Below are 229649 nucleotides of genomic sequence, written 5' to 3'. Positions count from 1 at the left end.
CGGGCAGCGCGCCGAGGTCCGTCGCGGTGGCCTTCTTGAGCGAAAACTCGGACGGAACGAACACCGACAGCATCACGAACTCCACGAAACAGGGCTGGCAGGACCCGCCGACTTAGCGCGATTCTGGGGGGCGCTTCATGACCGGGGTATTAACCGGGCATCCATACTTGTGGCGGCCAGGCGGCAGCGACGTGACGCCGACTCGTCGACCGTTGCCTGTTTGCACAAAAACCAACCCGGCACCAGAACAGTTGCGGCAAAATAGCCACAGACAGCGTCCCGCGATGCGGGAAAGGCATCTAGACTCTGGGAATAATGGCACGTTTCGGCAATAATGCCGCTAATGGAATCGTGGCGTTTGGGGCGTAATAGTGGCGCTTTCGAGCGCGGATTTTCGATTGGAATGTAATCATGTCGTCGCTCAAAGTTACCCTCGGGATCCTGGCCGCGGGCCTGATGTTGTCGGGCTGCATGCAGGCCACAACCTATGAGGCAACCAACACCGCGAACTTCAAGCCGCGTGACAAGGAACTCCTGGCCAAGACCACCTACGTCAAGACGCCGGTCGCTGAACCGTTCCGCCGCGCCATCGTCGAGTATCACCGCAAGGAAGCCCCCGGCTCGATCGTGGTCGATTCCGACAACCATTACCTCTATTACGTGCTGAATGACGGCAAGGCGATCCGCTACGGCATCACCGTCGGCGAGGAAGCCATGGCCTGGTCCGGCATCGCCAAGGTCGGCAGCATGACCGAATGGCCGGCTTGGCACCCGACCCCCGGCGAAATCTCGCGCCTTGGCGTCCCGACCTTCGTGGCCCCGGGCCCGGACAATCCGATGGGCTCGCGCGCGATGTATCTCTATTCGGGCGGCAAGGACACGCTGTTCCGCATCCACGGCACTAACCAGCCGGAATATATCGGCGCGTCGATCTCCTCGGGCTGCATCCGCATGACCAACGAGGACGTCATCGACCTCTACAACCGCGTCAAGCTCGGCACCATCGTCGTGGTGCTGGAGCCGAAGCACGGCGACTCGCCCTACAAGCCGCAGATGGCGCTGCAGGGCGGCGGCGGCACGACCTACTGATCCAATCGCAATCGCGATCAAAAGCGCCGGCTTTGCCGGCGCTTTTTTGTTGGCTGCGGTTTGGTCTCGGCGCTGCGGTCGGGGGCGGTCGCATCATCTGATTTTGTGGCGTCCGGCTTGCCGGTGCCAGACTTGCCGTGGTCAGCTTTGGATGTGTCCGCTTTCGGCGCGTCGGATTTGGCGGCGACCTCGCGCGGCGGCGCCTCTTCGGGGCGCTCGGCCGGCAACAGCGGCGCGACCTGCGGCAGCGGGTCGTCCACGTTCCACTGGCAGATCCGGTAATTGTTGCGACGCTCGATCAGGTCGAGATGGATGTGGTCCTCGTGGTACCAGTCCGAGCCCGGACCGAGCACCGTGGAGAAGCGGGCACAGACCGAATGCAGCACGGTCTCGCGCAAGGTCCGCGGCACGCTGCGGTCGGTCAGCGAGATCGACTTGCCGTTGGCAAGACCGAGCGCGCGGACGTCGAGCGCATTGGCGCGGCCGTGCTCGGAGAGCTGCGCTCCGGCGACCCGATTGCGGCCGCGGCACTCGAACGAGTCGAAATTGTCGAGATTGCTGATCCCGCCCCCGAGGTTCTGCGCGAGCGGCGCGATATCGGTGCGGACCCAGTCGGCGACCGCAGCAGCCATCTTGCAGCGGAGGATCGCGGCGGGCTTGACCGCGACCTTGCGCTTGTCCGCCAGCACGATCGCCTCGAGCCGCACCAGATCCTCGCCGCCGCAGCCCCCGGCGCCGTGGATATCCGGAATGCTCGGGGCGATCGCGATCTCCTCGGTCAGCGCCTGTCGGCAGGCCGAGAGCTGCGGCGCGGCGGGCTCGGCCGGCTTGGCGACATCAGCGGGCTTGGCCGTCTCGCTGGGCCTGGCCGCCTCAGCAGGTGCGGCCGGAGACTGCGTCCCGGCCGCGGGCGGCTCGGGCTCGGTTGCCGCGGGCGCGTGGGCTGCCGCCGGCGCCTCAGCCGGGCGAGGCTTCGGCAGCGGCACCGCTGCGCGGCGGGCTGCCTTGTGCGGCCTTTGCGGCCGGGTGCCGAACAGATCGTCCCACGGAAAGCTGGGCACGCGGCGGGCGGCCTCGGCGGGGCCTGCTTGCATGCCAAGGCAAAGCAGCACGGCGGCGGTAACCATTGCCGCGCCCCCGCGACGAAACGCGCCAACAGGCCATTTTCGGCTTGCTTTCTCCGCGCTAAAGTTCATGTCAGTTCCATGATTTTACTGCCGGCCGTCCAAGATGCCGGCGGATCATGTGTGAGGATCGAGGAGGGATTCGCGTATGCTTGGTTTGATGCAAGATTGGCCCTTGCTGTGTCACAAGATTATTGAGCACGCCGCCAAATATCACGGCACACAGGAAGTCGTGACGCGGTCGGTCGAAGGCCCGATTCATCGCACCACCTACGCCCAGATCCACGCCCGCGCACTGAAGGTCTCGCAGAGCCTGGAACGCGACGGCATCAAGCTCGGCGATCGCGTCGCCACCATCGCCTGGAACACCTGGCGCCACCTTGAGGTCTGGTACGGCATCATGGGGATCGGCGCGATCTGCCATACGGTCAATCCGCGCCTGTTTCCGGAACAGATCGCCTGGATCGTCAACCACGCCCAGGACCGCATCGTCATCACCGACCTCACCTTCGTTCCGGTGCTGGAGAAGATCGCAGGCCAGCTGCCGAGCGTCGAGCGCTACGTGGTGCTGACCGACAAGGCGCACATGCCGCAGACCACGCTGAAGAACGCGGTCGCCTATGAGGACTGGATCGCAGCATCCGACGGCAAGTTCGAGTGGAAGACCTTCGACGAGAACACCGCGGCGGCGATGTGCTACACCTCCGGCACGACGGGCGATCCCAAGGGTGTACTTTATTCGCACCGCTCCAACGTGTTGCACGCGCTGATGGCCAATTCGAAGGACGCGCTCGGCACCTCCGCGTCGGACACAATGCTTCCGGTGGTCCCCTTGTTCCATGCCAACAGCTGGGGCATCGCCTTCTCCGCGCCGTCGATGGGCACCAAGCTCGTGATGCCGGGCCCGAAGCTCGACGGCGCCTCGGTGTACGAGTTGCTGTCGACCGAGAAGGTCACGCACACCGCCGGCGTGCCGACGGTGTGGCTGATGCTGCTGCAATACATGGCCGCCAACAACGTCAAGCTGCCGGATCTGCAGATGGTGATTTGCGGCGGGTCGGCGATGCCACGCTCGATGATCCAGGCGTTCCTCGACATGGGCAGCCAGGTGCGCCACGCCTGGGGCATGACCGAGATGAGCCCGCTCGGCACGCTGGCGACGCTGAAGCCGCCGTTCACCGAGCGCACCGGCGAGGAGCGGCTCGACATCCTGCAGACCCAGGGCTATCCGCCGTTCGGCGTCGAGATGAAGATCACCGACGATGCCGGCAAGGAGCTGCCGTGGGACGGCAAGACGTTCGGCCGTCTCAAGGTCTCGGGCCCGGCGATCGCCAAGGCCTATTTCCGGATCGACAGCAACATCCTCGACGATGCCGGTTATTTCGACACCGGCGACGTCTCGACGATGGACGAGCACGGCTACATGCGGATCACCGACCGCTCCAAGGACGTGATCAAGTCCGGCGGCGAATGGATATCTTCGATCGATCTCGAGAACCTCGCGGTCGGCCATCCGGCGGTCGCGGAAGCCGCCGTGATCGGCGTCCATCACCCCAAATGGGATGAGCGGCCGCTGCTGATCGTGCAACTCAAGCAGGGCCAGAGTGCCACGCGCGAGGACATCCTGAAGTTCATGGACGGCAAGATCGCCAAATGGTGGATGCCCGACGACGTCGCCTTCGTCGACGGCATTCCCCACACCGCGACCGGCAAGATCCTGAAGACGGCGCTGCGCGACCAGTTCAAGGACTACACGTTCCCGACCGCCGCGGCGTGAAAACAAACGCTCGTCATGCCCGGGCTTGACCCGGGCATCCACGACTTCATCGTGCGGCAAGACATGGATGGCCGGGTCATAGGCGAGCGCAAGCGACGCCGTCCTTCGGACGGCTATGCCCGGCCATGACGATTCGGGGTAAAGCCCAAATCCCTTGAATTCGCCGCAGGTCCGTGGTCTCACACGACTGATCGCGGCGGCCGAGGTCGCCTCAGGACATCTCAACCGGCAGATTTTTCGACGATGGCGCGCAGGTTTTCCGCTCCCTACCAGCAGGACCCCGTGTCCGGTCTCGCCACCTGGTCGCGCAACCTCGCCATCTTCTCCGTCGTCGCGGTGGTCGTTTCGATCCTGATCGTCCGCTTCGGGTTCCTGGAGGTCAAGCCGGCGCTGGCGACCTTCTTCGGCGCGCTGGGCCTGGCCGGCCTGTCGATCCTGCTCGGGCTGGCCGCCTTTGCCGCGATCTGGCAGAACGGCACCCGCGGCATGGGCCGGATCCTGCTCGCGCTGCTGATCGACGCGGCGATCCTCGCCTACCCGGCCTACCTCATCTATCAGTACCGCAAGCTGCCGCGGATCTACGACGTCACCACCGACGCGATCGACCCGCCGAAATTCGAGGCGCTGGCGCGGCTGCGCACCGGGGAAGGCACCAATCCTGCCGCCTATGCCGGCCTCTATTCGGCCGAGCGGCAGCGCGCGGCCTATCCCGATATCGAAACCGTCGAGCTCGAAACCCCGGTCGACCGCGCCTACGAGCTGACGCTGCGGCTGGTGAACCGTCGCAAATGGCTCGTCATCGACGCGCGCGCGCCGCAGCTGCCCCGCCGCATCGGCCGCATCGAGGCGGTGGCGCGGACGCCGATCATGGGTTTCCGCGAGGACGTCTCGATCAGGGTCACCCCTGACGACGAGGACTCCCGCGTCGATATCCGCTCGGCGTCGCGCTATTTCGACACCGATCTCGGCAGCAACGCCGCCCGCGTCAAGAAGCTGATCGAAGACCTCAACAGCGCGGCCGAGAACGACAATGCCAAGCCGGCGAAGAAGGCGGCGCCTGTCGCGCCAAAGGCGCCGCCGGCGAAGACGGTGAAGAAGTGACGCGGTAGCGTCATTCCGGGGCATCGCGCAGCGATGAACCCGGAATCTCGAGATTCCGGGTCTGGTGCTCGGCACCATCCCGGAATGACGAACTAGGCCATCCGATACGTCCCGCCGATCACCGGATCGCCGTCCGTCGCCACGACGCCGCGTGCGACAAGGTCCTCCAGATGCGCCAGCACCGAATAGCCGGCGGCATTGGCGAGCCGCGGATCGAGCCCGATATAGATCGCCCGCACCATGGTCGGAATGTCGGCCTCGCCCTTGCCGAGACGATGCAGGATCGACGCCTCGCGCGCCCGGCGATGCCGCGCCAGGAAGCGGACGTAGCGCGGGCCCTCCGGAATCTCCGGGCCGTGGCCGGAGAAATACAGCTGCTCGGGCCGCTGTTCCAGCCGCTCCAGCGAGGCCATGTAATCGATCATCGAGCCGTCCGGCGGCGCCACGATCGAGGTCGACCAGCCCATCACATGGTCGCCGACGAAATTCATGCTGCGCTCGGCCCAGGCGAACGCCAGATGGTTGGCGGTGTGGCCGGGGGTCGCGACCGCCTCCAGCGCAAAGCCCGCGCCCTCGATGACGTCGCCGTGCTTGACCTGCACATCGGGCCGGAAATCGCGGTCGGCGCCGGATTCCGGATTGTGCTTTTCGCTCTCGAAGCGCGGGCGCGAGGCGCGGTGCGGTCCCTCGGCATAAACCGGCGCGCCGGTCGCGGCCTTGATCCGTGGCGTGTTCGGCGAATGGTCCCGATGGGTATGGGTGACCAGGATATGCGTCACGGTCTCGCCCTTGACCGCATCGAGCAGCGCCTTGGCATGCGCCTCGTCGTCGGGACCGGGATCGATGATCGCGACCTTCCCCTCGCCGACGATGTAGCTGACCGTGCCCGTGAAGGTGAACGGGCTCGGATTGTTGCAGAGGACACGGCGAACGCCGGGGCGGACCTGTTCGACCACGCCGGGCTTCAGCGGAAAGTCGCGGTTGAACGGGATGTCGTCGTTGTCGGCCATGGGGATTTTCTCTGCATCGTCATTCCGGGATGGCCCGCAGGGCCAGACCCGGAATCTCGAAAGAAGGGAAAGGAACGCGGCGCGAGATTCCGGGTTCGCGCCGTCCAAGTCGGCTGTTGCCGACTTAGACATTTAAAATCTGCCGAACTCGGGTAAACCTGAGTTCGGTTGGCGCGCCCCGGAATGACGAGCAAGCGCCCTTACGAGAACGCCTGGATGCCGGTGATCGCGCGGCCGAGGATCAGCGCATGGACGTCGTGCGTGCCCTCATAGGTGTTCACCGTCTCGAGGTTCGCGGCGTGGCGCATCACGTGATACTCGATCTGGATGCCGTTGCCGCCGTGCATGTCGCGCGCCATGCGGGCGATGTCGAGCGACTTGCCGCAATTGTTGCGCTTGACGATCGAGATCATCTCAGGCGCCATCTTGCCCTCGTCCATCAGGCGGCCGACGCGCAACGAGGCCTGCAGGCCGAGCGCGATCTCGGTCTCCATGTCGGCGAGCTTCTTCTGCACCAGCTGGGTGGCGGCGAGCGGCCGGCCAAACTGCTTGCGGTCGAGCGTGTATTGCCGCGCGCGGTGCATGCAGTCCTCGGCAGCGCCCAATGCGCCCCAGGAGATGCCGTAGCGGGCGCGATTGAGGCAGCCGAACGGGCCCTTGAGGCCGGAGACGTTAGGCAGCAGCGCGCTTTCCGGCACCACCACATTGTCGAGCACGATCTCGCCGGTGATCGAGGCGCGCAGCGACAGCTTGCCGCCGACCTTCGGCGCCGACAGGCCCTTCATGCCCTTCTCGAGGATGAAGCCGCGGATCTGGTTGTCGTGCGCCGCCGACTTGGCCCACACCACGAACACGTCGGCGATCGGCGCGTTCGAGATCCACATCTTGGCGCCGTTGAGCTTGTAGCCGTCAGCGACCTTCTCCGCGCGGGTCTTCATGCCGCCGGGATCGGAACCGGCGTCCGGCTCGGTCAGGCCGAAGCAGCCGACCCATTCCCCGGTCGCAAGCTTTGGCAGATATTTCTTGCGCTGGTTTTCGTCGCCATAGGCGTAGATCGGATACATCACCAGCGACGACTGCACCGAGTTCATCGAGCGATAGCCGCTATCGACGCGCTCGATCTCGCGCGCCACGAGGCCATAGGCCACGTAGCTCGCATTGGCGCAGCCATACTCCTCGGGCAGCGTCACGCCGATCAGGCCGAGCTCGCCCATTTCGTTGAAGATCTCGCGGTCGGTTTTCTCTTCCAGATAGGCCTTGGTGACCCGCGGCAGCAGCTTGTCCTGCGCATAGGCTCGCGCAGTGTCGCGGATCAGGCGTTCGTCTTCGGTGAGCTGGTCGTCGAGCAGGAACGGATCATCCCACTGGAAGCTGGCGGCAGCCGGCTTGTCCTTGGCCTGGGGGCGCACGCTCATGAAACATCCTTTCGCATCGTCTATCGGAAATTGGCGGATAAATTAAAGCGCTATGCTGCGAAGCGCAATTGGTGATCCTCTCACCGTCATTCCGGGGCGATGCGCAGCATCGAACCCGGAATCTCGAGATTCCGGGTTCGCGCTATCGCGCGCCCCGGAATGACTGACGTTAGGTCTCCAGCTTCTCGTTCGACACGATCTCGATGCCGAAACCTGACAATCCCTTGTAGTCATGCACCGACGAAGTCAGGTGCCGGATCGAGGTGACGCCGAGATCACGCAGGATCTGTGCGCCGACGCCGACCTCGCGCCACTGCCTGTGGCGATCGGCCTCCGCCGTCTTCTGCTCGCCAACCGGCTCGACCGGAACACCGGCGGCACCATCGCGCAGATATACCAGCACGCCGCGGCCGGCATCCTTGAAATGCCGCAGCACGGCTTCCATGCGCGCCGGCCCGGTGAACAGGTCTTTCACGATGTTGGGCTTGTGCAGCCGCGTCAGCACGTCCCGGCCGTCGCCGATGCCGTTATAGACGAAGGCGGCATGCATGATCTCATCGAACGGCGAGCGATAGGCGTAGCCCTGCAGCGGGCCGATCGGGCTTTCGGTGGTGAAGGTCGCGACCCGTTCGATCAGCTTCTCGCGCGCCTGGCGATAGGCGATCATGTCCGCGATCGTGACATGCTTGAGCTTGTGGGCGGCGGCGAATTTGGCGACCTGCTCGCCCTTCATCACGGTTCCATCGTCGTTCATCAGCTCGCTGATGACGCCTACCGGCGGCAGGCCGGAGAGCCGGCACAGATCGACCGCCGCCTCGGTGTGGCCGGAGCGCAGCAGCACGCCGCCGTCGCGCGCGATCAGCGGGAAGATGTGGCCGGGACGCGCGAAATCATTGGCGCCGGCATTGGGATTGGCGAGCGCGCGGCAGCAGGAGGCGCGTTCCTCGGCCGAGATGCCGGTGCCACCATCGGGCTTGTAGTCGATCGAGACCGTGAAGGCGGTGGTGTGGTTGGACTCGTTGTGCGCCACCATCGGGTCGAGCCGCAGCCGGCGGGCATCCTCGGTGGTGATCGGCGCGCAGACGATGCCGGAGGTGTGGCGGATGATGAAAGCCATCTTCTCCGCCGTACAGAACGACGCCGCGACGATCAAATCGCCCTCGCCTTCCCGGTCGTCATCGTCGGTGACGACAACGAGTTCACCCTTCGCAAAGGCTTGCAGCACTTCCTGGATCGTATCGGCCATTGTCCTGACATCTCGCTATATGCAGGCAGTGGATTAGCCGGGTTCCGATGTCAGCGCCAGTATCATTATGCAACCCGCCATGCATCCGGCAGGGATACCAGGAGGGGAGATTTCACCTCTCCCAAAGGGAGAGGTCGGATCGCATCGCTCGATGCGATCCGGGTGAGGGGTTCAGCCCTCTCGTGGGACTCGAGCCCCCTCACCCGCTGCGCAAATCGACCTCTCCCCGATGGGGAGAGGTGATGGACAGCCTTGAGACCGGCGTTACGGCAGCACCTCGCGCCGGTCGCTGAGCTGGACGTCCAGCTCGGCGCGCTTGTCGTCGAGCAGGCCGGCGTCGGCCGCCTCGATCACGGAATAGAGCTCGCCGGCGTCGCTGAGCCGGGTCACCGTCACGTAGTCGGCGCCGGCGCTGTAGAGGTCGTCGACGCCGGTCAGGAGGTCCGCGGTGGCAACGATCCGCGCGGTCGGATTGAGGGCGCGGACGTGGCGCACCAGCTTCTCATTGTCGGCGCCGACCAAGAGGAAATCCGGCACGCTCAGGATGATGATCTCGGCCTTGCCGATGCCGGCATGAACCAGGGTGTCGACATTGCTGATGTCGCCATAGATCACATGCATGCCGCGGTCGGACAGCGTGCGGAACACCAGCGGGTTGAAATCGATGACGCTGATCTGCTCGAGTAGCGACTGGTTCTGCCGCTCGATCTGGCTGATCAGCGCGCTCGCCGCGCGGAAAAAGCCGAGGATAACGATGCGCCGGATCTCGCCATGTCCGCCCTCGTGCCCGGCCTCGCCGCGGCCCTGGCCTTCCTGATCGAGGTCGCGCAGCCCGATCCGCTTCAACGGACCGATCAGGCCGCGCACGATCTGGTCGCTGCGCCCCATCGCGAAGGTCGAGAGCACCGCCAGCACGACGAAGGCGAACGAGGCCGCACTCGCGGTTTCGGTTCCGATGTGGTTGGCGGCGACGCCGGTCTGGATCACGACCAGCGAGAACTCGGAGATCTGCGCCAGGTTGATCGCCGGCAGCAGGCTGGCACGCAGGCCCTGCTTCATCAGATAGAGCGGCGTGAACGTCGTGATCAGGCGGCTCGCCACCGTGAAGGCCGCGATGACGAGCGCAAGCCAGATCACCGAGAGGCCCGGAATCGGGATCGTCATGCCGAGCGCGACAAAGAACAGCGTGATGAAGAAATCCCGCAGCGTCGTGACCTTGGCGGTGACGTCGAGCGCATAGGGAAAGGTCGAGATCGAGACGCCGGCGACCAGCGAGCCCATCTCGCGCGACAGATGCAGCCGCTCGGCGATCTCGCCGATCAGGAAGCACCAGGCGAGCGCGCCGAGCAGCACGAGCTCGGGCCGCCGCGCGATCTGGTGGAACAGGCGCGGCAGCACGTAGCGGCTCAGCACCAGCGCGGTCGCGACCAGCACCGCGACGCGGGCAATCGACAACAGCACGACGCTGATCTGCAGATTGTCGAGGCTCGGCTGCACCGCCAGGAACAGGATCGCGAAGATGTCCTGCAGCACCAACACGCCGAGCGTGATACGGCCCGGCAGCGTATCCAGTTCGCGCTTCTCGTAGAGCACCTTGACGATGATCACGGTCGACGACAGCGCGCAGGCGACGCAGAGATAGATCGCGTCGAACTTGCCGCCACCGACCGCAAGCCCGATAGCGGCAAAGAACGCCACGCCGATCAGGCAGCCGCCGATCAGCTCGCCGGCTCCCGCGAACAGGATGACCTTGCCGGCACGGATGATCTTCTTGAGGTCGATTTCCAGCCCGATCATGAACAGCATGAAGATCAGGCCGAGCTCGGAGATGACGCTGATCGATTCCTGGGACTTGACCCAGCCCATGCCGAATGGACCAATGAAAAAGCCGGCGATAAGGTAGGCCAGTATCAGCGGTTGCCGGGAGAAGTGGGCGAGCAGCCCAATCCCCCAGGCAAACAGGATACAGAGCGTGATATCGGGAATCAGTTCATGCATGCGTCAAAGACTTCCTGTTGCCGCAACCTAGAGGGCCGGGCGTGAGGATCAACCGAGCAATGTGTCACATCCGCGCAGGCGGCATTTTTCTCGCAGTTTTGCTCTGCCTGCTCACCGTGCGCATGTCAGAGGCGCTAGCACAATCCTCGGCAAGTATTGAACAAAATTTCGCGAACTCGTTGACGACGGTGCCATCGGAGGGCCTCACCGCCTCCGGTGCATTCTACGTGCCGGTGTATTCCAGCGTGTCGATGAGCCAGGGCAAGCTCAGGGCCGATTTTTCGGTGACGCTCAGCGTGCACAACGCCTCCGAGACGAAGCCGCTGGTGCTGAAGCGGATCGCCTATTTCGACACATCAGGCAAGATGGTGGAGAGCTACCTTAAATCGCCGGTCGCGCTAAAACCGTTTGCGACCGTCGAGGTCGCGATCGCCACGACCGATACCCGCGGCGGCACCGGCGCGAATTTCGTGGTCGATTGGGCGGCCGCCGGCGAGATCGCGGAACCGGCGGTCGAGGCCTTGATGGTCGGCAGTGTCGGCGCAGGGCACTACGCCTTCATCAGCCAGGGCCGGCCGATCCGGCCGGTCGGCAAGAACTAACCTCATGGAAGGCCGCTTGCCGCGGCCTTCTCAACGATAACAACACGGAGCGAAACGTCCATGTCCACCTCAGCCCAGTTCGACTTTACACCGCTACTCGCGGCCGGCCTGCCTGCCCCGGCCGCACGCTGGACCGGGCTCGCCAAATACAGCTTCGTCGGCGGCAACAACGATCCCGACCAGGTCCCGGTCGACGGGCTGCTGGAGGCGGTCAACGCCGTGCTGAAGCGCGAGGGCAGGAATCTGGCGACCTACAATCTCGCGCACGGGCCGCAGGGCTATCTGCCGCTGCGCCAGTTCCTGACCGAGAAGCTGAAGCGCGACGCCGGAATTGCCTGCACGCCGGACGAGATCATGATCGTCTCCGGCTCGCTGCAGGCGCTCGATCTGATCAATCACACCTTGCTCGCCAAGGGCGATACCGTGCTGATCGAGCAGGAAACCTATCAGGGCTCACTGAACCGGCTGACACGGCTCGGCGTCAATGCGGTCGGCATTCCCCTCGATGGCGAGGGCATCAGGATCGATGCGCTGGCTGCGGCACTCGCCGATCACAAGCGGCGCGGCATCACGCCGAAATACATCTACACCATCCCGACAGTGCAGAACCCGACCGGCTCGATCCTTCCCGAGAGCCGCCGCGCCGGGATGCTGAAGCTGTCAAGGGAATACGGCGTGCCGATCTTCGAGGACGATTGCTATGCCGATTTGATCTGGAACGGCGAACGGCCGCCCGCGATCTATGCGATGAGCAAGCATGGCGGCGTGATCCATATCGGCTCGTTCTCCAAATCGATCGCGCCTGCGCTGCGGGTCGGCTTCATCGTCGCGCCCTGGGGGATCATGTCGCGAATGCTGCCGCTGAAGACCGACGCCGGCTCCGGCGCACTGGAGCAGATGGTGCTCGCGGAATATTGCGCACCGCATTTTTCGACCCATGTGCCGCGCCTGACCAAGGGCCTGCGCGCCAAGCTCGATACGCTGATGGAGGCGTTGAACGAGCAGTTCGGCACCGCGGCCGAATTCGAGGCGCCCAAGGGCGGCATATTCCTCTGGGTCAAGCTGCCCGACAATGTCGACACGCTGAAGCTCTATCAGGCGGCGCTTGCCGCCGGCGTCTCGATCAATCCGGGACCGGAATGGTCGACCAGCAAGGCCCATTCCGGCAGCCGGCTCCGCCTCTGCTTCGCCAGCCCCTCGCACGAGCAGATCCGCGAGGGCGTTGCCGCGCTGGCCGAGGTGTGCCGCAAGGAGTTCGGCGTGCCGGCGCGCAGCAGCAACGTGGAGAAGCGCGGCTAGATCATGATGACTTTGCGCTGAAGCGAGTTGCGGACTCCGCTTCACCTCGCCCCGCGTGCGGGGAGAGGTCGGAACGCATCGTCAGATGCGTTCCGGGTGAGGGGGAGCCTCCGCAACCTCAGCTATCACCGGATATGCGGAGGCAGCCCCTCACCCCAACCCTCTCCCCGTAAGAACGGGGCGAGGGAGCGCAGCGCGCTTGCGGTCGCCATTCGATCTGATCTCATCATGCTCTACCGATCTGCGCGCCTACCTCACCGAGAACGGCGCCTGATAGGGCCGGCCGAACGGCACGCCGTTGACCACGGTCTGCACCGGCTTCAGCAGCAGATTGCCGTCGCGCTTGTTGTTGCGGGTATCGACGAAGGAGACCGGGCCTTCGACGAGATCCATGATCGCGACGTCGCCGGGCGCGCCACGCTGCAGCGTGCCGACCTTCGGGGTCCGGTTGATGATCCGCGCCGGCGCCGAGGTCGCCATCGCCACCACCTGATCCAGCGACGAGCCCATCGCCAGGAACTTGCTCATCACGTTCGGCAGGAACGGAATGCCGGGCGAGTTGCCCGAGAAGACGTGGATGTCGGAGGAGATCGTATCGGGCGCGCAGCCGGCGGGGATCGCGACTTCGGCCACCGTGAAATCGAAGCTGCCGCCGCCATGGCCAACGTCGAACAGCACGCCGCGCTGCTTGGCCGCGAGCGCCGCCGGCAACAGCTTGCCCTCCTGGACGATATTGGTGAAAGCGCCGGACATGTTCGGCGCGCCGGAATAGGCGTGGGTCAGGATATCGCCCGGCCGCAGCAGATCGAGGATGTCGGACATCAGCTCCCTGGTCTCGACGCCGCCGATATGTACCATCATCCGCGCCGGCCAGCCGCACATCTCGCAGGCCTGGATGCCGCGCTTCAGCGGCTCGAGGCCGTGCTTGAAGATGACGTTTTCCGACATCCGCACCTTGACCCCGATCAGGAAGTCGGGGTTCTCGGCCAGCGCCATCGCGCAGGCTTCGACCTGGGCGTTGTCGATGTTGTAGAGCTCGGCCACCGGGAATGCCGACAGGCCGTTGTTGGCGATGTGGACGAAGGCGTAGATCCGCGCCCGCGATTGCGCGACGATGAAGCGCCGCAGCGCCGCGAGGTTGTTGACGCCGGCGTCGCCCGCCGAGACGACCGTCGTGGTGCCCTGGAATTGCACCAGCTCGTCGGCGGGAATGCCGATCGCCGATCCGTACGGGTAGACGTGGCAGTGCAGATCGACCAGACCCGGCATCACGAGCTTGCCCGACGCGTCAATGGTCCTGGCGGCGCGAGCAGCCGGGATCTCGTCTTCGATCGCCTCGATGATGCCCCAGCGGATGCCGATGTCGCGCTTGCCGCGCAGCGACTGGCTGGGATCGATGACATCGCCGTTCTTGATCACGAGGTCGAACTTGTCGTCCGGCCCCATCGCCGCAGCGGCCGGCCTCGCGATGGCTGCGGCAGCGGCCGATCCCGTCACTTTCAAAAAATCCCGGCGTGAAAATTCGCTCATGGCAACGTCCCCCCGAACATTGATTTTTATGGCGCGATGATGCGTCGGACGCAGCGGTTAGGCAAGGCCGGGAAAGCCGCCCGTGCGCTCGCTCATCGGTTGTGCGCACCAACACGCGACGGCAGCAGCGTTCGAGGCAGTTGCTGAACAAGCGTTCAGAGAAACTCCTCTGATTCCTGCGGAACGTTTCAATCTCCGTACGGTTTTCTCTTCGCTTATTTGAGGAGGATGAGATGAAAAAGATTGGCTTTGTTCTCGCGGCGGTTGGTGCGCTTGCGGTGGCCGTTCCGTCGATCGCGAGCGCCGAGACGGTCGTGATCAGACATGGCGGTCATCATCACTGGGACCGCGGCTGGGGCGCACGCGCCGAAATGCGCCATGACCGTGGCTGGCATCGCGGTTGGCATCATGGCTGGCATCACGGCCATGACCGGACGGTGATCATCAAGCGTCATCACTACTAAGGACCGACACAACGGAAAATGGCTCCTCACGGAGCCATTTTCTTTTCTGCTTCCTCAGGGCCAGCGGCCTCAATCCCACGCCGGCGCAAACCCCGGATTGACGCAGCGCATGTCCTTGGGCAGCGCCGCAATCGCCTTGCGGTCCGCGTCGTCGAGCTTGACCTTCAGTGCGTCGAGATTGGCCTTTTGGCTTTCGGCGCGCGAGGCTTTCGGAATGGCCGCCACGCCATCCTGATCGAGCAGCCATTTCAGCGCCACCTGTGCTGCGGTCGCATCATGCTTGCTGCCGATTTTCGCCAGCGTCTCGTCGGTGGCGAAGCGGCCCTGGGCGAGCGGACAATAGGCCACCAGCGGGATCGATTTCGCGGCGAGATATTTGCGCACCGGCGTCTGGTCCAGCATCGCGTGATATTCGATCTGGTTGCAGGCGATCGGCGCCTTGATGTCCTCGACCACGGTCTTGAGCAGCGCGGTGGTGAAATTGGCGACGCCGATCGCGCGGGTCCGGCCTTCCTCCCTCAGCTTCATCAGCGTCTCGAAGATGGCAGGCAGCTTCATGCTCCGCGACGGCCAGTGCACCAGATAGAGATCGACGTGATCGAGCCGCAGCTTCTTCAGGCTGGCGTCGAACGCTGTCCGGATCGCATCCGGCGCCAGGTTCTCGTGCCAGACCTTGGTGGTCACGTGCAGGTCCGTGCGCGCGACATTCGAGGCAGCGATCGCCGCCCCGATCGCCTCTTCATTGCCGTACATCTCGGCTGTGTCGATATGCCGATAGCCGAGCCCAAGCGCGCTCTCGACCGCCGCGCGGCAGGTATCGCCCTGCATGCGGAAGGTGCCGAGCCCGAGCTGCGGAAGGCTGATGCCCTGTGTCTGCAGATTTTCCATGGATAGCTCCTGACGCGTGGGAAGCCGATGCCATCGACGACCTCACGCCAGCAAATCGTTTCGTGGGAATGAAATTGGCAGGACTGCCGACACGCAGTCTGCCCGCAAACCGGCCCCTCGGGCAAGACGCCGGCAATCAAGATGTCGCGACGGATCAGAGACGGCGCTAGATGTGCTGCGCCATGATCTGGCCGGGCCGCGCGTCCGGCCGCGGCTCGATATCGACCGACCAGAGATCGTGGTTGTCGACGTCCTTCAGCGTCACCGTCATCACGCCGGTCTTGCCGTCGATGTCGACGCGGCCGAAGAATTGCAGCCCGAAGCACGGCGCGAGATTGTCGCCCTGTTCGGCCGAGCAGCCCTTCTGGTACATCGCCTTCGGGCCAAACGTGTTGTCGAGTTCGCCCGGCGACCAGGTGCCGGCATGCAGCGGGCCGGAGACGAACTCCCAGAACGGCTCGAACTCCTGGAACACCGCGCGATTCGGATCATAGTGATGCGCGGCGGTGTAGTGCATGTCGGCGGTGAGCCAGACCGTGTTGCGGACCCCGGCGCGCTTCATGAAGGACAACAGATCGGCGATCTCGTGCTCGCGCCGCGCAGGCGGGCCGTCGCCGAGCGCGACCGCATCGAGGCTGACGAGGCCGATCGGCAGATCCGCCGCGATCACCTTCCAGACAGCATCCGACGCCACCAGCTCCCGCTTCAGCCAGGCGAGCTGGCTCTGGCCGAGGATGCAGGCCTGGTCCGGATCGCCCTGCTTATTCCAGCTGGAATCGCGATAGGAACGCATGTCGATGATGAAGACGTCGAGCAGCGGCCCGTAGGGAATCTTGCGGTAGACGCGGCCATCGCGCTCCGGCATCAGCCCCATCGGCATGAATTCGTGGAAGGCGCGGCGTGCCCGTGCCACCAGGCGCGAGCTGCCGTCCGCCTCATAGCCGGTCGCATCGGTGGTGCCGAGCGGCGACCAGTCGTCGGCCACCTCGTGGTCGTCCCACTGCGCGAACATCGGCACCTCGGCGTGGAAGGCGCGGAAATTGTCGTCGAGCCAGTTGTATTTGTAGTTGCCGCGAAACTGATCGAGGCTCTGCGCGACGGCGGATTTCTCCTCGGTGACGATGTTGCGCCAGATCTCACCGTTGGGGAGTTTCTGCTCCGACGGCACCGTGCAATCGGCGTAGATGTGATCGCCGGAATGGATGAAGAAGTCCGGACGCTCGTCCAGCATGGTGCGGTAGCTGCGCAAGCCGCCGCGCGCGGGGTCGATGCCCCAGCCCTGCCCGACGACGTCGCCGGACCAGACGAACGAGACGGGACGCCGGTCGGCCGGCGCGGTTCGGAAATGGCCGACCCGGCTTTCGCCTGATGTGCCGTCGCGGTCCTCGAAGCGCACGCGATAGAACAGGTCCTGGCCCGGCGGCAGGCCGTCGAGCAGCAGCTTGGCGGTGAAGTCGCGCTCGGGCAGCGCATCGGCGGACACGGTGCGCAGGATGCTGGCGAAGCTTTCGACCGCGGCGCATTCGATGTGCATCCGCGCGGCGCGATCGGCGCGCGCCCAGATGACAGCGGAATCGCTTGCCACGTCGCCGGACTGGATGCCCGCAATCGCGGGCCGATCCGCGGTGCGGCTCAGATACGGTCTTGCCAGCGCGCCGAATCCCGCCAGCGCCGCGGTCGACGCCGAGCGCACCAGAAGCTGGCGCCGGGTGAGGCCACGCCGCCTCGCGGAGTTCGCAGTCGGCATCGAATAACCTTCGTCGAATCGCAACGAAGGTTTTGCCTGCGCTCCTTGACTCCGGCCTTACGGTTTCTTGACTCTCCGCCGACGGTTTTGCGACGGCGGGATGACTCGGGGGAGATGGAAATCGGAAAAGTTTGGAGTGCTAAGCACTCAGCCAAATCCGTCATCCTGAGGAGCGCGGAACGCGCGTCTCGAAGGATGAACGGCCCCCGTTCGTGGCCGATTCATCCTTCGAGACGGCCGCTTCGCGGCCTCCTCAGAGTCTGACTCATAAGTCACCCAACCTTACCAGCAGCGGCAAGTCTGCGGGTCAGGAGCCTGATGTGTGCAATCAGCAGCCAGGCAGCTTCGGTTGCCACCGTCGCCTCGAAGTCCTTGGCGAGGCGGCGGCATCTGCCGAACCAAGCGAATGTGCGTTCAACCACCCACCGCCTCGGCAGAAGCTGGAAGCCTTTGACGCCTTGAGGCCGCTCGACGATCTCGACAGTCCATGGACCGCAGTCTGAGAGCGCGTCGAGGAGTTGATTTCCGCGGTAGATCCGGTCGGCAAAGACGTGGCGCAGCCGGGGGAAGTTCATCCGCACGTTCTTCAGCAGCGGTACGGCGCCATGGCAGTCCTGAACGTTGGCCGGATGAACATGAACCCCGAGGAGGAGGCCATTGGTATCCGTCACGATATGCCGCTTGCGGCCGTAGATGCGCTTGCCTGCATCGTAGCCGCGCGGTCCGCCAGCTTGGGTGGTCGGCGCACTTTGACTGTCGATCACGGCTGCCGTCGGCTTCGGTGTCCGTCCAAGCTTTTTTCGCGCCCGTCGGACAAGCACGCTGACAATCCTCTGCCACCGGCCTGTATCCCGCCATCTATAAAAATAGCCCTGCACCGTCGAATAGGGCGGGAACTCCTGCGGCAACGCCCGCCACTGGCAGCCGGTCGAAACGATATAGAGGATCGCTTCGATCACACGACGCAGCTCCGTCTTACGCGGCCGGCCGCGCCGGTTCGCTCGCGGCAACAGGCGTCTGATCAGCGCCCACTCCGCATCGGTCATATCGCTTGCATAACGCAGATCGTCCCGCCGATATTGCTCCCGAGTGATCTTGGTCCAGGGCATCGTGCTCTCCCTCGAATCTCTGCAAATCCGATGGAATCACACCCCACTGAGATCACTCACCCATTTTTCAGTCAGGCTCTCAGGATGACGGATTTGATATTGGTGCGAACGCGCGCGCAAGTCGGCGTGAGACCGCCGAGCCGCCTCACCGATGCCAGTTGCAGATGCCGCCGGTGCGGCACGGCCAGGTCTGGATCCGTGTGTCGCGGGCCTCCGCATCGAGCGGGTTCGAGTGCCGGCGCGCGAGCTTGGCGCGGGCGGGCACGCGCGCTTCCGCGCGCTTCTTCTCGTGCGGCGCGGTCACCCTGGTGGTCCGCACGGCCTTCTTCGGCGCGACTTTCGGCTCCTCGACCTGCGGCTCGACATTCGCATGCTGATCGGGGCCATGGTCGGTCTTCGCCTCGACCGGAACGGGCTCGAACTGCGCCGGCGGGCCAAGCGGCTTCGGCGACAACACTGCGCGTGAAAGATCGAGGCTGAAGAACTCGCTGGGGCGATACTCGTCAGCCAACGCCACGCCGCCCCAAGCCAGGCACGCGGTACAAACGGTTGCAACAAAAGCGTTTTTCAGGACCATCAAACGGCCTCCTGAAATCACTCGAACAGAACACCCATCATGTAGGAGCCCCGGCCGCGCGAATCCAGCCGCTGGTCGCGAGCAGGGTTACCGGTCAACCAAGGCGTCCGTGGAAAGTTCCCTAGTCGCCACCTGGAGCCCTTTCCGTTCCGATGCTATCGGAACGTGACTCCAGATTCTTGTTCTGACGCGTTTTCTTAACGCGAACCGGTGGCCACTTCGCTCGAAAACGCTCTGCCCTATTCGGCCGCCTGCGCCAGCGGCTGGCCGATCGCGCGCTCCAGCCGCGCGCATTCGGTGCGGTAGCGGGCGACGTTGCCCTCCTTGATGTGGCCATAACCACGCACGAGCTCCGCAGCCTTCGCCAGCGCCACGAGGCGCGGCAAGTCGAGCGGCTTCCTGCCGTCGAGGTGACGCAGGATCATCGCCGAATACTCGACCGGCAATGCGCGCTCCATCTTGCGCTCGGCGGTATAGCCGAAGATGTCGAAGGCGGTACCGCGCAGGCCCTTCAGCCTTGCGAGCATGCCGAACGCCGTGAAGATCCACGGACCGAATTCACGCTTCTGCAGCCGCCCGGTGACGGGATCGCGCTGGGCCAGCAGCGGCGGCGCCAGCAAGACCTTCAAGCCGGAATTGCCTTGGAATTGTTCCCTCAAGGCCTTGCTGAACTCGCCATCGGAATAGAGCCGCGCGACCTCGTATTCGTCCTTGTAGGCCATCAGCTTGAACAAGCCCTTTGCGAAGGCTTCGGTCAGGTCCTGCGAGCCAGGCGCGGCGGCCGCTTCGGCGGTGCGGACGCATGCGACGTCGTCGAGATAGCGCTTGGCGTAGGCCGCATCCTGATAGTCGGTGAGGAATTTGGCGCGGAACGCGATCGCCTCGTCCAGCGTCTTCTTTGCCGGCGCGGCGCCGGCGCTCTTGAAGCGTGCGGCGCTGACCACGCGTTGCAGATCATGCGCGGCGAGCCGGCCCCACGAGAACGCGGTCTTGTTCATCTCGATCGCGGCGCCGTTGAGCTCGATCGCCTTCAGGATCGCTTCCAGCGACAGCGGGATCGCGCCGCGCTGGAACGCGAAGCCGAGCATGAAGGCGTTGGTGGCGATGCTGTCGCCCATCAGCGCCGTGGCAAGCCCGGTGGCGTCGAGGATGTCGAGATCGCCAGGCGTCACCGCGCCGTTCAGCGCATCGCGCATCGAGCTGGCTTCAAAGTCGATATCGGGATCGATCACGAAGCTCGCGGTCGGCAGGAGATCGGCGTTGACGACGGCGCGGGTGACGCCGCGCTCGGCGCGGCTCAGGGCCGGCACGCTGGTGGCGACGACGAGGTCGCAGCCGAGGATCAGGTTGGCATTGCCCGGCGCGATGCGCACCGTGGTCAGCATGTCCGCCGCCGGCGCGAGCCGGACATGGCTCATGACAGCGCCGTTCTTCTGCGACAGGCCGGTGAAGTCGAGCGTCGAGCAGGCGAGCCCCTCGACATGCGCGGCCATGCCGAGCAACGCACCGATGGTGATGACGCCGGTGCCGCCGATGCCGGTGATCAGGATGTTGTAGGGATTGCTCAACGTGGCCACAGGCGGCGTCGGCAGATCGGCGAACAACGCCTTGGGATCGGCGGCGGTGCGATCGGCCTTGCGCAGCTTGGGATCCTGCACCATCACGAAGCTCGGGCAAAAGCCCTCGATGCAGGAGAAATCCTTGTTGCAGTTCGACTGGTCGATGCGGCGCTTGCGGCCAAGCTCGGTCTCCAGCGGCTGCACCGAGACGCAGTTCGACGCCACCGAGCAGTCGCCGCAACCCTCGCAGACGCGCTCGTTGATGAAGACGCGCTTGGCCGGATCGGGGAACAGCCCGCGCTTGCGGCGGCGGCGCTTCTCGGCGGCACAGGTCTGGTCGTAGATCAGGACGGTGAGGCCCTCGATCTCGCGCAGGGTGCGCTGCACGGCATCGAGTTCGCGGCGATGATGGATGGTAGCGCCGGGCGGGAAATAATTGGCGGGATATTTGTCCGGATCGTCGGAGACGATCGCAAGCTTCCTGGTGCCCTCGGCGGCGACCTGATGCGCGATCTGCGACACCGTGAAGCCGCCCTCGGCCGGCTGGCCGCCGGTCATCGCAACCGCATCGTTGTAGAGGATCTTGTAGGTGATGTTGACGCCGGCCGCGGCCGCTGCGCGCAGCGCCAGCAAGCCGGAATGGGTGTAGGTGCCGTCGCCGAGGTTCTGGAACACATGCTCTTCGCTGGTGAACGGCGCCTGCCCGATCCAGCTCACGCCCTCCGCGCCCATATGCGAGATGGTCTGGGTGTTGCGGTTCGGCACCGACAGCGCCATGCCGTGGCAGCCGATGCCAGCCATGGCGCGGCTGCCCTCGGGGATCTTGGTCGACGAGTTGTGTGGGCAGCCCGAGCAGAAATACGGCGTGCGCTGCAGCTTCGCGGTGCCCGTGCCCTCGGCGGGGCGATCGAACGCCTCGAGTTTTGCCAAACGCTGCTCCAGCAGCGGGCTGCGGTGACCGAGCCGGCGCAGCCGCGCCACCACGGCGGCGGCGACCATGGTCGGCGTCAGCTCGCCCTCGCTCGGCAGCAAGGGAGCGCCGCTCTCGTCGCGCTTGCCGACCACCGAGGGACGCTTGGAGGCGTCCATGTTGTAGAGGATGCGGACCAGCTGGTCCTCGATGAAGCCGCGCTTCTCCTCGACGACCAGCACATCCTGCAGGCCCTCGGCGAAGGCGCGCGCTCCGCGCGCTTCGAGCGGCCAGGTCAGCGCCACCTTGTAGATGCGCAGCCCGAGCGCCTGCGCATCGGCATCGGTGATGCCGAGATCGGCGAGCGCCTGGCGCAGATCGAGATAGGCCTTGCCGGTCGCCATGATGCCGAGCCGCGCCGGCTCGGAATCCAGCACGATGCGGTCGAAGCGGTTGACGCGGGCGAAGGCCGCGACCGCCTCCATCTTGGGCCCGTGCAGCCTGCGCTCGGCGTCGAGCGGCAGATCCGGCCAGCGGATCGAGAGCCCGCCCAGTGGCATCTCGAAATCGTCGGGCATGATGATCTTGATGCGATCGGGATCGCTGACGATCGAGGCCGAGCTCTCCACGGTCTCGGAGATCGCCTTGAAGCCGACCCAGCAGCCGGAATAGCGCGACAGCGCGAAGCCGAGGATGCCGAGGTCGAGATAGTCCTGCAGCGTCGCCGGATTGACCACCGGCATCAGCGCCGAGGCGAACACCTGCTCGCTCTGATGCGCCAGGGTGGAGGATTGGCAGCCATGGTCGTCGCCCGCCAGCGCGATCACGCCGCCGTTCGGCGAGGTGCCGGCAGAATTGGCGTGCTTGAGCGCATCGAGCGAACGATCGACGCCGGGGCCCTTGCCGTACCAGATGCCGAACACGCCATCGACCTTGGCGCCGGGGAACATGCCGACCTGCTGGCTGCCCCACACCGCGGTCGCCGCCAGATCCTCGTTGAGGCCGGGGACGAAGGCGATGTCATGTTCCCTGAGAAAGGATTTCGCCCGCCAGAGCGCGTGGTCGTACATGCCGAGCGGCGAGCCGCGGTAACCGGAGATGAAACCGGCGGTGTTCAGCCCGTGCGCGCGGTCGCGTTCGCGCTGCAACATGGGCAATCGGACCAGCGCCTGGGTACCGGAGAGGAAGATTCGTTTCGTATCCAACCGGTACTTGTCGTCCAGTCCAACTTCCATCAACGCCATCAGTTTCCCCGTCAGTCAGCCACGCCGGTCCGAACCGGTCTGATTATCTTCCGAAATGATCATGCATCAGCATGCACTGATTTTGTTATGCATGAACAGCCCCGTTCCATGGCCGCAGCACATATCTCATGTTGCGCATGCGAGGCCTTGTTGCCGCTGCAAGGCTTGCCGAACCCCGGCATCTTTGAAACGGTGGCGCGCAAAGGGAGACCAAGGATGATTACAGTCGAATCCGCGTTCACGACGGAAATCGTGGAGAACGGCGATCTGCTGGTGGGTCCCTGGCGCAGCCCGAAGCAGATGCTGCAGGCCCAGACCTACGATTCCCATGCCTCGATTCACGACGATGCAACCGCGCAGAAGCTCGGCTTCCGCGGCGGCACGATCGAGGGACCGACCCATTTCAGCCAGTTCGCGCCGCTGTGCGAGCGGATCTGGGGCCGCGCCTGGTTCATGACCGGATGCCTCTCGACGCATTACCGCAACCCGGTGTTCGAAGGCGAAGAAGTGCAGGCCCAGATCGAGAAGCCGAAGCCGGGCCAGACCGTTTGCACGATCGGGATGGTCAAGCGCGACGGCACCGAGATCCTGCGCGGCACCGCCTCGATCGATGGCAACGGCAGCGAGACGGCGCTCAGCCACCGGCTCGGCGAATTGAAGCCGCTGACCGATCCCGTGATCCTCGCCGACATCAAGGTCGGCATGAAGACGCCGCGACAGGCGATCAAGATGGATTTCGACCAGAACATGGGCGATCTCTATCCGTTTTCGCTGGCCGAAAAGCTCAAGGTGATCACCGAGCCTTCGGACTATTATTCGCTGGAGCACAATCCCTGGGGCCGCGCCATCATCCCGATGGAGATGCTGAGCGTGCTGTTCCAGTACCGCGCGCGCGAGGACCGGCTGCCGGTCCGCGGCCCCGCCGTCGGGCTGTTCGCCGACCAGGAGATTCGTCTTCTGCGCGGGCCGCTCTTCCCCGGCGAGACCTATTGGGTCGAGCGCGAGGTCGTGGCGCTTTCCGGCAGCAAGCGCACCGAGAGCATGTGGGTGCGCTCGACTGTGTTCGATGCCGACAACGCCGTGGTCGCAACGATGCTGCTCAACGGCGCCAGCATGAAGGACTCCTACGCCAACTACGCCAGCGAGCACAAAGCCCTCTACGGCTGAAACAACAGCCGCCTCTTCCGCAAGCCGCCGAAAAAAGGACAACAACAATGGCCCGCCTGCCCTATCTCGAAGCCGATCAGGTCGCCCCCGAATATCGCGACATGCTCAAGCGCAACACCAATCTGCACAAGCTGCTGGTGAACTCGCCGGACATGGCGCGCGCTTTCAACGGCGTCGGCGGCTATATCCGCTTCAAGAGCAAGCTTGATCCGCGGCTGCGCGAGCTCGCGATCCTGCAGGTCGGCTGGCTCGAGCAGTCGGAATACGAATTCACCCACCATGTGAAGATCGGCAAGGAGTTCGGCGTCACCGACGAGGATATCCAGAGCCTGATCGCGGAGACCAAAGGCCAGCCGTCGAAGCTCGAGCCGATGGCGAAAGCGATCCTCAAGGGCGCCCGCGAGATGGTGCGCGGGCTCGCGATGTCGGAGGCGACCTTCGCCGAGATTAAGCGCGAGCTGTCCGACGAGCACATGACCGACCTCGTGCTGACGATTGCGTTCTACTGCGCGGTGGTGCGGGTGCTCGCCACCATGCAGATCGACAACGAGCCTCACTACAAGGAGGTACTGCAGCAGTACCCGCTACAGAGAGTGAAGTAAGATGCGCCTGCAAGATCGCGTCGCCATCGTCGTGGGTGCCGGCCAAAGCCCCGGCGAGGGCATCGGCAACGGCCGCGCCACCGCGCTGACCTTCGCGCGCGAAGGCGCCAGGGTGCTGTGCGTCGATCACAATCTGGCATCGGCGCAGGAAACCGTCGACCTGATCGCGGCCAAGGGCGGCACTTCAGTCGCCTTCAAGGCCGATGTCACCAAAAATGCCGACATCAAGGCGATGGTGGCGGATGCACATGGCCGCTGGGGCAGCGTCGACATCCTGCACAACAATGTCGGCGTCAGCCTCTCCGGCGGCGACGCCGAACTGCTGGACATAACAGAGGAGGCGTTCGATCGCTGCGTGGCGATCAATCTGAAGAGCTGCATCCTGGCCGCCAAGCATGTGATCCCGATCATGCGCACGCAGCAGCGCGGCTCGATCATCAACATCTCGTCGATGGCCGCGATCACGACCTATCCTTACGTCGCCTACAAGGCGACCAAGTCGGCGATGATCGCCTTCACCGAACAGCTCGCCTACCAGAATGCGCAATATGGCATTCGCGCAAACGTGATCCTGCCGGGATTGATGAACACGCCGATGGCGGTGGACACCCGCGCCCGCGAATTCAAGAAGAGCCGCGCCGAGGTCGAGGCCGAGCGTGACAGCAAGGTGCCCCTGCGTCACAAGATGGGCACCGGCTGGGACGTCGCCAATGCCGCGCTGTTTCTCGCCTCCGATGAAGCGAACTTCGTGACCGGTGTCACGTTGCCGGTCGATGGTGGCGCAAGCGTGCGGCGCGGTTAATCGAGACGGTTAACCCGTGTGACAATTTGGGATTAATCACTGTGACGAAATCACGCGTCATTGCGCCGCAATGATTCGAGAAAATTGAAGTATTCCAATGACACAGCGATGTGACGACGCGTCCACATAAATCGAAATCCTGACTCGTTGTGGTCGCACGAAATTCATCTGCGCTCTGTATCTCGCACGCCAAGAACTTCTGGAGTGCCTGGACCGATGAGCGAAGAATTCGAACTCAGACCCGATCAATGGGATGCGCTGAAAGCGCTGCGGGCTCCCGCAGCAAACCCTACCCGGCTGAACCGGTTTGCCGTCGAGAGCCTGATCACGCTCGGCTATGTTGCGGTGCGAGGAGACTCGTTTGAGCTGACGCCCGCGGGCCGCAAGGTGCTGGTCCGCGGTTCGTCACTGTTGCTGCTCGATATCGCAGCCTGATTCCGTTCGAAGCTGACATCAAGCTTACACACGCGGCATCATGCCGCGTGTGCTTTTCCAGGGATGGTCGTCTCGCCGTGCTGCGTCAGCGGCTTCATCCCGGTGAGGCTGCGCAGCAGCACGTAGAACACCGGCGTTAGGAACAGGCCGAACACCGTGACGCCGATCATGCCGGAGAACACCGCAACGCCCATCGCGCGCCGCATCTCCGAGCCCGCGCCGGTCGACAGCACCAGCGGCAGCACGCCCATGATGAAGGCCATCGACGTCATCAGAATCGGTCGCAGCCTTAAGCGACTCGCCTCGATCGCGGCACGGATCGGTGACCGCCCGGCGAATTCGAGCTCGCGCGCGAACTCGACGATCAGGATGGCGTTCTTGGCCGACAATCCGACCAGCACGATCAGGCCGATCTGGGTGAAGACGTTGTTGTCGCCCTTCGACAGCCAGACCCCGAACATCGCGGCCAAGAGCCCCATCGGCACGATCATGATGATCGAGAGCGGCAGCGCCAGGCTCTCATAGAGCGCGGCGAGCACCAGGAACACCAGGAGGATCGCCAGCGGAAACACCCAGATTCCGGAGTTGCCGGCGATGAACTCCTGATAGGTCAGGTCGGTCCATTCGAAAGCGAATCCGGGCGGCAGCACTTCGGCCGCGATCCGCGTCGCCGCCTCCTGGGCCTGGCCGGAGGAATAGCCCGGCGCGGCAGCCGCGTTGATGTCCGACGACAGGAAGCCGTTGTAGCGGATCGCGCGTTCCGGACCCGCGCTCTGGCGGACCTTCAGCAACGCCGACAGCGGCACCATGTCGCCCGACGACGAGCGCACCTTCAACTGCCTGATGTCGTCGGCACGCGCGCGGAACGGCGCGTCGGCCTGCACATAGACCGAGTAGGTGCGGCCGAATTTGTTGAAGTCGTTCACATAGTAGGAGCCGAGATAGATCTGCAGCGTGTTGAAGACCTCCGTGACGGGCACGCCGAGCTGGAGTGCCTTGGTGCGGTCGATATCGGCGAACAACTGCGGCACGTTGACCTGGAAGCTCGAGAACACGCCGGCAATTTCCGGCGCCTTCTGCATCGCCGCCATGAACGCCTTGGTCGCGTCGTTCAGTGCTTCATAGCCGAGGCCGGCGCGGTCCTCGATCTGCAGCTTGAAGCCGCCGATGGTGCCGAGGCCGTTGACCGGCGGCGGCGGGAACATGGCGATGAAGGCGTCCTGGATGCCGGCATATTTCTTGTTGAGCGCCGCCGCGATCGCCGGACCGCTGAGCGAGGGATCCTTGCGCTCGTCGAACGGCTTCAAGGTCGAGAACACGATGCCGGCGTTGGAGGAGTTGGTGAAGCCGGAGATCGACAGGCCGGGGAACGCCACCGAGCTTTCGACGCCGGGCTGGGTCAGCGCGATGTCGCTCATCTTGCGGATCACTTCCTCGGTGCGGTCGAGCGTCGCGCCATCGGGCAGCCGCGCAAAGCCGACCAGATACTGCTTGTCCTGGCCCGGCACGAAGCCGCTCGGCACCTGCTTGAACAGCACGCCGGTCAGGCCGATCAGCAGCACATAGAGGCCGATAACCACGGCCTTGCCGTAGATCACCTTGGTGACGGTGCGGCCGTAGTTCTCGGAGGACTTGGTGAAGACCTTGTTGAAGCCGCGGAAGAACCAGCCAAGCGACCTTTCCATGATCCGGGTCAGCCAGTCCTTCGGCTCGTGATGCCCCTTCAGCAGCAGCGCCGACAGCGCCGGCGACAACGTCAGCGAGTTGATCGCTGAGATCACGGTCGAGATCGCGATGGTCAGCGCGAACTGCTTGTAGAACTGTCCGGTGAGGCCGGAGATGAAGGCCAGCGGCACGAACACCGCGATCAGGACCAGCGCGATCGCTATGATCGGGCCGGACACTTCGCGCATCGCCTGGTTGGTGGCATCGCGCGGCGACAAGCCGGACTCGATGTTGCGCTCGACGTTCTCGACCACGACGATGGCGTCGTCGACCACGATGCCGATCGCCAGCACCAGGCCGAACAGACTGAGCGCGTTGATCGAGAAGCCGAACACATGCATCACCGCGAAGGTGCCGACGATCGACACCGGGACCGCGATCAATGGGATGATCGAGGCGCGCCAGGTCTGCAGGAACAGGATCACGACCAGCACGACGAGGGCGACCGCCTCGAGCAGCGTGTGGATGACAGCCTCGATCGACGAACGCACGAATTGGGTCGGATCGTAGACGATCTGGTAGGACACGCCTTCCGGCATGTTCTTCTTGATCTCGGCCATCGTGGCACGGACATGGTCGGAGATCTCCAGCGCATTCGACCCCGGCGCCTGGAAGATCGGGATCGCGACCGCCTGCTTGTTGTCGAGCAGCGAGCGCAGGCCGTATTCGGAGGCGCCGAGCTCGACCCGCGCGACGTCGCGCAGCCGCACCACCTCGCCTGCCGAACCCGTCTTCACCACGATGTCGCCGAACTGCTCCTCGGTCGAGAGCCGTCCCTCGGCGTTGACGGAGAGCTGGAGGTCGATGCCCTTGACGCTGGGCGAGGAGCCGACCACGCCGGCGGCGGCCTCGACGTTCTGGGCCTGGATCGCGCGCACGACGTCGCTCGCGGTCAGCGAATGCTCGGCGGCCTTCTGCGGGTCGACCCAGACCCGCATCGAATAGTCGCCGGCGCCATAGAGCTGGACGTCGCCGACGCCGTCGATCCGCGCCAGCCGGTCCTTGACGTTGAGCACCGCGTAGTTGCGCAGATACGTCATGTCATAGCGGTTGTTCGGGGACAGCAGATGCACGACCATGGTGAGGTCGGGCGAGCTCTTTTTGGTGATGATGCCGAGCTGGCGCACCACGGCCGGCAGGCGCGGCTCGGCCTGCTGCACGCGGTTCTGCACCAGTTGGGTCGCCTTGTCGGGGTCGGTGCCGAGCCGGAACGTCACCGTCAGCGTCATCGCGCCGTCGGTGGTCGCCTGGCTCGACATATAGAGCATGCCTTCGACGCCGTTGATCTGCTCCTCGATCGGGGTCGCGACCGTCTCGGCGATCACCTTCGGATTGGCGCCGGGATAGGTCGCGCGCACCACGACCGACGGCGGCACCACGTCGGGATATTCCGAGATCGGCATCGCCAGCAGCGAGATCAGGCCGGCCAGGAAGATCAGGATCGAAAGCACGCCGGCGAAGATCGGCCGGTCGATAAAGAATTTTGAGAGATTCATGGCTCCGCCCCCGCGTGCAGCGCCTAGCGCTGCACGACGTGCTGGTTGGTTTCAGTGGATGCCTGCTGCATGCCGCGCGCGCCCATTTCGGCGACTTCCATCTTCAGGAGTGCGCCGGGACGCACGCGCTGCAGGCCGTTGACGACGATGCGGTCGCCGGATTTCAGGCCGGCGGTGACGATCCGCAGGCCATCGACCGCGCCGCCGAGCGTGACGGAGCGATAGACCGCGCGGCTGTCGTCGCCGACCAGCATGACGAACTTCTTGTCCTGGTCGGTGCCGACGGCGCGCTCGTCGATCAGCACCAGCGTCTGCTGCTTGGGCTGGCCCATGCGCACGCGGGCGAATTGCCCCGGGATCAATCGGCCGTCATCGTTCTTGAACACGGCGCGGACTCGGATGGTGCCGCTCTGCCCGTTGACCTGGTTGTCGATGAGCTGGATGTGCCCCTTGGCGCTGAGGCCGCCCGACGTCACCATGTCGACCGGAATCTGGTCGAGATTGCCGCGCTTGCCGGAGGCATCCGCGATCGAGTTCAGCGCGCGCAGCACGACTTCCTCGTCGGCGTCGAAGCTCGCATAGATCGGATTGACCGAGACCAGCGAGGTCAGGACCGGCGAGGATGTGCCGGCGGCGACGAGATTGCCGACGGTGACCTCGATCCTGCCGACCCGGCCGTCGACCGGCGCCCGCACCTCGGTGTAGTCGAGATTGAGTTTGGCCGTCTGCAGCGCGGCCTCGGCGGCCTTGACGTTGGCGACTGCCTCGCGATTGGCATTGTCGCGCTGGTCGAAATCGCGCCTGGTCACGATGTTGTTGCCAACCAGCTGCGCGCCGCGCTCGACTTCGCTCGTGGTGAACACGACGCGGGCCTTGGCGGCCTCGAGCTGCGCCTGGGCGCGATCGACCTCGGCGGCGTAGGGCGCGGGGTCGATCTTGAACAGGATGTCGCCGGACTTCACCAGCGCGCCCTCGGTGAAGTTGGTCGAAAGGATCGCGCCCGCCACCCGCGGCCGGAGCTGAACCCGGTCGACGGCTTCGAGCCGGCCCGAGAAGTCATCGAACAGCGTGGTCGGCCGCGGCTGGATCACGGCAACGGTGACCGGGACCGCCGGCTCGGGAGCCGCGGCAGTCGCGGTCGCCTGTGCGGCATGAAAATAGTGGCCGGTCGCGATCGAACCGGCCACCGCGAGGGCGCCAAGGATCACGATACCGCCGACGACACGTCGGAAGCGGCCGGAACGGGGATTTTGGATTGACGAAGGCATTCACGCGCTCCAGATATCTGTAGTGTTCGCTACAGATGTGGAGCTGGACGCCGGTTCGCAAGATACTTATGTATCGAGCACTATGAATTTCTTATCTCATTCATGGGGAAATGGGAAGTCGCGGAAAAACATCACGTGCAACAAGAGGATAAGCCAGGGACAATCCGTCATAGAAACGGCACCCGGCTTACGGAGCAACGAAAAATGGGAATGGGACGCCCCCGCGCTTTCGACGCGGACGCCGCTTTGGACCAGGCCATGGATGTGTTCTGGCGCCATGGTTACGAGGGCGCGACGATCGCGCAGCTCACCGAGGCGATGAATATCAATCCGCCCAGCCTCTATGCCGCCTTTGGCAGCAAGGAGGGTCTGCTGAAGGCCGCGCTCGACCGCTACACCGAGAAGCGCGACGCCTGGATGGAAAAGGTTTTGGGCGCCTCCACCGCCCGAGAGGTGGCCGAACGATTTCTGATGGAGCACGCGGACGCCCAGACCGATCCCGCCAACCCGCCCGGCTGCCTGCTGGTCCAGGGCGGCCTTGCCTGCGGCACCGGCTCGGAGAATGTTCCATTTGAACTGGCAGCGCGCCGCACCCGAACGGAGGACCAATTGCACGAGCGTTTTGTCCGCGCGAAGGCCGAACGCGACCTGGGCGAAAGCGCCGATCCGGCCACCCTTGCCCGCTATCTCTCCGCGGTGACATCAGGCATGTGCGTGATGGCTTCCTCGGGCGCCGACCGCAACGCGCTGCGTGAGATTGCAGCGGTGTCGCTGAAGGCGTTTGATGAGCAGGCGAAGGGGTAGAGCGGTTGAAGGGGTAGAGCGGTTCACGTCAAGCGCCTGCGGCCCCAACGACGTTGGGAGTGACCGGCGATGAAGCATTGGATCGGCTGGCTGCCGGGTCTCACCACGCTGCGTCGATATCAAGCGGCGTGGCTCCCACACGACATCGTCGCCGGGCTGGTGCTCGCGACCATGCTGGTCCCGGTCGGCATCGCCTATGCGGAGGCGTCCGGCCTGCCCGGCATCTACGGGCTCTATGCGACGATCATCCCGCTGCTCGTCTACGCGCTGTTCGGGCCGAGCCGCATCCTTGTCCTTGGGCCGGACTCGGCGCTTGCGGCCATCATCCTCGGCGTCGTCGTTCCGCTGTCTGGCGGCGATCCGATGCGTGCGGCAACCCTGGCCGCCATGATGGCGGTCGTCTCCGGGACGATATGCATCGTCGCGGGTATCGCGCGGCTGGGATTCCTGACCGAGCTTCTCTCCAAGCCGATCCGCTACGGCTACATGAACGGCATTGCCCTGACCGTGCTGATCAGCCAGCTGCCAAAGCTGTTCGGCTTTTCCATTGAAGGCGATGGACCTCTGCGCAGCCTCTGGGCGGTCATCGGAGCAATCGTCGACGGAAAGACGAATTGGGCGACCCTCGGGATCGGCCTTGCGACGCTGGCGGTGATCCTGCTGCTCGCCCGGAACAAGCGGTTGCCCAGCATTCTCATTGCCGTCGTCGCCGCGACGGTCGTCACCGGGGTTCTCGATCTCGGGGCCCGCTTCGGCGTGACGGTCCTGGGTTCGCTTCCCCAGGGCTTACCAGGATTTGCCATTCCCCGGATCGGCTATGGCGACATCGTGCAGGTGCTGATCGGCGGCTGCGCCGTCGCGCTGGTGTCGTTCGCCGATACCAGCGTCCTGTCGCGCGCCTATGCGGGACGATTGGGCGATCGCGTTGATCCCAACCAGGAGATGGTGGGGCTCGGCGCGGCCAATCTGGCGGCCGGCTTCTTTCAGGGCTTTCCGATCAGCAGCAGCGGATCGCGAACGCCCGTTGCGGAAGCTGCCGGAGCGCGCACGCAATTGACCAGCGTCATCGGCGCGCTGGCCATCGCCTTCCTGCTGCTGATAGCGCCGAATTTGCTGCAGCACTTGCCCAACGCCGCGTTGGCCGCCGTCGTCATCGCCGCTGCGCTCGGCCTGTTTGAGATCGGCGACCTCAGGCGAATCTACCGCATTCAGCAGTGGGAGTTCTGGCTATCGATGGTCTGCTTCGTCGGCGTGGCCGTGCTAGGGGTGATTCCCGGAATAGGCCTCGCCATCGTGCTCGCCATCGTCGAATTCCTGTGGGACGGCTGGCGGCCGCATTCCGCCGTGCTGGGCCGCGCCTCCGGCGTGAAGGGCTATCACGACATCACGCGATACCCGGATGCGCGCCAGATCCCCGGGCTGGTGCTGTTCCGGTGGGATGCGCCGCTGTTTTTTGCCAATGCCGAGTTCTTCAAGGAACGCGCGCTGGACGCCGTGGCAAAATCCCCGACGGCGGTGCGCTGGCTGGTGGTCACGGCCGAGCCGGTCACCAGCGTGGACGTCACCGCGGGCGATGTTCTCGCCGAGCTCGACGAGGCGTTGCACGCACAGGAGATCGAGCTGTGCTTTGCCGAGCTCAAGGATCCCGTCAAGGACAAGCTGAAGAAATTCGGCCTGCTGGCGCAACTTGGCGAAAACAACTTCTTCCCGACCATCGGCGTCGCCGTTGCGCGCTACCTCGAGATCAATGCTGACGTGACCTGGGAAGACTGGGAAGACCGGGCCGAGGCCTAAAGCGCGATGGGTTCAATCGTCAGCGCGCTATAGCACTTTTGTTTGAGCATGCAAACGCTTCGCGTTTGTCGCAGGGAAAACCGCTTCGCACTTTTCCGGATCATGCTTCCCAGCCGTCCGGGCGCATCACCACATCGTCTGCCGCGCGCGCTCCGGCCATTCCCGATCGTATTTTTCGCCGCCGACCGTGTGCTCGCTCATCTCGGCGAGGATCTGGCCCGGCGTCGGCAAGACCTTCGGATCGACCCGCTTGTCCGGATTCCAGAGATCGGAGCGCACGATCGCGCGCGCACACTGGAAATAGATCTCCTCCACATGCATTACGATCACCGTGCGCGGTGCCTTGCCTTCCATCATGAAGGAGGCGAGCAGCTCCGGTTCGGCCGTGACATAAGCGCGGCCGTTGACGCGCAGCGTGCTGCCTGAGCCCGGAATCAGGAACAGCAAACCGACGCGGGGATCGCGAACGATGTTGCGCAGCGAATCGCAGCGATTGTTGCCGCGGCGATCCGGCATCATCAGCGTCTTCGCATCATGGATGCGCACGAAGCCCGGCAGGTCGCCGCGCGGCGAGCAATCGAGCCCTTCGGGGCCTGCGGTCGCAAGCGACACGAACGGCGACTTCTCGATGAGCACACGATAGAGCGGCGTCACGTGATCGGCGACCTTCACGGTCGACGCGTCGTTCGGGAAGCCGTAGATCGCCTCAAGTTGCTCGACCGTTTCGATCACCGACATTCGTGCCGTTCTCCTTTGGTTGCTACTCGTCCCAGCGTTCGCCCTTGATGATGCGGACAAGCTGTCGCGCATGATAGTCGGCGGTGCCGGAATTGACGATGGTGAAATCGGGCGTCGACGTGCTCTCGTCGACGGTGCGGGCCAGCCGCCGCTCGATAAGACCGTCGCTGCTGCGCGCCCGCATTGCGAGCCGCGCGGCCAGCACATCGGGCGGCGCCGTGACTAGCACCACGACAGCGTTGGCATAGTTGCGGCGCGCCGCGGCGATCACGGTGCGCGAGACGTTCGCGATCACGGTGCGTCCGGCGCCGATATCGTCGTTGATCGACCGCGACAGCGCGTAGCGATGGCCGTGCGCTTCCCAGTGCATGGCGTAGTCGCCGGCGGCTACCGCGCGCTGGAAGCTTTCCGCGCTGACCTCCTCATTGTCCTCCGACGCCGAGGCCTGGCGGGTGATCAGCCGGCGCGGAAACACGACATCGCGATCACCGCCACAGGCCGCCTTGGCGAACCCCAGCAGCGTATCCTTGCCGGCGCCGCTCGGGCCGACCACCAGGATCAGCCGGCCGGGACCGATTCCGGCGCGCCGGTCGGCGACGACGGATGCATCGGTCATGCGACCCTCCCCCCTTCGCGCCAGACGCTGCGCACGACAGGCAGATCGCGCGCGACGTGCACACGGATCAGGTCGGCGCGCCGGCCGACCGCGATCTCGCCGCGGTCGTTGAGCCCGACCGCCTCGGCCGGCGTCTTGGTCACGGTGCGCACGGCGGAAGCAAGATCGATCGCCGGCACATGCCGCGGCAGCTGCAGCGCCGCCATCAAAAGGCTGGACGGGATGTAGTCCGACGACAGGATATCGAGCATGCCCTCATTAGCGAGATCGACGGCCGCAATGTTGCCGGAGTGCGAGCCGCCGCGCACCACGTTCGGCGCGCCCATCAGGATGTCGATGCCGGCGGCGTGCAGCCCGCGCGCGGCTTCCATCGTGGTCGGGAACTCCGCGACCGCGACCTTGTCGTTGACGGCGTCGACCACGTTCTCATCCGTGGTATCGTCGTGGCTCGCCAGCGGGATCCGGTATTCATGCGCCAGCGCGACGATCGCGCGGGTGTTCGCCACCGCATATTCCTTCTGATAGGCGAAGCGCCGTGCGAACAGCACGTCGAGCTGGGCGTCGGTCATGCCGCCGCCCTTGCCGCGATAGTAGTCGCGCAGCTTGACCTCGTCGCGGAACTGGCGCTGGCCCGGCGTGTGGTCCATCAGCGACATCAGCCGCACGTCCGGCCGGTCGATCAGTTCCTTGGCCTCGGCAACCACGTCCGGCATCGGGACCTCGCAGCGCAGATGCAGGAAGTGATCGGCGCGCAGCAGATTCTCCTCGCGCGCCGCCGCAATCGCCGCCGCCAGCACGCCGGCGCGGCCGTCGACATCCTCGGCGCCATCCTCGCGCCAGACCCGCAGCGAATCCAGCACCGTGGTGATGCCTGAGGTCGCGAGCTGACCGTCATAGGAGATCACGGCCGCGACCGGATTCCAGAACACCTTCGGCCGCGGCACATAGTGCATCTCGAGATGATCGGTGTGCAGCTCGATCAGCCCGGGCATCAGGAGGTCGCCGCCGGCATCCTCGGCGGCCTCGGGCGCTCTGCCCTCGCCGAACTCGGCGATCTTGCCATCAGCGATCGCGACCCAGCCCTGCTCGATCACGCGATCGGCGAGGACCAGCCGGGCGTTGCCGATGATGGTGTCTTGCTTGGCGGTCATTTCAAACGATCCTTCAGGCAGCAGCCGCGAACGAGGTCACATCGACGATGCGGTCGGCGATCAGATGGCGGATTTCGTCGTCATGGACAATCGCGACCATCGCGACGCCCTTGGTCTTTTTTTCCGCGATCAGCTCGACCACCACTGCGCGATTCGCCGCATCGAGCGAAGCGGTTGGCTCGTCCAGCAGGAGGATCGGCAGGTCCGAGATGAAGCCGCGCGCGATGTTGACGCGCTGCTGCTCGCCGCCGGAGAAGGTCGAGGGCGGCAAGGTCCACAGCCGCTCCGGAATGTTGAGCCGGCGCAGCAGCTGGCCGGCGCGCGCGCGGGCCTCCTCGCGCGCCACGCCGTTGACGATCAAAGGCTCGGCGACGACGTCGATCGTCGCCACCCGCGGCACGGCGCGCAGGAACTGGCTGACATAGCCGATGGTCGAGCGGCGGATGCTCAGCACCTGGCGCGGCTCGGCGGTGGCAAGGTCGACAACCTTGCCGTGATGGCGGATGCCGATCCGGCCGCTGTCGCAGCGATAGTTGCCGAAGATCATCTTCAGGATGGAGGATTTGCCGGCGCCCGACGGGCCCGACAGCACCACGCACTCACCCGGATCGGCGTGGAACGAGACGCCGCGCACCACGGGCAGTTCGACGCCGCCCTGCAGATGCATGGTGAAGGTCTTCTCGGCGTTGGCAAGTTCGATCATCGCGGTCATTGGCACGCTCATGGCGGAAGAATCGAGGAAACGAGCAGCTGCGTATAGGGCTCACGCGGATCGTCGAGCACCTGGTCGGTGAGGCCGGTCTCGATGACGCGGCCGCCCTTCATCACCATCACGCGATGCGAAAGCAACCGCGCCACCGCCAGATCGTGGGTCACGACGATCGCGGCAAGCCCGAGCTCGCTGACGAGGTTGCGCATCAGGTCGAGCAGGCGGGCCTGCACCGAGACGTCGAGGCCGCCGGTCGGCTCGTCCATGAACACCAGCCGCGGCTCGGTGACGAGGTTGCGGGCGATCTGCAGCCGCTGCCGCATGCCGCCGGAATAGGTCTTTGGCGCATCGTCGATGCGGCCGGTATCGATCTCGACCCGCTCCAGCCAGGTCGACGCGGTGTCACGGATGCGGCCGTAATGATTCCAGCCAACCGCCATCAGCCGCTCGCCGACATTGGCGCCGGCCGAGACGCCCATGCGCAGCCCCTGCGCCGGGTCCTGGTGCACGAAGCCCCAGTCGGTGCGAAACAGGAAGCGCCGCTCGGCCTCGCCGAGTTCAGCGAGATCGCGCAGCACGCCGTCGCGCATCCGGTAGCACACCCGGCCCGCGCTCGGCGCGAGCTGCGCCGAGAGCAGCTGCAGCAGCGTCGACTTGCCCGAGCCGGACTCGCCGACGATCGCCAGCACCTCGCCGGGATAGAGCGCGAACGAGACGTCGCGGCAGGCCGCAAGCCGGCCGTAATTCTTGGCAAGCCCCTCGGCCACCAGCAACGGCTCGTCGTTGTCGAGGCTCGAGAGCTCAGACATGCGCCTTCTCCTTGTGCGGCGCTGCGCTCTCGGTGCCGTGATGGCCGGCGGCCTGGCGCTGCTCGCAGAAGTCCGTGTCGGAGCAGACGAACATCCGCCCGCCCTTGTCGTCGGTGACGATCTCGTCGAGATAGGAATTGTCGGCGCCGCACAGCGCGCAGGGCGCGTTGAAGCGGTAGCGCGTGAACGGGTGATCCTCGAAGTCCAGCGACACCACGGTGGTGTAGGGCGGGATCGCGTAGATGCGCTTCTCGCGGCCGGCGCCGAACAGCTGCAGCGCCGCGCAATTGTCCATCTTCGGATTGTCGAATTTCGGCGTCGGCGACGGGTCCATCACGTAGCGCGCGTTCACCTTCACCGGATAGGCGTAGGCGGTGGCGATATGGCCGAAGCGCGCGATGTCCTCGTAGAGCTTGACGTGCATCAGCCCGTATTCGGCGAGCGCGTGCATGCGCCGCGTCTCGGTCTCGCGCGGCTCGAGGAAGCGCAGCGGTTCGGGGATCGGCACCTGATAGACCAGCACCTGCCCGGCATGCAGCGACGCCTCTGGAATGCGGTGCCGGGTCTGGATCACGGTCGCGTCGGTGGTCGAGGTCGTGGTCGCGACACCCGCGGTCTTGCCGAAGAACTTGCGGATCGAGATCGCGTTGGTGGTGTCGTCCGAGCCCTGGTCGATCACCTTCAGCACGTCGTCGGGACCGAGGATCGCGGCCGTCACCTGCACGCCGCCGGTGCCCCAGCCATAGGGCATCGGCATCTCGCGGCTCGCAAACGGCACCTGGTAGCCGGGGATCGCGATCGCCTTGAGGATCGCGCGGCGGATCATCCGCTTGGTCTGCTCGTCGAGATAGGCGAAATTGTACGTCGGCGCGTTCATTCCGCGGCCTCCTGCATTTCCACGGCCTCGTTGGCTTCCGCGAACTCCTGCCGCAGCTTGCGCAAGAGACCGAGCTCGGACTGGAAGTCGACGTAGTGTGGCAGCTTGAGATGCTCGACGAAGCCGGTCGACTGGACATTGTCGGAGTGCGACATCACGAACTCCTCGTCCTGCGCCGGCGCCGCCGCCTCCTCGCCGAGCTCACGCGCACGCAGCGCGCGATCGACCAGCGCCATCGACATGGTCTTGCGTTCGCTCTGCCCGAAGGCGAGGCCATAGCCGCGGGTGAAGCACGGCGCCTCAGTCGTCGAGCCCTTGAACTGGTTGACCATCTGACACTCGGTCAATTCGATCGAGCCGAGCGGCACGGCAAAGCCCGCGTCCTCGGCGAAGAACTCGACCTCGACCTCGCCGAAGCGGATCTCGCCGGCGAACGGGTGATTGCGACCGTAGCCGCGCTGCGTCGAGTAGCCGAGCGCGAGCAGGAAGCCCTCATCGCCGCGCGCCAGGTTCTGCAGCCGCAAATCGCGATCGGCCGGAAAGCTCAACGGCTCGCGCGTGAGGTCGCCGACCGGCGTGTCGCAATCTGCCTGCGGCGAGGATTCGATTAGACCGTCACGGCCGAGAATGTCGGTCACCCGCGGCGTGGCGGCCTGCGAGGCCTCCGCGGTCGCCGGCTGCTCCGGCACAAAGCCTTCCGCGAGCTGCGGATCGAGCAGGCGATGGGTGTAGTCGAAGGTCGGCCCCAGGATCTGGCCGCCCGGAACGTCCTTGAAGGTCGAGGAGATCCGCCGCCGCACCTGCATCTCGCCGGTGTTGACCGGCTCGGTGGCGCCAAAGCGCGGCAGCGTGGCACGGAAGGCGCGGACCAGGAAGATCGCCTCGATCATGTCGCCGCGCGCCTGCTTGATCGCGAGCGCCGCGAGCTCGCGGTCGTAGAGCGAACCTTCGGTCATCACGCGATCGACGCCGAGCGCGAGTTGCTCGGAAATCTGTGCCAGCGTCACCTCGGGCACCTCGCGGTCGCCGCGCCGCTCATGCGCGAGCAGACGATGGGCGTTCTCGATGGCGCGCTCGCCTCCCTTGACGGCTACATACATCGCTCACACTCCGCTTGCGATCAGCCGCGTGGTGCGCGGGATCGCCACAATGGCATCGTCATGGACCAGCACGACATCGATGCCGCGCGGGAACAGGGCTTCGTTGATCGCAAGCCGCTGGAACAGGTCGCGCGGCTTGATCATCGCCTGCAGCACGGCGCTGCCGTCGATGCCGGGCCCTTTCAGCTCGAAGGCCGGCCCCTGCGACAGGCTGTCGACCTGCAGGATCAGCGTGGTCGACCGGTCAGGATATTCGCTGCTGCCGAATGCGAAGCGATCGAGCGCCGGCAGGCTCGCGGCATCGCCGATCAAAGCGAAGCTCGCGATCGAGGAATCGGCCACCACCGGCGCGCTGGCGTGAAACTTCAGCCAGCGGGCGACGTCCGGCGTCGCCGACATCGCAGCGTCAAGCCAGATCGGCGTGTCGTGATCGAACAGCGTCAGCGCGATCGCGGCCGAGCCGCGCATCATGCCGGCGGGCGTTCCCACGCTCGCGGCGACGCGCTGCACGCTGCCCGGGCGCGCCATCGCATCCATCACGGAACGGAAAGTCGATTGCGCCGACAGCACCTTGTCGGCAAAGCCCGCGGGCATTTCGGCAATCGTCGTCATTGCATCATCCCTCACCGCGCACCATCGTGTAGAAATCGACCCGCGTCGCCGCGGTTTCCGCCGCCTTGCGGCCGCGTTCGGCGTTCATGGCGACGCGCAGCGGCGCGATCACCTTGACCTCCACCTCGCCGGACAGTTCCGCCGACTGCACCATGGCATCGCACAGCGCGATCATCTGCGCCTTCCGCGCGTCGCGGCCGAGCGTGTAGCCGAAGCCGACCTCGCCGGTCGCAAGCCGCACCGCCGCGCGCGACACCGTCGCCTCGCCGAGATTGAACGGCGCACCGTCGCCGCCGATCCGCCCACGCAGCATCACAAGGCCGTTTTCCGGCTCACGCAGGTTCTCATGCGCGGGCACCGCGATCGCCGCCAGCCTGCCGGCGATATCAGCAGCGGCGGCGTGCGCCAGCACCGTCATCGCGGCCTTGCGCTGGGCCTGTTTGCTGTTTGGTCCGGTCGAACTCATGGGCAAACCTTTGGGCAACCTTGCTTGCATCAAGTTGTCTATGATACTAGACAACTTGATAGCGGAGCGCCATGACTGTTTCGTGACAAACCAAAGATTTCTGGTATCACCGCGCCATGAGCATGCAGGAAAGTTCCGGCGTCGCCTTGTGGCGGCAGGTCGCCGACGGCATCGAGCGCGGCATCGCTGACGGCCGCTTCGCCGCCGGCGAAAAGCTGCCCGGCGAGATGGAGATCGCCGAGACGTACCGGGTCAACCGGCACACCGTGCGGCGGGCGCTCGCCGCATTGGCGGAGCGCGGCCTGGTGCGCGCGGAACGCGGTAGCGGCACCTATGTCGAAGCCCAGCGCCTCGCCTATCCCTTGCGCTCACGCACGCGATTTTCCGAGATCGTCGGCGCCGGCGGTCACGAGCCGCGCGGCCAGCTGATCGATGCGAGCAGCGACACCGCCAATCGCGAGATTGCGCGCGAGCTCGGCCTGAAGATCGGTGCGCCGCTGATCCGGATCGAAGCGGTGCGGCTCGCCGACCGGACGCCGATCTGCGTCTCCACCACCTGGCTGTCGGCCGAGCGGTTTCCCGATGCCGGCAGCGTGTTCGCCAACGTCCGCTCGATGACGAAGCTGCTCGGGCATTACGGCGTCAAGGACTACCACCGCGCCTCGACCCGGATCACCGCGGCGATCGTCGATGCGACCGACGCCGCGCGGCTCGACCTGCCGCTGGGACGGCCGGTGCTGGTGGTCGACGCCACCGACGTCGACATGCTGGACCAGCCGCTGGTGACCAAGCGCTCGCGCTTCGCCGCCGAGCGCGTGGAGTTTCTGGTCGAGAACGGTTGATCTTTCTCTGCTCCCTCGCCCCGCTCTTGCGGGGAGAGGGTCGGGGTGAGGGGCTGTCTCCGCGAATCCTGGAAGCTGTGAGTACGCCGAGAGTCCCCTCACCCGGAATTTGCGCTACGCGAAAACTCCGGCCTCTCCCCGCGCGCGGGGAGAGGCGAAAGAGAAGCTACACCACCGCCCTTTGCCCGATGATCGCAAAGCGCAGCTTGCTCGAGATGAAGTCGATCGCGGCAACCGCGATCAGGATCATCAGGATCAGGAACGATACTTTCTGCCATTCCAGCACGCGGATCTGTTCGGCAAGCTGCAAGCCGATGCCGCCCGCGCCGACGATGCCGATGATGGTCGCCGAACGCGTGTTCGACTCGATGAAGTAGAGCACCTGCCCGGCGATCACGGGCAGCACCTGCGGCAGCAGGCCGAAGCGAATCTCGTGCAGCGCATTGCCGCCGGACGCGCGGATACCCTCGACCTGCTTGCGATCCGCGGCCTCGATCGCCTCCGAGAACAACTTTCCGAACGCACCGAAGTCCGACACCATGATCGCCAGCACGCCGGCGAACGGACCGAGGCCGACGACGTTGATCCAGACCAGCGCCCAGATCAGCGTATCGACGCCGCGGATCGAGTCCAGGAAGCGGCACACCGGAAAGCGGATCAGGTTCGAGGGGATGATGTTGCGCGCCGCCAGCAGGCTGACCGGGAGTGCCAAAACCGCGGCAAGCGTGGTGCCGAGCACCGCGATCGACAGCGTCTCGCCGAGCGCCTGCATGTAGAGCGGGAACGACGAGCCCGGATTCGGCGGGAGCATCAGCATGGTGATCCAGCCGAGCTGGCCGAGGCCCGCGATCAGCCTGGACGGCGAGAAATCGAGATCAACCAGTCCGAACACGAAGATCGCGAGCGCCGCCACGATCATGGCCGGCATCGCCAGCCGTGCCGATGTGGGACGTTCGAAGACGTCGGGGTACTTCGCGCGCAGTTCCGCGGTGTCCGGCCTCGGCATCTGGCTCATCGACGGGTCTCCTTGCCGAACAGCCGGCCGCGCAGCCAGCCGGTCGAGATGTCGATGATGAAGACGGTGACGATGATGGTGATGAGGATGGCGCTGACGTCGGAATAGTAGAACTTGCGGATCGCGACCACCAGCTCCTGGCCGATGCCGCCGGCGCCGACGAAGCCCATCACCGACGCCTCGCGGACGTTGATCTCGAAGCGCAGCAGCGCATAGCTGGCATAGCCGGCCGAGACCTGCGGCAGCACGGCAAAGCGCATGCAGGACAGCCAGCTCGCGCCGGTGGAGCGGATGCCCTCGACCGGCTTCATGTCGGCATTCTCGACGATCTCGGCGAACAGCTTGCCGAGCGCCCCGGTGGTGTGGATCGCGATCGCCAGCACGCCGGCCATCGGCCCGAGGCCGAACGCGATCACGAAGATCAGCGCGAACACGATGCCGGGGACGGTGCGCGCGAATTCCAGCAGGCGGCGGATCGTGAAACGTACCCATGGGCCCGGCGACGTATTCTGGGCCGCGAAGAAATTGAGCGCGAAGGCGAGCACCGCACCCGTCAGCGTGCCGACATAGCTGATCAGGATCGTCTCGCCGAGCATCTTCAGCCACTTATGCCAACCCCAGAACCATTCGGCGGGATCGGTCCAGACCCGCGCGCCGGAATCCAGCGTCAGGATGCGATCGAAATAGCTGACGAAATTGCCGAAATAGGTGAACAGCGTGCGCAGGTTCACTTCCGCGCCGAACGCCGCGATCACCAGCACCGCACAGAATGCCGCCGTTGCCAGCGCGGCCTTCAACCGCTTGCGTGCGACGGACTTGCGGTAGGCGTCCTCCAGCGTCGCCAGTTGCTGCGCTGGAAGAATGGATACGGCGGTCGCCATCGACGCGTGCCAGTCCGGTTCGGAGTTGAGTGGAGAGAAAGGGCCGGGCTATACGCCCGGCCCTCGTGACGTCAGGCGTGCGATCAGCTCGCCTTCTTGCGCAAACCGTCGACGAACTTGATCAGCTCGATGGTGCCGTCCCAATCCTTGGTGGTGGCGGGATGGAAGCCCTTCTTCTGACCGTCGGACAGACGGTCGAAGGCGGCCTTGTCCTTGGTCGGAGCGTCGAAGAAGGCCTTTGCGATCGCAGCCTTCAGGTCCTCCGGAAGATCGGTGTTGTACGCATAGGGGCCGTTGATGATCAGCGCCGACTTGTGGATGATGCGGAAATCATCCTTCTTCATCGCCGAGCCGTCGGCATTCTTCAGCATGCCCTTGGTCAGCATCTGGGCGAGCGTGGAATCGTCCTCGTTGGTCCACTGGTTGGCGGCCACATCAACGGTTCCCTGCGACAGCGCCAGGACGGCGTTCTCGTGGCTGCCGGTGAACACGACCTTGCCGAAATAGCCTTCGGCGTTCGCGATGCCCATCTTGTTGAGTTCGAAGCGCGGCACGTTGTTGCCGGACGTCGAGTTCGGATCGACCAGGCCGAGATTCTTGCCCTTCAGGTCCTCGACGGTCTTGTACGGGCTCGACGCCTTGACGAAGAACACCGAGTAATAGCCGGTCGAACCGTCGGCGTTCATATCGTTGGCGAACGCGTCGGTCTTGACGCCGGTCAAGCGCGCGCGAGAGAACGAGGCCGAGCCGTAGCTGGCGATCTGGATGTTGCCGGCGCGCTGGCCTTCGATGACGGCGGCGTAGTCGTTGGCGATGCGCAGTGTGACCTTCACGCCGAGTTCCTTCGACAGATACGCCACGAACGGCGTCCAGCGCTCGGTGACGCCGGAGGCGTTCTCGGCCGGCACCACCGCGAAGGTGAGCTCCGGATACTTTGCCTTCCAGTCCTGCGCGGAGGCCGAACCGGCAAATGCCAGCGCGGCGGCGCCAGCCAGAATGATGCGACGAGTGAACATGACTACCCCTCTTTTGTTGTAGTTGCACCTGTTGGCCGGGCAAAATGCCCGGCCTCCCAGATTGAAAAATGCGCGACGCTCAGGCCGCGGCTGCGGTGCCGAGTGCCGGCGCAGTTGCACCGTCGGGCGCGGGCAGCGGTGCTGCGCCGATGACGTCATTGGCCTCGAGGTCATAGAGCTCGCGGGCGATATGGTCGGTGAGCGCCGCGGGGGCGCCATCGAACACCACGCGACCTGCGGCCATGCCGACCAGGCGGTCGCAATAGGTCCGCGCCAGGTCGAGCGAGTGCAGATTGCAAAGCACCGTGATGCCGAAATGCTTGTTGATGCGCAGCAGCGCGTCCATCACGATCTTGGTGTTGCGCGGATCGAGCGAGGCGATCGGCTCGTCGGCGAGAATGATGTCGGGCTCCTGCACCAGCGCGCGGGCGATCGCGACGCGTTGCTGCTGGCCGCCGGAGAGCTGGTCGGCGCGCTGTGCCGCCAGCTGGGCGATGTCGAATTGCTCGAGCGCCGACAGCGCGAGCGCCCTGTCCTGCTCCGGCCAGACCTGCGCCAGCGAGCGCCATGACGGGATCTGGGCCAGCCGGCCCATCAGCACATTGGTCAGCACATCAAGGCGGCCGACCAGATTGAACTGCTGGAAGATCATCGCCGAGCGCGCGCGCCACCGCCGCAGTTCCTTGCCGCGCAACGCGGTGACGTCGGTGCCTTCGAACAGGATACGGCCGGAGGTCGGATCGGCGAGACGGTTGATCATCCGCAGCAGCGTCGACTTGCCAGCGCCGGAGCGGCCGATCACGCCGACAAAGCTGCCCGGCGCGATCGAAAAGGACGCGTTGTCGACTGCGGCTTTCATGCCGAAACGGCACGTCAAACCTTCCACCACCAGCATGTAATGCTCCAACCGCGCCTCGTTGGGCCATCGCTATCCCCGGCGTTTTACAGTTATGTGACGACAGCGCTGCGGTGCGGCGATCGTCCACACCCCTCCCTTGTCGCTCCCTTGCCGTCATCGCAACGTCATGATGTTGTCATCAAGCATCCCGATGACGAGCGCGCATCCCCCGGAAGCCCAAGATTCTTGAAGATTTGCGGAGGCCCTGATGGCCGGAAAAACACTCTCGGTTGTGCCGACCGTCGACCCGACCGCGTCGGTCCGTGAGAGCAGGCTCGGCAAATATACCGAGGTCGGCGCGCGCACGATCCTGCTTGAAGTCAGCATGGATGACTATTCCTACGTCGTGAACGACAGCCAGATCACCTACACCTCGATCGGCAAGTTTTGCTCGATCGCGGCGATGACCCGCATCAACCCCGGCAACCACCCGATGCATCGCGCGACTCAAGCGCACTTCACCTACCGCGCCAGCGCGTATTTCCCTGGAGAGAGCGACGACACCGACTTCTTCAACTGGCGACGTGCGCATCACGTGCATATCGGCCATGACGTCTGGATCGGTCATGGTGCGATCCTGTTACCAGGACGGAACATCGGAACCGGCGCCGTCGTCGCCGCCGGCGCGATCGTGACCAAGGACGTTCCCGCCTACACCATCGTGGCCGGTAATCCGGCGCGGCCGGTGAAGCGGCGCTTCTCCGAGACGATCGCCGACCGCCTCGCCGCGCTCGCATGGTGGGACTGGGATCACGAGACGCTCCGCCGCGTCCTGCCCGACTTTCGCAAGCTCGCGGTCGAGGAATTCCTCGACAAGCATGAGGCCGAGGCCGTATCCCAATCGCAAGCCAAACAACGGAGCGCCGCATCGTGACGGACATTTTCATCGAGGGCGGGCGCACGCTGGTTGACGGCGCCTTGGTCGAGACCTCGCTGCGGACCGCTGGTCGCGACATCGGCGCGCTCGACGCCGAGCAGGGTCGCGCCGCGCTTCACATCGATGCCAGCGGCCTCCTGGTGCTGCCCGGCATCATCGACCTGCATGGCGATGCGTTCGAGCGGCAGATAATGCCGCGCCCCGGCGTCGACTTCCCGACCGACGTGGCGCTTGTTGACAGCGACCGGCAGGCGATCGCCAACGGCATCACCACCGTGTTTCACGGCACGACCTGGTCGTGGGAGCCCGGCCTGCGCAGCGCGGAGAATGCGCGCAAGCTGCTCGATGCGATCGAGGCGCTGCGGCCGCAGCTCGCCGCCGACACCCGCTTCCATCTGCGCCACGAGACCCACAATCTCGAGGCCGAGGCCGAGATCATTCAATGGCTCAGTGAAGGCCGCATCGACCTGTTCGCCTTCAACGACCACAGCAACGTCAAGCCGAAGAAGCGCAACCAGCTGGCCGAGCGCACCGGGCTCTCCGTCGAGGCCGTCAACGACATGCTCGACCGGGTCGTGGCGCGCCGCCCCGAGGTGCCCGCCTCGATCGCGCGACTGGCTGCCGCCGCGCGCGGGGCCGATATCCGCATGCTCTCGCATGACGACAACAGCCCGGCGATGCGCCAGGAGTTTCGCGCGCTGGGCGCTGTGATCGCCGAATTCCCTGTCAACGAGGAGACCGCGCGCGACGCCGCGGCGGCGGGCGATTTCATCGTGTTCGGCGCGCCCAATGTGGTGCGCGGCGGCAGCCATACCGGCTGGACCAAGGCATCCGACATGATCGCACAGGGCCTCTGCTCGGTGCTGGCGTCGGACTATTACTATCCGGCGCAGCTGCTCGCGGCGTTCCGCCTCGCCGCCGACGGGATCCTGCCGCTCGCCAGGGCCTGGGACCTGATCTCGTCGGCGCCGGCCCGCGCGGCAGGGCTCGCCGACCGCGGCGTGCTCGCCGCGGGTCGCCGTGCCGACATCATCGTCGTCGACGACAAGGTGCCGCTGCGGCCGCGCATTATCGCCGTAATAGCGGCCGGACGGCTGGTGCATCTGGCGGACGCGAGCTGCCTCGTTCATTCACTCGCGCCGCGCAAGACGGTTGCGGCGGCGTAGCCCAGTCCCATGGCCAGCACTCCGCGCTACGCGATCTATTATGCGCCGTCACCCGACAGCGTCCTGCACCACTTCGGTTCGACACTGCTCGGTTACGATGCGGTGTCGGGCGACGACCTGCCGTTTCCCGAGGGCGTCACGCCGGACTGGCGCGAGATCACCGAAGATCCGCGCAAGTATGGATTCCACGCCACGCTGAAAGCGCCCACCGCGCTCGCCGACGGTCGAAGCGAGGCCGAGCTTCTCGATGCCTGTGCCGCCTTCGCCGGCCGCGCGCGGCGCATTCCGGTGATCGAACCGGTGGTCGATGCGATCAGCGGCTTCATCGCGGTGATCCCGGCCAACCGCTCGGACGACCTGCAGCAGCTTGCCGCCGATTGCGTCACCGAATTCGACGCGTTCCGCGCGCCGCTGACGCCGGAAGATCGCGCGCGCCGCAGGCCAGAGAAACTCACCGCGCGGCAGTGCGACTATCTCGACCGCTGGGGCTATCCCTACGTCATGGAGGAGTTCCGCTTCCACATGACGCTGACAGGGCGGCTGAGCGACGAGCGGCGCGGCCCGATCGTGGCGCAGCTGCGCTCACGGTTCGCGGCGGTCGACCTCGCGCGGCTCGCAATCGACCGCATCGCGCTGTTCAAGCAGACCGACAGCGCATCGCGCTTCCGCATCATCGGCAGCTGGCCATTGCGAGCTGATCGGGATTAGGCCTCACACACCGGTGTCGCCCCGGCGAAAGCCGGGACCCATAACCACCGTCGGTAGTTGTTCAAGCGAGCTGCGGTCCCAGCATCGTCCCACAACCAACATTCGTGGTTATGGGTCCCGGCTTTCGCCGGGACGACGTGGGATGGATATCGCTATTCGTCGATCCGGGTGCGGGCGATGATCTCGGCGGCGCCCTTCTCCAGCAGCTCCATGCCCACGGCGCGGCCGAGTTCGCGCGGCCGGTCCGCCGGTCCGCGCCGCGTCACCTCAATGAAGCCGGCGCCGGCCTCGTCGAGCACGGAGGCGCGCAGCGTCATCTCGGCTCCCGCGAGCGTGGCGTGGCCCGCGATCGGTGAATTGCAATGACCGTTGAGCACCCACAGCACCTCGCGCTCGGCCTCGGCGGCGAGCCGCGACGGCACGTTGTCGATCCCGGCAAGCCGCGCACGCGTCGCCCAGTCGGTCTCGACGCATTCCACCGCGACAATGCCCTGGCCGACCGCCGGCAGCATCTCGCCGACCGAGAAATCATGCGCGATGCGCGCGGTCATGCCGATGCGCTCCAGGCCCGAGCGCGCCATCACCAGCGCATCCGCCGGCCCCACGTCGCCGCCACCGGGCAGCCGCTGCTTGTCGCCGCGATCGAGCTTGGCCACGCGCGTGTCGGCGGCGCCGCGATAATGGATCACGGTCGCTTCCGGAAACAGCCGGCGCAGATAGGCGGCGCGGCGGACGGCGTTGGTGCCGATCATGAAGCCCTTGCCGCGCGCGGCGCGTAGGGTGTCGAGCGACAGGCCGGGACGCAGCACGAGGCTGTCATTGGCGGCATCGCGCGCCAGCATCGCGGCGATGACGAGACCCGGCGTCTCCTCGTTGCCCGGCACGTCCTTCAGCGAATGCATCGCCGCCTGCAACGTGCCGGCGCGCATGGCTTCGCGGATCTCGGCGACGAAGGCGCCGCCCTTGCCGCCATGGCGCAACAGCTTGCTGGTCTGGTCCTGGTCGCCGCGGGTCTCGAACTTGACGATGTCGACGGCAAGGTCCGGCGCCGAAGCGCGCAGCAGGCGCGCGACCTCATCCGTCTGCGCGAGCGCCATCGCGCTCTTGCGCGTCCCAATCCGCAAAACCTGTCCCGACACGAAAGCTCCGCTGCGCGTGATCATCAACGGCTGGGGATTAGAACAAAAAGCCAGTCAAAACAACGGTTTTTGCCTCTCTTTGGCGATGCTCAGACGAGCACCTCGACAAGCTCCACCCCGGCCGCGCGCATCGCCGCGGTGGCGACGGCAAGCGAACCGCCGAGATCGATGGCGCGGCAGCCCGCCAGCACCACCGTGGTCTCGAAACCGAGCCGGCGCGCATCGAGCGCCGAATACTGCACGCAATAGTCCGTGGCGAGCCCCGCCATCACGATGCGCTTGAGGCCGCGCTCGCGCAGATAGCCGGCGAGCCCGGTCGGCGTCTTGCGGTCGTTCTCGAAGAACGCCGAATAGGAATCGATCGCGGACCGGAAGCCCTTGCGGATCACGAGCTCGGCCCGCTCGGTGGCGAGGTCGGGATGGAACGCGGCGCCCACGCTGCCCTGGACGCAATGATCCGGCCACAGCGTCTGCGGCCCATACGGCATGGCGATCTCGGAGAACGGCGCCGCGCCCGGATGCGAGGTCGCAAACGAGCTGTGGCCCGCCGGATGCCAGTCCTGGGTCAGCACGACATGGTCGAACCGCCCGGCGAGCCGGTTGACCACCGGCACGACGGCATCGCCGTCCGCGACCGCCAGCGCGCCGCCGGGGCAGAAATCGTTCTGCACGTCGATGACCAGCAACAGATCGTCGGGCGCAATCTTCATCAGGTGCCGATCCGCAACGATGCGCGCAGCTTGCGCAGACAGGCGATCACCGACAGCGCGGTGATGCGGCCGGTCTTCGGATTCTCTGAGGGAATGTTCTCGATCATCATCGAGAACCGCGCGGAATCGGAATCGACCTCGATCCGGTGGGTGTTACGGGTCACGGTCGGATCCGCCCAGATCTCGACCCTCGTGCGGTCGGGGCCGATGCCGGCCAGCGACAGCGCCACCGCGACGTTAAGGTTGGCCGGAAAACCCTTTGCGGCGTCGCGCGCACTGCCCTCGAAGATGCGCAGCGGCTCGGTGATGCCTTCGATCCGGATGTTGTTCTCGACCAGATGCGGCGCGCCGACGAGGCCCGCGACCGGCTTGCGCGTCACCAGCTTCGCCGAATGAATGGTCCCGATCGCCGCGGCGGTCACCGCATCGAGCCCGATCAGCGCGCCGGTCGGCACGATGATCTGGCCGCCATGGGCCTTCGCGAGATCGACGAGGTCCTCGTTCTGCAGCAGCGCGCCGACGCTGAGCACGACCGCGGTCTTGCCGCGCTCGACCACCGGCGCCACGATTGCGCGGACCAGCTTGCTCGGCGCGCATTCGACCACGATGTCGGCAATCTCGGCCAGCTGCTCGATCGGCACCAGCTTCGGCGCAGACTTGAGCTCCGCCACCCAGCCGCGATGCTTGTCCGGGCTGTTCGCCGACACCGCAACCAGCGTCAGACCCTCGATGCCCTGATCCAGCGCCTTGACGACGTCGGTGCCGATCGCGCCGAGGCCGGCGACCGCAACCCGTGTCCTTGTCTTGCTGTCAGCCATCATTTCCCGCCGGCGAGCATCTTGACCAGGCGATAGAGATACTCTTCGCCCTCGTAGAACGACTTGACGAGCACGCGCTCGTCCTTGCCATGGATACGGTTGTCGTCGACATCGGCGGCCAGCCCGGAGTGACCATAGGTCGGAATCCCCGCGTTACGCAGATAGCTGCCGTCGGTCGCGCCGGTGCTCATGACCGGAAAGATCGACGCATCCGGCCAGAACTCCTTCGACAGCTTCTCGATCGAACCCATGATCTCCTCGTTGAGGGGCGACGGCGGGCTCAGCACGGCCTTGCCGGTCGGAGCCACCGCGATCTCCTTGTCGGCGAGCACGCGCTCGATCGTCGCCTGCACGCCCTCGACCGGCTCGCCGGGCAGGATCCGGCAGTTCACCTTGGCGGTCGCCAGCTGCGGCAGCGCGTTGATGGCGTGGCCGCCCTCCAGCATGGTCGCAACGCAGGTGGTGCGGAGCTGCGCATTATAGCCCGGATTCTCCGACAATCGCGCCAGCGCCGCCGGGTCGGGCTGCGGCGCCAGGATCGCCCTGATGTCGTCGGCATGCGACGTGTCGACCTCGGCGGTCTTGGTGAAATAGATCCGGGTGGTCTCGTTGAGGTTCATCGGGAAGCTGTAATTGGAGAGCCGCACGAGGCCTTCGGCGAGGTGATAGATCGCATTGTCCTTGCGCGGCAGCGACGAGTGGCCGCCGCGATCCTTCACCGTGAGCTGGTAGCCGATCGAGACCTTCTCGCTGGTCTGCACGCTGTTGCGGATCGCCTTGCCGTTCTTGAGACCGACGCCGCCGCCTTCATTGAGCGCGAACTCGGCATCGATCAGATCGCGGTGGTTCTTGATCAGCCACTGCATGCCGAGACCGTTGGCATCGAGGATCTCCTCGTCGGTCTCGAGCGCGACGATGATGTCGCGATCGGGCTTGTAGCCCTCCTTCTTGTAGCGGATCAGATTGGTGATGAAGGCGGACGCCATGTATTTGTCGTCGCTGGAGCCGCGGCCGTAGAAATAGCCGTCCTGCTCGGTGAGCTTGAACGGATCGACCGACCAATCCTCGCGGTTGGCGGGGACGACGTCGATATGGGCGACCAGAAGGATCGGCTTGCGCGCGCCGGAGCCGTGCAGCCGCGCCACCAGATTGCCCTTGTGCGGCGCCGGCGAGAACACGTGGACGTCGGCCTCGGGGAAACCCGCCGCGCGGAGCCGCGCGCCCATCGCCTCCGCCGCCTTCTGGGTATCGCCGGTCGCGGTGGTCGTGTTGATCTCGACCAGCTCCCGGTAGATGCCGCGGGCGAATTGCTGCTGCTCGGTCAGCCCCTGCGCCGCGGCGCCGGCTGCCAGCAGCACCGGACCGAGCGCCGCCGCGAGCCGCAGCAATCGAACCGTGTCTCTAGCCTTGTGCGACATCGTACTCTCCCAGAATTCCGCCGCCTGATCGGAGACGAATTCAGACAGGCGACACGCGCTTTGGCAAGACGGCGAGCCCTTCAATTTCCGCGCGCATGCTCCGCAGTTTCGCGCACGCTATTTGCAGTCCTTATTTCGAGTCCTTGGCCGCGATCACCTCGATCTCGACCAGGAATCCGGGATTGGCGAGCGCGGCGACGCCGACCACCGAGCGCGCCGGCAGGTTCGGCTGGCTGCCGCCGAAGAACTGGGTGTAGCCCTCCATGAAGGCCTTGAAGTCCATCGGCGCGGATGCGTTGTGTACCAGGAATACCTGCATCTTGACGACGTCGCCCATGCCAAGGCCCTGGCCTTCCAGAATGGTCTTGATGCGGTTGAGCACGCCGACGGTCTGCGTCCTGGTATCGCCATAGGCCTGCGGGCTCGACGGATCGGCGTCCTTGTTGATCGCCGGCGGCACCTGGCCGCTGACATAGACGGTCGTGGTGTTGCCGGTGACGGTCACGGCCTGCGCGATCGGGAATGTCGAGTTGGGAATCGGATGCCTGACCACATCCGCGCAGGCGACCGTCGCCACCGCGGATAGCGCCGCGCCCAGTGCGATAGTTGCTAATCTCATGATTTCTCCATTACTCGATAGAAGCTCGTGCGGCACACATCGTTCATTTCGTCATTCCGGGGCGCGCGCAGCGCGAACCCGGAATCTCGAAGTTGCGGAACTCCGAGTACATCACCTCTGGATTCCGGGTTCGCGGGCCTTGCCCACGCCCCGGAATGACGGAAACGGCGCCTCTAGCGGCGGGCGTCCTGGACATCCTTGGTCGTCACCGCATCCTCATAGTTATTGCTGAAGTGCGTCCGCAGATAATTCACAACGGCGGCGATCTGACCATCGGTCATCATGTCGCCGAACGCCGGCATGCCGCGGCGGCCATTGATGACCAGGAAGACCGGATAGCTGGCGGCCTCGAGATTCTTGTTCCCGGCCAGCGACGGGTAGCTGCCCGCCCCGCTGGCGCCCGTCGCATCCGGCATGTGGCAGCCCTGGCACACATTGGCGAACAGTTCCTCGCCGGTCATCTCGACGAAGCGGTAGCCCGAAGAGAAGGTGCGCTTGCCCGCGCCGCTGTCCTGCCCAAGGGCTGCCGTCGCCGACAGCAGCGCCAGGGCGGCGACGACGGATGTGGCCGTCCGCATCATCATGTCTTCACCACGCGTTCGTGCAGCCGGGAGATGACGTCGAGCGCGGACAGGATGGCGCCCTCCTGCCAGGCGGGCAGCTGCGAGGCGTGCTCGCCCGCCAGCACGATACGGCCGTCGATCTGGCAGAGATTGCGGTAATGCTGCGCGCGGGTGGCTTCGGTCCATTCGCCGGCGCAGCCGAGCGTGAACGGCACGCGATGCCAGACCACCGCGACGCCGTTCTCGAATTCGTTCCTGTACTGCGGATGGATTGCGGCGCCGAACTCGACCGCGCTGGCGACCCGCTCGACCGGCGTCATCGCGGTGAACTCGAACGAATTGGCACCGCCATACATGTAGGCGCCGAGCAGGATGCCGCGGCCGCCGCGGTTGAAGTCATAGTTCGGATAGGCGATCTGCCGGATCGGCAGGTCGGTATAGCTGATGCCGCCATAGATCGCGTCATCCTCCTCCCAGAACCGCCGCTTGAACTGCAGGCCGATCTTCACCGAGGCGGCATAGGGCACGGAGTCGATCGCACTCTTCATCGGCGCGCTGACATCGACCGGCAACTGGCTCAGGATCGGCAACGGGATGGTGCAGATGCACCAGTCGGCGGTCGCCTGCTGCACCGTCGATGGACTGGCGGTGTCGACATAGCTCACGGTGACGCCGGAGCCGTTCTGCTGGATCTGCGTCACCTTGGCGCCATAGCGGATGAGATCGCCGACCTCGCGCGCGAACGCCTTGCCGATCATGTCCATGCCGCCGACCGGCTGGAACATGGTGGTCTGGAAATCGTAGCGCGCAAACGTCTGCAGATAGCGCCACATCCGCGACCGCAGCAGCTCCTGCAGCGGGATCGGGTCGCTGGGCAGCGGATCGCCCATCAAGCCGCCGCCGGGATCGCGCGCATAACCGCGGAACTCGGCCGACACGAGGTTGGCATTGTACTTGTAGTCGCGATCCAGCGCGCCCCAGTCGCGCAGCGACTGCAGCAGGATCTCCTGATCTTCCTTGCCGACGGTCTCGTCGAGCCGGCCCTGCTGGGTGATCTTTGCGAGCAGCTCCGAGACCCCGCCCTGGAAATCCGCCTTGATGCTGCGAAAGCGCTGCGGCTTGCCGCCGAATGCACGCGTCGCGTGCAGATAGGCGTTGTGGTTGAGCTGGATGAAGGGTTCCAGTGTCACATTGAGCCGGCGGCAGTAATCGAGCAGCGCACGGTGATGATAGGGAATCCGCCACGGCCCGGGATTGAGATAGAGCCCCTGCTCGAACTGGCTGGTCTGCCTGAAGCCGCCGAGCTCGACAAAGCTGTCGCCGCCGCGGATCGACCAGTTGCGGCCGCCGGCGCGGCTGTTGAATTCGAGGATCTGGACCTTGTAGCCGGCCTTGCGCAGCTCCAGCGCCGCCGTCATCCCGGCAAGCCCCGCGCCGAGAATCAGCACCGAGGCGCCCTTCACATCGCCCGCGAGCTTGAGCGGCCCCTTGTAGGCGGATTCGGACGCGAAGCCGAGGCTCGTCATCGCGTGATACATCGCCGAACTGCCGGCAATGGTGCCAATCAGCGCCAGCAGATCACGCCGCCTGATCACAGATTCGTTCTGCACCCGCGCTCACCCAGCCGCTGACGTCGATGGCGAAGGGAAACGGTTGACGCGATCCGTGTCAAGAAAGGGCGCGCGCTTCCACATGCACCCACACGCGCTTTTGATGCATCACGCGACCGCCACGTCACACCACGCGCTCGCGATGCACGCGCCGGCAATCCATTTCGAAGTCGAGGCCAACCACCGGCGGCCGGTCGAAATGCCAGGTCAAGCCGTTGCGAAGCGCGCCGCGGCGGCCGAGTTCGCTTTCGAGCACCGGATAGGCGTCGTGCACGGTGTACAGCTGCACCGCGGTGGTGTCCTGCCAACGGCCGCCGAACGCGCTCATCCGGCGTTCCATCTCGTCGGCCACGAATTTCGCCTTCGCCAGCAGGCCGGCCGGGCTGGTGTCGCCGAGGGCTACGGTATGATCGCGGTAATTGGCCTTGCCCTCGACCGACTCGCCGCTGCCGGCGACGACAAAGCTGGCTGGTTCGTCCTTGGCGGCCGGCACCGTGTAGCAGAAGGCGTGGAAGCTCGGCTCGCCGGGCGGATCGAGCTTCGGACAGACATTGCTGCGCGCCACCGGATTGACGCCGTCCCGCATCACGCCCCAGGCCACGAGCGTCTTGATGTAGATCTCGTTGAAGGCCCTGAACCCGTCCTCGGTGAACGGCGCCGGGGAACGCAGTTCGCAGGCGCCAAATGACGTCAGCGGACGACCCGCCGCTTTGATGATGTCGGCAATCCTTGCAAAACCCGCGCCCAACGGCACCGGTTCAGAGAACCTGACGCGCTCGATGGCAAAGCCGGGCAGCGCAGCGATGCCGCAGGAATACTGGCCGACGCCGGGCATGAAGCGGTAGCCGCCGTCGAAAGCCTCGATGGTGTTGGTCATGGTGCCTCGTGAACACGGTGATGGGGCCGTCGCGATGACGCCTCGCTTGATTTCACCACAGCTGTCGTCCCTGCGAAAGCAGGGACCCATACTCCGCAGCCGAGGTTGTTAAGGGGACTCGTCATTTCGGCGTCGTGAAACAATGACGATCGGTGGTTATGGGTCCCTGCTCCCGTGCGCAATTGCGCACTAGGCAGGGACGACACTGAACTTGTTGCACGACCACCGGTGGAAGGGCTCCCTTCCCTCTCACCGTCGTCCCGCGAGGAGCCGGGCGGTCGTCGGCCGACAGCGATCATTAGTCGGCCGGGATGAAGCGGAGTGTGCCTGCCCGGCGCGTCGGCTTGCCGGTGTCGTTCGTATGATTGACCCCGTCCATCACAGGCACCTCGGGGAAGTCGAACGGGCTTACACCATCCAGGCAGGCCACGTTGACGGCATACAGGTTCTGGTTCGATCGCCGTTGATGATGGGTGTAGATCCCGCAGCGCGAACAGAAGAAGTGCTGCACCGATCCGGTATGGAAGCGGTAGCTTGTCAACGCCTCCTCGCCGTGCAGGAACTTGATCCCGCCCATCTCCGCCATGGCAACGACGGCGCCCCGCATCCGGCAGTAAGAGCAGGTGCAGCGGCGGATCGAATTGAAGCCGTCGCTGAGCGTCACCTCGAAACGCACCGCGCCGCAATGGCACTGGCCAGCCCGAACACCCGTGTCGCCCGTCATGTTGCTGCGTCTCCTCTCCTGATCGCCTCTGCGCCCGGTCTTGCCGGGCGGACGAGAAGGTCTCAGCGAGGTCAACGCACAGCAAGCCCGCAGTTCGCTCGGAACCGCGCAGCGACCTGCGCGACTATCATGATCTGGCAACTGAGACTGATCTCAATACGAACGTATCATTCAGGATCGGCGCCGGACAATCGATCAAAACTCGCGCATGATGGCAGAAAAACTCACGCGAAGGCTCGATGCAAGTTCTTGATGCTAGTGCGATTTGGCGACGTAAGGGCAGCCGCCTTCATCGAGCGGACGGAAGGCCTGGTCGCCCGGCACCGTCGCGAGATACTCGTAGAGGTCCCATTTGCTCTTGGACTCTTCCGGCTTCTTGATGCGCATCAGGTACATGTCGTGCACCATCCGGCCGTCCTCGCGCACGACGCCGTTCTGGGCAAAGAAATCATTGACCGGGGTCTTGCGCATCTGCGCGATCACGATCTCCGAATCGACCGAGTTGGTGGCGGCGACCGCCTTGAAGTAGTGCCTGAGCGCCGAGTTGACGCCGGCCTGATAGGCGGTCGGCATCGCGCCGTGCCGCTTGAAGAACTCCTGGGCGAAGACGCGCGTCTCCGGCGTGCGATCCCAATAGAAGGAATCGGTGAACAGCAGATCGTGCGCATGCGCGAGGCCAAGGGCCGGCACGTCGGTGAGCGTCACCTGCAGCGCGACGACCTGCATGCTGGCGCGGATGTTGAATTCGTCGGCCTGAGAGACCGCGTTGCGGAAGTCGGAACCGGCATTGGCAAGCGCCAGGATCTTGGCGCCGGAGGACTGGGCCTGCAGCAGGAAGGACGAGAAATCGGCGGTGTCGAAGGGATGGCGGACCGCGCCCAGCACCTTGCCGCCGGCCGATGTCACGGCCTTGCTGGCATCGCGCTCCAGCGCCTGGCCGAACGCATAATCCGCCGTCAGGAAGAACCAGGGCGTGCCGCCGCGCGCAACCACGGCCTTCGCCGTCGCGTTCGAGGAGGCATAGGTGTCATAAGTCCACTGCACGCTCGTCGGCGAGCATTGCTTGCCGGTGAGATCGGACGAGCCCGAGCCCGAGATCAGAAACAGCTTCTTGCGTTCGCGCGTCACGGTCTGGATCGCGAGCGCCACCGCGGAATTGACGCCTTCGGCGATCACGTCGACACCCTTGTTGTCGATCCAGTTGCGCACGATGCCGGTCGCCACATCAGGCTTGTTCTGGTGATCCGCCGAAATGATCTCGATCTTGCGTCCGGCGACCGTGCCACCGATTTCCTCCGCGGCCATCTGCGCCGCGATCACCGATCCCGGGCCATTGCCGTCGGAATATTGCCCGCTCATGTCGGTGATGATGCCGACCCGCAGCACGCCATCCTCCGCTCGGGCAGCGCCGGCCGCAAATGAGAGACACACGGCAATTGCGACTAGGACATGCGAGCGTTTCGTGATGGACATTTCGTTCCCAGGGGTTTCGACGTTTCGGACGATCTCCTGAAGCAATCAGGGATCGCCGACAACCCCGTCGCCGGCATGGCGCTCTGCGATTCCGCTCAGAAATTCCGGGAGAAGGAACACAGCTCGACTGCCAGCACGCTCGCGTTTCCGATCGTACGAACGCCGCGACGAAATTTCGCCGCGGCGTGCGCTGAATCATGCGAATGGATAATGCGTGGTGGCGTCGGGATCGCCTCAGCGCTGCTGCCACAATTGCCGTGCCAGAACGCCGGCCTTGCGCTCGATCGCCTCGGCGGCGTCGAGACACATGTCCTCGCGATAGCGCGAGCCGACGATCTGGACGCCGACCGGCAATTCCTCATCGAGGCCCACCGGCACCACCGCTGCCGGCAGCCCCAGCACGTTCATCGACGAAATGAAGCGCAGGTCGTTCCAGAACAAATCCTTGACGCGCTGATCGCCGCCGAGATCGGCATTGACCTCCGGCGTCTTGCGCACGGTGGTCGGCATCACGACCAGCGGATACTGCTCGAGGAACGTCATCCAGTTCCGGATATGGCGCGAGCGCTCGGCAATCGCCTTCATGTAGCCGGCCTGGTCGAGCGGGTTGGCCAGCGCCATGAAGCCGCGGAACGTCTTCTGGAAGTCGGCGCTGGTGGTCGCCAGCATCTGGTCCTGCTGCAACACGCGGGTCTCGGTCATGATCAGGTCGCACCAGAGCTGCCAGACCTTGTTGAGGTCGGGCACCTCGACCTCACTGACCGCATAGCCGGCATCGGCGAGATGATCCGCCGCCTTGCGCTGGAGCGCAATCACGCCGCGATCGGTCGCCATGTCCTCGGGGATCTTGGCGAGCGCGACCCTGATCGGCCCAGCCGGCTTCGGCCCCGTCAGCGGCGCCGGCACATACCAGGGATCGCGCGGGTCGCGCTGCGCCATCACCTCGAGGCCGAGGCGCACGTCGGCGACGTGGCGCGCCAGCGGCCCTTGCGACGACATGAACTGCGCCATCAGCGGCCGCTCCGCGGTCGCGCTCGGATTGAACGCCGGAATGCGGCCCTGGGTCGGCTTGATGGTGGCGATGCCGTTGCAATGCGCCGGCCAGCGCAGCGAGCCGCCGATGTCGTTGCCATGTGCGATGGTGCCGATGCCGGCGGCAATCGACGCGCCGGCGCCACCCGACGATCCGCCGCAGGTCACGTCGGCATTCCAGGGATTGCGCGTCAGGCCGTGCAGCGGGTTGTCGGTGAAGCCGCGCAGCGAGAACTCCGGCGTGTTGGTGAGGCCGATGATGACGGCGCCGGCCTTCTTGAGATTGGCCGTCACCGGCGAGTCGCCCGGCGCGATGTTGTCCTTGAATGCCACCACGCCGTTCGAATTGGCCTGGCCCTCGACGTCGATGTTGATCTTGATCGTGACCGGCACGCCGTGCAGCGGCCCGACGGCGCCGCCTCCGCGCTTGCTCGCGGCCAGCGCCTCGTCCGCGGCCTTCGCCGCCTGCATCGCCGACGCGCCGAGATCGACCACGACGGCGTTGAGCGCCGGATTGGCTTCCCGCATGCGGTCGAGATGGGCGCGAACCACCTCTTCCGACGTCACTTCGTTGTCTCGGATCGCCTTGGCCGTGTCGACGGCGGACCATTGCCAGATCGGTGCATTCGTCACGTGATATTCTCCCTTGATGTTCAGTGCTTTGTTGTTGGTTCAATCTCGCGGGTCGATCGGCGTCAGCTTTGATGCGCGCGCCTCGATCAGCTCGGCCACTGCGAGACAGATGTCCTCCCGGAAGCGGCCGGCGATCACCTGCACGCCGACCGGCACGCTACCGGCGGTCCCGGTCGGTACCACGACCGACGGAAAGCCGAGCGCGGGCACCGCCAGCAACGGCCGCTGCGCGTCGAGCACCGCGCGGACCACCGTCGCATCTTCCTGATCCTGATCGAAACGAAACGGCAGTTGCGCCGAGACCGGCAGGATGATGACCGGATAGCGCTCCTGAAACAGCTGCCAGGCCCGCACGATCGCCAGCCGCTGCTCGAAGCAGGCGAGCACCTGATCGCCGTCGAGCTCGGGCGCGTAGGCGATATGACACTCGAGATTGTAGCGGCTGCGATCGTCGCCGAACTTGCGGATCATCGGCGCCAGCACGCGCCGCTCCTCATTGATGACGAGGCGATGCCAGAGATCGGCGGCCTCCGCGAGCCGCGGCGGCACGGTCTCCTCCACGGCAAAGCCGGCCTCCGCGAGCCAGCGCCCGGCAGCGCGCACCGCCGCGCTCACCTCCGGCGCCTCGTCGCCGAACGGCACGGGCGCGATCGCGACACCAATCGGACGCTTGAGCGGCGCACCTTGCAGGGGCACCGGCAGCCATGTGCCGTCGCGCGCGTCCGCCTGGGCCATCGCGGCAAGGCCGAGCCCGAGATCGGCGACCGAGCGGGCGAGCGGCCCCTGCACCGACATCATCTGCGCGGTGATCGGACGGTCGCCGGTTGCCGACGGATTGAACGCGGGGATCCGCCCCGGCGTCGGACGCAGGCCGGCGACGCCGCAGGCGTAAGCCGGATAGCGGATCGAGCCGCCGAAATCATTGCCGTGCGCGATCGCGCCCATTCCGGAGGCAACCGCCGACGCTGCGCCGCCGCTGGAGCCGCCCGGCGTCAGCCGGCGGCTCCACGGATTGTAGGTCGCGCCGTGCAGATCGTTGTTGGTGAACCAGCGGTGCGAAAAGGCCGGCGTGTTGGTGCGCCCGACAATGACCGCGCCCGCCTTGCGAAGATTCGCGACCACCGGGCTGTCCTCGGTGGCGATCACGTCGCGGAAGGCCACGACGCCATTGGTGGTGGCGCAGCCGCGCTGGTCGACATTGACCTTGATCGTGACCGGCACGCCGTGCAGCACGCCGAGCTCCGCGCCTGACTTCACCGCTTCGTCCGCCGCGTCCGCGGCGGCCAGCGCTTCATCGGCGAGCACAGCGACAATGGCGTTCAATGCCGGATTGACCTCGGCGATGCGATCGAGGCTGGATCGCACGGCTTCCCGGCTGGAAATCGCGCGCGTCGCGATCGCACGCGCCAGATCGACGGCCGACCAGCTCCACAACTCATTCTCGCGCCGCGTGTCCATTGTCGTTTTCTCCAGGGCGTGATGCAGCAGTCCGCCGATGCGGTTCAATCGAGCCGCAACGGCTGATGAAACACGGGCAGATCGATGCGCCGGTCTTCCGCGGGAACGACCACCGCTTCGGCGCTCAGCACATGATCGAGCATCACGCGCCGGGCGCGCGCGGCATTGCCGGAGCGGAACGCGGCCATCAGACGCTTGTGAAACTCGATATTCTCGCAGGTGAAGCTGGATGCGAATTCCTGCACGCCGAGCTTGCCGATCAGATGCCTGATGGCCTCGTTGACGAACCGGCACACCAGGCCGAGCAGCGGGTTGGGACAGGCCTCGATCAGGATGTCGTGGAAATCGATCTCGGCGTGACGATGATGTTCCCAATCGGCATCGCCACGGGGATGATGCTCCTGGACCGCGATCGCCTTTTCCAGTGCTGCGAAATGCTCCGCCGTGAGGTGGCCGACCACGCTGAAGGCGAGCTCCGGCTCGATCAGCCGGCGGATCTGGTAGATTTGCGCGGTAGAGACCGACTGGAAGTAGAAGTAGTTGCTGAGCAGGCCGACGATCCGGTTGATCGACACCGGCGCCACCCGCGCGCCGCCGCCGGGACCGGTGGTGTTCTGCACTAGCCCCTGCACCTCCAGGGACTTGAGCGCCTCGCGGATGGTCGAGCGGCTGCAGCCGAACATCTCGATCAGCTCGCCCTCCTGCGGCAGCCGGTCGCTCGGCTGCAAGCCGGCCTGGAAGATGTGGCTGCGGATCAGGTCGGCGACGGCGTCCGAGCGCTTGCGCTTGATCGAGGCGCGGCGCGAAGGGTCGAGGGACGGGAGAGCCGATTTATCCATTTTATGATCATAAATAGGTCCGGCACGGTATGGCAAGACGTTTCCGCCGGCCGCCCGGGCTACATCGGCCAATACTCCCGTTCCAGGAAACGCAGAAATCGACGCTGCGGACTCAGGATCGATCAACATCTGATGCCTAGAATGCCACGGCAAATTCCAATGAGGCCGGCATGACAGGCGACGAAGTTCGAGATCAGGCTCAATCCGGTGGCGGCGTGGGACTGTCCGACGAAAACCTTGCGCTCCACCGAAGCGCCATCCAGAGCCGCATTACGTTTCAAGGCCTTGCGACCCGGCCATTCGAGGGGCTGTCGTGGGACTACTTCCTCGCGGATGTCGAGCTGGAAGCGCGCGCTGCGCGCATCGGGATGCGCGACACGACCGTCGGGTCGTACTGCGACACCATACAGTTGCTGCCTGCGGCCGCGATCGTCCGCCTGGATGCAGCGCTTTCCGTCTACTTCCTGCCTCCCGAGCCCGAGAGCGAGGCTCACGTCGATTACCTCTTGCGACCGCTGGACGCCGCGACGGCAAAGCGGATGCGGCAGCGTCGGCATGCCGTTCACGCCATGCAGGCCGTGGCGCAACAGCAGGAAGAGGCCAGAAAAAAAGCGGCTGCGCCGGACGAAGAACTCAAGTCGCAATATTGGCCGTGTCCGCATGCGGCGCTGAGTACCGAGCCCGACGACTTCCTGCTCTGGATCAAGGATCAGACGCCCGACACCTGGCACGTCATCGTCGACAGCTGGGATCACAACAGCGACGATCGGGATAGCGTGATCGAATGGATCTTCGAGCAGCCGAACTGCGACCTCGGCACGGCCGCGCAATACTTTTTCATCGCGGCATTGGGGCTCGCCAACGAGGAGCCGGCGCAACTCAGTTCCGGCTATCGGCGCAAATGGCATCTCATGAAGCGCGTGGCCGACAACTGGCAACGCGGGCATTATCTGCGCAATGAATTGCAGCCCTCAGTTCAGCCGTCCGACGTCCAATACTACGACGAGTTGGTGGCGCGCCGGGAGGCCAGTGGTCGTCCGCTGCCGTGGACAGTGCCGGGACCGAAACTGCGCCGGTTTGGCGGACGGCAGGCGAATTCAGCGTATTTCTACGAGGACTGCCAGTTGAGGCTGGGCTTTACGGCTTGGAAACAGCAGCGCGAGCAACTCGGGTGCGGCAGGGACTTTCCGCGCTGTTGCCAAGAATGATCACGCCTCCTCAATTCGACAGGCGCTGCGCCTCGAGGCCGCGGCTGTAGCGCGACATCGCAAAGCAGAACACGAAGTAGATCACGCCGACGAACAGCGTACCCCCCCGGTCGTTTGGCATCGCCCCGAGGCAAAGCGCCTACGCGGTCAAAGGGCGACCGGACGCTGTACGATGGTGATGACGAGGAGCCCGCGGAACCGAGGCGGCGTCTCGCTTAAAGCGGACTATGGTTCACGGTGTGGCGCATCTGGCGACAAAAGCCCTCCACGAACTGCGCGAGCGCCTCGAAATTGACCAGCAGCCTTTCGGCCTGCTCCCGGTCAACCGAACCAGGGGCAAACGATTCCGCCAGACGCCGCTGGCGATCTGCGCGATCCCGGCAGGCCGCGGCCCTGCTTTCGGCAAACTCCAGTTGCTCGCGTCGGCGGCCGAGCTTGTCTTCTTCCTCAAGCAGCCGCTTGTTGAGCATCGATCTCGTGTTGGTTGGAACGTCCGGGCGCTTCAGCAGATCCAGATAGTGGTCGATGTTTGCGCGCGCGGTATACTCGTTCACGTATGTGCCTCCCGCCAGTCGCAGTCTCGGTCGGCGAGGCTTGGCTTCAACACTCAGGAATTGCTCGATCTCCGCCAGGAGTTGGCGAAGCTCATCGGTCGAAAAGCCCTGCAGGGCATCGTGGACCTGGCTTCGGGTGCTTTCCGGATAGGCGGCGTTGTCTTCGGCCATTGGCGTACGGCAAAAATCAAAAAGTAAAGCCTGTCAGGCCCGCACCAAATCAACAAATCAACGGCAGCATTTGCGTTCAGTCCAGATTGAACGATGCCCGCGCGAACAATGATTTCTGTCATCGCGCGCGCTCGCGAATCCAATCGCGCTCAAGATAAGTTACGGGCGGAACATCGCCTAGTGCACTCTGTGCCAGCCGCGCCTTTGCGCCAACCATCGGCCAAGTCTTGGTTGCCGCATCGTTAAAGCCAGAACAGGCCGCTCCAGAAATCAAAGCACACGGCTGCGGATGCGAACAGGCCGGCACCGAAGGATGCAGCATGTGAGGGAGGCAAGCGACGGAGAATCCGGATCGCTCAGCCGTGCGGGCGCTGCGCCTCGAGGCCGCGGCTGTAGCGCGACATCGCAAAGCAGAACACGAAGTAGATCACGCCGACGAACACATAGACCTCGACGCTGAAGGCCTGCCAGGCCGGATCGACGATCGCGGTCTTGGCGGTGGTCAAGAGATCGAAGATGCCGATGATCAGGACCAGGCTGGTGTCCTTGAAGAAGGCGATGAAGGTGTTGACCAGCGGCGGGATGACGTGGCGGATCGCCTGCGGCAGCACGATCAGCGCGTTCTTCTCCCAGTAGGACAGCCCGAGCGCGTCGGCGGCCTCATATTGTCCGCGCGGCACCGCCTGCAGACCGCCGCGCACCACTTCCGCAAGGTAGGCGCCGGCATAGAGGATGAAGGCGATCTGGGCGCGCAGCAATTTGTCGATGTTGACGCCGTCAGGCATGAACAGCGGAAACATGACGCTCGCCATGAACAACAGGCTGATCAGCGGCACGCCGCGGATCAGCTCGACATAGAGCACGCAGAGCGAGCGGATCGCCGGCAGTTTGGAGCGGCGCCCGAGCGCGACCAGGATTCCGAGCGGGAAGCCGAACGCCAATCCGAAAGTCGCCAGGATCAGCGTCACCGGCAGCCCGCCCCAGCGGTCCTGCGTGACAAAGGACATGCCGAGAAAGCCGCCCCACATCAGGCACCCGATCGCGATCAAGGCCGCAGCCCACAGCAGGAACAGCTCCTTGCGCCAGAAGCTGCGGCGGCTCGAGATCACGAACAGCGCAATGAAGATCACGACCGCGAGCGCCGGCCGCCACTGCTCGCTGAACGGATAGGTGCCGAACAGGATGAAGCGGTACTTCTCGGGAATCACCGCCCAGCAGGCGCCGACGCCGCGCAGCGCGCGGCAGGCGCTGGTGTCGTTGCCCGAGACGATCCAGACCGCGTTGGCGATGCCCCATTGCCAGAGGCCGATGCACGCCTTGCCGAGCACGAACAGCAGCAGCAGCGTCATGATGCTCGACGTTACGGACGCGAACAGGTTGGCGCGCAGCCAGGCCACGATCTGGCCGCCGAGCGTGCGCCGCGCGCGGCGCCGGCCGATCGGCAGCGGATCCTGCGGGAGATGTGCGACCGAGCTCATGTCAGCGCTCCACCAGCGCGATCCGCGCGTTGTACCAGTTCATGAACAGGCTGATGCCGAGGCTGATGGTGAGGAACACCATCATGATCAGCGCGATCGACTCGATGGCCTGCCCGGTCTGGTTCAGCGTGGTGTTGGCGATCGAGACGATGTCCTGGTAGCCGACCGCGACCGCGAGCGACGAATTCTTGGTCAGGTTCAGATACTGGCTGGTCATCGGCGGGATGATGACGCGCAGCGCCTGCGGCAGCACGATGTGCTGCAGGACGAAGCTGCGCTTCAGCCCGAGCGCCTTGGCCGCGTCCGACTGGCCGCGCGGCACCGCCTGGATGCCGCTGCGTACGATCTCGGCGATGAACGCCGAAGTATACGTGACCAGCGCGATCAGCAGCGCGAAATATTCCGGCGCCAGGGTCAGCCCGCCGACGAAGTTGAAGCCGCGCAGCTCGGGCAGCATGACGCTCCAGCTTGCGCCCAGAAGCCACGACACCAGCGCAGGCAGCGCGATGATAAGGCCGAGCGCGTAGGGCCAGACCGGCCGCGCCTTGCCATCGAGCATCTGCTGCGCGATCAGGCGGCGCCTGACGATGAGGAAGACGATCACGCCGGCGACCAGCGCAACGAGCGTCCAGCCATTGGCCTCATGCAGCGGCACCGACGGCAGCACCAGGCCGCGGTTGGACAGATAGACCCCGTCGACCGGCTTCCACGCCTGGCGCGCCGCCGGCAGGCCCTGCATCAGCACGTACCAGAACAGGAGTTGCAACAGCAGCGGCAGGTCGCGCAGCACCTCGACATAGACGGCGGCGAGCCGCGCCAGCAGCCAGTTCGACGACAGCCGCGCGATACCGACCAGCGTGCCGATCACGGTCGCCAGCACGATGCCGATGACCGCAACGCGCAGCGTGTTGACGACCCCGACGATGAACGCGCGCAGGTAAGTGTTCTTTGGCGTGTAGTCGATCCAGCTGTCGGCGATCGGCATGCCGGCTTCACGGCCGAGGAAGGCAAAGCCGGTCGAAATGCGCCGCACCGAGAGGTTATGGACCGCGTTGGACCACAGCCAGGCGACGACGGCGACTGCGATGGCGACCACCAGGATCTGCCAGAACAGGCCCGCGACGCGGGGATCGCTGAGCGAAAGCCGCCAGGGCCGGACGGGAGGGCGTTTCGGCGTCGATGTCGTCACAGCACAAGGACCCCAGTGAGAAGCGATCTTCTGCCATGCGCAAGAGCGTTTTCGAGCGAAGTGGATACCCGGTTCGCGTGAAGAAGACGCGTCAACCTCAAATCCTGCGCGCGTCATATGTTGCACCAATTTAATATTTGTGCAACATATGTTTCATGGCCCAGGCTCAGCCGAAACCATCGCCCCTGAACGAATTGTGCAGCGCACTGCCGTCGCTGCCGATGCGGTTGCAGGAGGTCGGCAGGTTCGTCGCCGCCAATGATTACGACGCCACCACCCGCTCGATGCGCGAGCTCGCCTCCGTCGCCGGCGCCGATCCTGCCTCATTCACCCGTCTTGCCAAGGCGCTCGGCTATTCCGGCTGGGACGAATTGCGCGCCGCGCTCACCGAGGCGCGCCGGCCGGCGCAGGGCTCGCCGTTCTCCGGCCGCGCCAGGAGCCGCCGCGCCGGGCCGAATGCCGATGTCAAACTGGTGCACGACAAATTGGAAGCCGAGGCCGCGGGCCTTGCGCGGATTTCAGCGAGCGCGATCGCGGAAGCCGCGCGTGCGCTGCACTCGGCTGATCGGATCTGGATATCAGGGTTTCGCAGCTGCCGCAGCGTCGCGGAACTGCTGACCTATCAGCTTCGCCTGTTCCGCCCCGATGCCGTGCAATTGGTCGGCGGCTCCGGCCCGTTCGATCTCGACCACGGCGCCTTCCGCTCGGGCGACGCCGTGGTCGTGATCGGCTTTGCGCCCTACACCCTGGTCAGCGTCGAGACGGCGCGTGCGGCGCATCAGGCGCGTGCTGCGCTGATCGCGATCGCCGACACCATCGCAGCTCCGATGGCCGAGGGCGCCGATCATCTGCTGCTGTTCGAGGCCGCCTCCTCGCCCGGCTTCTTCCCGAGTCTGACCGGCGCGATCGCAGTCGCGCAGTCGCTTGCGGCCGTCGCTTTCACGCTGGGCGGCGCCGGGGCAAAGCGCAAGCTGGAGGAGACCGAGGGCCGGCTTGCCGAGATGTCGCAATATTTCGTCGAGAAAGGATGACTGTCATGGCAGCCAACAAGAGCCGCGTGATGCATCGCAGCCTGCGCGAGACCCCGCCGAAAGCGGTCGGCGGCGACGGCGTCTGGCTGATCGCGGAGGATGGCCACCGCATTCTCGATTCCTCCGGCGGCGCCGCGGTGTCGTGCCTCGGCCATCAGCATCCGCGCATCCTGGCCGCGATCGGCAGGCAGGCTTCAAAGATCGCCTATGCCCATACCGGCTTCTTCTCATCCGAGCCTGCGGAAGAGCTCGCCGAGCGGCTGGTCGGCCACGAGCCCGGCGGCCTCGGCTATGTCTATTTCGTCAGCGGCGGGTCGGAGGCGATCGAGGCCTCGATCAAGCTGGCGCGGCAATATTTCATCGAGCGCGGCGAGCCGAAGCGCGCGCGCTTCATCGCGCGTCGCCAGAGCTATCACGGCAATACGCTCGGCGCACTGTCGGCCGGCGGCAATGCCTGGCGCCGCGAGCCCTACGCGCCGCTGCTGTCGCCCTCGTTCAGCCATGTCACGCCGGCCTTCGCCTATCACGAGAAGCGCGACGACGAATCGGAGGCGGCGTTCGTGGCGCGCCTTGCCGCCGAGCTCGAAGCCGAATTCCAGCGGCTCGGCCCCGATACGGTCGCGGCGTTCATCGCCGAGCCCGTGGTCGGCGCCACCGCCGGCTGCGTGCCGGCGCCGGAGGGTTACTTCAAGGCGGTGCGCGAGATCTGCAACCGCCACGGCGCGCTCCTGATCCTCGACGAGGTGATGTGCGGCATGGGCCGCACCGGCACGCTGCATGCCTGGGAGCAGGAAGGCATCTCGCCCGACATCCAGGCGGTCGCCAAGGGGCTCGGCGGCGGCTATCAGCCGATCGGCGCGATGCTTGCCAGCGGCACGATCGTCGACACGGTGCGCAACGGCTCCGGCGCATTCCAGCACGGCCACACCTATCTGGCGCATCCGCTCGCCTGCGCCGCCGCGCTCGAGGTGCAGAAGGTGATCGCTGAGGAGAAGCTGCTCGACCAGGTCAAGGAGCGCGGCCGCCAGCTCGAGCAGCGGCTCACCGAACGGTTCGGCAATCATCGCCATGTCGGCGACATCAGGGGCCGCGGCCTGTTCTGGGGTGTCGAGCTGGTCGCCGACCGTGCCACGCGGCAGCCGTTCGATCCCAAGCTGAAGCTGCATCAGCGGATCAAATCCGCGGCCTTCGCCGGCGGGCTCGGCTGCTATCCGTCGGGCGGCACCGCCGACGGCCAGCGCGGCGATCACGTGCTGCTCGCCCCGCCCTATATCGCGACTTCCGGCGACATCGACATGATCGTCGAGCGGCTAGGCGCTGCGGTAGACAGCGCGTTGAAAGACGTTGGTCATTAGGAGGAGGACAGAATGAGGAACGTATTGATCGCGGCGAGCCTGTTCGTCGCAGGACTCTCAACCGCGAGCGCCGCGACGCTCGACACCGTCAAGCAGCGCGGCACGCTGGTGTGCGGCGTCTCGACCGGCTTTGCCGGATTCTCGGCGCCGGATTCGCAAGGCAACTTCAAGGGCCTCGACGTCGACTATTGCCGTGCGCTTGCCGCCGGCGTGCTCGGCGATCCCGCCAAGGTGCGCTACGTCGCGCTGACCGCGCAGAACCGCTTCACCGCGCTGCAGTCAGGCGAGATCGACGTGCTCTACCGCAACTCGACGCAGACCTTTCTGCGCGGCACCACGCTTGGGCTGCGGCAGGGACCGGTCAATTTCTACGACGGCCAGGGCTTTGTCGTGAAGAAGGACCTCGGCGTGAAGGAGCTGAAGGACCTCAAGGGCGCCACCGTGTGCGTCGCCCAGGGCACCACGCATGAAGTGACGCTCGGCGACTACGGCCGCGCCAACGGCATCGACTGGAAGCCGCTGGTGTTCGACCGCGTCGACACCATGTACCAGACCTTCTTCGGCGGCCGCTGCGATGCCATGACCCAGGATGCTTCCGCGCTCGCAGGCGCGGTCGCGACCGCAGCCCCGAAGGCCGATGACTATGTCGTGCTGCCGCAGACCATCAGCAAGGAGCCGCTCGGCCCGTTCACCCGCAACGGCGATGAAGTGTGGAGCGACATCATCACCTGGCTGCATTACGGCCTGATCGAGGCCGAAGAGCTCGGCGTCACCCAGGCCAATGCCGACGAGATGGCGAAGTCGCAGGTCCCGGCGATCCAGCGCCTGCTCGGCGCGTCGGGCGATCTCGGCTCGCGCCTCGGCCTCGACAACAAATGGCTGCTCGCCGCGATCAAGGCCGGCGGCAATTACGGCGAAATCTTCGAGCGCAATGTCGGCAAGGCCAGCCCGCTGAAGCTCGAGCGCGGCCTCAACGCCACCTGGAGCAAGGGCGGGTTGATGTACGCGATTCCGTTCAAGTGACCGAAGTTACCTCGCCCCGCCTGCGGGGAGAGGTCGGATTGCGAAGCAATCCGGGTGAGGGGGCGCCTCCGCATACCCTCCTCTCACCTGTTACGACGATAGAGCCCCTCACCCCAACCCTCTCCCCGCGAAAGAGCGGGGAGAGGGAGAGCAAGAAACATCGATGCGCATCACCCTGATTCACGCCCTGAAACACTCGATCGTGCCGATCGAAGCATCGTTCGCACGGCATTGGCCAGAGGCGCGGCTGATGAACCTGCTCGACGATAGCCTGTCGGCGGACCTCGCGCGCGACGGCAGGCTTGACGAGCGCATGACCGAGCGATTTCTGACCATGGGCCGCTATGCGGCAAGCACCGGCGCCAATGGCATCCTGTTCACCTGCTCGGCGTTCGGGCCGTGCATCGAGGCGGTGGCGCGCGCGCACGCGCCGATGCCGGTGCTGAAGCCGAACGAGGCGATGATCGAGCAGGCGGTGGCAAAGGGCAAGCGGATCGGCCTGCTCTCGACCTTCCCGCCGACGTTGGTGTCGATGCCGCCGGAATTTCCGCCACAGGTCACGCTGGTGCCGAAACTTGCCGAGGGCGCGCTGGCGGCGCTCGACCGCGGCGACCGCGCCGAGCATGACCGCATCGTCGTCGAGGCATCCAAGGAGCTGCGCGACTGCGATCTGATCGCGCTCGCGCAGTACAGCATGGCGCCGGCGGCCGAGCGCGTCGCCGAAGCCACTGGCCGCGAGGTGCTGACGACGCCTGATAGCGCGGTGCTGAAGCTAAAGGCGATGCTGGGGGTTTGATCTCCGTCATTGCGAGCCACCCGGTCGGCGCGAAGCGCCGCCGGATGACAGGCTCCGCGAAGCAATCCATCGCTCCGCTATGCGGATAATGGATTGCTTCGTCGCTTCAGCGCAAAATTGCTTCGCAATTTTGTCGCGAGCTCCTCGCAATGACGGAGCCGCCAATCTTCGTCAGGCCGCTCACCCGCCCGCGTCGTGCACGTTCAGATCGACGCCTTGCGGATCCCTAATCGTCGACACCGTGATCAGCGAGATCAGCGACAGCACCGCGATGTAGACGCCGACGCGCCAGGACTGGCCGTAGGTGCCGATGATCCATTGCGCGATCATCGGCGCGAAGGCGCCGCCGAAGATGGCGCCGAGCGCATAGCCGATCGAGACGCCGGAATAGCGCACCTTGGCCGGAAACAGCTCGGCGTAGAGCGCCGCCTGCGGGCCGTAGGACAGGCCGAGCGCGATGGTGAGCCCGACCGCGCTGACGAAGAACAGCAGCAGGTTCTTGCTGTCGATCAGGAACCACATCGGCACCGCCCACAGCACCATCAGGGTGTAGCCGATCTGGAAGCAGCGCACGCGGCCGATTTTGTCGCCGAGGATACCGCCGAGTAGCGTGAAGATGAACCAGCTGACCGCCGCGAGCGTGCCGATCAGCAGCAGCTGCTCGGACGGCATCTTCAGTGTATTGGCGCCGTAGCTGATGATGAACGCGATCAGGATGTAGCCGGCCGCATTGTTGGCCATGAAGATCAACGCGGTGCGCAGGATCTCCTTGCTGTGATTGCGCATCAGGTCGCGCAGCGGTGCAGAGGATTCCCTGTGCCGACGCTGCATCGCCTGGAACACCGGAGACTCTTCCACGGTGCGGCGGATCACGATGCCGACGACGATCAGCATGATCGACAGCAGGAACGGAATCCGCCAACCCCACTCGATCATCGCCTGCTTGCCGAGCGTCGCGGTGAGCACCCACAGCACGCCGGTCGCCAGGATCATGCCGAGCGGCGTGCCGATCTGCGGGAACGAGCCGAAGAAGCTGCGCTTGTCGACGGGCGCCGATTCCACCGCCATGAGCGCCGCGCCGCCCCACTCGCCGCCGGCCGAGAAGCCTTGCAGGATGCGCAGGAGAATAAGGAGTGCCGGCGCCCAGGCACCGATCTGTGCGTAGGTCGGCAGCAGGCCGACCAGCGCGGTCGCCGCCCCCATCAACAGCAGCGTGACGACGAGCATGTTCTTGCGCCCGAAGCGGTCGCCGAGATGGCCGCAGACGATGGCCCCTAACGGGCGGAACAGGAATGAGAGGCCGAGCGTCGCGAACGAGACGATCTGCGCCAGCAGCGGATTGTTCGCGTTCATCGGCGCGAAGAACAGCGCGCCGAACACCAGGCCCGCCGCCTGGGCGTAAACGAAGAAGTCGTACCACTCGATGGTGGTGCCGACGAGCGTTGCGGTGAGGACCTTGCGCTCCTCATCCGACAGTTCAGCGCCGCGCGAGCGCGCGGACAGTTCGATGGACATGTCGCCTCCCCAAAACCCGTTCTTGAACCTGTTCTTGGCCGCGCGGGCGTGGTCGGCGGCGATGCGCCTGTCCCGCACGGATGCTGGGCCCGGGATTAGCAGAGGTTTCCGCACCACACGAGCAAAATAGTTGCAGCCGCAACGATATTCGGCGAATTGTGCTTTTGGCCCCGGTTCCCGACCCCGTTACCTCGACCGCGATCGGCGGGCAGCTATCCCGAAACGTCAATTGTGCATCGCAACAAGGTCGCTACGATGCGAGGATTCCCAAGAGGTTGCTAAGTGTCTGACATCAATGCCGATGCCTGGGTTTCCTCAGGCCACCGCCCGATGGGCTTCCCGGAATTCGTCGTCGTCATCGCCTCGATCATGGCGCTGAACCCGCTGGCGATGGACATGATGCTGCCGGCGCTGCCGAACATCCGCTCCGCGTTCCAGATCGCCGACGCCAACCGCCCGCAGATGGTGCTGTCGATCTTCCTGGTCGGCTTCGGCGTCGGCCAGTTCGTGATGGGCCCGCTGTCGGACCGCTTCGGCCGCCGCCCGGTGCTGCTCGGCGGCATGACCGTCTACACCATCGCCGGCCTGCTCGCGATCATGGCGCCCTCGTTTGAGACGCTGCTGTTGGCGCGCGCGCTGCAAGGGCTCGGCACCGCGGCGACCCGCGTGATCGCGACCTCGATCGTGCGGGACTGCTACGCTGGACGCCGGATGGCGAGCGTGATGTCGCTGGCGATGATGGTGTTCATCGCAGTCCCCGTAATCGCGCCGTCATTCGGCCAGGCGGTGATGCTGCTGACGCATTGGCGCGGCATCTTCGTGCTGCTGATGATCTACGGCGTGATCGCGCTGGCCTGGAGTGCGATGCGGATGCCGGAAACGCTGCCGCTGGAATTGCGCAAGTCGCTGGCGATCCCGGAGGTCTTGTCCGCGTTTCGCCAGACCGTCACCAATCGCCAGACGCTCGGCTACGCGCTCGCCGCCGGCGGCGTGCAGGGCTCGCTGTTTGCCTTCGTGTTCTCCTCGCAGCAGATCTTCACCGAGATCTTCAAGCTCGGGCATTACTTCCCGGTCGCCTTCGCGGCCTGCGCGGTCGGCGTCGCGATCGCCGGCTTCCTCAATTCGCGCATCGTCGGCCGCATCGGCATGCGCGTGATCTCGCACGCCGCGCTGACCGGCTTTGCCGTCGTCGCAGGCGCCCTGCTGCTGGCGGTGAAGACCGACACGCTGTCGCTGCCGCTGTTCATGGTGCTGTCGGGCCTGATGATGTTCGCGTTCGGGCTGATGATGGCGAATTTCACCGCGCTCGCGATGGAGCCGCAGGGCAAGATCGCCGGCACCGCCTCCTCGCTGTACGGCACGATCACGACGCTGCTCGGGATCGGCGTCGGCACCACGATCGGCCAGGATTACAACGGCACGCTGGCGCCGTTCGCGACCGGCTTCTTCCTCTGCACGCTGGCCGCGCTCGCCGTCGTCTTGGTAACGGAGAAGGGCCGGATGTTCCGGCCGCATCATCATCCGATTTGATTGATCCGTAGCCCGGATGCAGCGCAGCGCAATCCGGGATTCATCGTGCGGGCGACAGGATCCCGGATTACGCGGAGCTTGTCATCGGGCGCGCGTTCGCGCGACCCGTTGGCTCCATCCGGACTACGATCCTGACTTGACCCGCTGCTGTAGCCCGCATGAGCGCAGCGATATGCGGGGCAACTGTTCCCGCATATCGCTTCGCTCATCCGGGCTACAATTCTGACTGGTTACACCACTGTAGCCCGCATGAGCGGAGCGATATGCGGGGCTGCTGTTCCCGGATATCGCTTCGCTCATCCGGGCTACAATTCTGAGATCGCGTCAGGCTTCGCGAGTCCGTCCGACGCTGCTTTGCGCCCGGGCGGGCGCCACCGCACGCCGCGTCGCCGCGAATCCCTCCATCCCCAGCTGCCACTGCAGGCCCACGATCGCGCCCTTGGTCGGCTGCAGCAGCGCCAGCGCGCTGAACAGCGTGAATGGAAGCCAGATCGCCAGTTGGAGCCAGGCCGGCGGCGCGTAGTTCATCTCGAGCCACAGCAGCGCCGGCACCACGACGTGGCCGACCACGACGATCACGAGATAGGCCGGGAAATCGTCGGCGCGCTGCGGGGTGAAGTCCTCGCTGCAGACCTCACAGTGATCGGCGACCTTGAGGAAACGGCCGAACAGATGGCCGCGCCCGCAGTTCGGGCATTTCATGGTGAAGCCGCGCCACATCGCCTTTGGCAGGGAAACCGTCTCGGTCATCGTCGTTTTCCTTTGGCCGTTGTCCTTGACCCGATCTGATGATCCATACAATATGCATTCGAGCACCTACAATCAAAGACAAAGCGTCGGATTGCATGGATTGGATCCCTACAGTTTCGGAATGGCACGGCCCGATGTTCCTGCGCATCGTCGATGCGCTGGCCGCCGACATCGCGAGCGGCCGGCTGGTGCGCGGCCAGCGGCTGCCGACCCATCGCGCGCTGGCGTCAGCGCTCGATATCGATCTGACCACGGTGACTCGTGCCTATGGCGAGGCGCGGCGGCGCGGACTGCTCGACGCCCGTGTGGGCCAGGGTACGTTCGTCTCGGAGACCACCGCGCGCGCCACCTCCGACCTGCCCGCGCCCGTCAACATCGACCTGTCGATGAACCTGCCGCCGCAGCCGGTCGAGGCCAATCTCGACCTGCGCATTGCGCAGGGACTTGCGACCATTCGCTCCGAGGCCGGGTTCTCCGCCTATCTCGGCTACACGCGTCCGGGCGGCACCACTGAGGAGCGCGAGGCCGGCGCCGCGTGGCTCGCGCCGCGGGTGCCGCAGGCGGCGGCCGACCGCATCGTGATCTATCCGGGTTCGCAGGCGATCATCTTCAACACGCTGCTGGCGCTGACATCGCCGGGCGATGTCGTGGTGACGGAGGCGTTGACCTTTCCCGGCATCAAGGCCGCGGCGGCGCGGCTTGATATCCGCCTGGTCGGGGTTGCGATGGACGCCGAGGGCGCGCGGCCCGACGCGCTCGACGAGGCCTGCCGCAAGCACAAGCCGAAGGCGGTCTACCTGGTGCCGACGCAGCAAAACCCGACCACGGCGACGATGAGCGCGATCAGACGCAAGGCGGTCGCCGATGTCATCAGCAAGCGCGGCTGCGTCCTGATCGAAGACGACGTCTACGGGCCGCTCGAACCGCAGATGGCGCCGATCGCAACCCTGATTCCGGAGCGCACCTACTACGCCGCGAGCATCGCAAAATGCATCGCGCCGGCCCTGCGCGTCGCCTATCTCCTGGCGCCCGATGCCGCCGCCGAGCAGCGCATGCGCGCCGGCATGCAGGCCACCATGCAGATGCCGCCATCGCTGATGGTCGCGCTGGTCACGCAATGGCTGCGTTCCGGCGTCGCCGCCGACATCATCCGCGCCATCCGAAACGAGGCCGCGGCGCGCCAACAGCTCGCGGCCCGCTTCCTCAAAGGCGTCAGCTATGCGGCGCGGCCGGCGAGCCACCATCTCTGGATGCCGCTGCCGAAGCATTTCGACGGCACCGACCTGCTGTCGCATCTGATGCGCAACGGTCTCGCCGTGGTCGGCGAAGACGCCTTTGCGGCAGGCGATGCCGCGCCGCGCGGCCTGCGCGTGTCGCTGGGTGCGGCGCGCAACCGCGCCGAACTGAGCCAGGCGCTGCAGGTGCTGTCGAATGCGGTGCGCATGCCCGTCGGCGCTACCCAAATCGTATAATTCCGGCGATCGCCGGGAATAAACTCGCTCCAAAATGATTATGGTGCGCGGGAGCGCGCGCCGCTAAAACTCTGCGCTCAGGGCATCAGGCAGGGGCAGGCTTTTCAATGTCGTGCGGGTATGATCAGGCAGTCCACCGTGCTGTGCTGTCGCTTCGCGGAGCCGTGACCGCGATCGGTTGTCTTGCAGTTGTCATATCAGGCGCGGCGCGCGCCTCCGATGCCCCTGCCCCGGTGCCGGAAAAACTCGAACGCATCACCGCATTCTTTGACAACGAGGTTGCGACAGGAAAGATTCCGGGCGCGGTCATCCTGATCCAGCAGCACGGCAAGCCGGTCTACCTGAAGACCTTCGGCTATCGCGACGTCACGACCAAATCGCCGATGCGGCCGGACACGATGTTCGCGCTGCATTCGATGACCAAGCCGATCACCAACACCGCCGCGATGATGCTGGTCGACGAGGGCAAGCTGTCGCCGCAGGACCCGCTGTCGAAATACATTCCGGCTTTCGCCGACGTGAAGGTCGCCATCGAACCGGACGGCGGAAACGATCCGGCCAAGGTTGAGCTGGTGCCGCCGATCCGGCCGGTGACCATTGAAGATATCATGCGGCACACTTCGGGCATCACCTACGAATATATCGGCGCCGACTGGATCCAGAAGATCTACCGCGCAGGACATCTGTTCGACGGCAAATTCGACAACGAGGAATTCGTGGCGCGGCTGGCCAAGCTGCCGCTGTCGCGACAGCCCGGCACGCTGTGGCGCTACGGTCATTCCACCGACGTGCTCGGCCGGGTGATCGAGATAGTCTCGGGCAAGACGCTCTATCAGTTCGAGAAGGAGCGCCTGTTCGATCCCCTGGGGATGAAGGACACCTCATACGTGCTCGATGCCGAGACCGAAGGGACGCGGCTGGCGGAGCCGCTGCCCTCGGACACCATCCTGATCGAGGGCGAGAACGACCGGCGCGCGCATCCGGAGTGGGAATCCGGCGGCGGCGGTCTGGTGTCGACCATCCTCGACTATGCGCGCTTCGCGCAGATGCTGCTCAACGGCGGCGAGCTGGACGGCAAGCGCTATCTCAGCCCCGCAGCCTTCAAGACCATGACGACGGACCATATCGGGCCGGGCTCCGGTGTCGGCCGCGACTATTGGTACTTTCCCGGCGACGGCTTCGGCTATGGCTACGGCATCGCCGTGCGCACCGATCCCGGCATTGCCAAGCCACCACCGCCCGGCTCGATCGGCGAGTTGAAATGGGACAGCGGCAGCGGCACCTATTTCGGCGTCGATCCGAAGCTCGACATGATCTACATCATGCTCGAGCAGACCCAGAACGAGCGCCAGCGCATTACGCCCGCGTTCCGCAAGCTGGTCTACGACGCGTTCAGCCCGGATTGAGTTCCCACCGTCATTGCGAGCGCAGCGAAGCAATCCATCTCTCCGCATGGGGATAGATGGATTGTTTCGTCGCTTGCGCTCCTCGCAATGACGCGGAAACCTTCCCGCCTTACGACTTCCGCCGAACCGGTTCCTGCCTGCGCCGCGCTGCGGCCGCGATCAGGCTCGCGGTGCATTCGTCGCAGACGAACGAACACCCGTCCGTAAACAGGCCGATCCGTGCATTGAGGCCGATCGCATCGTCGTCGACGATCCCATCGATAATGCCACCGCAGCACACGCATTGATGGCGCAACGCCAATTCCCGTTCCATGACGCGCTCTCCAGCCGTCGCAGCTTCCTCTCCGCTGCTTCCCTCACGCTATATACTATCGTATATATCGTGACGACAAGGCAGGCGGGTGAACAATCCGGTCGGGAACCCTGCAGACAACAACCATCGACCGGAGACGATCGCCAAGAAAATCCTGCCTGGTCCAACCAGGTTCATTGAGGAAACGCGATCATGATAAAGAACAATGGCGACGCGGGACGTCCGCGCGCAACGGGAGAACTGCTCAAGATCCGCCGCGCATCGCTAGCGGCCATCATCCTTGCGCTCGGTGCGGCCGGCGCAGTGCGCGCCGAAACAGCTGCGGTCGGCGTTCCCGACAAGAGTTTTCCGGAGAGCGTGACCTCGACTTCCGACGGGACGCTCTACGTCGGCAGCTTCAACCATGGCGGCGTGACCAAGATCTCGGGCGGCAAGGCCGAGCAGCTGGTCAAGCCGGGCGCCGCCGACAGCCGCTCGACGCTGGGCGTGCTCGCCGACGAGAAGAGCGGCACGCTCTATGTCTGCTCCAACGACATCAGCGCTATGGGCGTGGCGGGGCCGAGCGACACCAAGGGCGCCTGGCTGAAAACCTTCGATCTCAAGAGCGGCGCGCCGAAGGGCAGCTTTGCCTTGAGCGATCCGAAATCGTTCTGCAACGACATCGTGGTCGGTGCCGACGGCACCGCCTATGTGAGCGATTCCTTTGCGCCGTTCGTCTACAGCCTGAAGGCGGGCGGCACCGCGCTGGCGACGTTCGCGACCGATCCGCAGCTCGCGCCCGCCAAGGACGGCGTCGGGCTCGACGGCATCGCGATCGGCGCCGACGGCAATCTTTATGTCACCACCTTCATTCCCGCAAAACTGTTCAAGATCGAGATGAAGGACGGCAAGGCCGGCGCCGTGACCGAGCTGAAGCCGTCGCGGCCGCTCGACCACGCCGACGCGTTGCGGGCGCATGGCGGCGGCTTCCTGCTGATCGAGGGCAACGGCAAGCTCGACAAGGTCACGGTGAAGGGCAGCGAGGCTACCATCGACACCATCAAGGATGGCCTCGCCGAGCCGGTCTCGGTGACGCAGGTCGGCGATGTCGGCTGGGTCGCCGAGGGCAAGCTGTCCTACGTGATCGGCGACAACAAGGGCAAGGACCCCGGCCCGTTCAAGCTGACGCCGGTGGCGTTGCCGAAATAGCGGCGGGCTGGGTTACGCTTCGCAGCAAACTCGGTGTATCTCCCCGGCTTGCGGGGTCGAGACGAGCGAAGCTCGCTGTTAGGTCGGGTCGCATCGATAGATGCGATCCGACTCCTCACGGCGTTCGTGCTTAAGGCCGCGCCGTACTGGATGCCTGTGCGGGGCGTGGCACCGGAGAGATGAGAGCCCGCGGCTCCTCCAACACGTCGTCCCTGCCTAGTGCGCAATTGCGCACGGGAGCAGGGACCCATACTCCGCGGCGGACCTTGTTGAAGGAATTCGTCGTTCCAGCATCGCCCAGCAATTGGCATTTGTGGTTATGGGTCCCTGCTCTCGCAGGAACGACCATGCCGGCACGATTTCTGAATAATGGAAAAGTACCACTGATTTGCCCGACGAGTCAAGTTGCCGTGTCCGCCGGCGGCCACCGGCTCCTTTGCATGGGGTTGTTTTCGATATTTTGGCAGTGCGCCCCTGCGTCTCGGCACCGATGCGGTCGCCCCGCCGTCACCACGTCATCTGCTAGATCACATAGAACCCGTGCGTGCCGTCGCGGCGCAGCTGCTCGACGAGGCCGTACTCCCAATCGAGATAGGCCTGCATCGCCTGCTCCGCGACGCCGGTGCCTTCATAGGGGCGCCGGTAGCGGTGCGCGGGATCGGGCCGCGGCACGATGCGCGGCGTGCCGACTTCGAGCCGGCCGTCATAGCCGCCCTCGAGCACATAGACCTCCCAGCCCATCTGCGCGAGCCAGGACGCCGTCATGTCGGCGCGGATGTTCTTGTTGTCGCTCAGCACGATGCGCGCGCCGCGCACGGGAGCGGCCATGTCGATTTCCTGCACCAGCTGGCCGCCGGCATAGTGGCGGAAGCCGCCAAGGTGACCGGCCGCGTATTCCTCGGCATCGCGCACGTCGAAGCGATACAGCGTACGGTGCGCGTCCTCGTCCAGCGCGGCGAGTTCATCGATCCCGATGTGACGGACGCCGGCGCGATAGGCGACGTCGCGCGCATTGTCGCCAGCGCCCTCGAACGGACCGATGCCGCCGCGCTTGCCGGCGCCGTGCTCGAGATCGTGCTTCGCCAGCGTCCAGCCGATCGTGCCGTTGCGCAGCGCCCGCACCTTGTTGGGCAGTCCGGCATTGATCAGCGACTGCGTGCCGATGATCGAGCGGGTGCGGCCGGCGCAGTTGACGATGATGGTGGTGTCGGGATCCGGCGCCGCGCCGCCGGCGCGCAGCACCAGCTCGGCGCCGGGCACGCTGACCGAGCCCGGGATGTTCATGGTGGCATATTCGTCGAAGCGGCGGACATCGAGGATCGCGATGTTGGCCTTGTCCGAGATCAGCGCGGCGACCTCGTCGGCGCTCAGCGACGGCGTGTGCCTGCGCGACTCGACCAGCTCGCCGAACGCCTTGGCGTAGGAATTGACGTCCTCGAACACCTCGTAGCCAGCTGCCTTCCAGCCCTGCAAGCCGCCGGCGAGCGCGGCGACATTGCCATAGCCCAGCGCCATCAACTGCTCCGCTGCGGCAGCGACCACCCCCTCGCCATTGTCATAGAGGACGATCGGCACGTCCTTGCGCGGCAATCGCAGCTCGGCTTCGAGCGCGATCCGGCCGGCCGCCATGTTGGCGGCAAACAGCGGATGGCCGGTGGCGAATTCCGCCTCATGCCTGACGTCGAGCAGCGCGATCTCCCGGCGCAGCAGCAGCGTTGCGCGGATGTCCTGGGGCGTGACGGAAGCAAGTGTCATGGAATGCTGGCCTGACAGAAGAAAACGGCAGGCTTGCTCTAGGCGGAAATCACGTCTCGTCAATAGCTTTAACCGGCCCGCAACCCCGATCTTCACGAGCGGGGGTCCGGGGAACGAAAGCCCGCCATCCCGCTTTGCTCAACCGGGATGCGCTTGCTACGTTCCCAATCGGCCCCGTTGGCGCCCGATCAGGCCTTCCGGACAAGAGAAGGTAGCGGGGCCAGCCTGAAGTTCTGGGAGGATGACCATGAGATCCGTCGGAAATGAACCCTTGTCGCGTCACGCCCTCGCCTTCGTGCTGGCCGGCGGACGCGGCAGCAGACTTCAGGAGCTCACCGACAAACGCGCCAAGCCCGCGGTCTATTTCGGCGGCAAGTCGCGCATCATCGATTTCGCGCTATCCAATGCGGTGAATTCAGGCATCCGCCGCATCGCGGTGGCGACCCAGTACAAGGCGCACAGCCTGATCCGGCATCTGCAAGGCGGCTGGAACTTCTTCCGGCCGGAGCGAAACGAGAGTTTCGACATCCTGCCCGCAAGCCAGCGCGTCTCCGAAACGATGTGGTATGTCGGCACGGCCGACGCGGTCTACCAGAACATCGACATCCTCGAAGCGCACGGCACCAAGTACATCCTGGTGCTCGCCGGCGACCACGTCTACAAGATGGATTATGAGATCATGCTGAAGCAGCATGTCGAAAGCGGCGCCGATGTCACGGTCGGCTGCCTTGAAATGCCGCGGGCTGAATCCAGCGCCTTCGGCATCATGCATATCGACGAGACCGGCCTGATCCAATCCTTCCTCGAGAAACCCGCCGATCCGCCGCCGATGCCCGGCAAGCCCGACAAGTCGCTGGCCAGCATGGGCATCTATGTCTTCAATTCGGAATTCCTGTTCGACGAGTTGCGCCGCGATGCCGTTGACCCGAACTCGGCCCACGATTTCGGCAAGGACATCATCCCCTATATCGTGAAGCACGGCCGGGCGATCGCGCATCAGTTCAACGATTCCTGCGTCCGCTCCGGCGACGATCCCCGCTCCTACTGGCGCGATGCCGGCACCGTCGATGCCTATTGGGGCGCCAATATCGATCTCACCGACGTGGTGCCCGAGCTCGACCTCTACGATCGATCATGGCCGATCTGGACCTATGCCGAGATCACCCCGCCCGCCAAGTTCGTGCATGACGAGGACGGACGACGCGGCCAGGCGGTGACCTCGCTGGTCTCGGGTGCCTGCATCATCTCGGGCGCGTCGCTGCGCCGCTCCCTGCTGTTCACCGGCGTGCACGTCAATTCCTACGCCAATATCGAGAATGCGGTGATCATGCCCTATGTCAATGTCGGCCGCGGAGCACGGCTCCGAAACGTCGTGATCGATCGCGGGGTGAGGATTCCGGAAGGGCTCGTGGTCGGCGAGGATCCCGAATTCGACGGCAAGCGCTTCCGCACCACCGAGAACGGCATCACGCTGATCACGCAGTCGATGATCGACAGGCTGGGGACATGACGCCCATCCGCGTCCTCGCAGTCGCCTCTGAAGTCTACCCGATCGTCAAGACCGGCGGCCTTGCCGACGTGGTCGGCGCGCTGCCAGCGGCGCTGAAGCAACACGGCGTCACGACGCGGACGCTGGTGCCCGGCTATCCCGACGTGCTCAAGGCGCTGGCCGCGGCGGAGACGCTGCTGCACCGGCCGGAATTCTACGGCGGGCCGATCCGCGTGCTGGGCGGCACGCATGATGGCCTCGATCTGTTCGCGCTCGACGCGCCGCATCTCTATGCGCGGCCCGGCAATCCCTATGTCGGCCCGGACGGACGCGACTGGCCGGACAACGGCATCCGCTTTGCCGCGCTGTCGCGGATGGCGGCGGAGATCGGCCAGGGCGCGATCACCTCCTTCGTCCCCGACATCGTGCATGCGCATGACTGGCAGGCGGGCCTCGCACCCGCCCTCCTGCATTATGCCGGGCAACCACGGCCCGGCACGGTGATGACCGTGCACAACCTCGCCTATCAGGGCCAGTTCTCGCCGGACATGCTTGCCGCGTTCGGCCTGCCGGGCGAATCCTACGCGCTCCACGGCGTCGAATATTACGGCACCATCAGCCTGTTGAAGGCCGGCCTGCAATTCGCCGACCGCATCACCACGGTGTCGCCGACCTATGCGCGGGAGATTCAAAGCGACGAGGGCGGCATGGGGCTCGGCGGCCTCTTGCGCGAACGCGCCGACGTGCTGAGCGGCATCCTCAACGGCATCGACATATCGGTGTGGAATCCGGCCACCGATCCCGATATCGCGGCGCGCTTCAGCTCCGAGCAGCCGGCGGATCGCGCGGTGAACAAGGCGGCGCTGCAGCGGCGCTTCGGGCTCGATCCGGCGCCGGATGCGATGCTGCTCGGCGTCATCAGCCGGCTATCATGGCAGAAGGGCCTCGACCTGCTGCTCGAGAACATTCCGACGCTGCTCGGCGAAGGCATTCAGCTTGCGCTGCTCGGCAGCGGCGATCGCGACCTGCAGGACCGCTACACCGCGCTGGCGCGCGACAATCCCGGACGGATCGCGGTCGTGATCGGCTACGACGAGGCGCTGGCGCATCTGATCCAGGCCGGCGCGGACGCGCTCGCAGTGCCGTCGCGCTTCGAGCCGTGCGGCCTCACCCAGCTGTGCGCGCTGCGCTACGGCGCGGTCCCTGTTGTCGCCAATGTCGGTGGCCTTGCCGACACTGTGCTCGACTTCGACGAAGTCGCGATCACCGGCGATGCGCCGACCGGCGTCAAGTTCGCACCCGTAACCTCGGATGCGCTTGCCCATGGCTTGCGCAAGGCAAACCTGCTGTTCAACGACAAGGTGACGTGGCGCCGGCTGCAGCAGGCCGGCATGGCCACCGATGTCTCCTGGCACAATCGCGCCGGCCGCTACGCCGCGCTCTATCGCGAGCTCGCGACGATGCGGCGCTAAGCCGCCGCGATCAGTTCAGCAGATCGCAGGACGCGATGCGGTTGATGTCGGCGAGGCGCCGGTCGGGATTTCCCTTGAGATCAAGGCTTGCGACGAGATCGAGCAGCCGGCCATAGGCGCGGTCGGCGACCGCGACGGGCAGCGGCTCCTCGTCGAAAGTTTCGACGTAATTGCCGACGAGACCGCTCAGCAGCCGGCAAACGCCGCGTTGCTCCGGGTCGTCCTTGCTCAGAATCTCGAGTTTTTGCTGGAAGGTCCTGAAGGTTCGCAGCCCATGGGGCTGTTGCGAAAGCCAATTGTGCAAATCAGGATACAGATCGGTCATATCAGCCTCTTCAAAATGGAGAAGAAGCTACCGGCTTATACAGCCGATCATGGTTCCGCGCCATCGCGATTTTTGCATGCATCCTCTGCCCTGCCGCGCAGGCCGTGTCATTGGACTGGCACGTCCTGCGATTAAAGTCGCGCGAGGGCCGGCAAGATCCTGTAGCGCGCGATCTCGTGCGGATAGTCGCCGCGATTGGCGAGCAGCACGATGCCGAGCCTGCGCGCCGGCACCAGGCCGACATAGGCCGAGGCGTTATTGAGACCGCCCGGCTTGTCGATCACGGTGATGCCGTCCAGCCGCACATGCTCCCATGCCATCGCCTGGCCGAACTTTTCGTCGACGCGAAAACTCTCCCGCTCGGTCATCTGCAACGCTGCGCGCAATTCGGGATCGATCACCGCGCCGTCGAGGCAGGCGCCTAGCAATATGCCGAGATCGCGCGCCGATGAGAACATCTGGCCGGTGCCTGGAAAATCGTAATAGCGCTGCTGATTGCCCGGCGGACCGATCGCCGTGCCGTCGTGGGAGTAGCCCTGAACCACACGCTGCATCAGCTCGGGCGCCATCCTCGCGCGGTTGTCCTCGCTGCGGTCCGGAACGAAGGTCGACGTCATTCCGAGCGGCTTGAGGATGCGGCTCCCGATCAACGTCGCGATCGGCATCTCATAGCGCCGCTCCAGCACCAGCTGCAGCAGGACATAGCCGGCATGGCTGTAGATGCGCTGCTTGCCCGGCTGCTCTCCTGCCGGCGGCGTCCATGCATTGAGCATCGCGATGAACTGATCACGGCTGAAGGTCCCGACCGGCCATGGCGGATGATCGGTCGGCAGCAGCAGCCCCGACGTATGATTGACGAGTTCGCCGATGGTGACGCGGCTGACGTAGTTGCCGTTGAGCTCGGGCAGATACTTGCTGACCGGATCGTCCAGCCGCAATTCGCCACGCTCCGTGCCGAGCGCGACCAGCGTCGCCTCGAACAGCTTGCGCAACGAGGCGAGGTTGAACAGCGTGTCCGGGGTGACCGGTCGCTTCGCTGAGTCATCAGCGAAACCGTAGTTGAAGAACGCGACCCGCCCGCCGGCATAGACCGCCGCGGCGAGGCCGCCCGGGTCGGCCGCAGTCGCGGTCGGCGCGAGTTCCGTCGTGACGATGTCCCTGATCTGCGCATCCATGTCGGAATCCGCGCGCGCCACCCCAAGCACGCTACCAGCGACCACGAACAGGACGGCCGCGATCCGAACGGTGAGCCATTGTCTCATGATGAACGAAATCGGGACGATGTTGCGATGCGACCTGCAGACTAGTCTGTTCACCATCGAGAGATGGCGACATCACGATCCTAGCGGTGGAACCCAAGCGTCCGAATTCACGATTGCGCGTCTTGCGCCGTTACCCGCCCGGCTGGGGACGGGGCGGCCCGATCGCTGTTCCGGTGGTCACTTCCGGATGCCGCGATCGCGACCGCCCTCCCACTCCAGCCACGGTGCGGGAACTGCAATCGAACTAAAAAATGCGGGACGTTTGAAAATGACGGGAGTGGGCTTCGACGAAAAGGCAAGATCGGCGCTTGCCGATCGGGCCAAGGATATTTCTGACTTCGTCACATTCCGCTCCCAACCGGGGACGTTTCTTCCTAGCAACAATTCGTCAATCGAAGGTTGCATAAGCCGATCGGATTCGATTTTCAAGACACGGTCGTCCGCGACGTTTTGTCCTGTTCCAGATGCCGGATGCGCGCGATGACTGTTTAACCATTGGTTAACCATCGATGCGCGGCGCGACACCTATTTGGCGCGCGAGCGGACGATCGACCGCGGCAACGACGCCAACAGCAGCACGAGGCAGACGCACAGAAGCACGATGTCCTTGAACAGGAACTCGCCGGCCAGGTTCCAGGCCATCGGATCGGTCGACAGGCTCCATTTGACCACCCCCGGCGTCGTGAAAAAGAACGACCACGTCACCGCGAAGGTGATGACGCCCATCAGCGCGCCGATCGCCGAGAGAAGCGGGCTGAACGCGCCGGCGACGAGCAGCGCCGCAATGCCGAACTCGGCCACCCCGAGCACATAGGCCTCGCCCCGGAGACCGAACACCGACAGCCACGAGATGAACGGGCTGTTGCTGATGAACTGCGCGATGCCTTGCGCCGACTGCAGCGTGAATTTCTGCATGCCGAACGACACGAAGATCACGACCATGACCCAGCGCAGGATCGCGAGCGCTCGATAAGACCCCTCGCCCTGTTCGGCGATGTTGAACGACAGATTCATGCGGTTGTTTCTTCCCTCGCTGCGATGTCATCATCAGCCGCTGATGCGGCGTTCGTGGCAGAACTACGCAGCGCGCCGCGCGTTCGTTACGCGGGACAGCGTCTCGGCCTTCACGATGATGTGCAGATGAGATGAGGAATAATCGCTGCGAGAGATGTCTTCGGCGCGAGGTCGCGAAGCGCGCCGCGATGGCCTCACGCGCGCTGGCGCAGCGCACGCGCGGCGTCCTTTGCCGGCACCGGCATGGTGAAGCCGTACAGGAACAGGTCCACCACCATGTCGGCGAACTCCCCTGGATCGATCCCGCCCTTCGGATCGTACCATGTGTGGCTGAAGTTCAGGATGCCGAACAGCATCATGCTGTAGATCTTCTTGGTCCGCTTGACGATCTTGCCTTCCTTGTCGAGCTTGACCAGCAGATCCGAGACCGTGTCGACCAGCTGGCGCTCCAGCGCCTTGATCGCATCCTGCTCGGTCTCGCCTAGGAACGAGAGGTCGTTGAGGATCACGCGCTGCTCATCGCTCGAACGCGCATTCAGCGCGACGATGGCCTGGATCGCGGCGCGGAACTGCTCCAGCGTCGTCGCCTTTGCGGCCATCGCGGCCTCGACGTCGGTGATCATCTCGCGGATGTGGGCGTCGAGGATCGCGAACAGGATCGCTTCCTTGGAATCGAAATAATGGTACAGCGCGCCGCGCGACAGCTTGCAGGCATCCGCAAGGTCGGCGATCGAGGCACGCATGTAGCCCTGCCGCGCGAACAGGCCGCAGGCAGTGGTGAGAATGTTCCGCTGAATCTCGTCGTAATTCTCTGAGCGCGTCCGCGCCATTGCCGTCTCTCTCGTGCACCATCGGCGCCGCCGGAATCGGGCGACTGCCTCTCTCTATACTACCGCAGCCCCAGGCTCTCCTCCCCTTCGGGCACCATCCACCAGAACTCTTCGATCGCCCGTGCGACGAGCGACCTGCTCAAAAAATAATTTGAACGACCGGTCGGATTATATTAGACTACCTTCCATCAAGCAAGCGGATTGCGCACGCCGGGAGCAACCCGGCGGCATCGCGGGAGGTTGCGCGTGGATTCTCAGAGGATCGATGCTGTCGTGATCGGAGCCGGCGCCGGCGGGCTGTGCGCCGCGGCGCGCCTCGCCCATGGCGGGCTGCATACGCTCGTCGTCGACGACAAGGACCGGCTCGGCGGACGCGCCTCGACCAAGGAGATCGACGGCTTCAAGGTCAACATCGGCGCGATCGCGATCGAGTTCGGTGGCGTGTTCGAGGAAACCTTCCACACCGTCGGCGCCCCGCTCGACATCCGCGCGCCGGAGCCCGCGAGCTCGTTCTTCATCGACGGCAAGGTGATCGATGTCGGCCGCGGCGGCTGGTCGCTGCTGCTCGGGCAACTGACCAAGCAGGCCTCGCGCATCCTGGAGAAATTCGCCGACGCCCGCTCCGGCAACCTGCCCGACGGGCGGCAATCGACCGAGGACTGGCTGAAGGGCTACACCAGCAACGCCACCGTGCACGCGCTGTTCCGCAATCTCTGCGCGGCGATCTTCGCCTGCAACGCCGCGGAGCTGCCGGCCCGCGCCTTCCTCACCTATTTCACCAGCAAGGGCGCCTTCAAGAAATTCGGCTTCTGCCCGCAGGGCACGATCGGGGTCTGGAACAGCCTCGGCAACGCTGTCAGGCGCAATGGCGACATCTGGCTCGAAACACCGGCGACCACGATCCACACCGCGAACGGCAAGGTCGAAGGCGTCACCGTGCTCAGGAACGGCGAGCGGGTGCGGATCGACACCGATCTCGTGATCAGCAATGCGGGACCGAAGGCCACGGTCGCGCTTGCCGGCAGCGAGGCGTTCCCGGCGGATTATATCGCCAGGGTGAAGAACGACCTCCGCCCGGCCGCCAACATCGTCATCAATGTCGCGAGCCGCGAGCCGCTGATCAATCATCCCGGCATCGTCACCTTCGGCAAGACGCGCCGGCTCTGCAACATGGCCAACCTCTCGGCCACCTGTCCGGAATTGGCGCCGCCCGGCTGGCACCTCTATGTCGCCTATGCCGTGCCGGTGCCCGCGCTCGGCGATTTCGACTCCGATGCAGAAGTCCAGCTCGCGCTCGAGGATCTGCGCGAGCAGTTCGCGAATTTCGACCAGGCCAAAATCCTGTCGATCCGGGTGATGCGCGACGACTGGCCGGCACAACGGAGTTGCGCCGGCTACGATTTGCCGCGCGAGACCGGTATCGAGGGCCTGTGGTGCGTCGGCGACGCGGTGAAGCAATATGGCAATGGCGGCACGCAGGCCTGCGCCGAGACCGCCAAGCTCGTCACCGATGCGATCCTCGCCGCGCGCCCTCGCCGGTCAGCAGGCGGGGTCTGAACGCGATGCCGACCACCATCCCGCATCCGACGCCGCAACCAGCGCCGCAGGCCGCGCCGGCGCAGGATGGCTTGCTCGAATTCCGCAACATCCGGATCGTCTACGACAATGCGATCGAGGCGATCCGCGACATCTCGATCGCGGTGCCCGAGGGCAGCATCGTCGCCCTGCTCGGCTCCAACGGCGCCGGCAAATCGACGCTGCTGAAGGCGATGTCCGGCATCCTCTATACCGAGGAAGGCGTGATCGAGAACGGCAGCATCCGCTTCCGTAGTGACGAGGTGCATCGCCTTGCGCCGGACGCACTGGTCCGCCGCGGCATCGTGCAGGTGCCGGAGGGCCGCCGCGTGTTCGCGGCGCTCACCATCGACGAGAACCTGCAAATGGGCGGCTACACCAGGACCAGCGCCGAGGCGCGCGAGCGCCGCGACAAGGTGTTCGCGCTGTTTCCGCGGCTATATGAGCGGCGCGACCAGATCGCCGGCTACATGTCCGGCGGCGAGCAGCAGATGCTAGCGATCGGCCGCGCGTTGATGACCGATCCCGTGCTGCTGGCGCTCGACGAGCCGTCGCTCGGGCTCGCGCCGCTGATCATCGACCGCATCTATGAGGTGATCGTCCGGCTGCGCGACGAACTGAAGATGACGGTGCTGCTGGTCGAGCAGAACGCGCAGCGCGCACTCGACATCGCCGACTACGGCTACATCCTGGAGACCGGCCGCGTCGTGCTCGACGGCACGGCAGCGAGGCTCACCGCCAACGAGGACGTCCAGGAATTCTATCTCGGCGTCTCCTCCACCGGTCGCAAGAGCCTGCGCGACGTGAAGCACTACAAGCGCCGCAAGCGGTGGCTGTCGTGACCGCGCTGCTCACGGTCGAGAATCTGTCAAAGCGCTTCGGCGGCCTGCAGGCGGTCGCCGATGCCAGCCTGCGCGTCGCGCCCGGCGAGATCTGCAGCGTGATCGGTCCGAACGGCGCCGGCAAGACCACGCTGTTCAACATGATCTCGGGCGTGCTGCGGCCGAGCGGCGGCCGCATCACGTTCGACGGCATCGACCTCTCGACGATCTCGCCGTGGAAATTCGCCGCCGTCGGTATCGGCCGCACCTTCCAGAATCTCGCGCTGTTCAAGCACGGCACCGTGGTCGAGAACATCCTGACCGGCCGCCACACCCACCTCCGCTCGACCGTGCTCGATGCGATGTGGTTTTACGGACGTACCCGCAAGGAGGAAATCGCGGCACGGCAGCGCGTCGAGCACATCATCGAATTTCTCGAGATCGAGCATATCAGGGACGCCGTGGTCGGCACGCTGTCCTACGGCCAGCAAAAGCGCGTCGAGCTCGCCCGCGCGCTCGCCTGCGAGCCGAAGCTGTTGCTGCTGGACGAGATGGTCTCCGGCATGAACCAGGAGGAGACCGAGGACATTGCGCGCTTCGTGCTCGACATCCGCGACGAGCTCGGCATCACCGTCGTGATGATCGAGCACGAGATGCGCATCGTGATGGACATCTCCGACCGCGTCCATGTGCTGAATTTCGGCCGCAAGATCGCCGAAGGCGCGCCTGGCGAAATCAAGCGCGATCCGGCGGTCGCGGAGGCCTATCTCGGCGGCCAGCGCACTGGAGCGATGGCAAAGGTGGGCGCGTGATGTCGACGCTGGACAGCCTGCGCACCGCTCATCCGCCGCTGCAAGCGAGCACGCCGCGCAACCCACCGGCAGCCGGCGCCGACGCGTTGCAGGCTACGCTTGCGGATGCCGCCATCACTATCCCGCAATTGCTACGGCAGCGCGCAGCGATGCACGGCGAGGCGCTGGCGCTGCGCGAGAAGGACTACGGCATCTGGAATCCCTATTCCTGGCGGCACTATTACGACACCGCGCGCGCGGTGGCGCTCGGTCTGCTCTCGCTCGGCATCAAGCCGGGCGACCGCATCGCCATCGCCGGCGAGAACACGCCTGAATGGTTCTATGCCGATCTCGGCGCGCAGATGATCGGCGCGGTCGCGGTCGGCATCTATCCGACCAATCCCTGGGTCGAGCTGCAATATATCGTCAAGCATTCGGGCGCCCGCATCGTCGTCACCGGCGACCAGGAGCAGACCGACAAGGTGCTCGACGCGATGGCCAATAATGGCGGCCTGCCGGACCTCGAGGCTATCGTCTGCGTCGACATGAAGGGCCTGCGGCATTACCAGCAATCGGAGCTGATGTCGTTCGCCGCATTGTGCGAGCGCGGCAAGGCCTACGCCCAGCAGAATCCGGAGGCCGACGCGACGCTCGAACGCCTGATGAATCAAGGTGCACCCGACGACGTCTGCATCCTCGTCTACACCTCGGGCACGACAGGTCCGCCCAAGGGCGCGATGCTGACCCATCGCAATCTCGTCTACGCCGCCTATGCCTACGCCAGGACCGTGGGCATTGCCGACAAGCCGTTCGAGGCGGTGAGCTACCTGCCGCTGTGCCACGTCGCCGAGCGCTGCTACGGCACCGTGACCCATCTGGTGCTCGGCGGCACCGTCTCCTTTGCCGAATCGATCGACACCGTCGCGATCAACATCCGCGAGATCGCACCGACCTTCTTCGTCGGCGTGCCGCGCATCTATGAGAAGCTGCAGCAGGGCTTTCTGTTCCGCCTCGGCGAGAGTGGCCGCCTGCGCCAGAGCTTCACCAGGGCCTGCCTCGCCTGGGGCCGCACGCTGTCCGACCGTCGGCAGGCCGGCAGGGCCAATGTGCTCGACCGCGTCGCCTATGGGCTGCTCTATCTCCTGATGTTGCGCAATTTGCAGCGCCATCTCGGCTTCGCCTACAGCCGGCACCGGCTCTGCGCCGGCGCCTCGATCTCGCCGGAGACGCTGCGCTTCTTCGACATCATCGGCCGCCCGGTGTCGCAGGGCTACGGCCTCACCGAAAGCGGCGGCGTCGCCTTCATCCAGATCGAAAGCCATCACCGGATCGGCGGCTGCGGCGTGCCGCTGCCCCAGACCGAATGGAAGTGCGACACCGACGGCGAGATCCTGCTGCGCAACCCCGGCGTCTTCAAGGGCTACTTTCTCGACGAGAAGGCCTCGACCGCCTCGCTGGAGCAAGGCGGCTGGCTGCGCACCGGCGACATCATCGATATCCTCGACAATGGCGAGATCGCCGTGGTCGACCGCAAGAAGGCGATCATCATTACCGCTGGCGGCAAGAACATCGCGCCGTCGGAGATCGAGAACGCGCTGAAGGATTCCGAATTCATCAAGGAAGCGATCGTGGTCGGCGAGGCCAAGAAGTATCTCGGCGCCATCATCCAGGTCGACTACGACAATGTCGGCCGCTGGGCGCGCGACCGGGCGCTCGCCTACACCAACTACAAATCGCTGTCGCAGCTTCCCGAAGTGAATGAGCTGGTCGAGCGCGTCGTCAACGAGACCAACAAGCGGTTCGCCCGGGTCGAGAACATCAGGCGGTTCGCCATCCTGGAAAAGGAGCTCGACCATGACGACGGCGAATTGACCGCCACCCAGAAGGTACGCCGCGCCATGATCGAGAAGAAGTTCGCCCGCGAGCTCGCCATCATCTACCGGGCGGAGGGCTGAATGCAGTATCTGATCCAGCTGCTGATCTCGGGGCTTGCAATCGGCGCGATCTACGGGCTGATCGCGATGGGCTTTGCGGTGATCTACAAGTCCACCGGGCTGGTCAATTTCGCACAGGGCGAGATGACCATGATCACGGCCTATATCGCCTGGACGATCTCGACGACGGTCAGCGGCAATGTGTTCGTCGTCGCGGTGGGCGCGATTCTCGCCGCTGTCCTGCTCGGGCTGATCATCGAGCGCCTCGTGATGCGGCCGATGCTGGGCGAGCCGGTATTCGCGACCGTGATGGTCACGATCGGGCTCGCCGTGATCCTGCGCTCCGCCATCAACTTCATCTGGGACGCCTACCCGCACGGCCTCGATATCGGCATCGGCCGCGGCATCGTGCATCTCGGCGGCATCGGCGTGCGTACCGGGCAGATTGCCGTGATCGCGACACTGCTTCTGCTGCTCGGCGCGATCTGGGCGTTCTTCCGTTACAGCAAGGTCGGCGTTGCGATGCGCGCGGTCGCAGCCGACGACCGCACGGTGCTGTTGATGGGCATCAGCGCAACAAGAGTTCATGCGCTGGCCTGGGCCGCGTCTTCGGTGATCGCCGGCATCGGCGGCGTGTTCTTCGCGCTGTCCTACGACCTGTCGCCGGCGATGTTCCAGCTCGGGCTGAAGGCGTTTCCGGCCACCATCCTGGGCGGCCTCGACGCCGTGCTCGGCTCCGGCCTCGGCGGCCTCCTGATCGGCATCACCGAGAACCTTGCCGGCGGCTATATCGGCTCCGGCATGAAGGAGGTCGCGGGCTTTGCCATGATCATCATCGTGCTGATGATCCGGCCGTTCGGCATCTTCGGCGAACGTGACATCGAGAGGGTGTGATGCGCACCGGCGATTACAAGCAGAGCTATGGCGAGCTGGTTGCGCTGATCGATTCCCCGCCGGTCTGGCTATGGTCGGCCGTGTTGCTGCTGGCGCTGATCGCAGCGCCTTACGTTCTGAATTCCTACGCGCTGTCGTTCCTGATGATCATCCTGATCACGGTCACCGGCGCGCTTGGCCTCAATATTCTAACCGGCTACACCGGTCTGATCTCGCTCGGCCATGTCGGCTTCCTCGTCACCGGCGCCTATGCCTATGCGGTACTGGTCTCGAAGTACCATATGCCGCCGCTGGTCGGTTTCCTCGGCGCCGGCGCGGTGCCGGCACTGGCGAGCCTGATCGTCGGCGCGCCGTCGCTTCGGCTCAAGGGACTTTACCTCGCCATCACCACGCTCGCCTTCTCCTTCATCATCAACACCGTGATCCTGGAGATGCGCTGGCTCACCAACGGCGCACGCGGCATTCAGGTGCAGCGGCCCGAGATCCTCGGCATCAGCTTCGACGGCGATGCGGCCTTCACCTATCTCTGCCTCGGCATCGCGGGGCTGACGCTGTTCGCCACCCTCAACATCCGCCGCAGCCGGGTCGGCCGCGCCTTCGTCGCGATCAGGGACAACGACACGGCGGCGCGCGTCATGGGCATCAACCTGCATGCCTACAAGCTGTTCGCCTTCGTCACCTCGGCATTCATCACCGGCATCGCCGGCGCGCTGTACGGCATCTATCTCTCCTTCGTCAGCGTCGAGGGCTTTCCGTTCCTGCTCTCGATCGAGGCGTTGGCGATCCTGATCGTCGGCGGGCTCGGCTCCGCGCTCGGGGCGGTGCTCGGTACCATCCTGATCGTGCTGCTGCCGGAGGCGACGCGGCTCGTCTTCAGCCTGTTCAGCGCGCAGATGGATGCGACCTTCACGACCGGCGCGCAGGAGCTGAAGAGCATGCTCTACGGCCTCGTCATCATCCTGTTCCTGCGCTTCCAGCCGCGGGGGCTGGTCGGCGCCTGGCACGACATCAGGCGGGCCTGGGTGCACTGGCCGCTGCGCTACTAATCAAAAAAAGACGCCACACCATGAGGAGGAGACAATGATCAAACACCTGGCGGCGGCCGCGCTGCTGCTTTCCACGGCCTGTCTTGCAATCGGCCCCGCCGCTGCCGCCGATCCCGGGATCACCGACAGCGAGATCCTCATCGGCGACGTCGAGCCGCTGACCGGCCCGCCGGCGCTGCTGGGCGTCGCCGCCTCGATCGGCCACAAGATCGCGATCGCCGAAGCCAACGCCGCCGGCGGCATCAACGGCCGCAAGATCAAATATGTGCTGGAGGACGACGGCTACGTCACAGCGCGAACCATCCAGGGCGTCAAGAAGGTGATCGACGTCGACAAGGTCTTCGCGATGCTCGGCATCTCCGGCTCGGGCCAGTCGATCGCTGTGATGCCGGTGCTGGAGAAGTCCGGTATCCCGACCGTGATCGACGTCGCGCCGGTCAAATTCCTGTGGGAGCCGGCGCGCAAGAACGTGTTCGTGGTCGGCCAATCCTACGAGGAGGGAATCATCCATCTCGTCAACTTCCTCGCCGACAGGAACCCCGGCAAGAAATGGGGCCTGATCACCCAGGACGACGATTACGGCATCACCGTGCGCGACGGCTTCGATTCCGTGGTCAAGGGCAAGAATCTGAACGTCGTCTACAGCGGCAACTACAAGAAGGGCCAGCAGGACTTCTCGTCCGACATGCTTCAGCTGAAGGATGCCGGCGCCGAGGTATTTTTGGCCGGCGGCATCATCGCCGAGAACATCGCGATGACAAAAGAGCTCGAGAAATTGAACATCAAGCCGGTGACCGGCATCTTCTGGCCCGGCCGCATCGAGCCGGTGCTGAAGCTGATGGGCCCGGCCGGCGACGGCATCTACGCGGTCGACTATGTCGAGCCGTTCGCCGGCGCGGCGGGCAAGGCGTTCCTCGAGAAGGCCAAGCCGCTGGTGTCGGAGGCCGAGTTCAAGGGCATCAACCGCTACACCATGACCGGCTATGCCGCCGCGAAGGTCTTGATCGCGGCAATCGAGCGCTGTGGCAAGCAGCCGACCTGGGCCTGCACCATCTCGGAACTGGAGAAGACCAAGAATGTCGAGACCGGCGTGATGGCGCCGATCAGCTTCGGTCCCGGCGTCCGCTTCTCGAACCAGAAGCTGCAGATCATGCAGGCCGATGCCGCGACGCTCAGCTTCAAGCCGGTGAACTAGAGAGATGAAGGTCCTGATCGTCTTTGCCCATCAGGAGGCGCAGTCGTTCAACGCTGCACTGCTGGCGCGGTCGGTGGCGGAACTGACCGCGCTCGGGCACACGGTCAGAATCTCCGATCTCTACGCCATGCGGTTCAACCCGGTGGCGACCGCCGAAGACTTTGGCGCGCGGCGGTTTCCCGACCGGCTGCAATATGACCGCGAGCAGAAATACAACCTGCAGCACGGGGCGCTCAGCGGCGATATCGCCGCCGAGATCGAGAAGCTGCTGTGGTGCGACCTCTTGATCCTGCAGTTTCCGCTGTGGTGGTTCTCCGTCCCCGCCATCATGAAAGGCTGGATCGACCGCGTGTTCGTCAATGGCGCAATTTACGGCAGCGGCCGCCGCTACGACACCGGCGGCCTTGCCGGCCGCCGCGCCATGGTCGTGACCTCGACCGCCGCCTATCCCGGCATGTGCGCGCCCGACGGGCTGGTCGGCGCGCTCGATGTGGTGCTGTGGCCGATCCAGAACGGCATGCTGGCCTATGCCGGCTGCAAGGTGCTGCCGCCGTTCGTGTCGTATTCAGTGAACTTCGTCGACGAGGCCACGCGGCGCCGCTATCTCAACGACTATGCCGAACGGCTGCGGCAGCTCGAGACCACCGAGCCGCTGTTCTTCCACCCGCTCGCGGATTTTGGCGAGGACTGGCGGCTGAAGCCGGGCATTGCGGCGCAGACGGTCGGCCAGGGCGCTCATGCCCAGAAATGACATGACCCGGACGTAGGTCTGCTCCCTCGCCCCGTTCTTACGGGGAGAGGGTTGGGGTGAGGGGCCGCATCCGCAGACGCGCTGCCAGAAACGCTCGTGGAGACTCCCCCTCACCCGGATCGCATCTCACGATGCGATCCGACCTCTCCCCGCAAGCGCAGGGGTGTCCGGGGAAATTCAGGCATAGCGGAGCTCCATCTGGTCAGGTGAGATGGTTGATTTCCGACGGCTGGGGTTGATGGGCGGAGGTTTGTCGATGGCAGCGAGGGATCGACGCGTGAGCAGGAGCTGGCCGACGAGTTCGGCGAACCTGAGCGGGAGCATTTTGATGCAGTTGGTGTGAGCGGCGATGCGCAGCAGCAGGTAGGCAATCATCGCAGCGAGCACCTGAAGGCGGATCGCGTTGTCGTTGGCGCCGAGGAACTTGCGAATATCGAGATGCTGCTTGATCCAGCGGAACAGCAGCTCGATTTGCCATCGGCTCTTGTAGAGGGCGGCGATCTCGACGGCGCTACGGACAAGGTCGTTGGTCAGGAGTGTGATCTTGCCGCCTTTCTCGCGTCTGATCTTGATGCGGCGGAGCGGGATTGGAAGGCGCGAATCGCCCTTGCTGGTGAGCTTCACCTCGTCATCGGCAAGGATTTCGAAGCCATCCCCGTTACGCTTGCGGATGGCGCGATGCCTGAGCGAGCGAAGACGGATGCTCGTCTTCGCCCGGGTAACGAAGAAAGCCTTGCTATCATTGATCTTCTGCCACCAGTCGAAACGGCAATAGCCCTTGTCAAACACATAGGTGGTGGCGGGCTGGATTGGGGTCTGTCGGCCGATCTCGATGTCATTGACGTTCGCGGCCGTCATCTCGACGCAGGTCGGGACATCGCTCCTTGGGTCGTAGACGACATGCAGCTTCATGCCGCGGATGCGGCCGTTCCACGTCGCCCAACTGCAGACCTTGCCGAGCGGGATCGGACTGGCGTCGATCAGACGCACCATCTCCATGCCTTCACTCCGCAGCTGGCGACGCGCCATCGCCGACAGCGCCGCAAAGGTTTGCGCGAAAATGCCGATCGGACGGCGGGCATTGGCATCGGACAACGTCGAGCGCGACAGCTTGCCGGTTCCCAAGTGATAGTGATGCTGCGAATTGGCGTTGAAGCCAGTCACCACCCCGCGCAGACTGCTGTTGCCGCTAAGCTGGGCATAGATCAGCGCCACCAGATGATCCCAGCTCCTGAACGACTTGTCGTAGGCATCCCCGTCCAGACGATCCACAACCGTCTGAAACTGCCGTCGATTGATCGGTTCAAGCAGCCTTCCAAAAATGCTACCGCGATATCGCATGCTCGGCCCTCTGTGTCTCGACAACCAGAAAAGACCGATTTGCCTCGGTCCTGCCGAGCATGCACCGCGACACAGTGAATCATTCCCCGGACACCCCTGCCGCAAGCGGGGCGAGGTAAGAAGGAGCGCCGGCGTCACATCCTTTTCGCCACTTCCTCCAGCATCACCTCGGTGGCGCCGCCGCCGATCGTCAGCACCCGCGCGTCGCGCACCATGCGCTCGATCGGGGTGCCGCGCATGAAGCCTGAGCCGCCGTGCAGTTGCAGGCAGCCATGCACGACCTCGTGCAGCACCTCGGGCGACAGCGCCTTCACCATCGAGACCTCACGCAGGCAATCCTGCCCGGCCGCCGCGAGCTCGGCGGCCTGATAGGCCAGCGCCCGCGCCGCCGCCGCCTTCGCGGCAAGCTGGGCGAGCTTCAGCCGCACGCCCTGCTGATTCCAGAGCGGGCCGCCGAATGCCTGCCGCGTCTTCACGTAATTCGTCGTCAGCTCGATCGCCTTGGCGGATTCGCCCGCGCAGATGCCGCCGATGCAGATGCGCTCGTTCTGGAAGGTCTCCATGATGCCATAGAAGCCCTTGTTCTCCTCGCCGAGCAGGTTTTCCGCCGGCACGCGCACGTCCTGGAACGCGATCTCGGCGGTGTCCGAGCAGAGCCAGCCATGCTTGTCGAGCTTGGTCGCCGTGATGCCCGGCGTGTTGCGCTCGACGATGAACAGCGAGATGCCGCGGCTGCCCTTGGCATGCGGGTCGGTCCGCGCGGCGACGATCAGGATGTCGCCATAGACCGCGTTGGTGATGAACATCTTTGCGCCGTTGATCACCCAGCTGTCGCCGTCGCGCCGCGCCCGCGTCTTGAGGCCTGCGACGTCGGAGCCCGCGTCCGGCTCGGTCACCGCGATCGAGCACACCGTCTCGCCGCGGATAATCGCCGGCAAATACTTCTGCTTCTGCTCCGGCGTGCCGCGCAAGGAGATGTGTACCGCCGACATGTCGGTATGCACGAGGATCGACGAGGTGAAACCGCCGAAGCTGGAGCGCCCCAGTTCCTCGGCGAACACCATCGAGGCCAGCGGCCCCATGTCGGTGCCGCCATACTCGGCCGCATGGCGCATGCCGAGAAAGCCGAGCGCGCCCATGCGGCGATAGATCTCGCGCGGGATCTTGCCGTCGCGCTCCCACGCCTCGGCATGCGGCACCACCTCTTTCTCGACGAAGCGCCGCACCTGCTCGCGCAGCATGCGGAACTCCTCGGGCAGATTGGGCTGCTCCGAAAAGTGGAATTCGGTCTCAGTGAGCTGGCGCGGATCCGACATCATGACGTTCATTGTGGCGCCCTCTCATGGCCAATGTGAAGATGGTTGCGCAAAAAAGCTGCCAGCGATGCGATCGCCTCGCGCGCCTGCGGAATCTCCGGGAACATCTGGAAGACGTGGATCATGCCGTCCCACACCTGCAGCGCGACGTCGACACCGGCAGCCTGCGCCCGTGCGGCCAGTTCCGTCGCATCGTCGCGCACGGTCTCGCGGTCGCCGACCTGCACCAGCAGCGGCGGCAGACGGGTGAGATCGGCATAAAGCGGCGAGGCCAGCGGATCGCGGACATTGCCGTCGTTGCCAAGGTAGTTCTTCGCCAGCGCCAGGATCATCGCGCGCTGGTGGATCGGATCGGCCTCGGCCCTGCTCTGATAGCTCGCGCCGCTCGCGGTGAGATCGGTCCAGGGCGACATCAGCGCGGCGGCGGCGGGCAGCGGCAAGCCACGGTCGCGCGCCGCCAGCATCGCGCACAGCACGAGATTGCCGCCGGCAGAATCCCCGGCGAAGGCGATATCCGCCGGATGCAGCCCCTGATCGCGCAGATATCGATAGGCAATCAGCGCATCCTCGAGTGCCGCGGGGAAACGATGCTCCGGGGCAAGCCGGTAATTGATCGAGAGCACGCGGCAGCCGGATGCATCGGCGATCCGTGCGGCCAGGTCGCGATGCGACGCGACCGAGCCGATACGGAAACCGCCGCCGTGAAAATAGAGGATCACCTTGTCGCGCGATGCGCCCGTCGGCACGAGCCATTCGCCGTCGACCCCGCCGGCGGCGACCGGTTGGCGCGTCACCGGCACCGAGCAGCCGGCAAAGGCGGCGTCCCAGTCGTCGCGCATCTGCGCCACCGATGTATCGCGGGTCCAGCCGCGATAGATCGCGCGCAAACGCTCGATCGCGCGATCGACCGGCGTGATTGCGATATCGTCGTCCGCGTTGCCCATTTCAGCCGCCGATGCCCATGCCGCCGGAAACGCCGAGCGTCTCTCCGGTGATATAGGCGGCCTGGTCGGAAGCCAGGAACAGCGCGACAGCCGCGACCTCCTCCGGCTCGCCGAGGCGGCCGAGCAGCGTTGCGCCGGTCATTGCCTGCAGGATCCTGTCGCCGCCCTTTGCCACCGCCTGCTCCAGCATCGGCGTGCGGATCGGTCCCGGCGCGATCGCGTTCGCAGTGATGCCATAGCGTGCATTCTCCCGCGCGATGCTCCGGGTGAACGAGATCACGCCGCCCTTGGCCGCGGAGTAGACCGCGCCGCCCTTTGAGCCGAGCCGCGCCGCTTCCGAGGTAACGTTGATGATGCGGCCAAAGCCCGCCGCCTGCATCGCCGGCAACGCGGCGTGGGTGCAGGCCAAGACCGAGGTGAGATTGACCGCGATCAGCCGCGCCCAATCCTCCGCCGTGGTATCGGTGAAGAAGGCATGCTGATCGATGCCGGCATTGTTGACGACAATGTCGAACGGGCCGTCCTGCGCCATCACAGCCTGCACTGCCGTCGCATCGCTGACGTCTAATCCTGCAACGCCGGCGCCGGTCTCGCGCGCCAGCTCCGAGGCCGCGGCGACATCGAGATCGGCGATCACGACCCTGGCGCCCGCGCCGGCAAAGCTGCGCGCGATCGCAGCACCGATGCCCCGCGCGCCGCCGGAGACGAAGGCGCGGCGGCCATCGAGACGTCCGAATGGCAAGCTCGCCACCTCAGCGCCCCGTGAATACAGGCTGGCGCCGCTCGATGACCGCGGCGAGCCCTTCGCGTGCATCGGCCATCCCCGAGAGTTCCGCGACTGTGCGCGCCTCTTCCGAGAGGCACTGCTCGATGCTGGTGCCGGTGCCGGCCCAGACCAGCCGCTTGGTCGCCGCCAGAGCCTTCGGCGCGCCGGCCGCAAGCTCGCGGGCCAGCGCGAGCGATGCATCGGCGAGCTCGGCATCGGGCACGACCCTGGTGACGATGCCCATCTGCAACGCTTCCGCCGCCGGGATCACCGGGTTGGTCAGGAGGATCGACATCGCGCGCCGCAGGCCGACCAGCCGCGACAGCGTAACGGAGACGCCGGCATCCGGCGCCATCGCCACCCGCGTCGCGCCAGCGAGGAATTTTGCCGACTCCGCCGCGATCACGATATCGGACGCGCAGACCAGGCCGAAACCGCCGCCGCCCGCCGCAAAGCCCTGCACCGATGATATGACCGGCGCCTCCAGACGCAGCAGCCCAGTCACCGCATTCTGCAGATAGGCGGTGGCCTGACGGATATAGTCCGGCAGCTTCTCGCCCTTGGAGGCGAAGGCGCGGACGTCGCCACCGGCGCAGAAATTGGTACCCTCGCCGCTCAGCAGCACGACGCGCAGATCGGAATGACCATGACAGACCATGATGGCGTCGCACAGCGCGCGGAGCAGCTCGACGCACATGCCGTTGGAGGCATCGGGGCGGTTGAGCCGCAGCCGCGCGATGCCGTCGGTAATATCGAGCAGAACGGGGCCCTTGTCGATCATGGCGCGTTTTCCTCTAGACCAGGAACGAAAGCGTGTAGATCGCCTTGTCGTTGTTGACGAGGATGACCTTCTTGGCGGCCATCCGCAATTCGCCATCGACATGGCGCAACCGGTATTCATTGCGCGCCGCCCACAGCGTGTCGTCGCGCAGGCTCGATTCGAAAATGAGGCTGTTGCTGGCGACCGCGATGTCGCCATCGTCAGGCTGCTCGTCCATCAATTCGATGTTGGAGATCAGCCGGCGCAAATTCGACTGCGGCGTCTGGGTGAAGTGCTTGCCGGTCATCAGCTGCCGGACGCGCAGCGCGATCCGCGAGCGGTTGTCGTAGATGATCGACATCTGCCGTTCCGGGTCGATGTCGGCGCCGTTGGCCGGTACCCAATAGACGCCGTCGTCGGTCCAGAGCTTTTCCCAGGCCTCGTATTGATGCTCGTCCTGCAGCCGCGCCTCGCGATAGAGGAAGGCGGTGATGGCGCTCATCAACGTGGCGCTGCTCTCACGCGACAGCATCAGCTAGGCTCCATCAGCTTGCGATAATGGGTCCAGATGCCGCGCGACGGCACCTCGTCGGTGACGTGGCCGACCGTGAAGCCAAGTTCGTCCTGCCGCTCGCGCTTCTCGCCGCGGCCGAGGAAGATCCACTCGGGATTGCGCGCCAGCACGCCGCGATGGCAGCGCTCGTACATTTCGGAATCGTCCGCCAGCAGGAAACCGGCCGGGCCGACCGAGCCCATGGTCTGCTGGCGCAGCCTTCGGTTCAGATCGGGCGCGCCCTTGAACTGCAGCGCGGTGACGTGCTGCACGCTGTCGTCGACGCCAAGCGGCTGGATCACGAACATCTGGATCTCGGCGATGAACAGGTTCGGGAAGATCATCACATGCGGCGTGCCATCGATCATGATCTCCCGCGCAGCGGTGTCGCCATGGGCGGCCTTCATGCGCGCCGTGTAGTCCGGCAGCCGGTCCTCGCTGGTACCGAACCAGCTCATCGGCGCATCGCGCTTGCGGAACTCGGGCCGCAGGTCGATCTCGGTATGGCCGTTGCCGTAGTCGCGCGTCAGCGCCGTCGAGGCGCCGCCATAGAGCTTGCCGATCATGCTGTCGGCGACGCCGAAGATCGAGGTGTGCACGAAGGCCGGGTGATAGCCGTCGCACTCGTTCTCCAGGATGAACTTCCAGTTCGCCTTGACGCGATGCTTGAGGAAGCCCGCCGTGATCTCGACCTCGCTCTCCGGCGAGGTGCGCACCAGCCGGTCGATGGTCTCGGCGGCGCCGCCGAGATGCTCCTTCAACGTCGGGCCATCGGCCGCGAACGAGCCGAACACGAAGCCGCGGTAAGACTCGACGCGCGTCACCCGCCCGAGCGCAAGCTGCGACTTGTCCTGCCCCTCATAGCCGTCGGGGAAGGCATAACCGACCAGGCGGCCGTCATTGGCAAAAGTCCAGGAGTGGAACGGACAGGTGAACGAGCGGGCATTGCCGCGGTCATAGGAGCAGACCTGGTTGCCGCGATGCGAGCAGCGGTTGAGCAGCAAATTGACCTTGCCCTGCTCGTCGCGCGTCATGATCACGGATTGCGGGCCGATCGACTTGACGACGTAGTCGTTGGCGTTCGGGACCTCGCTCTCATGCCCGACATAGACCCAGGTGCGGTACCAGATGTTCTTGAGCTCGGCCTCGAAGATGTCAGGGTCGGTGTAGAGCGATCCGTGCACCCGGTCGGGCCGGATCAGCCGCTCCCATGGCGAGGCGCCGGTCATCATGTTCATCGCTCCGTCTCCCTCGCCGGCCGCTTGCCGCGGATGTCTATCGGCCATTCAATAATAATCCGAACGACCGTTCGGTGAATTAATAGCATGGGCACCGCGGGCCGGCAAGCTTCTTTCCCGGCGCCATTAATGATTCCCGGAACACTGCGCAAAGATGCAATTCCGGGTAGTCGGCGATGCAACTGACTCAGTCCTGCGCCGCGCCACCGTCGCGTTCGCCGCCTGCGATCTGCTGCAGCATCGACTTCGGCGTCGTCGCAAGCTCGATCTTGAGCTGGTCGCAAATCGCCCGCCGCAGCAGGCGTTCGATCTCGGTCGCGGCATTGGGATTAGCCGCCCGTACGTCCTCCCCGCTCGCCCAGAGCAGAAGTTGCCCCAGCCGCCGGTCGCCATCGTCGCGCAATGCCTCGATCGCGGCAACGTCGGACGTGCCGCCCTGGATGCGCGGCGTCGAAGGAACCTCCGGATGCGCCATGCTGCCGGCCAGTCGTTCGACCGTCGCGAAAGTATCGTCCTGCAGACGCACTTGCTCGAGCAGCGGCTCGGCCTTCCAGTCGGCTGCGAGCTTCAGCCCGTTCAGCGCGTAGATCGCGGAGAACACCTGACCGCGGACGAAATCATCGCTGCTGTTCGGCACGACGTGGCTTTGCAGCGCATCGATTATGCCGTCGATCAACCGCTCGAAGGATGCACTCATGCCGCGGCCTCCAATGCGCGCTCGAAGGCCCGCACGATCGAGGGCATCTGGCTTGCCATCACGGCGAGCCGCATGTCGTTGAAGCGATCGACCTCGAAGGCGCGCACCGCGCACATCTGGATCGCTGCCGCCTGATACAGCGCATAGGCCTCGTAGAAGGCGAGGCTCTTGTCCGAGACCGGAATGCCGGAGGCGCGCTGATAGAGATCGATCACCTCCGCGCGCTCGAGCACGCCATAGAGCTTGCGGCTCCTGGCGTTGAAGGTCGGCAGCATCGCCCAGGCCAGATCTTCATGCGGATCGCCCAGGTGCGTGAGCTCCCAATCGAGGATGGCGGTGATCCGCCCGTTGTGCTCGATGAAGTTCCCGATCCGGTAGTCGCCGTGCACGATGGTCCGGCGCGGCGGCCGCGGACAGTTGTCCTGCAGCCAGCGTCCACCCCAGTCGAGCAGCGGATAGTAACGCGCCGTCGGCCGCGCCAGCGAGGCGCGCCAGCCGGCGATGGCGCGGACTTCGGCACGTTCTCCGCTGTGATGCCGCGATGCGAATGGCGTCGCATCCGCGTCGACCCGGTGCAGCGACGCGAGGATCTCGACGAACTGCCGGGCGACCGCGCGCTTGTGGTCCGGATCGAGTTCGCTCGCCGCCCAGGGCGCCGGCACGTCGCCCTCGATGTGCTCGCAGATGAAGAACGGAAAGCCGATCTCGGCGCCATCCTGTTCTGATGACACCAACGCCGGCACCGGTACGCCGCTGCCGGCCAGCGACTGCAGCGCATAAACCTGGGGCAGCACCGAGTAAGGCGCAAACAGCCCGCTCGGTGGACCGACGCGCAGGATCAGTTTGCGGTCGCCTTCAGCCGCAGTGCGGGCCACGAACGCATAGGTGATCCAGGAGAAACCCGATGATTTGCGGCCGAAGCCGACAATCTCCGTCCGGCTCCCGGATATCCGCGACAGATGCCGCGCGAGTGCTGGCCGCACCGCGTCGTCATTGACCACGACCGGGCGAACAGGAGCCGGCACATCACCCGGCACATCTTGATCGGATCGTTTCGCAGCCTCCGGCATCAATTGACCGACCTCGTATAGCCCTGCCACTTCTCCTCGCGCAGCGCCGACTTCATGATCTTGCCGGAGCCGGTCAGCGGCAATGGCTCGAGGCGGATATCGACAGAACGCGGGCACTTGTAACCGGCGATCAAGGTGCGGCAGTGCGCGATCACCATTTCGGAATCGAGACTCCTGCCGTCCTTCGGCACCACAATGGCGTGCACCGCTTCGCCCCATTGCGGATCGGGCACCGCGATTACGGCGCATTCCTTGACGTGCTCGTGCTGGAAGATGGCGTTCTCCACCTCGCCGGAATAGACGTTCTCGCCGCCCGAGACGATCATGTCCTTCAGTCGGTCGACGATATAGACAAACCCGTCCTCGTCCATCCAGGCGCCGTCGCCGGTGTGCAGCCATCCGTTGCGCAGCACCCGCGCGCTTTCCTCAGGCTTGCGCCAATAGCCGAGCATCACGCCGGCGCCGCGGATCGCGATCTCGCCCACCGTCCCGCGCGGCACCTCATTGCCCGCGGGATCGATGATGCGGATTTCAACGCCTGGCGCTGCCCGCCCCGCCGATTTGCGCTTGCCCGCCAGCGGCCCTTCCAGCGCGTGATACTCCCACGGCAGGATGGTCGCCAGCGCTGCGCTTTCGGTCATGCCGTAGCCCTGGTGAAAGCGCCAGCTCGGCAGCACGCGCATCAGCTTGACCAGCAGCGCGTCGGGCATCGGCGAGGCGCCATATTCGCAATCCTTGACGCTGCTCAGATCATATGTGCCGAAGGATGGATGGTTGAGCATCATGTTGAGCATGGTCGGCACAAACAGGCAGTAATCCACCTTGTGCTCGGCGATGGTCTTCATCGCGAGCTCGGGCTCGAATTTCGCGATGGTCACGTGCGTGCCACCGACCAGGGTCAGCGCGATCATCGGCGAGGTGCCGGCCAGATGGAACATGCCGGCCGAGTGCAGATACCGGGTATCTTCACGGAACCGGAGCGCATAGATCCAGACCAGCGATTCATAGATGATGTTGGCATGTGACAGCATCACGCCCTTGGGAAACCCGGTGGTACCGCCGGTGTAGAAGATGCCCGCGAGATCGTTGTAGGCGCCGGAGGCGTCCTCGATCGGCGCATGCGCTATGAGCTCGTCATAGCTTTGCATACCGTCGGGCACTTGCCCCTCATCGAGATAGACCATTGCGCTGAGTGATTTTGCGCCGCGCAGCGCGGACGCAATCTCGGCGAAGGCCTTGTCGACCAGCAACAGTTTTGGCGTGGAATCGTCAATCGCATAGGCGTTCTCGGCGACCGCCCAGCGCGTGTTGAGCGGCACCGCGACCGCGCCAGCCCAGGCGATGGCATAGAGCGCCTCGATATAGAGGTCGCTGTTGTGCGCGAGGATGGCGACGCGATCGCCGGCATCGACGCCGAGCCGTCGCAGCCCGCCCGCGGCACAGGCGACGCGATGGCCGATCTCCTTCCAGCTCCGCGACCGTCCGGCGTGGATGGTGCCGGGTGCGTCCTTGCGCAATTGCACCGCCGCGATCAGCGCCTGCGTCAGCTTCATGTTTCCTCCACACCGTCATGCGGCCGCGCACGCCTGCGGATGTTTCCGTCACGCATGAGGCCGATACGCCGTCCGGAGATTCCAGTTGATAATCCGGACAGACGGTCTATTATTGCATAGCCGATGCGAGGGGTAAAGCCTTTCAAGGCTTCCATCGCCGGATCAACCAGCCCCGCAAAAGAGGGCGTCATGGGAGGGGAAGATGCGGAAGCCAGTCGTCACGCTTGCGGTGTGGGCGTTCGCGCTCACCGGCGCGCTCGGAACGGCGAATGCCCAGAAGGCCTATGGCCCGGGGGTCAGTGACAGCGAGATCCTGCTCGGCGCCAACGCGCCCTACAGCGGACCGGCATCGATCTATGCGAGCTTCCCGAAAACCATGCTCGCCTATTTCACGATGCTGAACGAGAAAGGCGGCATCAATGGCCGCCACATCAACTTCCTGACCCGCGACGACGCCTATAGCCCGCCCAAGACCGTCGAAGTGACGCGCGCGCTGGTCGAGAACGACAAGGTGCTCGCGATCATGGCGCCGTTCGGCACGCCGACCAACGCCGCGATCCAGAAATATCTCAACAGCAATGGCGTTCCGCATCTGCTGGTGCAGAGTGGCGGCACCCGCTGGAACGATCCCAAGCAGTTCCCCTGGACGACGCCCTACTCGCCGACCTACGTCAACGAGTCCCGGATCATCGCGCGCTACGTGCTGCGCGAGAAGCCGGATGCCAGGATCGGCGTGCTGCTGCAGGCCGACGACATCGGCAAGGACTTTGTGCTTGGCCTGAAGGAAGGGCTCGGCGCCAAGGCCGACACCATGATCGTCAAGGAAGCGATGTATCAGTCGACCGAGCCCACGATCGATTCCCAGATCGTGAACCTGAAAGCATCGGGCGCCGACACCATCCTGATCGCCGCACAGAACAAATTCGCCTCGATGGCGATCCGCAAGATCCACGAGCTTGGCTGGAAACCGCTGATCTTCCTCGGCTCGACCGCGAATTCGATCGCCGGCGTGCTGGTGCCGGCGGGGATCGAGGCCTCGACCGGCATCCTGACCACGACATCCTACAAGACGCCGAACGATCCGGCCTGGGCCAATGACAAGGGCATGACCGACTATCTCGCCTTCGCCGCCAAATATATGCCGGGGATGGATCCGAACGACGTGATCGCGGTGACCGGCTACACCACGGCACAGCTCGGCGCGATCATCCTGCAGCGCTGCGGCGACAACCTCGCGCGGGAGAACGTGCTGAAGCAGGCCACCAACCTCAGCGGCATCGAGCTGCCGATGCTGCTCCCGGGCATCACGATCCAGACCACGCCGCAGGACTACGCGGCGATCACCGAGCGCCGTTTCGCCCGCTTCGACGGCAAGACCTGGGTGCTGTTCGGCGACATCGTGGGCGCCGGCCCGGCCAAGGACTGATCCCGCGCTACCCATCCGACCGAACCGGCTCAAACACAAGGACAAAAACAATGCTGACAGCCCAGGACGATCTCATCGGCCACCAGACGCCGCAGCCGTTTGCCAAGGCAGGCGGCGGCGATGCAAGGTTCACCGAACGCTACTGGTACACCGCGCATCCGATCGACGGCAGCGAACTGCTGATCGACATCGGGCTCGGCTATTACCCGAACCGCAACGTGATCGACGGCTTTGCCGGCATCACCATCGGCCGGCGTCAGCACAATTTCCGTGCCTCGCGCCGGCTCGGGACCCGTCCGCTGGAGACGGAAGTCGGCGGGCTCAGGATCGAGATCGTCGAGGGTAACAGCCTGCATAGGATCTCGCTCGCCGACAATCCGTCCGGCATCAGCTTCGCGCTCGAATTCAAGGCGAGCTTTCCGGCGGCGCAGGAGAAGCAGAATTTTCGCGAGCGCAACGGTGTCGTCGAGGAAGACCTCGCGCGCGTCTCGCAATTCGGCCGCTGGCGCGGCTGGATCGTCGCCGATGGCAAGCGTTACGAGATCGAGCCCGAGCTGTGGTGGGGGCAGCGCGACCGCTCCTGGGGCCTGCGATCCGAGATGCGCACCGACGAGACCAGGCCGCCGGTCGCGACCCATCGCAATTTCTTCTGGACCTGGTCGATGTTCCAGTTCCCGGAGTCGGCGCTATCGATCTTCATCAAGGAGCGCACGCCGGGCAAGCCGCATTACCTCTCGGGCACCGAGTTCCGCCGCGAAGCCGATGGATCGGTGTCGCATCGCGAGGTGACCTCGCTGGAGCACAAGATCGAGTGGGCTGACGATCCGCTCGGTCAGACCATCGCGTCGGCCGACTTCACCTTCACATTCGATCGCGGCGAGCCGCGCCGCGTCAGGATGCATGGACTGCCGACGCGATTCTATCTGAAGGCCGGCATGTATGGCGGCCTGCAAGGCTGGACCCATGGCGACGACCGCGGCGAGAGCCATGCCGGGCACGACATCTGGAACCTCGACGATGCGGCGACGCGCGCCATCGCACGGACGCTGTCGGATCATGTCGTCCGGCTCGAGAGCGGCAACGAGACCGGATTTGGCATCAGCGAATACGGTGTCGCCGCCGGCTATCCGCTCTATCCCGGACCACAGAAATTCCCGGCGATGTGACCGGGATGGACGGGCAACGCAAGCGCGTCGCGGAAGGCAGCGAATCCACGTGCGATCAATGGGACAATCAGGCAGCCGAGGCGCTGGTCTCGCTCGAGACGATCGCCCCGCTCCACTATCGCAGCCGCTTCGGCGACGGCAATCTCAACGGCCGCTCCTATGGCGGCCAGATTCTTGGCCAGGCCATGATGGCCGCAACGCTCAGCGCGCCCGAAGATCGCCCGGCGGCGATGCTGCAGCTCTTGTTCCTGCGCGGCGCCGATCCTGTCAGGCGCATCACGTTTGACGCGGAGGTTCTGCAGGACGGCAAGCGATTCTCCTCCCGCCATATCGTCGGCACGCAAGGCGACGGGCGTACCGTGCTCAGCGCGCAGGCCACATTCTGCACGCCGCAGCCGGGCCCGCGGCACGCGGTGCCGTTCGCACGATCGGAGGATCCCGAAAGCCTGCCCGATCTGAGCATGATCCCCGACGCGCTGATGGCGCAGTTGCGGCCGCTCGGCCCATATTCCCAGCACATCAAGCCCAGCATGGATTTCCGCATTCCGGAGATCGAACGCCAGCTCTCGGCCACGACGGCAGGGCCATGTCTGCGCTTCTGGATCAGATGCAGGCAACCGCTCGCCGCCGGTTCCCGTGCCCAGGCCGCGGTGTTCGCCTATCTCTCGGACTGGTGGCTCAACTTCTCCAGCGTCGGCGGCCATCTCGGCGGTCTGCAGTCGCGCGCGCCACTCTATCTGTCGAGCCTCAACCATTGCATCTGGTTTCATCGCGTATTTTCGCCTGACGCCTGGATGCATGTCGAAACCGAGAGCCCATGCGCGGATGGCGGCCGCGGGCTGTCGATCGCGCGCGTCCACGACCGTGACGGCGCGATGCTCGCCACCGCGATCCAAGAGACGCTGATGGTCCATCCAGAGGGCGATGCGTAGACGCCACGACGGTTGAGCTGATGCCGCGATCGCGGCTTAGTTGCAGTGCCGAGCTACGGCAAGTTCCACCCGGTGTTGAATCCTGGCAACACCGGCCAACAAAATGAACAAACGTTCAGCTTAGCTCGATCGCGACCACGACTGTGCCGCATCCCTGTCAAATCCTGCTTGCGGGTGGCGCAACAAAAACACTTTGGGGAAAACCTACATGCAGCAGGCACCGCTGGCCGCACGGAGTGCGGAATCGTCTGGATATGTTCTCTACTTCCAGCTCGCCAGCAACGGCACGAGGCGCGCGTGCAGTCTGACGATCCAGGCGGAAAGCGCCAACGAGGCGGCGCGGATCTTTCGCGAGAACTGGGGCACGATCGAATCCATGGCCCGCGACGGCGTGAGCACGGGAGTGGTCGGCAAGACGCCGGTCAGCCTGGCGTTGTCGTGAGGCGCATCGCGCGGACTACGGCAAACCGTACACCTGAGATGTGACAGGACGACGGCTGCAGCCTTACGCGACGATCGCACGGCCATTTGACGCGCAGACGCGACAAGCAGGTCACGAGGTTCAGGGCTCGCGCACACGCGCGAGCCCTGTCGTGTCTTAGAATGATTCAAATCCATTCCGGTTAGAGAGATTCAAGTCTGCTCCGGTTCTTTTCGCGCACGCCGACTGCTAGAGGCGCGCCGTGAACGAGTTCGCGTGAATCGGAAGTCCAAGAGTGCCTGTGAATGCTGATGGCCGGGTTGTCGGCGACCGTCGAAATGCCGCCGACAAGGGCCGAACCCATCTGCTGATCGGCGCAGCATTCCTGCTCGCCGATGTCGCCTCCGCGGCGACGCAGGCAAACGCCCAATCGAGCGTCCCGTTGCCGCCTGTTTCGGTCGACCAGCCGACGCCGAAGCGCAAGTCGGCCGCCGCGGCAAAGCCGGCGCAGCGAACGCTGGCGGCCGCCGCGGCACGGCAGCGTAGCCGGAATGCCCAACCGGCGCCGCCGACACCGTCGGAGCGCGCGGCAGCTGCCGCCGCGGCGCTCAACGAAGCCAAGCTGCACTACCGCGCGATGCCAAGCCCAACCACGCTGCGCAGCGGCGCCTCGCCGCTGGACACCTCGCAGACGGTCAACGTTGTGCCCGAGCAGGTGCTGAAGGATCAGCTGCCGCGCAACCTCGATGACGCGCTCGCCAATGTCAGCGGCGTCACCCAGGCCAATACGCTGGCCGGCACCCAGGATGCGGTGATGCGCCGCGGCTTCGGCGACAACCGCGACGGCTCGATCATGCGCAACGGCATGCCGCTGGTGCAGGGTCGCAGCCTCAACGCAGCGGTCGAAAGTGTCGAGGTGCTGAAGGGCCCGGCGTCGCTGCTCTACGGCATCATGGATCCCGGCGGCATCGTCAACACGATCAGCAAGCGCCCCGAGCTCTACCAGCATGGTTCGGTGACCCTGCTCGGCTCGACCTATGCCAACTCCAGGACCGGAGCCGACGGCACCATCGACATCACCGGCCCGATCGGCGATGGCGGACTCGCCTATCGCTTTATCGGCTATGGCGTGAGCGAGGATTACTGGCGCAATTTCGGGCGCCATCGCGAAATGCTGGTCGCACCGTCGCTGGCTTGGTACGGCGAAAACACCACCGTCCAGCTCAACTACGAGCACCGCGAATTCATCACGCCGTTCGACCGCGGCACCGCATTCGATTCTGTGACCAAGGCGCCGCTTGCGATCCCGGCGACGCGCCGGCTCGACGAGCCCTTCAACAACATGTGGGGCACCTCCGACCTGATGCAGGCGTCGGTCGAGCACCGGTTGAACCAGGACTGGAAGCTGTTCGCGGCCTACAGCTACAACACCGAGACCTTCAGCGCCAACCAGCTCCGCATCACCGGCGTCAACGCCAAGACCGGCGTCGAGACCCGCAGCAATGACGGCACGTGGGGCTCGCTCAGCAATGCCAGCTACGGCACCTCCTATCTGCAGGGCAACGTCTGGCTCGGCAACATTCGCAACGAGGTGCTGTTCGGCGGTGACGGCCAGTACCGCACGATCTACCGCGACGACCTGATCCGGCAGGCGACGCCGAGCTTCAACTTCTACAATCCGATCTATGGGCTGATCACGCCGGGGACGACGGTGTCCGCCGCCGATAGCGCGCAGACCGACAAGCTCGGCCAGTGGTCGCTGTTCTTCCAGGACACGCTGCATCTGACCGAGCGCTTCGCGCTGGTCGGCGGCGTACGCTACATGGATTACGACCAGCTCGCCGGCAAGGGCCGCCCGTTCATCACCAATACCAATGTCTCGGCCGACAAGGTGCTGCCGCTCGGCGGCGCCATCTTCAAGCTCACCGACCAGGTCTCGCTTTATGCGAGCTACACGCAATCGCTGAAACCCACCTCGACCATCGCGCCGCTTACCGGCGGCGGCGTGATCGGCTCCAACATCGCGCCCGAAGAGGGCACCCAATGGGAGACCGGCGTCAAGTTCGACTTCAACAAACAGATCTCCGGCACGCTTGCGCTCTACGACATCGACAAGAAGAACGTGTTGGTTTCGCAGCTCAACGCCACGACTGGTATCGTCGAGTACCGTACGGCGGGCAAGGTTCGCTCGCGTGGCGTCGAATTCGACGTCACCGGCAGGCTATCAGACAATTGGAGCATGATCGGCAGCTATGGCTATACCGACGCACGCGTAACCGAGGACCCGACGCTCGCCGGCAAGGCCCTGCAGAACGTCGCGCTGAACACCGCATCGCTCTACCTCGTCTATGATTTCGGCACCACCCTGCCCGGCCGGCTTCGCCTCGGCGGCGGCGCGCGCTATGTCGGCGACCGGCCGGGCGATGCGGCGAACAGCTTCGTGCTGCCAGCCTACACGGTCGCGGACGTGTTTGCGACCTACGAGACCAAGGTCCAGTCGTTCCCGGTCATCTACCAGTTCAACGTCAAGAACCTGTTTGACACGGTCTACTACCCTTCAGCCAACAGCATCCTGACGGTCGCGATGGGCGACGCGCGGCGCTTCTCGCTCTCGGCGACGGTGAAATTCTGATGAGTGACGTTTGGCGCCCAATCAAGGCTGCACTGCTGCAGGTCCATTCCCTGGTTGGCCTCGTGCTGGCGCTGCTGTGGGCCGTGGTCGGCCTCACCGGCGCGACGATGGCCTTTGAGGATGAGATCGAGGCCAGCCTGAACAGTCAGATGATGCGCGTCGAGGCCAGTGCGGCCCGGCGGCTCACGCCGGACGAGTTGATCGCGCGGCTAGCGGCGGCGGGCGATTTCGGCAAGGTCTCGGCCGTGACGATGTCGAGCGATCCATCGGCCGCGGCCCGCATCCGTTTCGCTCGCAGCGAAGGCGGCACGCGGCCGTCCTCGGTCTATGTCGACCCCTATGACGGGCACGTGCTCGGCTCGCCGCGCGGCGAGGACTTTTTCGCAACCGTCCGCAAGCTGCATCGCTGGTTGCTGCTGCCGGGCGACGGCAATGGCATCGGCCGCAAGATCACCGGGTCAGCCGCGATCTGCCTGATCGTGATGCTGATCACCGGCCTCGTGCTGCGCTGGCCGCGTCGTGCGCGCAGCGTAAAGATGTGGCTGAAGCCGAATCTGGGACTGCGCGGCCGCGGCCTGCATCGCTCGCTACACGCCGTGATCGGGACCTGGGTGCTGCCGGTCTATCTGGTGATGACGCTGACCGGCCTGTGGTATTCGTTCGAGTGGTACAAGGCCGGCGCCAACTGGCTGTTCGCGCGGCCTCAGGCCGCGGCGAACGCGACGCAGCCCAAACCGCCGCGCGGCGGCGCGGCTGCCGAGAGCAAGGGTGAAGCCAAGACCGAAGCGAAGGCCGAGGCAAAGCCGCTTGCCTTCGATCACGTCTGGTCGACGTTCCTGCAGCAGGAGAACAACAGTTACGGAAGGGTCCTCCTGACCATGCCGGCCGGCGCGGGCACGGCCGTGCGCGTGCGGTCATGGCCGCGGGACTCGTCGCGCGAGGCCGTGCGTGACGAATTCCGTATCGATGCCCTCACCGGCCGCGTCATCGCATCGGATCGCTACGCCGACAAGACGTTTGGCGAACGCGTCCTCGCCAGCGTGCTCGACATCCACCGCGGCGCCATCCTGGGATGGCCCGGCAAGCTCGCTTTCATGCTGGCCGCCGCCATGATGCCGCTCTTTGCCGTGACCGGCCTGCTGCTCTATCTGTCCCGTCGCAGGCACCGGCGGCTGGAGCGGCCGCCGGTCGGCCACCTCGTTCCGGGCGAATGAAGCCGTTTCATCAATTTGTCGAAATCGCACGCCGCGAGCCGGGCACGTAACTCGGCGTCCGTTTCGGCCGCGAGCTCAAGCAATCCACGATAGGGATCGCCCGATATCCCGAGCACGGCAGCGAACGCAGGCTCGGTCTTGAGACCGCCCGCCCTCAATTCGCTGACGGCTCGCCGCAGCCGTCCATCATCAAGTGCAAGCAGCCGCCGTTCGACCTCGAAATGGATCCAGCCTCGTTGCTGCTCCACCGGACGTTGATCACCGAACAGTTCGAACGGCCAGCCGTCGCACACAAAGCGGGCAATCACCGGCCGCGTCCCCGAGGTCCATCGGAAGAGGACGAAATCATCGCACGCTTGATAGTGAGCCCAAACGATGTCCGCGAATGCGTTCGGGTCGGACGCATGGCAGACGATATCGATGTCGCTGCCGGGCACGGCAAGGCCGAGCGGCAGCGTTCCGACGATACGGGGATCGAACGGCTTCAGCAGTTCCATCACGGCGGAGCTGGTGACGGCGGATGCGTAGTGCCCGACACTCATCGCGCGGCATGCCCTCGAGATCGCAGCGACGCATTACCACACGGGCGTGCAACGCGCGAACCTCTGCAAATGGCCGGGTGTTGAGGGGAAGCGGGCCCAAAAACGTCGCGGGGCGATCTCGACCGCGTTGCCGTGGTCGAAAATCGCCCCGCCAAGGCGGACAGGCAAGGCTGCTCGCGCGCCAGCCTGTCCAGCCGATGTCGGAATGATCCGTTCGATCGATCAGCCGAACTGGTTCATCGTGTTGTGGGCGCCGCCCGCCTTGAGGGCAGCCTCACCGGCGAAGTACTCCTTGTGATCGTCGCCGATGTCGGAGCCCGCCATGTTCTGATGCTTGACGCAGGCGATGCCCTGACGGATCTCCGCGCGCTGCACGTTCTTGACGTATCCAAGCATGCCCTGCTCGCCGAAATACTCCCTCGCGAGATTGTCGGTCGACAGCGCAGCCGTGTGGTAGGTCGGCAGCGTGATCAGATGGTGGAAGATGCCGGCGCGCTTGGCCGAATCCGCCTGGAAGGTACGGATGCGCTCGTCGGCTTCCTTTGCCAGCGGCGTGTCGTCGTACTCCGCCTTCATCAGCTCGGCGCGGTTATACTTGCTGACGTCCTGGCCGGCTTCCTTCATCGCGTCGTAGACCTGCCAACGGAAGTTGAGGGTCCAGTTGAACGACGGCGAGTTGTTGTAGGCCAGCTTCGCGTTCGGAATGACCTTGCGGATGCGATCGACCATGCTGGCGATCTGCTCGATATGCGGCTTCTCGGTCTCGATCCACAAGAGGTCGGCGCCGTTCTGCAGCGAGGTGATGCAGTCGAGCACGCAGCGATCCGCTCCGGTGCCGGGACGGAACTGGTAGAGGTTGCTGGGCAGACGCTTCGGACGCATCATCTTGCCGTTCTGGTTGATGATGACGTCGCCGTTGCGCGCGTTGGCAGCCGTCACTTCCTCGCAATCAAGGAAGCTGTTGTACTGGTCGCCGATGTCGCCGGGCTTGTGGCTCACGGCGATCTGCTGGGTCAGGCCGGCGCCGAGCGAGTCGGTGCGGGTCACGATGATGCCGTCTTCGACGCCGAGCTCGAGGAACGCATGGCGGCAGGCGCGGATCTTCGCGATGAACACCTCGTGCGGCACGGTCACCTTGCCGTCCTGGTGGCCGCACTGCTTCTCGTCGGAGACCTGGTTCTCGATCTGCAGGGCGCAGGCGCCCGCCTCGATCATCTTCTTGGCGAGCAGATAGGTCGCCTCGGCATTGCCGAAGCCGGCGTCGATGTCGGCGATGACCGGCACGACGTGGGTCTGGAAGTTGTCGATCTTCTCGATCAGCGCCTTTTCCTTGGCCTTGTCGCCTTCCTTGCGGGCCGCATCGAGCGCGCGGAAGATATCGTTCAACTCACGCGAATCCGCCTGACGCAGGAAGGTGTAGAGCTCCTCGATCAGGGCCGGCACCGAGGTCTTCTCGTGCATCGACTGATCCGGCAGCGGGCCGAACTCGGAGCGCAGCGCCGCGATCATCCAGCCGGAAAGATACAGATAGCGGCGGTCGGTATTGCCGAAGTGCTTCTTGACCGAGATCAGCTTCTGCTGGGCGATGAAGCCGTGCCAGCAGCCGAGCGACTGGGTGTACTTGGTGCTGTCGGCGTCATAGGCCGCCATGTCGGCGCGCATCAGCGCAGCCGTGTAACGGGCGACATCCAGACCGGTCTTGAAGCGGTTCTGCAGGCGCATCCGCGCCACGGCTTCGGCGGCGACGCCGTTCCAGGTGTCCTTGCCCTTGAGCAGCGCTTCGGCCGCCTCGATCTCGCTCTGATACGAAGCCGGTCCCTGGATGGCCCGGTCGCTGATCCCGCGCGGTTGGAAGTTCATGTCCGTGATCCCTTCGGTGACGAAATAACTGCACCGTTTGTGACGCGCGGCGTCATAGGGAGCTAGACCTGGCGCGGAAAACTTGTCATAACTTACAAGAAACCGATGTATTGTTGTAAGAATCTTACAAACCTTGGATAAGGCGATGGTAACCTCAAGCGCCCGTTCCGTTTTCATGGGCCCACGACTGCGCCGGCTGCGGCGCGACCTCGGGCTGACCCAGGCCGACATGGCCGCCGATCTCGAAATCTCGGCCCCCTATGTGGCGCTGCTGGAACGCAATCAGCGCCCGGTGACGGCCGACATGCTGCTGCGGCTTGCCCGCACCTACAAGATCGATCTGGCTGATCTCGCTGGCGATGGCGGTGCCGATCACACCGCCCGCATGCAGTCCGTCTTGAAGGAGCCGATGTTTGCCGACATCGACATCCCCGCGCTTGAGGTCAGCGACCTCGCGGTCAGCTATCCCGGAATGACCGAGGCCTTCCTGCGCCTCTACACCGCCTATCGCGAAGAGCAGCTGGCGCTTGCGGAGCGCAGGGCTCCGGACATGGCGATCGCTTCACCGGGCCAGGAGAACTTTGACGCCAACGATCCCGTTGCGGAGGTCCGACGTTTTCTCGCCGCGCGCCGCAACAATTTTGCCAGCCTCGACGATGCCGCCGAGCGGCTCGTCCACGAACCTGCCGGGCCCGCCGGATTTATCGAGCGGCTTCGGGAGCGACATAAACTCCAGGTCCGCTATCTGCCGCCGAACGTCATGCTGGGTTCGATCAGGCGACTGGACCTTCATCGCAGACAATTGCTGCTCGAGGACTCGCTCGATACCGCGGGGCTCAATTTTCAGCTGGCCAAGCAACTTGCCTATCTGGAACTGGAAAGCGAGATCGGCGCCGCCTTGGAAGCCGGCAAGTTCACGACCAAAAGCGCCGAGCTGCTGGCGCGCCGTGCGCTTGCGGCCTACGCCGCCGCCGCACTCATCATGCCGTATTCGGTGTTCGCGAAAGCGGTCGAGGCCCGCCGCTACGATCTGGAGGCGCTGGCGCGTCAATTCGGCACCAGCTTCGAGCAGGTCGCGCACCGCGTCACGACCCTGCAACGGCCGGGTCTCGAAAAGGTCCCGTTCTTCCTGATCCGGGTCGATCCGGCCGGCAACATTTCCAAGCTGCTTGACGGCGCCGGCTTCCCGTTTGCAAAGCACGGCGGTGCATGTCCGCTATGGTCAGTGCACGACATCTTCAAGACGCCGCGCCAGATCGTCACCCAATGGCTGGAACTGCCCGACGGACAGCGGTTCTTTTCGATCGCCCGCACCGTGACCGCCGGCGGCGGCGCGTTCGGCGCCATCCGCGTCGAGCGGGCGATCGCGATCGGCTGCGCCGCCGAACATGCGGGCCAGTTGATCTACACGCGCGACGGACAGGGACCGAATGCCGACGAGCCGACGCCGATCGGCGTCGCATGCCGGGTCTGCCATCGGCCGAGATGCGCGGCGCGGTCGGCGCCGCCGATCGGACGCGAGATTCTTCCGGACGATTTCAGGACCTCGAGCGTGCCGTTCGGCTTCTCGGCGGATTGACGAAGTCGATCACCCCTGCGGCCGGTTCGCGTCATACAGCACCCGCACGCGGATCGTGCCGTCAATGGCTTTCAAATCGGCCAGGAGTCCCTCGCCCTCGCCGCCGACCACGTCGGTCTCGAGCACGACATAGCCGACTTCCGGATCGGTCTGCAGATATTGCGCCAGGATGTTGATCCCGTGCCGGGAGACCGCGTCGTTGACCTGGCGCATGACGCCGGGAACGTTGCGATGAACATGGATGAAACGGGTGCCGGTCGGTCGCGCCGGCAATTGCACCTGCGGAAAATTGACCGCGCCGAAGGTCGATCCGACATCGGAATAGTCGATCAGCTTGCGTGCAACTTCGCCGCCGATGCGATCCTGCGCTTCTTCCGTCGAACCGCCGACATGCGGCGTGAGGATGACGTTGGGGAGACCCTGCAGCGGGGAGACAAAGCGCGCCTCGTTCGACACCGGCTCGACCGGAAACACGTCGACCGCGGCACCCGCCAGCCGGCCCTCACGCAGGGCGCTCGCCAGCGCATCGAGATCGACCACGGTGCCGCGCGAGTTGTTGATCAGATAGGCCTCAGGCTTCATCAGCTGGAGCTGGGCGGCGCCAATCATGTTGGCGGTGGCCGGCGTCTCCGGGACATGCAGCGATACGACGTCGCTTGCTGCGAGCAACGCGTCGAGCGATTCGGCGGGCTCGGTATTGCCATGGCGGAGCTTGTCGGTCTGATCAAAATAGATCACGCGCATGCCCATGGCTTCGGCGAGGTTCGACAGCTGCGAGCCGATGTTGCCGTAGCCGACGATGCCGAGCGTCTTGCCGCGCACCTCGCGGCTGCCTTCGGCGGACTTGTCCCAGCCGCCGGCATGCGCGGAGACCGAACGCGGAAATATCCGGCGGAACAGCATCACGATCTCGGCGATGGTCAGCTCCGCCACGCTGCGGGTGTTGGAGTATGGCGCGTTGAAGACGGGGATCCCGAGCTTTCGCGCGGCGTCGAGATCCACTTGATTGGTGCCGACCGAAAAGCAGCCGACAACGAGCAATCGGTCGGCGGCCTCCAGGATGTCCGCGGTCAACTGGGTCCGCGAGCGAATTCCCAACATATGGATGCCCGACAGCGCCTGCCTGAGTTCTTTGGGTCCTAGCGCCTTGGGCAGACGTTGCAGCTCGGTATAGCCGTTCGCCTCGAACATCCGGACCGCGGATTCGTTCACGCCCTCCAGCAGCAGCACGCGTATTTTGGTCTTGGGAAGCGACAACATCATCGAGATCCGGATTCGTAAGGTTCGGGCAGATCCTGCCACGAGCGCAGTTTCGACGGATCGCGTGATAGCATAGAAAACGGTCGCGTCAGAAGCCGCCGTGGGCTGCCCGCTCTGCGATTCCCGATGAAGCCTCTCGATCCGCGCATCCAGGCGCGGAGCGGGAACCCGTTCAGTCAAAGATCCTGGCCAATTCGCCGGCAGAAGCCGCGTTTGCGGCTCCTGGGGCGCTCGAACGCCTGCTCCGGCTCACGGGCCGGAGCTCCATTCGTGCTCAGCGCGGCGCCGAGGGCTATTGTCTGCAGCGGCGGGTTCGCTTCCTCCCCGTTCCGGCGCCGCAAGCCTGCGGCAGTCTCACTGGCAGGGATACCGCCGGCCGTCCTTTGCCTGGAACGTATTCGACGCCGGATCGTAGGAGCGATAGCGCTGGGCGCAGGACGCCGCGTGCTGCTGGGCGGCGGCAGCTTCCTGCTGCGCGGCGGCGTTGGCTGCGCCGGCCGCGATGACGCCGCCGATGAGGCCACCGACCAGTCCGCCGACGGCAGCGCCGCCGCCATTGTCATAGCACTGCCCGTAACGGCACCAGACCTTCTCGGTCAACGACGGCACTGCCGCCGCAACGCCGGTACCGTGCTGCAACGGAGCCGAAATGGCGGAGGCCGAAAACACCACGGCACCGGTGGTCGCCATCAAAACAACTTTCACAAAGCGAGCCCTACTCATCATATCTCCTGCTTCATTGCTGTGGGCGCAGGCCGGCACCTGCGTCCCGATTCCCTCGACTTGGATGAACTCGTCTGGTTCCGGACCGGACGACACCCGGACACGCGCGGCCGGTTACAATTCGCGCGTCAGCCTGCTTCACAGATGGGCGAAGTTCATTGGCCGGCCGCGTTCACGACGCGGCAGAGGTTATCGCCGACACCTGGCGCCAACTGTCCCGGCGGCAAGCTGAAGGTCGCATCGACGCGACTACCCTTGCCGTCCTTGCGGACGACGACTTGCAGCGTTTGTGGGCGGCCGGATCCGGTGGTCTCCTGCTGGGTGGTCAGCGTGCCGAGTTTCTTGTCGACGTTCACGCCGACAAAGCCCTCCGCCAGAACGGCGCGGGACACCTTGTCGAGGGCGGCACCGGGATTGACCGACGGAAAGATCATCCAGGTCTTGTGCGTCATGCCCGTTACCATCGGAACGCCGGTGCTCTGGACGTGATCTGCGCAACCATCGGCCAGCGCAGGCATGGACGAAAGAACTGTAAGCGCGAGTACGCAAGTAATCCTTGTAAGCATGCTTTCATAACCCGTTTGAGTTGGTCGTGACGATTTAGGCCAAATGGGCTACGAGTCCATGGACGACGTCGCATTCCGGATGGAGGCGTTCGGATTGTGGCTAGAACAGTCGATCGCGCATGCTGTGCATCCGCTGCTGCTCTCGAACGTTGGCGAGGCGGATTGAATCGGAACTGTCGCGCGATGCCGGCGGGCGGATGAGATCAAATGTCAGCTTTCGCGGCTCGATTGCGCGACCTGGATATTCTGTTCGCTATTCGGATATTGAAGAAATTGTGAGAAAGGGCACGCGACCCGAAATCACCAAAGCTGTGCTAGTGTGGTGATGCGGTCTATGCGTGTGGCGGACGCCCTGAACAGCGGAAAACCGGTCTGATGGATCGGGCAATCCGCGAAACAGCAATCATCCGATGGTTGGGATTTGATGGTCGAAGACGTACTCGCTGCACCTCCCACGCGATCGGGATCTTCGTTCGAAGAACTCCTTGAAATGCTCCACCCTCACGGGATCAATGCGCATTCCTCGCCGCGGCCTGACGAATCGTTTCGCTGGCATGCGGACATAGCCATCGGCACGGAACTTGACGTCGTGCGGGCCGATCTGTCGGCCGGTTGGGATTGGCGCTATTCTTACGAGAATTCCGCCGGAGAACTCGCAATAAGCCTGCTGAATGCCGGCCAGGCCGAAATGCTCATCGCAGGAAAGAGCATCCAGCGGACCCCCTCCGAGATCGCCATCGTCCCCCTTCCGACGATGCAAGCGCAGCGGGTCGAAGCGGTCGATGGACGATACTCAAGCGTCACGCTCACCTTGCATACGGGCGTAGTTGCCAAGGTGCTGTCTGCGACGTTCGGGAGCACGGCGCTGGAAGATCTCAACCTGACGCCGATCGTCGACTTGTCGACCGGCGTTGGACAGACCCTTCTTCAGCTTGTCCGCACGAGCACCACCGGCTTGTATGACGGGATCCTGGTACGCTCTCCGAAAGCCAGTGCGCTGCTATCCGAAGCAGCGATACAGCTCATCCTTGAGAACGTTCCTCATCGGCTGACCGACCGGTTGAGCCGCCACCCGCTGGATGCGCCGCCGCGCTACATTCGCCGTGCGGTCGAGTATATGCGGGCCAATCCGCATCTGCCGCTGACGATATCGGATATTGCCGCAACGGTTGGGGTCAGCAGCCGGTTGCTGCAATTGGGCTTTCGTAAAATCCACGGCACGACGCCGGTCGCCTATCTGCGACAAATTCGGCTGGAGGCCATCCACGACGAACTGTCGCGACCGGAGAACATGCTCCCGATCAGCGAAGTCGCGCTGAAGTGGGGTTTTACGCATATGGGCCGTTTCGCTGCGGTGTACCGCTCGGCCTTCGGCCTGTATCCGTCCGATACGGTCCGGCGCGCGCGAGGTTTCTCAAGCTAGGCAGGCGGTTGTCGAGCCAGGCTGCGGCGGATCAGCAAATAGCCGTCCCAGACGCCTTGTCGAACAAGTGCGTTCGCTCAAGATCGAGCGCGACGTCGATGACATGATCCGGTTCCGCGGCGACGCCGACCGGCATTTGCGCCGTGAACGCGAATGGGCCGACGGTCCCGATCACCAGAGTGTGCGGCCCGAGCGGCTCCACGTCTTTCACAAGGATTCGGACGGAAGAGCCTGTCGATGCGTCTTGCCGCAACACATGGTCGGGCCGGACGCCGAGCACCACGGGCTTGCCGACGCTGCCGGCATAGGCCGCCTCGCGTGACTTCGGCACTCTCAACGCAGTGCCCGACGGCTCGGTGAAAATGAGCGCGCCGTCGCGGGCGACGAGCTCGCCATGGATGAAATTCATGCTGGGCGCGCCCATGAAGCCGGCGACGAAGAGATTGCTGGGCTTCTCGTAGATCGTGATCGGATCGGCCGCCTGCTCGATGCGGCCGCGGTTCATCACCACGACGCGGTCGGCCATGGTCATGGCTTCGACCTGGTCGTGGGTGACATAGACGATCGTCTTGGCGAGACGGCGGTGCAGCGCCTTGATCTCGGTCCGCATCTCGATGCGGAGCTTGGCGTCGAGATTGGACAATGGCTCGTCGAACAGAAACACATCCGGGCTGCGCACGATGGCGCGGCCGATCGCCACGCGCTGGCGCTGCCCGCCCGAGAGCTGTTTGGGCCGGCGCTGCAGATATTGTTCGAGGTCAAGCACGCGCGCCACGTCGCTGACGGCCTTCTCGATGCTGGCGCGCGATTCGCCCCGCACCTTCATGCCGTAGCCGATGTTCTCTCCGACCGTCATATGCGGATAGAGCGCGTAGTTCTGGAACACCATCGCGCAATTGCGCAAGCCAGGACGCAATTGCGTCACGTCGCGATTGCCGATGCGGATGGTTCCGCTCGTCACCGCCTCCAGTCCTGCGATCATGCGCAACGTCGTCGTCTTGCCGCAGCCGGACGGGCCGACAAGCACGACAAACTCCTCGTCGGCCACGTTGAGGTCGAGCCCTTCAATGATCTTGTAGGGCCCGTATGCCTTGCTGACATTCTCGATCTCGACGTGCGCCATGGATTCCTTTTCCGTCCCTTCATCGACGGCAAGTAAAGTCCCGGACGATGCTCGCGCATCATCCGGGGACGTCTCACTGGAAAGCTAGTTCTTCGGCGGAAGGCCCATCGCCGCGCGATAGGCCGCGAGCTGCTTGGCCCGGCCGAACTCGTCGGTCAGCCGATTCCACTCCTTGGCCATCGCGTCGAGCGCCGCCTGCGGCGTGGTCTGGCCGGCCAGCGCCTTGCCGAGCTCGATCTCGACCACCTCGGTGTAAGAGAAGTAGCCGGGCAGACGCATGTCGAGCGCGACATTCTTGGCATTGATGGAGTCGGATTGCGCGCCGAGATATTCCTTGGCCTCTTCCGGCGAGAAGATCTTGCTCCACAGTTGCAGATTGGCAGTGTGCGACTTGCGGTAGGGATTGACGCCGCTGCCGCCGGTGATCGCCGCCTGGCCCGACACTTCAGGGCTTGTCAGTGTCTTGACGAAATCCCACGCCGCCTTCTGGTTCTTGCCGGCCTTCGGCACCGCGATCTGCCAGCCGCCGAATGCCATGAACGGGCCCGGAAGCACGCTCGGGAACTTGTCCCACTTCTTGGTCTTGGCGTTCCAGATCTCGTCCGAGCCGGGCAGCATCGCCGAACCGACCTTGCCCGAGATCTTCGACTGCTTCGGGTCGGCGGCGATGACGCCGGTGTCGCCCCAGCCGATCGATTCCGCTACCTGGCCGCCGGCCACGGCAGCGTTCACCTCGCCGAACGAGAAATTCAGCGCGTTGGGCGGCCCGAGCTTCGATGCCCTGATGTATTCCTCGAGCCCCTTCACCCAGCCCGGATTGTTGATCTGCGCGTCCATCGTCTCGGGATCGAAGAACATCGCGCCCGGATAGTTCGGATTGTTGGTGTAGGCCGCCGCATGGCTGAAGAAGAACCAGAACTGCTGACCGCCGCGGCGGAAGGCTTCCGCCGTTCCCCACAGCCCCTTGTCGGGCCGCTGGAAGAACTCCGCAATGTCGAGATACTGCTTCCAGGTCTTCGGCGGCGCGAGGTCGTAGCCGTATTTGGCCTTGAAGGCGTCCTTCTCCTTGGGATCGCTGAACAGGTCGGTGCGGTAGGTATAGGTGTGGACGTCGCCGTCCATCGACTGCGAGTAGATCTTGCCTTCCCACACCATCAGCCGTTCGCGATAGGCCGGCTCGATATCGTCCCAGTCCTTGCCGGACTGCATCTCCTTCGGCATCTCGCTGAGATAGGGCACAAAATCAGGCAGCCAGGCCGGCGCGAAGCTGACGAGGTCGAACGTCGCGTCCGACGCGGTCAGCGATGTCGCGATCTTCGGATAGAGCTCGGACCACGGGAATTCGATGACATTGACCTTGCCGCAGGTCTTCTTGGCCCATTCATCCGCGCCGAGCTTGAGCGCGGAGGCGATATACGGCCCGGTCTGCGACGCCACCGTCAGGGTGACGCCGGTATAGTCCGGGCTGCAGGCGGCATTCGCCTGGCTCGCGGCACAGGCCATCGCGAGCGAGGTGGTCAACATCAGGAACGTCCGTCGCAACATCGTCTAGTCCTCCCTACAAGGTTTTTTGCTATTTGATGGCCCCGAGCAGCAGGCCCGACCGCATCATCCGGCTGAGCAGGCCCGCCATGATCATCATGGGAACGATGGCGACGAGCGCCGCGGCCGATATCGCCCACCATTCGTCGCCGCGCTGGCTGTTCTGTCCCGCCACCAGGATCGGCAGCGTCTGCCATCTGGAATTGGTCAGGAACAGCGCGAACAGAAACTCGTTCCAGACGAACGCCAGCGTGATCATGAACGTCGCCAGCAGCCCGTTCATCGACATCGGCACCACGATGCCGAAGAAGATGCGCCAGCTCGGCACATTGTCGACCATCGCCGCCTCCTCGACCTCGATCGGCACAGCCTCGAAGAAGTCGCGCATCAGCCAGACCACGATCGGCAGCGAGAAGGCGACGTAACACAGCGTCAGGCCGACAAAGCTGTCGATCAGCTGGAAGCCGAGCCGGCCGATCTCGCTGTAGAGCAGATACAACGCGAAGGCGGTGACGATCGGCGGGAACATGCGCTGGCTGACGAACCAGAACAGGATGTCCTCATTGCCGAGGATCGGTCCCGGCAGCGGCAGGCGGTTGGCGGCGACGGCCACGATCAGCGCAATCGGGAAGGCGAGCAACAATGCCTGCGGGCGGCTGAACCCGAACGTCGTGTTGAACAGCAGGTAACCGCCGAGCGCGAGCAGGAAGAACACGAGGCCTGCGCCGAAGCGGACCTTGAATTCGAACCGCACCAGCGCATAGGCCGCCATCGCGCCGATCGCGGTGGCAATGGCCGCAGCGGACAAGCCAACGATGGTCGAGTTCAGGAAGGTCCGGAAGAACTCGCCGCGGATGCCCTGATAGAGATCGATGAAGGGCTGCAAGGTCGGCGTGAAGTCGATGAACGGCAGATAAGTCGGTCCGCCGACGACGCCGGGCGGCGTCTTGAATGCGGTCACCACCACCCAATAAAGCGGAAACACCGTGATCAGGCACCAGATGAGAACGCCGGCCGCGACCAGGCGGCGGCTCCATGGCGACAGCCCCGTCAAGCCCAGCCCGCTCATCGGCCCTTCTCCAGATGCGGCCGCAGCAGCGCCAGGTAGGTCACGCCGATGATCGTGATCGCGATCAGGAACAGGAAACTGAGCGCCGATGTGTAGCCGAGATTGAACTTCTTGAAGCCTTCCTGATAGGCGAACAGCGTCAGCGTCTCGGTGTCGACGCCCGGCCCGCCGCCGGTCATCACGAACACCGTGTCCATGATCTTATAGCTCTCGATCAGGCGGATGAAGACGACGGCGGCCGAGATCGGCAGCATCATCGGAAAGGTGATGCCCCAGAACTGCTGCCAGGCGCTGGCATTCTCGAGCTCGGCGGCCTCGTAGACATCTTCGGGAAGCGTTTGCAGCCCGGCTAGCATCATCAGGATGACGAACGGGGTCCACTGCCAGACCTCGACCGCGATGATGCAGGCGAGTGCCCAATGTCCATTGGTAAGGAACGGCAGGTTGACCAGGCCGAACTTCGACAGGAACTGATTGAGCGGTCCCATCGTCGGATTGAAGATCATGCGCGCCACCAGCGCGACCGCGACGGGCGCCAGCAGCATCGGCAGCAGCAGGGCGACGCGGAACAGCCGCTCACCCGGCACCCGCGCATTCAGCGCCAGCGCGACGCCGAACCCGATCGCGTATTGCAACCCGACCGCGATCAGCGCAATCAGCGTCGTGGTGAAGAGCGCATTCCAGAACCGCGGCTCCTGCAACAACGCCGCATAATTGCCAAGCCAGACGACGCGCGGCGGGATCGGCGGAATCAGCCGGTAGCTGAGGAAGCTCGTAGTCAGCGAATAGATCAGCGGAAATATCGAGATCGCCAGCACGACGAGCACCGCCGGCCAGATGAAGACATGCTTGATCGGATCATTCCGCATCATCGCAGCATCATCCCCTCAGCAGCGCTTCGATCTCCGCGCGCCGCGGCATCGCGGGCGCGGTGCCCGGCCGGGTCACCGAGATTCCCGCCGTGGCCGAACCGAAGCGCGCAGCCTCGAGCGGATCGACGCCGTCGGCGAGCGCCGCCGCGAAGCCGCCGACGAATGCATCGCCCGCGCCGGTGGTTTCGACGACCTTACCGGCCGCGAAAGGCGGCACGTGCAGCGAGCGATCCCGCGCATGGAACAGCGCGCCGCGCTCGCCGAGGGTGATCAACGCCGTCCCGGCGCCTTTGGCCAACAGGGCGTCGCCGGCGCGGCGGGCGCCGGCAAGGTCGCCCACCGCGATGCCTGTGAGCGCTTCGGCCTCGGTCTCGTTTGGAACGACATAATCGCACAGCGCAAACAGGCCATCGTCGAATTGGATCGCCGGTGCCGGATTGAACACCGTGATGCTGCCGGCGGCGCGCGCAATCTCGAGCCCGCGCCGCGCTGCATCGACCGGCTGCTCGAGCTGCGTCACGAACACGCGGCTGTCGCGGATCGCGTCCGCCACCGCGTCGATATCGGCCGGGCCGATACCGCCCGCTGCACCCGGCACCACGATGATGGCGTTGTCGCCGCGCGTCTCATGGACATAAATAAACGCCGCGCCGGTCGGCGCATCCGCGGTCCTGGCCACGCGCGGCCGGATTCCCTCTGCCTCCCAGGTCTTGATCGCAAGCTCGCCGAATGCGTCGCTGCCGATCCGCGAGATGAAGCTCACGCCGGCGCCGGCCCGCGCGGCCGCGACAGCCTGGTTGGATCCCTTGCCGCCGGGCCCCATCGCGAATCCCGAACCGGCGATCGTCTCGCCGATCGCCGGCATGTTGCCGGCGCGGAACGCCAAGTCTACGACGAAGACGCCGAGGACGGCGACGCCATTCTTGCTCATCTCGTCACTCCCCGTCCGGCCCGATCACGCCCTTGCTGAACAGGAAGCAGCCGTAGAAGCGCCGCTCGCCCGTCGCGATGACGCAATAGGCCGTCTTGGCCTTCTCGTAGAAAGCGTGGCGCTCGACACCGACCAGCGGCCAGGACCGTCCCTCCGCGCGATCGATCGCGGCCTGCACCTCGCGCTGCACGGGGGGGACTTCCTGAGCCTGGCCAACGATCTCCATGCGGACCGCGGCATCGTCGACAAATGTATCGAGCGGCATCACCGAGAGGATCGCCTCAATCGCCCTCGCCGCGCTGACATTGTCGATGCGCAGCAACCGGCCGAGAACCGTCTGGCGTGCGATCGAGTCGGCCGGAAAATTGGTATCGCACACCACCAGGCGATCACCGTGCCCCATCGCCCGCAGGGCATAGAGCACGTCGGCATTGAGCAGTGGATCGATGCCCTTGAGCATGTTGCGTCCCTCCCTTGTGTTCAAACTCGCCGGACTCTGACGGTCCGAACCCCCATCGATATCACCGCAAGGTGACGTCGCTAGTCACCGTACGGAATCCAGATGTTCTTCACCTGCACCGCGTGGCGGAGCAGGATCGGGCCCTCGCTCGCGGCCTTGTCGTACCAATCGAGCGCCAGGCCATGATCGACCAGCGTGCGCTTGAGGTTGCCGGTCGACAGCCGCTCGGCGGCCGCTGAGGCGTCCTGCGATCCGAACGCCCAGAGCGCGTCGACGTCGTCGTGCTCGGCAAGCACCTTGACCAGTTCGCTGTGATCGCCGGTGACGATGTTGACCACGCCGCCCGACACGTCCGAGGTCTCCAGCACCTGGTAGAAGTCGGTCGCGGCGAGCGGATGCCGCTCGCTGGGCACGGCGACGACCCGGTTGCCCATCGCAACCAGCGGCGCCACCAGGCTGATGAAGGCAAGCAGCGGCGCCTCGTCGGGACAGGCGACGCCGACCACGCCGATCGGCTCATGCATCGCGAGCGCCACGCCGCGCAGCGGCGGCGCGTGGATGGATCCTTCGAATTTGTCCGCCCAGGCGCCATAGCTGAACAACCGCTCGATGCTCGCATCGACTTCCGCGCGCGCCTTCGCAGCCGACACGCCGGTCATGTCGGCGATACGCCGGGCGAATTCGTCGCCGCGCGCGGAAAGATTCTCGGCAAGGTAATAGAGGATCTGGGCGCGATTATGCGCCGTCGCCCGCGCCCAAGACTCGGCGGAGCGCGCCGCGGCCACCGCATTGCGGATATCCTTGCGATTGCCCTCGCCTGCCTCGCCGAGGCGCCGGCCCTTCGGCGACAGCACCGGACGCGAATAATTGCCGTCCGGACGCACCTGCTTGCCACCGACAAACAGTTTTGCCGTCCGATCGATTGGCGGCACATCGAATCCGGCACTTGCGCCGGAAGCCGTCGGCAGCGGCGATGCCTTGGCCCGCGCCTTGCGCCCACTCCAGGCCTTCGGCTTGAGATACTCGTACATGCCTTCACGGCCGCCCTCGCGGCCGAATCCGGACTCGCGATAGCCGCCGAAGCCGACGCTGGCGTCGAACAGATTGGTGGCGTTGACCCAGACCACGCCGGCCAGCAGCTTCGGCGCGATATCGAGCGCCAGCCCGATCGTCTCGCTCCACACGCTGGCGGCAAGACCATAGCGCGTGTTGTTGGCGAGTATCACGGCCTCGTCTGCGGTACGGAACGTCATCGCCACCAGGACAGGGCCGAAGATCTCTTCGGTCGCAACCGTCGAGGATGGATGCACATTCCAGAGCAAGGTCGGCGGATAGAAACATCCCTCCGCCGGGATCGCACCGGACGCCTGATATTTCTCGGCGCCTTCCCTCACCCCAGTCTCAACCAGCGACTTGATCCGTTCGAGTTGCACCGGCGCGACCACCGCGCCCATGTCGATCGCCTTGTCGAGCGGCATGCCGACGCGAAGCGTCTCCATGCGGCGGATCAGGCGCCGGCGGAAAGTCTCCGCGATCCCCTCCTGCAGCAGCAGTCGCGAGCCGGCGCAGCAGACCTGACCTTGGTTGAACCAGATGGCATCGACCACGCCTTCCACCGCGCCGTCGATATCGGCATCGTCGAACACGATGAACGGCGACTTGCCGCCAAGCTCGAGTGTCAGCGATTTGCCGGTCCCCGCGGTCGACTGGCGGATCAGCCGTCCGACCTCGGTCGAGCCGGTGAACGCGATCTTGTCGACGCCGGGACTTTCGACCAGCAGCGCGCCGGTGGCACCGTCGCCGGTCACGACGTTCAACACGCCCGGCGGCAGGCCGGCCTCGGCCGACAGTTCGGCGAACAGCAGCGCCGTGAGCGAGGTGAACTCCGCCGGCTTCAGCACCACCGTATTGCCCGCGGCCAGCGCCGGCGCGATCTTCCACGCCAGCATCAGCAGCGGAAAATTCCACGGAATGATCTGCCCGATCACGCCAACCGGCATTTGATCGGCGAATTCGCGCTCCTGCAACTGCGCCCAGCCGGCGTGATACAGGAAATGGCGCGCGGCGAGCGGCACGTCGAGATCGCGGGTTTCCCGGATCGGCTTGCCGTTGTCGATCGCCTCCAGCACGGCGAACAGCCTGGCGTGACGCTGTAGCATGCGCGCCAACGCATAGAGATGACGCGCACGGCCGTGACCGCCAAGCTTCGCCCAGGCTGTCTGCGCAGTGCGTGCGGCGCTAACCGCCGCCTCGACATCGGCGGCAGCGCCCTGCGCGATGCGCGCCAGCGTCTTGCCCGTGGCCGGCTCGGTCGTCGTGAGATGTTTACCGGCGTGCGGCGCCGTGAACTTGCCGGCGATGAAATGCCCGAACGTGGCGCCATGCCGCGCCAGCCAGGCGCGTGCCTCGCCGTCCGCCTCCGGCGCGGGGCCATACTCCATGGTCTCGAAATAGCTTGCGACGCTCATCGCTGGAGTCTCATCCCACGGGGTGGCGATTGAAGGCCGAATAGTGGCCGGTCACGTGATGCTCGAGCTGTCGCTCGATATCGGCGAGCAGGCTGGAGGCGCCGATGCGGAACAGATCCGGCTCGAGCCAGTCGCGTCCCAGCTCCTCCTTCATCAGGAACTGATAGTTGAGCACGTCCTTTGCCGTCGAGATTCCGCCGGCCGGCTTGAAGCCGATCTGGTAGCCGGTGCGCTCCTGATAGACGCGGATCATCCGCAGCATCGCGAGCGTCACCGGCAGCGTCGCGTTGACGCCTTCCTTGCCGGTGGAGGTCTTGATGAAGTCGGCGCCGGCCATCATGCAGACCATCGACGCCTTGGCGACATTGCGCAGCGTCTTGAGATCGCCGGTGGCCAGGATCGTCTTCAGATGCGCGTCGCCGCAGGCGGCGCGGAAATCCCTCACCTCGGCGTAAAGCGCCCGCCAATCGCCGGTCAGCACATGCTCGCGCGTGATGACGATGTCGATCTCCTCCGCGCCGTCGCGGACCGACGCGTCGATCTCCTTCAGCTTCAGATCGTGCGGCACCAGACCTGCGGGAAATCCGGTCGAGACCGCAGCGACCGGGATGCCGGATCCTTCGAGCGCTTCGACGGCCGTCGCCACGAACCGATGGTAGACACAGACCGCGCCGGTATGCAGCTCACGGCCGGCAAAGCCGAGCCGCTCGAGAAGGTCGCCGCGCACCGGCGCTTTGGCCTTGGCGCAGAGGCGCTTCACCCGTTCGGTCGTATCGTCGCCATTGAGCGTCGTCAGGTCCATGCAGGTGATCGCCTTGAGAAGCCACGCCGCCTGCGCGTCCTTCTTGACCGTGCGCCGGCCCGGCAGGCTCGCAACGCGGCGTTCGGCGGCCGACAGATTGATCCTGATCTCGTCGACCCAATCCATCTCGAGCGTGCGGCCGCCGTTGCGCGGCAGCGGATGCTCGCCGCCCGGGGAAGGCGGCTGCGCGGCCAATGGGGACGGATTCTGCATGAAGACGCTCTGCGTCATGGAGGCGCCGTGCGTCCTAGCGAATCGACGAGATCGCCAGATAGACTGAATGTGTCGATCGCAACATGTGATCCTCCCCTGACCTTGCCGCGGGGTTTGCCGACTGCCTGAGGACGACATCGTCCCCGACCCTCGATCAGCCCGCCGGACTGGATGTTATTATTATAACAAATCGACGTTGATAAACTCACAACATTGTAAGATCATTGTCAATCGGATAAGCAAGCCCGGCGATCAAAATGGCTGAAACATCGAACGCACGACCAAGCGAGACGCGCGTGCAGCGCCTGCAGAGGCTGCGCCGCGCCGTCGAATCGAGCGGCACGCTGCATCTGAAAGACGCCGCCGAGCTCCTCAAGGTTTCCGAAATGACGGTCCGGCGCGATCTCGCCGGGCCGGACGCCGCGCTGGCGCTGCTCGGCGGCTACGTCGTCAATGCGGCGTCGCCGACCGGGGTCAAGTACACGTTCGAGCAGGAGATCGATCAGCACACCCAGGACAAGCGTCTCGCCTGCCGGTCTGCCGCGGCCTCGATCAAGGAAGGCGATACGATCTTCATCGATTGCGGCACGACGATGCAGTCGCTGGCGGACTGCCTGCCGGAGGACCTGCCGCTTTCGGTGATCTGCTATTCGATGAACGTGGCGTCGATCGTCACGCGACGGCCGGCCACGCAGGTGATGCTGATGGGCGGCCTCTACCATCCGTCGTCGCAGTCCTTTGCGTCGGACGACGGCCTATCCTATCTGCGGCGGCTCGGCATCAACAAGGCCTTCATCTCCGCGGGCGGCGTGCACTGGACCCGCGGCGCGAGCTGCTCGAATTTTCACGAGGTCGCCGTCAAGCAGGCCGTCATCGAGACCGCGATGGAAAGCATCCTGGTGATCGACGCGAGCAAGCTCGGCAGCCTCAAGTCGGCGTTCTTCTCCGATATCGGCGCGTTCTCGCGGATCATCGTCGGCGGCGCGGCGTCAGCGGACATGCGCAAGCACTTCCGTAGCCTTCCCGTCGAGTACGTGACCAGCGCAACCTGATCCGAGCGGGGGCTGGCGCGCCCGGATCAGGCTGCTCACGATGCGCGGGCTCGCGGGACCACGCATCGCACTCCTGCGGCTCAGTTGCAGGCAGGCTTCGCCTTGTTGCAGGCGTCGGTCAGCTCCGGCGGCGGCTCCTTCTTGAACACCGTCTTGTAGGATTCCAACACGTTGGACTGCGTCACCGGCAGCGACTGCACACCGATCCAGCCCGGCGTTTCCTTGCCGAGCAGCGCGTTCATCATGGCCATCGCTTCGGCGACACCCTGGTCATAGGGGCGCTGCGATCCGGTCGCTTTCAGCGGGCCACCCTTGGCGATCTCGATCGCCGATTGCAGGCCGAGATCGACGGTGGCGACTGGAACGTCGATGCCCTGCGCGCGCATCGAGCTCAGCGTATCCAGCGCCGGCTGGTCCCAAACCGCGAACAGGCCCTTGATATCCGGATTGCCGGTGAGGAAGTCGCCTGCGATCTGCGACACCTTCGGCGGGTCGGTGAAGTCGACCTGCTTCATCTTGATGTCCGGGCGGTTCTTCTGCATCCACTCGCGGACGCCCTTGGTGCGCTCGTTGGTGCTGAAATAATCGACGCCGAAATTGACGAGGCCGATGGTGCCGCCCTGCGCGACGCAGGACGCCAGGATCTGGGCCGCGATCAGGCCGTTGCCCTGGCTGTCCGCGGAGATCATGGACGCATATTCCTCGGGATGCTTTAGTCCGGTCGGAATGCTGTCCATCAGCACGAGCTTGATGCCGGCCTTGGCGATCTTCTTGTAGGTCGGCGCGGTCGCGGTGAAATCGACCGGGATCGAGATGATGCCATCCGGATGCTGCTGGATGGTGTTCTCGATGTCGGCGATCTGCTTGTCGACCTGATACTCGGCGGACGCGACTCCGGTGACGGTCACACCATACTTCTTCAGCGTGTCGGTGATGCCCTGGATCTGCAGTTGCGCCCAGTCGAGATTGACGGTCTGCATGGAGATGCCGACCTTGAAATGCTTCTCCCTGATCTTGGCGGCATCGGCGTCCGACAGCGCCAGCACTTCGGGCGAGGCGGCCTTCTCGCCGTGCGGCCCCTGACCGACGATCGATTTCGGTCCAAGCGTCGCGAGATCGACGCCCTTCACGCAGGTTGCAGGCACTTCGGCGCGGGCCGAGGCGGCGATCGAAATGGCCGTCGCCGCGATCAGCGCGGTCAGCGGCAGGGTTTGTCGCAAGATTGGCTTCACTGTTTCCTCCCGTTTTGGTCGCCGATTTGACCGGAGGCCGGCGACCTTGCCCCTACCCTTGCAACGCCTGACCTTGCGGCCCATGCGCTGCGCCGTCGTGCTCTAGCGTTTCGTGAAGGCGACCGCGGCCACGATGATCGCTCCCTTGATGACGAGCTGCAGTGGCGAGCTGACGCCGAGCAGCACGAGGCCGTTGTTGAGTGTGCCGATGATGAGGCTGCCGAACAGCGTCCCCAGGATGTAGCCGCGCCCGCCGAACAGGCTGCAACCACCGAGGATCACGGCGGCGATGACGTCGAGCTCCATGCCCTGCACGACGTCGGGCCGCGCGGCGTGCGAGCGCGCGGACAGCACCAGCGCCGCAAGCCCGGCGAGCGCACCGGTCAGCACAAAGGCCGCGGTCGTTACCCATTTGGTGTTGATACCGGAATACAGCGCCGCGGTCGGATTGCCGCCGACCGCATAGATGCGGCGGCCGAACACGTTGTAGTGCAGCAGCAGGATGCCGACGATCATCGCCACCAGTGTCCAGGCGATCGGAACGGGTATGCCCAGGAACGAGCCTTCGCCGAAGATCGCGAAGTATGTCTCGTTGGTGATGATGACAGGCTTGGTATTGGTCACCATCATCGCCAAACCGCGCGCCATGCTCAGTGAGCCCAGCGTCACCAGGAACGACGGGATCGAGAGCTGCGTGGTCAGGATGCCGTTGAGCAGCCCGACCAGCGCGCCGGTGCCGAGCCCGGCGGCAGCGCCGACGATCCAGCTGTTGTTGATCTGACTCATGGCGAGCGCCGCGGCCATGCCCGACAGCGCCAAGGTCGACGCGACCGACAGATCGATCTGGCGTGCGATGATCACAAAGGTCATGCCGACCGCGATGATCGAGACCAGCGTGGTCTGGCGTCCGATGTTCAGGAAATTGTCGACCGACAGGAACCAGGGCGAGGACAGGCTAAACACGACCAGCAGCACCACGAAGGCGATGTACAACATGTAGGGCCGCTCACCCCGCAGCAGATTCTGCAGCAGCTTGCGGCGACGATCGGATCGGGTCGACGAGGCGACGAGATTGGGCGCGGTCAGTTCGGTCATGCGGGCAGCTCTTGCAATACGCCTTGTTCGGAAGCCTGGTAGATCTGCAGCAGATGATGGAGCTCTTCGGCATCATCGATCTCCCCGCGCAGCAGCGTTCGCGCCACGCGTCCATCGACGATCACGGAGATGCGGTCGCAGAGCTCGATCAGTTCGACGAGGTCCGACGAGACCACCAGGACGCCGGTGCCGTCGCGCGCAGCATTGCGGATCACGCCGTAGATCTCCTCGCGCGCGCCGACGTCGACGCCAACCGTCGGCTCGTCCAGCAGCAGCACGCGCGGCCGCGGATCATTCCATTTTCCGAACACGACCTTCTGCTGGTTGCCGCCGGACAATGTCCTGACGAGGCTCGAGGCGCCTTGCGCCTTCACCGATAACCTCGCCACCGCAGCGTCGGCACGCCGGGCGGCGGCGCGCTGCTGCATGAAGCCCCAGCGCGAGAAATGCGGAATCCGCGGCAAGGTGATGTTGCGCTCGATCGAATGATCCCGCACCAGGCCCTGCACGTGCCGGTCTTCCGGCACCAGCGCGACGCCATGTGCGATCGCATCGGCCGGGCTCCTCGGCAGCCATGGCCGGCCGTCGATCAGGCATGTGCCGCTGTCGACCGGCCGAAGACCGAAGATCGTCTCCAGGACCTCGGTACGTCCGCTGCCGATCAATCCGGCAAGGCCGTGGATCTCACCCTTCATCACGGACAATTCGACGGCCGACAGGCGGTCGTTGGACACGCCCGACAGCGACAGAACCGGCGACAGATCGAATGAACGCGCAACTGCAGATTCGGCGCGCGACGCCGCTGGCGCCAATCGATCGGTGCCGATGATGGCGTTCACCAGCCGCTTCATGTCGGTCTCGGCGGTGACGAACGTGCCGGCATTGGCGCCGTCGCGCAGCACCGTGACACGCTGCGAGATCTCGAAGACCTCGTTGAGCCGATGGGTCACATAGATCACGCCGACGCCGCGGCGCGTCGCCTTGCCGATCGCGTCGAACAGGATGCGAACTTCATCCGAAGTCAGGGACGATGTCGGCTCATCGAGGATCAACAGGCGCACCTCGCCCATCAGCGCCTTGGCGATCTCCGTCATCTGGCGGTAGGCGAACGGCAGCGAGCCGACCGTCGCCTTGGTATCGAGGGGAATGCCGAGCTCGCTCAGGAACGCCCCGGCCCTGGCCATCAGTTCGCGCTTGCGGACGAAGCCGAACCGCGTACGCGGCTCGCGGCCGAGCAGCAGATTGTCGGCGACGCTCAGCGACTCGACGAGACTGAGGTCCTGATAGACGACGGCGATGCCCGCCTCACGCGATCTAGCCGGACTGTCGAACGTTGCTGGGATGCCGGCGATCTCGATCGTGCCGCTGTCGGCCGCGTGGACACCACTAAGGATCTTGATCAGCGTGGACTTGCCGGCCCCGTTCTCGCCCAGCAGCGCGTGCACCTCGCCGGCCCGGACCTCGAGGTTGACGTCGCGCAACGCCCGCACGCCGCCGAAGCGTTTGTTGATGCCACCGACCATCAACAGCGCCGTCGACGGCCGAGGCTCGGCTGCGATCGAACCGGACAATTCCAAATTTTCCTCCCGTCGCCCGCGCGAGGCGCTGGTACGATGGTGACATATTGTTATTTTTGCAACTTATCTTGTTATAATTCTATCACATCGACCGACCTGTCAATGGGAGATCGCGCCGGCGGGCGCTCGAATTGAAGGCGGCGATCGGATCCTGCACCGCCATACGTGCGGCCGGCCTCCGCCAGGCACGATGGCAGCCGAAAGGTTGTGCTAAGCTGCAATTGCTCTCTTCATCAAAGCCAACGCCGGTGAATCACGATGAAACTGAGTGCCGCGATTGCCGTCGCCCTGATCTCGTCTTGCCTGCCCGCCGCGGCGCAGCAAGCCGGTGCCGATCTCTACGCGCAACGCTGTGCGCAATGTCACGACAGCAGCAACGCGGCTGTTCGCGCGCCGAGCCGCACCGCGCTGCAATCCAGATCGTTCGACGAGGTGCTTGGTGCGATCACCACGGGCCCGATGGCATCCTTCGCGCAGGGACTGACCAGCGACGAGCGTGCGGCGATCGCCTCACTCGTCACGGGAAAGGCCGCGTCGCTCGCGGCAACCGAGAGCGCGGGCCAATGCCCGCAGAACGAGACCGGCTTTCCGACGCCGATCGACGGGCCGCGGTGGAACGGTTGGGGCGCGGATATCAACAACAGCCGGTTTCAGCCGGCGGCAATGGCCGGCCTCGCGCAAGACCAGGTCCCGCGGCTGCGTCTGAAATGGGCGTTCGGATTTCCTGACACGTCCAACGCCAACGCGCAGCCGGCTGTGGTCGGCGGCTTGCTGTTCGTCGGTGGCGGCGACCGCAAGGTCCACGCCCTCGACGCCAAAAGTGGCTGCACGCGCTGGGAGTTTCCGACCGAGGCGCCGGTGCGGACGGCCATCAGCTTTGCCCCGCTGGACAACGGCCAGCCTGCCATCTTCTTTGGTGATGTGCGCGCCAACGTCTACGCCCTGAATGCCGCGACCGGCAAGCTGATCTGGAAGAGCAAGGTCGACGATCATGTGGCGGCCCGGATAACCGGTGCGCCAGTGTTCTATTCCGGCGCCGTCTATGTCGGGGTTTCATCGATCGAGGAGGCCATCGGATCTCGCCCCACCTACCAGTGCTGTACGTTTCGCGGCAGCGTCGTTGCGCTGAAGGCCGAGACCGGCGCGCAGATCTGGAAGGCCTACACGATCCCCGAGGCACCGCATCCGACGCGGGCGAACGCCCTCGGGACCCAGCTGTTCGGTCCGGCCGGCGCGTCGGTCTGGTCCGCGCCGACGATCGATGTGCAGCGCCAGTCGCTCTATATCGCGACCTCGAACAGCTATGCCGACCCGGCAACCGACACCAGCGATGCCATCCTCGCGTTCGATCTCACGACCGGCCGAATGCTGTGGCATCAGCAGGCCACACCGAAGGACAGCTTCGTCGTTGCGTGCTTCGGCACCGATCAGAGCAATTGTCCGGAAGACCGCGGCCCCGACCATGACTTCGGCCAATCGCCGATCCTGGTGAGCCTGCGTAACGGACAGCGCGTGCTGGTGATCGGCCAGAAATCCGGCGTGGTCCACGCGCTCGATCCCGACCATGAGGGCAAGATCCTGTGGCAGACGCGGATCGGCAAGGGCGGCGCGTTGGGCGGAACCGAGTGGGGTTCCGCCGCCGACCAGGACCGAATCTATGTCGCCAATTCGGACGTACGATTTCTAAGGGACGGCACGCGACGTCTGAATTCAAGCGAAGGTGGCGGCCTGTTCGGGCTCGATCTTGCGACCGGGAAGATCGCGATGCAGGTCGCGCCGGTGGCCTGTGGCGACCGCCCGCAGTGCAGTCCCGCGCTCTCCGCGGCGGTCACCGCCATTCCCGGCGTCGTCTTCTCGGGCGGCGTGAGCGGCTTCCTGCGCGCCTACGCGACCGATGACGCACGGCTGCTGTGGGAGATCGACACCGCCCGCGACTACACCACTGTCAACGGAGTTGCGGCTCGCGGCGGCGCCATGGACGGACCCGGCCCGGTCGTCGTCGACGGCATGCTGTACGTCAATTCCGGCTACGCACAATGGAGCGGCCTGCCCGGCAACGTTCTGCTGGCCTTTGAGGTCGGCAACCCCTGACAGGTATCTGCGCCGGCAAGCTGAGCACTACTCGCGGCGGCCTATTCGTGCTTTGATGTCGGACAGGATCAGTCGAGAGGTCCGAAGGGAGACCGTGTGGTGATTGGCGACGTGCTACGCAACATCACGTCAGGGGCCGTTACCCTCGCGCGCTCCAATGGTCCCGAATCGCCGATATCAGGGACCGGCGTCCCGAAATCGACCGACATGGCAGCCGCGCTTCAAATCGATGCGCATGTCGTTGCGCACGAAAAACACAGAAACTATAAGTGCTTGAAAGAATGGTCGGAGTGGCAGGATTCGAACCTGCGACCCCTGCGTCCCGAACGTAAGTAGCAAGCGAAAAGATCAACAAAAACAATGAATTTCACTCGCGATTGACCACCTTTATCGCCGTTTGTTCATGGTGTTTCGGTGGTCAATCGGTGGTTGGCGAAGTCTGATCCTCTATGCGAGTAGCGGATTTCTACTCCGCGGGTTGCAGGTTCGAATCCTGCCGGGATCGCCAACATTCGAACCTTCTCCTTATTCATCAGTCGCTTGGCATCTTGTTAGTCACCGATTTCAAATCGGTTAGTCACTCGACGTTGCCGCTTTGGTCTCTGGCGCCTCGCCAGCTTCGTCATTGCGGCTTCCGCCGCCCGCTCCTGGTCGACCTCGTCAATGTATTCCTGAACTTGCTGCAGCGAGCTGTGGCCGGACACGGCCATCAGCTCGACCCCGGTGCAGCCCGCGTGCGCCAGCGCCCGCAGTGCCGACTTCCGCAGACCGTATGCGCGATAATTTCGCGTCCGTCCGTCGTCGCACAGCACCGGCTTCAATCCAGCCGCCACACACCAATCGGCGAACTTGTTGCCGAACGCGCTAGCCGAAGCGAACGGGCGGCCGTAGTCGTTGACGAGGAAGGTCAGCACGCCGTCGGCCCGCGCCTCCTTTTGAAGTGCGTCGAGTGCCTCCTGTAGTTGCGGCAAGATCCTGATCGACAGCATTCTGCCGGTCGAGCGCAGCGTCTTGTGAGGGCGCCAGCTCAGCTTTCCGTCACGCCGATGCTGTTCACCGATGACGTGGGGTCATGGCGCCGCGCGGCGATGTTCAGCAGCAGCTCAATCGCCAGCCGCGCCATCGTTCCGAGTGGATGACGCTGCCGATATTGCTCGACCTGCGGCTCCCGCCAGGTCATGTGGCCCTTGCTTTTGACACCGGCCTTGATCGGCACGATCCCTACGGTTGGGTCGTGCCCCAGCTCGCCCTGAGCGATCGCAAACCGGACGAACCCACGCACCGCCTTCAGCTCGTTCTTCTGCTGGTTCGCCGTTTTGCCCTCGAGGAAATCCCGGATCGGTTTCTCGCGCAGCGTCGCAACGCGATTCTCGCCGTACAAGCGACCGGCCGGCATCTTGTGACCTCGGAACCGATCGAGGATCGGCCGCCACGCGTCCTGCGTCGCCTCTCACACTTTACTTTTATAGCCGGATTGTGCATTACAGTTTAAACGAATGCCGACTCAAGGATTCGCGATGACCGACGAAGAGGTGTTAGCCGCGTTCTGGACAACGGTTTTGCGGGACACCAAGCTGCCGTTTTGGCGAGGCCTACAGAACGGCATGGAGTGGGCGTACGACGAATCCTTTCAGTCCGTCGTCAACGACACTCGGGTATTGGAGGATCAGAAGCCGGCAAAGCTGCTCGACGAGCGGTTCTATGTCGCCGAGCGGGCCCTCCGCCAAGCTGCCGCCGAAACCGGAATGATCTCCACCGGCCAAAAGATCTCGTCGAACGATTGGAACTACACTCTGGTCCGAGGCGGCGCGGTCGCGATGGTTCAAAGCTACGTCCAGACGCCATCCGAGATGGCGCGGCCGGCGAAGTTCCGCGAGACGATGTCGGCGATGAACACGTTCCTGAGCGCGCCGCAGTTCGACCTTGGCGACATCAATCCCAAGGTATTCGAGTTGTCGGCGATCAATGGCATCCTGATCCACGGTCCCGTCGGCAAGAGGTTCGACGAGAGCGAGCAGCGGCTCGGGTTTTTGAACTTTGCAGTCGCGGACGAATCGTATCGAACGTGGGGGCTCAACATACCGGTGGCGGAGGTCATCACAAGGTTTGAGCAGAACGAAGCCGGGCTCGAGGCTCCTCAGCGCGACATCGCCAAGCCTCTGATCAAGCGTCGCCCGAAGAAGGCGGAAGAATAGGTAATGACGGTAGGTACTCCTGGTTTTGTGGCTGGGAGGTTGACGGAAGCTCGGCAGGCCTTTGGATTAACGAAGGTCGCGCTTGCCGAGATGATCAACGTCAGCCCCATGGCCATTTCGCAGTACGAGTCCGGACCGCAGACGCCGCGTCCTGACGTTATGGACCGTTTGTGTGAGAAGCTCAGCTTTCCGCGCTCGTTTTTCCTGAGCCACCCGGCGCCGGACGATGAGGATCCGACGTTCTGGAGATCGAATGCCAGCGCGACACAAATCGCTCGTGAAAGATGCCACCCGAGGCTTCGCTGGCTCAAGGAGATTGCCTCCTATCAGCGCGAGTTCTTGGATTTCCCGGAGCTCGAGCTTCCGCCCATACATGCGCCGGAGGATTTTAGATCGCTTACGTCAGCGCAGATCGAGCACATTGCGCAGGAGTGCCGCGATTGGTGGAATTTTGGCGCCGGCCCAATACCAGACCTCCTACTGGAGTTGGAGAACAGTGGCGTCATAACCGCTCGTATCAACGTCGCGGCGGAATCCCTGGATGCTTTTTCCCAATGGTCTTCGTCGTTCCGCATACCGTTCGTCGTGCTCGGCAAGGACAAGGCAAGCGCAGTGCGCTCCCGATTTGACGCTGCCCATGAGCTCGCACATTTGCTGCTACATCGTCGGGTAGACCGCCGGCGTGTAAAGAACACTGCCGATTGGAAAGTACTGGAACAGCAGGCGCACCGATTTGCTGCAGCATTCTTGCTGCCGGCAAAAAGCTTCATTGACGAACTGTGGGCCCCTACCCTTGATGGGATGCTTTCCCGCAAAGAGCGGTGGCGCGTTTCGATCGGCATGATGATCGTGCGCTGCGAGCACATTGGCATCATCAATCAGGACCAGGCCAGAAGGCTCTGGATCAACTACAACCGTCGGGGTTGGCGCGGCGAGGAGCCTCTCGATGCCGTTCTAAAGTCGGAGGAGCCTCGCGTCTTGCGCCGCGGATTCGAAGCTTTAATCGATAGCAAGATTCGGACGAAGGATCAGATCGTCACGGATCTTTGCTTGCCTGCTCGTGAGATAGAAGAGCTTGGTGCTTTGCCGCGCGGCTATTTGTCTGGCAACGACGCTGACGTGAAGGCGTTTCCTCGCCTGAAGGTTCAACTAGAGGACCGCGGCTCGAACGGCGACGGTGCGGAAGTCATCTCATTACTTGATCGAAAGAAGCCGAGCTGAAAGGCTCTCCCTCCTGGCACCCAAAAAGAAAACCCGCCGTGCGACCGGCGAGTTTAGCGAGCTAGTGGTCGATCGTCGGTCTACAGCGTCGACCAGAACGGCATCGTGTCCATCCGCTCGTCACAGTTCGTGGAAGCGACGTATTCGGCGTGCTCGAGGATCAGGCCGGTCAGCAGCGGCCGCACCGCATCAAGCACCGCCGTGCGACCGAACCAGTCGGCCGCTCCCTTTCCATGGTCCGCGGTGATCATGAGCAGCACCGCGACCTTCTGCGGCACGTCGGCGAGGCCCACCTCAAGGTTTCGATTCGGTCGTCGATCTCGCCAAGCCGCTCTTCGACCTTATGCTGCTGATCCGCGACGACGGACAAGCCAGCCTCCCGCTCTGCCCCTGCATGGTCCGGCAACCGCACAACCAGGGCGCGCATCGCTTCCCATTGCCGCTGCAGCTCGCGGGAGCGGGCAGCGAGCGCCGTGCGCTCGGCATAGAGCGCGTCCAGCTCCGCGCGCGACGAAACGGCTCTTGCGGGCCTAGACACGGCCACGGCCGCCGCGGCCGCGCCGCCGAGCACCGCCCGCCTGGCGATGGTGGGGGACACAGGTTCTGTGGTAGGGGTCGTTTCAACTCGTGCCATGGTACCACCGTGGCTTTGGGTTAGGGCCGGGAGCGAGCTTGCCGCCTCACCCCGGCTTGCTTTAATTTCAGCACAGTGTTACGAATTGTCAACCACAATCGTAACAAGGTGCTGAAATAATCCTAATGAACCTCACCCAATGCCGGATGGCGCGTGCCGCCCTCGATCTAGGTGTCCGTGAGCTCGCAGGGCTCGCCGGGGTGTCGCCGGACACCGTCTCGCGATTTGAACGTGGCGAACTTCCGCGCGGAAAAACCGTCGAGCTGCTCCAGGCCGCTCTAGAGGCGCGCGGCATCGAGTTCACGAACGGCGGACAGCCGGGCGTGCGGTGGAGACCTATCGATCTTGCCGCCGTCGAGGCCTCGTCCTGGAGTCCGTGGCAATTGGTTCCAAGCGAAGCGGATGCGGTCACCAAGATTCGGCGGGAATGGCCCGGCCTGCTCGGCCAGAGTATGACGTCCCACGGCCCGCTGTACTTCGTGGCGTCGCCAACCGCCGAACTCGTTGTCGCCGAGGCGGAGCCGTCAGAGTTGGGAGGCTCCTGGCGCTATCGCACGAAGCCCCGCCTCTTCCTCAAATCCAAGGGATAACCCTTATAAGCGCTTTGCCGCGGGACGTCCCCAACTCGTACGCTCGTTGCCTGATTCGCAAACGCGTGGCGGCGACAAATGACTGGCTATTGGGAATACCAGACTCGACGCGGCACATTCCGGATCGTGCCGAGGAGCGGCAGGTTTCACCCGTTCTTCGAGGACGAGGATCTCGGGTCGTATCACTCGGCAGCTGCTGCGCTCGACGACCTCGCTGGAGGACACACATTCTTCCCATCAAACGGGCTCGATCCGTCGATCTGCGGGCTTCCCGATGAGATTTCGGAGTGGACGTTCATCAGAACGGGATAAATGTGGATGACATGCCCCACAGCTCCTAACGCCGCAGGAAGCGGCCGAGCGGCTCGCGATCACGGTGGAGCAACTGCACGACCTGGTGCACGACGGTGAGCTCGCATACATCGCTGTGGGCCGCGGCCGGACGTGCCCACGGCGACGCTTCACCGAGCAGGACCTCAGCGACTTCATCGAGCGGCGCCCGGCGGCGCGAGCCTTCGAGCTCGACCGTCGTCGGTTTTTCGGCGCTGAGAAATGCTCGGCCTGAAGCGAAGCGGATCAAATGACCGATCGGATGCCACTCTTCCCGGACGAGAAGACGATCGCCGCCGCGGTGATGGGCTCCCGCGCGAAAGATTGGCCTGCGAAGGCCCGCTACCTCGAAGACAAACACGGCCTGCCGGCGATCGATCCGCTCATGGGCGGGCGCTATTGGCCCGCGGTGGTCGAATTCTTCAACGCGCGACACGGACTGCGTCCCGCGACCGGCTCGGTGTCATCTAGCCTTCGGGTTGTACCGCATAAGCCAGACGGAAAAGAGGATTACAGCAATTGGCCGCGGCGCCGGCGTGCCGTCGCCCCTCACAATGACGGTGATCAGCACGAATGATCCCTCCAATTCCCCACGTGAAGATCTACCGCGGCTCCAAGGAGACTCTGCGGCGGAAGAACGCACAGGAAGTCGCGACCGCTCACCAAATAGCAGAGCACTTGTTCAAGTTGATCGCGAACAATCCGGACGAGATTCAACAGTATATCTTCGCGATGATCGCGATTGATCTCGGTGTCACGACAGACCAGGTACGATCAGCGCTTTCCGATGGTGGCTATAACGGCATTACGCTGCGCATCGATGAGCACGATCGGCGCCAGGTGGAGCGGTACAAAAGGGCTCCCAAATAGAGCCCCAGATGGGACCGCAGCAAGCATGAGCACGTCTGACGAGAACGATGACAAGCAATTCGGGTTCATCCCCGGAGGTCGACGGAACAAGAACCGCACCTTCCTGGAGATGACCCGGGTCGAGGGAATTTTTCAGAGCGCCGCCGCGAAGCTCGAATGGGCCAATAGACACATCGCGGAATTCGACAGGCATTCATCGGAGCACCTGAAGTCTACCTGGAGCTTTCTGCTGTATGCCGCTCCGATCGGAGGTACGCGTTTGCGGTTTAATGCTCGTCACGACGTGCCGCTGCGCTTCGGCTTGATGGTTGGTGACGTGGCCAACAATCTGAGATCCACTCTCGATCACATCGTCTGGACTGTGACTTCGCCCCGCGTCCGTGAGGAGAAGTTGCCGCCCGATAAAGAGGAAGTCGCGCTGAAAAATATTCAGTATCCGTTTTCTGGCAAAGCCGGCCTTCAAAGGGCGATTGAACGTACGGGTCTGAACAAGGCAGGCGACGAAGCCGTGAGGATCATAGAAAAGTATGCTGACGCGATCAGCGGGCTCGATCGACTCAACAACGACGATAAACACCGGCTGACGACGCCCCTTTCACAAGTCGCGGAAATCCGTGGCTTCGCACGTAAAGCACCACCGCCAGATGATTACGTCCCGACCAATCGTCTTTTGATGGGACCGCTCCATGTCCGGGACATTTTGACGGGTGGATTTCCGATCAACGTGAACAACAGTGGCGGCGTCGATATCAGCAATTTCGATATGACCCTACATCTGATCTTCGTGGATGGACCGTGCCGAGGTCAACCGGTCGTCGGGTATTTGAGGCATCTGTCACAGACAGCCGAAGAGATCGTTACTCAATTTTGCAAGGCCTTCCCTGGCACGCTCTCGCCGCACTATTTCGAAGGCAGCGAGGATCCAATGTAGCCACTCCCGCCGCCGGTACATCCGCGGCGGCGGGCTTGTGGTACTGACGTGATCACCGCGATGGAGACCGCAGCTCACGTGGCCGGTGTTATCTCCGTCACTTCCCGGCTTGACGGCCCGACGAGATGACGCGTCGAGATGAAGCGCGCCGGTCTGTGCAGCCGGCGCGCTCATGTTCGGAATTCCTCACGGGATTGGCAACACCGGCGCGTCGAGACTGACGCCGTCGATGATTGCGAACCAATCTCCGTGCGGCGTATTCGATTGCAGATTGTAGTCGATCCTGATGACGGTCCACCTCGATTTCGGGACGAGATCGCTCACCAACGTGAATACGGAGCGGTAGGCGATCTCCCGGTGAAACTCGTAGCGGACCTGTACACCGTATTGTGTAAAGGATGGATAGTCGCGGAGCCCGGTCTTTGGAGTGATCAGGAGATCGCCGCCGGCGTTCCCGTTCTTCGGCCAGACAAACAGCGTGTTATGCTCAATGATGCCGTCGCCGACCGCCGCGTTTATGATCTCCTTCATCTGCTTCCACGGCGAGCCCCAGAAGTATGGATCCGCGAGCTTACTTTTCAGTCCATAGTTTTGAAATCCTAGACCGGCTTTTTTTGGCGAGCTGCTCCAGCATTGTTGCCGCGTCAGTCGGGCCGGCAAAACTCGTTGGCGTCGCCTTCATCATGGCGGCCTGGCCGTTCGCCGTTGCGATGACGTGGAACGGGCAGTCCGGCATCGCCTTCATGTCGGCCCAGGCCTGCTGGATGTTGCCGATAAAGACCGTCGACATGCCGTTGATATCGTCGCCGGCATCGACCTGCACGACGTAATTATAGTTTGGGTGGATCGCGGTTCCGTACGTCGACAATTGTTTTACATGTTGCAACGAAAGGCCGCGGAGCTCGAGCTGGAGCTCGCTGGCATTGTAGCCGCCGGCGCGAAGGATGCGCGCCTAGGTCCGCAGCGCGTACTTGCCGCGCTCCTTGAATGCGATAGTGCCGGCCTGCCCGCCGGAAAACGTCACATCGATGTAGCGCCGCGTGAACATCAGGAGGCTCCCGGTTCGAACGAGCCGATCAGTGTCTTCCAATCCGCGCAAGCGGGATGATCACGGGGCTCTTCTCCAGCCTTGCATCCGTACGTAAACGGCGGCGCACTCAGATAGGCCTCTACCGCTCGATCGTGCTCAGAGGGAGCGAAGCTATACAAAAAATATAGCAGCTGGCGCGCCCCCTCCAATTGGCCATGCATTGTCTTTATCGAAGGGAGGAGGTCGGCAAGCGCCATTACGGCGAGCGAGCGCGTGAGCGTCAGTCCCGAAGCCTTGAGGTTGGTGAGCTTGGCTTCTTCCTGAACAACCAGACTCTCCGCCAATTTCCGTATAGCGCCGGCCTCGGCGCGGTCGGCTAAACGCCGATAGGTCGCGATGGTGTCATGAGCCTTGTCGATCTCGGCAAGCACAGCCCTAAGCTGCTCCCGCACCTCGCGCTCAAACGCTTTCGAAGGATGAGCCGCGTTGTCGGCCATCAGACCATCCCCGTATTCGAATTCTGGACGTTGTTGTAATCGGACAAACGCCTCATGATGCCGTCACCGTAGGCGCTGGGATCGGCACCGCGCGGGACCGTCATGTGCATGTTCTCGACATGCGTCTGGGTGCTGCTCGAATTGTCGATCGAGCTCTGGTCACCCCCGCGGATGGTCGCGCCGCGGGCACCGAGGCCAAGCGCGCGCCAGTTGTCGAACGAGCGCTGGTTGCCGGTCTGGCCCGAGCCGAACCCGTTGCCGGTCGGGATGACGACGCGCGGTCGCGACGTCGGCGCGTCACCGGTCGGGAGGTTGCTAGAGTCTCCCCTGGCAGCCGCCGCCGCTTCTGCGGCGATCGTGCTCTGGTGAACGGCCCCCCCAAGTCTTCTTGCGGCCCATCGCCATCATCCGCCACCCCATCCGGACCACGTCACAGCGTGGCTGGCCGGTCTGCAGGAGCAAGCTCATAGGCCAGCCGGGCCCTGGTGCCGACGGCATGACACTTCTCGAACTGCTCGCACTCGGCCGTCTTCCATGGATGGTGACCGCCGGTCCTCAGGGAAGGCACTTCGTACCGGTTCACGTACTCCAGAACCGGCAACAGCCGATCACATCCCATCTAAGGTATTGAAATAACAATCTTTAGTTTTCGCCCCCGTCGAGCAGCTCACCAGTCAGCCCACAAATGAGAACCACTCCAGACCCAGGAGAAAAGAAGTCCGTCCGTCAAATCAATGACTTAGAGCCTTATTCTGGGCAAACTTCGGCGGAAGTCTCTGGTTCGCTGGGTTGGTCGAGGATCAATCAGGTGTGGATTAGGGTCGTAGCCGTCGGAGTAATTGGCCTGGTAGGAATGGGCGCTGTTGCAGCCTTGGGGAGGAATCCCGCGCCAGCACATCCAATTGCGGTGGCGGAGACCTCGAGTAAGAGCGACCGTCTACCGCTGAAGCCCGCACCCGCGACAGATGTGGCTGCCGTCGAGAACGAAGTCGCGCCAGCAAACGAGGTTGCGGCGGTCACAACGGGTGCTTCAGCTTCGGCAACGATCGCTGCCCCAGCAGCACCCCCAATAGCTATCGCGCCCCGTCCGACCGATCGATTGAAGGCACCGGCCAAGATCATTTCTCGACATTGGCATGATCCTGCGGACACCAAGTACAAATCAAAGCCGAATGCGAGTAGCGGAAGCAGTTCGCCAGTTACCCGCCCCGAAGCGGAGAAACAGCTTGGCGAAGTTAAGAACTGCAGCCAGAGCGGGCTGGACACTTTCCTGCGGTCGGTCAATCTGAAGCCGCGCTGCGCTTCCTAGAGAGTCATGAAGAACGGCCTCCCCGCGGGGGGCTTACCGGCGGCGTCTTTTCCTGGGACTTGCGGCAGATCAATAGGAGCTTTTGCACAAGTTGTAAGTTGACGCGCAGCACCGGGGCGGGTCCGAGGTCGAGCCATGAGTACTGTCCCTCTGGACGTTGAACGAAAATGCGAACAGCGGTGGGCAGCCAGGCGTAAGCAGCCGGTTCTAGCGGGAGCACTTGAAAGGCACTGGTCCGAAAGCCCGATTGAACCGCCCGCTGGGCATACAAAGGCTGAGCCAGAAGCTGCTGATTTAACCCTTCAGCCCACGAAGCAGCGATTATCGGGGCCAGCTGAAATCCCACCACCGCGACAAAACATTTCGAGCCCGGCGGCGTCACCCCGGCCGGATTCTGATTAATGGAGCAGCAACGTCGCTTGCATAAGATGTAGTCCACTCGCTGCAGGACGCTCGAAAATGACCGAGTACGTCATCAGGGAAGTTGGCCTCCGCCAGTGGCTCGTGTTTGCCGATCGGCGAAGCATCGCTTTTTGCGCCGACGAAGATGAGGCCGTGAAAGCCATGGCCGAACATAGCGCGCGCCGCCGTCGACCACCTGAAACAATGGAAACTGCGTCAAGGGAAAACCCGCCGGTGTGAACCGGCGGGCTGCATGTGACAAGGTGGCTCAATTGTGGTTGCAGGCGACGGTGTTCGTCGTCACGCCGCCGCTAGGTTGGCTGCCGCAACGGCCATCGCTTGTCGCAGTTGATAATGCCAGCCGTCCGGGCCGATGGTGTCAGTGACCGGCCATTCGTCGCCTGCGTCTTCCACCTCGTTCGCGTACGGGAGAACGGCAGCGATGCCGGCGATGGTCGTGGGTATCGTTGACGCCAGCTCCTACGCAGCATCCATCGCGGCGTAACAACAGGCCTCGTTATGGTCTCGGGCGGCGTAGTAGGCGTCGGTGCCGCGCTCCGCCCAATCGTATGCAAGTGGTCCGCCGAGGCCTGACGATGTTGGCGATGGCGGCGAATGCTGGATCAACGGAAGCCTCGGCGACTCCGGCTGATCCACTGAGCGTTGAGCCGGCAGCACCCGCAATCATCTGCAGGCCGAACCTTCGGATTATCTGGTTCATACCATGCTCCCGTGTTGCCAATCCTGCGACCCGATCTGCTCGAGTAGGCCGTCCAGATCCGCGATGCCGGTCTCGAACCCCTCCTCAAGGTCGCGGGCATCACCGGCCGCCCAATGGGTCTGGCTGGCCCATAGGAGGCTGCCGAGGCTCGGCTCGCAGTCCGCTTGGTCCTGCTCGGCGTCGACCTCAAATGTCTCTTCGCCGAGACGCTGGCGGGAGGCGTACCGCTGGTCCAGCATGCGGTCGAAGGTGCCGAGGTCCATTTCCCGGTCGTCACCACAGCCGCCCGCGCCGCGGCGTGGCGTTCGTCTTACGCCAACATCACGATATGTGACGGACAGGCTTTCTCAAAATGGCAGGGCTACCTCAGCGCAGGTGCCATCTCACCGGGGTTTTGCGGGCCGCAAGTTCCTTGCAACCATCTTTGTTCAGGATCATTGTTCCAACATCACCGGCCAAGGGTTGCCTGTAGGCGTCGGTGGCTGAGAGACCGATCGCGCTCCCGCCTGCATACCAGGGAGGGGAGCGCATGACCGAGCTCCGACTTTCCAAGCGAATTGATCCTCTCGATAAGAGCGTCTGCGCGGAAGCTGAGCGGCTGCGAAAAGAGGCGCGCGGCACCCCACCAGGAGTCGAGCGCGACCGGCTTATTCGGCGGGCGCGGCAGGCTGAAGCAGCCTGCCGGATGACGCGATGGCTGGCTTCACAGGAGTTACAGCCACCAGCCTGAGAGCGTGACGTTCGTGAGAATGCTGCAGGGCTCGCAAAGACCTGTTCGCGCGATAACGAAACGGCCCCAGCACTTCTGGGGGCCGTGGAGGCCAGTGCCGGGGCCGGTGCCGCGCAGCCCTATCCTGTCTCGCCAGGCCGATTCGCGAAACCGGCATCTGATACCTACCTTCCGGGCATGCCAATCACCCGGAAGCCGCTCGAGATCCCGCCGGCGGTGGCCCGGCAGTTCGCTGCGGACATGCGGGCATATCACGCCGAGCAGGATGACATCCGCCGCGACCGGATCGCAGTCGGCACCAGGCACAAGCTACTAGAGTACACGCCGGCCGGCACGAAGCCGCGGCTGAGCGAGGTGAACGAATTATTCGAGATAATGAGATGAATCGAGGGCTCGCAATATTCGCTGCGGTGCTGGGATTGTCGTTTCTCGTCTTCGTCGCACTCGATTATGCGCCAGCGCTTCTCGGCTGCCCCATCAAGGGAAATCTAAGCGCAGCCGGCGAGCGGATATATCACCTTCCGGGGCAGATGTACTATTCGCAGACACGGATCAATTGGTTTCGCGGTGAGCGCTGGTTTTGCTCGGAAGCAAGCGCGCTTGCAGCCGGATGGCGCAAGGCGCGGATCTAGCCGACACCCAACCCCGCTTGAGCAAGCGTCCACCACGCCTCTGTTGTGCTCATCGGCACCGACAGTATTCTTACGGGACCGCCTCTGGCAGACAACTTGCGATGCGTGCGTGAATAGTTCGGCCACCAGCTATTCGGTGTGCCGAACTCAAACATTCGGAGCACGCAAATGAATATGCATCCTCGTTTTGAGACAGCCCGCGAAAGCACGGTACGAGAATTGACGATCAGCAAGATACTGGCTGATCTTGTCCGCACCCTCCAACTGATCGAAGCTGAGATCGCGGCCGAAGAAGAACGCGCGAGGATTTTCGACCGATCCAACGTGAGGTATCCGATTTTGGCAAAGTCGCTGAACGATCGGCGCGACAATCTCAGGGTGACCATTGCCGCACTTGAACAGCGTCTCACCGAGAGAGACTCAGCATCACACAGCGTCGCCGACAAGGACGAAACTCAGCGCCACATCGTAGGCGTGTTCAGGGCGTTGTAACCCGCTGCCTTCAAGTCATCTATTGAGAGTCGACCGTTTGCCGCGGCTTCGAGGATCTTGGAAGCAACGTGCGTCCTAGCGCCGGTTTCAAAGACGGAAATATTCTCGCAAACTTCCTCTAGCACCGCTCTTAGCAGCGTGGTCGTTTCGGCGTCGAACATGCGTTTCCCTCCAATTGGAGATTGATGCTGAACTCCGCGCGAGCGGAGTATGTTCGCTCGCGCGGCGATCGCCACGCATTCCAGTCTGGGCCATGAAATCCCAGCTCCGGGAGCTTGGCACTTGTCCGCCAAGGTTTTGTGACACGCGCGTTCATCGTTGCGCTCCCAAGGCCGCTTCAATGCCCTTGAAAAAACTACGCCGTCGGGCTCGAAATATCGCGTCCCGGCGGCGCCTGTCACTGAGCCCCTTAAATCCCCCAGCGAAAACACGATCTAGCAGCCATTCACCCGCGCATTTGTGAACCAGATCACAATCGCCCCCCGTAAGAACCCGGCCCTTCACACTGGCCAAGAGGTCAAGAAGATATGGGGGTAGGTGTCAGCTAGCTTTTAGCCACGAGCGCTTGGGTCATGCGAAGAACCGATTCAGCACTGTGTTTGATGATCGGAGCCTTTATATGGCTTCTTCCAATGCTGCAGTCTGCGAAATCCGCTGAGAATGAAGCCAACAATACGCTGCGTACGACACATTCGACCTACACTATTTCAGAAACACCCGAACATGAATACACGCAGTGCCTGTTCCGCAACGGCGAGCGCCTCTTCTGTTCGACTGCAGGGGGGGGGTTCTCTATTTCGGCGAGCCGGTCAAAACTAGAAGCTACACTCTCTTGCCAATTTCCGATTCCTGCGGCGGTAACGGTTGCCCTTCGCGGGACGTTCGACTCGTTGTCGAACGGGGTTCAAAAATAACGGTCAAAAATGTTGTAGAAGATTGTTATTGGTGTGAGCTAACGGTCCTCCATAAAAACGCTCGAACCGACACGGCGACCTTCAAGATCGGGAATAAGCAGGGCTATCGGCTAGTTGAGAGTTTTCGAAGAGGCACTCTGTCAGTTCATCGCTCGAAGATCACCTCGAAAATCGACGCCAGAACATGTAGCGATTTGCATGAGACGATAAAAGCATGCGCGTCCAGTGAAACACGACCTTGCTTCAATCCATACAACTCGTCCGCCAGCGGCAACCGCATGATGCTTTCTATTGAAAATGACCATCCCAGTTTTTCGAGAAGCGCGTTCAACGAAACGTGCGACAACATTTGCGGTAGCGGAAAGGAAATTACGTACCGGCAATTTTCAAGCAAGTTCCGCCGTGGGTGAAGGCGCGCGCCGCCACAATGGGAGCGAACAGCCCCCAGCACTTCGGGGGCCATGGCCAGTGTTGGAGCCGCTGCCGCGCAACCGCTCCTGCCCCGCCAGTTCCATTCGCGAAGCCGGGCCCGCTGAAGCGTGATGAGAATCGAGGCCCATACTCGGTACCCGTTCGCACACGCAGAAGGGCACGAAGCAGCTTGCCAATGTACTCAGGCGGTTCAGGGCTTAACCAATGACGACCCCATAGAATTCCGGCTCGTTCTCCACCGTTGGTTGCGGAAGGATGCCGTTTGAGACCGGGGAGACCCTGACGCATGGCTTTGATTACATGCGAGGATTGTGGAAAATCCATTAGCGATCGGGCGCCAAGCTTTCTACTCCGCGGGTTGCAGGTTCGTATCCTGCCGGGATCGCCACGACTTATGCCGATAAAATAAGGGTTTCTTGCAGTTTCGGCTTCGTTCCAGCGCCCGTTTTCATGTTGCAAGGCGCTGCGACTCCACACCAGCAGAATCAACACGTTTATCAGCCGCTACAAATCACTCCGCGCAACATGGGCGCAACACGGCGGTTTAGCGTTTGTTCTGAAAATGGGGCGCAATCAAAAGCGACCCCAGCGCGGGCGCGCCGGGGCCACCACTAAGCTCCCGGTCGAGGGCGCCACCTGTCCGGGAGCAATGAAGGGACTCATTGGCCCGGCCACTTGTTCCTGAAACATGGCAATGCAGCATAACAAGGATGGCGGCCCTGGCGCGGGGAACGCCAAGGCCGCTCTAAACTCCCGGTCGGGGGGCAACCTATCGCGGGAGCTTATGGTGACTCCCGGCATTGCCGCTTGTTCCTGGTGCGTCAGCCCACCCGCAGATTTTCGGCGGATGTTTTTCCGCGATTGTCCTTCGCTTCGTAGCTGACTTTCGCGCCCTCATTTAGGCTGCTCAGGCCCGCCCTTTCGACCGCGGAAATATGCACAAAAACATCCTTGCCTCCGTCATCGGGCTGGATGAATCCGTAACCCTTCGTCGGGTTGAACCACTTCACAGTACCTGTAGCCACAGACAAAACTCCTTTGGTCCTAATGCAGGAAACCTAAGCGCTGAGCGTCATGTCCCGCAAGGACAAAGACGCGTGGAGAAACAGCCGTTGGCAAATCAGCAACCAAACTGGCCCCTTAAAAAATAGCAACTCGGGCGGGGGCACTGACGTTTGCTCGCGCTTGGGAAATTTTCATGGCCCAGGTTTTGGAATGAACGCCGCCGGGCGCACATTTCTGAGACCGGCGACGTATTTTCTGGCTGGCCCAGCGGTTAAACGTCGGGCGTCACCGTGTCGATGCCGAGCGAGCCGAGCACGCCGCGGGCACGGTCACGCTCAACACCGTGCTTGAGATCCACCACGCGACCGCGACGCAGCCAGGCCACTTTCTGACGCTGTTCGATGGGGGCCGCGGCGGCATTGAACTGCTCAATCGTCATGCCGGTATCAATGTGAACGCTCTCGCGTCCGGCCTCGATTGCCGATGTTGCCACGCTGATCGCGTCCTCCAACTGGGCGATGTCATCGATCAGCGAGCCATGCACGTCGCGCAAAACTTTCTCTTTCAGCACGGCTAGATGGCTGTCAGCCACACCCGTCAAAGCGAGCGCTGCCTCGATGATGGCCGCGCGGACCTGCGGATCGAGGTTCTCTGCCCTGGTGATCTTGTCGCGTTCGACCTGCGGCAAACCGCGCAGCCATGTCCGAATTTCCATCTTCGCGATGGCCCCTGCCGCGTCGGCTGGATCGGCCTTCGGAAGTTGTAGACGAGCGCGCATGCGGTCGAGCTCCTGCTTGGCTCTCGAGATCGCGCGGCGCCCCTGATGAAATACGGGCACGGCCTGGTGCAGGATGTGATCGCGGTACTGATCCTGTCGGCCCTGATCGGTGTATCGAGTATCCGCATGAAGCTGTTTGCCGATGTTCTCGGCGAGATCGACAGACGACAAGGCGTCCAGGTAGCCCTTTTCCAAGCGCTCGATGGTGGAGTCTGGCTTTGATGTCAGCGTCCACATCCGGATTGCCTGGTTGGCTCTACCAGGAACGTCTGCCCGCAGCATCTTGCGGCGACCTTTGACGCTAACACGCTAACTGCTCGCCAATCGAACTCATCTGTTCAGATGCGCAAGCTCTGGCGGCGAGAGGCTAGGATTGGATTTCCCCGAACCTTTTGGCAGGACACCAGCGTCACTCGCAGCAACAAGCAACGCGCTTACGCGCCCATGCGAAAAATTCAACCGACGCGAAAATGATCCGCGCCGCCCGCCCTTCATCATGGCGACGCTCTCCGTAGTTTCTGGATTTCACTATTCCTTGAGGGAAATGACGGCGGTGCCAGTCACCTTGTAAGTAACGGGCGACACCGGGCGGCGGCGGCCTCCGCGCGCCTGAGTCGTCACGTCGGACCACAAAATTTGGTCTATAAAAATATAAGAGGTTGGGGGCCTTGGGAACGTACAATCCCGAGCAGTGTGCTCATATTGCTTACAACGATGTTCCAGCGAGCGCCCACTTAGACGGTCCGGCCTCTTTCGGTCTGCTTTGCTTTGCTCGTTCTCTCACAGACGCGCTTTATGAGCGATCGAGACAGAGCTTCGAAAGTCTGAAAGCGTTCTATTTTGTGAACCGCGCGCGTGTCTTCAGAAAACCGGAATACCCGACTTTTGAACGAAAGCGACGCCGACGGCAATAATAAATAGTCCAGGACTGCCTCGTTGTTCTCCCCCATCCTTAGCGCAACTACCCATCCCTTCGGCCATCGCACGCGACTACTCAACAACCAGCGTATCGGCTCGCGCCCATATTTGCGCCATTTAGCCACACGGAAGCAGATGTTCACGGCGTTATCTATCCGTAAACATTCGATCGACAGATCAAGTTTGGCATTCCTACCCGCCCCCTCAAAGGCGTCCCGAAGACGGTAGGCATTCTCGAGGTGGAAATTGACCCACTGTCTGTGCTCGGCGAGTTTATCCAGGCGGCCTTGGTTGCCGGTGTAGCCAATCAACCGATAGATATTTCGAAGGGTGCCAAAGTGATTCAAATATGAGGTGAGTGAAGGTAATCCGGAGCTTTCATCAATAATCGAAGCATTGAGCTTGCCTTTCTTCATCAGAACCTTACGGAGGCGTACCAGCATCTCCTCCTCGGAAATGCAGACTTGACGCTCCTCCATCGCCTTTTTTACTCGCAGAAATGTGTCACACTTGATGATTGGCTCAATCGAGTCATCACTTCTAATCCAGAGCTCTCTGGGATTCCGCGTTCGCTTCGCCCCTAGTTTCTCGGTACAGCGATTGTAGATGAAGTTGCCGATATAAGCTTCGTTATGAAGAATTACGCCTATCGAACTCGAACGCCATCGGCTCCCTCGGTTCGTGAGGACGCCTCGTCGGTTAAGCTCTCGCGCAATTCTCGCCTGCGATTTGCACCGTAGATATTCATCGAAGATCCATTTAACGACGGCGACTTGATCTCGCGAACCTGGCCCAAGTTTTACACGGTCGGTGGTAAGAGACTTCCGCTCACCGCTATGCAGAACTCCTTTCGCCCTACATTTGTCGTCAACGAGCCGTCTCTCTAGCCCATAAGGTGCTGGGGCACCCATCTTGAACCCGCGATTTGCCAGGCGTAAAGCTCCTGCAAGAACCTTGACTGATAGCTCCCGGCTGAACTCCGCCGCCATGACCCTCTTGATATTCTTGACAATGCTCGAAAGCAGGCCTCCGTCGTTATCGAATTGCTCGCCGCAATAGGCAACTTTGATGCCGGCCCTTCGGCAGATGAATTCGTAGTGCGCACTCTCATCTACGTCTTGAAAGCGGCCCCAGCGGCTGACATCGAAAATTAGCAAATGACTGAAGTCCGTGTGACCAGTCTGGACGTCATTGATCAGTTCGGTTAAGCCTGTTCTATTCTCGATTTTGAGACCGCTTTCCCCTTCGTCACGATAGGTGCGAACGATCCTGAGTCTGTGGAGTTCGGCATAGGCGGCGATTGCCACCGCCTGATTTTCAATTGAGTATTGCTGGTAATCGGTGGACATGCGGACGTACTGTGCCGCGCGATAAATCTTCTGCGACTCGGGTACCCGATCCCTGTGTACAACGAGAGACCTCGCCATGGTGCGGCCCTCCGCGCGCGGCGGTAATCCTGACTACAGCCCGACGCAAGCGATAAAGCTCGACAGCGCCGCCCCTGGGTTACAGTCATCATAGGGACGGTCAGGTGCGCTGTCGTATCGACAGCGGGTCACCGCGCGCCCTGCGCAGCGGCCGGCTCATCCTCAGCCATAACCACGTTCAATGCAGCCACTGCTGCGCGAACCTCCTTGCCGGCCATCCTCGGCGCATATTGGCCGCCGAATCCCAGATACTCGCCGATCTCGCCAATCCTACCGGGATCGCCAGCATTTGTGCCGATAAAATAAAGGTTTGTTGCAGTTTCGGCTTCGTTCCATTGCCCGTCTCCGTGTTGCAAGCCGTCGTCAACCGATATCAGTAAAATCAACGAATTACCGACGCCTACGGATCACTCCTTGAGCGCGACACGACAGTTCGATTTTCGTTCAGGGTGCTGGATGCAAAACACCGCACAGCGACAGAATCACTTCTGGGAGCGGGTGCCAGTACTATGTCGCGGGCAGGCACGCCGTGACCGCTGGCCTCAACCCGATCTGCGGCAACCTTCTTCATCACGCAATCGAATGCATGTTGAAGGGCGCGATGGTGAAGACGAGGACCCTTCAGGAATTGAAAAAGCTCGGCCAGGGCTTGCCGCAGCTCTGGCAGACCTTCAAGTCCGATGTTGGCGATCCTGACCTCTCCAAATTTAATGTAGCCGTCGTCGCGCTCGATAACTACGAGGATCTCCGATATCCCGACGATGCACTGAAGAACGGCATGGAGTCGGTGATCATAGACGCGTGGACAACGACAATTAAGATTGGGCACGCTTAGCGACGCGCACATCCTGAATGTCATTGCACCATGGACGCACGGCATCCGCCTTATCGGTGGTTCTATTTGTCTAGAGAGGGCCTTGGCGTTGTATCACTACGCGTGGGCAGTCTCGGATATTCGATCTTGGGCAGCTGCCCAGTTAGCGAATTTAGAAACGCGACAATGTCGTTTTCCTCTTTATCGCTGAGCTTCGCGCCGAGCTGGGTCTCACTCATCACGCCAACCGCTTGCTTAAGGCTCTAGGCTTGGCCCGAGTGGAAGTACGGGGCCCGCAACGCGACGTTGCGCAACGGCGCGGCGCGGAAAACGTACTCATCGCTGGCTACCTTGGTAACCGCAAAACGGCCCTTGTCGGCGGATGGAAGCAGCGTTCCGTCCGGCCTTTCAACCACGCCGAACGGGAAGTAATCCTGTCCACCGACGTTGATACCATTGTGGCAAGACGAGCATCCTTTTTCCATGAATAGCTTTAGTCCCGCCTTCTGCTGATCATCGAGAGCATGCTCATCGCCCTTGAGGTACTGATCAAACGGGGCAGCAGGTGTAATCAGAGTCGCTTCGAAAGCCTCGATCGCCTTGGCGGAATTGTCAAAGGTGACGGGCCTCGCCTCGTTCGGGAACGCTTTCTGGAACATGACGACATAGTCGGTCATCGAATTCAACGTATTGAGTACCCTGTCCGGCGTGGCATTCATTTCGACACTCGCCTGGATGGGGCCGGTAGCTTGCGCCTTGAGATCTGCCGCGCGCCCATCCCAGAACTGCGCCACATTGAATACTGCGTTATAGACGGTAGGTGCCCGACGTGGACCCCGCTGCCAGCCATGCCCCACCGACGTTGGACCGGCATCTACGCCGCCCGCGCCAAGGTTATGGCACGTATTGCAGCTAATGATCCCGCTCGCCGATAGCCTCGGATCGAAGAACAGTGTCTTGCCAAGTTCGACCTTTTCGTGGGTGACTGTGTTGTCCTTTATCGCAGGAACGACCGAAGGAATCGGTTCGAATGCCTCCTTGGCAGCGCTCATCAAATCGTCAGTTGCGCCAGCTGCCGAGGAGACCAGCACCCCAACGCTCAGAACGCACAGCTTGTAGACGAGGGAAAGCTCTCGTATCGTTGACTTCTTCATTGCTTGCATCACCAATTTCATAGATGCCGGAAACGGCCGAAAAGCTGCACGTGGGCCCCTCCAGGAAAGGCACAGCTCCACCGGAAGCAAACGTCGACGGCAGCTCTCGAAGCCGCCGGCCACCTCGCGTGCCACCGACGAACAATGAAGAGGCGGTCAACTACAGCGGTTATGATCCAGGATCGCCGAACACGCAGCCTCATTCGCCCACCCCAGCACTTTCTGCCGGTGCAAAGACGTCTGCGTGAGATCTGGGTCGTCGAAGCTGTTGATATTGTCAAAGCAATCCATCCGATTCTCCTCCCCCAGATCTGGGCAAATCAAGCCGGACCTGTCAGTCTAGCTAGAGACCTTCCCATGCTGTGATCCTTAGCTGTCGACAAGCTGACGAGCCCCGGAACAATTCACAATGTAGGTCCTGCAACTTTCGTGTAACGCCGTTCGGGTTTTTCAAGCGGGTCGACGGCAAAATTACGCGGCAACTGAGCGAGCGCAACGCCGCCATTAAGAAGCTCAATCTCATAATGTCCCTCAAGGCACCGGCCTTGAAGGCGAATAGCTGAGCGGCGGCTGTCGCGGTGTTCGCGCAATCGGATGGCGGTAGCTTGATAGCTGAGCAGCAGCGAATGTTGAGGAACGTCGCATTGAGCCGGCGACGTCCGGCTAGTAGGTAAGCGGACTTCGCTCTCCTAGGTGGGCGTACGCCGTTCGCGCTCAGCCCTATTTGCAGCCCTGAGCCGCTCTCCAATGTGCTCAGAGATATCGCTCATCTCAGCCCGCAACTCGGCTTCGGAAATATCCTGCTCTTTGGCAGCCTCGACAAGGCGCTCGGTGAGTTCCGCAACATCCTGCGACGCGCCGGGAGTCCGATACTGCTCGACGGCGTGAACGCTATTCTCGATCCAGAAGTCGATAAATTCCCGGGCTTTGCTCACTGTATTCCCTTTAACCAAACTAGTGGCCCAGCGTTAACGCCAGTAACGGAACGGAGCAAGGCCGTCTTAGCGGCGTCGGCATATACCAAGGTTTGACGGAGGCGAGAGTTAGGAAGTGACAATCGAACGGCGGATGGCCGATGATTGAACGCGATCAGAAACAAAGGAATTGCCGCAATTGCGACAGCCAAAAGCCAAACAGAACGATTCCTGCGCTGAAAATAAACTCGCTCATGGCAACCCTTCGCCTCGGACACACTCTGCCCTAAAACACCAGACTAGTTATGCGTCGCGCATAATCCATCGGCCATAACAGGTTGTCCTTCCGCACTTCACCTCGATTAAATCAAACAGATCGGAATCTGCGACATTCATAAAATTTCGACCCACCGCAAGTGCCACGAGAGATATCGAGGTGGCTTGAGGGAGTTATCGGCGCAGCCAGCGGAACGTTGTCAGCACCGCTGTCCGCTCTGCTCTCGGTAAGCCGGCCGTTGGTAGGTTCCAGGTTGAACGTGGCACGCACCAATCGGTAAGCAGCCGCCCCAGACGTTCAGACAGTGAATGAAACGAACGCCCATGGAGCTGGACTGGCGCGTCATAATTGCCTCGCTCGGTTACATCACGGCTCCAGGAACACGTCAGCGGGCGATCATGAGGCGGCCAAGCCACGAGCAAGGCGGCCGGATCCAACGGCGAACCTCCAAAGGGGTGACTGAAACTGGCATTTTTCTAGCATGTTGGTCTGAGTTCATCTCGACGACATCCCAACCGGGAGCGCCCTTCGTGTACATACCGTCCCCCTTTCGAGATGACGACCTCGAGAACATGCGAGCGACAATCCGCTGCGCTCGATTGGCCAACCTGATCACGGCCACGTCGGGCGGGCCCCTTGCGACGCCACTTCCGCTCTTGCTCGATGAGAGCGAAGGCGAGCACGGCACGCTGTACGGGCACCTTGCGAAGCGCAATCCGCAATGGCGCATCGCCACGATCGGAGATGCGATGGCGATCTTTACTGGCCCGGAAGCTTACGTGACGCCATCCTGGTATCCCAGTAAACGACAAGCTGAGCATGTGGTGCCGACATGGAATTACATCGCGGTCCATGCCCATGGGCCGATTGAGTTCTTCGACGATCCCGATCGCCTGCTTGAGATCGTGACGCGCCTGACGAATATCCATGAAACGTCACGTGCGACGCCTTGGGCCGTCAGCGATGCTCCCGTGGATTTCATTGCCGCCCAGTTGCGTGAAATCGTCGGCGTGCGCATCCCGATCACCAGGGTCGAAAGCAAGCGCAAGATGAGCCAAAATCGCCCCATGCCTGACCGCATTGGTGTCGCCACCGGCCTAGCCGCGAGCAAGCTGGCACGAGACCAAGAAGTTGCACCTCTTATCCTAGTTCAGGACTGAGACGATCATATGCTTGACCGTTGTCAAGACCGGCGGTCGACACGCAGCTCTCACGGGATCCAGCAGCAATAGTTTAGCCGCTACGCCGCTCAAGGTATTTTTGCCTTGTGGCATCAATGGTTGCTCGCGCCAGATTGGAAGAGTGAATGTTGAGCATTGGCTGCAGTCTTCTCAATGGGAAGCTGTTCAACGCTCCCGAGCTTCGACTAGCAACTCAGGGTATCGAGAAGCCCATTCGCCTCACCAGAATTGCGACCGATACTCACGAATGAGTCAGTCGGCTCGGACTTATCGCACCTGGTAGACTCTTGTCCGCATTCTGACAGAGGCACAATCTCATGTCAGGTCCAGTACAGCGCGCATAGCACGCGTTCAGACCTTCCAAAGCCCGTTCGGCCTTGATCGTCGGCTGGCATGACCATTGCTTCAAGTAAATCGATCCAGAAATAGGGCCACAAAAGCAGCAATGCTCATGCTCTGCGCCCCCATCTCGCCTCAGAATAACGGTCCGCCCGCTCAGCTCACTAGCGCGCGTTGTTCCGCTGACCACTCTGTCCGACCATACCCACCAGGATCGCACCGAACACGTAGACCAGCAAACAGCCAGTCTCGAACACGTTAATATCGCACGATTACTTGTCTAGGTTCACGCATGAAATCCGCCGTTGTATTCGACTGGAATGGCACGCTGCTCGATGATGCCAATGCCGTGCTGCAAACCATTAATGCTATTTTGAGCCGCTTCGGTCGATCAGCCGTCGATATGCACAGACTTCGAGAGGAGTTCGAACTCCCTCTTTCGGTTCTTTTCCGCAACCTAGACATGTCGGAAGATGAAATCGAAGTCGTGCATAGTAACGACAGCGCCATTTTTCACGACGCCTACGAATTCTTGGCGCGCAACGCTGCCTTACGTAAGGGGGCACGAAACGTCTTGCTCGCCCTTGATCAGAGATCCGTTCAAACCGTCATTGTCAGCAATCACATTATTGAACCGATTCGCACACAAGTGCGAAGACTCGGAATCAAGACTCACATCACGGATATTTTGGCATTTGAGAGCCGCGCAACCCAGTTTAGGAGCATGAGCAAGCAAGAACGGCTGCGTTTGTATATGCAGGCCAACGATCTATCCCCAGAAAAAACCGTCATCGTGGGCGACATGCCAGTTGAGACGGAGATCGCCCGCAATCTCGGTCTAATCAACGTGTCAATCACGGGGGGATTTGTTTCCGAAGCGCGCCTGTGCGCCGCGGGGCCTGACTACATGATTCACGACCATCATGAACTATTACCGGTTTTGCGGAAGCATTGCATTGTTCAGAGCAGTTAAGTGACCACAAGAACATAACTGAAGATCCGCGGCTGGCCCGCTGCTGCTATCCGCTTCGTCTTCGCGATCCGGTGATATTCGAGGTCGGAGATCGGGTTCTTTCACTCGGTCGAACCGACGGCTCAGTCCGATAAGTCGCGTCAAATATCGCGATCCGCTTAGTGCGATCTGGCTACACGTTCGGTCTTTCGCCTGGCATGATGCTTGCTGCAGATCATTCGCGAACCGAGAGGCGAGGAAGAACTGCAAGGCCTTGGAAAATCAACAGGAGCACAACGGCTTTGATCGATGACGTCATTCCGGGCACCGATGTTGTGAAACGTGCGGCGCGCATCGGTGCCGAAGTCAACAATATCAAGCTATCGGGCGATCTACCGGACCACACGATCGCTGCGATAAACAGCTTGCTGCTCGAGCACAAGGTGATCTTCTTTCGCAATCAAGGACATCTCAACGACGCCGAGCAGGAGCGTTTTGCCGCTCGTCTCGGAAAGCTAGTGCCGCATCCGATGCTCGGTGCTACCAAGGGGACGACGTCGCTCCTCGAACTGGACTCCACTCGCGGCGGCGGTCGCGCCGATGTTTGGCATGCGGATGGAACCTTCGCCGAAGCCTATCCCAAGGTTTTAGTCTTGCGAGCCGTTGTAATGCCAACGTTCGGAGGCGATACTGTTTGGTCGAACACAGCAGCCGCTTATCTTGATCTGCCGCCGCCGCTACAACGCCTTGCCGAGGAGCTATGGGCCGTTCACAGCAACGTTTTCGATTACGCTGGGATCGCGCGTGTCCGTGACATCGACAAGAAACACTTTGACGATGTGTTCACCAGTAGGATTTTTGAGACTGAGCATCCCGTGGTGCGCGTCCACCCCGAGACGGACGAGCGGACGCTAGTGCTCGGCGCCTTGGTGAAGCACTTTGTTGGGGTGCCCAAATATGACGGACAAAAGCTGTTCGAGCTGTTCCAGTCTCATATTACCGCGCCCGAAAACACTGTGCGGTGGAACTGGTTAGAGGGCGATATCGCGATATGGGATAATCGCGCAACACAGCATTACGCCGTCAACGATTACGGGGACCAGCATCGCGTGGTACGTCGGGCCACGATCGATGGTGACGTGCCCGTCAGCGTGGATGGCAGGAGAAGTGTGACGCGCCTGAAGTGACCGAATAGGTGTCCGCCACGACCAGCGCTCTCGCATCCGAAAATGGACAAAGCCTGGCTACCGGAGTTGTTTAGGGCGGACGTGGGAACGCTAAACGATATCTCAACTGTCAGGACAAACTCAGCAGCCTAAGTTGACATCGCAATTATTTAGCGTCCCGCGAAAGCTTCGATAAGCATTGACCATCACTTCCCTTCGCCGGCGGCCGGTACGTGCCCCTCACGTTTCAGTTTAGAAAACCCTCGATCCGTGGCCATAAAGCGCGCCAACATGGGGGCGATGAGCTTAGTCGGTTCAACCACTTGACCACCTTCACGCGTAAGGGCTTCTGCATATGCAATGAGATCACGATGCACGGCCGCCGGCAGCTCCGTACTCACTTTGACCGGCTTGTCGTCTGGAAGCTCTCCTATCTTGAGCTTTGGCATGTTCTCACCTTCCATACGGCGCAAGTATGAGGTCACGATTGACCAGAACACGAACCGGAAAGCCAGGTCGCACGGTCAGGGTAGGCTGGATGCCGAGACTGCGGCGAACGACCTGCTGTCCGGTTTGATTCAGTGAGTCGGAGGCGCCGTGACGCAACGCTTGGATAATCGCGCTGTCGTTGCTGTTTGTGTCGGATCCCGCGCCTACTTCCGTCGCAACAGCTAGAAGCGTCGATAGTGCCGCAGCCTTGAATAGTTCTGCCCAGTGATTGTCGACTTGGTCTTCCAGACCCGCATAGCCAGCCTTATCAGCGCCAGGCTGCCGCTCAAGAACGATAGAACGCCCATTCGGCATGATCAGCCGCGTCCAGACCAGCAGGACGCGCGACTGGCCGAATGAGACCTGATTATCGTACATACCGATGAGACGCGCTCCCTGGGGCACAAGCAAAAAGCGGCCTGTCGGCGTGTCAAAGATATTCTCGGTTACCTGCGCTGTGACCTGGCCTGGAAGGTCTGATCGAATCCCGGTGATTAGGGCTCCCGGAATGACCGTCCCAGCCTGCACGATGTATGGTGAAGCCGGGCGGCTGATGCGGTCCGGGCTGACCGTGCGACGGTCCACAGACGCGTTCGCGAAGGCAAGCTTCCGGTCCTGACCGTTCTGCGCCAATCCGTCATCGCCAGAGCTCGTCGCGCTCGGAGACGCGATGCGGTCGGTTCCAGCGGCCACAGTGGCGGGCGCGCGCATTTCGCCGCCATTGTTCGCAGCGAACACGCGACTGATGCGGGCTGCTTCGGTCTCTTGGTCTCGGCGCTGCTGTTCGGGATCAGAGCCGATGGTTGGCGACTGCCCCTGAGCAGCAAGGATCGGCCGCCCCAGGTCTCCTGGGAGCGGCGGACCGAGCTGCGGAACCGCTTGGCGTGGAGTGTCAGAGTAGTCCTTCGGCAATGCCGTGATCCCGTCGGCCACATTATGATGGTCTGTGCTGTAAAGCTCCTCGGCCGCCTGGTTTAGGGGGCGGTTACTCTGCAGCGACCACAACACAGTTCCGCCAATGACGAGCATGACAACCGCGCTCCCTCCGGCCAGGACCTTCCGTGACAACCGTGTCACGCGCGGATGCTCCGCTCTCAAGCGGAAACTTCCGGATTGCCCGTCTCGTGGCTGCTGCGGAGCCGCCTGATCGCGATCGTTTCCGACCTCGGTATTCATGACGACGGCCTCCCATCTTTCCTGACAATCCTGACTTTCTGCTGGTGCTCACCGCCGAGCCGCAATTCGGCAGCCGCAAACAGCCGATCGACGATCAGGACGTTTCCGTAGGCACGGTAATTGGCGAGTTCGGTCTTGCCGTCCGGACCGATGATAAAGAGTGGTGGCATCTCGCCTTGCACGATGCCTTGGGGGAATTCGACATAGACCTTACGGCCGTCGTCATAGACAGCCAGCGGCCGCCAGGGCGGGCTGTCGCCTTCAATTGCGTAGCGGGAGATGCGTTGCGCCGGCTCCGGAAGCAAGGGTCTCAGAGCGACTGCACGCGATCGTTCGCGCACTGCTTCCGGATAGTACCAGGCAACCGATGGCATGTATGGCCGCTCGCGTGAGCGGAGCTCGATCAGGTAGGTGCGCCGGTCAGTATTGACCACCAGATTGGTCTCGATCGATGCGCGGGTCGGCTTGACCAGGACATGGACCCTTCGCGTATCGCCGCTTCCACTCTCGGTATCGCCCACGACCCAGCGCACGGTATCTCCGGCGGCGATCGGTCCAGATCCCGTCAACTGCTCTCCCTCCTCAAGCGCGATATCCGTAATCTGCCCCGGTGCGGCGTAGATCTGATAAAGCGCCCCGGGACTGTAGGCGTAGATTTGCGCAGCGTTGAAATACCCCCGCTTGCGCGGTTCGACCCGGGCTGCGCTGTTTGCCGTCTCAATCCGGCTCATGGGTTCAGGCGCTTCCTTCCCGGCCGCCTTGCCGCCGAGAGCCGGCTTCCAGAGGGGCGGAACGTGTAGCGGTTGCGACTTGTCGTCCAGAGGCGCTGGCGACACTGGCATCGAAGGAACTTCCGCATCATAGCTGATCTGTGGCGGTATGTAGGTCGCGCACCCACCGAGCGCTGACGAACAAAGCAGAAGAGCGGGTAGAAATGCTCTCTTCGCGGTCACCAACTCGGGCCAAGCCGAATTGAGCTTCCTTTGCTGGAGAGAACGTTTCGAATGAACGTCAGACGGCGTCTTGGTCACTGACTCAACTCCTTTGACCAGTTGATGGCGCGGACGTAGACGCCAAGGGGATTCTTGCGCAGGCGTTCGGCATCGCGGGGTGTCTCGATCACGATCGAGAGAATTGCAGTCCAGCGCTCGGTCGAGCTCAACGAGCCGTTGTCGTAGACGCGCTGGGTCCAAGCGACCCGAAAGCTTTCCAACGACGCGCGAATGACGCTCGAGACGTCCACGGAAATTTGGGCCTTGCCCAGCTTGGCAAAGGGGTCATTGTTGCGCGCATAGTCGTTGAGCGCAGCAGCACCACGATCGGTCGTAAAATCATAGGCCCGGAGCCAATTTTGGCGCAGAACGATGCCGTCGGCCGGTAGGCCTCTGACATCCTCTATAAAGCGCGCCAGATGGTAGGCGATCTGCGCATCAGTAGGTTGATAATCGATGTTGGCCGGCGCCACCCTTTGGGCCTGGCCGAGATGGTCCACTTCGACCACCCACGGCGTGATCGAGCCTTGGCTCGATTGCCAAACGAGGCTACCCGCGAGACCGGCTGATAACATCAAGCAGCCGAACGCCATCAAGCGCCAGTTCCTGGCCTGCACGCGGGCAGATCCAATGCGTTCGTCCCAAACCTGCGCTGCCTTTTGGTAAGGCGTGATCGGCTCGGGCATGCGCCCGTAGTGCACGGAAGGTCGTTTGAACATCGATAGTTGCCCTTGAGATCAAGTAATCGTTTTCGAGTTTTTCGGTGTCCGCGTTTCAGTCGGTCGCGCAGCGGCGGCTGGCGAAGGCGCAGTGGCTAAGTGTCAGCGCTCTCCTTCAGACAAATCGACGGAAGAGCCGCCGCCACCGTGATCACCTGAGCGGACCGTGTGGCTGACTGCCGACGCACCGTGCCGAACAGTCTCGGCACGCTTCATGCGCCGCGCCCAATCGGGCTGCCCTTCGGCCGAAGCGTTCGCGCCCTGCGCGCCGGCTTCCCCACCTCCGCCGAGCGCAGCCGCTGAACGACGCAACGGGCTCATCACAGCGGTAGCGCCGGCCTCCGCGACACCGGCAAGGCCGCCGCTCCGATAGGCCGCTGATGCTCCGCTCATGGCAGCGCCGCCACTACGCGCGGCGCCCGCGATCGCGCCGCCAGCGAGACCAGCACCGCCGGCGGCGAGGCCTGCGCCGGCGGCAACAATACCGCCGGCGGCAAGGCCCGTTCCAATCGCCGCACCGGCGCCGAGTTGCGGTCCGCCGGACACCAGGCCGTTGGCGATTCCTGGACCGAAGATGCCCAAGCCCAGCAAGGAGAGCGCCGCAAGCACCAGTGTCATAGCGTCTTCGATGGTCGGCTGATTGCCACCAAAGCCAGCGGTGAACTGCGAGAACAGGGTCGATCCAATGCCGACGATGACGGCCAAGACGAGGACCTTGATCCCTGAGGAGATGACGTTGCCCAAGACCCGCTCCGCCGCAAAGGCGGTCTTGCCAAACAGACCAAATGGGATGAGCACGAAGCCAGCCAGCGTTGTGAGCTTGAACTCGATCAAGGTGACAAAGAGCTGGATCGCGAGAATGAAGAAGGCGAGCAATACCACGACCCAGGCGAACAGGAGAACGACGATCTGGACGAAATTCTCGAAGAAGCTGATGTAACCCATCAGGTTAGAGATCGAGTCGAGCAACGGTCGGCCGGCGTCGAGCCCGACTTGAGCGATCTTTCCAGGTCTCAGAAAATCGGATGCGGACAGGCTTGCGCCCGATGCTTTCAGTCCAAGACCGGCGAGGCTCTCGAAGACGATGCGCGCCAGGCTGTTCCAATTGCCGATGAGATAGGCGAAGACCCCCACGAAGAGCGTCTTCTTGACGAGGCGCGCGATGATGTCCTCGTCAGTTCCCCAACTCCAGAACAACGCGGCAAGCGTGATGTCGATCGCAGCAAGGGTCGTTGCGAGATATCCGACATCGCTGCCGAGCAGCCCAAAACCGTTGTCGATATAACGCGTGAACGTTTCCAGGAACTGGTCGATGATCCCGGTACCGGTCATGGCCTGCTCGCCTCAGGTGTCGCCAGGTTCGGATATCCCTGCGGAATTCGGCTTTGATCCTTTGGGATGGGTATCGAGCTGGACGAATCATCGTGGCCGGAAGCTATGGCGCTGTCCTTCTTGCCAAAGAAGCGACGCCGGTTTTCGTCCCAAACGCGCTTACAATGCCGATAATCCGCTGCTTCCTCAGGAGTAACGCTGCGGCAGCCTGCGAGGTCGAACTTGGCTGCATCGGTCGCCTGGGCCGCCCTCGGTGCCGGCGGAGAATCGTCTCCGCCACGCAGTCGAATGGTGCAGGCAGCGACGACCACCAGGCCGATTGTTGTAAGTAGCGACAGGGCCTTGAATGCCTTTACGTCGAGCATCAGTGAAACATCTGCACGTTGGAGGATTGATAGCCCTGCCCCGGTGTCACGAACCGCCGAAGCTGCTCTCGTCCTTGATCTTGAGCCGAGGCGCGCCGAGCGGCCTCAAGGCTCTGCGCCCTGCCCTGCGCCGCGGCGGCCGCCGTGAGATCGGCAAGTTGTTGCGCTTGAAGTGCGAGGATCTGGTTGCCGGCCTGAGTTGCCTGCAGGGTGCCGCTGGCACTCTGGCTCGACGTTACGAGGGCAGACGTCTGGATGCGATTGGTGTCGAGATTGCCAACGATGCCGGCCTGAACGCGAAGCGCATCTTGCGTTGCGGCATACGAATTCTGCCACCGCGATTGAGCGTTCGAGATCAGCATTTGGTTCGACTGGCTGCTGGTGGCCGGCGCGTAGCTGGTCGAGAAGGCGCGGTCGATCTGCTGCACGTCGTAGGCGATGCGCTGGGCCTGGGCCAGCAATTGCTGGGTCCGCTGGATCGAAGATTGCAGTTGCTGCAGCGACGAATACGGCAGGTTGGCCAGATTTTTCGCCTGATTGATCAGCATCTGTGCCTCGTTCTGCAACGAGGTGATCTGATTGTTGATCTGCTGGAGCTCCCGCGCGGCCGTCAGGACATTCTGGACGTAGTTGTTGGGATCAAAGACGATCAATGCCCGTGCAGGCATCGTAACGCCAAGCGATAGAGCGATGGTGCCAGCGGCCAGCAATGAGCCAAGTCGCCTCATAGCGATTTCTCCAGATTGACGAGATTGGGGATCAGATCCGTCGCCCATGCGACGCCACGGTGTTGAAGCCAGGCCGGCACGAAGCCATCAGGTCCATGCTCAGCCAGGAGCCGCGTGACGTTCGCTTGGTCAGTCTTCGAAGCGGCGGCGGTGAAGGCGAGTGCCACCTCGCCAAGCCCGAGCTCAAACATACGGTTGCCGCGACGAGACTGGCAGTAGTAGTCGCGCTTCGGCGTCGCGCGGCTCAGAAGCTCGATCTGGCGATCATTGAGGCCGAAACGGCGGTAGATGGCAGTGATCTGCGGTTCGATCGCCCGTTCGTTCGGCAGCAACAAGCGTGTTGGGCAGCTTTCGATGATCGCGGGCGCGATCGCAGAGCCATCGATGTCCGAAAGCGACTGGGTGGCGAAGATGACGGACGCGTTCTTCTTCCGAAGCGTCTTCAACCATTCCCGGAGCTGCCCCGCAAAATCTTCATCATCGAGGGCGAGCCAGCCCTCATCGACAATCAAGAGTGTCGGCCGGCCATCGAGATGATCACCAATACGATGGAAGAGATACGCCAGCACAGCCGGCGCAGCACTCGTTCCGATCAAGCCTTCGGTCTCAAAGGCCTGGACCGACGCCTCGCCAAGACGCTCGAATTCGGCATCGAGCAAGCGCCCGGAAGGTCCGCCCAGGCAGTATGGTTGCAGGGCGCGCTTCAGGGAGTTCAATTGAAGAAGGACTGACAGGCCCGTGAGGGTGCGTTCCTCCCTCGGCGCCGAAGCGAGAGATGTTAGCGCCGACCACAGATGATCCTTGACCTCAGGGGTGATCTCGATCTTTTCCCGTGCCAGGATCGCGCCGATCCATTCCGTGGCCCATCCGCGCTCGGAAGGATCATCAATCCAGGCCAGCGGCTGCAGGGCGACCGGTTGTTCACCTCCGTCGGACAATGCGCCGCCGAGATCATGCCAGTCGCCACCCATGGCGAGGGCGGCCGCTCGAATCGAACCACCGAAGTCAAACGCGAAGATCTGCGAGTTCGGATAACGCCTGAACTGTAGCGCCATCAGCGCGAGCAGCACCGACTTGCCAGCACCTGTCGGTCCCACCACAAGGGTATGACCGACGTCGCCAACGTGGAGCGAGAATCGGAACGGCGTCGATCCCTCGGTCTTGCCGAACAACAGAGGCGGGCTTTTGAAGTGGAGGTCCCTCGCCTCGCCCGCCCACACGGCCGACATCGGAATCATATGCGCAAGGTTGAGGGTCGAGACCGGCGGCTGCCGCACATTGGCGTAGACGTGCCCGGGCAGACTGCCGAGCCAGGCTTCGACGGCGTTCACGGTCTCGATCATGCAGGTGAAATCTCGGCCCTGTATGACTTTCTCGACCAGCCTCAGCTTTTCATCGGCAGTGTTGGGATCGCGGTCCCAGACAGTGATGGACGCCGTAACAAAGGCTTGTCCGATCTGATCCGACCCCAGTTCCTGCAACGCCGCGTCGGCATCAAGCGCCTTGTTGTGGGCGTCGGTATCAAGCAGCGTCGATGCCTCGTTCGTCATGACCTCCTTGAGGATGGCGCCGATGGACTTTCGCTTGGCAAACCACTGCCGGCGAATCTTGGTCAGCAGCTTGGTGGCGTCGGTCTTGTCGAGCATGATCGCCCGGGTCGACCAACGATAAGAGAATGGCAGGCGATTCAGGTCGTCCAGGATCCCCGGGGTCGTGGCGCCCGGAAAGCCCACGATCGTCAGAACCCGCACATTGGCCGAACCCAGCATCGGCTCGAGCCCGCCGGTCAGCGGCTGGTCGGCCAACAGCGCATCGATGTACATAGGAATCTCGGGCACTCGAACCCGATGACGCTTGGTCGAGATCGTCGAATGCAGATAAGTCAGCGTATCCTGATCATCGAGCCAGGCGCATTCTGGCATGAACCCTTCAAGGAGACTGAGCACGCGGTTGGTTTGGTCGACAAACCCGCGCAGCACCTCCCGGGCATCTGCTCCAACGGTGCGGTCGCGACCTTCATAGAGCAATCGCTCCGCCTTAGCCGCTCCCTCCTCGGGAGGCAGATAGAGGAGGGTCACGAAGTAGCTGGACTCGTAATGCGCCCCCGCCTCCTCGAACTGAGCCCTGCGTTCCGCGTCGACTAGTGCGGAAGCGACGTCCGGAAAGGAGGCAGGTGGGTACGCCCCCGCAAAGTGACGCTGCGCCTCGATGAACACGGCCCAGCCGGATCCGAGGCGACGCACGGCGTTGTTCAGACGGCCGGCAACGGCGACGAGTTCGGCCGGCACTGCACTATCTAGGTCGGGTCCGCGGAACTTTGCTGTCCGCTGGAATGAGCCGTCCTTGTTCAGGATGATTCCCTCGTCGACAAGGGCTGCCCAAGGCAGGAAGTCGGCAAGACGTGTATTGGAATGGCGATATTCGGCAAGGTTCATCATGTCCGAGAACTCAGAGATTGAGATGACCGGGAATGCGCAGATGTCGGCGCACCACATCGACAAAGGCGGGATCGCGCTTGGCGGCCCAGACGGCGGCCATGTGGCCGATGAACCAGAGAACAAGACCCGCGATCCAGAGCCGCAATCCCAGCCCAAGGGCTGCCGCAAGCGTGCCGTTGACAATCGCAACCGACCGCGGCGCGCCGCCCATCAGGATTGGCTCGGTGAGCGCACGGTGAACGGGTACGACAAAGCCTGTAACCTGATCACCCATCAGATCACCACGCCGCCGCCGAAGGAGAAGAACGACAGGAAGAAGCTCGAGGCGGCAAACGCGATCGACAGACCGAACACGATCTGGATCAGCCTGCGGAAACCACCTGACGAATCCCCGAACGCGAGTGTGAGCCCGGTCACGACGATGATGATGACGGCGATGATCTTGGCGACCGGACCTTCAACCGACTGCAAGATCTGATTGAGTGGCTGCTCCCACGGCATGTTCGAGCCAGCCGCCCACACTGGTGCTGCCGTCAAAAGCACCGCGCCGAAGGCGACCAGCGATGCACCTCGAAGAAAGCGAAATTGCTGACGCATGTCAGTCTCCTGCTGATGAAAGGTTGTAGTCACCGGCGGCCCCAAGGCCCGTGACTATGGCGAGTTCAGCGAGGCGACGGTCACCGCCGCGACCCGCAAGCACAGCAACGAGATTGATGGTCTCCGCGATCAGGGCGCGCGGAACCGTGATGACCGCTTCCTGGATGAGTTGCTCGAGCCGCCGCAGCGCGCCGACCGCGCTGCCCGCATGGATAGTCCCGATGCCACCGGGGTGACCGGTGCCCCAGGCCTTGAGCAGGTCGAGCGCTTCGGCACCGCGAACCTCGCCAACCGGAATGCGATCCGGACGTAATCGCAGCGATGAGCGAACCAGGTCGGAAAGCGTGGCCACGCCATCTTTGGTCCGCAGAGCTACAAGATTGGGCGCCTTGCACTGAAGTTCGCGCGTATCTTCAATCAGCACGACCCGATCGGAACTCTTTGCCACTTCGGCCAGGAGCGCATTCGTCAATGTAGTCTTGCCGGTCGATGTCCCGCCGGCGACCAGAATGTTCTTCCGTGCGGCGACCGCGTTCTGCAGGATCTTGGCCTGCTCCGAGGTCATGATCCCCCTGCGGACGTAGTCGTCGAGCGTAAACACGGCCACGGCAGGTTTGCGGATAGCAAAGGCCGGTGCCGCGACGACCGGAGGCAACAGACCTTCGAAGCGCTCGCCGGTTCCAGGCAATTCGGCCGAGACCCGCGGCGAGCCGGCATGCACCTCCGCACCTACGTGGTGCGCTACCAGACGAACGATGCGCTCGCCGTCCGCCGCCGACAGTGTTTCGCCTGTGTCGATCAGGCCATTCGACAACCGGTCGATCCACAACCGCCCATCTGGATTGAGCATCACCTCGATGATCGCATCGTCTTCGAGGTAGCCCGCAATCGCGGAGCCAAGCGCGCTGCGCAGCATTCGCGCGCCGCGCGAACTCGCTTCCGATTGAATGGAATGGATTGTCACCGTTCGTCCCCACCGATTGAGGACGTCCAACGAGCGTCCTCATATGGGGATGATTAGAAAAGGCACCGACGGACCTGGCGCAACAAGCGGCTTCAGTGATCGTAGACTGGCGTAGAAAAAGAAAGACCGAGAACTGATGCTTGACGCTTGCTCAATCGTATCGTGAGCTACCGCTCACCACTCCGTATTGTCATCCGCGGGTACCAGTATGACCGAGTTCTCGTACACGTCGACGGGTTCGAGGGCGTCGGAATCACTTGCCGGCTTCAAAACGAGGATTGAACTCATCCACGAAGCCATGGATCGGCACCAGGGCAGCGCGAACCAGACCAACGCCGCGATTTGCAGTACCATGCTGAGACCAAACGCGACTTGATAGGCTTGGACTGGCCTATGCCCATCATTTGCGGACCATTGCTCCAGGATGAGACCTGTCGAGTATTGCGCCAGAAATGCCCAACCGAAGTGCAACACGTTCAAGGCACCATTGGCACGGCCGGCAAGCTCCGGCGGGAAGTAATCCGCTATCACCGCGAAGCTGACCACTGTCGCCGTTCCGACAATTGCGACAATAGACCAAGGCAGGATGGACGGCAAAGACGCTCGCAGGATCAGGGATAACTCAGCCGCGATGAACAGCACCGCAACCATCGCTAACACCGCCTCCGCCCCGATTCCTCTCCGCTTGATGGAATGGACGGTCGTACCGAATAACCAGGCGCCAGCGCTCAATACGATCGACATAATAAAAAGTTGTCTGACGAGACTTGCGCGATCAAGTCCCTCCACGTCGGTCAACCACGGTGATGCCCACAATCCCTGCAGAGACCAGGCTGATCCGACGCACGTCGCCGACAACGGGGCCATTCGCCAGAAGCGCCGATCGCCGAGAACGGAGCCAAGAGTGGCGCGCGCTGCTGATGGGACAAGGCCTCGCTCAGGCACGACAGCATAGATGAGAATGGCCGTCGCACCGGTAGCGACCGCCAGGACCTCAAAAAGTTGCCGCCAGCCCATCCAGGCGAGCAGGTGTTCGACGGGGACCGTAGCAGTCACCGCTCCTAGCGATCCCAGCATGACCATGTAGCCGTTAAGCAAGGCGACACGCTCCCTGGGGAACCAGATGACGATCGACTTCAGTCCTGCGGTCAACGCCGCCGCCACGCCAAGCCCGATCATTGCACGCGCGATCAAAAGCGACAGGAAGTCAGTCGATATCGCGAAGAGGCCGGCGCCTGCTGCGGCAAGCAAGAACAGAACACTCTGGACGCGACGCGGACCAAAGCGATCCAACAATATACCGATGGGGATCTGAGCGGCCGCGAAAACAAGAAAATAGACCGACGTAAGCAACCCGAGGTCGGCAGTCCCAACCCCGGTATCCGAGCTGAGATGGTTGGCGATTAGAGCATTGATCGTTCGAAACAGATAAGAGAGATAGTACCCAGCTGCAAAAGGGAGAAAAACGCGCGCGATTCGACGCCATGCTGTTGAGGTTTGCATGCTGGCCCCTTTGCTCTCAGCTCGCTCGAGCCGATAGCGCGTCCAGCTTTTGTCAGTTCGGCAAAATCGCTGCGGTCGTAGACTGGCGCAGAAAAAGAAGGACCGCCGAAATGGTCTATGTACACGGTTCAATCAGGTTTCCTCGGCCGGGTTCTGACGGCGGATATCTTCTGGAATCTCGCGTAGAAAGCTTTGCCCCTTTTGCAAGCGACGCCCGAGCGCCTCGACGAATCCTTCAAAGCGTTCCCTACCCTTTGCCTGCGCGGCCGCCTGCGCATCGTTGGGTAGCGGCGGCGTGATGGTCAGCCAGAAACGGATGAAGAGAGCCAGGGTCTCGGCCGTCAAACCGACGTCACGCTCCAATCGCTGCATCTGACGCGATAGCCGATCGAGGCGGCGAGTAAACGCCGCCTCCCGCCTGTCCGCGCCGTCCGGTGACAGAAATGAAGCAACCGCCGCCTCCACGATAGCCGACCGCGAAAGCTTCTTGCGATCGGCGAGCTCCGAGATCTGTTTCAGAAGCTCTGGCGGGAAATAGACATTCATCCGGTCGCGCATATCGCCTCAGAGCTCCATACCGTCATTCGGGTCCATGGCGACCTGACGGGCGACGCCGCGCATCTGTTGGCGCATGAGCCGGGACTGGCGGGCCGCATCCTCATCATCGTCAAGAACCGCGGCAAATTCCTCCGCCGGGGTCGGCTCGCTCGTCTCCTTGGCGATCGCAACGTGATCGGGGAGTTCGGGCTCACGACGGAGACCGCTGTTCTCCGTGTCTTCCTTTCCTTGCCCCCTGTCGATTGGAGGCGGTGCCGGCTTCAGCGTTCCAAGCGTCGACCATCCGTCCGTTCGCGAAGATCGACCGGATGACGCCGGATCGGGCGGCGGCAAGACCCGCTCAGTAAACCGCGCATCCTCATAATAGCGGACCTTCTTCGCCCGGATCGGCGGCGTGCCCGCTACCATGACGATCTCGTCCATCGGCGGAAGCTGCATGACTTCGCCCGGGGTCAAAAGCGGCCTTGCCGTCTCCTGGCGCGAGACCATCAGGTGCCCCAGCCAGGGGTTCAACCTATGACCGGCATAGTTTTTCATGGCCCTCATCTCGGTCGCGGTACCGAGCGCGTCGGACACACGCTTGGCGGTCCGCTCGTCGTTGGTCGCGAAGCTGACGCGGACGTGGCAATTGTCGAGAATCGCGTTGTTCGGCCCATAGGCCTTCTCGATCTGATTGAGCGACTGCGCGATCAAGAAACTCTTGATGCCGTACCCCGCCATGAAGGCAAGCGCGGACTCGAAGAAATCAAGCCGACCCAGCGCCGGGAACTCGTCGAGCATCATCAGAACTCGATGCCGCCGGTCACGGGCGTGCAAATCCTCGGTCAGGCGCCGACCGATCTGGTTCAGCACCAGGCGGATCAGTGGCTTGGTCCGCGAGATATCGGAGGGCGGCACCACGAGGTAGAGCGTCGTTGGGCCGCAATCTGAGATCAGATCGGCGATCCGCCAGTCGCACCGGCAGGTCACGTGAGCCACCACGGGGTCGCGGTAGAGCCCGAGAAACGACATTGCGGTGGACAGAACGCCGGAACGTTCGTTCTCGGATTTGTTGAGGAGTTCGCGCGCGGTCGAGGCGACGACCGGATGAGCACCTTGCTCGCCGAGGTGCGGCGTGGTCATCATCGCCCTCAGAGTCGCCTCGATTGGCCGCTTCGGGTCGGACAGGAAGGCGGCAACGCCAGCCAAGGTCTTGTCCGACTCGGCATAGAGGACATGGAGGATGGCGCCGACCAGGAGCGAATGACTGGTCTTCTCCCAATGGTTCCGCTTGTCGAGCGAGCCTTCCGGGTCGACCAGGACGTCGGCGACATTCTGGACGTCGCGAACCTCCCATTCCCCGCGCCGGACCTCGAGCAGCGGATTGTAGGCTGAGGACTTTGGGTTGGTCGGGTCGAACAACAGGACGCGGCCATGCTGCGAGCGAAAGCCGGCGGTCAGTTGCCAGTTCTCACCCTTGATGTCGTGAACGATCGCCGAACCGGGCCAAGCCAGAAGCGAGGGGACGACAAGGCCGACGCCCTTGCCGGATCGGGTTGGTGCAAAACACAAAACGTGCTCCGGTCCATCGTGGCGGAGGTAGTCGCGGTCGAGCTTGCCGAGTACCACACCGTCCGGACCGAGTAGGCCTGCCACCCTCACCTCCTCCAAACCGGCCCAGCGCGCCGAACCGTAGGTCTCGACGTTCTTGGCTTCGCGCGCCCGCCACACCGACATGCCGATCGCCACCGCAATCGAAACGAAGGTCCCTGACGCCGCGATGAAGGCCCCCTCGACAAAGATTTGAGGCGCATAGGCGTCGTAGACGAACCACCACCAGAAGAAGATCGGCGGGTAATAGATCTTGAAGCCCAACAGTTCGAACCAGGGTCGCCCAAGCTCCGGTTGCCAGGCGAGCCGCCAGGCCGTCCACTCGGTTGCTCCCCAAATGGCCAGCAAGACGATCAGGCCGACAACGATCACTTGGCCCCAGAGAATCTTGGTTCCGGACATCGCGAACGCCCTTCCGTAACTGCATTGGAGATTGCTAGAGGCCGAGGTCGCGCTTCCGACCGAAGCCCCATTCGATGCCACCGCCGTCCTTCATGACTCCGGTGACTTGTTGGCCCAGTTTCCTTTCGAGTTCGCGCGACCAGGGCACGAGCTGGAAGCCGAGCCCATTGTCGATCATGGCGAAGCGTCCCGAGGTGAGCGTCAGCCGCTGGCGATACGTGCCGGCCACATGCTCCCCAGCGGCGGCGTTCACGTGAGGCAGGCCTGTGCCGGCCGAGACCTTTGCTGCCACCTCGTCCAGCTCGCGCCGGCGCAACGTGTTCAGGAGGTCGCGCTGCAGTATGATGCGCTGGCCCTGCCGCCGCGCCAGGCCCTCCTGGATCAGATGCTCGGTACGGGCTTCCATGGCGGCGCGGGTCTCGCGACCGAATCCGCCCATGGCGAGCGGCATGGGGTCGCGTTCGACCAGCCTGTGGTCGAGCCAGGTTGCCCCTCGTGCCGTGACCTGGCCACCAAGATCGAGATCGGAACGGGTTGCGAGCACTGTGGTCGGCCGCGGATCGCCGTTTTGACCGAAGCGTCGGACTTCGACGATTCCGCCGATCGGCGGTGCGTGGTCGAACACCTCGACGCCTCGGAAGCGCACGTGGTGCGCCCGTCCGTCTGTTCCGTCGATCAGCGCGTAGGCCTCGCCAGTCAGTTCGTCATGCAATCCCCGGTCGACCAGCCGTCCGATAATTTCGTACGTCGGCGGTCCACCTTCGATGACGAAGTCAGCAACGCCGCGCGCTTCCCCACGCTCGGTAAAGGCGCGGTGCATGGTCTTGATGATGTCGCCGCGCATGCCGAGATCGCGCAAGCTGCGCTCGGCCTCGAGGCCGACCATCCATTCCCCTGGTGCGGCGGATGCGGCAAGCCCCATCTTCTCCAGGTGTTGAAGGCGACCGACCATCAGGCGCCGGATCTCGGGATCGGAGCTGCCGGAATTCTCTGGGCGGAGATCGATAGTGCCGGTCTCATCTGCCGCAAGCCGGATCTCCCGGTCGAGCCGCGTCCATCGTTCCGCCGTGACTTCCCTCTCCAGCGAGTTACGGACCTCGTGCTCGGGTTTTGGACCCAGTTCGATGGCGACCAGTTCCTCGGCGCGTGAGCGCAGGCCCTCGCTGATGTAGTCGCGGGAGATCACGAGATCCGCCCCTTCCTTATCTACGCCGCGAACGAGAAGATGGACGTGAGGGTTGTCGGTATTCCAATGATCGACAGCCACCCAATCGAGCCGCGTGCCGAGATCGGTCTCCATCTGCTTGGCGAGGTCGCGGGTGAAGGCCTTCAGATCGGTCATGTCGCCGGCGTCCTCGGGCGAGACGATGAACCTGAAATGATGCCGATCGTCCTTGCACCGTTCTGCGAAAGCCACGCTATCGGCGCGGTCGTGGCCGACGTCGAACATCTCGGCCCGCTCACCATTCCGGGTCACGCCATCGCGCTTCAGATATGAGAGGTGGGCGGTCAGCGGCGCTGATCGGTAGGCTCGCCCTTTGTGACGAACCACGCGCGCCTTCACGACGACTCGCCGCGTCGGGCTGAACAATCTGGCGCGGTTAAAGGCGAGGCGGCCGCGGCCAAACGTTGAGCGCCCATGGACCGCCGAACGACGGCCGGCCACCGCCTGACCCGAGGTATGTCCTGCTTTCTTCGCGGCCCGCAGCACCTGGTTGATGAAGCTCTTGGGCTTCGGCGTGCGGGTATTGCGGATGCGCCCAGGCCGAATATGCAGGTCGCTGTCGCGGATGCTCACGGCCGGCCCTCCCAACAATCAAAGGCGCACGCGGTGCCGAAAACGACTTTGATTGCACTCACCAAAATGCCAGGCGCGGCACGCGCCCCGACCGACCGGCACGCCAGAACCCAAGCCATGCCAATGGCTTGTGGTTCGACCGGCGAGCCAGTTTTATCTCGCCGTCCACCTGTCGTGCTTGTGCGCTGTCTTCGCTCTTTCGCCAATTGCTCGCTGTTGCACGCCATGGCTTGCGAACCTGCAGATCTGGTCATTGCGATGCTCCCGAATTCGACCGAGGGACGAACACACCAATCGGCCGAGGGACCATAGGCGAAACATCGTGCATTGAGATTGCTGTCTTGGCGCCACTCGAAGGTATGAGTTCCGCCGATCGATCGCCCGTTCTCATCAGATGAAGCCGTGTGACGAGCGACGTTGCAGTTGCGGATGACTGCCGGCCGGCGGTCCACGTAGCAGGCAATTCGATGCCAAGCAGAGTTGCAAGCTTTACCACATACGCTTGCGTCTCTGCCGGCAAGGAGCCGCCCGCAAGGCGCGCTTCATAGCGAGATGGTCCCGCGTTGTACGCCGCAAACACACCAGGCGAGCCATAGCGATCGAGCAATTCACGCAGATACGCTGCGCCAGCCAGAATGTTGTCGTGTGGATCGTAAGGATCGCTGCCCAGATTATAGCGCTTGCGAAGTTCCGCCCAGGTCGCCGGCATGATTTGCATCAGGCCGATTGCGCCTTTAGGCGATCTGGCCTGCGCGTCGCCCGCGCTTTCGATGCTGAGGACCGAGCGTATCCAGGCTGACGGGATCGCAAAGCGTTGTGCGGCTTCGCCGATGAAGCCCGCGAACGAGTGGTTGGCCTGACGGATCGCTGGAAATGCGATCGGCTCGTCCTGAGCTGGAGCAACCTTGCCCGATGCGGTCAGAAGGAGCACCAGGGGCACCACACGCCCGACGGACCGAGCTAAGCATGCCGCCGTGCTCGCGCGCATCCAGAGCAAAGCCGCTCCGCGCCGGCCATTCGGCCGCGCTGAACCGACACGGCGCGCGGCGGCTTCGCAAACATTAGTCGGGACGGAGGGCTTGTCGCGCAATCGATCGAACAGAGGAATGGCAGGACGACCACGTGGAACGCGCACGATCACTCCTCCCACGTCCACACTGGGAACGCACGTCCGATCACGGCGGAAGCCGGAAGAAATCCAAAGTATCGGCCGTCCAGCGAGTCGCTGGACTGCCAGTTCATCAGAAAGAGTTCGCCGTCTCCGACGACCCAACAGCCCTGCCATTTCGGCAGCGGCCGGCCGCTTCCGTCGCGATCGCGGGCCTCGCCGACTGCAATGTCATCAACCGAAATCGTGAGGCCGGTTCTGCAGACAGTCTGTCCGGGCAACGCGAGCACCCGTTTGAGCATGGGCACGCCGATGGGCAGATAGCCGTTAAGGTCGAGGAAGGTCGCAAGCGGCTCTGTCGGCTGAACGGCGACCAGTTCGGTAACCTGGAAGCGCGTTGTCGGTCGCAAGCGATAAAGACCGATTGGCACGCTCGTCGATGCATTCCAGATGTAGAGCGGAAGCGGCTCCAGAGCGACTGTCGCGACGAGCGCAGCGACGACCCCAAAGGTCGTGATCAACGTCATCAGGCGGCCTCTCATCGCATCACTCTCTGGCGATGGAGCCAAGCCTGGTGGCGGGCTTTCGTGTAGGGACGCGGGTTTTCATTGACGGACAGACGGTTGTGAACGTGATGCCAGTGATCCGGAGCGACGTCGGCGGGGTCGATGCCGAGCGCCTCGACGGCGTCGATCATCTGCAGCACGCGTTCGACCTTTGGCCAGCCGGAGAGCCGCAGCAAAATCTCTCCGCCGGGCTTTACATAGGCCACAGTCGAGCAGCGTTGTCCCGGCGCGACCGCACGCAAGATGTCGATCCGCGAAATGATCGTACCGAAGTCGTTGGAGGTCCAACGGACGAAAGCAAAGCTGCTGCCTGGCGCGAATGACAGGACACGCCGGTGGCGATCGAGCTTCCGTTCCTTGACGATGCGACCGAACCGAATGCGGTTTTCGATACGCTTTTCGAGCCACAATAGTTCCACTTCGGTGAGATCGCTCATGCCGCCGCTCCTCGAAGCTCGAACCGTGGACCGTATGCTTTGAGCGTCGTAAAGCGCGTGAGCCGCTTCAGAAGATGAACAGGCCTGGCGGCTCGGCGTTGCCGGTCACCTCCCATGCAAATTGTGGTCTGGTCGGTTACAAGAAATCGGGAGGATTTCTGGTTAACCGGGGCACTGAATTGTGACCCCTCGCCGGCCGTGTTGCGGCAACGAAGCCTCGCAATGATCCCAGCACGGTGCGATTCGGCGGTCGGCTGTGAAAGAAAACGACGGACATCTACGCAGGTCATGATGTGTCGCTGGAGGCGACGAACATTTGTGTGGTGGATGGTGACGGCAAGCCCGTCCGGCAGGCGAAAGTCGAGACCGATCCGGACGCAATCGAGCTGGTCCTGGCAGAGGGGGCAAGCCACCTGAAGCGCGGCGGGCAGGAAGCATTCTCGTACAGCGCCTGGCTGCTGACGGCGCTGGAGGGTCTCCCCGTGATCTGCATCGAGACGCGCCATGCCAAGGCGGAGCTGAACGCGATGCCGAACACGACCTACCGAAACGACGCCAACGGTATTGCGGAGCTGACCCGGACCGGCTGCTTCCGCGCAGTTCATGTCAAGCTGGAGAGCGTGCAAACGTTGCGGGCGCTGCGGGTCGGACGGATGGCGCTGCTCGGCAAGCTGCTGGCTATGGTGAACACGATTCGCGACCAGTCGCGCCCGTTCGGGCTCAAGGTCGGCGAGATATCGGCGGGCCGCCTTGAAGCCATTAAGCACAGCGCCGGTTAGTCTGACCGCCCATTCTCCAGATGCCGGCATGTGGCGGCCCTGGCGCCGGCCACGGATATCAACGAGTTCTCCTCGACGAGCGAACTGCCGCAAACGAACGCAAGGAGCGTAATGCGATGACGCCGACGTCGGTGATCGCGTGGCACTGCGCGCGACCCCGCCCGTACGTTCGAGAAAGGAATTGCATTGCAGTAAAGTGTTGCGCGTGAGAGAGCAAGCGTATGAGGTATCGCTGCAGGCGTCAGTCCCCGACGGCACGAGGGTCGCGATCCTCGATAGCGCGAGTTGATTCACAGATTGTCCTCCGAATTTGGAATGAGACTGCGATGCGCAGGCGTGCCCCGTTAAGGGATCAACAGGCCCCGGTACAAAGTTCAGCCGCTCGGTACCGTTCGGATCGCGCGTGAGTACGAGCAGATAGCCGGGCAATGTCTGGCGTTGGACGATCTGACGTAAGTCGTAGGCGAAGTGCATGAGCGGCAAAAAAATGCCGAAATCGGCATCGAGATGCACAAGGTCGGAGCTCCAGCCGCCGCGCCGGCGCCCACCGTGCTTGCGCAGGAGCCGGTAAGGCCAACGGTCGAGCCCGCCTATCAGATTGAAATGGGTGCGACCGATCGTCAGCACGAGCCCGTCATCAATCACACCCGTATAGAACCGATCAGGCAGGATCAGCTCGAGACCAAATGGACGCCCGTTTACATCGACCCTCTCCTTCCACTCGTTGATCCAGGAGCAACGATGCCGTCGTCGTTCTGTTGGATGGCGGATCGAAGTCTGCGCTGTCATCGTTTGCGGTCTGTCGAGCCCGGTCTTTAGCCGGTCATATTCCCGCGCGCCGGTGTCGTGAGCGACAAAAGTCGAACTCTTGTAACGCGCTGCAGCCATCAAACGCGACGTATTCAAACCGGTGTCACGCGCTTCGACGATCTGGTGCGCGGCCCAGATCAGAACATCTGCATCCCAAATGGCCGCCATGCCGTGTTTACGCATGGCTTCAACGTGAATTGCGATCGCGCCGGCACAGAAATCGATTGGCACGATGCGCTTTGTCTTTGCGACTGTGAAGAACGGATAAGCGATGAGATCCTGCGCGTCGCGTGGTGCGAGATCGCCAGGAAAGGCACGAAACGGGGCAAGCTGCTCGCGCTCGGAACAGCGGCGGCGCGCCGAGGATTTGCTAACGGACATTGCTTAGCGCCGCTCTTTACCCGCGTAGGGAATTGGCGCATGCCGTTTTGCGGGCAGCACCGTGCCGGCACCGGGATCGGAAGTCGATTTCTTCTTGCCTAGTTTGGCCCAGGCTGTCAGGTCGGCAACCGAGTAGACCACACGCCCGCCGATCTTGTGATATTCCGGGCCAGTTCCATACGTTCGATGTTTCTCCAAAGTGCGACCGGACAAACTCAAAAAGCGAGCGGCTTCGGACGTTCGCAGGTAACGCGGCATCTTATCCGCGCTCGGATCGGACATTTGAAAAGCTCCGTGATCGTCTGGAGCGCGAACGAGGTTCGCCGCGCGTCGACGGCCACCATCGCGGAGTAGCAGCGCTTAAGGGGATGCCGAAGATGACGGAGTGATTTTCGATACCCTACGGAAGACCTATTCGTCTTCGCGCTCGGGCCACAGAAGCTTGCGGTAGAAGCCGCCCATCAGCGATTGCGCAGGCGAACACGCGGATACGACGTCAGGTGCTCGCGCCTGCTATTTGGACGATTGATCAAAGTTTGGGCTTCGCGTGCATCCGTTCATTGTGCGCCAGAGTAATTGGGCCCATATGCCCGTTAGTCGCCATCAAACATCAACTCGGCTGCGTATGACGAGCCGACTTCCGGCGGCTCGTTTGACCAGATGCGGTGCTCCACCGAATCGACGCGCGGCACTGCAGTCCAGTCATCGGGCGCGACGCACCTGCCCGGCCGCGAGATCGAGCCGTAGCCGAGACGCTGACTTGCGAGAAACAGCCGATGCGGCTGCTGCGATCAAGATCGGCCCCGCTCATCGCGTTGCCGGAGCCGGTAGCGTTCGACAAGAACAGGAACGATCGTTTCGGCTCAGCTCTCGTATAGCCCTGGATTTCAGGGAGATCATGGCCGTCAACCTGCATCGGAAGTACGACGATCTACAAATACGCAGGGAGGAGCGAGCGAGCAGGTTTAAACCGCTAAAGCGTGGCGATCTCTCAGCAAGCACCACCGTGCTCGGACAAATTGCTGAAGCATTGGGATCGAACCGGGAGGCCGCTCAAGAGCGCGGCGCGGCTTAAATCGTAAGCCGCTTCAGGCCAGCTGCGAAGCGCCCCGCCGGATGGGCGGGGCGCAGCGCTCGGCTCAACTCACTCGCCGTTTTTGCGCGGGCGCGACCACAGCAGCGTGTAGCCCTCGCCGCCTTCGTCGTCGAACAGGTTCGCGTAGATCGGTGCGTTGAACGAGGGGTCGTCGAGCTTGAGCGAGAGGTAATCGCGGCCCTCTTCGGAGCGCTTCGACCAGGCTGCGCCGATCTCGGCCCGGCCCACATAGATGCGGTGGCTCGGAGCGTTATCGTTGGAGCGGTTGGTCTCGGCGACGATGCGGACGCCCTTGGCTTGCAGGCTCAGGGTGACAATCTCGCCCTGGAAATCGTTGCCGACCTTCTTGAAAGAACCGATGTTGGCCACGTCACTTCTCCTGTTGTGTTTCGAGCCCGCGACCACCGCGGCCTCGATGGCGATCTAAAGGCCGAGGACGATCGGCGACGCACCCCTTGCGGGCCGGAGCAGAGCGGAGGACGCCGTTGGGGCGACTTTCTTGTCTCGCGAGGAATGGACGCAGCCCAGGGGAAGAAAGTCGCATCAACGGCGTTGCGGCTCAGACGATCGAGGCGAAGCCGGTCTTCGGCCAGATCAAGCCATCAAAGAGGCCACGTGCGTCCGCGCGCTGAACCGCAATCTCAAGGAGAAGACTGGCGAATTTCGGTTGAGCTGCACAAGAGGTTGGAACGATTCGGCGTAGAAAGAGAAACAATCTGCCGCAAGGGGCGGTATCGTCCATGAAGAGCGATCGAGAACACGCCACGCGCCACCGCGACCACGTGGGCCGGCCCGAGATCGGTGCAGCCTGGTCGAAGCGCTCCGAAAAATGCCGCGTTACCTCTCCCTCTCATCTCGCCTTGCCCCCCGCATTCAATATTGCGATCCAGGCAAACCTGTTCGACGAGGAAGGTGACGAGGGATCATCCTTTGCGGGTGGCGGCCGCAAGAATGGTTGAGATGGTTGTTCCGCCGGTCTAGCCGGCTCGAACAGGCGGGTCTGCGCGAAGGACAGTCAAGCGCGTCCACGTCGTGCCGCCAACGCAAAACGCACCCAAGGCGGCGAAGGCCTCACGCCAGGCCTGCGACGGCACCCCGATCTGGGACAGGGCGAACACCACATTGTAGCCGGCGATGGCAGCAGGAACGGCGAATATGGTCGCGATCATGAGACGCAGAGCCACCGATTGGGTAACAGCGAAGGCGGCCTCACCGACGGCAAGTGTCAGCGCGGCGGCGGCAATTCCGACGAGCAGCGCGCCGATGACGCCGGCGCCACCATAGAACGCTATCATCCCGAAACTGAGCGCGACCAAAAACGGCAAGGCATACACTGCCAGCGCGAACATAGCCCAGCAGAACAAACCGATGCCGAATGCGTTGAGAACAAGCCCAAGGGCGGGCATGGTGGCGGCTCCATTTGCATGGATTTGCAAGTTGCGCCTTCCACCACCACCACGGCGCAACTTCGGATATAAAGTCTGAACGAGGCGGAGGTGCGGCGCGCACAACTCCGCCTTGATGGTTTGGAGGCGACAAGACGGCGCTCACGCGCCGCCGAACCGCCAAACGGGGATGCCGAAACGCTTCGCCTTGTCGGCGAGGTTGTCCTGGATCCCTGTACCCGGAAAGTGCATGACGCCGATCGGCAACAGTTCGAGCATGGCATCATTGCGCTTGAAGGGTGCCGCCTTGGCGTGCTTCGTCCAGTCGGGCTTGAATGCGATCTGGGGCACCTTACGGGTGGTCGCCCATTTGGAGGCGATCAGTTCGGCCCCTTTGGGCGAGCCGCCATGGAGCAGGACCATGTCGGGATGCTTGGCATGAACCTTGTCGAGGCGCTCCCAGATGAGGCGGTGGTCGTTGAAGTCGAGCCCGCCGGTGAGTGCGATCTTCGTTCCTTGCGGCAACATGACCTCGGTCTCGGAACGACGCTTGGCGACGATGAAGTCGCGAGAGTCGATCATCGCTGCGGTGAGCGCGCGGTGGTTGACCAACGAGCCCGACCGAGGACGCCAGGACGAACCGGTGTGGACCTCAAATCGTTCGATCGCCTGGTCGCGGAAGAGTTCCAAGCAATTTCGGCGTTCGATCAGCGTGATGCCCTCAGCGGTCAGGCGCTCGAGCTCAACCGATCGCACCTCCGACCCATTCTGCTCTCGCTGGCTCTTCTGCTGCGCTTGTTCATTGTCGTCGAGCTGGCGCTCGATGCGTTCGACGGCACGATGAAACATGTTAACGGTCGACCAAAGGAGATCGTGGAGGTCCGGCTCAAGCCGCGTATCGCTCAGAGTGGCAACCAAGGCGTCGAACATATCGACGACGGCGCCGGCGATCATCTTCCCCTCGGGAAGAGGTCTTGGATCTGGCTGGTCGTCGAAGGGACGATAGCCAAAGAGCTGCAATTCGCTCAGGACGTAGTCGGTCGGAGACAGGGCCTGCGCCGGTTCGATGTCGTCGTGGTTGGTCATGGGAAGAGGTCCTTTGCCGGATTGGCCGCGCCCGTCGCGGCCTTCGTGGCGATCACTCAGACGGCGGGCGGAACGGGCCGGCACCCGTAAGCGGCTTGTCCGCCGAAGCCCGGCAGGGCGTAGGCGGAAGCGGAGGGCCGAAGCGGCAGCGGAGGATGGCGGAGGCCGGCTATTTTGCTTCGCGATGCAAAGCGCGTTGATCGGATTGCTGGCGTGCCTTCCCATCGCCTGCGCGCGGCGGAAAATAGCCGGCCGCAGCCATTGCTGGCCCGGACCGCTTGCCGTCCGATCGCCCTCTAGAAGGCCGTGGTCGCGTGCTTTTCCGGCATTGGCCTCATCTACGACCGACCCATCGCGGTCGATCGAACAATAGCGGCTTACTCCGCTCCCAGCGCGGGCGAATGCAGGAAGCGGGCGACATCTTCCGGTACGAGTTGAAGCCGCAACGCTGCTTGGAGGGCCTCACGGCCGAAGATGTGCAGATCTTCATTGAAGTCGCCCAGCCGAGGCGACAGTGCGATCGCTTCAACGCCGGCGTCTTCCGCGCGCTGGGTCAGGATAGCCTGTACGGCATCTCCGGCGGCATCGGCGTCGCGGGCGATGTAGAGTCGACGTAGCCCAGACGGCAGCAATATGGCCGAGAGGTGATTGGCCGACAGCGCAGCGGTCATCGGCAAGGTCGGCAGTACGTAGCGCAGCGACAGCATGGTCTCGATGCCCTCGCCGGCGGCGAGCACGTCGTCCACCAGGCCGAAACGCACGGCATTGCCGAGCAGGTCGCCCATGGCCCGTCGTGGCGTGTCGACAGGAGCCTTGCCGAGCCGGACGCGATCAAAGCCGTCTGGATCGAGCCATGTGCGATGAACGCCGGAGATCCGCCCATCGAGATCCGTGACGCAGGCTATCATCGCTGGCCATATTTCGGTCGGCAAATGCTCGTCCGGTCGATAGTAGCAACGTGGGTGGAAGCGCAAGCTGCCGCCATGGTGGATGCGGGCTATTCCGCGACGCTGCAAATAAGCCTCGACCATTGTACCGTCGATTGGGCTCGACAATGCAAAAAGGCGACGGGCGGCTTCCTGCGACCCGGCCGGCACTGCTGGACCCACGAGTTCCGGGGTAGGTTGCCGCTCGGAACGAGACAGCTTCAGAAAGCGTCTCGCCTCCTCGGCCACCTCCCGAAAGTCTCGCAAGGCCAGACTTTCGCGGATGACGTCGAGGAGGTCACCGTGTTCTCCGGTCGCGGCATCGGTCCACTTGCCGGCCGGCCCCTTCGGCGATTCCTGCAGTCGTACGAACAACGAACGGCCCGGCGTGTTGTGGACGTCGCCGACCACCCAATACCGTCCGGCCCGCTTGCCATTGGAGAGATAGTGCCGGCATACCGCCTCGGCCTCGCGCGCGAGGCGGCGTGCCAATTCGGAGGCGTCGCGGGGCATCACGCCGCCTCCCGTCCACCAACGTGCGCGACCGGGTAGCTGTCGAGCACCTTCGACAGGATCTCGACGCCGCTCGGGTCCGTGGGCACGAACATGCGGAGCTTCCAGGAGATGATCTCGCCAAAGAGCCCGTAGGCCCGCAATCGATCGCGCATGGTGTCGTTGAATCCCGACAGCTCGATGCGGATTGCGCCCATCACCCGGACACGGCGAAGCTCTAGCCCCTCCGCGAGATCGAGGACGGCACGTCCTTCCATCAGCGCGGCAAAGGCAGCGGCCGGCGTCAGCGAAGGCGCGTCCGCCGCAAGGACGTTCGCGACCCAGCCGGCCGAGACCTTGCGGCCGATGATGCGTTCGCCTGCATCGGTCTGGAGACGGTAGACGCGGGTCGAGTCGTTCGGCAGCCGCTTCCAGATGGGTAGCAGCAAGCCCGCCACGACATGGATCGTACTCTCCGTGAATTCGGGTATTTCGGCGAGTTCCGTCAGCCAGGCGGCGGCAAAGCGTTCGCGATCCGCTTCGGCCCAATGGCTTTCCGCCATCATGTTGAGAGAGACGCTGTGCTGCTCCATCGGCCGTACCAGGCGGATGCGCCGCTCGATCTCGCCGTCGTCGAGCATGAAACTCGGGGCCGGAAGCTGCACGGCAGCGCGGCCCGAGCGCTCATTGAGCAACAGGATCGCGTGATGGTCGGAAAGGCGAGCCAGAGCGTCATCGAGACTGATGGGATGATTGCGCTGGCGCTGGACGATGGTGAGCAGCCGGGTCTCGGCGCCAGTGCCGGGATGGGTGTAGATCGTCCGCCGGTCGGCGACGACAAAGCTCTCGGCGCGGAGCGTTTCCAGCCCGATGTCGTAGGTGCCGGACGCAACCGCGCCCTCGATCCGCACCGTCAAGAGCTGTTCGAATACGGTGAAGAGGATGTTCTGTAAGTCGATGGTGAGCGCCAGCAAGCGATTGAGAAACGTCGTGATCGGCGGCAGGTCGTCTCTCAGCCCATTGGCATCAGTCAGTTTCAGGCCGGTCGCATCCTCGAACCTCTCGAGCGAGCAGCCGTCGACCTTGCCTCGCACGAGCAGCACGTAGAGTTGACGCAAGGCATCACGGCCGTACTGGCTTTCGAGATTGTCCTCCGGCCGGAACAGGCCCTGCCCTCCGGTCTGGCGCTGACCGCGTGTGATGGCACCCAGTGTGTCGAGCCGGCGGGCAATGGTGCTGAGAAAGCGTTTTTCGGCCTTCACGTCGGTTGCGATGGGACGAAACAGCGGCGGCTGCGCCTGATTGGTCCGGTTGGTCCTGCCAAGCCCCTGGATCGCGGCATCGGCCTTCCAGCCGGGCTCGAGCAGGTAATGGACCCGCAACCGGCGATTCCGGGCTGACAGTTCGGCGTGGTAGCTCCTTCCGGTGCCGCCCGCGTCGGAGAAGACGAGGATGCGCTTGACGTCATCCATGAAGGCCGAGGTCTCCGCGAGGTTCGCCGAGCCGGCTCGGCTCTCCACCACCAATCGGTCGCCCTTGCGAACGATGCGGCGCGAACGCCCGGTCACTTCGGCGACCGTGTCGGTGCCGAAACGCTGGATGACCTGATCCAACGCCCCGGGAACAGGCGGCAGCGAGGCGAGCTTTTCGATCAAGCGATCGCGGCGGGAGACGGCATCCCTGCTCTCAACCGGTTGACCGTCGCGATAGACCGGCCGCGAGCAGAGGTTGCCCTCCGAATCAGTGAAGGGCTCGTAGAGTTGCACCGGGAAAGAATGGGCGAGATAGTCGAGGACATACTCGCGAGGCGTGATGTCGACCTGGACGTCCCCCCAGTCCTCGGTCGGAATCTCGGCGAGCCGGCGCTCCATCAGCGCTTCGCCCGTCGACACGATCTGGATCACGGCAGCATGGCCGGCGTCGAGATCGCGCTCGATCGATCGGATCAGCGACGGCGTCTTCATCGAGGTCAACAGATGCCCGAAGAAGCGCTGCTTGGCGCTTTCGAAGGCGGATCGTGCGGCGGATCTTGCCTGCCGATTCAGCGTTCCGGTTTCGCCGGTGATGTTGGCGGCCCGCATCGCCGCATCGAGGTTGTTATGGATGATGCTGAACGCGCCAGCATAGGCGTCGTAGATGCGAACCTGCTCCGGCGTCAGCTGGTGCTCGACGAGCTCGTACTCGACGCCCTCGTAGGACAGCGAGCGGGCGGCGTAGAGACCGAGCGACTTGAGATCACGTGCCAGCACCTCCATGGCCGCCACCCCACCCTCCTCGATCGCCTCGACGAACTCGGCGCGCGTGGCGAACGGGAAGTCGGCGCCGCCCCAAAGCCCGAGGCGCTGGGCATAAGCAAGGTTGTGCACCGTGGTGGCGCCCGTCGCCGACACATAGACCACGCGAGCATTCGGCAATGCGTGCTGGAGCCTCAGCCCGGCGCGCCCCTGCTGAGAGGCCGCCTGGTCGCCGCGCTCGCCTTTGCCCCCGACCGCATTCTGCATGGCGTGGCTCTCGTCGAAGACAATCACTCCGTCGAAGTCGGAGCCCAACCATTCGACGATCTGCCTGACGCGCGAAAGCTTCTCGCCACGCTCGTCGCTGCGTAGCGTGGCATAGGTGGTAAATAGGATGCCCTCCGAAAGCCGGATCGCCGTGCCCTGGCGAAACCGCGACAGCGGCGTAACCAGCAGGCGCTCCATGCCGAGCGCCGACCAGTCGCGCTGCGCATCCTCGATCAGCTTGTCGGATTTGCTGATCCAGACCGCACGGCGGCGGCCCTTGAGCCAATTGTCGAGCAGGATCCCGGCGACCTGACGTCCCTTGCCCGCGCCGGTGCCATCGCCCAAGAACCAGCCGCGACGAAAGCGGACGGGGCTCTCGGCGTCCTCGCACGCAGCCGCCACAACATCAAATGTCGCGTCGACCGTCCAGAAGCCCGTCAGCAACTCGGTATGCGCTCCGCCAGCATAAATGACGCTCTCGAGCTGAGCGTCGGACAGAAATCCGTCTGTCACCACACGCGACGGCAGGTGCGGACGATAGGTCGGCTTCGGTGGCGCGACGGACGCCATCGCTGCGGACTGCACGAGTTTGGTCGGATGTGCGCACGATCCGGGAATACGGATCGACTGCAATCCGTACTCCTCATAAAGGGCATCGGTCAGTCGGGCTCCTTCCGGCGGCGACCATTCGACCGTCTCGTAGTTGAGCTTTAAGCCTTCTGGCGCCGCGCTTCCCGACGTGGACGGTGAACACAGTGCAGCGGCCGCGCTCGATTTCGGCTTCGCCGGATGACAATGGCTAAGGTCATCCGCTACCGACGTCGCGATGGGCAGCCGCGGAGGCACATGCTGGGTCACCCAGTCAAGCAAGGTTCCGACATCGCCCGCCATGCCCAATGAAGCTGGAAAGACCTTCGCATCAGCCGCCGGCAGCTTGTCGATCACAAGCAGCCTTGTGTCCGTTTGTGTTCCGTGCCTGGCGTAGACGACGCCGTCAATGGCGGCAGAAAACGCCACCCGCCCGCGTTCCTGGAGACGAACAAAGGCTTCCGTCCATGCAGGATTATCCGGCGCAAGGTTCGCGCCGACGATGGCGACAAGACGCCCGCCGTCGCAAAGGCGTGCCAAGGATGAGGAGATGTGCCGGAGCGCCGCGTCGGGCATCCGTCGTTCGACATTCGCCACCGCCGAGAACGGCGGGTTCATCAGGACGACGCTCGGTACGACACTCGCATCGAGGTAATCATCGATTTGGGCCGCGTCGAAGCGAGTGACCTTAAGGTTGGTGAACAGATGATCGAGCAATGTCGCGCGCGCCTCGGCCAACTCGTTCAACACTGCGGCGCCGCCTGAAAGCTCAGCAAAGATAGCGAGCAAGCCTGTCCCGGCAGAGGGCTCGAGAACGCGATCGGCGGGCGTTATGCCCGCCGCCCTAGATGCAACAAGGCCAAGTGAAATCGGCGTCGAGAATTGTTGAAGTGCCTGGCTGTCCTCGGAGCGCCGCGTATGGGTCGGCAGACAGCTCGCGATCCTCGCGAGCATCGGCAGCATAGCGGCCGTCGAGCCAGCTTTGGCGCGCATGGCCGGGCCGAACTTGCGCAGGAATAGAACGGTCGCCGCCTCGCAGGCATCATAGGCGGTCTTCCAATTCCAGGCGCCGGCTGCATCCGAGGCGCCGAAGGCCGCCTCCATGGCGCCGCGCAGGACGGCGGCATCGATGCGACGGCCGCGTTCGAGCTCGGTCATGAGCTGCTGCGCGGCGCGGACGGCAGCCGAGGTGAGACTTGCAACGGCACGCATCGAGAGCGGCGCGGCGGCGGCGCCGCCGGTAAGAGATTCGGTCATGGCAGGATGTCTTTCGGAGAGCAGGAGCGGGTCGAGCCGGCTGGCGCTCTCTCTGGACCGTGCCGGCTCAAACCCGTCCCGGCTGCTCTCTCCCTCTCATCGCGCGGTGGTCCTCGCGACGCGCCACGACATTCGGGCGGTGACAGGACGAAACGCATTGCAGGGCCGTGCGTGGGGCGACCGGCCTTACGCGTGACCTGAACGATGAACTCCTCGAGGAGATCGTTCGTGGACTTGCGGAGGATTTGATTGGCCGAGATCACAACGACCGCGCCGTCGAAACGGCAGGCATCCGCGAACAAGCAAAGGAGGAAACGGCCAATACACACTCCAGCGTCGGCGAGCGCCGCACGATGTCCTGAATGATGAAGTCCCAGGATGTCGTCGTAAGAATCGACGTCGTGTGATGGCTCGCCGGCTGCACGGTTTGCAGATGCTCGGTGGCGATCCTGCTCGCGATGGTCGGCCCGACCATTGGGACGCTCCGAGCGCGGCTTCGAGCCTCGCGCGCTCATTCGAGCCGAGTCATATCCGCCTCGCGATCGCCCGCTGGACGGCGGTCGGGCTAAGGTCGTCGGCGATCTGTGCCTCCTCTGCAAACCGAACGCCCGGCACGAAGCCGGGCGCGGGATGAGAATTGCGATGGAAGGCGTGCGGGACGGCCGGAGCCGTCCCGCGATAAAGGGCTTCATTCGGCGGCGTCGAGCTGTGGTTCAGCGTCGCCGTCGCCACCGTCCTCCTGCCCCGCGTTGGCGAGGAATTCGGGCAGTGGGCCAGCCTCCGCCTCCTGTTCGACCGGAGCCGCGGTGGCGTCGACGAGACGCAGCAGCTCCGGCAACCAGCCCGAACCATCGAGAAGACGCTCGGCCTCCTTGGCCATCTCGGTCTTTTTCAGGTGATCAATCAATTGTGCGAACGATTCACCTCGCGCCTCCCGCACCGCCTCCAGAATACGAGGCTTGGTGACGCGGCCGAGATAATTGTCGACGGTCGGTCTCCAGCCAGACTGAACCATGTCGAGGCCGACGGCGCGCGCCAGCACATCGGCCTGGCCGAGCCGAGAGCCGACGCCGTGAGCAGAGACACGGCCCTGATTGTAACGGTTGGCCGGCTCATGGACGGCGTTGACCGCAAATGACGCACAGTGAGCGAACAGGGATGCCTGTGCGGCACCGTCAAGGACCGTGAGCGCATCCCACACATCGTTCTCACTCCTGGGCAGCCGTGCCTTCCAGGACTCGTGCCGGGCCTCAACGGCCTTGGCAGATGCGCTTTCCCTGAGCCCCGGGGCTTGAGCGGGAAAGGTCGGCGTGCGAAGTTCGATCTCCAGACACGTGCCGGACGATCCGTACCGGTAAAAGGCTGTCAGCACGAAATTGTGCAGCACCGCCTGGAACGCGATTGCCGGATTTTCTGCCAGCGCATCCCGTAATGCCAACGTACGATGCGCCGTCAGTTCGGTGATGAGCCGATCCGGCAACGGCCTTGCCGCATCCTCTCCATCCTCGTCCGTCTCGCTCGATTCACCGGCGAGCGAAATCGTCATGCGCTGGACGGACGCACCGGGCTCCTGCCCTTCATTCAAGGATGCACTGGTGCCCCGCTCGCCTTCGACATCGGCCGCAGGCGCCTCGTCCTCCGGTCAGACATAGCCCCGATCGACAGAAAGCCGCCCTTCGGGGTCGATGCCGACGAAGACGCCGGCCCTGGCCATCTGGTCCGGCTCGAAGATGTCCGGCCGGTCGTTGAACGCTTCGAGCGCCTGCTCGAGTTCGTCGAGCCGCGCGTCCACCTCGTCGGGTAGTTCGTCAGCGTCTTCAAATCTTGTCTGAAGCGCGTCGTATTCGGCCTGCAGGGCATCGAAGCGCGCCTGCTCCTCGGCGGTGAGAGCTGCCGGGTCTGCGTCGAGCCGACGAAGCCCATGGTCATGGCCGTAGGGAAAGCTGGCGGCGGTGACCTCGATCCACTTCCAGCCTTCAGCGGCGATCGTTTCGGCTTCTGTCCGCAGCTTCTCAGCCACGAGACGCTCCAGCAATGTAACGTCCTCGAGCCAGCCGCCGCCATCTTCTTCGAACAGGTCACGCAGCACCTTGCCGCCAGCCGCTTCATAGGCCGCGAGGCCGACAAATCGCACGCGCTTGTCGGATCCCCGCACCGCGCGCTCGGTCAGAAGGCGCCTGATCTGATATGGTTCGTCGTAACCTGACTTGCTGACGTTCTCCCAGACCTGTTCCTGTCGGGCGTGATCGTCGGTGACCGAGAACGCCATCAGCTGTTCGAGCGAGATACCGTCATCGGCGTAAACGTCGAGCAGCTTCGCCGACACCGCTGCAAGCCGCAGCCGCTGCTTCACCACGTTGAGGGATACGAAGAAGATGGCGGCGATATCCTCCTCGGACCGCCTTTGCTCGCGCAGGGTCTGGAATGCCCGAAACTGGTCGAGGGGATGAAGCGCAACCCGGTGCACGTTCTCGGCAAGTGAATCCTCTTCCGCGGTGACCTCGCTGCACATGTCACTGACGATGCAAGGGACCGGCGCGGTCTTTGCCAGACGCTTCTGCGTTACCAAAAGCTCGAGCGCGCGATAACGGCGGCCGCCTGCCGGCACCTCGAACATGCCGGTTTCCTGGCCTTCGCCGTCGAGCACGGGCCGGACGTTGAGACTTTGCAGCAGGGAGCGCCGAGCGATATCCTCGGCGAGATCCTCGATCGAGATGCCGGCTTTGAGCCGCCGTACATTGTTCTGACTCAAGACGAGCTTGCTGAAGGGAATGTCGCGCGATGGCGACAGCTTGATCTTCTGAACGGCCTTTGCCATGTCAGTGTCTCCGAAAACGGGCGGCCGGGAGCCTCTCTCTCGGCCTCCAACCCGTTCGCGAACAGGCCCGCTCTCCTCTCGCTCTCGCTTTTCCAGCGAACGATGGCGATGGTTGGCGGCTGCCGCGCTGTCGGAAAGCCAGATCCCGCCCTCGTATCTCCGATCGGATTGAAGCCCAAAACGGCTGGCGCTTGTTAGCACGGCCGACGATGTCGACCGCCATGAGCCATTACATTCTGGATGGAGACGAGCCTAAATGCACGAACGCGGTTTCGTGGCGGCGATGGTATGAATCAGCCGACCGTGTCGTCGCGAGGACCCGGATAAGTCCGGATATCGTCGTCTCGACCGTGTTCGTGGGTCTCGATCTCGGATGCGATCCGGATCGCCCCCTCCTTTTCGAAGCCGAGGTCATGGAAGTGGGCATCGCCTCCATCGACGCCCGGCGGGAGCGGTACCCGACGTGGCTCGAAGCCGAACGCGGGCACGCAAAGATCGTAAGCGAGTATCGCGGCGCCTGAGCACGCATTTTTCTGGGCCGCACGGAACCCGCGAGTTCGTCGACGGCGCTGCCGACCGGGAGCCGCCGCCGCGGATCGTCGGCCCGCGACGGAGATGACCGTCCCCCGAGAGGGCACCGCCTGCGACCTCGTGAATCTGAAAAGCGCAAGCGAGCCAAGCCGGAGAGCGGAATCCCCGGCTTGGCCGAAATTACGCCACGCGGTCGAGCAACTTCTTGGCCTTGGCTTCCATGTCCAGGCGGACATCCTGATGCGGCTTGCCGCGCGCGACGGCGGTGATGCCCTGCACGAAATCGAAGATGCTTTCAGGCGAGCGGCCTTCCTCCACCAGCACCGCGTCAATCACCTTGCCTGCCTCGGCCTTGGAGAAGCCGCGGCGGCGCAGAAACTCGGTGCGATCCTCGTCGTTGCGTGCCACGATCCGCTCGCGGGCGGCCTTGATGCCGTTGACGAAAGGCATGGGAGAGGAGTTGGCGAAATTCGACAGTGCCGGGGCTGCCTCGTGAGCAAAGCGGGAGGCTGCGTATTTGGAGTGGCGGATGGTCATCTCCTCGAAATCTTCCACGCCCCACAGATTGCGATTTTGGCAAACCGCACGAAGATAGAAGCTCGCCATGCCGAGCGTCTTCGCGCCGACTTCCGAGTTCCAGCAATAGAAGCCCCGGAAATAGAGGTCGGGCGAGCCGTCCCGGAGACGACCGGCTTCGATCGGGTTCAGGTCATCGACCAGAAACAGGAAAACGTCCCTGTCCGATGCATAGAGAGTCGTCGTGTCCTTGGAAATGTCGACGCAGGGATTGTAGATGCCACTTGACCAGTCGAGCACACCAGGGACCTTCCAGCGTGTATCGCCTGTACCATTGCCGGCGATGCGCTGTACGGCCTCAACCAGTTCGTGGTCGTAGATCCGGCCATAGTCGGGACCGGTGACGGCGCGAAGCTCGACCCGGTTATCCTCGGTCTCGAGCGTCTTGATCTGCTCGACCCGATTGGCGGTCAGGCCATATTGCAGGTTGATGGCTGCGAGGGCCGCGGGAAGCTGCCGCAGGTAAGTGGCCGGTGCGCCAACCTGGCTCGCAAGCTGACCGAAGCTCCAGTGGGTCGGCGCGACTGGCCTGTCCGAGCCGGGCAGCATCAAGGCCAGGCGTTCAGGATCGGCACTTCTCGCCTCGACATGGATGAGTGCGCTTTCGACCACCCGCGTGCGGCTGCGGTCCGTGCGATCGCGCACCGTGCGGGCCAGGTCGTTGAGCGACAGGTAACGTTCATCCGCAGGACGACAGAACCACTCCGAGGACACCCGACCGACGCGCTCGCCGCGGGTGACATCCACTCTGTAACCGCAGCTGGCGTTGCGGTCGGCATCAACAATCTGCGTATTCATGGGAGCAATCTCCATGACGGGCGCCGGAAGACTCTCCTCCGACCCTCAACCCGTCATGGCCAAGGCCGCTCCACTCTGCCTCTATCATTGGTCGCCAAGACCCACGACCAAGACCCAACCAAGGCGCACGACATCCCACCCCGCCGCAGCTTCCGTCAGGGATGGAAGCCCGAAGGGTGAAAACCCGGCGCAAGCCGGGGTTTCAGCGCCAGCCGACAGCCCGGTCCCGCAGGGAGACGGCCATAAGCTCAGCCAACGCTTGAAAGGCCATTTAACCGGAATCGAAGGCGGCTTGATAAAGCTCCTCGATCTTCGTGACTTCGTCTGGCGTCAACTGGGAGAATTCGTTGTCACGGGCGCGCTTTGACAGTCGCCCTTCATTCTGTTGCAAGGATCCAAGGAGGTTGCTCAGGGTCCGCTCCGGCATGTCGACCATGTTTTCGACGCCCGAGCGGAATCTATCGAAGCTCCGCAAGAACCGGGCTTCGTCGGGAAGATCCTGTTCGATGGTCCTCTGCACGCATGCGTAGAGAAATTCCGCGTGCGGCACGCGTGGAACCGGGACGGTGCTGGCAGGTGTCAATCAGCGCTGCGTAGCCAGCGAGGGTCGCGGCCCTCCGGCAGCCTCCGATCATGAAAAACGCTCACGGGACCTGAAAACCTTAGCTGCATAGGCTCGATCCGTGAAAAACGCTTTGGCCGGCGCCAGCAGGGATGGCGCCATTTGTTGCAGGGGGCGCGTGTGACCCTCGAGCAATAATGTAATCTTCGCGCTACATAATTGTCCAATCTGTAGCACGAAGACGACAAATGCCGACCCCTCACCACCCTCCCGCCGCCGTTCGACGGGCCATGCGCAAGCTCTGCGCCGACATCCACGACGCCCGCCGGCGTCGGCGGCTGCCGATGGCAGTCGTGGCCGAGCGCGCCTTCACATCCCGCTCGACGCTGCAAAGGGTCGAAGCCGGCGATACCAACGTCAGCATAGGCATCTATGCCGGCGTCCTTCAGGCGCTCGGTCTACTCGACGGCCTGAGCCAGATCGCCGACATCAGCAACGATCGCATCGGACAGGCACTGGCCAGCGCCGAACTGCCCAGGCATGTCCATCTCAAACGCAAGCCGGGAGCCTCACGCGATGGCTGATTTCGAGGTGCATATCAATCTGGGTGGCCGCACGCGTCCTGTCGGACTGGCGAGGAGCAATCGCGTTCGCGGCGCGCAGACCATTCTCTTCGAATATGATGGCGTCTGGCTCGGTGACCCAGACCGGTTCTCGCTGGAACCTGCCTTGGCCCGGACGCGAGGCGCCTTCGCTCCCTCTGCAGGACTGGCGACTTTCGGCTCCATCGGCGACTCCGCACCCGATACATGGGGCCGCCGCCTCATGCAGCGCGCTGAACGCCGCCTCGCCGATCGCGAAGGTCGGGCCGTTCGCACGCTTTACAGAAAGCGATTATCTGCTCGGCGTCGCCGACGAGACGCGGTCCGGCTCACTGCGATTCCGCCGGGTCGCGAAGAAGCCTTCCAGGCGCCGACTCGCGCCGGTGTACCGACTCTGATCGAACTCGGCCGGCTGCTCCAGATCACCGAACGCATTCTCCGGGACGAGGAAACGGACGAAGATCTTCAGATCATCTTCGCCCCCGGTTCCTCCCTGGGTGGCGCGCGGCCGAAGGCGTCGGTCATCGACCAGCATGGCAAGCCCTCCATCGCCAAATTCCCGAAGGAGACCGACGTCTACAGCATGGAGACTTGGGAGGAGATCGCGCTGCAGTTGGCCGGCCGAGCCGGCATCGTCACCCCGCAACACGAACTCATCGAAGTGGCTGGCAAGACGGTCCTGCTGTCGCGACGCTTCGATCGCGACGGCACGACCCGCGTCCCCTTCTTGTCAGCGATGGCGATGATGGGCGCCAGGGACGGCGAGCGCGGCAGTTATCCCGAAATTGTCGACGCTCTCGCACAGCATGGAGCACGGGGAAAGACAGACGCTCATGCCCTCTATCGACGCGTCGTCTTCAACGTGCTGATCTCTAACGACCACCTGCGCAACCACGGCTTCCTCTGGCTGGGAAAGGCCGGATGGTCGCTCTCTCCGGCTTATGACCTCAATCCCGTGCCGACTGATGTGAAGCCGCGCGTGCTGACGACGAACATCGATCTGGACGAAGGCACCTGCTCGCTCGACCTGCTTGAGGGCGCATCTGAATACTTCGGGCTGACGCTGATGCGCGCCCGCGCGATTATAAAGGATGTCGCAACGGTCACCGCCACATGGCGGAACATCGCCAAGGCGGTCGGCGCCCGGTCGGCCGAGATGAGCCGCATGGCCAGCGCCTTCGAACACGACGATCTCAAACGAGCGCTCGCGCTTTGACACGGACATTGCCTCACAGCTTCGATCCTGCAGCGGCAACCGCCCCACCGGCGATCTTGAAATCTCGGACACAGCCGACGAGCCTTGTCGGATGGACGGCAGTGCTAAGCGCCCGAAACCGGCGCTCGGGCGAAACCCGACGCATCTCGCCAGATCGGTCCATGCAAGCGAGCGGCTCGTCCAGCGGCGAAACGGATTCTCGCTGGCTCGCGCGTAAAAAAGAACCCCGCCCGACAGACCGGGCGGGGCTCCGAAGAACCAAGTCTCACTCGCCGTTCTTGCGCGGGCGCGACCACAGCAGCGTGTAGCCCTCGCCGCCTTCGTCGTCGAACAGGTTCGCGTAGATCGGTGCGTTGAACGAGGGGTCGTCGAGCTTGAGCGAGAGGTAATCGCGACCCTCCTCGGAGCGCTTCGACCAGGCTGCGCCGATCTCGGCCCGGCCCACATAGATGCGGTGGCTGGGGGCGTTGTCGTTGGAGCGGTTGGTCTCGGCGACGATGCGGACGCCCTTGGCTTGCAGGCTCAGGGTGACGATCTCGCCCTGGAAATCGTTGCCGACCTTCTTGAAAGAACCGATGTTAGCCACGTCACTTCTCCTGTTGTGTTTCGAGCCCGCGACCACCGCGGCCTCGATGGCGATCTAAAGGCCGAGGACGATCGGCGACGCACCCCTTGCGGGCCGGAGCAGAGCGGAGGACGCCGTTGGGGCGACTTTCTTGTCTCGCGAGGAATGGGCGCAGCCCAGGGGAAGAAAGTCGCATCAACGGCGTTGCGGCTCAGACGATCGAGGCGAAGCCGGTTTTCGGCCAGATCAAGCCATCAAAGAGGCCACGTGCGTCCGCGTGCTGAACCGCAAGCTTAGGGAGAAGACTGGCGAATCTCGGTCGAGCAGCACAAGAGGTTGGAACGATTCGGCGTAGAAAGAGAAACAATCTGCCGCGAAGGGCGGAATCGTCCATGAAGAACGATCGAGAGCGCGCCACGCGCCACCACGGCAAGTGGGCTGGACCGAGATCGGCGCAGCCTGGTCGAAGCGCACTGATGAGGGGCGCGATTACCTCTCGCTCTCATCATGTTGACCCCGCATTCAATATCGCTGATCCAGGCGAACCTGTTCGACGAGGAAGGTGACGAAGGATCATCCCTTGTGCTTGGCGGCCGTGAGAATGGTTGAGGCCACCGATCCAAAGCCTACCCGGCTCGAACAGGCGGGTCTGCGCGAGCAAGAACAGTCAAGCGCGTCCACGTCGTGCCGCCAACGCAAAACCCGCCCATGCAAGCGAAGGCTTCACGCCAGGCCAGCGACGGCACCCCGATCTGGGACAGGGCGAACGCGAACACCAGTTTCTCGATCGGCATCTCCAGTTGGACGGCTTTGAATCCGAGCGTGAGGGGCGGCCCGTTGCCCGTACCAACGAATGTCCCCATTGCCGAAGAAACTGGGCCTATTTAAAGGGCGAGCGCACGACCGCTTCCTCAAGCCGCTTCGGCGACAGGCACGGACCCGTCAGATCCCAGAAGATCAGCTTGATGAACACGGTCAGGAACGACGCTTGGAAAGCGGCCGCCGACACGGGAATCGGTCCGATAATCAAAACCGCAGAAATCGCTTGAACCTCACGCCGCGTCAGGGCGTAAACTGTTGGCAGACTTTAGAGACGCGAAACAAGAGACGCGAAACATCGGACAGGGATGTAGCACAAACAAAATGACAAAGCTGGTGTCGTCGACACTGGGCGTGATCGTGGAATGTTCCTCAACGCATGAGCCGCCCGACATAGAGCATGATGTGCGGCTGCAACGGCCGTCCTTGGATCTGCTTTAAGCCCGCGCGAAGATCCGCAATAAGCGCACTCCCCTGGTATGAGGCAAGATATTTCGGGATCCAGTCACACAATTGCGAGGCCGCGAGTCTTGCTGCTGTCTCCTGCTGAACACTTCGTGTCGAGATGACAGGTTGACTTCTGCGGATGTTCAGGCAGGTCACTTTCATCAGCCGCGCAAAACTTTCTCCAAAAACCGCCCTCTAATCTTGAGTAGAGTACGCGCAAGATCGACGTCGATACGGATGTTTTGCACCGCCACAAATAAGATAGTAACTTCGCGAATTCACCCCAAATCTCCTAAACGATGACCACATACGAGAGATTATGTGAAGCCGCACCGTTCGTACTCTCAATGCGACGCGAACGGTGCAAGCTGGCGCGCCCAGCGTTACGCCAAAATCGTTCTGTCGCAAGAAAATCGATCCAGGAGCCATGGATGAAACTAGTGAAGACCTCCGTAATCGCATGCGGCCTTTCGGCTTTCCTCGCATACCCCGTCATTGCGCAAAGCCTCGCCACCGACGCCAAGGCTCGTAAAGGCGTGCTTCGTACCAACATACAGAGCGGCATGAGCGATGACGAGGACTCCTCGCCAAAGCTCAGGACCTGGGGCGCGAAAGTGGGCAGGAAGTCGACCAAGGGCGCGAAGAGTGCAGCCGGCGGCAACGCAGCGGACAAGGGGACTGTTGACTAATTCGCGACCAGCAGCATGCCGATGAGTGGCAATCGACACTGACGCGAAGCCGTCTCCGGGCGCATCCTGCGGCCGGAGGCCGAGCCCGCAACGCGCCAAGATGGATGGCTGGATTGTGACGCTCGCCAGTCAAGGAATACGGCGACGAAGAACAATTCAGCCATTTAGCTCGCGCGTCTGCAGTTGCCGCCCGACGGAGACCATGAAGCTGACCATGATCAACTGCGGCGCAATGACCGCAACGCTCAACTGCCCGCTCGAAGAGGGCAGTTGCAAAGGGCTCAGCGTTGAGCGCGGCGCGCTGATCGGTGTGCACAATAGGATTGATCCAATCACCTCGCGACCTCGATTTGGGTACAGCCCCTCCGATGCTCCTACCACCGGTCAGGTTACCGACATTCATGTTCGAAAGCCGCCCGAGCAGTTGGCTGGCGCAGCGCGAAAAGGCGCAACTTTTGGCATCCCGTCGTCCCTTCATTGTCTGGCACGCCGGTTGCTGAGTCATGCGCGGCTTGGTTGCTAATGACGACCTCGTAGGCCCAAGCCGCTTCGTAGCGCAACTCGTGCGGGCGGCTCTCGCGCCGCCCGCACACTTTTTCATGGTGTCGACCAGCGCCGCGCTTCATGAGTTTATGCTTTGCATCGTGACGAGCCTGCGCGCGCGAGCGTCTGGCACGCAAGTTGCTGGGAGGAATACGGCTTGGCTTCTCATGCATCGCGCCCCCCGGGATGGCCAAGCTTCCACCCAGACTAGCGCGGGTGGTCCCCCAGCCGCCCGCGCGATTTTCCGTTGGCCACGGGTCTGCCGCGTTCGGTCCCGCGACATGCCGTGGAGGTTATGCGCATAAAGTCGGCGATCCGAAGCAGGCGATCTATCGCTTCCGCGGCGCGGACCTGGCGACGTATCTCAGGGTGCGCGAGACGATCGAGGCGCAATTTCCCGACAATATCCTCAAGGTCACCGCGAACTTCCGGTCTCGCGGCCAGATACTGGATCACGTGAACCGTTGCTTCGAGGAACGGCTGTCGTCGCAGCAGGCCGGTTACGTTGCCTTGCAGACCACGAGGGCCGCCAGCGAGCAGGGCTTGCCGTGCGTGGCGAAGGTTTCCGTGGAGCTTCCCCCCTTGACGAGGGTCGACAGTGCCCGCGACGAGGAAGCACAAGCCGTGGCCGAAGTATGCTCGCGCCTCATCGGCAACGTCGACATCAAGCTCAACGACGGAGAGACCAGGCGCCTGTGTCCGGGCGATATCGCCCTGCTCGCACCGGTGTCCACGGACCTGTGGCGGTACGAACGGGCTCTCGAGGAGGCGGGACTTCCCTTCGCCTCGCAGTCGGGGAAGAACCTCTACAAGCGGCAGGAAGCGCAGGATCTGGTGGCGCTGATCCGCGCCTTGGCCGACCCCCGCGACACGCTGGCGCTCGGAGCGCTCATGCGCGGTCCGCTCGTGGGCCTATGACCGAGCAAGAGCTTCTGGACATCACCGGCGATCTTCCCGTCGACGGCGACCGGATCGCAAGTCTTTCCCTCCGGACCGATCCGGCGGCGATCCGGAATCCGGCCGCTCGGGAAGTGTTGACCGTTCTGGCGGACCTTCGCCGTCGCATTAACGGAACGGCGCCCGCCTTCGTTCTCGCCGAGGCCATCGAGCGAATGCGCATCCGCGCCATCGTGGCAGCCCGTAGCGGTGACCAGGCGGCGCGGGCGCTCGCGAACGTCGACGGCTTCGTCGAACGGGCCCGCAGCTACGATGTCCGCGGCTTCGTCCAGTTCGTCAGGGACATCGACGACGAATGGTCGAGCGGATCATCATCGCCGGAAGGCATGATGGAGGCCGACGGACAGTCGATCGAGATCGTCACCGCGCACACGGCAAAAGGACTCGAGTGGCCGGTCGTCATTCCGATCAACCGCTCGTCCATGCCGCGTCGGGTGGAGGCCTTCGTCCATCGACGACGGGACGAGAGCCTGCATTGGGCGCTGGGCCAGATCGTGCCGCCGGGTCTCGGAGACGCGCTGCGGACGGAAGAGGCTGAGAAGAGGGACGAGAACGTACGGCTCCTGTACGTCGCGTGCACGCGGGCAATGGAGCTCCTGGTGATTCCAAACTTCACGTGGAGCAACGACGCCTCTTGGGCGAAGCTCCTAGATTTTAAGCTCGACACGGTGCCAGAACTCGACGTCGGCCGCCTTCCCCGTACTCCGCTCGCCGCGCATACCCCCGTGGCGAATCTCCAAAGCGCCGCGATCTTTCGGGAAGAGCGGGCGCGGATCGATGGCCGGCCCCGCGTCCGCTGGATCAAGCCCAGCGACGGCGATCCCGACGTGATCGCCGTCGATCTTGCTTTCGAGACGAGCGAGGAAGGGCCGATTCACGCCTCGCCGGCGATCGAGGGCGGGCGCATGCGCGGCATTCTGCTCCATAAGCTGATGGAGGAACTGATTTCCGGCGAGCTCGAGGAGCACTCGGAAGCCGCGACCGCCCGGTCCTTCGAATTGCTTCGTCAATTGACCTCGATCTCGCCGACCGATGCCGACCTCGACGGGCACGAACTCGCCGCGACCGCCCTGAAGACCCTGCGATTGCCCGACATAAGCAGATATCGCGGAAGAATGGTCGCGGAAGTGCCGATATACGCCTCGGCGGACGCCGCCGACGATCTGATCGGCGGCCGCGCAGACGCGATCGCCTACGACGACGAAGGGGGAGTCGTCTTCGACTGGAAGAGCGACGTCGACCCCAAGGAGGCCGAATTCTCGACCTATCGGCGACAACTCGTCCAGTACCTTCGGGCGACCGGGTCGCGTCGGGGCGCCATCGTCTACATGACGACCGGTCACGTCGATTGGGTCAGTCTCGCCGGTTGACCGCCGAGGTCCGGGTCGGAGGCGATGGCATCCAACATGTTCGGCGTTGAGATCGACGCCAAGGCAGCCATTCACGAAGTCGGCGACGAAGGCGCCTGCGAAGTCATCCCGCGCCACTCAAACCAAAATGGCGAACCTATATATAATTGAAATTACTATGTATTTTTTCTTATTGTGTTCGAAGATCGGTAGAGTGAAGCCTTTTATCGCGGATTAGACTCTGGATCGAGTGCAACCCGGTAGCAAATCCACTAACGTATTGCGCGAACCCTCCGTTAGGGAGGACCCTTGGGATGAGGCCCCATGCGAAGCGTGAGCGAGTCGGCCGACCTCTTCAGGCACGTAAGCGCCGATAAATCGGAATTCTATCGCCGTATCATGGACGTCTTTGCGGCGGCCAAACGGCAATACCGCTTGCAGCTTAGACCCGACGAGGTTTTGGCCGAGGCAGAGTGGAGCGGCGCGCCCCCTCGAATAGAAGAAGTCAACGGGGCCCTCACTCAGCTTACCGTATGGGGAAATCTAGAATCGCATCCCGATACGGCGCGAGTTTCAAGTCTAAGCGACTTTTATCGCGCCCGCTTCCTCTACCGTCTCTCGCAGGGTGGAGAGGCTGTCGAAGCTGCGCTGTCGCTCTTCATACAAACGCTGCAGCGGCGCGCGGAGCTGCAGACTGTCGCGCTAGAGGACATCGCAAATCGTTTGCGGGCCCTGCAGACGCTTGCGGGCGAGCGGGAACCCGATGTCGCGAAAGTTCACGAAACGCTGCGCGACCTCGTGCGCGTATTCGAGGGGCTGGCGGAGAACGCGCAGGCCTTCATGGCGGGCGTCGCCCGGAGCATCGAGCTGCAGCAGGCCGAGTCTAGCGCCGTATCGACTTACAAGCGGCAACTGATAGATTATCTCGAGCGTTTCATAGGCGACTTGGTACGCCGCTCCGATACGATCGCGAGCCACATCCTCGCCCTCGATCCACGTATCGACGTCTTGCTGCAGCAAGTCGCAGCGCGCGAAGCTCGCGACGCCGCCCCAGGGAACGAAACCGATCGCGTCGAAGCACATACGTCCCATTGGAACGCTTGGCGCGAACGTTGGAAGGGCCTCCATGGATGGTTTTTCCGCAGCGGCCACGAACCCTCTCAGGCCGAACTGTTGCGCGCGAGGGCAAGATCCGCGATCCCGCAACTGCTCGGTGCGATCGCAGCGCTCAACGAGCGCCGCAGTGGGCGCAGCGATCGATCGGCGGACTTCCGAATACTGGCCAACTGGTTCGTCGCCTGTCAAAACGACGGCGAGGCTCACCGATTGGCACGCGCGGCCTTCGCGCTCAATCCTGCCCGACATTTCGCATTGAACACGGACGCCGACGCCGATCTGCCGGCAAGCACCCGCTGGGCCGATGCTCCACCATTGAAGATCCATCCTCGACTGCGCGAGTACGGCGAGGCGACGCCGCGCGGGCCGATGGCCAGGATCCGGGATCGCGCCGAAGCCCGCGCACGCCTGGCTCGGGAGTTGGCCGAGGAGTTTCTGCAGGTAGAAGCCGCGCGGCGGCGTCTCGCGAACGGCCATCCCACCCGACTTTCGGATCTGGGGGAACTCGACGGACATGCCTTCGGTCTATTTCTTGGACTACTCGGCGAAGCGCTGACGGAACAGACGGATCCGGAAGCCTCGGTGTCCCGGCAGACGGGTGATGGCCTGCTCCATATCGACCTCACGCCTCTGGCGGCGGAAACCCGGGCAGAGATATCGACGCCGCACGGCATCTTTTCGGGGCGCGATCACCTCATCACGATCACGCCGACGCAGGACTTGCACTGATGTCCAGAGCCGAGGATACGCGAGGAAGCCGCAACATCGGCCAGGAGCAGCGCAAACACCAACGCGAGGAGTTCAGGACGGCGGTCCGCGCGCTCCTGATGACCCCGCTGATGACGCCGGCCCACGACGAATTTCCCTCAGTACGCCGGCAGGCCGACGTACTGCGTGCCTGGTTCTCCCGCGAAACCGGATGGCCTCTGCATATCGAACAGGAGGGGGCTCGTCTGTACAAGCGACCCGCCGAGCTCTCCGCGACCACGCGCGGACTGCCCGACTACGACAGGCGCCGCTACGTCCTGCTATGTCTCGCATGCGCCGCGCTCGAGCGTTCAGAATCGCAGATCACGTTGCGTCTGCTGGGCGAAAGACTGTTGCAGCTCGCTGCCGAGCCCGTTCTGACATCGCTTGGCTTCGCCTTCACGCTCGGTACGCAACATGAGCGCCGCGAACTTGTGGCGGTTTGCCGGACGTTGCTGGAGATCGGAGTGCTCCAACGCGTCGTCGGCGACGAAGAGGCCTTCGTACAGACGCGAGGCGAGCAGGCCGACGCGCTCTACGACGTGCAACGCCGGACGCTTGCCGGCCTGCTCGCTGCCGTGCGCGGTCCGTCGACGTGGCGACCGGAGGATGCCCCCGAGACCCTCGAGGAACGCCTGAGCGCGCTGGTCGACGAGCACGTCGCGGACAGCGACGAGGGACGTCGCACCGCGCTTCGCCACCAACTCGCGCGTCGCCTCCTCGACGATCCCGTGATCTACGTCGAGACGCTCGATGCCGAGGCTAGGGCATATTTCGTCAATCAACGTGGGGCCATGGCTGCACGTCTTTGCGAAGCCTCGGCTCTGACCGCGGAGCATCGGGCCGAAGGCCTGGCGCTTGTGGACGAGATTTGCCTGCTTACCGACGTCGCCATGCCGGCTGAAGGCACCGACGCCCACGCCACCCTGCTCGTCGCGGAGTATCTCGCGAGTGCGATCAAGCGATCCGATGCTCTCGCGGAAGCAAATCCGCATCGGATCGAGTTCTCCGAGCACGAGATCATCGCTTTTCTCCGCGATGCCAAGATCAGATACGGTCGATATTGGCGTAAATCCGCCCGCGAAGCCGGGGCGGAGCGCGAGCTCGCCGGCATCGCCATCGAGCGGTTGGAAAAGCTTCAACTGATCGTACACGGCAGTGAGGGGATCCGACCGTTGCCTGCGATAGCCCGCTTCGGCCTCGGCGAGGCCGAAATCCGAGATCCTTCTGATGCGCGGCGGGCGTCGATCGCCGAAGGGATGGGTCCGGCGTGAACGAACGGCCCACTTCTTTTGCCGCGACCTCCGAACGACCGGCGCTCCCGATTCCGGTCCGGGATCGCTGGCAGCCCCTGCGCCTCGGGCTGGTGGAGATGTTCCATTACGACAGCGAAGAGTTCTGGTTTCGCGACGGTCACTTGCTACTACGCGGCAACAACGGTACCGGCAAATCGAAGGTGCTGTCGCTGACGCTTCCCTTTCTGTTCGATGGACAGCTAAAGCCCTCTCGCATCGAGCCCGACGGCGACAACGGCAAGAGGATGTCGTGGAATCTCCTGATGAATAGTTACGATCGCAGGATCGGCTATTCCTGGATCGAATTCGGCCGTCTCGACAAGGACGGCACGCCGCACTATCTCACGCTCGGCGCCGGGCTCTCCGCCGCCGCCTCGCGCCCGAATGTGGAAAGCTGGTTCTTCGTCCTGGACGACGCGGACAAACCGACCCGCATCAATCAGGATCTATGGCTGATGAGCGAGCAGCGAGTGGTCCTGACCAAGGAGCGCCTGCGCGAGGCTCTCGAAGGTCGAGGTCAGGTGTTCGACACCGCCGCGAACTACCGTCGCGCCGTTGACGAGCGGCTATTTCATCTGGGCGCAAGGCGCTACGACGCGCTAGTGGATACGCTGATCCAATTGCGTCAACCGCAATTGTCGAAGAAGCCCGACGAGACGGCATTGTCGAATGCGCTGACGGAAGCATTGCCGCCTTTGGCTCCGGAACTGCTGGCCGACGTCGCCGAGGCACTGGGCCAGTTGGAAGAGGACCGCCAGCAGCTCAAGGAATACCAGTCGCTTGCCGAGGCCGTCGACCGCTTCGACCAAAAATACCGTGTCTACGCGGGCACGCAGACGCGAAGGCAGGCGCGCACGCTGCGTCAGGCCCAAACGGAGTTCGACAATGCGAGCCGTTCGCGCGGCGAGGCAGAAGCTAGACTGGAGACCGCTTCGGCCGCCGAGGACGTAGCTCGCACAGCTTGCGATGCGACCGAAATCGAATTCAAACGCGAGCGATCCCGCGTCGATACCCTTCGCTCGGGAGCGGGGATGGAGGACGCGAACCGCCTGGAATCGGCGGAAAAGGACGCGGAAGGGCGTCGGAGGGCTCTGGCCGTCGCCGAAGGCGCGATGGAAACGGCGAGCCGGCGATTGACGTCCAGCGTTGGGGAGACGAACTCCGCGGCGGAGCGGGTTCGGCAGATCGATCGTCGCGTCGCCGATCTGCGCCGGGATTGCGCGACCTTCGCCGACACGGCTGGAGTGTTCAACGCGCATGCCGACAATCCGATTGCCACGCTCGATGCCGAACGGCTTGCGGCGTTGACGCCTCAGACCTTCGAAAAGGCCGGCTCCGAACTTCGAGCCCTCGTTGAGGGCAGGCGCGAAGAAATTGCGTCGTTGCGGAGGCGGGATGCCGAAGTGGCGGCGGCGGAGTTGCTGAATACGCAACGCCGAAATTTCCGAGACGAATGTCAGGACGCCGCCGATGCCGCCGCGGAGAGACGCGAATCGGCCGATGCAGGCGTGGAGCGCGAAGGCCAAAACCTGATCGACGCATGGGAGAATTGCTTCGCAGGCTTGAAGCAACATCGCGTCACGTCGGACGACCGCTTCGCGACTCTCGCCTCCCTATCCGAGTGGGTCGTCACGCCGACGGGCGACAATCCCGCGCGTCGGCTTCTGCAAGACGCGCAGCAAGAGACCAGCGAACGCCTGGCGACGACCCGCGTCGCGCTCGAAGGTCGGCGGCAAGGCCTGCTGACGGAACGCAAAAATCTCGAGGAAGAACGCAGCCGCCTGGAAGGCGGGATCGATCCCGAGCCGTCCCCACCGCATACCCGCGATCCCGAAGCCCGCAAGGCGCGCGAAGGAGCCCCTCTCTGGAGGTTGGTGGACTTTCACCCCTCGGTGACGCTCCCTCAACGAGCCGGATTAGAAGCCGCGCTGGAGGGGGCCGGGCTCCTCGATGCCTGGCTTTCGCCCGACGGTCGCCTCCAATCGTCCGATCGAGGTACACCCTTTCGAGACGCGCAGATGCTCGAACGAGGGTCTCAATCGCCGTCGCTTGCCGACTGGTTGCGCGCGGACGTGCCGGCCGACAGCGGCGTCCCTAACGCGATCGTCGAAAGCATCCTCCGTGGAATCTCCTGTGCGGACGACGAGCCAGCGGAGGCAGAGTCCTGGATCGCTCCCGATGGCCGCTTTCGGCTCGGGGCCCTGAGTGGTGCATGGGAGAAGAAGGAAGCGGTCCACATCGGTTACTCCGCGCGCGCCGCCGCCCGCGCTCGAAGATCGGCGGAAATCTCGGAACGGCTGGCGGAGATCGCCGGCGAGACTATCGGACTGCAGGCGGAGTTCGACGGACTAGCTCGGGATCAGAATGAAGCGACCGACGAATGGCGCCGTGCGCCGACCGACGACGCCCTGCGCAACGCTCATCTCTCCGCTGCGACCGCCGCGCGCGAGGCGGCAACGGCTCGCCAGCGGTTGACCGAAGCCGCGATGCAATTCCATGCGAGCGAAGAGGAACTCGCTTCGGTGCGGCGACGGCGCGCCACTGACGCAGCCGACCTTCGGCTGCCGGCGTCACCTTCCGAACTGGCGGCCGTCGAAACGGCTCTAGGACGCTACCAGGAAAGCCAACTGCGGCTTACGCAAGTCGTCTTGGAAGTACGCCTTGCGTTGCCCGATCTGGAGCGGCTACGCGTCCGCGAAAACGAGGCGCGAGAGACCGCTGCTGCGCATGAAGACCAGCTCTCGACCGCAAGAATCGAGGCTGAAGAGGCCGCGGTTCGATTCGACGTGCTGCGCAAAGCTATCGGTGCGAAGGTCGAGGAACTGCGGCGCCAGTTGAACGAAGCCCGCGCAGCATCGGATGCCGCAGAGATCGCTCTGGACGATGCGGAGGAAGCCCTGAAAAACGCAGGAGAGGCGCGCGCGGTCGCTCATGAAAAGGTCACGACCGCGACCGTCGTCTTCGAGCAGAGGAGCGCAGCACGCAGCGAGGCGATATCGAGGTTTCAGCAATTCACCGCGACCGGTCTACTAACCGCCGCTATCCCGCAAGTCGTATTGCCGGAGATGGGTGGTCCCTGGACGATCGATCCGGCCTTGGGGTTGGCCCGACGCGCCGAGCAGGCGTTGTCGGCGCTGGACGACAAGGACGAGGCGTGGGCGCGCGTTCAAAGGCAGATCAGCGAAGAACTGACGGAGTTGCAGACCGCGCTCAGCGCGCTCGGGCACCGGGCCCAAGCCGAGCAGAACGATTGGGGATTGATCGCGCACGTCATCTACCAGAACAGGCCGGAGCGCCCCGACATGCTCGCGGCGCGTCTCGCCGAGGAGATCGCCCAGCGGAGCGAACTCCTGACCGAGAGCGAGCGGACGGTGCTGGAAAATCACCTGCAGGCGGAGATCGCCTCCGAAGTGCAGCGCCTGCTGCAGGCTGCGGAAATCCGGCGAGACTTGATAAACAAGGAACTACACAGCCGTCCGACATCGACCGGGGTGCGCTACCGACTGATATGGCCGCCGTTGACGGAAGAAGAAGGCGCTCCCGTCGGGTTGGGAGCCGCACGCAAACGTCTGCTGAATGTCAACGCGGATCTGTGGTCGGCCGAGGACCGGAAAGTCGTCGGAGCCATGCTGCAACAGCGCATCACTGCCGAGCGAGAGCGAGCGGATTCGGGAGCAAGCAGGGATTCGGCCGGACCATTGATAGACCAACTCTCCCGTGCCCTGGACTATAGGCGCTGGCATCGCTTCAGGGTCGAGCGTTGGCAGGACGGAAACTGGCGCAAGCTTTCCGGCCCCGCCTCGAGCGGCGAGCGGGCGCTCGGATTGACCGTGCCATTATTCGCAGCGATATCGAGCTTTTACACACAGGGAAGTTTTCCGCTGGCGCCGCGTCTGATGCTGCTCGACGAGGCGTTCGCCGGAATCGACGACGCCGCGAGGGCGCATTGCATGGGATTGATTCGCGAGTTCGATCTCGATTTCGTCATCACGAGCGAGCGCGAATGGGCCTGCTACGCCGAGCTTCCCGGCGTCGCGATCTGCCAGCTACAGCGGCGCGAAGGAATAGACGCGGTCTTCGTCTCCCGTTGGAGCTGGGACGGAAGAGCCAAGAGGCGCGAAAGCGATCCCGACCGCAGGTTTGCGGCTTCATGAGGCCGCCGATCGAGCCACGGCTGCAGCGCCTGCTCGGAGGAACCGAATACGCGAACCTCCGCAAGCGGCTTCGCGACCGGTTCGCCCGGGCGCCGGATGGCGAGGAGGTCGAAAGCTTCCGGATCGGCAAGCTGACTTCCGACGAGCACGCCCTGTTGGCGTCGCTGCTGGGCCGCCATGTCCGCCATTCCTCCTCGCTGCAGGTCGATGTCGGCCGGGTGGATGCGACGTTCCGCGATTCCGGCATCGCCATGTCTCTGCGGAATGCGCTTGAAATCATCGACGGGCCGATCGCGAACCTGGCGGAAACGCGGCGCGCATCGAGACAGATGTGGTCGGATGTTCTCGACTTATGTACCCACCAAGCGCTCGTCGAGCTGCTGCGAACTCCCAAGGGGCTAGGTCTGCTCAAGCGGCTCTCAGGCTCGCAGCCGGATGCGGCAATCGAGCTGTGCCGCAGGGTCGAAGCGACGCTGCGGCGACTGCCCGCGAATGCCCTCACGCGCTCGCAATTGGCCGCGGAAGCCCTGGGAGACGCACACGCTCTCGATGGCGGCAGGCCGGCCGCGACTCTGATCCTGACGATCTGGCGGCGGCCGATTGCGCGGACCGGTGGCGAAGAAGGCTTCGACGAGCCGGAAGGGGAGACCGAAATCGAGTCCGCCGAACGGGCAGAGCGCGACCGCGACGTCTGGGCCAAGGCCGGGGTCCTGGTCAACGAATTGGCGCGGCCCGCTTTGTTCCTGAATCTGCCCGTCGAGGGCACAGAGAGGTACGGACAATTTGCGGGAGAGCCCGTCTACGCCTCGTTGCGGTCGCTCTTGCGCACGCCTCCAGCATGGAGGGTAGCGGGTCGAAAGGTCTACGTCTGCGAGAACCCCAACCTTGTGGCCATCGCCGCCGATCGCTGGGGCGCCGGCTGCGAGCCGTTGGTTTGTACCGACGGAATGCCCGCCGCGGCACAGAGGTGCCTGTTATCGCAACTGACCGAAGCGGGAGCGAGGCTACACTACCATGGCGATTTCGATTGGGCCGGTGTCCGCATCGGCAATCACATGATGCGCGAGCATGGGGCCAGTTCCTGGCGGTTCGATGCCATCGACTACGTATCAGCGGTTGAAGGAGCATCAGGACTCGGACAGAAGCTCACCGGAAAGGCCTTATGTGCATCTTGGAACGAAGGCTTGACGACGGCGATGCAACTGCACGGCCTCTCGATCGCTGAGGAGTCTGTCGCTGCTTCCCTCTTGAACGATCTCAGATCCGCAAAATAGCGGTTCGTGGTTCTCCCGTCGCCCGGGTCTCGCAGCCCCCGTTCGGCCTTCCGATCTGAGAACAACGAGGCGACGGTCGTGAAGCCGATGAGCAGCAGCATGCTGATCATCATCATGGGTGCCGCTGATGATCGGCGCCGGATATGCCGGAGCCGTTGTTGCCGACCCTGGCTGCTAGGCTCGCGCAGCGCTATCTTGCTTAGCGAAAAGACGCGCCGCGCTGTCCACCACCTCTTTCGGAAGCATCCTCAATTGCTCTGCGTCGAACGGGAGGTGAGTAAGATAGTTGGCCACCAAAGCGCCTACGGCTTTGGCCTGCGCTGCATCGCGTTGGCGTTTGAGCGCCTCCCTGTCCGCACGACGGGACAGCCATAGTTTATGGGCGGCCCAAACTCGCGGATCTGGAGCTACGATGCGCACCGGTTGGCCCTTTTCGTCGATCGCGACCGCCTCGAAGGCGGGAGCATTCTGCAGCCAATCGAGTCCTTCGATTTGCACGGCAGTCAAATCTTCCGGGTCAGAGCCGATCTTGTCTGGAGCCTTCTTCCAAGATGGGCTCTGCATTGGCTTAATCAAATCGACGAGATAGCCGTCCCGGTTTACAGCACGGAACGTCTGCTTGGCGCGTTCAAAGCTGGTGTCCAATCGCCTGAGTATCTTCATGAGCGATCCCTCAGAGACGTCGTCGTCCGCGACCAACGTAAGTCCGTCCCGCGCGTCCAGATCGATGTCTTCCGTCGTGGCGAAGCCCGGATCGAGTCTGACGCCGGAAGAGGCCTCATAACCGTAGATCGCGTTTGTCCCGAGAATCCGAATCCCAGAACCCAACATTCCGCCGTCGAGAGCGCGCATGATCCGGGCACCAATCAACGGTACGCGGCCCAAGCCGAGCGCACGATTGACCGCGGCTTGCCGCTCCATGGTATCGCGCAAGTTCTTCAGCCGGTCTTCTGCAGCAGCGCGTTTAGCTTCGAAGTCCGCCTTCATCTTTTCAGTTTTGGGGGAACGCGCGCCGAGCGAGGCTTGCCTCCTTAGGCCCGCTTTGTCGTAGTAGCTCCGGACGAGGTATTCGCGGCCTTTAGACTGCAACCAAGTCAGGGAACCCCGATGAGCATCGTAGGCCTCCTTGGCGTCCCTCAGGGCCTGGAAGCGCTGCTGACTATTGACCGCCTCACGGCGCTGGTCGTTGTTAAGCTCTTGAAAATCCATGGCTTCAACAATCGGACCTGATTTTTGACTCAGCTGTTAAAACGTTATTTCTTGTATACAATCAATGGGTTCAACAGTTCCATTGGAAATATGGCCGAACCGTTGAAGCCGGGAACTTTTTCTATGACCCGCCCGCTCCATCGAACCGCCGATCAAGCGGACGCTCATCGGTTTCTTCCTCTGCAACATCACGATCCGACTCGTAGATGAGGCCGCCAACTACCCGTCGTCCAAAGAGGACACCAGACCGACTGCTTCGTTTTCGATTACGCGCAGCGAGATGCCTTCTTGTGCCGCTGCTGCCGCTCAACAGTCGGCGGCACGAATGCCGATGACGATCATGATCGCGCCGGCCGTTTCGGTGCCGCTGCTGCTGCCAACCGGCGAACGCTCCGGGCGAATGGCTCGCCGCCGCCTCGCGTGAATGCCTTTGGCTGAAGCGGCCAAGCTCGACGGCAATAACGATCTTCTTGCGTGCGTCCACCAAAGCTCTGACAGCGGCTTCGTCGACATGTCGATGAGGCTCCCTCACAGCTGCGATACCCTCTCGGCCCAATCGGCATGCAGATGCTGCTGCTCGACGGCACCTGCGGCACGCCTCATCCTGACTTTGGCATGATCGGCGCCGATCATGCCGGCGCCGATCATATTGGGCACCGCGCGGCGGCGATCGCGATCACCCTCATGACCCTTCGGCCGGTTCTGCAGGAGCCCTTGAGCCGTCTCGGGGTCGTTGTGCCATTGATTTGGATAGTCGCACATTCCGTCGGCGAGCAACGCGTGGCGGCTTGCGTTCAGCATTGACTTCGCGCTGTCGAAGTCTGCAGCCATCATCGGAGAAATGCGATGTCGCGGCAGTGCTCATTGAGCGGAGAGCAAGTGGAGCTTCGGCATGCACACCGGCGATGATGGTCGGGGCAATGGGTGCCATACCGACGAGAGATGATGTTCAACTGAACCGGTGAACAGGCGACCACATCTCGGGACCAGCGTTTGCCCTTGCGCTTGATTAACGCCTTCGTGACACGAAGCCTCGAATTCCGCCTTACAGGCAGCCGCACCAGCCGTCCGGCGCCATTCACATGATGTGATAAGACCCGATGTGCGAATGATCAACCAAATGGTTGCAGCAGTGCGCAGCTGCGGCTCAAACTAGATGATCTCGAAGTACCGCCGACGTTCAAAGTCGGTGACCCGATGTTGAATGGCTTCCCATTCCCAGCGACGGGAGCAAGAAAAGGCTTCAACAAATCCTTCTCCGAAGACATCATTGGCCGCCGGGGACTGTGCAAACCGATAAGTTGCCTCTGAGAGGCTTTGAGGCAGTCGTCCGGACGGAAGGCAAATCTCCGCGCTTGCATCACCGACGATCGGAGCCGGGAGCACCGCATTTGTCTCGATGCCCAATACGCCGGAACCGATGGCACATGCGAGGGCAAGATATGGGTTCAGGTCTGCGCCGGGTAGCCTGTATTCGAGGCGATGTGCAGACGGCTCTCCCGGAATGACACGTACCGCGCACGAGCGGTTGTCAACGCCCCAACTCGGACAGATTGGTGCCCAGCACTCGGGTACCAATCTCTTGTAGCTATTGAAGTTCGGCACGGCGAGCACACAGAACTCATTCATGTATTTCAATTGTCCGCCGATGAACTGCCTCATAAGCTTCGAGACGTTGCGAAACGCCTCACTATCGTGAAACGCATTCTGACTGTCTGAGGACATCGAGATGTGAATATGGCCGGACTGGCCTGGCCATTTCTCGGAAACCTTGGCCATGAATGTAGCCATCATGCCGCGCGTTTGCGCCCAGGCCTTTATCATCGACTTGAATATGATTGCTCGATCGGCAGCTTCCAGGGCGTCACAATGACTAAGCGACGCTTCAATCACGCCAGGTCCCGTTTCAAAGTGCAGCCCGCTGAGAGGTATTTTGGATTTCTCACAAAGCGCCAGGATCTCACCGAACAGCTCCTGGTGCGCGACAGAACGCGCAATCGAGTAGCCAAACGGGCCCCGCGTTAACGGAGCCCATTGGCCGAACGGCTTGTCTTCGATTGTGTCGGCGTTCTCCTTGAACAGCATGAACTCAAACTCGAACCCGGCAGTGCAGCGGTATCCGTGATCAGCAGCCCTTCGTAGGACCTTACGCAGAATGCCACGCGGGCAGACGCTCTCATGTGCGCCGGTAAACTCGGCGAGATAGAGATACTGATCGCCGACATAAGACACGGGACGGCCGGTGCCCGAGAGAATACGCAGATCAGCGTCTCCGAATGCTGACAGCGACTTTTGCATGAACCTCGCCGGGATGACCCGGTCCGAACAGTCCCACGCGAGCACCGCTTCGGAGAACTTGATGATTTTATCCCCACCCGAGAGATCCTCACCCAGGACGTGCTTGCCTCGAAGAATGCCATCGAAGTCGCTGACACCGATCATCGCGGCGGCGGTCGAATTCGCGCGATCTACCCGAGTGTCGGTCATCGGTTGGCTTCCTGCGCCACCAAATCGAACACCTGATCCATCCGCATCGCGCGCAATTGGCGATAATCATCCTCAAGCTGTATCAGGTCGTTATTCACGAGATACACAATGCCTGGCGTCGACGCCAGGTCGATCGTCGGAATCAGGTTTTGACCTATCGGAACGAATGCAATGGCGTCGGCGAAGCTCGGGAGCTTGCTGATCGCATCGAGTCCAGGATAGCCGGCAACAATACCGCCCATGTCGGAAATCAGCGAGACGCACAGTGCATGAGCCTGCCGCTTGTAAACCCCGCGTCGCCTCATAAACTCGGCAAAGCCTTTGGGATCTGCGTAGCGCCACGCCGTGAGCGTCAAATGGTTGTGGCCCAAAGCCATCGTCCGGGCTTTTGCCGACATGGTTCCTTGCAGCCTGGCTCCGAAGTCGACCAAAACTGGTCCCCGATCATCGACGATGATCTCGGCATGAGCAGGTCCGTCGGCGATCCGAAGCGCCCGCAACGCACGCACAAGGTAGTCGGACAGTTCAAGGACGATTGGCTCCTTACCACCCAACAACCGCTCGAGTGAGCAGACCGACGACGCGCCCTTAATAGGAACAGTGTCATAGGTCCAGGCCTCCGTGACGAAGGCTTCTCCGTCGATCGAGACGGCATTTACGGTATATTGCTGGCCGCTAATTTTCTCCTGTCCAAGTGCCGATTGATTGAGCGCTCCGACACGGTTCGTCTTCCCGACGATGGCAGTTACAGCGCGCTCAACATCCGCATCCGTCGAGCAAAAGAACACGTCTTCCGTGCCTGTGCTGTTCAGCGGCTTGATCACGATCTCATCGAAGTTCTGTTCACGCTTCCAGCTTGCGATTTCTCCGGCATTGTCGCACACGACTTGTCTGATCGATCGCACGCCTGCTGCGGCCAACGCTTCGGACAGGCGCGATTTGTCGCGCCGGGCAGCTGAAAGGGCGGTCCCATTTGTAGGTAAGCCCAGCCGCTCCGAGATGGAATCGGCCAACTCAACTCCGGTCTCGCACCCCGCTATAACGAACTCCAGCTCCCTGCCATGGAGAGCCTGGAGGTGATGTTCAACGATCTCCTCGTATCCCATGCGCTCGGGCGGACGAATGACTTCATCATACAGTTCCGCATTGAAATGGGATTGGAAGATGGGCGGAATCTGTGCAGCCGACATCACATGCACTGTTCCAATTCCATACCGCTTGAACTCTTCCGGCAGAAATCGGCCAGTCGAATATGCGTCGACGATTACACAATTCCGTTCGTTCATGCGGACCTCCGATACTGCAGGTAGACGTTGCCGACGGCGACAGCCGTAATGAGAACATTTCCAACGAACGTGTGTGGCGAAGGAACGATGCGAGAATCGAAGTACTGGAACAGGAACGTGATGACGGGAGCGGTGGACAGGACCATGTTGACCGTGAAGGGCTCTACGCGGCGAATGCCCTCCTGGATCAAGAGCAAAGGAACGATGATCGTGGATAGCCCAATCGTTGCGATCGCAAGCCAATGCTCTGAGATCTCAAGCAGGATGGAGGAATGGTCGACCAATCCCAGCAGCAAAAGGATCGTTCCGTAAAAGCGATGCGCCAGCACCTGTCGACCGGAGAATCCGCGGTCGAACAATAGCTTGACGAGTATATTTGTGACGGCGAGCGATAGGCCGGCCACGATCGCCAAGACGATGCCGACGGACGATCGAGCCCCCCACTCCACGCCAGCGTTGCCGGTCGCCGAAATCCAGATCATGTAACTTCCAATCGCCGCGATCGTAACGCTCACGACGATATCGGATGCTGGAGGGGCGCCCTGCCGCCTGATCAGCGCGTTTAACCACACCGTTGCGGCGGGTCCTAACGCCACCATGAACGCAACGACGATCGCAGGTTCGGCGTATTTCAGGCCGATAAACAACCCTATCCAACTGATCGCGGTCACGACATTGAGCGACACAAAAACCGGGAGCGCCGACTTCGCAGCCCGTGCCGTTCCGCTCTCGTGCCTCGCCAGGAGATTGAATGTCAGACACACCGCGGCAAAGGACACGAGAAGAGCGACGAACACGTCTGCCTGCTGAAAATACGATGCCGCATAAACCTCGCCTGCCGCGCTCAGGACGACATAAAGCGCCACAAAGAGAACTCCCAGAGCGAAGCGTCTTGTCAATCGTCCGCCCTTCCCCTGCCGGTGGCGCGGCGCAGCGCGCCCCCAGAACCATCCTTGTGCATCAGCTCCGAGAGACCCGTCTTTCGACCTGGACGGACCGCGCTTGGTTTGGAACGTCACAATCCGCCTCTAGTGTTTCTTTGTTTGGCAGTACGCAACACACGCCTCTCCAAAGGCCGTGAACAGTCGCTTGCTCAGGAGATCGGTCGAGACGTGCCATTCAGGGTGCCATTGCACGCCGATTTGCAAGGTTGGCGCACCAATGACCGAAGCTGCTTCGACCAGACCATCAGGCGCCCACGCCTCCGGCTTCAGCGCGGTAGCAAGCGCCTTTATGCCTTGATTATGTAGGGAGTTAACTTGCGCTTCGATGACGCGCGCGATCGGAAAGAGCCCTCCATCCGGACATATCCTCACGGTGTGCGCGGCATCGTACTGGCGGTCTCTCGGACGATCCGGTTTCTCAGCATGCATCAGGGCACTTCCCAGCCGCCACTCCGCAAGCGATGGATGGAGCGTACCGCCGAAATGGACGTTGAGCTCCTGAAGCCCACGGCAGATGCCCAGGATCGGCATTCCGAGCGCGATCGCTCTCCCGATGGCTACCGCAGACAACCTGTCTCGTGGGCGGTCACGGAGACCATCCTCGACGTCCTGCTGATCGGCTCCTGGATAGGATGCAGGAGCTTTCAGGACGGCAGGGTCAATATTCGATTCATCTCCCGTCAAGACCAGGCCGTCGAGAGCGCCCATGATCGCCCGGGCGACCTCGACCCTCGCATCTTCAGCGTCGATCGTCGGCAATATGACGCACGCCACGCCCGCATGATGAAGCAGGGCCTTGACGTATTTGCGCCGCAGCCAGTCGCGATGCACACCATCGACCAAAAGACGGTTCGAGGTGACGCCGACCACGGCACGGACCTTGTCCGACCGTTGCAATGTCACGCCACTTGCCCCTTGGCTTGGGCGTCGGCCAGCGACTGCTCATACAAGCGCCGATTTCGCTCCTTCAACTGAGTTATGACACTGGGTTGACCTTGCGGCCCCTTGACGAAGAGCCCACCCCAGGTTGCGGCAACCTTTGCATAACCCGGATCCAGCATCCGGATCTTCTGGGCTTTGTGCAAAAGCCAGAATGGGATGCCCGGCGAAAGGTGATGCTCAAGGTGGTACTCATCCAGATTCTGTCCAAGGATGGCCCGCTCGAGGAAATTCCCTTTCCGATTCCTGGTTAGGTAGACGTTCTGCGTCTCGGTTTCGCACATCGGTGAGTGTTCAGCGAGCTCGACAAACCACCCGAGAACCTGAAACGTTGTGAGATAGGGCACGATCCAAAACAGGATCACGATGTGGAGCAGCCCAAGAGCATATGATCCGGCCAGGATGCCGATCCAGAAAAGGTAAAACCCATACCTATCGATGAGTATGCTCGAGCGGCTCTGGTCGTCGGCATCTGTGATCGAAAACCGATTGGTCCAGAGATACTTCAGATAGGCCAGCGTCGCGCCACCAAATATCGGCTTCCAGATGATATTAAACGCGTACCGCTCAGGAGGCTGAACGTCGTAAACACCGTTGGCCATGAAGAACTTCAGGTCGGGATCCTTGTCCGGGTCGCCGAGATACGGATGATGCAGATAGACGTGCGAGATCCGGTAGGCCCAGTGGCGCTGGAACAGGGGATAGGCAGCGAACAGAATGCCGAGGACGTAGTTCCAGGTCGTGTTCTTCGCGAGCGTACGGTGAGCCGCATCATGAGCGATCGTCGTCAGGCCGCGCTGGTAGGCGCCGATCAGAAGCACGGCGACCGGGTACAGCCACCAGGAGACGCAAACCGTCGCGAGCGTGCAAGCGGCAATTACAGCGTAGTCTTTGGCGATATAGGCGGCTCCGGTTATATTGTCGGGTCTCAGTTCTGAGAGTTGCTTATTGATCTCGCGGCTGAACTGAACAGCCTCATAACGTGACGACCTCAGTTTCCAAGCGTCTGCCTGATTCATGAGAACCTCTTCCTGATCGCCTTACAAGTTGTCAGATTGCGGAAAGCGCCCTGTCGAGATCGCGTACGATGTCATCGACATCTTCGATTCCGACGCAAAGTCGGATCGAGCCGCCAAATATGCCGGCGGCTTCCCGCTTCTCCCGTGGAACGGTGGTGTGGGTCGTCGAAACAGGATGCGTCACGAGCGTACGGGCATCCCCCACGTTCGAAACGTGATACATCAGGTCGACGTTCTGGATGAACTTGCGCCCGGCCTGTTCGTCCTCCACCTCGAACATGACCATCGCGCCGTGTCCGTATGCTGGATTGAGTGTCTGATCGGCGGTGTCCCGATCGGCTCCTTCGAACAGCCCCGGGTAGACGACACGGCGCACTTTTGGATGCTCCTTGAGAACGTCGGCCACGATCCTGGCGTTTGTACAGTGCTGCTTCATGCGAAGGGGCAGCGTTTCAAGGCCCTGGATGAGCTGAAAGCTCGCAAAGGGGGCGATGGCCGCGCCAGTATCGCGCAACCACGTCATGCGAGCCTTTAGGAGAACCTCGCTTTTTCCAAGATCGTCGACATCTTGCAGCGCGTTGCGCCAGATGATCCCGCCATGCGCCTCGTCAGGACTGTTGAACAAGGGAAAGCGAGATGCTCCCCGGTAGCTGAACTTGCCGTTGTCAACGATCAGACCGCCAAGCGTCGTGCCATGGCCGCATATGTATTTCGTAGCGGAGTAGGTCGTAATCGCAGCACCGAGATCTGACGGCCGACACACCAGTGGGGTCGTCGTATTGTCCACGACCAAAGGCACGCCGTACTTTCGGCCGATCTCAGCAAGCTGCTTGACCGGAAGTGGAATCAGGCAAGGGTTTGAAATCACCTCTCCGAACAGACAGATCGTGCGATCGTCGATGGCACGTTCGAAAGTCTCGGGCTCTCGAGGGTCTGCCGTCCTGACGCTGATACCAAGACGCTTTAGCGTGTTGTGGAGCAGGTTCCACGTATTGCCATAAAGATACGGTGAGGCGACGACATTGTCCCCCACTTCGCCGCTTGATAGGTTGACGATGGCAAGGAACGTCGCCGCTTGACCTGAGGCGACGGCGAGCGAGTCGCGTCCCATGTCGACCGCGGCATACCTTCTTTCCAGCGCGCGGGTCGTCGGATTGATGATCCTCGTATAGGTGAACCCATCCGCCTTGACGTTGTAGACGTCCGCAATGTGATTTAGATCGCCATCGAGTTCGTACGCCGTGTTCTGATAGATCGGCACTGCGACAGCTTTCGTCACCGGATCGCGTCGATAGCCCGCGTGCAGAACAGCCGTTTCGGCAGAGAACGGCAGCTGCGAGGTCCTTTTGAACGGCGGTGACATCTCGACGCGGCGCTCGCAAGCCTCCCGGGCTGACACCGCCCCCGCTGATGGAGCCGGACCGGACCGAAAGTATGCACGAAAGGCGCACCCCAAATGCTCGATCCAACTGGGCTGGATTTCGCCAATGCAACCGACCCGAAAACTGCGCGTCGCAAGGTGCAGCCTCGAGTAGACATAAAGGTTGTGGGCCGCCAAGTGACGATATAGCCCATCAAACCCAGCTTGATCCGCGATTCCGGATGGCGCACTGAATGCGACGCAGACCGGCGACTGCAAGTCGGCGGACAGCAGCGGAGACACTATCCCTTCGAGTTCTCGGACGAGATCGTCTCTGACTTTCTCATACCTGCGGCGCCTTGCATCAATGCCTTCCCCCTCCAGAATCTCCAAGGCCTTCGTCGTTGCCTGTACGATGTGAGTGGGAGGGGTCGACCGCCACTCACCGGTGCGCTCGAGCGAGAGCCATTGATCTCTCACGTCGAGCACAAATGACTTTGGTGCTTGAACCGCATTTTCCAGCAGTTCGCGAGACGCGATGACAAAAGCTACTCCAGGCGGCCCTTCGATACACTTGTTGCTCGACGTCACCAGGACGTCTGGCCCACCCCGGCTCAGGTCAATGTCAATCGCGCCAAACGAGCTCATGGCGTCGACGATCGTCTTGACACCACGCCGCCTCGCCTCCCCCATGATCGCATCCATCGGATTGACGATTCCGGTCGTCGTCTCGCAATGCACGAGACAGAGGTGGGTAATGCCGGGATTTCGGCTCAGATGCTCGGCAACTTCCTGGGCATCCACGGGCTCGGTAGCTCGGTTGACAAGCTTCAGCGCTTCGATGCCCCACAGCCGCAGAATCTTGAAGATGCGCTCGCCATAGATGCCGTTTATGCAAACGAGCGGCTTGTCGTCCTTGGACACGAATGAAGAGAGAGCGGCTTCCATTGCAAAGGAGCCGCCTCCCTGAATAGGGACCACTGAATAGGCCTCGGCATCTCCCAGCAGATTCAGCATCAGCCGCCTCATGCGGGCGGTCACTTCCTTGAACTCACAATCGCGCGATGCGAGGTCGATCTGCATCTGGCTCCTGACCGCCAGCGACAACGACAATGGACCAGGCGTCAGCAGAGAGCGCTGTCTTGTCACATCATTCCCCTTAAATTGTGTTCGTCGGCGGATCTGGAGCGATGACGCGACTTGAGTCCCCTTGCGCGCGGCTCCCTCGGTTCATCTGTTATTGGGCGAAACGCCATGGGAGCAGCCGCGCGCTTCGCTTGGCGCCGCATCAAAATCCCGGCCGATCACGACCTGCATATCCAGCAGCAGATGCAGAACGATGCCCCCAAGGCTCCTCACCGATATCATCCAGCTCTCCCAGGAATTCGCTTGGCTGCTCATCCGCGGACCGAGTTGGCGCGAGGCGCAACTCTCATCCAGCCATCATGCATGCGAGGATTTGAGCGCCGTCGCCATCTCGCATAACAAGTTAGGCGAGCCGGCCGATCGGCTTACGCCCGAGCCGCGCCATTCAGGCGAACGCTGAAGTTCCGACAAAGCTGCACGTCGGCCCCATCGCGTGCGGATACAGATCCGGGCATAGCGCACTTTATGGGTGAAGTTGCTAATAAGCCTGATCCTGCGTGAGCCTGACACTTGAGACATTCGCATACTGTCCCCCGTTGGGAATTCGGAACGCTGACGACCTTTGCCGTCTATTTTCAGATCGTACAACTTGACGTTAGGTGCGTTTCAACCCTCTTCCGAACTCTTCTCGTGTGAATTTTTCCTGACGTGCGCGTCCGCTTCCTTGGAAGTGCTTGCCACCGATCCAGGCTGTGAAGAATGATGCCTGCAACCAGGATGGTCAGATCGCCAGCCTCTAAGCCAGGTGGCATTTGAGGCGCAGCTCGCCGAGGAAACGTGAGGTCGCGAACGCGCGTATCACCGCCGCTCGCGAGCGCTGCACGTCTGCAGCGCCTGATTGACGACCACGACCGTTCGGAAGCCGACACCGATGAGGTGCGGGGCGCCCCGTCGGCACCTTGGTTGCCAAGCCAGACATGGCTTGGTCGCTCAGTGAATGCCCCTCCTGAGGCCAAAGTCCCCTCGTGACGCAACTCGCACGAGCGGCGCCCCCGCCGTCCGCGCGCTTTTCCTTGGGGGCGATCAGTAAGCCCGCACTTCTTTCGGCGTCGTGACTGTCTGGCGCGCGAGTTGCTGGGACGTGTCGGCTTGGCTGCTCATACATGCACGCACCCCATGCCCAAGTTTGACTGGCGCGCAGCCTCACCACGACCAGCCGCGCGTCTTACGCATCGGCGCTCGCTGCGAAGATCATACCACGATCCGCGAAAAGACTTTGGAGAAGCCGCAGAAGCGCTTAGGAACGATCTCAGGGGAACGATCGCAACCAGCATTATGCTTTTTCGCGCTTGCAAAGCGAACTCCCCACTCAGCTCATCGCGCGATCTGGTTCGTTCCAGCCTTAACGCCGCCTTCTTTCATGAGTTGCGAGAATATTGGTGTGCCGTCGTCATAGTGCCGGCGTGACCAGCTCGAGCTGAAGCGCGGCCAGAACGCTGATGTCAGTGCGGTGTTCGATGGCCTCGCCCGCATCCTGGGCGGCTTGTACCAGGGCGGCCTCCTTGCGTTCGATCATCAATTTGTCAGCTTCGATTTTGGCCAGCTGCTTTTCACGCTCATCCGCCGGGACCGCGGCGGCATCGTCGCTGTTGGTGTCGATCAGTTCGTTCACCTTTTCGGTCAGAGTGTCACGAAGGACCCAACAGATCAGCCCGATCACATCGGGAACCTGGCCAGACGCTCTGCCCACAACCCGCGTGCCCGCATCGAGGACGGCAGCCATCAGATGGTGCTCCTGGAGGGTGACCGGCCATTTGATCTCACTCGCGTTGTCATCAATCATAGCCGTGATAGACGGCGCCCCACGTTCCGCCAGTCGTGCGATCAGCGCCGCCGCATCTCGCTTCTTTGCCTCACTGGGAAATGGCGCACTGCGGATCCGGTGCTCCTCGGCGTCGAGCTCGCCAAGGCGCAAGCGCAGGCGCTTGAGAGCCTCACTGATCGGCTCGTCTCGCTTCAGAATCTCCGACAGCGCGATTTGCGAGACCGAGGCAAGACGCATGCCCGATGGCAGGCTACCGCGAACCAGAAAGGCCCGGCAGCGGGATGCCAGGCTCCCGCAGCGCCGCATGCGGGCGGCAGCGGTCGCCTCCCGACCGATGAGGCAACGCAACTTTTCAGCGAGTCCGGCGGCTTGCACGTCGAGGTCACGGATTTGCGCGTCCTCCTTGTCCGCGCCGGGATCGCCGGCGGTGCGGGCCAATATCAGCCGTTTGCGGCGGGTCTCGACGCGATGAAGCTCGCCACGAGTCGCTCGCATCTCCTCGTCAAGCGGCACCCACGTTGATCGCGCATTCGCTGCACGATCCACAATCGCATCGAACCGCTGCCGAGCGCCCTCATCGGGCAGCAGATCGGCAGGGTCGATTTGAACGCAGCTTTTGGACTCTATGTGGTCATTCACGTGTCGTCTCGCAGTGTCAGATACCCAAGTTTTGCTGGCATTGATTCGCAGCAGGCAATTTTTAATGCTCATGCCAATTGCATCGGCGCAATCGCGCGCGAGAGTGCCCGGATGCGGCGCTCTGACGGCCGGCGTCCCTGGCTTCAGCAGCCGCCAGCCCTTCGCCCCGCAGCGCTTTCGCATACGGAACTTTCGGGTCTTCTCCTCCGGTTGGACGCAGGTCGATCTACAGATCTAACCGGTCCAGAATCGGATCTAGAAGAAAGCGGGATCGAAATGAGTGCGGTCGTTTTGTCTCAATGCAGGGAACCGAGCACCAACAACCGAGAGGACGTACCCATCCGTTTGCGTCGCCACGACCCAGGCTCGTAGCGCGCATGGACATCTTGTGCGGCCGCGGCGATCGAGAGGTCGGAAGCAAGCCGCGGTGCAGTCTCGGCCATCGTGCGCGGCGCAAGACCCGCAATATTCGAAGCCGCGCGATCGCGCGGGTCGCGTGACAAGCGGTCCTGGGCCACCGCCGGCGCGTGAGCCGCTTTAAATTCAACTCTTTACTTCGCCATCAACACCCACGCACCTTAAGCTCAATGGCCGTCGCATCAGCATTTCGCACAATGAAGACCTGACGAAGTCGCCCTCGTTGCAGCGACCTCATTGCTGGACCGAGAGCGGACTTTCTAGGATGAAAAAGCGCCGGAAGAAGCGCTGAAGGAGTTGTTACAGTGAGAGGCGGAGCCGCGATGGCCGCGTTGAATCTGCTCCCTTCCAATCTCGATCGATATGTTCAGATCGGATCCGGAAACTCGGATCGTCGAACCCATGCTAGGCGAGCTAGCTGACGAGAAGCTGACACCGCAGGACGCCAAGCGTCTATGGCGCCGCTTTTATTGGGACCACGCTAGCGCGATCGCGCCAGATCGGTGACCGGCAATCAATCGCCCGCTCGCCGAATGCGACTAGCCCCCGGAAGAACGAGAGACCCTTATCGAGCGCCAGAGACCGGGGGCAGATAGTCGAGACGCTGTGCGGCTCAGCTTCATGAGAGCACGGCGCAAGCCACACGCGCAAGAAACAGCGTGAAGCGAAACTTCTCAAGCAACTGGAAGTCGGACTTCTTCTCTGGCCTTTGTCCTGGCGTCGTAGATTCTGACCTGGAGCATGGGACGGCGCTTCTTGAGTTCCTGCGCTCCCGCAAAGGCGCCGTCTCTGGTCGCGAATTCGGTTTTCAATTGACCGTCGATTTCGAGCACATAACCAGAAGCAGGCAATCGACGTGTAGACGCGACCATTTTGTTCCCTTGGAGCATGAGTCCGATTGATCCATGTGCTTAACCCGAGTCGCCTTGGCCAAGCCACCAGGTTGGTGAGGGGCACCTGCCGCTAAATCGATGGTACGATGCGAGGTGATAGATTCGATGGACACTAACCGCCAAGAATTTCGCGCGCCATCAAGACATCGATCACGGCTTGGGCCATTTGCTCAGGCGTCTGCTCCATGGTCCTGAGATGAATTTCAGGTCTTATCGGCGCTTCGTAGGACGCATCGATGCCGGTGAAGTCCTTGATCTTTCCGGACTTCGCCTTTGAATAAAGACCTTTGGGATCGCGCCGCGCGCATTCTTCGATCGGCGTATCGACAAAGACTTCGACAAATTCCTCCTTGCTGACCAGACTGCGCACCATGTCCCGTTCGGCCCTGTGGGGCGAGATGAACGAACAAATTGCGATCAAACCACTGTCCGCGATCAACTTGGCCACTTCCCCGGCACGACGAATATTTTCCATGCGGTCGGCCTCGGAGAAGGATAGGTCGGCGTTTAATCCGTGCCGCAGGTTGTCCCCATCCAACAGCATGGCATGCCGGGACATTGCAAACAGTTTCTGATCGACGATGTTGGCAATCGTCGACTTTCCTGCGCCGGACAGGCCGGTAAACCAAATGATGCAAGGCTTCTGGTTCTTGAGGGCGGCCCGTTCTTTCCGTCCCACCGCAACGGGTTGCCAAGCGATGTTGGCAGCCCGCCGCAGTGGACATGCGATCATCCCTGCTGCGACCGTACGGTTGGTATATCGGTCGATGACGATAAATGATCCGGTCTTGCGATTGGCCTCGTAAGGATCGAACGCCGCGGGCAGTGCGGTTGAGACATTGCAAAAACCGATCTCGTTGAGGCCAAGCGTCCTGGCTGCCAGGTGCTCCCGCGTATTGACGTCAATCCGATGATTGATCGCAGTAATGCTTCCGGCTGTGGTCTGCGGTCCGATGCGCAGAATGTAGTTGCGCCCGACAACGAGCGGGTCCTCATCCATCCAGATCAGATGAGCGGCGAATTGGTCGGCAAGCTCCGGCCGCTCGGTCGGACGCGCCAGGAGATCGCCACGGCCAATATCGATTTCGTCTTCAAGAGTAATCGTGATTGCATCGCCGGCGCCGGCGCAGGACAGATCGCCGCTGTGCGTCACAATCCGTCTGACGCGTGCGGTTCGTCCAGACGCTGCGACAACGATCTCGTCTCCCACCGAGATGCTTCCCGAAGCCACGGACCCCGCATAACCGCGGAAATCCAGGTCGGGCCGGTTCACCCACTGCACCGGAAAGCGGAAAGCCTGCCCGGAGGTGCCGGACTGGATATCAATGCTCTCAAGGTGACCGAGCAGGCATGGACCATCGTACCAGTGCGTGTTGCCGGAGCGATTGACGACATTGTCGCCGTACCTGGCAGAGATCGGGATCGGAACGATCGAGTCGAAGCCAAGATCGCCGGCAAAGGTCACATAGTCGGCGAAGATCCGATCAAAGGTCTCTTTGCTATAGTTGACGAGGTCGATCTTGTTCACGGCCAGGACGAGCTGACGGATACCAAGGAGCGAACAGATGAATGAGTGACGCTTGGTTTGGACCAGTACGCCCTTGCGGGCGTCGATGAGGATGATGGCGAGCTGGGCATTCGAAGCGCCCGTTGCCATGTTGCGGGTATACTGCTCGTGGCCGGGCGTATCGGCCACCATGAACGAGCGCCGCTCCGTCCCAAAGAAACGATAGGCCACATCGATCGTGATGCCTTGCTCTCGTTCGGCTTCAAGCCCGTCGACGAGCAGCGCGAAATCGATCTCGCGGCCGGTAGTGCCGTGCTTGGCGCTGTCCCGTTCCAGCGCCGTCATCTGATCCTTGTAAATCATCTTGCTGTCGTGGAGCAGTCGGCCGATCAGCGTCGATTTCCCGTCATCCACCGAACCGCATGTGATGAATCGCAGCTGGTCCTTTGGCTTGGCCTGGACGGATTCCGTTATCGGTTTGGCAAGCATCAAAAGTAGCCTTCCCGCTTCTTCTTCTCCATCGAAGCGGCTTCATCGGCATCAATCAGGCGGCCCTGGCGCTCCGACATCGTCGCGGTCTGCATCTCTGCGACAATGTCTTCGATCGTCGCCGCATCGGATTCAATAGCCCCGCTTAACGGATAGCATCCCAGCGTGCGGAAACGGATCATCCGCATTTGCGGCGTCTCGCCAGTCAAAAGCGGCAATCGCTTGTCGTCGATCATGATCGTCGCGCCATTTCGACGCACGATCGGTCTTTGCTTTGCGAAGTAGAGCGGGACGACCGGGATCTTCTCGCTCATGATGTATTCCCACACGTCGAGCTCAGTCCAGTTTGACATTGCGAACACGCGCATGGTTTCGCCCTGGCGAATCCGGGTGTTGAACAGGTTCCAGAGCTCCGGCCGCTGGTTACGGGGGTCCCATACGTGCCCGGCCGAACGGAAGGAGAGAATCCGCTCTTTTGCGCGGCTCTTTTCCTCATCACGGCGGGCACCGCCAAAAGCAGCATCAAATTCGTGGAGGTCGAGCGCCTGTTTCAGGGCGTCCGTCTTCATCACTTGGGTATGAAGCGCGGAGCCGGAGTCGATCGGATTGATCCCGCGCTCGACGCCCTCCTTGTTCACATGAACGATCAGGTCGAGGCCGAGCCGCTTGGCTATCGCGTCCCGGAAGCTGATCATCTCGCGGAACTTCCAGGTCGTGTCGACGTGGAGCAGGGGAAAAGGCAACTTTCCGGGATA

The 229649-nt window shown here is 63.3% G+C and carries 208 protein-coding genes and 4 pseudogenes (2 of these 212 running past the window's edge); 77 read left to right on the top strand and 135 right to left on the bottom strand.

From position 1 onward, the window contains the following. Nucleotides 1-73, bottom strand: the start of a protein-coding gene (locus tag ACVIHF_RS05355) for a magnesium transporter CorA family protein (protein WP_092083830.1). It extends 905 nt beyond the left edge of the window; only the first 73 of its 978 coding nucleotides appear in the window; it begins with the start codon at nt 71-73; its stop codon lies off the left edge, out of view. Nucleotides 74-411: 338 nt separating this feature from the next. On the opposite strand from ACVIHF_RS05355, the gene ACVIHF_RS05350 reads away from it, so the two are divergent. Then, nucleotides 412-1089: a L,D-transpeptidase gene (locus ACVIHF_RS05350; RefSeq protein WP_057015206.1), complete on the top strand. Its 678-nt coding sequence runs from the start codon at nt 412-414 to the stop codon at nt 1087-1089. Between the two features lie 17 nt (nt 1090-1106). Here ACVIHF_RS05350 and ACVIHF_RS05345 read toward each other — a convergent pair whose 3' ends face one another. After that, nucleotides 1107-2285, bottom strand: coding sequence for an extensin family protein (locus tag ACVIHF_RS05345; RefSeq protein WP_375166975.1), 1179 nt, complete (start codon nt 2283-2285; stop codon nt 1107-1109). 76 nt (nt 2286-2361) lie between these two features. Between ACVIHF_RS05345 and ACVIHF_RS05340 the strand changes: the two genes are divergently transcribed. After that, nucleotides 2362-3990: a fatty-acid--CoA ligase gene (locus ACVIHF_RS05340; RefSeq protein ID WP_253603138.1), complete on the top strand. Its 1629-nt coding sequence runs from the start codon at nt 2362-2364 to the stop codon at nt 3988-3990. A gap of 243 nt (nt 3991-4233) precedes the next feature. Then, nucleotides 4234-5091 carry a DUF1499 domain-containing protein gene (locus ACVIHF_RS05335; protein ID WP_253603139.1) on the top strand — a complete coding sequence of 286 codons (858 nt, stop codon included), beginning with the start codon at nt 4234-4236 and terminating at the stop codon, nt 5089-5091. Nucleotides 5092-5183: 92 nt separating this feature from the next. Here ACVIHF_RS05335 and ACVIHF_RS05330 read toward each other — a convergent pair whose 3' ends face one another. From ACVIHF_RS05330 to ACVIHF_RS05315, 4 genes are all read right to left on the bottom strand, one after another. Beyond that, nucleotides 5184-6101 carry an MBL fold metallo-hydrolase gene (locus ACVIHF_RS05330; RefSeq protein WP_253603141.1) on the bottom strand — a complete coding sequence of 306 codons (918 nt, stop codon included), beginning with the start codon at nt 6099-6101 and terminating at the stop codon, nt 5184-5186. 200 nt (nt 6102-6301) lie between these two features. Next, nucleotides 6302-7516, bottom strand: coding sequence for an acyl-CoA dehydrogenase (locus ACVIHF_RS05325; RefSeq protein WP_028334515.1), 1215 nt, complete (start codon nt 7514-7516; stop codon nt 6302-6304). 169 nt (nt 7517-7685) lie between these two features. Continuing rightward, nucleotides 7686-8762 carry a 3,4-dihydroxy-2-butanone-4-phosphate synthase gene (gene ribB / locus ACVIHF_RS05320; RefSeq protein WP_028334516.1) on the bottom strand — a complete coding sequence of 359 codons (1077 nt, stop codon included), beginning with the start codon at nt 8760-8762 and terminating at the stop codon, nt 7686-7688. A 264-nt stretch (nt 8763-9026) separates the two neighbouring features. After that, complete coding sequence (locus ACVIHF_RS05315) at nt 9027-10760, bottom strand: cation:proton antiporter (RefSeq protein WP_253603143.1); 1734 nt, start codon at nt 10758-10760, stop codon at nt 9027-9029. A gap of 59 nt (nt 10761-10819) precedes the next feature. Here ACVIHF_RS05315 and ACVIHF_RS05310 point away from each other — a divergent pair, with 59 nt between their 5' ends. Both ACVIHF_RS05310 and ACVIHF_RS05305 read left to right on the top strand, forming a co-directional pair. Continuing rightward, complete coding sequence (locus ACVIHF_RS05310; RefSeq protein WP_375162624.1) at nt 10820-11362, top strand: DUF3124 domain-containing protein; 543 nt, start codon at nt 10820-10822, stop codon at nt 11360-11362. 60 nt (nt 11363-11422) lie between these two features. Further along, a complete protein-coding gene (locus ACVIHF_RS05305; RefSeq protein WP_456791848.1) occupies nt 11423-12661 on the top strand; it encodes an aminotransferase-like domain-containing protein in 1239 nt (412 codons plus the stop codon). 249 nt (nt 12662-12910) lie between these two features. Here the strand turns inward: ACVIHF_RS05305 and ACVIHF_RS05300 are convergent, their stop codons facing one another. Then, the gene (locus ACVIHF_RS05300) at nt 12911-14191 is read right to left on the bottom strand and encodes an amidohydrolase family protein (RefSeq protein ID WP_253587669.1); all 1281 of its coding nucleotides are present in this window, start codon (nt 14189-14191) and stop codon (nt 12911-12913) included. Between the two features lie 233 nt (nt 14192-14424). Here ACVIHF_RS05300 and ACVIHF_RS05295 point away from each other — a divergent pair, with 233 nt between their 5' ends. Then, nucleotides 14425-14655, top strand: a complete 231-nt coding sequence (locus ACVIHF_RS05295; RefSeq protein ID WP_050387960.1) for a hypothetical protein — start codon at nt 14425-14427, stop codon at nt 14653-14655. Nucleotides 14656-14724: 69 nt separating this feature from the next. Here ACVIHF_RS05295 and ACVIHF_RS05290 read toward each other — a convergent pair whose 3' ends face one another. From ACVIHF_RS05290 to ACVIHF_RS05270, 5 genes are all read right to left on the bottom strand, one after another. Further along, a complete protein-coding gene (locus tag ACVIHF_RS05290) occupies nt 14725-15543 on the bottom strand; it encodes an aldo/keto reductase (RefSeq protein ID WP_456791847.1) in 819 nt (272 codons plus the stop codon). A 166-nt stretch (nt 15544-15709) separates the two neighbouring features. Continuing rightward, entirely contained in the window at nt 15710-17290 is a 1581-nt protein-coding gene (locus ACVIHF_RS05285; RefSeq protein WP_253603149.1) for an alkaline phosphatase D family protein, read from the bottom strand. A 272-nt stretch (nt 17291-17562) separates the two neighbouring features. Beyond that, entirely contained in the window at nt 17563-18399 is an 837-nt protein-coding gene (locus ACVIHF_RS05280) for an IS5 family transposase (protein ID WP_253605076.1), read from the bottom strand. Nucleotides 18400-18544: 145 nt separating this feature from the next. Then, the gene (locus ACVIHF_RS05275) at nt 18545-18976 is read right to left on the bottom strand and encodes a hypothetical protein (RefSeq protein WP_225161659.1); all 432 of its coding nucleotides are present in this window, start codon (nt 18974-18976) and stop codon (nt 18545-18547) included. A gap of 239 nt (nt 18977-19215) precedes the next feature. Beyond that, a complete protein-coding gene (locus ACVIHF_RS05270; RefSeq protein WP_456791846.1) occupies nt 19216-22689 on the bottom strand; it encodes an indolepyruvate ferredoxin oxidoreductase family protein in 3474 nt (1157 codons plus the stop codon). Nucleotides 22690-22905: 216 nt separating this feature from the next. Between ACVIHF_RS05270 and ACVIHF_RS05265 the strand changes: the two genes are divergently transcribed. The 4 genes from ACVIHF_RS05265 to ACVIHF_RS05250 all read left to right on the top strand — a co-directional run bounded on the left by ACVIHF_RS05265 (nt 22906) and on the right by ACVIHF_RS05250 (nt 25695). Further along, nucleotides 22906-23856 (top strand): hotdog family protein, encoded by a 951-nt coding sequence (locus ACVIHF_RS05265; protein ID WP_253603153.1) that lies wholly within the window; start codon nt 22906-22908, stop codon nt 23854-23856. Between the two features lie 47 nt (nt 23857-23903). Next, entirely contained in the window at nt 23904-24458 is a 555-nt protein-coding gene (locus ACVIHF_RS05260; protein WP_253603155.1) for a carboxymuconolactone decarboxylase family protein, read from the top strand. Nucleotide 24459: 1 nt separating this feature from the next. Further along, on the top strand, nt 24460-25260 hold the full coding sequence (locus ACVIHF_RS05255; protein ID WP_253603156.1) for an SDR family NAD(P)-dependent oxidoreductase: 801 nt from the start codon (nt 24460-24462) through the stop codon (nt 25258-25260). 216 nt (nt 25261-25476) lie between these two features. Continuing rightward, entirely contained in the window at nt 25477-25695 is a 219-nt protein-coding gene (locus ACVIHF_RS05250; protein WP_168857210.1) for a hypothetical protein, read from the top strand. Between the two features lie 38 nt (nt 25696-25733). On the opposite strand, the gene ACVIHF_RS05245 is transcribed toward ACVIHF_RS05250, so the two are convergent. Both ACVIHF_RS05245 and ACVIHF_RS05240 read right to left on the bottom strand, forming a co-directional pair. Next, entirely contained in the window at nt 25734-28916 is a 3183-nt protein-coding gene (locus ACVIHF_RS05245) for an efflux RND transporter permease subunit (protein ID WP_076828993.1), read from the bottom strand. 23 nt (nt 28917-28939) lie between these two features. Continuing rightward, nucleotides 28940-30184 carry an efflux RND transporter periplasmic adaptor subunit gene (locus tag ACVIHF_RS05240; RefSeq protein WP_253603158.1) on the bottom strand — a complete coding sequence of 415 codons (1245 nt, stop codon included), beginning with the start codon at nt 30182-30184 and terminating at the stop codon, nt 28940-28942. Between the two features lie 204 nt (nt 30185-30388). On the opposite strand from ACVIHF_RS05240, the gene ACVIHF_RS05235 reads away from it, so the two are divergent. Both ACVIHF_RS05235 and ACVIHF_RS05230 read left to right on the top strand, forming a co-directional pair. Beyond that, nucleotides 30389-30988, top strand: a complete 600-nt coding sequence (locus tag ACVIHF_RS05235; protein WP_050387852.1) for a TetR/AcrR family transcriptional regulator — start codon at nt 30389-30391, stop codon at nt 30986-30988. 69 nt (nt 30989-31057) lie between these two features. Next, nucleotides 31058-32782, top strand: coding sequence for a SulP family inorganic anion transporter (locus ACVIHF_RS05230; RefSeq protein ID WP_456791845.1), 1725 nt, complete (start codon nt 31058-31060; stop codon nt 32780-32782). 126 nt (nt 32783-32908) lie between these two features. Here the strand turns inward: ACVIHF_RS05230 and ACVIHF_RS05225 are convergent, their stop codons facing one another. Genes ACVIHF_RS05225 through phnG form a run of 9 tightly spaced genes read right to left on the bottom strand, consistent with a single transcriptional unit; the run spans nt 32909 to nt 39860 of the window. Next, a complete protein-coding gene (locus ACVIHF_RS05225) occupies nt 32909-33520 on the bottom strand; it encodes a pyridoxamine 5'-phosphate oxidase family protein (protein ID WP_057015434.1) in 612 nt (203 codons plus the stop codon). Between the two features lie 22 nt (nt 33521-33542). After that, entirely contained in the window at nt 33543-34136 is a 594-nt protein-coding gene (gene phnN, locus ACVIHF_RS05220; protein ID WP_456791844.1) for a phosphonate metabolism protein/1,5-bisphosphokinase (PRPP-forming) PhnN, read from the bottom strand. Beyond that, nucleotides 34133-35287, bottom strand: a complete 1155-nt coding sequence (locus ACVIHF_RS05215; protein WP_456781404.1) for an alpha-D-ribose 1-methylphosphonate 5-triphosphate diphosphatase — start codon at nt 35285-35287, stop codon at nt 34133-34135. Before ACVIHF_RS05215 ends, phnN begins: the two co-directional genes overlap by 4 nt. Nucleotides 35288-35300: 13 nt before the next feature. Further along, nucleotides 35301-35999 carry a phosphonate C-P lyase system protein PhnL gene (phnL, locus tag ACVIHF_RS05210; protein ID WP_225646316.1) on the bottom strand — a complete coding sequence of 233 codons (699 nt, stop codon included), beginning with the start codon at nt 35997-35999 and terminating at the stop codon, nt 35301-35303. An 8-nt stretch (nt 36000-36007) separates the two neighbouring features. Beyond that, nucleotides 36008-36805, bottom strand: coding sequence for a phosphonate C-P lyase system protein PhnK (gene phnK, locus ACVIHF_RS05205; RefSeq protein ID WP_028339544.1), 798 nt, complete (start codon nt 36803-36805; stop codon nt 36008-36010). Next, nucleotides 36798-37682 carry an alpha-D-ribose 1-methylphosphonate 5-phosphate C-P-lyase PhnJ gene (locus tag ACVIHF_RS05200; protein ID WP_016846424.1) on the bottom strand — a complete coding sequence of 295 codons (885 nt, stop codon included), beginning with the start codon at nt 37680-37682 and terminating at the stop codon, nt 36798-36800. Before ACVIHF_RS05200 ends, phnK begins: the two co-directional genes overlap by 8 nt. Further along, nucleotides 37679-38782 (bottom strand): carbon-phosphorus lyase complex subunit PhnI, encoded by a 1104-nt coding sequence (locus tag ACVIHF_RS05195; RefSeq protein ID WP_057015440.1) that lies wholly within the window; start codon nt 38780-38782, stop codon nt 37679-37681. The genes ACVIHF_RS05200 and ACVIHF_RS05195 overlap by 4 nt, the downstream gene beginning before the upstream one ends. A gap of 3 nt (nt 38783-38785) precedes the next feature. Continuing rightward, on the bottom strand, nt 38786-39394 hold the full coding sequence (gene phnH, locus ACVIHF_RS05190; RefSeq protein ID WP_076829005.1) for a phosphonate C-P lyase system protein PhnH: 609 nt from the start codon (nt 39392-39394) through the stop codon (nt 38786-38788). 4 nt (nt 39395-39398) lie between these two features. Next, nucleotides 39399-39860, bottom strand: coding sequence for a phosphonate C-P lyase system protein PhnG (phnG, locus tag ACVIHF_RS05185; RefSeq protein WP_253603171.1), 462 nt, complete (start codon nt 39858-39860; stop codon nt 39399-39401). A 116-nt stretch (nt 39861-39976) separates the two neighbouring features. Between phnG and phnF the strand changes: the two genes are divergently transcribed. Then, nucleotides 39977-40702 (top strand): phosphonate metabolism transcriptional regulator PhnF, encoded by a 726-nt coding sequence (gene phnF, locus ACVIHF_RS05180; protein WP_028334541.1) that lies wholly within the window; start codon nt 39977-39979, stop codon nt 40700-40702. A gap of 166 nt (nt 40703-40868) precedes the next feature. Here the strand turns inward: phnF and phnE (ACVIHF_RS05175) are convergent, their stop codons facing one another. The 4 genes from phnE (ACVIHF_RS05175) to phnC form a co-directional block, all read right to left on the bottom strand. Then, nucleotides 40869-41717, bottom strand: coding sequence for a phosphonate ABC transporter, permease protein PhnE (phnE, locus tag ACVIHF_RS05175; RefSeq protein ID WP_456791843.1), 849 nt, complete (start codon nt 41715-41717; stop codon nt 40869-40871). Continuing rightward, nucleotides 41714-42598: a phosphonate ABC transporter, permease protein PhnE gene (gene phnE / locus ACVIHF_RS05170; RefSeq protein ID WP_050387861.1), complete on the bottom strand. Its 885-nt coding sequence runs from the start codon at nt 42596-42598 to the stop codon at nt 41714-41716. The genes phnE (ACVIHF_RS05175) and phnE (ACVIHF_RS05170) overlap by 4 nt, the downstream gene beginning before the upstream one ends. An 83-nt stretch (nt 42599-42681) precedes the next feature. After that, complete coding sequence (gene phnD, locus ACVIHF_RS05165) at nt 42682-43614, bottom strand: phosphonate ABC transporter substrate-binding protein (RefSeq protein ID WP_028334544.1); 933 nt, start codon at nt 43612-43614, stop codon at nt 42682-42684. A 79-nt stretch (nt 43615-43693) separates the two neighbouring features. Continuing rightward, the gene (phnC, locus tag ACVIHF_RS05160) at nt 43694-44509 is read right to left on the bottom strand and encodes a phosphonate ABC transporter ATP-binding protein (protein WP_456791842.1); all 816 of its coding nucleotides are present in this window, start codon (nt 44507-44509) and stop codon (nt 43694-43696) included. 211 nt (nt 44510-44720) lie between these two features. Between phnC and ACVIHF_RS05155 the strand changes: the two genes are divergently transcribed. From ACVIHF_RS05155 to ACVIHF_RS05145, 3 genes are read left to right on the top strand one after another with little or no spacing between them, the layout of a single operon-like run. Next, nucleotides 44721-45386: a chloramphenicol acetyltransferase gene (locus ACVIHF_RS05155; RefSeq protein WP_456791841.1), complete on the top strand. Its 666-nt coding sequence runs from the start codon at nt 44721-44723 to the stop codon at nt 45384-45386. After that, nucleotides 45383-46555 (top strand): alpha-D-ribose 1-methylphosphonate 5-triphosphate diphosphatase, encoded by a 1173-nt coding sequence (locus tag ACVIHF_RS05150; RefSeq protein WP_456791840.1) that lies wholly within the window; start codon nt 45383-45385, stop codon nt 46553-46555. Before ACVIHF_RS05155 ends, ACVIHF_RS05150 begins: the two co-directional genes overlap by 4 nt. Before the next feature lie 9 nt (nt 46556-46564). Then, nucleotides 46565-47263, top strand: a complete 699-nt coding sequence (locus tag ACVIHF_RS05145) for a DUF1045 domain-containing protein (protein WP_456791839.1) — start codon at nt 46565-46567, stop codon at nt 47261-47263. A 152-nt stretch (nt 47264-47415) separates the two neighbouring features. Here ACVIHF_RS05145 and hemC read toward each other — a convergent pair whose 3' ends face one another. The 13 genes from hemC to ACVIHF_RS05080 all read right to left on the bottom strand — a co-directional run bounded on the left by hemC (nt 47416) and on the right by ACVIHF_RS05080 (nt 61176). Further along, a complete protein-coding gene (gene hemC, locus ACVIHF_RS05140; RefSeq protein ID WP_456791838.1) occupies nt 47416-48426 on the bottom strand; it encodes a hydroxymethylbilane synthase in 1011 nt (336 codons plus the stop codon). Nucleotides 48427-48491: 65 nt separating this feature from the next. Then, nucleotides 48492-49112 carry a bifunctional nicotinamidase/pyrazinamidase gene (pncA, locus tag ACVIHF_RS05135; RefSeq protein ID WP_456791837.1) on the bottom strand — a complete coding sequence of 207 codons (621 nt, stop codon included), beginning with the start codon at nt 49110-49112 and terminating at the stop codon, nt 48492-48494. Further along, nucleotides 49112-49930 carry an aspartate dehydrogenase gene (locus ACVIHF_RS05130; protein WP_456791836.1) on the bottom strand — a complete coding sequence of 273 codons (819 nt, stop codon included), beginning with the start codon at nt 49928-49930 and terminating at the stop codon, nt 49112-49114. Before ACVIHF_RS05130 ends, pncA begins: the two co-directional genes overlap by 1 nt. Next, nucleotides 49930-51348: a M20/M25/M40 family metallo-hydrolase gene (locus ACVIHF_RS05125; protein WP_456791835.1), complete on the bottom strand. Its 1419-nt coding sequence runs from the start codon at nt 51346-51348 to the stop codon at nt 49930-49932. The genes ACVIHF_RS05130 and ACVIHF_RS05125 overlap by 1 nt, the downstream gene beginning before the upstream one ends. A 130-nt stretch (nt 51349-51478) precedes the next feature. Further along, a complete protein-coding gene (locus ACVIHF_RS05120; RefSeq protein WP_310883203.1) occupies nt 51479-51967 on the bottom strand; it encodes a Rid family hydrolase in 489 nt (162 codons plus the stop codon). Between the two features lie 173 nt (nt 51968-52140). Further along, nucleotides 52141-52545, bottom strand: coding sequence for a c-type cytochrome (locus ACVIHF_RS05115; RefSeq protein WP_456791834.1), 405 nt, complete (start codon nt 52543-52545; stop codon nt 52141-52143). 2 nt (nt 52546-52547) lie between these two features. Further along, the gene (locus tag ACVIHF_RS05110; RefSeq protein WP_456791833.1) at nt 52548-54140 is read right to left on the bottom strand and encodes an FAD-dependent oxidoreductase; all 1593 of its coding nucleotides are present in this window, start codon (nt 54138-54140) and stop codon (nt 52548-52550) included. A gap of 124 nt (nt 54141-54264) precedes the next feature. Beyond that, the gene (gene cnbZ, locus ACVIHF_RS05105) at nt 54265-55017 is read right to left on the bottom strand and encodes a 2-amino-5-chloromuconate deaminase CnbZ (RefSeq protein ID WP_456791832.1); all 753 of its coding nucleotides are present in this window, start codon (nt 55015-55017) and stop codon (nt 54265-54267) included. A 298-nt stretch (nt 55018-55315) separates the two neighbouring features. Beyond that, nucleotides 55316-55741 (bottom strand): GFA family protein, encoded by a 426-nt coding sequence (locus ACVIHF_RS05100; protein ID WP_253603192.1) that lies wholly within the window; start codon nt 55739-55741, stop codon nt 55316-55318. Nucleotides 55742-55996: 255 nt separating this feature from the next. Further along, nucleotides 55997-57214, bottom strand: coding sequence for an ABC transporter substrate-binding protein (locus ACVIHF_RS05095; protein WP_225646329.1), 1218 nt, complete (start codon nt 57212-57214; stop codon nt 55997-55999). 234 nt (nt 57215-57448) lie between these two features. Further along, nucleotides 57449-58879: an amidase family protein gene (locus tag ACVIHF_RS05090; RefSeq protein ID WP_456791831.1), complete on the bottom strand. Its 1431-nt coding sequence runs from the start codon at nt 58877-58879 to the stop codon at nt 57449-57451. 39 nt (nt 58880-58918) lie between these two features. Then, nucleotides 58919-60337, bottom strand: coding sequence for an amidase family protein (locus ACVIHF_RS05085; protein WP_456791830.1), 1419 nt, complete (start codon nt 60335-60337; stop codon nt 58919-58921). A 44-nt stretch (nt 60338-60381) separates the two neighbouring features. After that, nucleotides 60382-61176 carry a FadR/GntR family transcriptional regulator gene (locus ACVIHF_RS05080; protein ID WP_141343101.1) on the bottom strand — a complete coding sequence of 265 codons (795 nt, stop codon included), beginning with the start codon at nt 61174-61176 and terminating at the stop codon, nt 60382-60384. 170 nt (nt 61177-61346) lie between these two features. On the opposite strand from ACVIHF_RS05080, the gene ACVIHF_RS05075 reads away from it, so the two are divergent. Continuing rightward, a complete protein-coding gene (locus tag ACVIHF_RS05075; RefSeq protein WP_456791829.1) occupies nt 61347-62384 on the top strand; it encodes a DUF4274 domain-containing protein in 1038 nt (345 codons plus the stop codon). 215 nt (nt 62385-62599) lie between these two features. Here ACVIHF_RS05075 and ACVIHF_RS05070 read toward each other — a convergent pair whose 3' ends face one another. The 3 genes from ACVIHF_RS05070 to ACVIHF_RS05060 all read right to left on the bottom strand — a co-directional run bounded on the left by ACVIHF_RS05070 (nt 62600) and on the right by ACVIHF_RS05060 (nt 65776). Beyond that, entirely contained in the window at nt 62600-63109 is a 510-nt protein-coding gene (locus ACVIHF_RS05070) for a hypothetical protein (protein WP_253603204.1), read from the bottom strand. 356 nt (nt 63110-63465) lie between these two features. Further along, nucleotides 63466-64587 carry an amino acid ABC transporter permease gene (locus ACVIHF_RS05065; protein WP_456791828.1) on the bottom strand — a complete coding sequence of 374 codons (1122 nt, stop codon included), beginning with the start codon at nt 64585-64587 and terminating at the stop codon, nt 63466-63468. A gap of 1 nt (nt 64588) precedes the next feature. Continuing rightward, nucleotides 64589-65776, bottom strand: coding sequence for an amino acid ABC transporter permease (locus ACVIHF_RS05060; protein ID WP_456791827.1), 1188 nt, complete (start codon nt 65774-65776; stop codon nt 64589-64591). Nucleotides 65777-65931: 155 nt separating this feature from the next. Between ACVIHF_RS05060 and ACVIHF_RS05055 the strand changes: the two genes are divergently transcribed. The 4 genes from ACVIHF_RS05055 (at nt 65932) to ACVIHF_RS05040 (ending at nt 69981) form a co-directional block, all read left to right on the top strand. Next, nucleotides 65932-66807: a MurR/RpiR family transcriptional regulator gene (locus ACVIHF_RS05055; protein WP_456791826.1), complete on the top strand. Its 876-nt coding sequence runs from the start codon at nt 65932-65934 to the stop codon at nt 66805-66807. A 5-nt stretch (nt 66808-66812) separates the two neighbouring features. Continuing rightward, nucleotides 66813-68162 carry an aspartate aminotransferase family protein gene (locus ACVIHF_RS05050; RefSeq protein WP_456791825.1) on the top strand — a complete coding sequence of 450 codons (1350 nt, stop codon included), beginning with the start codon at nt 66813-66815 and terminating at the stop codon, nt 68160-68162. A gap of 12 nt (nt 68163-68174) precedes the next feature. After that, nucleotides 68175-69185 carry an amino acid ABC transporter substrate-binding protein gene (locus ACVIHF_RS05045; protein ID WP_253603209.1) on the top strand — a complete coding sequence of 337 codons (1011 nt, stop codon included), beginning with the start codon at nt 68175-68177 and terminating at the stop codon, nt 69183-69185. Nucleotides 69186-69348: 163 nt separating this feature from the next. Next, on the top strand, nt 69349-69981 hold the full coding sequence (locus ACVIHF_RS05040) for an aspartate/glutamate racemase family protein (protein ID WP_253603211.1): 633 nt from the start codon (nt 69349-69351) through the stop codon (nt 69979-69981). A gap of 180 nt (nt 69982-70161) precedes the next feature. Here ACVIHF_RS05040 and ACVIHF_RS05035 read toward each other — a convergent pair whose 3' ends face one another. Next, on the bottom strand, nt 70162-71496 hold the full coding sequence (locus ACVIHF_RS05035; protein ID WP_253603213.1) for an MFS transporter: 1335 nt from the start codon (nt 71494-71496) through the stop codon (nt 70162-70164). 330 nt (nt 71497-71826) lie between these two features. Between ACVIHF_RS05035 and ACVIHF_RS05030 the strand changes: the two genes are divergently transcribed. Beyond that, complete coding sequence (locus tag ACVIHF_RS05030; RefSeq protein WP_249796145.1) at nt 71827-73026, top strand: multidrug effflux MFS transporter; 1200 nt, start codon at nt 71827-71829, stop codon at nt 73024-73026. Nucleotides 73027-73350: 324 nt separating this feature from the next. On the opposite strand, the gene ACVIHF_RS05025 is transcribed toward ACVIHF_RS05030, so the two are convergent. Continuing rightward, complete coding sequence (locus tag ACVIHF_RS05025; RefSeq protein ID WP_057018899.1) at nt 73351-73776, bottom strand: DUF983 domain-containing protein; 426 nt, start codon at nt 73774-73776, stop codon at nt 73351-73353. Nucleotides 73777-73871: 95 nt separating this feature from the next. Between ACVIHF_RS05025 and ACVIHF_RS05020 the strand changes: the two genes are divergently transcribed. Then, entirely contained in the window at nt 73872-75248 is a 1377-nt protein-coding gene (locus ACVIHF_RS05020) for an aminotransferase-like domain-containing protein (protein WP_456791824.1), read from the top strand. Between the two features lie 107 nt (nt 75249-75355). After that, nucleotides 75356-76654 (top strand): serine hydrolase domain-containing protein, encoded by a 1299-nt coding sequence (locus tag ACVIHF_RS05015; protein ID WP_256558506.1) that lies wholly within the window; start codon nt 75356-75358, stop codon nt 76652-76654. A gap of 109 nt (nt 76655-76763) precedes the next feature. Here the strand turns inward: ACVIHF_RS05015 and ACVIHF_RS05010 are convergent, their stop codons facing one another. Further along, nucleotides 76764-76967, bottom strand: coding sequence for a hypothetical protein (locus tag ACVIHF_RS05010; RefSeq protein ID WP_253603222.1), 204 nt, complete (start codon nt 76965-76967; stop codon nt 76764-76766). Nucleotides 76968-77159: 192 nt separating this feature from the next. Here ACVIHF_RS05010 and ACVIHF_RS05005 point away from each other — a divergent pair, with 192 nt between their 5' ends. After that, nucleotides 77160-78155 carry an NHL repeat-containing protein gene (locus tag ACVIHF_RS05005; protein WP_253603224.1) on the top strand — a complete coding sequence of 332 codons (996 nt, stop codon included), beginning with the start codon at nt 77160-77162 and terminating at the stop codon, nt 78153-78155. A 522-nt stretch (nt 78156-78677) separates the two neighbouring features. Here ACVIHF_RS05005 and ACVIHF_RS05000 read toward each other — a convergent pair. Next, the gene (locus ACVIHF_RS05000) at nt 78678-79910 is read right to left on the bottom strand and encodes a rhodanese-like domain-containing protein (protein ID WP_310881422.1); all 1233 of its coding nucleotides are present in this window, start codon (nt 79908-79910) and stop codon (nt 78678-78680) included. 247 nt (nt 79911-80157) lie between these two features. On the opposite strand from ACVIHF_RS05000, the gene glgC reads away from it, so the two are divergent. Beyond that, entirely contained in the window at nt 80158-81420 is a 1263-nt protein-coding gene (gene glgC / locus ACVIHF_RS04995) for a glucose-1-phosphate adenylyltransferase (protein WP_092083855.1), read from the top strand. Next, entirely contained in the window at nt 81417-82871 is a 1455-nt protein-coding gene (glgA, locus tag ACVIHF_RS04990) for a glycogen synthase GlgA (RefSeq protein ID WP_310881421.1), read from the top strand. The genes glgC and glgA overlap by 4 nt, the downstream gene beginning before the upstream one ends. Nucleotides 82872-82881: 10 nt before the next feature. Here the strand turns inward: glgA and ACVIHF_RS04985 are convergent, their stop codons facing one another. The 4 genes from ACVIHF_RS04985 to ACVIHF_RS04970 form a co-directional block, all read right to left on the bottom strand. After that, on the bottom strand, nt 82882-83196 hold the full coding sequence (locus ACVIHF_RS04985) for a hypothetical protein (protein WP_057018843.1): 315 nt from the start codon (nt 83194-83196) through the stop codon (nt 82882-82884). Nucleotides 83197-83327: 131 nt separating this feature from the next. Beyond that, a complete protein-coding gene (locus tag ACVIHF_RS04980) occupies nt 83328-84458 on the bottom strand; it encodes a serine hydrolase (protein ID WP_456791823.1) in 1131 nt (376 codons plus the stop codon). Between the two features lie 525 nt (nt 84459-84983). Next, a complete protein-coding gene (locus ACVIHF_RS04975; RefSeq protein WP_253603233.1) occupies nt 84984-85472 on the bottom strand; it encodes a DUF417 family protein in 489 nt (162 codons plus the stop codon). Nucleotides 85473-85666: 194 nt separating this feature from the next. Further along, nucleotides 85667-86302: a TetR/AcrR family transcriptional regulator gene (locus tag ACVIHF_RS04970; RefSeq protein WP_253603235.1), complete on the bottom strand. Its 636-nt coding sequence runs from the start codon at nt 86300-86302 to the stop codon at nt 85667-85669. Between the two features lie 246 nt (nt 86303-86548). On the opposite strand from ACVIHF_RS04970, the gene ACVIHF_RS04965 reads away from it, so the two are divergent. Genes ACVIHF_RS04965 through ACVIHF_RS04930 form a run of 8 tightly spaced genes read left to right on the top strand, consistent with a single transcriptional unit; the run spans nt 86549 to nt 95309 of the window. After that, nucleotides 86549-87859 (top strand): phytoene desaturase family protein, encoded by a 1311-nt coding sequence (locus ACVIHF_RS04965; protein ID WP_456791822.1) that lies wholly within the window; start codon nt 86549-86551, stop codon nt 87857-87859. A gap of 5 nt (nt 87860-87864) precedes the next feature. Next, entirely contained in the window at nt 87865-88719 is an 855-nt protein-coding gene (locus tag ACVIHF_RS04960) for an ABC transporter ATP-binding protein (protein WP_456791821.1), read from the top strand. Beyond that, nucleotides 88716-89510, top strand: a complete 795-nt coding sequence (locus ACVIHF_RS04955) for an ABC transporter ATP-binding protein (protein ID WP_456791820.1) — start codon at nt 88716-88718, stop codon at nt 89508-89510. Before ACVIHF_RS04960 ends, ACVIHF_RS04955 begins: the two co-directional genes overlap by 4 nt. Then, nucleotides 89510-91444 carry an AMP-dependent synthetase/ligase gene (locus ACVIHF_RS04950; RefSeq protein WP_456791819.1) on the top strand — a complete coding sequence of 645 codons (1935 nt, stop codon included), beginning with the start codon at nt 89510-89512 and terminating at the stop codon, nt 91442-91444. Before ACVIHF_RS04955 ends, ACVIHF_RS04950 begins: the two co-directional genes overlap by 1 nt. Beyond that, nucleotides 91445-92317, top strand: coding sequence for a branched-chain amino acid ABC transporter permease (locus tag ACVIHF_RS04945; protein ID WP_456791818.1), 873 nt, complete (start codon nt 91445-91447; stop codon nt 92315-92317). It abuts the gene before it with no gap. Further along, nucleotides 92317-93363 carry a branched-chain amino acid ABC transporter permease gene (locus ACVIHF_RS04940; RefSeq protein ID WP_253603247.1) on the top strand — a complete coding sequence of 349 codons (1047 nt, stop codon included), beginning with the start codon at nt 92317-92319 and terminating at the stop codon, nt 93361-93363. Before ACVIHF_RS04945 ends, ACVIHF_RS04940 begins: the two co-directional genes overlap by 1 nt. Nucleotides 93364-93397: 34 nt before the next feature. Continuing rightward, entirely contained in the window at nt 93398-94558 is a 1161-nt protein-coding gene (locus ACVIHF_RS04935; RefSeq protein WP_253603249.1) for an ABC transporter substrate-binding protein, read from the top strand. Nucleotides 94559-94562: 4 nt separating this feature from the next. Further along, complete coding sequence (locus ACVIHF_RS04930) at nt 94563-95309, top strand: NAD(P)H-dependent oxidoreductase (protein WP_253603251.1); 747 nt, start codon at nt 94563-94565, stop codon at nt 95307-95309. A gap of 177 nt (nt 95310-95486) precedes the next feature. Here the strand turns inward: ACVIHF_RS04930 and ACVIHF_RS04925 are convergent, their stop codons facing one another. The 10 genes from ACVIHF_RS04925 to ACVIHF_RS04880 form a co-directional block, all read right to left on the bottom strand. Next, entirely contained in the window at nt 95487-96650 is a 1164-nt protein-coding gene (locus ACVIHF_RS04925) for an IS4 family transposase (RefSeq protein WP_253605569.1), read from the bottom strand. A gap of 134 nt (nt 96651-96784) precedes the next feature. Next, nucleotides 96785-97978, bottom strand: coding sequence for an acyl-CoA dehydrogenase family protein (locus ACVIHF_RS04920; protein ID WP_456791817.1), 1194 nt, complete (start codon nt 97976-97978; stop codon nt 96785-96787). Continuing rightward, entirely contained in the window at nt 97975-98910 is a 936-nt protein-coding gene (locus ACVIHF_RS04915; protein ID WP_456791816.1) for an alpha/beta hydrolase, read from the bottom strand. Before ACVIHF_RS04915 ends, ACVIHF_RS04920 begins: the two co-directional genes overlap by 4 nt. Nucleotide 98911: 1 nt before the next feature. Further along, nucleotides 98912-99661: an SDR family NAD(P)-dependent oxidoreductase gene (locus tag ACVIHF_RS04910; RefSeq protein WP_456791815.1), complete on the bottom strand. Its 750-nt coding sequence runs from the start codon at nt 99659-99661 to the stop codon at nt 98912-98914. A 1-nt stretch (nt 99662) separates the two neighbouring features. Beyond that, a complete protein-coding gene (locus ACVIHF_RS04905; RefSeq protein ID WP_456791814.1) occupies nt 99663-100457 on the bottom strand; it encodes an enoyl-CoA hydratase/isomerase family protein in 795 nt (264 codons plus the stop codon). 13 nt (nt 100458-100470) lie between these two features. Continuing rightward, nucleotides 100471-100968 (bottom strand): aromatic-ring-hydroxylating dioxygenase subunit beta, encoded by a 498-nt coding sequence (locus ACVIHF_RS04900; RefSeq protein ID WP_038387409.1) that lies wholly within the window; start codon nt 100966-100968, stop codon nt 100471-100473. Further along, a complete protein-coding gene (locus tag ACVIHF_RS04895; protein ID WP_456791813.1) occupies nt 100968-102227 on the bottom strand; it encodes an aromatic ring-hydroxylating oxygenase subunit alpha in 1260 nt (419 codons plus the stop codon). The genes ACVIHF_RS04900 and ACVIHF_RS04895 overlap by 1 nt, the downstream gene beginning before the upstream one ends. Nucleotides 102228-102414: 187 nt before the next feature. Further along, complete coding sequence (locus tag ACVIHF_RS04890) at nt 102415-102924, bottom strand: hypothetical protein (protein WP_456791812.1); 510 nt, start codon at nt 102922-102924, stop codon at nt 102415-102417. After that, complete coding sequence (locus ACVIHF_RS04885) at nt 102921-104024, bottom strand: phosphotransferase family protein (protein WP_456791811.1); 1104 nt, start codon at nt 104022-104024, stop codon at nt 102921-102923. Before ACVIHF_RS04885 ends, ACVIHF_RS04890 begins: the two co-directional genes overlap by 4 nt. Further along, complete coding sequence (locus ACVIHF_RS04880; RefSeq protein ID WP_456782354.1) at nt 103994-105547, bottom strand: acyl-CoA synthetase; 1554 nt, start codon at nt 105545-105547, stop codon at nt 103994-103996. The genes ACVIHF_RS04885 and ACVIHF_RS04880 overlap by 31 nt, the downstream gene beginning before the upstream one ends. A 202-nt stretch (nt 105548-105749) precedes the next feature. On the opposite strand from ACVIHF_RS04880, the gene ACVIHF_RS04875 reads away from it, so the two are divergent. The 6 genes from ACVIHF_RS04875 (at nt 105750) to ACVIHF_RS04850 (ending at nt 113338) form a co-directional block, all read left to right on the top strand. After that, complete coding sequence (locus tag ACVIHF_RS04875; RefSeq protein WP_310881413.1) at nt 105750-106973, top strand: ABC transporter substrate-binding protein; 1224 nt, start codon at nt 105750-105752, stop codon at nt 106971-106973. A gap of 50 nt (nt 106974-107023) precedes the next feature. Next, nucleotides 107024-108139 carry a hypothetical protein gene (locus ACVIHF_RS04870; protein WP_310881412.1) on the top strand — a complete coding sequence of 372 codons (1116 nt, stop codon included), beginning with the start codon at nt 107024-107026 and terminating at the stop codon, nt 108137-108139. A 5-nt stretch (nt 108140-108144) separates the two neighbouring features. Next, complete coding sequence (locus ACVIHF_RS04865; RefSeq protein WP_456791810.1) at nt 108145-109071, top strand: acyl-CoA thioesterase; 927 nt, start codon at nt 108145-108147, stop codon at nt 109069-109071. Nucleotides 109072-109279: 208 nt separating this feature from the next. Further along, the gene (locus ACVIHF_RS04860) at nt 109280-109513 is read left to right on the top strand and encodes a hypothetical protein (protein WP_159109512.1); all 234 of its coding nucleotides are present in this window, start codon (nt 109280-109282) and stop codon (nt 109511-109513) included. 280 nt (nt 109514-109793) lie between these two features. Continuing rightward, nucleotides 109794-112124, top strand: a complete 2331-nt coding sequence (locus ACVIHF_RS04855; protein WP_456794073.1) for a TonB-dependent siderophore receptor — start codon at nt 109794-109796, stop codon at nt 112122-112124. After that, on the top strand, nt 112124-113338 hold the full coding sequence (locus tag ACVIHF_RS04850; protein ID WP_310881410.1) for a PepSY-associated TM helix domain-containing protein: 1215 nt from the start codon (nt 112124-112126) through the stop codon (nt 113336-113338). Before ACVIHF_RS04855 ends, ACVIHF_RS04850 begins: the two co-directional genes overlap by 1 nt. Here ACVIHF_RS04850 and ACVIHF_RS04845 read toward each other — a convergent pair. After that, complete coding sequence (locus ACVIHF_RS04845) at nt 113269-113880, bottom strand: DUF4269 domain-containing protein (protein ID WP_310881409.1); 612 nt, start codon at nt 113878-113880, stop codon at nt 113269-113271. The two genes, ACVIHF_RS04850 and ACVIHF_RS04845, sit on opposite strands and share 70 nt — an antisense overlap. Before the next feature lie 222 nt (nt 113881-114102). After that, nucleotides 114103-115740, bottom strand: coding sequence for an isocitrate lyase (locus ACVIHF_RS04840; protein ID WP_310881408.1), 1638 nt, complete (start codon nt 115738-115740; stop codon nt 114103-114105). A 145-nt stretch (nt 115741-115885) separates the two neighbouring features. On the opposite strand from ACVIHF_RS04840, the gene ACVIHF_RS04835 reads away from it, so the two are divergent. Next, nucleotides 115886-117319 (top strand): helix-turn-helix domain-containing protein, encoded by a 1434-nt coding sequence (locus tag ACVIHF_RS04835; RefSeq protein WP_310881407.1) that lies wholly within the window; start codon nt 115886-115888, stop codon nt 117317-117319. A gap of 9 nt (nt 117320-117328) precedes the next feature. Here ACVIHF_RS04835 and serA read toward each other — a convergent pair whose 3' ends face one another. The 3 genes from serA to ACVIHF_RS04820 form a co-directional block, all read right to left on the bottom strand. After that, nucleotides 117329-118582, bottom strand: coding sequence for a phosphoglycerate dehydrogenase (serA, locus tag ACVIHF_RS04830; RefSeq protein ID WP_092083792.1), 1254 nt, complete (start codon nt 118580-118582; stop codon nt 117329-117331). Nucleotides 118583-118933: 351 nt separating this feature from the next. Further along, nucleotides 118934-119302, bottom strand: a complete 369-nt coding sequence (locus ACVIHF_RS04825; protein WP_253635995.1) for a BA14K family protein — start codon at nt 119300-119302, stop codon at nt 118934-118936. Between the two features lie 155 nt (nt 119303-119457). Beyond that, entirely contained in the window at nt 119458-119754 is a 297-nt protein-coding gene (locus ACVIHF_RS04820; RefSeq protein WP_244435956.1) for a hypothetical protein, read from the bottom strand. A gap of 538 nt (nt 119755-120292) precedes the next feature. On the opposite strand from ACVIHF_RS04820, the gene ACVIHF_RS04815 reads away from it, so the two are divergent. After that, nucleotides 120293-121291, top strand: coding sequence for a helix-turn-helix transcriptional regulator (locus ACVIHF_RS04815; RefSeq protein WP_456791809.1), 999 nt, complete (start codon nt 120293-120295; stop codon nt 121289-121291). Nucleotides 121292-121322: 31 nt separating this feature from the next. Here the strand turns inward: ACVIHF_RS04815 and ACVIHF_RS04810 are convergent, their stop codons facing one another. The 8 genes from ACVIHF_RS04810 to deoC form a co-directional block, all read right to left on the bottom strand. Continuing rightward, nucleotides 121323-122414: an ABC transporter ATP-binding protein gene (locus ACVIHF_RS04810; RefSeq protein WP_253603290.1), complete on the bottom strand. Its 1092-nt coding sequence runs from the start codon at nt 122412-122414 to the stop codon at nt 121323-121325. Nucleotides 122415-122498: 84 nt separating this feature from the next. Continuing rightward, entirely contained in the window at nt 122499-123938 is a 1440-nt protein-coding gene (locus tag ACVIHF_RS04805; RefSeq protein ID WP_456794072.1) for an extracellular solute-binding protein, read from the bottom strand. A 49-nt stretch (nt 123939-123987) separates the two neighbouring features. Then, nucleotides 123988-125025, bottom strand: a complete 1038-nt coding sequence (locus ACVIHF_RS04800) for a carbohydrate ABC transporter permease (RefSeq protein ID WP_456791808.1) — start codon at nt 125023-125025, stop codon at nt 123988-123990. Next, on the bottom strand, nt 125022-125897 hold the full coding sequence (locus tag ACVIHF_RS04795; protein WP_456791807.1) for a carbohydrate ABC transporter permease: 876 nt from the start codon (nt 125895-125897) through the stop codon (nt 125022-125024). Before ACVIHF_RS04795 ends, ACVIHF_RS04800 begins: the two co-directional genes overlap by 4 nt. 7 nt (nt 125898-125904) lie before the next feature. Then, entirely contained in the window at nt 125905-126828 is a 924-nt protein-coding gene (locus tag ACVIHF_RS04790; RefSeq protein WP_456791806.1) for a ribokinase, read from the bottom strand. A gap of 4 nt (nt 126829-126832) precedes the next feature. Beyond that, on the bottom strand, nt 126833-127288 hold the full coding sequence (locus ACVIHF_RS04785) for an RbsD/FucU family protein (RefSeq protein WP_456791805.1): 456 nt from the start codon (nt 127286-127288) through the stop codon (nt 126833-126835). 80 nt (nt 127289-127368) lie between these two features. Further along, nucleotides 127369-129756, bottom strand: coding sequence for an aldehyde dehydrogenase family protein (locus tag ACVIHF_RS04780; RefSeq protein ID WP_456791804.1), 2388 nt, complete (start codon nt 129754-129756; stop codon nt 127369-127371). Nucleotides 129757-129766: 10 nt separating this feature from the next. Further along, the gene (gene deoC, locus ACVIHF_RS04775; protein ID WP_456791803.1) at nt 129767-130771 is read right to left on the bottom strand and encodes a deoxyribose-phosphate aldolase; all 1005 of its coding nucleotides are present in this window, start codon (nt 130769-130771) and stop codon (nt 129767-129769) included. Between the two features lie 257 nt (nt 130772-131028). Between deoC and ACVIHF_RS04770 the strand changes: the two genes are divergently transcribed. Beyond that, on the top strand, nt 131029-131823 hold the full coding sequence (locus tag ACVIHF_RS04770; RefSeq protein ID WP_057018878.1) for a DeoR/GlpR family DNA-binding transcription regulator: 795 nt from the start codon (nt 131029-131031) through the stop codon (nt 131821-131823). 80 nt (nt 131824-131903) lie between these two features. Here ACVIHF_RS04770 and ACVIHF_RS04765 read toward each other — a convergent pair whose 3' ends face one another. From ACVIHF_RS04765 to ACVIHF_RS04755, 3 genes are all read right to left on the bottom strand, one after another. Next, complete coding sequence (locus tag ACVIHF_RS04765; RefSeq protein WP_092083816.1) at nt 131904-133055, bottom strand: substrate-binding domain-containing protein; 1152 nt, start codon at nt 133053-133055, stop codon at nt 131904-131906. 102 nt (nt 133056-133157) lie between these two features. Next, nucleotides 133158-134150, bottom strand: a complete 993-nt coding sequence (locus ACVIHF_RS04760) for an ABC transporter permease (protein ID WP_050387916.1) — start codon at nt 134148-134150, stop codon at nt 133158-133160. Continuing rightward, on the bottom strand, nt 134147-135727 hold the full coding sequence (locus ACVIHF_RS04755) for a sugar ABC transporter ATP-binding protein (protein ID WP_456791802.1): 1581 nt from the start codon (nt 135725-135727) through the stop codon (nt 134147-134149). The genes ACVIHF_RS04760 and ACVIHF_RS04755 overlap by 4 nt, the downstream gene beginning before the upstream one ends. Nucleotides 135728-135985: 258 nt before the next feature. Between ACVIHF_RS04755 and ACVIHF_RS04750 the strand changes: the two genes are divergently transcribed. Further along, nucleotides 135986-137818: an outer membrane protein assembly factor BamB family protein gene (locus ACVIHF_RS04750; protein ID WP_456791801.1), complete on the top strand. Its 1833-nt coding sequence runs from the start codon at nt 135986-135988 to the stop codon at nt 137816-137818. 551 nt (nt 137819-138369) lie between these two features. Here ACVIHF_RS04750 and ACVIHF_RS04745 read toward each other — a convergent pair. Both ACVIHF_RS04745 and ACVIHF_RS04740 read right to left on the bottom strand, forming a co-directional pair. After that, the gene (locus tag ACVIHF_RS04745; protein ID WP_456791800.1) at nt 138370-138807 is read right to left on the bottom strand and encodes a hypothetical protein; all 438 of its coding nucleotides are present in this window, start codon (nt 138805-138807) and stop codon (nt 138370-138372) included. Between the two features lie 38 nt (nt 138808-138845). Continuing rightward, entirely contained in the window at nt 138846-139214 is a 369-nt protein-coding gene (locus tag ACVIHF_RS04740) for a hypothetical protein (RefSeq protein ID WP_456791799.1), read from the bottom strand. Between the two features lie 121 nt (nt 139215-139335). On the opposite strand from ACVIHF_RS04740, the gene ACVIHF_RS04735 reads away from it, so the two are divergent. Further along, nucleotides 139336-140013, top strand: coding sequence for a hypothetical protein (locus tag ACVIHF_RS04735; protein WP_456791798.1), 678 nt, complete (start codon nt 139336-139338; stop codon nt 140011-140013). A 3-nt stretch (nt 140014-140016) separates the two neighbouring features. Beyond that, complete coding sequence (locus tag ACVIHF_RS04730) at nt 140017-141234, top strand: XRE family transcriptional regulator (protein ID WP_456791797.1); 1218 nt, start codon at nt 140017-140019, stop codon at nt 141232-141234. Between the two features lie 80 nt (nt 141235-141314). On the opposite strand, the gene ACVIHF_RS04725 is transcribed toward ACVIHF_RS04730, so the two are convergent. Next, complete coding sequence (locus ACVIHF_RS04725) at nt 141315-141527, bottom strand: hypothetical protein (protein ID WP_456791796.1); 213 nt, start codon at nt 141525-141527, stop codon at nt 141315-141317. 466 nt (nt 141528-141993) lie between these two features. Between ACVIHF_RS04725 and ACVIHF_RS04720 the strand changes: the two genes are divergently transcribed. The 5 genes from ACVIHF_RS04720 to ACVIHF_RS04700 all read left to right on the top strand — a co-directional run bounded on the left by ACVIHF_RS04720 (nt 141994) and on the right by ACVIHF_RS04700 (nt 144589). Then, nucleotides 141994-142458, top strand: coding sequence for a helix-turn-helix domain-containing protein (locus ACVIHF_RS04720; protein WP_456791795.1), 465 nt, complete (start codon nt 141994-141996; stop codon nt 142456-142458). 376 nt (nt 142459-142834) lie between these two features. Further along, on the top strand, nt 142835-143023 hold the full coding sequence (locus ACVIHF_RS04715; RefSeq protein ID WP_456791794.1) for a hypothetical protein: 189 nt from the start codon (nt 142835-142837) through the stop codon (nt 143021-143023). 15 nt (nt 143024-143038) lie between these two features. Beyond that, nucleotides 143039-143365: a hypothetical protein gene (locus ACVIHF_RS04710; RefSeq protein ID WP_456791793.1), complete on the top strand. Its 327-nt coding sequence runs from the start codon at nt 143039-143041 to the stop codon at nt 143363-143365. Between the two features lie 17 nt (nt 143366-143382). After that, nucleotides 143383-143658 carry a hypothetical protein gene (locus ACVIHF_RS04705; protein WP_456791792.1) on the top strand — a complete coding sequence of 92 codons (276 nt, stop codon included), beginning with the start codon at nt 143383-143385 and terminating at the stop codon, nt 143656-143658. Nucleotides 143659-143683: 25 nt separating this feature from the next. Then, nucleotides 143684-144589 carry a hypothetical protein gene (locus ACVIHF_RS04700; protein WP_456791791.1) on the top strand — a complete coding sequence of 302 codons (906 nt, stop codon included), beginning with the start codon at nt 143684-143686 and terminating at the stop codon, nt 144587-144589. A 186-nt stretch (nt 144590-144775) separates the two neighbouring features. Here the strand turns inward: ACVIHF_RS04700 and ACVIHF_RS04695 are convergent, their stop codons facing one another. The 3 genes from ACVIHF_RS04695 to ACVIHF_RS04685 form a co-directional block, all read right to left on the bottom strand. Then, a complete protein-coding gene (locus ACVIHF_RS04695; RefSeq protein WP_456791790.1) occupies nt 144776-145120 on the bottom strand; it encodes a hypothetical protein in 345 nt (114 codons plus the stop codon). Nucleotides 145121-145160: 40 nt separating this feature from the next. Then, nucleotides 145161-145457 carry a hypothetical protein gene (locus tag ACVIHF_RS04690; protein ID WP_456791789.1) on the bottom strand — a complete coding sequence of 99 codons (297 nt, stop codon included), beginning with the start codon at nt 145455-145457 and terminating at the stop codon, nt 145161-145163. 179 nt (nt 145458-145636) lie between these two features. Beyond that, nucleotides 145637-146116 carry a hypothetical protein gene (locus tag ACVIHF_RS04685; RefSeq protein ID WP_456791788.1) on the bottom strand — a complete coding sequence of 160 codons (480 nt, stop codon included), beginning with the start codon at nt 146114-146116 and terminating at the stop codon, nt 145637-145639. A gap of 108 nt (nt 146117-146224) precedes the next feature. Between ACVIHF_RS04685 and ACVIHF_RS04680 the strand changes: the two genes are divergently transcribed. After that, entirely contained in the window at nt 146225-146485 is a 261-nt protein-coding gene (locus ACVIHF_RS04680) for a hypothetical protein (protein WP_456791787.1), read from the top strand. 1399 nt (nt 146486-147884) lie between these two features. Then, a complete protein-coding gene (locus tag ACVIHF_RS04675) occupies nt 147885-148067 on the top strand; it encodes a hypothetical protein (protein ID WP_157340337.1) in 183 nt (60 codons plus the stop codon). Between the two features lie 477 nt (nt 148068-148544). Here the strand turns inward: ACVIHF_RS04675 and ACVIHF_RS04670 are convergent, their stop codons facing one another. Then, nucleotides 148545-148811 (bottom strand): hypothetical protein, encoded by a 267-nt coding sequence (locus ACVIHF_RS04670; protein ID WP_456791786.1) that lies wholly within the window; start codon nt 148809-148811, stop codon nt 148545-148547. A gap of 644 nt (nt 148812-149455) precedes the next feature. Here ACVIHF_RS04670 and ACVIHF_RS04665 point away from each other — a divergent pair. The 3 genes from ACVIHF_RS04665 (at nt 149456) to ACVIHF_RS04655 (ending at nt 150402) form a co-directional block, all read left to right on the top strand. Beyond that, nucleotides 149456-149662: a hypothetical protein gene (locus tag ACVIHF_RS04665; protein ID WP_456791785.1), complete on the top strand. Its 207-nt coding sequence runs from the start codon at nt 149456-149458 to the stop codon at nt 149660-149662. Beyond that, complete coding sequence (locus ACVIHF_RS04660; RefSeq protein ID WP_143270979.1) at nt 149659-149910, top strand: sunset domain-containing protein; 252 nt, start codon at nt 149659-149661, stop codon at nt 149908-149910. The genes ACVIHF_RS04665 and ACVIHF_RS04660 overlap by 4 nt, the downstream gene beginning before the upstream one ends. A gap of 168 nt (nt 149911-150078) precedes the next feature. Then, nucleotides 150079-150402 carry a hypothetical protein gene (locus ACVIHF_RS04655; RefSeq protein WP_310881393.1) on the top strand — a complete coding sequence of 108 codons (324 nt, stop codon included), beginning with the start codon at nt 150079-150081 and terminating at the stop codon, nt 150400-150402. A gap of 1059 nt (nt 150403-151461) precedes the next feature. Here the strand turns inward: ACVIHF_RS04655 and ACVIHF_RS04650 are convergent. The 5 genes from ACVIHF_RS04650 to ACVIHF_RS04630 all read right to left on the bottom strand — a co-directional run bounded on the left by ACVIHF_RS04650 (nt 151462) and on the right by ACVIHF_RS04630 (nt 156262). Further along, entirely contained in the window at nt 151462-151779 is a 318-nt protein-coding gene (locus ACVIHF_RS04650; RefSeq protein ID WP_456791784.1) for a hypothetical protein, read from the bottom strand. Nucleotides 151780-152569: 790 nt separating this feature from the next. Continuing rightward, nucleotides 152570-152773: a cold-shock protein gene (locus tag ACVIHF_RS04645; protein WP_028336518.1), complete on the bottom strand. Its 204-nt coding sequence runs from the start codon at nt 152771-152773 to the stop codon at nt 152570-152572. A 251-nt stretch (nt 152774-153024) separates the two neighbouring features. Continuing rightward, the gene (locus tag ACVIHF_RS04640) at nt 153025-153768 is read right to left on the bottom strand and encodes a hypothetical protein (RefSeq protein WP_456791783.1); all 744 of its coding nucleotides are present in this window, start codon (nt 153766-153768) and stop codon (nt 153025-153027) included. Between the two features lie 497 nt (nt 153769-154265). Next, a complete protein-coding gene (locus ACVIHF_RS04635) occupies nt 154266-155876 on the bottom strand; it encodes a recombinase family protein (RefSeq protein WP_456791782.1) in 1611 nt (536 codons plus the stop codon). A 128-nt stretch (nt 155877-156004) separates the two neighbouring features. Further along, entirely contained in the window at nt 156005-156262 is a 258-nt protein-coding gene (locus ACVIHF_RS04630) for a hypothetical protein (protein ID WP_456781474.1), read from the bottom strand. Nucleotides 156263-156405: 143 nt separating this feature from the next. Here ACVIHF_RS04630 and ACVIHF_RS04625 point away from each other — a divergent pair, with 143 nt between their 5' ends. Next, on the top strand, nt 156406-156711 hold the full coding sequence (locus ACVIHF_RS04625; RefSeq protein WP_310881388.1) for a hypothetical protein: 306 nt from the start codon (nt 156406-156408) through the stop codon (nt 156709-156711). Between the two features lie 62 nt (nt 156712-156773). On the opposite strand, the pseudogene ACVIHF_RS04620 reads toward ACVIHF_RS04625, so the two are convergent. Together ACVIHF_RS04620 and ACVIHF_RS04615 are read right to left on the bottom strand one after the other, a co-directional pair. Next, nucleotides 156774-157844: pseudogene (locus ACVIHF_RS04620) on the bottom strand (cytochrome-c peroxidase). Nucleotides 157845-158533: 689 nt separating this feature from the next. Next, nucleotides 158534-158779 (bottom strand): hypothetical protein, encoded by a 246-nt coding sequence (locus ACVIHF_RS04615; RefSeq protein ID WP_028336511.1) that lies wholly within the window; start codon nt 158777-158779, stop codon nt 158534-158536. A 786-nt stretch (nt 158780-159565) separates the two neighbouring features. On the opposite strand from ACVIHF_RS04615, the gene ACVIHF_RS04610 reads away from it, so the two are divergent. The 3 genes from ACVIHF_RS04610 (at nt 159566) to ACVIHF_RS04600 (ending at nt 162694) form a co-directional block, all read left to right on the top strand. Beyond that, entirely contained in the window at nt 159566-160195 is a 630-nt protein-coding gene (locus ACVIHF_RS04610) for an FMN-binding negative transcriptional regulator (protein ID WP_076829171.1), read from the top strand. Nucleotides 160196-160847: 652 nt separating this feature from the next. Then, nucleotides 160848-161528: an HAD family hydrolase gene (locus ACVIHF_RS04605; RefSeq protein ID WP_456791781.1), complete on the top strand. Its 681-nt coding sequence runs from the start codon at nt 160848-160850 to the stop codon at nt 161526-161528. A gap of 281 nt (nt 161529-161809) precedes the next feature. Then, nucleotides 161810-162694, top strand: a complete 885-nt coding sequence (locus ACVIHF_RS04600) for a TauD/TfdA dioxygenase family protein (RefSeq protein ID WP_310881385.1) — start codon at nt 161810-161812, stop codon at nt 162692-162694. Between the two features lie 185 nt (nt 162695-162879). Here the strand turns inward: ACVIHF_RS04600 and ACVIHF_RS04595 are convergent, their stop codons facing one another. The 18 genes from ACVIHF_RS04595 to ACVIHF_RS04510 form a co-directional block, all read right to left on the bottom strand. After that, nucleotides 162880-163122 (bottom strand): DUF2274 domain-containing protein, encoded by a 243-nt coding sequence (locus ACVIHF_RS04595; RefSeq protein ID WP_076829174.1) that lies wholly within the window; start codon nt 163120-163122, stop codon nt 162880-162882. Between the two features lie 4 nt (nt 163123-163126). Further along, nucleotides 163127-164338, bottom strand: a complete 1212-nt coding sequence (locus ACVIHF_RS04590) for a TrbI/VirB10 family protein (RefSeq protein WP_456791780.1) — start codon at nt 164336-164338, stop codon at nt 163127-163129. Beyond that, nucleotides 164335-165369 (bottom strand): P-type conjugative transfer protein TrbG, encoded by a 1035-nt coding sequence (gene trbG / locus ACVIHF_RS04585; RefSeq protein ID WP_456791779.1) that lies wholly within the window; start codon nt 165367-165369, stop codon nt 164335-164337. The genes ACVIHF_RS04590 and trbG overlap by 4 nt, the downstream gene beginning before the upstream one ends. Beyond that, nucleotides 165366-166049: a conjugal transfer protein TrbF gene (gene trbF / locus ACVIHF_RS04580; protein ID WP_076829101.1), complete on the bottom strand. Its 684-nt coding sequence runs from the start codon at nt 166047-166049 to the stop codon at nt 165366-165368. The genes trbG and trbF overlap by 4 nt, the downstream gene beginning before the upstream one ends. Before the next feature lie 102 nt (nt 166050-166151). Next, a complete protein-coding gene (gene trbL / locus ACVIHF_RS04575; protein WP_456791778.1) occupies nt 166152-167381 on the bottom strand; it encodes a P-type conjugative transfer protein TrbL in 1230 nt (409 codons plus the stop codon). Beyond that, nucleotides 167378-167746: a putative entry exclusion protein TrbK-alt gene (trbK-alt, locus tag ACVIHF_RS04570; protein WP_310885043.1), complete on the bottom strand. Its 369-nt coding sequence runs from the start codon at nt 167744-167746 to the stop codon at nt 167378-167380. The genes trbL and trbK-alt overlap by 4 nt, the downstream gene beginning before the upstream one ends. Next, nucleotides 167746-168474, bottom strand: a complete 729-nt coding sequence (gene trbJ, locus ACVIHF_RS04565) for a P-type conjugative transfer protein TrbJ (RefSeq protein ID WP_310885044.1) — start codon at nt 168472-168474, stop codon at nt 167746-167748. Before trbJ ends, trbK-alt begins: the two co-directional genes overlap by 1 nt. Further along, complete coding sequence (trbE, locus tag ACVIHF_RS04560) at nt 168471-170912, bottom strand: conjugal transfer protein TrbE (protein ID WP_456791777.1); 2442 nt, start codon at nt 170910-170912, stop codon at nt 168471-168473. The genes trbJ and trbE overlap by 4 nt, the downstream gene beginning before the upstream one ends. Nucleotides 170913-170922: 10 nt before the next feature. Next, complete coding sequence (locus ACVIHF_RS04555; RefSeq protein WP_253624253.1) at nt 170923-171186, bottom strand: VirB3 family type IV secretion system protein; 264 nt, start codon at nt 171184-171186, stop codon at nt 170923-170925. Beyond that, complete coding sequence (locus ACVIHF_RS04550; RefSeq protein WP_310881377.1) at nt 171186-171509, bottom strand: TrbC/VirB2 family protein; 324 nt, start codon at nt 171507-171509, stop codon at nt 171186-171188. Before ACVIHF_RS04550 ends, ACVIHF_RS04555 begins: the two co-directional genes overlap by 1 nt. A gap of 1 nt (nt 171510) precedes the next feature. Continuing rightward, nucleotides 171511-172425, bottom strand: a complete 915-nt coding sequence (trbB, locus tag ACVIHF_RS04545; protein WP_456794071.1) for a P-type conjugative transfer ATPase TrbB — start codon at nt 172423-172425, stop codon at nt 171511-171513. 222 nt (nt 172426-172647) lie between these two features. After that, a complete protein-coding gene (locus tag ACVIHF_RS04540) occupies nt 172648-173976 on the bottom strand; it encodes an MFS transporter (RefSeq protein WP_456791776.1) in 1329 nt (442 codons plus the stop codon). A gap of 132 nt (nt 173977-174108) precedes the next feature. After that, complete coding sequence (locus tag ACVIHF_RS04535; RefSeq protein ID WP_310881374.1) at nt 174109-174534, bottom strand: ribbon-helix-helix domain-containing protein; 426 nt, start codon at nt 174532-174534, stop codon at nt 174109-174111. A gap of 6 nt (nt 174535-174540) precedes the next feature. Next, nucleotides 174541-176526: a conjugal transfer protein TraG gene (locus ACVIHF_RS04530; RefSeq protein WP_310881373.1), complete on the bottom strand. Its 1986-nt coding sequence runs from the start codon at nt 176524-176526 to the stop codon at nt 174541-174543. A gap of 34 nt (nt 176527-176560) precedes the next feature. Continuing rightward, complete coding sequence (locus ACVIHF_RS04525; RefSeq protein WP_456791775.1) at nt 176561-178324, bottom strand: relaxase/mobilization nuclease domain-containing protein; 1764 nt, start codon at nt 178322-178324, stop codon at nt 176561-176563. 250 nt (nt 178325-178574) lie between these two features. Continuing rightward, a complete protein-coding gene (locus ACVIHF_RS04520; RefSeq protein WP_456791774.1) occupies nt 178575-179255 on the bottom strand; it encodes a lytic transglycosylase domain-containing protein in 681 nt (226 codons plus the stop codon). Between the two features lie 206 nt (nt 179256-179461). Further along, nucleotides 179462-179974 (bottom strand): S26 family signal peptidase, encoded by a 513-nt coding sequence (locus ACVIHF_RS04515; RefSeq protein ID WP_310881370.1) that lies wholly within the window; start codon nt 179972-179974, stop codon nt 179462-179464. Further along, nucleotides 179971-180435, bottom strand: coding sequence for a DUF2840 domain-containing protein (locus ACVIHF_RS04510; RefSeq protein ID WP_310885050.1), 465 nt, complete (start codon nt 180433-180435; stop codon nt 179971-179973). Before ACVIHF_RS04510 ends, ACVIHF_RS04515 begins: the two co-directional genes overlap by 4 nt. 293 nt (nt 180436-180728) lie before the next feature. On the opposite strand from ACVIHF_RS04510, the gene ACVIHF_RS04505 reads away from it, so the two are divergent. After that, on the top strand, nt 180729-181214 hold the full coding sequence (locus tag ACVIHF_RS04505; RefSeq protein WP_310881368.1) for an IS110 family transposase: 486 nt from the start codon (nt 180729-180731) through the stop codon (nt 181212-181214). Between the two features lie 290 nt (nt 181215-181504). Here ACVIHF_RS04505 and ACVIHF_RS04500 read toward each other — a convergent pair. After that, a pseudogene (locus tag ACVIHF_RS04500) lies at nt 181505-182405 on the bottom strand (replication initiator protein A). Between the two features lie 3 nt (nt 182406-182408). Continuing rightward, a complete protein-coding gene (locus ACVIHF_RS04495; RefSeq protein WP_456791773.1) occupies nt 182409-182687 on the bottom strand; it encodes a helix-turn-helix transcriptional regulator in 279 nt (92 codons plus the stop codon). Between the two features lie 478 nt (nt 182688-183165). On the opposite strand from ACVIHF_RS04495, the gene ACVIHF_RS04490 reads away from it, so the two are divergent. After that, nucleotides 183166-183480 (top strand): hypothetical protein, encoded by a 315-nt coding sequence (locus ACVIHF_RS04490; RefSeq protein WP_310881366.1) that lies wholly within the window; start codon nt 183166-183168, stop codon nt 183478-183480. Nucleotides 183481-183549: 69 nt separating this feature from the next. Here the strand turns inward: ACVIHF_RS04490 and ACVIHF_RS04485 are convergent, their stop codons facing one another. Both ACVIHF_RS04485 and ACVIHF_RS04480 read right to left on the bottom strand, forming a co-directional pair. After that, complete coding sequence (locus ACVIHF_RS04485) at nt 183550-183870, bottom strand: DUF736 domain-containing protein (protein WP_018454792.1); 321 nt, start codon at nt 183868-183870, stop codon at nt 183550-183552. A gap of 190 nt (nt 183871-184060) precedes the next feature. Next, nucleotides 184061-184243: a hypothetical protein gene (locus ACVIHF_RS04480; protein WP_456791772.1), complete on the bottom strand. Its 183-nt coding sequence runs from the start codon at nt 184241-184243 to the stop codon at nt 184061-184063. On the opposite strand from ACVIHF_RS04480, the gene ACVIHF_RS04475 reads away from it, so the two are divergent. Then, on the top strand, nt 184242-184460 hold the full coding sequence (locus tag ACVIHF_RS04475; protein WP_456791771.1) for a DUF736 family protein: 219 nt from the start codon (nt 184242-184244) through the stop codon (nt 184458-184460). The two genes, ACVIHF_RS04480 and ACVIHF_RS04475, sit on opposite strands and share 2 nt — an antisense overlap. A gap of 18 nt (nt 184461-184478) precedes the next feature. Here the strand turns inward: ACVIHF_RS04475 and ACVIHF_RS04470 are convergent, their stop codons facing one another. The 6 genes and pseudogenes from ACVIHF_RS04470 to ACVIHF_RS04445 all read right to left on the bottom strand — a co-directional run bounded on the left by ACVIHF_RS04470 (nt 184479) and on the right by ACVIHF_RS04445 (nt 194554). Next, a complete protein-coding gene (locus tag ACVIHF_RS04470) occupies nt 184479-184937 on the bottom strand; it encodes a hypothetical protein (protein ID WP_456791770.1) in 459 nt (152 codons plus the stop codon). Between the two features lie 111 nt (nt 184938-185048). After that, nucleotides 185049-185972, bottom strand: coding sequence for a DUF2493 domain-containing protein (locus tag ACVIHF_RS04465; protein WP_456791769.1), 924 nt, complete (start codon nt 185970-185972; stop codon nt 185049-185051). Between the two features lie 377 nt (nt 185973-186349). After that, nucleotides 186350-187411: a DUF7146 domain-containing protein gene (locus ACVIHF_RS04460; RefSeq protein ID WP_456791768.1), complete on the bottom strand. Its 1062-nt coding sequence runs from the start codon at nt 187409-187411 to the stop codon at nt 186350-186352. Then, a complete protein-coding gene (locus tag ACVIHF_RS04455; RefSeq protein ID WP_456791767.1) occupies nt 187411-191736 on the bottom strand; it encodes a strawberry notch-like NTP hydrolase domain-containing protein in 4326 nt (1441 codons plus the stop codon). The genes ACVIHF_RS04460 and ACVIHF_RS04455 overlap by 1 nt, the downstream gene beginning before the upstream one ends. 259 nt (nt 191737-191995) lie before the next feature. Further along, on the bottom strand, nt 191996-192211 hold the full coding sequence (locus tag ACVIHF_RS04450) for a hypothetical protein (protein WP_456791766.1): 216 nt from the start codon (nt 192209-192211) through the stop codon (nt 191996-191998). A 213-nt stretch (nt 192212-192424) separates the two neighbouring features. Next, nucleotides 192425-194554, bottom strand: a pseudogene (locus ACVIHF_RS04445) (ParB/RepB/Spo0J family partition protein). A 221-nt stretch (nt 194555-194775) separates the two neighbouring features. Between ACVIHF_RS04445 and ACVIHF_RS04440 the strand changes: the two are divergent. Next, entirely contained in the window at nt 194776-195075 is a 300-nt protein-coding gene (locus tag ACVIHF_RS04440) for a hypothetical protein (protein ID WP_456791765.1), read from the top strand. A 190-nt stretch (nt 195076-195265) separates the two neighbouring features. Here the strand turns inward: ACVIHF_RS04440 and ACVIHF_RS04435 are convergent, their stop codons facing one another. Next, nucleotides 195266-196459 carry a DUF932 domain-containing protein gene (locus ACVIHF_RS04435; RefSeq protein WP_456791764.1) on the bottom strand — a complete coding sequence of 398 codons (1194 nt, stop codon included), beginning with the start codon at nt 196457-196459 and terminating at the stop codon, nt 195266-195268. A 271-nt stretch (nt 196460-196730) separates the two neighbouring features. Continuing rightward, nucleotides 196731-197042: a hypothetical protein gene (locus ACVIHF_RS04430; RefSeq protein ID WP_456791763.1), complete on the bottom strand. Its 312-nt coding sequence runs from the start codon at nt 197040-197042 to the stop codon at nt 196731-196733. A 227-nt stretch (nt 197043-197269) separates the two neighbouring features. Here ACVIHF_RS04430 and ACVIHF_RS04425 point away from each other — a divergent pair, with 227 nt between their 5' ends. Then, nucleotides 197270-197605, top strand: a complete 336-nt coding sequence (locus tag ACVIHF_RS04425) for a helix-turn-helix domain-containing protein (protein WP_456791762.1) — start codon at nt 197270-197272, stop codon at nt 197603-197605. Further along, a pseudogene (locus tag ACVIHF_RS04420) lies at nt 197598-198839 on the top strand (type II toxin-antitoxin system HipA family toxin). Before ACVIHF_RS04425 ends, ACVIHF_RS04420 begins: the two are co-directional and overlap by 8 nt. 265 nt (nt 198840-199104) lie before the next feature. On the opposite strand, the gene ACVIHF_RS04415 reads toward ACVIHF_RS04420, so the two are convergent. Continuing rightward, nucleotides 199105-199425 carry a DUF736 domain-containing protein gene (locus ACVIHF_RS04415; protein WP_018454792.1) on the bottom strand — a complete coding sequence of 107 codons (321 nt, stop codon included), beginning with the start codon at nt 199423-199425 and terminating at the stop codon, nt 199105-199107. Between the two features lie 364 nt (nt 199426-199789). Here ACVIHF_RS04415 and ACVIHF_RS04410 point away from each other — a divergent pair, with 364 nt between their 5' ends. Further along, nucleotides 199790-199918, top strand: a complete 129-nt coding sequence (locus tag ACVIHF_RS04410) for a DUF736 family protein (protein ID WP_456794070.1) — start codon at nt 199790-199792, stop codon at nt 199916-199918. A gap of 366 nt (nt 199919-200284) precedes the next feature. On the opposite strand, the gene ACVIHF_RS04405 is transcribed toward ACVIHF_RS04410, so the two are convergent. Further along, a complete protein-coding gene (locus ACVIHF_RS04405; protein ID WP_310885063.1) occupies nt 200285-200413 on the bottom strand; it encodes a hypothetical protein in 129 nt (42 codons plus the stop codon). Between the two features lie 688 nt (nt 200414-201101). On the opposite strand from ACVIHF_RS04405, the gene ACVIHF_RS04400 reads away from it, so the two are divergent. The 8 genes from ACVIHF_RS04400 (at nt 201102) to ACVIHF_RS04365 (ending at nt 212794) form a co-directional block, all read left to right on the top strand. Next, nucleotides 201102-201359: a hypothetical protein gene (locus ACVIHF_RS04400; protein WP_310881359.1), complete on the top strand. Its 258-nt coding sequence runs from the start codon at nt 201102-201104 to the stop codon at nt 201357-201359. 202 nt (nt 201360-201561) lie between these two features. Next, entirely contained in the window at nt 201562-201882 is a 321-nt protein-coding gene (locus ACVIHF_RS04395) for a hypothetical protein (RefSeq protein ID WP_456791761.1), read from the top strand. A 206-nt stretch (nt 201883-202088) separates the two neighbouring features. Continuing rightward, entirely contained in the window at nt 202089-202820 is a 732-nt protein-coding gene (locus ACVIHF_RS04390) for a 3'-5' exonuclease (RefSeq protein WP_310885064.1), read from the top strand. Continuing rightward, a complete protein-coding gene (locus tag ACVIHF_RS04385) occupies nt 202817-204229 on the top strand; it encodes a 3'-5' exonuclease (RefSeq protein WP_456791760.1) in 1413 nt (470 codons plus the stop codon). Before ACVIHF_RS04390 ends, ACVIHF_RS04385 begins: the two co-directional genes overlap by 4 nt. A 303-nt stretch (nt 204230-204532) precedes the next feature. Then, nucleotides 204533-206053 carry a TIGR02677 family protein gene (locus ACVIHF_RS04380; protein ID WP_456791759.1) on the top strand — a complete coding sequence of 507 codons (1521 nt, stop codon included), beginning with the start codon at nt 204533-204535 and terminating at the stop codon, nt 206051-206053. After that, nucleotides 206053-207345 (top strand): TIGR02678 family protein, encoded by a 1293-nt coding sequence (locus tag ACVIHF_RS04375; RefSeq protein ID WP_456791758.1) that lies wholly within the window; start codon nt 206053-206055, stop codon nt 207343-207345. The genes ACVIHF_RS04380 and ACVIHF_RS04375 overlap by 1 nt, the downstream gene beginning before the upstream one ends. Beyond that, nucleotides 207342-211520 (top strand): TIGR02680 family protein, encoded by a 4179-nt coding sequence (locus tag ACVIHF_RS04370; RefSeq protein ID WP_456791757.1) that lies wholly within the window; start codon nt 207342-207344, stop codon nt 211518-211520. Before ACVIHF_RS04375 ends, ACVIHF_RS04370 begins: the two co-directional genes overlap by 4 nt. Next, nucleotides 211517-212794 carry a TIGR02679 family protein gene (locus ACVIHF_RS04365; RefSeq protein WP_456791756.1) on the top strand — a complete coding sequence of 426 codons (1278 nt, stop codon included), beginning with the start codon at nt 211517-211519 and terminating at the stop codon, nt 212792-212794. Before ACVIHF_RS04370 ends, ACVIHF_RS04365 begins: the two co-directional genes overlap by 4 nt. Before the next feature lie 174 nt (nt 212795-212968). Here ACVIHF_RS04365 and ACVIHF_RS04360 read toward each other — a convergent pair whose 3' ends face one another. Beyond that, nucleotides 212969-214003 (bottom strand): GSU2403 family nucleotidyltransferase fold protein, encoded by a 1035-nt coding sequence (locus tag ACVIHF_RS04360; RefSeq protein ID WP_456791755.1) that lies wholly within the window; start codon nt 214001-214003, stop codon nt 212969-212971. Nucleotides 214004-214309: 306 nt separating this feature from the next. Further along, nucleotides 214310-214516, bottom strand: a complete 207-nt coding sequence (locus tag ACVIHF_RS04355; protein ID WP_310881356.1) for a hypothetical protein — start codon at nt 214514-214516, stop codon at nt 214310-214312. A gap of 48 nt (nt 214517-214564) precedes the next feature. Here ACVIHF_RS04355 and ACVIHF_RS04350 point away from each other — a divergent pair, with 48 nt between their 5' ends. After that, nucleotides 214565-214807 carry a hypothetical protein gene (locus tag ACVIHF_RS04350; protein WP_310881355.1) on the top strand — a complete coding sequence of 81 codons (243 nt, stop codon included), beginning with the start codon at nt 214565-214567 and terminating at the stop codon, nt 214805-214807. A gap of 348 nt (nt 214808-215155) precedes the next feature. Here ACVIHF_RS04350 and ACVIHF_RS04345 read toward each other — a convergent pair whose 3' ends face one another. The 10 genes from ACVIHF_RS04345 to cysD form a co-directional block, all read right to left on the bottom strand. Continuing rightward, nucleotides 215156-216490, bottom strand: coding sequence for a glutamine synthetase family protein (locus ACVIHF_RS04345; RefSeq protein ID WP_456791754.1), 1335 nt, complete (start codon nt 216488-216490; stop codon nt 215156-215158). After that, nucleotides 216487-217776: an ATP-grasp domain-containing protein gene (locus ACVIHF_RS04340; RefSeq protein WP_456791753.1), complete on the bottom strand. Its 1290-nt coding sequence runs from the start codon at nt 217774-217776 to the stop codon at nt 216487-216489. The genes ACVIHF_RS04345 and ACVIHF_RS04340 overlap by 4 nt, the downstream gene beginning before the upstream one ends. Further along, nucleotides 217773-218642, bottom strand: a complete 870-nt coding sequence (locus tag ACVIHF_RS04335; protein WP_456791752.1) for an EamA family transporter — start codon at nt 218640-218642, stop codon at nt 217773-217775. The genes ACVIHF_RS04340 and ACVIHF_RS04335 overlap by 4 nt, the downstream gene beginning before the upstream one ends. Before the next feature lie 162 nt (nt 218643-218804). After that, nucleotides 218805-219623: a gamma-glutamyl-gamma-aminobutyrate hydrolase family protein gene (locus ACVIHF_RS04330; protein ID WP_456791751.1), complete on the bottom strand. Its 819-nt coding sequence runs from the start codon at nt 219621-219623 to the stop codon at nt 218805-218807. After that, nucleotides 219620-220678: a dhydrorhizobitoxine desaturase gene (rtxC, locus tag ACVIHF_RS04325; RefSeq protein ID WP_456791750.1), complete on the bottom strand. Its 1059-nt coding sequence runs from the start codon at nt 220676-220678 to the stop codon at nt 219620-219622. Before rtxC ends, ACVIHF_RS04330 begins: the two co-directional genes overlap by 4 nt. A 31-nt stretch (nt 220679-220709) precedes the next feature. Then, nucleotides 220710-223187 carry a 2-aminoethylphosphonate--pyruvate transaminase gene (locus ACVIHF_RS04320; RefSeq protein WP_456791749.1) on the bottom strand — a complete coding sequence of 826 codons (2478 nt, stop codon included), beginning with the start codon at nt 223185-223187 and terminating at the stop codon, nt 220710-220712. A gap of 81 nt (nt 223188-223268) precedes the next feature. Continuing rightward, nucleotides 223269-223406 carry a hypothetical protein gene (locus ACVIHF_RS04315; protein WP_310885078.1) on the bottom strand — a complete coding sequence of 46 codons (138 nt, stop codon included), beginning with the start codon at nt 223404-223406 and terminating at the stop codon, nt 223269-223271. A gap of 1168 nt (nt 223407-224574) precedes the next feature. Further along, nucleotides 224575-225588 (bottom strand): hypothetical protein, encoded by a 1014-nt coding sequence (locus ACVIHF_RS04310; RefSeq protein ID WP_456791748.1) that lies wholly within the window; start codon nt 225586-225588, stop codon nt 224575-224577. Between the two features lie 1422 nt (nt 225589-227010). Further along, entirely contained in the window at nt 227011-228894 is a 1884-nt protein-coding gene (gene cysN / locus ACVIHF_RS04305; protein WP_456791747.1) for a sulfate adenylyltransferase subunit CysN, read from the bottom strand. Then, nucleotides 228894-229649, bottom strand: the 3' portion of a protein-coding gene (cysD, locus tag ACVIHF_RS04300; RefSeq protein WP_456794069.1) for a sulfate adenylyltransferase subunit CysD. 144 nt of this gene lie beyond the right edge of the window; the window shows 756 of its 900 coding nt (coding positions 145-900); its start codon lies beyond the right edge, outside the window; it ends in the stop codon at nt 228894-228896. The genes cysN and cysD overlap by 1 nt, the downstream gene beginning before the upstream one ends.

Source organism: Bradyrhizobium sp. USDA 4506 (assembly GCF_054058795.1).
This window is presented reverse-complemented; position numbering and strand designations above follow the sequence as displayed.

Coding starts and splice junctions, on each gene's coding strand:
- ACVIHF_RS05350 (WP_057015206.1), top strand. CDS start 412: ATGTCGTCGCTCAAAGTTACCCTCGGGATCCTGGCCGCGGGCCTGATG.
- ACVIHF_RS05345 (WP_375166975.1), bottom strand. CDS start 2,285: ATGAACTTTAGCGCGGAGAAAGCAAGCCGAAAATGGCCTGTTGGCGCG.
- ACVIHF_RS05340 (WP_253603138.1), top strand. CDS start 2,362: ATGCTTGGTTTGATGCAAGATTGGCCCTTGCTGTGTCACAAGATTATT.
- ACVIHF_RS05335 (WP_253603139.1), top strand. CDS start 4,234: ATGGCGCGCAGGTTTTCCGCTCCCTACCAGCAGGACCCCGTGTCCGGT.
- ACVIHF_RS05330 (WP_253603141.1), bottom strand. CDS start 6,101: ATGGCCGACAACGACGACATCCCGTTCAACCGCGACTTTCCGCTGAAG.
- ACVIHF_RS05325 (WP_028334515.1), bottom strand. CDS start 7,516: ATGAGCGTGCGCCCCCAGGCCAAGGACAAGCCGGCTGCCGCCAGCTTC.
- ribB (WP_028334516.1), bottom strand. CDS start 8,762: ATGGCCGATACGATCCAGGAAGTGCTGCAAGCCTTTGCGAAGGGTGAA.
- ACVIHF_RS05315 (WP_253603143.1), bottom strand. CDS start 10,760: ATGCATGAACTGATTCCCGATATCACGCTCTGTATCCTGTTTGCCTGG.
- ACVIHF_RS05310 (WP_375162624.1), top strand. CDS start 10,820: ATGTGTCACATCCGCGCAGGCGGCATTTTTCTCGCAGTTTTGCTCTGC.
- ACVIHF_RS05305 (WP_456791848.1), top strand. CDS start 11,423: ATGTCCACCTCAGCCCAGTTCGACTTTACACCGCTACTCGCGGCCGGC.
- ACVIHF_RS05300 (WP_253587669.1), bottom strand. CDS start 14,191: ATGAGCGAATTTTCACGCCGGGATTTTTTGAAAGTGACGGGATCGGCC.
- ACVIHF_RS05295 (WP_050387960.1), top strand. CDS start 14,425: ATGAAAAAGATTGGCTTTGTTCTCGCGGCGGTTGGTGCGCTTGCGGTG.
- ACVIHF_RS05290 (WP_456791847.1), bottom strand. CDS start 15,543: ATGGAAAATCTGCAGACACAGGGCATCAGCCTTCCGCAGCTCGGGCTC.
- ACVIHF_RS05285 (WP_253603149.1), bottom strand. CDS start 17,290: ATGCCGACTGCGAACTCCGCGAGGCGGCGTGGCCTCACCCGGCGCCAG.
- ACVIHF_RS05280 (WP_253605076.1), bottom strand. CDS start 18,399: ATGCCCTGGACCAAGATCACTCGGGAGCAATATCGGCGGGACGATCTG.
- ACVIHF_RS05275 (WP_225161659.1), bottom strand. CDS start 18,976: ATGGTCCTGAAAAACGCTTTTGTTGCAACCGTTTGTACCGCGTGCCTG.
- ACVIHF_RS05270 (WP_456791846.1), bottom strand. CDS start 22,689: ATGGCGTTGATGGAAGTTGGACTGGACGACAAGTACCGGTTGGATACG.
- ACVIHF_RS05265 (WP_253603153.1), top strand. CDS start 22,906: ATGATTACAGTCGAATCCGCGTTCACGACGGAAATCGTGGAGAACGGC.
- ACVIHF_RS05260 (WP_253603155.1), top strand. CDS start 23,904: ATGGCCCGCCTGCCCTATCTCGAAGCCGATCAGGTCGCCCCCGAATAT.
- ACVIHF_RS05255 (WP_253603156.1), top strand. CDS start 24,460: ATGCGCCTGCAAGATCGCGTCGCCATCGTCGTGGGTGCCGGCCAAAGC.
- ACVIHF_RS05250 (WP_168857210.1), top strand. CDS start 25,477: ATGAGCGAAGAATTCGAACTCAGACCCGATCAATGGGATGCGCTGAAA.
- ACVIHF_RS05245 (WP_076828993.1), bottom strand. CDS start 28,916: ATGAATCTCTCAAAATTCTTTATCGACCGGCCGATCTTCGCCGGCGTG.
- ACVIHF_RS05240 (WP_253603158.1), bottom strand. CDS start 30,184: ATGCCTTCGTCAATCCAAAATCCCCGTTCCGGCCGCTTCCGACGTGTC.
- ACVIHF_RS05235 (WP_050387852.1), top strand. CDS start 30,389: ATGGGAATGGGACGCCCCCGCGCTTTCGACGCGGACGCCGCTTTGGAC.
- ACVIHF_RS05230 (WP_456791845.1), top strand. CDS start 31,058: ATGAAGCATTGGATCGGCTGGCTGCCGGGTCTCACCACGCTGCGTCGA.
- ACVIHF_RS05225 (WP_057015434.1), bottom strand. CDS start 33,520: ATGTCGGTGATCGAAACGGTCGAGCAACTTGAGGCGATCTACGGCTTC.
- phnN (WP_456791844.1), bottom strand. CDS start 34,136: ATGACCGATGCATCCGTCGTCGCCGACCGGCGCGCCGGAATCGGTCCC.
- ACVIHF_RS05215 (WP_456781404.1), bottom strand. CDS start 35,287: ATGACCGCCAAGCAAGACACCATCATCGGCAACGCCCGGCTGGTCCTC.
- phnL (WP_225646316.1), bottom strand. CDS start 35,999: ATGACCGCGATGATCGAACTTGCCAACGCCGAGAAGACCTTCACCATG.
- phnK (WP_028339544.1), bottom strand. CDS start 36,805: ATGTCTGAGCTCTCGAGCCTCGACAACGACGAGCCGTTGCTGGTGGCC.
- ACVIHF_RS05200 (WP_016846424.1), bottom strand. CDS start 37,682: ATGAACGCGCCGACGTACAATTTCGCCTATCTCGACGAGCAGACCAAG.
- ACVIHF_RS05195 (WP_057015440.1), bottom strand. CDS start 38,782: ATGTATGTAGCCGTCAAGGGAGGCGAGCGCGCCATCGAGAACGCCCAT.
- phnH (WP_076829005.1), bottom strand. CDS start 39,394: ATGACGACGATTGCCGAAATGCCCGCGGGCTTTGCCGACAAGGTGCTG.
- phnG (WP_253603171.1), bottom strand. CDS start 39,860: ATGAGTTCGACCGGACCAAACAGCAAACAGGCCCAGCGCAAGGCCGCG.
- phnF (WP_028334541.1), top strand. CDS start 39,977: ATGAGCATGCAGGAAAGTTCCGGCGTCGCCTTGTGGCGGCAGGTCGCC.
- phnE (WP_456791843.1), bottom strand. CDS start 41,717: ATGAGCCAGATGCCGAGGCCGGACACCGCGGAACTGCGCGCGAAGTAC.
- phnE (WP_050387861.1), bottom strand. CDS start 42,598: ATGGCGACCGCCGTATCCATTCTTCCAGCGCAGCAACTGGCGACGCTG.
- phnD (WP_028334544.1), bottom strand. CDS start 43,614: ATGTTCACTCGTCGCATCATTCTGGCTGGCGCCGCCGCGCTGGCATTT.
- phnC (WP_456791842.1), bottom strand. CDS start 44,509: ATGCTGGTGGTGGAAGGTTTGACGTGCCGTTTCGGCATGAAAGCCGCA.
- ACVIHF_RS05155 (WP_456791841.1), top strand. CDS start 44,721: ATGGCCGGAAAAACACTCTCGGTTGTGCCGACCGTCGACCCGACCGCG.
- ACVIHF_RS05145 (WP_456791839.1), top strand. CDS start 46,565: ATGGCCAGCACTCCGCGCTACGCGATCTATTATGCGCCGTCACCCGAC.
- hemC (WP_456791838.1), bottom strand. CDS start 48,426: ATGATCACGCGCAGCGGAGCTTTCGTGTCGGGACAGGTTTTGCGGATT.
- pncA (WP_456791837.1), bottom strand. CDS start 49,112: ATGAAGATTGCGCCCGACGATCTGTTGCTGGTCATCGACGTGCAGAAC.
- ACVIHF_RS05130 (WP_456791836.1), bottom strand. CDS start 49,930: ATGGCTGACAGCAAGACAAGGACACGGGTTGCGGTCGCCGGCCTCGGC.
- ACVIHF_RS05125 (WP_456791835.1), bottom strand. CDS start 51,348: ATGTCGCACAAGGCTAGAGACACGGTTCGATTGCTGCGGCTCGCGGCG.
- ACVIHF_RS05120 (WP_310883203.1), bottom strand. CDS start 51,967: ATGAGATTAGCAACTATCGCACTGGGCGCGGCGCTATCCGCGGTGGCG.
- ACVIHF_RS05115 (WP_456791834.1), bottom strand. CDS start 52,545: ATGCGGACGGCCACATCCGTCGTCGCCGCCCTGGCGCTGCTGTCGGCG.
- cnbZ (WP_456791832.1), bottom strand. CDS start 55,017: ATGACCAACACCATCGAGGCTTTCGACGGCGGCTACCGCTTCATGCCC.
- ACVIHF_RS05100 (WP_253603192.1), bottom strand. CDS start 55,741: ATGACGGGCGACACGGGTGTTCGGGCTGGCCAGTGCCATTGCGGCGCG.
- ACVIHF_RS05095 (WP_225646329.1), bottom strand. CDS start 57,214: ATGTCCATCACGAAACGCTCGCATGTCCTAGTCGCAATTGCCGTGTGT.
- ACVIHF_RS05085 (WP_456791830.1), bottom strand. CDS start 60,337: ATGGACACGCGGCGCGAGAATGAGTTGTGGAGCTGGTCGGCCGTCGAT.
- ACVIHF_RS05080 (WP_141343101.1), bottom strand. CDS start 61,176: ATGGATAAATCGGCTCTCCCGTCCCTCGACCCTTCGCGCCGCGCCTCG.
- ACVIHF_RS05075 (WP_456791829.1), top strand. CDS start 61,347: ATGACAGGCGACGAAGTTCGAGATCAGGCTCAATCCGGTGGCGGCGTG.
- ACVIHF_RS05070 (WP_253603204.1), bottom strand. CDS start 63,109: ATGGCCGAAGACAACGCCGCCTATCCGGAAAGCACCCGAAGCCAGGTC.
- ACVIHF_RS05065 (WP_456791828.1), bottom strand. CDS start 64,587: ATGAGCTCGGTCGCACATCTCCCGCAGGATCCGCTGCCGATCGGCCGG.
- ACVIHF_RS05055 (WP_456791826.1), top strand. CDS start 65,932: ATGGCCCAGGCTCAGCCGAAACCATCGCCCCTGAACGAATTGTGCAGC.
- ACVIHF_RS05050 (WP_456791825.1), top strand. CDS start 66,813: ATGGCAGCCAACAAGAGCCGCGTGATGCATCGCAGCCTGCGCGAGACC.
- ACVIHF_RS05045 (WP_253603209.1), top strand. CDS start 68,175: ATGAGGAACGTATTGATCGCGGCGAGCCTGTTCGTCGCAGGACTCTCA.
- ACVIHF_RS05040 (WP_253603211.1), top strand. CDS start 69,349: ATGCGCATCACCCTGATTCACGCCCTGAAACACTCGATCGTGCCGATC.
- ACVIHF_RS05035 (WP_253603213.1), bottom strand. CDS start 71,496: ATGTCCATCGAACTGTCCGCGCGCTCGCGCGGCGCTGAACTGTCGGAT.
- ACVIHF_RS05030 (WP_249796145.1), top strand. CDS start 71,827: ATGGGCTTCCCGGAATTCGTCGTCGTCATCGCCTCGATCATGGCGCTG.
- ACVIHF_RS05025 (WP_057018899.1), bottom strand. CDS start 73,776: ATGACCGAGACGGTTTCCCTGCCAAAGGCGATGTGGCGCGGCTTCACC.
- ACVIHF_RS05020 (WP_456791824.1), top strand. CDS start 73,872: ATGGATTGGATCCCTACAGTTTCGGAATGGCACGGCCCGATGTTCCTG.
- ACVIHF_RS05015 (WP_256558506.1), top strand. CDS start 75,356: ATGTCGTGCGGGTATGATCAGGCAGTCCACCGTGCTGTGCTGTCGCTT.
- ACVIHF_RS05010 (WP_253603222.1), bottom strand. CDS start 76,967: ATGGAACGGGAATTGGCGTTGCGCCATCAATGCGTGTGCTGCGGTGGC.
- ACVIHF_RS05005 (WP_253603224.1), top strand. CDS start 77,160: ATGATAAAGAACAATGGCGACGCGGGACGTCCGCGCGCAACGGGAGAA.
- ACVIHF_RS05000 (WP_310881422.1), bottom strand. CDS start 79,910: ATGACACTTGCTTCCGTCACGCCCCAGGACATCCGCGCAACGCTGCTG.
- glgC (WP_092083855.1), top strand. CDS start 80,158: ATGAGATCCGTCGGAAATGAACCCTTGTCGCGTCACGCCCTCGCCTTC.
- glgA (WP_310881421.1), top strand. CDS start 81,417: ATGACGCCCATCCGCGTCCTCGCAGTCGCCTCTGAAGTCTACCCGATC.
- ACVIHF_RS04985 (WP_057018843.1), bottom strand. CDS start 83,196: ATGACCGATCTGTATCCTGATTTGCACAATTGGCTTTCGCAACAGCCC.
- ACVIHF_RS04980 (WP_456791823.1), bottom strand. CDS start 84,458: ATGAGACAATGGCTCACCGTTCGGATCGCGGCCGTCCTGTTCGTGGTC.
- ACVIHF_RS04975 (WP_253603233.1), bottom strand. CDS start 85,472: ATGAATCTGTCGTTCAACATCGCCGAACAGGGCGAGGGGTCTTATCGA.
- ACVIHF_RS04970 (WP_253603235.1), bottom strand. CDS start 86,302: ATGGCGCGGACGCGCTCAGAGAATTACGACGAGATTCAGCGGAACATT.
- ACVIHF_RS04960 (WP_456791821.1), top strand. CDS start 87,865: ATGCCGACCACCATCCCGCATCCGACGCCGCAACCAGCGCCGCAGGCC.
- ACVIHF_RS04950 (WP_456791819.1), top strand. CDS start 89,510: ATGTCGACGCTGGACAGCCTGCGCACCGCTCATCCGCCGCTGCAAGCG.
- ACVIHF_RS04945 (WP_456791818.1), top strand. CDS start 91,445: ATGCAGTATCTGATCCAGCTGCTGATCTCGGGGCTTGCAATCGGCGCG.
- ACVIHF_RS04940 (WP_253603247.1), top strand. CDS start 92,317: ATGCGCACCGGCGATTACAAGCAGAGCTATGGCGAGCTGGTTGCGCTG.
- ACVIHF_RS04935 (WP_253603249.1), top strand. CDS start 93,398: ATGATCAAACACCTGGCGGCGGCCGCGCTGCTGCTTTCCACGGCCTGT.
- ACVIHF_RS04930 (WP_253603251.1), top strand. CDS start 94,563: ATGAAGGTCCTGATCGTCTTTGCCCATCAGGAGGCGCAGTCGTTCAAC.
- ACVIHF_RS04925 (WP_253605569.1), bottom strand. CDS start 96,650: ATGCGATATCGCGGTAGCATTTTTGGAAGGCTGCTTGAACCGATCAAT.
- ACVIHF_RS04920 (WP_456791817.1), bottom strand. CDS start 97,978: ATGAACGTCATGATGTCGGATCCGCGCCAGCTCACTGAGACCGAATTC.
- ACVIHF_RS04915 (WP_456791816.1), bottom strand. CDS start 98,910: ATGGGCAACGCGGACGACGATATCGCAATCACGCCGGTCGATCGCGCG.
- ACVIHF_RS04905 (WP_456791814.1), bottom strand. CDS start 100,457: ATGATCGACAAGGGCCCCGTTCTGCTCGATATTACCGACGGCATCGCG.
- ACVIHF_RS04900 (WP_038387409.1), bottom strand. CDS start 100,968: ATGCTGTCGCGTGAGAGCAGCGCCACGTTGATGAGCGCCATCACCGCC.
- ACVIHF_RS04895 (WP_456791813.1), bottom strand. CDS start 102,227: ATGAACATGATGACCGGCGCCTCGCCATGGGAGCGGCTGATCCGGCCC.
- ACVIHF_RS04890 (WP_456791812.1), bottom strand. CDS start 102,924: ATGAGTGCATCCTTCGAGCGGTTGATCGACGGCATAATCGATGCGCTG.
- ACVIHF_RS04880 (WP_456782354.1), bottom strand. CDS start 105,547: ATGAAGCTGACGCAGGCGCTGATCGCGGCGGTGCAATTGCGCAAGGAC.
- ACVIHF_RS04875 (WP_310881413.1), top strand. CDS start 105,750: ATGCGGAAGCCAGTCGTCACGCTTGCGGTGTGGGCGTTCGCGCTCACC.
- ACVIHF_RS04870 (WP_310881412.1), top strand. CDS start 107,024: ATGCTGACAGCCCAGGACGATCTCATCGGCCACCAGACGCCGCAGCCG.
- ACVIHF_RS04865 (WP_456791810.1), top strand. CDS start 108,145: ATGGACGGGCAACGCAAGCGCGTCGCGGAAGGCAGCGAATCCACGTGC.
- ACVIHF_RS04860 (WP_159109512.1), top strand. CDS start 109,280: ATGCAGCAGGCACCGCTGGCCGCACGGAGTGCGGAATCGTCTGGATAT.
- ACVIHF_RS04850 (WP_310881410.1), top strand. CDS start 112,124: ATGAGTGACGTTTGGCGCCCAATCAAGGCTGCACTGCTGCAGGTCCAT.
- ACVIHF_RS04845 (WP_310881409.1), bottom strand. CDS start 113,880: ATGAGTGTCGGGCACTACGCATCCGCCGTCACCAGCTCCGCCGTGATG.
- ACVIHF_RS04840 (WP_310881408.1), bottom strand. CDS start 115,740: ATGAACTTCCAACCGCGCGGGATCAGCGACCGGGCCATCCAGGGACCG.
- ACVIHF_RS04835 (WP_310881407.1), top strand. CDS start 115,886: ATGGTAACCTCAAGCGCCCGTTCCGTTTTCATGGGCCCACGACTGCGC.
- serA (WP_092083792.1), bottom strand. CDS start 118,582: ATGATGTTGTCGCTTCCCAAGACCAAAATACGCGTGCTGCTGCTGGAG.
- ACVIHF_RS04825 (WP_253635995.1), bottom strand. CDS start 119,302: ATGAGTAGGGCTCGCTTTGTGAAAGTTGTTTTGATGGCGACCACCGGT.
- ACVIHF_RS04820 (WP_244435956.1), bottom strand. CDS start 119,754: ATGACGCACAAGACCTGGATGATCTTTCCGTCGGTCAATCCCGGTGCC.
- ACVIHF_RS04815 (WP_456791809.1), top strand. CDS start 120,293: ATGGTCGAAGACGTACTCGCTGCACCTCCCACGCGATCGGGATCTTCG.
- ACVIHF_RS04810 (WP_253603290.1), bottom strand. CDS start 122,414: ATGGCGCACGTCGAGATCGAGAATGTCAGCAAGGCATACGGGCCCTAC.
- ACVIHF_RS04805 (WP_456794072.1), bottom strand. CDS start 123,938: ATGTTGACCACCTCGCTCGCGATGGCCTGTGCCGCGAGCCAGGCGAAT.
- ACVIHF_RS04800 (WP_456791808.1), bottom strand. CDS start 125,025: ATGAGCGGGCTGGGCTTGACGGGGCTGTCGCCATGGAGCCGCCGCCTG.
- ACVIHF_RS04795 (WP_456791807.1), bottom strand. CDS start 125,897: ATGATGCGGAATGATCCGATCAAGCATGTCTTCATCTGGCCGGCGGTG.
- ACVIHF_RS04790 (WP_456791806.1), bottom strand. CDS start 126,828: ATGAGCAAGAATGGCGTCGCCGTCCTCGGCGTCTTCGTCGTAGACTTG.
- ACVIHF_RS04785 (WP_456791805.1), bottom strand. CDS start 127,288: ATGCTCAAGGGCATCGATCCACTGCTCAATGCCGACGTGCTCTATGCC.
- ACVIHF_RS04780 (WP_456791804.1), bottom strand. CDS start 129,756: ATGAGCGTCGCAAGCTATTTCGAGACCATGGAGTATGGCCCCGCGCCG.
- deoC (WP_456791803.1), bottom strand. CDS start 130,771: ATGCAGAATCCGTCCCCATTGGCCGCGCAGCCGCCTTCCCCGGGCGGC.
- ACVIHF_RS04770 (WP_057018878.1), top strand. CDS start 131,029: ATGGCTGAAACATCGAACGCACGACCAAGCGAGACGCGCGTGCAGCGC.
- ACVIHF_RS04760 (WP_050387916.1), bottom strand. CDS start 134,150: ATGACCGAACTGACCGCGCCCAATCTCGTCGCCTCGTCGACCCGATCC.
- ACVIHF_RS04750 (WP_456791801.1), top strand. CDS start 135,986: ATGAAACTGAGTGCCGCGATTGCCGTCGCCCTGATCTCGTCTTGCCTG.
- ACVIHF_RS04745 (WP_456791800.1), bottom strand. CDS start 138,807: ATGCTGTCGATCAGGATCTTGCCGCAACTACAGGAGGCACTCGACGCA.
- ACVIHF_RS04740 (WP_456791799.1), bottom strand. CDS start 139,214: ATGCCGGCCGGTCGCTTGTACGGCGAGAATCGCGTTGCGACGCTGCGC.
- ACVIHF_RS04735 (WP_456791798.1), top strand. CDS start 139,336: ATGACCGACGAAGAGGTGTTAGCCGCGTTCTGGACAACGGTTTTGCGG.
- ACVIHF_RS04730 (WP_456791797.1), top strand. CDS start 140,017: ATGACGGTAGGTACTCCTGGTTTTGTGGCTGGGAGGTTGACGGAAGCT.
- ACVIHF_RS04720 (WP_456791795.1), top strand. CDS start 141,994: ATGAACCTCACCCAATGCCGGATGGCGCGTGCCGCCCTCGATCTAGGT.
- ACVIHF_RS04710 (WP_456791793.1), top strand. CDS start 143,039: ATGACCGATCGGATGCCACTCTTCCCGGACGAGAAGACGATCGCCGCC.
- ACVIHF_RS04700 (WP_456791791.1), top strand. CDS start 143,684: ATGAGCACGTCTGACGAGAACGATGACAAGCAATTCGGGTTCATCCCC.
- ACVIHF_RS04695 (WP_456791790.1), bottom strand. CDS start 145,120: ATGAAGGAGATCATAAACGCGGCGGTCGGCGACGGCATCATTGAGCAT.
- ACVIHF_RS04685 (WP_456791788.1), bottom strand. CDS start 146,116: ATGGCCGACAACGCGGCTCATCCTTCGAAAGCGTTTGAGCGCGAGGTG.
- ACVIHF_RS04680 (WP_456791787.1), top strand. CDS start 146,225: ATGTTCTCGACATGCGTCTGGGTGCTGCTCGAATTGTCGATCGAGCTC.
- ACVIHF_RS04675 (WP_157340337.1), top strand. CDS start 147,885: ATGACCGAGTACGTCATCAGGGAAGTTGGCCTCCGCCAGTGGCTCGTG.
- ACVIHF_RS04670 (WP_456791786.1), bottom strand. CDS start 148,811: ATGGACCTCGGCACCTTCGACCGCATGCTGGACCAGCGGTACGCCTCC.
- ACVIHF_RS04665 (WP_456791785.1), top strand. CDS start 149,456: ATGCCAATCACCCGGAAGCCGCTCGAGATCCCGCCGGCGGTGGCCCGG.
- ACVIHF_RS04660 (WP_143270979.1), top strand. CDS start 149,659: ATGAATCGAGGGCTCGCAATATTCGCTGCGGTGCTGGGATTGTCGTTT.
- ACVIHF_RS04655 (WP_310881393.1), top strand. CDS start 150,079: ATGAATATGCATCCTCGTTTTGAGACAGCCCGCGAAAGCACGGTACGA.
- ACVIHF_RS04650 (WP_456791784.1), bottom strand. CDS start 151,779: ATGGCCCCCGAAGTGCTGGGGGCTGTTCGCTCCCATTGTGGCGGCGCG.
- ACVIHF_RS04640 (WP_456791783.1), bottom strand. CDS start 153,768: ATGTGGACGCTGACATCAAAGCCAGACTCCACCATCGAGCGCTTGGAA.
- ACVIHF_RS04635 (WP_456791782.1), bottom strand. CDS start 155,876: ATGGCGAGGTCTCTCGTTGTACACAGGGATCGGGTACCCGAGTCGCAG.
- ACVIHF_RS04605 (WP_456791781.1), top strand. CDS start 160,848: ATGAAATCCGCCGTTGTATTCGACTGGAATGGCACGCTGCTCGATGAT.
- ACVIHF_RS04595 (WP_076829174.1), bottom strand. CDS start 163,122: ATGCCAAAGCTCAAGATAGGAGAGCTTCCAGACGACAAGCCGGTCAAA.
- ACVIHF_RS04590 (WP_456791780.1), bottom strand. CDS start 164,338: ATGAATACCGAGGTCGGAAACGATCGCGATCAGGCGGCTCCGCAGCAG.
- trbF (WP_076829101.1), bottom strand. CDS start 166,049: ATGTTCAAACGACCTTCCGTGCACTACGGGCGCATGCCCGAGCCGATC.
- trbL (WP_456791778.1), bottom strand. CDS start 167,381: ATGACCGGTACCGGGATCATCGACCAGTTCCTGGAAACGTTCACGCGT.
- trbK-alt (WP_310885043.1), bottom strand. CDS start 167,746: ATGCTCGACGTAAAGGCATTCAAGGCCCTGTCGCTACTTACAACAATC.
- trbJ (WP_310885044.1), bottom strand. CDS start 168,474: ATGAGGCGACTTGGCTCATTGCTGGCCGCTGGCACCATCGCTCTATCG.
- trbE (WP_456791777.1), bottom strand. CDS start 170,912: ATGATGAACCTTGCCGAATATCGCCATTCCAATACACGTCTTGCCGAC.
- ACVIHF_RS04555 (WP_253624253.1), bottom strand. CDS start 171,186: ATGGGTGATCAGGTTACAGGCTTTGTCGTACCCGTTCACCGTGCGCTC.
- ACVIHF_RS04550 (WP_310881377.1), bottom strand. CDS start 171,509: ATGCGTCAGCAATTTCGCTTTCTTCGAGGTGCATCGCTGGTCGCCTTC.
- trbB (WP_456794071.1), bottom strand. CDS start 172,425: ATGCTGCGCAGCGCGCTTGGCTCCGCGATTGCGGGCTACCTCGAAGAC.
- ACVIHF_RS04540 (WP_456791776.1), bottom strand. CDS start 173,976: ATGCAAACCTCAACAGCATGGCGTCGAATCGCGCGCGTTTTTCTCCCT.
- ACVIHF_RS04535 (WP_310881374.1), bottom strand. CDS start 174,534: ATGCGCGACCGGATGAATGTCTATTTCCCGCCAGAGCTTCTGAAACAG.
- ACVIHF_RS04530 (WP_310881373.1), bottom strand. CDS start 176,526: ATGTCCGGAACCAAGATTCTCTGGGGCCAAGTGATCGTTGTCGGCCTG.
- ACVIHF_RS04515 (WP_310881370.1), bottom strand. CDS start 179,974: ATGAGAGGCCGCCTGATGACGTTGATCACGACCTTTGGGGTCGTCGCT.
- ACVIHF_RS04510 (WP_310885050.1), bottom strand. CDS start 180,435: ATGAGCGATCTCACCGAAGTGGAACTATTGTGGCTCGAAAAGCGTATC.
- ACVIHF_RS04495 (WP_456791773.1), bottom strand. CDS start 182,687: ATGTCCGATCCGAGCGCGGATAAGATGCCGCGTTACCTGCGAACGTCC.
- ACVIHF_RS04475 (WP_456791771.1), top strand. CDS start 184,242: ATGAAGAGCGATCGAGAACACGCCACGCGCCACCGCGACCACGTGGGC.
- ACVIHF_RS04480 (WP_456791772.1), bottom strand. CDS start 184,243: ATGGACGATACCGCCCCTTGCGGCAGATTGTTTCTCTTTCTACGCCGA.
- ACVIHF_RS04465 (WP_456791769.1), bottom strand. CDS start 185,972: ATGACCAACCACGACGACATCGAACCGGCGCAGGCCCTGTCTCCGACC.
- ACVIHF_RS04460 (WP_456791768.1), bottom strand. CDS start 187,411: ATGCCCCGCGACGCCTCCGAATTGGCACGCCGCCTCGCGCGCGAGGCC.
- ACVIHF_RS04455 (WP_456791767.1), bottom strand. CDS start 191,736: ATGACCGAATCTCTTACCGGCGGCGCCGCCGCCGCGCCGCTCTCGATG.
- ACVIHF_RS04450 (WP_456791766.1), bottom strand. CDS start 192,211: ATGGTCGGGCCGACCATCGCGAGCAGGATCGCCACCGAGCATCTGCAA.
- ACVIHF_RS04440 (WP_456791765.1), top strand. CDS start 194,776: ATGAGCCATTACATTCTGGATGGAGACGAGCCTAAATGCACGAACGCG.
- ACVIHF_RS04435 (WP_456791764.1), bottom strand. CDS start 196,459: ATGAATACGCAGATTGTTGATGCCGACCGCAACGCCAGCTGCGGTTAC.
- ACVIHF_RS04425 (WP_456791762.1), top strand. CDS start 197,270: ATGCCGACCCCTCACCACCCTCCCGCCGCCGTTCGACGGGCCATGCGC.
- ACVIHF_RS04400 (WP_310881359.1), top strand. CDS start 201,102: ATGAAACTAGTGAAGACCTCCGTAATCGCATGCGGCCTTTCGGCTTTC.
- ACVIHF_RS04395 (WP_456791761.1), top strand. CDS start 201,562: ATGAAGCTGACCATGATCAACTGCGGCGCAATGACCGCAACGCTCAAC.
- ACVIHF_RS04390 (WP_310885064.1), top strand. CDS start 202,089: ATGGCCAAGCTTCCACCCAGACTAGCGCGGGTGGTCCCCCAGCCGCCC.
- ACVIHF_RS04385 (WP_456791760.1), top strand. CDS start 202,817: ATGACCGAGCAAGAGCTTCTGGACATCACCGGCGATCTTCCCGTCGAC.
- ACVIHF_RS04380 (WP_456791759.1), top strand. CDS start 204,533: ATGCGAAGCGTGAGCGAGTCGGCCGACCTCTTCAGGCACGTAAGCGCC.
- ACVIHF_RS04375 (WP_456791758.1), top strand. CDS start 206,053: ATGTCCAGAGCCGAGGATACGCGAGGAAGCCGCAACATCGGCCAGGAG.
- ACVIHF_RS04365 (WP_456791756.1), top strand. CDS start 211,517: ATGAGGCCGCCGATCGAGCCACGGCTGCAGCGCCTGCTCGGAGGAACC.
- ACVIHF_RS04360 (WP_456791755.1), bottom strand. CDS start 214,003: ATGGATTTTCAAGAGCTTAACAACGACCAGCGCCGTGAGGCGGTCAAT.
- ACVIHF_RS04355 (WP_310881356.1), bottom strand. CDS start 214,516: ATGTCGACGAAGCCGCTGTCAGAGCTTTGGTGGACGCACGCAAGAAGA.
- ACVIHF_RS04350 (WP_310881355.1), top strand. CDS start 214,565: ATGCAGATGCTGCTGCTCGACGGCACCTGCGGCACGCCTCATCCTGAC.
- ACVIHF_RS04345 (WP_456791754.1), bottom strand. CDS start 216,490: ATGACCGACACTCGGGTAGATCGCGCGAATTCGACCGCCGCCGCGATG.
- ACVIHF_RS04340 (WP_456791753.1), bottom strand. CDS start 217,776: ATGAACGAACGGAATTGTGTAATCGTCGACGCATATTCGACTGGCCGA.
- rtxC (WP_456791750.1), bottom strand. CDS start 220,678: ATGAATCAGGCAGACGCTTGGAAACTGAGGTCGTCACGTTATGAGGCT.
- ACVIHF_RS04315 (WP_310885078.1), bottom strand. CDS start 223,406: ATGATATCGGTGAGGAGCCTTGGGGGCATCGTTCTGCATCTGCTGCTG.
- cysN (WP_456791747.1), bottom strand. CDS start 228,894: ATGCTTGCCAAACCGATAACGGAATCCGTCCAGGCCAAGCCAAAGGAC.